This is a genomic window from Yinghuangia seranimata, assembly GCF_029953285.1.
Lineage (GTDB): Bacteria > Actinomycetota > Actinomycetes > Streptomycetales > Streptomycetaceae > Yinghuangia > Yinghuangia seranimata.
Map to the genome: position 1 here is coordinate 55,562 of NZ_JASAOI010000029.1, position 215,838 is coordinate 271,399.

At 72.2% G+C, this 215,838-nt stretch carries 192 protein-coding genes, 2 pseudogenes and 2 riboswitches (1 of these 196 running past the window's edge); of the genes and pseudogenes, 94 read left to right on the forward strand and 100 right to left on the reverse strand.

From position 1 onward, the window contains the following. The 5 genes from QI554_RS19480 to QI554_RS19500 form a co-directional block, all read left to right on the forward strand. Window positions 1-115 carry the 3' portion of a CYTH and CHAD domain-containing protein gene (locus tag QI554_RS19480; RefSeq protein ID WP_281471379.1) on the forward strand. Its footprint begins 1,436 nt before the window's first position, so the window shows 115 of its 1,551 coding nt (coding positions 1,437-1,551); its start codon lies beyond the left edge, outside the window; its stop codon occupies window positions 113-115. A 164-nt stretch (window positions 116-279) separates the two neighbouring features. After that, window positions 280-1,008 carry a hypothetical protein gene (locus QI554_RS19485; protein ID WP_281471380.1) on the forward strand — a complete coding sequence of 243 codons (729 nt, stop codon included), beginning with the start codon at window positions 280-282 and terminating at the stop codon, window positions 1,006-1,008. 10 nt (window positions 1,009-1,018) lie between these two features. Then, window positions 1,019-1,708, forward strand: a complete 690-nt coding sequence (locus tag QI554_RS19490; RefSeq protein WP_281471381.1) for a RibD family protein — start codon at window positions 1,019-1,021, stop codon at window positions 1,706-1,708. A gap of 229 nt (window positions 1,709-1,937) precedes the next feature. Next, on the forward strand, window positions 1,938-3,335 hold the full coding sequence (locus QI554_RS19495; RefSeq protein WP_281471383.1) for a hypothetical protein: 1,398 nt from the start codon (window positions 1,938-1,940) through the stop codon (window positions 3,333-3,335). A 156-nt stretch (window positions 3,336-3,491) separates the two neighbouring features. Beyond that, window positions 3,492-4,673 carry a DUF6777 domain-containing protein gene (locus tag QI554_RS19500; RefSeq protein WP_281471384.1) on the forward strand — a complete coding sequence of 394 codons (1,182 nt, stop codon included), beginning with the start codon at window positions 3,492-3,494 and terminating at the stop codon, window positions 4,671-4,673. A gap of 12 nt (window positions 4,674-4,685) precedes the next feature. Here QI554_RS19500 and QI554_RS19505 read toward each other — a convergent pair whose 3' ends face one another. The 4 genes from QI554_RS19505 to QI554_RS19520 all read right to left on the reverse strand — a co-directional run bounded on the left by QI554_RS19505 (window position 4,686) and on the right by QI554_RS19520 (window position 8,819). Continuing rightward, window positions 4,686-5,132: a hypothetical protein gene (locus QI554_RS19505; protein ID WP_281471385.1), complete on the reverse strand. Its 447-nt coding sequence runs from the start codon at window positions 5,130-5,132 to the stop codon at window positions 4,686-4,688. A gap of 163 nt (window positions 5,133-5,295) precedes the next feature. Continuing rightward, on the reverse strand, window positions 5,296-6,192 hold the full coding sequence (locus QI554_RS19510; protein WP_281471386.1) for a geranyl diphosphate 2-C-methyltransferase: 897 nt from the start codon (window positions 6,190-6,192) through the stop codon (window positions 5,296-5,298). Between the two features lie 14 nt (window positions 6,193-6,206). After that, window positions 6,207-7,370: a family 2 encapsulin nanocompartment cargo protein terpene cyclase gene (locus tag QI554_RS19515; RefSeq protein ID WP_425528013.1), complete on the reverse strand. Its 1,164-nt coding sequence runs from the start codon at window positions 7,368-7,370 to the stop codon at window positions 6,207-6,209. Window positions 7,371-7,409: 39 nt separating this feature from the next. Next, on the reverse strand, window positions 7,410-8,819 hold the full coding sequence (locus tag QI554_RS19520) for a family 2B encapsulin nanocompartment shell protein (protein WP_281471387.1): 1,410 nt from the start codon (window positions 8,817-8,819) through the stop codon (window positions 7,410-7,412). Between the two features lie 264 nt (window positions 8,820-9,083). Here QI554_RS19520 and QI554_RS19525 point away from each other — a divergent pair, with 264 nt between their 5' ends. After that, window positions 9,084-10,376, forward strand: a complete 1,293-nt coding sequence (locus QI554_RS19525) for an NADH dehydrogenase (quinone) subunit D (protein ID WP_281471389.1) — start codon at window positions 9,084-9,086, stop codon at window positions 10,374-10,376. A gap of 3 nt (window positions 10,377-10,379) precedes the next feature. On the opposite strand, the gene QI554_RS19530 is transcribed toward QI554_RS19525, so the two are convergent. Further along, a complete protein-coding gene (locus QI554_RS19530) occupies window positions 10,380-10,709 on the reverse strand; it encodes a hypothetical protein (RefSeq protein ID WP_281471390.1) in 330 nt (109 codons plus the stop codon). 352 nt (window positions 10,710-11,061) lie between these two features. Here QI554_RS19530 and QI554_RS19535 point away from each other — a divergent pair, with 352 nt between their 5' ends. From QI554_RS19535 to QI554_RS19545, 3 genes are all read left to right on the forward strand, one after another. Then, window positions 11,062-11,802, forward strand: coding sequence for an ABC transporter ATP-binding protein (locus QI554_RS19535; protein ID WP_281471590.1), 741 nt, complete (start codon window positions 11,062-11,064; stop codon window positions 11,800-11,802). Then, entirely contained in the window at window positions 11,796-14,246 is a 2,451-nt protein-coding gene (locus QI554_RS19540; protein WP_281471391.1) for an ABC transporter permease, read from the forward strand. Before QI554_RS19535 ends, QI554_RS19540 begins: the two co-directional genes overlap by 7 nt. Window positions 14,247-14,485: 239 nt before the next feature. Then, window positions 14,486-16,147 (forward strand): serine/threonine protein kinase, encoded by a 1,662-nt coding sequence (locus tag QI554_RS19545; RefSeq protein ID WP_281471392.1) that lies wholly within the window; start codon window positions 14,486-14,488, stop codon window positions 16,145-16,147. 28 nt (window positions 16,148-16,175) lie between these two features. Here QI554_RS19545 and QI554_RS19550 read toward each other — a convergent pair whose 3' ends face one another. From QI554_RS19550 to QI554_RS19560, 3 genes are all read right to left on the reverse strand, one after another. After that, complete coding sequence (locus QI554_RS19550; protein WP_281471393.1) at window positions 16,176-18,599, reverse strand: protein kinase domain-containing protein; 2,424 nt, start codon at window positions 18,597-18,599, stop codon at window positions 16,176-16,178. A 37-nt stretch (window positions 18,600-18,636) separates the two neighbouring features. Then, window positions 18,637-20,967 (reverse strand): protein kinase domain-containing protein, encoded by a 2,331-nt coding sequence (locus tag QI554_RS19555; protein WP_281471394.1) that lies wholly within the window; start codon window positions 20,965-20,967, stop codon window positions 18,637-18,639. A gap of 82 nt (window positions 20,968-21,049) precedes the next feature. Next, the gene (locus QI554_RS19560) at window positions 21,050-22,174 is read right to left on the reverse strand and encodes an acetylxylan esterase family protein (protein WP_281471395.1); all 1,125 of its coding nucleotides are present in this window, start codon (window positions 22,172-22,174) and stop codon (window positions 21,050-21,052) included. A 356-nt stretch (window positions 22,175-22,530) separates the two neighbouring features. On the opposite strand from QI554_RS19560, the gene QI554_RS19565 reads away from it, so the two are divergent. Then, complete coding sequence (locus tag QI554_RS19565; RefSeq protein WP_281471396.1) at window positions 22,531-23,088, forward strand: NUDIX domain-containing protein; 558 nt, start codon at window positions 22,531-22,533, stop codon at window positions 23,086-23,088. An 82-nt stretch (window positions 23,089-23,170) separates the two neighbouring features. Here the strand turns inward: QI554_RS19565 and QI554_RS19570 are convergent, their stop codons facing one another. Further along, window positions 23,171-23,425: a hypothetical protein gene (locus QI554_RS19570; protein WP_281471397.1), complete on the reverse strand. Its 255-nt coding sequence runs from the start codon at window positions 23,423-23,425 to the stop codon at window positions 23,171-23,173. A gap of 37 nt (window positions 23,426-23,462) precedes the next feature. Here QI554_RS19570 and QI554_RS19575 point away from each other — a divergent pair, with 37 nt between their 5' ends. Together QI554_RS19575 and QI554_RS19580 are read left to right on the forward strand one after the other, a co-directional pair. After that, the gene (locus tag QI554_RS19575) at window positions 23,463-23,792 is read left to right on the forward strand and encodes a hypothetical protein (protein ID WP_281471398.1); all 330 of its coding nucleotides are present in this window, start codon (window positions 23,463-23,465) and stop codon (window positions 23,790-23,792) included. 48 nt (window positions 23,793-23,840) lie between these two features. After that, complete coding sequence (locus QI554_RS19580) at window positions 23,841-24,611, forward strand: IclR family transcriptional regulator (RefSeq protein WP_281471399.1); 771 nt, start codon at window positions 23,841-23,843, stop codon at window positions 24,609-24,611. A 6-nt stretch (window positions 24,612-24,617) separates the two neighbouring features. On the opposite strand, the gene QI554_RS19585 is transcribed toward QI554_RS19580, so the two are convergent. The 13 genes and pseudogenes from QI554_RS19585 to QI554_RS19645 form a co-directional block, all read right to left on the reverse strand. Next, window positions 24,618-25,283, reverse strand: coding sequence for a TetR/AcrR family transcriptional regulator (locus QI554_RS19585; protein ID WP_281471400.1), 666 nt, complete (start codon window positions 25,281-25,283; stop codon window positions 24,618-24,620). A 23-nt stretch (window positions 25,284-25,306) separates the two neighbouring features. Then, a complete protein-coding gene (locus tag QI554_RS19590) occupies window positions 25,307-26,617 on the reverse strand; it encodes a cytochrome P450 (RefSeq protein WP_281471401.1) in 1,311 nt (436 codons plus the stop codon). Continuing rightward, window positions 26,614-27,822 carry an alanine racemase gene (locus QI554_RS19595; protein WP_281471402.1) on the reverse strand — a complete coding sequence of 403 codons (1,209 nt, stop codon included), beginning with the start codon at window positions 27,820-27,822 and terminating at the stop codon, window positions 26,614-26,616. The genes QI554_RS19590 and QI554_RS19595 overlap by 4 nt, the downstream gene beginning before the upstream one ends. After that, window positions 27,819-29,093 (reverse strand): MFS transporter, encoded by a 1,275-nt coding sequence (locus QI554_RS19600; RefSeq protein ID WP_281471403.1) that lies wholly within the window; start codon window positions 29,091-29,093, stop codon window positions 27,819-27,821. Before QI554_RS19600 ends, QI554_RS19595 begins: the two co-directional genes overlap by 4 nt. Beyond that, window positions 29,090-30,691 (reverse strand): class I tRNA ligase family protein, encoded by a 1,602-nt coding sequence (locus QI554_RS19605; RefSeq protein ID WP_281471404.1) that lies wholly within the window; start codon window positions 30,689-30,691, stop codon window positions 29,090-29,092. The genes QI554_RS19600 and QI554_RS19605 overlap by 4 nt, the downstream gene beginning before the upstream one ends. Window positions 30,692-30,724: 33 nt before the next feature. After that, window positions 30,725-32,014, reverse strand: coding sequence for an ATP-grasp domain-containing protein (locus QI554_RS19610; protein ID WP_281471405.1), 1,290 nt, complete (start codon window positions 32,012-32,014; stop codon window positions 30,725-30,727). A 16-nt stretch (window positions 32,015-32,030) separates the two neighbouring features. After that, window positions 32,031-33,131 (reverse strand): FAD-dependent oxidoreductase, encoded by a 1,101-nt coding sequence (locus QI554_RS19615; RefSeq protein WP_281471406.1) that lies wholly within the window; start codon window positions 33,129-33,131, stop codon window positions 32,031-32,033. Then, a complete protein-coding gene (locus QI554_RS19620; protein ID WP_281471407.1) occupies window positions 33,128-33,514 on the reverse strand; it encodes a cupin domain-containing protein in 387 nt (128 codons plus the stop codon). The genes QI554_RS19615 and QI554_RS19620 overlap by 4 nt, the downstream gene beginning before the upstream one ends. Window positions 33,515-33,573: 59 nt before the next feature. Beyond that, entirely contained in the window at window positions 33,574-34,854 is a 1,281-nt protein-coding gene (locus tag QI554_RS19625) for a lysine N(6)-hydroxylase/L-ornithine N(5)-oxygenase family protein (protein ID WP_281471408.1), read from the reverse strand. A gap of 12 nt (window positions 34,855-34,866) precedes the next feature. Then, entirely contained in the window at window positions 34,867-35,529 is a 663-nt protein-coding gene (locus QI554_RS19630) for a GNAT family N-acetyltransferase (protein WP_281471409.1), read from the reverse strand. Window positions 35,530-35,770: 241 nt separating this feature from the next. After that, window positions 35,771-35,989: pseudogene (locus QI554_RS19635) on the reverse strand (SCO5918 family protein); the annotation flags it as partial. 108 nt (window positions 35,990-36,097) lie between these two features. After that, complete coding sequence (locus QI554_RS19640; RefSeq protein ID WP_281471411.1) at window positions 36,098-37,519, reverse strand: DEAD/DEAH box helicase; 1,422 nt, start codon at window positions 37,517-37,519, stop codon at window positions 36,098-36,100. Between the two features lie 150 nt (window positions 37,520-37,669). After that, complete coding sequence (locus tag QI554_RS19645) at window positions 37,670-37,873, reverse strand: cold-shock protein (protein ID WP_281471413.1); 204 nt, start codon at window positions 37,871-37,873, stop codon at window positions 37,670-37,672. On the opposite strand from QI554_RS19645, the gene QI554_RS19650 reads away from it, so the two are divergent. Both QI554_RS19650 and QI554_RS19655 read left to right on the forward strand, forming a co-directional pair. Continuing rightward, window positions 37,872-38,291, forward strand: coding sequence for a hypothetical protein (locus QI554_RS19650; RefSeq protein WP_281471414.1), 420 nt, complete (start codon window positions 37,872-37,874; stop codon window positions 38,289-38,291). The two genes, QI554_RS19645 and QI554_RS19650, sit on opposite strands and share 2 nt — an antisense overlap. 25 nt (window positions 38,292-38,316) lie before the next feature. Further along, a complete protein-coding gene (locus QI554_RS19655; protein WP_281471415.1) occupies window positions 38,317-39,963 on the forward strand; it encodes a hypothetical protein in 1,647 nt (548 codons plus the stop codon). An 11-nt stretch (window positions 39,964-39,974) separates the two neighbouring features. Here QI554_RS19655 and QI554_RS19660 read toward each other — a convergent pair whose 3' ends face one another. Next, window positions 39,975-40,694 carry a histone deacetylase gene (locus tag QI554_RS19660; RefSeq protein ID WP_425528014.1) on the reverse strand — a complete coding sequence of 240 codons (720 nt, stop codon included), beginning with the start codon at window positions 40,692-40,694 and terminating at the stop codon, window positions 39,975-39,977. A gap of 218 nt (window positions 40,695-40,912) precedes the next feature. Between QI554_RS19660 and QI554_RS19665 the strand changes: the two genes are divergently transcribed. Together QI554_RS19665 and QI554_RS19670 are read left to right on the forward strand one after the other, a co-directional pair. Then, window positions 40,913-42,343 (forward strand): vanadium-dependent haloperoxidase, encoded by a 1,431-nt coding sequence (locus QI554_RS19665; RefSeq protein ID WP_281471416.1) that lies wholly within the window; start codon window positions 40,913-40,915, stop codon window positions 42,341-42,343. A gap of 211 nt (window positions 42,344-42,554) precedes the next feature. Beyond that, entirely contained in the window at window positions 42,555-44,000 is a 1,446-nt protein-coding gene (locus QI554_RS19670) for a nitronate monooxygenase (RefSeq protein WP_281471417.1), read from the forward strand. A gap of 171 nt (window positions 44,001-44,171) precedes the next feature. On the opposite strand, the gene QI554_RS19675 is transcribed toward QI554_RS19670, so the two are convergent. Then, entirely contained in the window at window positions 44,172-44,609 is a 438-nt protein-coding gene (locus QI554_RS19675; protein ID WP_281471418.1) for a DUF4259 domain-containing protein, read from the reverse strand. A 121-nt stretch (window positions 44,610-44,730) separates the two neighbouring features. Between QI554_RS19675 and QI554_RS19680 the strand changes: the two genes are divergently transcribed. Then, the gene (locus QI554_RS19680) at window positions 44,731-45,192 is read left to right on the forward strand and encodes a nitroreductase family deazaflavin-dependent oxidoreductase (RefSeq protein ID WP_281471419.1); all 462 of its coding nucleotides are present in this window, start codon (window positions 44,731-44,733) and stop codon (window positions 45,190-45,192) included. 108 nt (window positions 45,193-45,300) lie between these two features. Here the strand turns inward: QI554_RS19680 and QI554_RS19685 are convergent, their stop codons facing one another. Beyond that, complete coding sequence (locus QI554_RS19685) at window positions 45,301-46,233, reverse strand: GlxA family transcriptional regulator (protein WP_281471420.1); 933 nt, start codon at window positions 46,231-46,233, stop codon at window positions 45,301-45,303. A gap of 71 nt (window positions 46,234-46,304) precedes the next feature. Here QI554_RS19685 and QI554_RS19690 point away from each other — a divergent pair, with 71 nt between their 5' ends. Next, window positions 46,305-46,991, forward strand: coding sequence for an HD domain-containing protein (locus tag QI554_RS19690; protein WP_281471422.1), 687 nt, complete (start codon window positions 46,305-46,307; stop codon window positions 46,989-46,991). 41 nt (window positions 46,992-47,032) lie between these two features. Continuing rightward, a complete protein-coding gene (locus QI554_RS19695) occupies window positions 47,033-47,452 on the forward strand; it encodes a Rid family hydrolase (RefSeq protein ID WP_281471423.1) in 420 nt (139 codons plus the stop codon). A 26-nt stretch (window positions 47,453-47,478) separates the two neighbouring features. Here QI554_RS19695 and QI554_RS19700 read toward each other — a convergent pair whose 3' ends face one another. From QI554_RS19700 to tatA, 3 genes are read right to left on the reverse strand one after another with little or no spacing between them, the layout of a single operon-like run. Continuing rightward, window positions 47,479-49,038: an LCP family protein gene (locus tag QI554_RS19700; protein ID WP_343230795.1), complete on the reverse strand. Its 1,560-nt coding sequence runs from the start codon at window positions 49,036-49,038 to the stop codon at window positions 47,479-47,481. A gap of 37 nt (window positions 49,039-49,075) precedes the next feature. After that, complete coding sequence (locus QI554_RS19705; RefSeq protein ID WP_281471424.1) at window positions 49,076-49,651, reverse strand: TerD family protein; 576 nt, start codon at window positions 49,649-49,651, stop codon at window positions 49,076-49,078. A gap of 54 nt (window positions 49,652-49,705) precedes the next feature. Continuing rightward, entirely contained in the window at window positions 49,706-49,963 is a 258-nt protein-coding gene (gene tatA, locus QI554_RS19710; RefSeq protein WP_281471425.1) for a Sec-independent protein translocase subunit TatA, read from the reverse strand. A 268-nt stretch (window positions 49,964-50,231) separates the two neighbouring features. Here tatA and QI554_RS19715 point away from each other — a divergent pair, with 268 nt between their 5' ends. After that, window positions 50,232-50,585, forward strand: a complete 354-nt coding sequence (locus tag QI554_RS19715; protein ID WP_281471426.1) for an ArsR/SmtB family transcription factor — start codon at window positions 50,232-50,234, stop codon at window positions 50,583-50,585. After that, the gene (gene mgtA / locus QI554_RS19720) at window positions 50,569-53,265 is read left to right on the forward strand and encodes a magnesium-translocating P-type ATPase (protein ID WP_281471428.1); all 2,697 of its coding nucleotides are present in this window, start codon (window positions 50,569-50,571) and stop codon (window positions 53,263-53,265) included. The genes QI554_RS19715 and mgtA overlap by 17 nt, the downstream gene beginning before the upstream one ends. 23 nt (window positions 53,266-53,288) lie before the next feature. On the opposite strand, the gene QI554_RS19725 is transcribed toward mgtA, so the two are convergent. Continuing rightward, window positions 53,289-54,512: a PP2C family protein-serine/threonine phosphatase gene (locus tag QI554_RS19725; RefSeq protein ID WP_281471429.1), complete on the reverse strand. Its 1,224-nt coding sequence runs from the start codon at window positions 54,510-54,512 to the stop codon at window positions 53,289-53,291. 192 nt (window positions 54,513-54,704) lie between these two features. Further along, window positions 54,705-55,523, reverse strand: a complete 819-nt coding sequence (locus tag QI554_RS19730; RefSeq protein ID WP_281471431.1) for an MBL fold metallo-hydrolase — start codon at window positions 55,521-55,523, stop codon at window positions 54,705-54,707. 116 nt (window positions 55,524-55,639) lie between these two features. Here QI554_RS19730 and QI554_RS19735 point away from each other — a divergent pair, with 116 nt between their 5' ends. Together QI554_RS19735 and QI554_RS19740 are read left to right on the forward strand one after the other, a co-directional pair. Further along, window positions 55,640-56,248 carry a helix-turn-helix domain-containing protein gene (locus tag QI554_RS19735; RefSeq protein ID WP_281471433.1) on the forward strand — a complete coding sequence of 203 codons (609 nt, stop codon included), beginning with the start codon at window positions 55,640-55,642 and terminating at the stop codon, window positions 56,246-56,248. Window positions 56,249-56,393: 145 nt separating this feature from the next. After that, on the forward strand, window positions 56,394-57,722 hold the full coding sequence (locus tag QI554_RS19740) for a YhgE/Pip domain-containing protein (RefSeq protein WP_281471435.1): 1,329 nt from the start codon (window positions 56,394-56,396) through the stop codon (window positions 57,720-57,722). Between the two features lie 84 nt (window positions 57,723-57,806). Here QI554_RS19740 and QI554_RS19745 read toward each other — a convergent pair whose 3' ends face one another. Beyond that, a complete protein-coding gene (locus tag QI554_RS19745) occupies window positions 57,807-58,928 on the reverse strand; it encodes an Rv3169 family protein (protein ID WP_281471437.1) in 1,122 nt (373 codons plus the stop codon). A 71-nt stretch (window positions 58,929-58,999) separates the two neighbouring features. After that, window positions 59,000-60,481 carry an APC family permease gene (locus tag QI554_RS19750; RefSeq protein WP_281471439.1) on the reverse strand — a complete coding sequence of 494 codons (1,482 nt, stop codon included), beginning with the start codon at window positions 60,479-60,481 and terminating at the stop codon, window positions 59,000-59,002. 395 nt (window positions 60,482-60,876) lie between these two features. Here QI554_RS19750 and QI554_RS19755 point away from each other — a divergent pair, with 395 nt between their 5' ends. The 3 genes from QI554_RS19755 to QI554_RS19765 all read left to right on the forward strand — a co-directional run bounded on the left by QI554_RS19755 (window position 60,877) and on the right by QI554_RS19765 (window position 63,943). Next, window positions 60,877-61,332 carry an Lrp/AsnC family transcriptional regulator gene (locus QI554_RS19755; RefSeq protein WP_281471441.1) on the forward strand — a complete coding sequence of 152 codons (456 nt, stop codon included), beginning with the start codon at window positions 60,877-60,879 and terminating at the stop codon, window positions 61,330-61,332. Window positions 61,333-61,556: 224 nt separating this feature from the next. After that, window positions 61,557-62,945 (forward strand): pyridoxal phosphate-dependent decarboxylase family protein, encoded by a 1,389-nt coding sequence (locus QI554_RS19760; protein ID WP_281471443.1) that lies wholly within the window; start codon window positions 61,557-61,559, stop codon window positions 62,943-62,945. Between the two features lie 173 nt (window positions 62,946-63,118). Next, window positions 63,119-63,943 carry a hypothetical protein gene (locus QI554_RS19765; protein WP_281471444.1) on the forward strand — a complete coding sequence of 275 codons (825 nt, stop codon included), beginning with the start codon at window positions 63,119-63,121 and terminating at the stop codon, window positions 63,941-63,943. 2 nt (window positions 63,944-63,945) lie between these two features. Here the strand turns inward: QI554_RS19765 and QI554_RS19770 are convergent, their stop codons facing one another. Next, window positions 63,946-64,485 (reverse strand): hypothetical protein, encoded by a 540-nt coding sequence (locus QI554_RS19770; protein ID WP_281471445.1) that lies wholly within the window; start codon window positions 64,483-64,485, stop codon window positions 63,946-63,948. Window positions 64,486-64,768: 283 nt separating this feature from the next. Here QI554_RS19770 and QI554_RS19775 point away from each other — a divergent pair, with 283 nt between their 5' ends. Next, window positions 64,769-65,980 carry an oxygenase MpaB family protein gene (locus tag QI554_RS19775; protein WP_281471446.1) on the forward strand — a complete coding sequence of 404 codons (1,212 nt, stop codon included), beginning with the start codon at window positions 64,769-64,771 and terminating at the stop codon, window positions 65,978-65,980. Window positions 65,981-66,046: 66 nt separating this feature from the next. Here the strand turns inward: QI554_RS19775 and QI554_RS19780 are convergent, their stop codons facing one another. Next, the gene (locus tag QI554_RS19780) at window positions 66,047-67,264 is read right to left on the reverse strand and encodes a TetR/AcrR family transcriptional regulator (RefSeq protein ID WP_281471448.1); all 1,218 of its coding nucleotides are present in this window, start codon (window positions 67,262-67,264) and stop codon (window positions 66,047-66,049) included. Between the two features lie 387 nt (window positions 67,265-67,651). Between QI554_RS19780 and QI554_RS19785 the strand changes: the two genes are divergently transcribed. Next, a complete protein-coding gene (locus tag QI554_RS19785; protein WP_281471449.1) occupies window positions 67,652-67,897 on the forward strand; it encodes a hypothetical protein in 246 nt (81 codons plus the stop codon). A 350-nt stretch (window positions 67,898-68,247) separates the two neighbouring features. Here the strand turns inward: QI554_RS19785 and QI554_RS19790 are convergent, their stop codons facing one another. Next, on the reverse strand, window positions 68,248-68,499 hold the full coding sequence (locus tag QI554_RS19790) for a phosphopantetheine-binding protein (RefSeq protein ID WP_281471450.1): 252 nt from the start codon (window positions 68,497-68,499) through the stop codon (window positions 68,248-68,250). A gap of 242 nt (window positions 68,500-68,741) precedes the next feature. Here QI554_RS19790 and QI554_RS19795 point away from each other — a divergent pair, with 242 nt between their 5' ends. The 3 genes from QI554_RS19795 to QI554_RS19805 all read left to right on the forward strand — a co-directional run bounded on the left by QI554_RS19795 (window position 68,742) and on the right by QI554_RS19805 (window position 72,115). Then, window positions 68,742-69,719: a hypothetical protein gene (locus tag QI554_RS19795; protein ID WP_281471451.1), complete on the forward strand. Its 978-nt coding sequence runs from the start codon at window positions 68,742-68,744 to the stop codon at window positions 69,717-69,719. Window positions 69,720-70,098: 379 nt separating this feature from the next. Beyond that, window positions 70,099-71,646, forward strand: coding sequence for a PP2C family protein-serine/threonine phosphatase (locus QI554_RS19800; protein WP_281471452.1), 1,548 nt, complete (start codon window positions 70,099-70,101; stop codon window positions 71,644-71,646). Between the two features lie 130 nt (window positions 71,647-71,776). Beyond that, window positions 71,777-72,115 (forward strand): hypothetical protein, encoded by a 339-nt coding sequence (locus QI554_RS19805; RefSeq protein WP_281471454.1) that lies wholly within the window; start codon window positions 71,777-71,779, stop codon window positions 72,113-72,115. An 82-nt stretch (window positions 72,116-72,197) separates the two neighbouring features. Here QI554_RS19805 and QI554_RS19810 read toward each other — a convergent pair whose 3' ends face one another. Then, entirely contained in the window at window positions 72,198-72,944 is a 747-nt protein-coding gene (locus QI554_RS19810) for an MBL fold metallo-hydrolase (RefSeq protein ID WP_281471455.1), read from the reverse strand. Window positions 72,945-73,052: 108 nt separating this feature from the next. Next, window positions 73,053-74,027, reverse strand: coding sequence for a GlxA family transcriptional regulator (locus QI554_RS19815; RefSeq protein WP_281471456.1), 975 nt, complete (start codon window positions 74,025-74,027; stop codon window positions 73,053-73,055). Between the two features lie 317 nt (window positions 74,028-74,344). Between QI554_RS19815 and QI554_RS19820 the strand changes: the two genes are divergently transcribed. Then, complete coding sequence (locus tag QI554_RS19820; RefSeq protein WP_281471457.1) at window positions 74,345-75,442, forward strand: GNAT family N-acetyltransferase; 1,098 nt, start codon at window positions 74,345-74,347, stop codon at window positions 75,440-75,442. A 178-nt stretch (window positions 75,443-75,620) separates the two neighbouring features. Continuing rightward, complete coding sequence (locus QI554_RS19825; RefSeq protein WP_281471459.1) at window positions 75,621-76,685, forward strand: hypothetical protein; 1,065 nt, start codon at window positions 75,621-75,623, stop codon at window positions 76,683-76,685. Here the strand turns inward: QI554_RS19825 and QI554_RS19830 are convergent. The 3 genes from QI554_RS19830 to QI554_RS19840 form a co-directional block, all read right to left on the reverse strand. Further along, window positions 76,630-78,180 (reverse strand): oligosaccharide flippase family protein, encoded by a 1,551-nt coding sequence (locus tag QI554_RS19830; RefSeq protein ID WP_281471460.1) that lies wholly within the window; start codon window positions 78,178-78,180, stop codon window positions 76,630-76,632. The genes QI554_RS19825 and QI554_RS19830 overlap by 56 nt on opposite strands. 274 nt (window positions 78,181-78,454) lie before the next feature. Then, the gene (locus QI554_RS19835; protein ID WP_281471461.1) at window positions 78,455-78,871 is read right to left on the reverse strand and encodes a hypothetical protein; all 417 of its coding nucleotides are present in this window, start codon (window positions 78,869-78,871) and stop codon (window positions 78,455-78,457) included. 262 nt (window positions 78,872-79,133) lie between these two features. After that, complete coding sequence (locus tag QI554_RS19840; protein WP_281471462.1) at window positions 79,134-79,985, reverse strand: patatin-like phospholipase family protein; 852 nt, start codon at window positions 79,983-79,985, stop codon at window positions 79,134-79,136. Window positions 79,986-80,070: 85 nt separating this feature from the next. Between QI554_RS19840 and QI554_RS19845 the strand changes: the two genes are divergently transcribed. Next, window positions 80,071-80,631, forward strand: coding sequence for a TetR family transcriptional regulator (locus tag QI554_RS19845; RefSeq protein ID WP_281471464.1), 561 nt, complete (start codon window positions 80,071-80,073; stop codon window positions 80,629-80,631). A 103-nt stretch (window positions 80,632-80,734) separates the two neighbouring features. Here the strand turns inward: QI554_RS19845 and QI554_RS19850 are convergent, their stop codons facing one another. Further along, the gene (locus tag QI554_RS19850) at window positions 80,735-81,178 is read right to left on the reverse strand and encodes a MarR family winged helix-turn-helix transcriptional regulator (protein WP_281471466.1); all 444 of its coding nucleotides are present in this window, start codon (window positions 81,176-81,178) and stop codon (window positions 80,735-80,737) included. 99 nt (window positions 81,179-81,277) lie between these two features. Here QI554_RS19850 and QI554_RS19855 point away from each other — a divergent pair, with 99 nt between their 5' ends. Then, window positions 81,278-81,697 carry a nuclear transport factor 2 family protein gene (locus tag QI554_RS19855; protein WP_281471467.1) on the forward strand — a complete coding sequence of 140 codons (420 nt, stop codon included), beginning with the start codon at window positions 81,278-81,280 and terminating at the stop codon, window positions 81,695-81,697. Window positions 81,698-81,722: 25 nt separating this feature from the next. Here the strand turns inward: QI554_RS19855 and QI554_RS19860 are convergent, their stop codons facing one another. Next, complete coding sequence (locus QI554_RS19860; RefSeq protein ID WP_281471468.1) at window positions 81,723-82,349, reverse strand: flavodoxin family protein; 627 nt, start codon at window positions 82,347-82,349, stop codon at window positions 81,723-81,725. A 132-nt stretch (window positions 82,350-82,481) separates the two neighbouring features. On the opposite strand from QI554_RS19860, the gene QI554_RS19865 reads away from it, so the two are divergent. From QI554_RS19865 to QI554_RS19875, 3 genes are all read left to right on the forward strand, one after another. Further along, complete coding sequence (locus QI554_RS19865; RefSeq protein ID WP_281471469.1) at window positions 82,482-82,835, forward strand: MerR family transcriptional regulator; 354 nt, start codon at window positions 82,482-82,484, stop codon at window positions 82,833-82,835. 363 nt (window positions 82,836-83,198) lie between these two features. Continuing rightward, window positions 83,199-84,008 (forward strand): AfsR/SARP family transcriptional regulator, encoded by an 810-nt coding sequence (locus QI554_RS19870; RefSeq protein ID WP_281471470.1) that lies wholly within the window; start codon window positions 83,199-83,201, stop codon window positions 84,006-84,008. Next, complete coding sequence (locus QI554_RS19875) at window positions 83,993-84,667, forward strand: NADH oxidase (RefSeq protein ID WP_281471471.1); 675 nt, start codon at window positions 83,993-83,995, stop codon at window positions 84,665-84,667. The genes QI554_RS19870 and QI554_RS19875 overlap by 16 nt, the downstream gene beginning before the upstream one ends. Before the next feature lie 47 nt (window positions 84,668-84,714). Here QI554_RS19875 and QI554_RS19880 read toward each other — a convergent pair whose 3' ends face one another. Next, entirely contained in the window at window positions 84,715-85,323 is a 609-nt protein-coding gene (locus tag QI554_RS19880; RefSeq protein WP_281471473.1) for a response regulator transcription factor, read from the reverse strand. Between the two features lie 17 nt (window positions 85,324-85,340). Then, complete coding sequence (locus tag QI554_RS19885) at window positions 85,341-86,447, reverse strand: sensor histidine kinase (protein ID WP_281471474.1); 1,107 nt, start codon at window positions 86,445-86,447, stop codon at window positions 85,341-85,343. A 352-nt stretch (window positions 86,448-86,799) separates the two neighbouring features. Between QI554_RS19885 and QI554_RS19890 the strand changes: the two genes are divergently transcribed. The 3 genes from QI554_RS19890 (at window position 86,800) to QI554_RS19900 (ending at window position 93,162) form a co-directional block, all read left to right on the forward strand. Beyond that, complete coding sequence (locus QI554_RS19890; protein ID WP_281471475.1) at window positions 86,800-87,651, forward strand: ABC transporter ATP-binding protein; 852 nt, start codon at window positions 86,800-86,802, stop codon at window positions 87,649-87,651. After that, on the forward strand, window positions 87,648-90,245 hold the full coding sequence (locus tag QI554_RS19895; protein WP_281471477.1) for an ABC transporter permease: 2,598 nt from the start codon (window positions 87,648-87,650) through the stop codon (window positions 90,243-90,245). Before QI554_RS19890 ends, QI554_RS19895 begins: the two co-directional genes overlap by 4 nt. Window positions 90,246-90,636: 391 nt before the next feature. Next, window positions 90,637-93,162, forward strand: a complete 2,526-nt coding sequence (locus QI554_RS19900; protein WP_281471479.1) for a hypothetical protein — start codon at window positions 90,637-90,639, stop codon at window positions 93,160-93,162. A 39-nt stretch (window positions 93,163-93,201) separates the two neighbouring features. Here QI554_RS19900 and QI554_RS19905 read toward each other — a convergent pair whose 3' ends face one another. Further along, complete coding sequence (locus QI554_RS19905) at window positions 93,202-94,317, reverse strand: MerR family transcriptional regulator (RefSeq protein WP_281471480.1); 1,116 nt, start codon at window positions 94,315-94,317, stop codon at window positions 93,202-93,204. A gap of 180 nt (window positions 94,318-94,497) precedes the next feature. On the opposite strand from QI554_RS19905, the gene QI554_RS19910 reads away from it, so the two are divergent. Continuing rightward, the gene (locus QI554_RS19910; protein ID WP_281471481.1) at window positions 94,498-95,097 is read left to right on the forward strand and encodes a hypothetical protein; all 600 of its coding nucleotides are present in this window, start codon (window positions 94,498-94,500) and stop codon (window positions 95,095-95,097) included. A 59-nt stretch (window positions 95,098-95,156) separates the two neighbouring features. Continuing rightward, window positions 95,157-95,942, forward strand: a complete 786-nt coding sequence (locus QI554_RS19915) for a DUF1775 domain-containing protein (protein WP_281471482.1) — start codon at window positions 95,157-95,159, stop codon at window positions 95,940-95,942. A gap of 65 nt (window positions 95,943-96,007) precedes the next feature. On the opposite strand, the gene QI554_RS19920 is transcribed toward QI554_RS19915, so the two are convergent. After that, window positions 96,008-96,382 carry a (2Fe-2S) ferredoxin domain-containing protein gene (locus tag QI554_RS19920; protein WP_281471483.1) on the reverse strand — a complete coding sequence of 125 codons (375 nt, stop codon included), beginning with the start codon at window positions 96,380-96,382 and terminating at the stop codon, window positions 96,008-96,010. A 184-nt stretch (window positions 96,383-96,566) separates the two neighbouring features. Next, window positions 96,567-96,693, reverse strand: a riboswitch (cobalamin riboswitch). A 133-nt stretch (window positions 96,694-96,826) separates the two neighbouring features. Further along, window positions 96,827-98,563 carry an amidase gene (locus tag QI554_RS19925; protein WP_281471484.1) on the reverse strand — a complete coding sequence of 579 codons (1,737 nt, stop codon included), beginning with the start codon at window positions 98,561-98,563 and terminating at the stop codon, window positions 96,827-96,829. A 195-nt stretch (window positions 98,564-98,758) separates the two neighbouring features. Between QI554_RS19925 and QI554_RS19930 the strand changes: the two genes are divergently transcribed. After that, window positions 98,759-99,766 (forward strand): LacI family DNA-binding transcriptional regulator, encoded by a 1,008-nt coding sequence (locus tag QI554_RS19930; protein WP_281471486.1) that lies wholly within the window; start codon window positions 98,759-98,761, stop codon window positions 99,764-99,766. Window positions 99,767-99,950: 184 nt separating this feature from the next. Continuing rightward, entirely contained in the window at window positions 99,951-100,484 is a 534-nt protein-coding gene (locus QI554_RS19935) for a metallophosphoesterase family protein (RefSeq protein WP_281471487.1), read from the forward strand. Window positions 100,485-100,521: 37 nt separating this feature from the next. On the opposite strand, the gene QI554_RS19940 is transcribed toward QI554_RS19935, so the two are convergent. Continuing rightward, window positions 100,522-101,430: an SDR family oxidoreductase gene (locus QI554_RS19940; RefSeq protein ID WP_281471488.1), complete on the reverse strand. Its 909-nt coding sequence runs from the start codon at window positions 101,428-101,430 to the stop codon at window positions 100,522-100,524. A gap of 85 nt (window positions 101,431-101,515) precedes the next feature. Here QI554_RS19940 and QI554_RS19945 point away from each other — a divergent pair, with 85 nt between their 5' ends. Beyond that, window positions 101,516-102,085 carry a TetR/AcrR family transcriptional regulator gene (locus tag QI554_RS19945; RefSeq protein WP_281471489.1) on the forward strand — a complete coding sequence of 190 codons (570 nt, stop codon included), beginning with the start codon at window positions 101,516-101,518 and terminating at the stop codon, window positions 102,083-102,085. A gap of 91 nt (window positions 102,086-102,176) precedes the next feature. Continuing rightward, a complete protein-coding gene (locus QI554_RS19950; protein ID WP_281471490.1) occupies window positions 102,177-103,286 on the forward strand; it encodes an ABC transporter substrate-binding protein in 1,110 nt (369 codons plus the stop codon). Between the two features lie 8 nt (window positions 103,287-103,294). Here the strand turns inward: QI554_RS19950 and QI554_RS19955 are convergent, their stop codons facing one another. Continuing rightward, window positions 103,295-104,752 (reverse strand): alpha/beta hydrolase, encoded by a 1,458-nt coding sequence (locus QI554_RS19955; RefSeq protein ID WP_281471491.1) that lies wholly within the window; start codon window positions 104,750-104,752, stop codon window positions 103,295-103,297. Between the two features lie 348 nt (window positions 104,753-105,100). Here QI554_RS19955 and QI554_RS19960 point away from each other — a divergent pair, with 348 nt between their 5' ends. Further along, complete coding sequence (locus QI554_RS19960; protein ID WP_281471492.1) at window positions 105,101-107,713, forward strand: DUF4132 domain-containing protein; 2,613 nt, start codon at window positions 105,101-105,103, stop codon at window positions 107,711-107,713. 29 nt (window positions 107,714-107,742) lie between these two features. Here the strand turns inward: QI554_RS19960 and QI554_RS19965 are convergent, their stop codons facing one another. Next, window positions 107,743-109,593, reverse strand: a complete 1,851-nt coding sequence (locus QI554_RS19965; RefSeq protein WP_281471493.1) for a C1 family peptidase — start codon at window positions 109,591-109,593, stop codon at window positions 107,743-107,745. A 187-nt stretch (window positions 109,594-109,780) separates the two neighbouring features. On the opposite strand from QI554_RS19965, the gene QI554_RS19970 reads away from it, so the two are divergent. Beyond that, window positions 109,781-110,143 carry a DUF1304 domain-containing protein gene (locus QI554_RS19970; RefSeq protein ID WP_281471494.1) on the forward strand — a complete coding sequence of 121 codons (363 nt, stop codon included), beginning with the start codon at window positions 109,781-109,783 and terminating at the stop codon, window positions 110,141-110,143. Continuing rightward, window positions 110,140-110,706, forward strand: a complete 567-nt coding sequence (locus tag QI554_RS19975) for a TetR/AcrR family transcriptional regulator (protein ID WP_281471495.1) — start codon at window positions 110,140-110,142, stop codon at window positions 110,704-110,706. Before QI554_RS19970 ends, QI554_RS19975 begins: the two co-directional genes overlap by 4 nt. Window positions 110,707-110,840: 134 nt before the next feature. Here the strand turns inward: QI554_RS19975 and QI554_RS19980 are convergent, their stop codons facing one another. Beyond that, window positions 110,841-111,374 carry a hypothetical protein gene (locus tag QI554_RS19980; RefSeq protein ID WP_281471496.1) on the reverse strand — a complete coding sequence of 178 codons (534 nt, stop codon included), beginning with the start codon at window positions 111,372-111,374 and terminating at the stop codon, window positions 110,841-110,843. A gap of 115 nt (window positions 111,375-111,489) precedes the next feature. After that, window positions 111,490-113,019 (reverse strand): alkaline phosphatase, encoded by a 1,530-nt coding sequence (locus QI554_RS19985; RefSeq protein WP_281471497.1) that lies wholly within the window; start codon window positions 113,017-113,019, stop codon window positions 111,490-111,492. Between the two features lie 312 nt (window positions 113,020-113,331). On the opposite strand from QI554_RS19985, the gene QI554_RS19990 reads away from it, so the two are divergent. Further along, a complete protein-coding gene (locus QI554_RS19990; protein ID WP_281471498.1) occupies window positions 113,332-115,386 on the forward strand; it encodes a phosphocholine-specific phospholipase C in 2,055 nt (684 codons plus the stop codon). A 143-nt stretch (window positions 115,387-115,529) separates the two neighbouring features. Here the strand turns inward: QI554_RS19990 and ligA are convergent, their stop codons facing one another. Next, window positions 115,530-117,620 (reverse strand): NAD-dependent DNA ligase LigA, encoded by a 2,091-nt coding sequence (gene ligA / locus QI554_RS19995; RefSeq protein ID WP_281471499.1) that lies wholly within the window; start codon window positions 117,618-117,620, stop codon window positions 115,530-115,532. A 158-nt stretch (window positions 117,621-117,778) separates the two neighbouring features. On the opposite strand from ligA, the gene QI554_RS20000 reads away from it, so the two are divergent. Then, window positions 117,779-119,272 carry an APC family permease gene (locus tag QI554_RS20000; protein WP_281471500.1) on the forward strand — a complete coding sequence of 498 codons (1,494 nt, stop codon included), beginning with the start codon at window positions 117,779-117,781 and terminating at the stop codon, window positions 119,270-119,272. Continuing rightward, window positions 119,272-120,852, forward strand: a complete 1,581-nt coding sequence (locus QI554_RS20005) for a serine hydrolase domain-containing protein (protein ID WP_281471501.1) — start codon at window positions 119,272-119,274, stop codon at window positions 120,850-120,852. The genes QI554_RS20000 and QI554_RS20005 overlap by 1 nt, the downstream gene beginning before the upstream one ends. Here the strand turns inward: QI554_RS20005 and QI554_RS20010 are convergent. Next, a complete protein-coding gene (locus tag QI554_RS20010; RefSeq protein ID WP_281471502.1) occupies window positions 120,837-122,453 on the reverse strand; it encodes a helix-turn-helix domain-containing protein in 1,617 nt (538 codons plus the stop codon). The genes QI554_RS20005 and QI554_RS20010 overlap by 16 nt on opposite strands. 138 nt (window positions 122,454-122,591) lie before the next feature. On the opposite strand from QI554_RS20010, the gene lysA reads away from it, so the two are divergent. Continuing rightward, window positions 122,592-123,878: a diaminopimelate decarboxylase gene (gene lysA, locus QI554_RS20015; protein WP_281471503.1), complete on the forward strand. Its 1,287-nt coding sequence runs from the start codon at window positions 122,592-122,594 to the stop codon at window positions 123,876-123,878. A 297-nt stretch (window positions 123,879-124,175) separates the two neighbouring features. Here lysA and QI554_RS20020 read toward each other — a convergent pair whose 3' ends face one another. Together QI554_RS20020 and QI554_RS20025 are read right to left on the reverse strand one after the other, a co-directional pair. Then, complete coding sequence (locus tag QI554_RS20020) at window positions 124,176-125,144, reverse strand: TauD/TfdA dioxygenase family protein (protein ID WP_281471504.1); 969 nt, start codon at window positions 125,142-125,144, stop codon at window positions 124,176-124,178. Between the two features lie 69 nt (window positions 125,145-125,213). After that, a complete protein-coding gene (locus QI554_RS20025) occupies window positions 125,214-125,927 on the reverse strand; it encodes a TetR/AcrR family transcriptional regulator (RefSeq protein WP_281471505.1) in 714 nt (237 codons plus the stop codon). Between the two features lie 242 nt (window positions 125,928-126,169). On the opposite strand from QI554_RS20025, the gene QI554_RS20030 reads away from it, so the two are divergent. After that, entirely contained in the window at window positions 126,170-126,610 is a 441-nt protein-coding gene (locus QI554_RS20030) for a hypothetical protein (RefSeq protein WP_281471506.1), read from the forward strand. A gap of 131 nt (window positions 126,611-126,741) precedes the next feature. Here the strand turns inward: QI554_RS20030 and QI554_RS20035 are convergent, their stop codons facing one another. After that, the gene (locus tag QI554_RS20035; RefSeq protein WP_281471507.1) at window positions 126,742-127,329 is read right to left on the reverse strand and encodes a TetR/AcrR family transcriptional regulator; all 588 of its coding nucleotides are present in this window, start codon (window positions 127,327-127,329) and stop codon (window positions 126,742-126,744) included. 40 nt (window positions 127,330-127,369) lie between these two features. Further along, window positions 127,370-128,368, reverse strand: coding sequence for an aldo/keto reductase (locus QI554_RS20040; RefSeq protein ID WP_281471593.1), 999 nt, complete (start codon window positions 128,366-128,368; stop codon window positions 127,370-127,372). Window positions 128,369-128,607: 239 nt separating this feature from the next. Here QI554_RS20040 and QI554_RS20045 point away from each other — a divergent pair, with 239 nt between their 5' ends. From QI554_RS20045 to QI554_RS20055, 3 genes are read left to right on the forward strand one after another with little or no spacing between them, the layout of a single operon-like run. Continuing rightward, the gene (locus QI554_RS20045) at window positions 128,608-129,018 is read left to right on the forward strand and encodes a hypothetical protein (protein WP_281471508.1); all 411 of its coding nucleotides are present in this window, start codon (window positions 128,608-128,610) and stop codon (window positions 129,016-129,018) included. A gap of 4 nt (window positions 129,019-129,022) precedes the next feature. Next, window positions 129,023-129,493 (forward strand): thiol-disulfide oxidoreductase DCC family protein, encoded by a 471-nt coding sequence (locus tag QI554_RS20050; RefSeq protein WP_281471509.1) that lies wholly within the window; start codon window positions 129,023-129,025, stop codon window positions 129,491-129,493. 10 nt (window positions 129,494-129,503) lie between these two features. Next, the gene (locus tag QI554_RS20055; RefSeq protein WP_281471510.1) at window positions 129,504-130,235 is read left to right on the forward strand and encodes a TetR/AcrR family transcriptional regulator; all 732 of its coding nucleotides are present in this window, start codon (window positions 129,504-129,506) and stop codon (window positions 130,233-130,235) included. A gap of 33 nt (window positions 130,236-130,268) precedes the next feature. Here QI554_RS20055 and QI554_RS20060 read toward each other — a convergent pair whose 3' ends face one another. Beyond that, window positions 130,269-130,793 carry a hypothetical protein gene (locus QI554_RS20060; protein ID WP_281471511.1) on the reverse strand — a complete coding sequence of 175 codons (525 nt, stop codon included), beginning with the start codon at window positions 130,791-130,793 and terminating at the stop codon, window positions 130,269-130,271. Between the two features lie 253 nt (window positions 130,794-131,046). Here QI554_RS20060 and QI554_RS20065 point away from each other — a divergent pair, with 253 nt between their 5' ends. Beyond that, window positions 131,047-131,574 (forward strand): hypothetical protein, encoded by a 528-nt coding sequence (locus QI554_RS20065; protein WP_281471512.1) that lies wholly within the window; start codon window positions 131,047-131,049, stop codon window positions 131,572-131,574. 6 nt (window positions 131,575-131,580) lie between these two features. On the opposite strand, the gene QI554_RS20070 is transcribed toward QI554_RS20065, so the two are convergent. The 6 genes from QI554_RS20070 to QI554_RS20095 form a co-directional block, all read right to left on the reverse strand. Next, complete coding sequence (locus tag QI554_RS20070) at window positions 131,581-132,384, reverse strand: ABC transporter permease (protein ID WP_281471513.1); 804 nt, start codon at window positions 132,382-132,384, stop codon at window positions 131,581-131,583. Between the two features lie 22 nt (window positions 132,385-132,406). Beyond that, window positions 132,407-133,357, reverse strand: coding sequence for an ATP-binding cassette domain-containing protein (locus QI554_RS20075; protein ID WP_281471514.1), 951 nt, complete (start codon window positions 133,355-133,357; stop codon window positions 132,407-132,409). A 54-nt stretch (window positions 133,358-133,411) separates the two neighbouring features. Continuing rightward, window positions 133,412-134,521 (reverse strand): PP2C family protein-serine/threonine phosphatase, encoded by a 1,110-nt coding sequence (locus tag QI554_RS20080; protein ID WP_343230796.1) that lies wholly within the window; start codon window positions 134,519-134,521, stop codon window positions 133,412-133,414. 144 nt (window positions 134,522-134,665) lie between these two features. Further along, window positions 134,666-136,351: an amidohydrolase gene (locus tag QI554_RS20085; protein ID WP_281471515.1), complete on the reverse strand. Its 1,686-nt coding sequence runs from the start codon at window positions 136,349-136,351 to the stop codon at window positions 134,666-134,668. Next, the gene (locus QI554_RS20090; RefSeq protein ID WP_281471516.1) at window positions 136,348-137,898 is read right to left on the reverse strand and encodes a sodium:solute symporter family protein; all 1,551 of its coding nucleotides are present in this window, start codon (window positions 137,896-137,898) and stop codon (window positions 136,348-136,350) included. The genes QI554_RS20085 and QI554_RS20090 overlap by 4 nt, the downstream gene beginning before the upstream one ends. Next, a complete protein-coding gene (locus QI554_RS20095; RefSeq protein WP_281471517.1) occupies window positions 137,895-138,101 on the reverse strand; it encodes a DUF3311 domain-containing protein in 207 nt (68 codons plus the stop codon). The genes QI554_RS20090 and QI554_RS20095 overlap by 4 nt, the downstream gene beginning before the upstream one ends. Before the next feature lie 104 nt (window positions 138,102-138,205). Between QI554_RS20095 and QI554_RS20100 the strand changes: the two genes are divergently transcribed. The 3 genes from QI554_RS20100 to QI554_RS20110 all read left to right on the forward strand — a co-directional run bounded on the left by QI554_RS20100 (window position 138,206) and on the right by QI554_RS20110 (window position 141,691). Further along, window positions 138,206-139,285, forward strand: coding sequence for an Lrp/AsnC family transcriptional regulator (locus tag QI554_RS20100; RefSeq protein ID WP_281471518.1), 1,080 nt, complete (start codon window positions 138,206-138,208; stop codon window positions 139,283-139,285). An 80-nt stretch (window positions 139,286-139,365) separates the two neighbouring features. Then, window positions 139,366-139,923: a TetR/AcrR family transcriptional regulator gene (locus QI554_RS20105; protein ID WP_281471519.1), complete on the forward strand. Its 558-nt coding sequence runs from the start codon at window positions 139,366-139,368 to the stop codon at window positions 139,921-139,923. Window positions 139,924-140,011: 88 nt separating this feature from the next. Next, window positions 140,012-141,691 carry an alpha/beta fold hydrolase gene (locus QI554_RS20110; RefSeq protein WP_281471520.1) on the forward strand — a complete coding sequence of 560 codons (1,680 nt, stop codon included), beginning with the start codon at window positions 140,012-140,014 and terminating at the stop codon, window positions 141,689-141,691. 31 nt (window positions 141,692-141,722) lie between these two features. On the opposite strand, the gene QI554_RS20115 is transcribed toward QI554_RS20110, so the two are convergent. Beyond that, window positions 141,723-141,944 (reverse strand): hypothetical protein, encoded by a 222-nt coding sequence (locus QI554_RS20115; RefSeq protein ID WP_281471521.1) that lies wholly within the window; start codon window positions 141,942-141,944, stop codon window positions 141,723-141,725. A gap of 404 nt (window positions 141,945-142,348) precedes the next feature. Between QI554_RS20115 and QI554_RS20120 the strand changes: the two genes are divergently transcribed. Continuing rightward, a complete protein-coding gene (locus tag QI554_RS20120; protein WP_281471522.1) occupies window positions 142,349-144,019 on the forward strand; it encodes a flavin monoamine oxidase family protein in 1,671 nt (556 codons plus the stop codon). 54 nt (window positions 144,020-144,073) lie between these two features. On the opposite strand, the gene QI554_RS20125 is transcribed toward QI554_RS20120, so the two are convergent. Then, window positions 144,074-145,210, reverse strand: a complete 1,137-nt coding sequence (locus QI554_RS20125; RefSeq protein WP_281471523.1) for a hypothetical protein — start codon at window positions 145,208-145,210, stop codon at window positions 144,074-144,076. Window positions 145,211-145,506: 296 nt separating this feature from the next. Here QI554_RS20125 and QI554_RS20130 point away from each other — a divergent pair, with 296 nt between their 5' ends. The 6 genes from QI554_RS20130 (at window position 145,507) to QI554_RS20155 (ending at window position 156,958) form a co-directional block, all read left to right on the forward strand. Beyond that, the gene (locus QI554_RS20130; protein WP_281471524.1) at window positions 145,507-151,527 is read left to right on the forward strand and encodes a type I polyketide synthase; all 6,021 of its coding nucleotides are present in this window, start codon (window positions 145,507-145,509) and stop codon (window positions 151,525-151,527) included. A 4-nt stretch (window positions 151,528-151,531) separates the two neighbouring features. Further along, window positions 151,532-152,002 (forward strand): acyl-CoA thioesterase, encoded by a 471-nt coding sequence (locus tag QI554_RS20135; protein ID WP_281471525.1) that lies wholly within the window; start codon window positions 151,532-151,534, stop codon window positions 152,000-152,002. Window positions 152,003-152,071: 69 nt separating this feature from the next. Then, window positions 152,072-152,905, forward strand: a complete 834-nt coding sequence (locus QI554_RS20140; protein ID WP_281471526.1) for a class I SAM-dependent methyltransferase — start codon at window positions 152,072-152,074, stop codon at window positions 152,903-152,905. Window positions 152,906-153,023: 118 nt separating this feature from the next. Beyond that, complete coding sequence (locus QI554_RS20145) at window positions 153,024-154,352, forward strand: hypothetical protein (protein WP_281471527.1); 1,329 nt, start codon at window positions 153,024-153,026, stop codon at window positions 154,350-154,352. 51 nt (window positions 154,353-154,403) lie between these two features. Then, window positions 154,404-155,654: an AAA family ATPase gene (locus QI554_RS20150; protein WP_281471528.1), complete on the forward strand. Its 1,251-nt coding sequence runs from the start codon at window positions 154,404-154,406 to the stop codon at window positions 155,652-155,654. Then, window positions 155,651-156,958 (forward strand): vWA domain-containing protein, encoded by a 1,308-nt coding sequence (locus tag QI554_RS20155; protein ID WP_281471529.1) that lies wholly within the window; start codon window positions 155,651-155,653, stop codon window positions 156,956-156,958. The genes QI554_RS20150 and QI554_RS20155 overlap by 4 nt, the downstream gene beginning before the upstream one ends. Before the next feature lie 13 nt (window positions 156,959-156,971). Here the strand turns inward: QI554_RS20155 and QI554_RS20160 are convergent, their stop codons facing one another. From QI554_RS20160 to QI554_RS20210, 11 genes are all read right to left on the reverse strand, one after another. After that, window positions 156,972-157,172: a hypothetical protein gene (locus tag QI554_RS20160; RefSeq protein WP_281471530.1), complete on the reverse strand. Its 201-nt coding sequence runs from the start codon at window positions 157,170-157,172 to the stop codon at window positions 156,972-156,974. 74 nt (window positions 157,173-157,246) lie between these two features. Beyond that, a complete protein-coding gene (locus tag QI554_RS20165) occupies window positions 157,247-158,449 on the reverse strand; it encodes an RNA-guided endonuclease InsQ/TnpB family protein (protein ID WP_281471531.1) in 1,203 nt (400 codons plus the stop codon). A 243-nt stretch (window positions 158,450-158,692) separates the two neighbouring features. Then, window positions 158,693-160,321 carry an amylo-alpha-1,6-glucosidase gene (locus QI554_RS20170; RefSeq protein WP_281471532.1) on the reverse strand — a complete coding sequence of 543 codons (1,629 nt, stop codon included), beginning with the start codon at window positions 160,319-160,321 and terminating at the stop codon, window positions 158,693-158,695. A gap of 1 nt (window position 160,322) precedes the next feature. Next, a complete protein-coding gene (locus tag QI554_RS20175) occupies window positions 160,323-161,162 on the reverse strand; it encodes a carbohydrate ABC transporter permease (protein ID WP_281471533.1) in 840 nt (279 codons plus the stop codon). An 11-nt stretch (window positions 161,163-161,173) separates the two neighbouring features. Continuing rightward, on the reverse strand, window positions 161,174-162,145 hold the full coding sequence (locus QI554_RS20180) for a carbohydrate ABC transporter permease (RefSeq protein ID WP_281471534.1): 972 nt from the start codon (window positions 162,143-162,145) through the stop codon (window positions 161,174-161,176). Window positions 162,146-162,156: 11 nt separating this feature from the next. Continuing rightward, window positions 162,157-163,443, reverse strand: a complete 1,287-nt coding sequence (locus tag QI554_RS20185) for an ABC transporter substrate-binding protein (protein WP_281471535.1) — start codon at window positions 163,441-163,443, stop codon at window positions 162,157-162,159. A 119-nt stretch (window positions 163,444-163,562) separates the two neighbouring features. After that, window positions 163,563-164,321, reverse strand: coding sequence for an SDR family NAD(P)-dependent oxidoreductase (locus QI554_RS20190; RefSeq protein WP_281471536.1), 759 nt, complete (start codon window positions 164,319-164,321; stop codon window positions 163,563-163,565). After that, window positions 164,318-165,529 carry an ATP-NAD kinase family protein gene (locus tag QI554_RS20195; protein ID WP_281471537.1) on the reverse strand — a complete coding sequence of 404 codons (1,212 nt, stop codon included), beginning with the start codon at window positions 165,527-165,529 and terminating at the stop codon, window positions 164,318-164,320. Before QI554_RS20195 ends, QI554_RS20190 begins: the two co-directional genes overlap by 4 nt. Next, on the reverse strand, window positions 165,526-167,082 hold the full coding sequence (gene gcvPB / locus QI554_RS20200; protein ID WP_281471538.1) for an aminomethyl-transferring glycine dehydrogenase subunit GcvPB: 1,557 nt from the start codon (window positions 167,080-167,082) through the stop codon (window positions 165,526-165,528). Before gcvPB ends, QI554_RS20195 begins: the two co-directional genes overlap by 4 nt. Then, window positions 167,079-168,440, reverse strand: a complete 1,362-nt coding sequence (gene gcvPA / locus QI554_RS20205; protein WP_281471539.1) for an aminomethyl-transferring glycine dehydrogenase subunit GcvPA — start codon at window positions 168,438-168,440, stop codon at window positions 167,079-167,081. Before gcvPA ends, gcvPB begins: the two co-directional genes overlap by 4 nt. Window positions 168,441-168,450: 10 nt before the next feature. After that, complete coding sequence (locus QI554_RS20210; protein WP_281471540.1) at window positions 168,451-170,427, reverse strand: beta-galactosidase; 1,977 nt, start codon at window positions 170,425-170,427, stop codon at window positions 168,451-168,453. Window positions 170,428-170,634: 207 nt separating this feature from the next. Between QI554_RS20210 and QI554_RS20215 the strand changes: the two genes are divergently transcribed. The 9 genes from QI554_RS20215 (at window position 170,635) to QI554_RS20255 (ending at window position 176,513) form a co-directional block, all read left to right on the forward strand. After that, entirely contained in the window at window positions 170,635-171,294 is a 660-nt protein-coding gene (locus tag QI554_RS20215; protein ID WP_281471541.1) for a GntR family transcriptional regulator, read from the forward strand. 59 nt (window positions 171,295-171,353) lie between these two features. Further along, on the forward strand, window positions 171,354-171,842 hold the full coding sequence (locus QI554_RS20220) for a DnaJ family domain-containing protein (protein ID WP_281471542.1): 489 nt from the start codon (window positions 171,354-171,356) through the stop codon (window positions 171,840-171,842). A 178-nt stretch (window positions 171,843-172,020) separates the two neighbouring features. Further along, window positions 172,021-172,530: a redoxin domain-containing protein gene (locus QI554_RS20225; protein WP_281471543.1), complete on the forward strand. Its 510-nt coding sequence runs from the start codon at window positions 172,021-172,023 to the stop codon at window positions 172,528-172,530. A 76-nt stretch (window positions 172,531-172,606) separates the two neighbouring features. After that, window positions 172,607-172,786, forward strand: a complete 180-nt coding sequence (locus QI554_RS20230; RefSeq protein WP_281471544.1) for a hypothetical protein — start codon at window positions 172,607-172,609, stop codon at window positions 172,784-172,786. A 50-nt stretch (window positions 172,787-172,836) separates the two neighbouring features. Then, complete coding sequence (locus QI554_RS20235) at window positions 172,837-173,016, forward strand: hypothetical protein (protein WP_281471545.1); 180 nt, start codon at window positions 172,837-172,839, stop codon at window positions 173,014-173,016. A gap of 76 nt (window positions 173,017-173,092) precedes the next feature. After that, window positions 173,093-173,626: a MauE/DoxX family redox-associated membrane protein gene (locus QI554_RS20240; protein ID WP_281471546.1), complete on the forward strand. Its 534-nt coding sequence runs from the start codon at window positions 173,093-173,095 to the stop codon at window positions 173,624-173,626. A gap of 15 nt (window positions 173,627-173,641) precedes the next feature. Continuing rightward, window positions 173,642-174,208, forward strand: a complete 567-nt coding sequence (locus QI554_RS20245) for a peroxiredoxin family protein (RefSeq protein ID WP_281471547.1) — start codon at window positions 173,642-173,644, stop codon at window positions 174,206-174,208. Further along, window positions 174,205-176,037, forward strand: coding sequence for an ABC transporter ATP-binding protein (locus QI554_RS20250; RefSeq protein ID WP_281471548.1), 1,833 nt, complete (start codon window positions 174,205-174,207; stop codon window positions 176,035-176,037). The genes QI554_RS20245 and QI554_RS20250 overlap by 4 nt, the downstream gene beginning before the upstream one ends. Then, window positions 176,034-176,513, forward strand: a complete 480-nt coding sequence (locus QI554_RS20255) for a S26 family signal peptidase (RefSeq protein WP_281471549.1) — start codon at window positions 176,034-176,036, stop codon at window positions 176,511-176,513. Before QI554_RS20250 ends, QI554_RS20255 begins: the two co-directional genes overlap by 4 nt. 31 nt (window positions 176,514-176,544) lie before the next feature. On the opposite strand, the gene QI554_RS20260 is transcribed toward QI554_RS20255, so the two are convergent. The 3 genes from QI554_RS20260 to QI554_RS20270 form a co-directional block, all read right to left on the reverse strand. Then, window positions 176,545-177,021, reverse strand: coding sequence for a (2Fe-2S)-binding protein (locus tag QI554_RS20260; protein ID WP_281471550.1), 477 nt, complete (start codon window positions 177,019-177,021; stop codon window positions 176,545-176,547). Window positions 177,022-177,030: 9 nt separating this feature from the next. After that, complete coding sequence (locus tag QI554_RS20265) at window positions 177,031-179,382, reverse strand: molybdopterin cofactor-binding domain-containing protein (protein ID WP_281471551.1); 2,352 nt, start codon at window positions 179,380-179,382, stop codon at window positions 177,031-177,033. 157 nt (window positions 179,383-179,539) lie between these two features. Continuing rightward, window positions 179,540-180,397, reverse strand: coding sequence for a YihY/virulence factor BrkB family protein (locus QI554_RS20270; protein ID WP_281471552.1), 858 nt, complete (start codon window positions 180,395-180,397; stop codon window positions 179,540-179,542). Between the two features lie 177 nt (window positions 180,398-180,574). On the opposite strand from QI554_RS20270, the gene QI554_RS20275 reads away from it, so the two are divergent. Continuing rightward, window positions 180,575-181,339 carry an SDR family oxidoreductase gene (locus tag QI554_RS20275; RefSeq protein ID WP_281471553.1) on the forward strand — a complete coding sequence of 255 codons (765 nt, stop codon included), beginning with the start codon at window positions 180,575-180,577 and terminating at the stop codon, window positions 181,337-181,339. 4 nt (window positions 181,340-181,343) lie between these two features. On the opposite strand, the gene QI554_RS20280 is transcribed toward QI554_RS20275, so the two are convergent. Further along, window positions 181,344-181,997: an SDR family oxidoreductase gene (locus tag QI554_RS20280; RefSeq protein ID WP_281471554.1), complete on the reverse strand. Its 654-nt coding sequence runs from the start codon at window positions 181,995-181,997 to the stop codon at window positions 181,344-181,346. Window positions 181,998-182,098: 101 nt separating this feature from the next. Between QI554_RS20280 and QI554_RS20285 the strand changes: the two genes are divergently transcribed. Beyond that, window positions 182,099-183,109, forward strand: coding sequence for an RNA ligase family protein (locus QI554_RS20285; RefSeq protein ID WP_281471555.1), 1,011 nt, complete (start codon window positions 182,099-182,101; stop codon window positions 183,107-183,109). Here the strand turns inward: QI554_RS20285 and QI554_RS20290 are convergent. Then, on the reverse strand, window positions 183,094-183,522 hold the full coding sequence (locus QI554_RS20290; RefSeq protein WP_281471556.1) for a nuclear transport factor 2 family protein: 429 nt from the start codon (window positions 183,520-183,522) through the stop codon (window positions 183,094-183,096). The genes QI554_RS20285 and QI554_RS20290 overlap by 16 nt on opposite strands. A 109-nt stretch (window positions 183,523-183,631) precedes the next feature. Between QI554_RS20290 and QI554_RS20295 the strand changes: the two genes are divergently transcribed. From QI554_RS20295 to QI554_RS20310, 4 genes are all read left to right on the forward strand, one after another. Next, on the forward strand, window positions 183,632-184,525 hold the full coding sequence (locus QI554_RS20295; RefSeq protein WP_281471557.1) for a LysR family transcriptional regulator: 894 nt from the start codon (window positions 183,632-183,634) through the stop codon (window positions 184,523-184,525). A gap of 36 nt (window positions 184,526-184,561) precedes the next feature. Next, window positions 184,562-185,173 (forward strand): HPP family protein, encoded by a 612-nt coding sequence (locus tag QI554_RS20300; protein ID WP_281471558.1) that lies wholly within the window; start codon window positions 184,562-184,564, stop codon window positions 185,171-185,173. A gap of 279 nt (window positions 185,174-185,452) precedes the next feature. After that, complete coding sequence (locus QI554_RS20305; RefSeq protein ID WP_281471559.1) at window positions 185,453-186,643, forward strand: AraC family transcriptional regulator; 1,191 nt, start codon at window positions 185,453-185,455, stop codon at window positions 186,641-186,643. 35 nt (window positions 186,644-186,678) lie between these two features. Further along, complete coding sequence (locus QI554_RS20310; protein WP_281471560.1) at window positions 186,679-187,821, forward strand: helix-turn-helix domain-containing protein; 1,143 nt, start codon at window positions 186,679-186,681, stop codon at window positions 187,819-187,821. A gap of 500 nt (window positions 187,822-188,321) precedes the next feature. Here QI554_RS20310 and QI554_RS20315 read toward each other — a convergent pair whose 3' ends face one another. Together QI554_RS20315 and QI554_RS20320 are read right to left on the reverse strand one after the other, a co-directional pair. Then, window positions 188,322-189,539: a CaiB/BaiF CoA transferase family protein gene (locus QI554_RS20315; RefSeq protein WP_281471561.1), complete on the reverse strand. Its 1,218-nt coding sequence runs from the start codon at window positions 189,537-189,539 to the stop codon at window positions 188,322-188,324. A gap of 57 nt (window positions 189,540-189,596) precedes the next feature. Further along, a complete protein-coding gene (locus tag QI554_RS20320; RefSeq protein ID WP_281471562.1) occupies window positions 189,597-190,910 on the reverse strand; it encodes a TerD family protein in 1,314 nt (437 codons plus the stop codon). A gap of 122 nt (window positions 190,911-191,032) precedes the next feature. Here QI554_RS20320 and QI554_RS20325 point away from each other — a divergent pair, with 122 nt between their 5' ends. Beyond that, entirely contained in the window at window positions 191,033-191,359 is a 327-nt protein-coding gene (locus QI554_RS20325; protein WP_281471563.1) for a hypothetical protein, read from the forward strand. A 76-nt stretch (window positions 191,360-191,435) separates the two neighbouring features. Here the strand turns inward: QI554_RS20325 and QI554_RS20330 are convergent, their stop codons facing one another. Further along, the gene (locus QI554_RS20330) at window positions 191,436-193,904 is read right to left on the reverse strand and encodes a beta-glucosidase (RefSeq protein ID WP_281471564.1); all 2,469 of its coding nucleotides are present in this window, start codon (window positions 193,902-193,904) and stop codon (window positions 191,436-191,438) included. A 186-nt stretch (window positions 193,905-194,090) separates the two neighbouring features. Between QI554_RS20330 and QI554_RS20335 the strand changes: the two genes are divergently transcribed. After that, window positions 194,091-194,495 carry an NUDIX domain-containing protein gene (locus QI554_RS20335; protein WP_281471565.1) on the forward strand — a complete coding sequence of 135 codons (405 nt, stop codon included), beginning with the start codon at window positions 194,091-194,093 and terminating at the stop codon, window positions 194,493-194,495. 81 nt (window positions 194,496-194,576) lie between these two features. On the opposite strand, the gene QI554_RS20340 is transcribed toward QI554_RS20335, so the two are convergent. After that, a complete protein-coding gene (locus tag QI554_RS20340) occupies window positions 194,577-194,936 on the reverse strand; it encodes an ArsR/SmtB family transcription factor (protein WP_281471566.1) in 360 nt (119 codons plus the stop codon). Window positions 194,937-195,028: 92 nt separating this feature from the next. Between QI554_RS20340 and QI554_RS20345 the strand changes: the two genes are divergently transcribed. The 3 genes from QI554_RS20345 to QI554_RS20355 all read left to right on the forward strand — a co-directional run bounded on the left by QI554_RS20345 (window position 195,029) and on the right by QI554_RS20355 (window position 197,651). After that, entirely contained in the window at window positions 195,029-196,375 is a 1,347-nt protein-coding gene (locus tag QI554_RS20345; RefSeq protein WP_281471567.1) for an MFS transporter, read from the forward strand. Window positions 196,376-196,469: 94 nt separating this feature from the next. Continuing rightward, window positions 196,470-196,850 carry a VOC family protein gene (locus QI554_RS20350; RefSeq protein ID WP_281471568.1) on the forward strand — a complete coding sequence of 127 codons (381 nt, stop codon included), beginning with the start codon at window positions 196,470-196,472 and terminating at the stop codon, window positions 196,848-196,850. Between the two features lie 111 nt (window positions 196,851-196,961). Beyond that, complete coding sequence (locus QI554_RS20355; protein WP_281471569.1) at window positions 196,962-197,651, forward strand: Rossmann-fold NAD(P)-binding domain-containing protein; 690 nt, start codon at window positions 196,962-196,964, stop codon at window positions 197,649-197,651. Window positions 197,652-197,662: 11 nt separating this feature from the next. Here the strand turns inward: QI554_RS20355 and QI554_RS20360 are convergent, their stop codons facing one another. Continuing rightward, entirely contained in the window at window positions 197,663-198,538 is an 876-nt protein-coding gene (locus QI554_RS20360) for a DUF4429 domain-containing protein (RefSeq protein ID WP_281471570.1), read from the reverse strand. Between the two features lie 10 nt (window positions 198,539-198,548). After that, on the reverse strand, window positions 198,549-198,749 hold the full coding sequence (locus QI554_RS20365; protein ID WP_485131015.1) for a pyridoxamine 5'-phosphate oxidase family protein: 201 nt from the start codon (window positions 198,747-198,749) through the stop codon (window positions 198,549-198,551). A 39-nt stretch (window positions 198,750-198,788) separates the two neighbouring features. Between QI554_RS20365 and QI554_RS20370 the strand changes: the two genes are divergently transcribed. Next, window positions 198,789-199,412: a TIGR03086 family metal-binding protein gene (locus tag QI554_RS20370; RefSeq protein ID WP_281471572.1), complete on the forward strand. Its 624-nt coding sequence runs from the start codon at window positions 198,789-198,791 to the stop codon at window positions 199,410-199,412. On the opposite strand, the gene QI554_RS20375 is transcribed toward QI554_RS20370, so the two are convergent. From QI554_RS20375 to QI554_RS20390, 4 genes are all read right to left on the reverse strand, one after another. Beyond that, window positions 199,409-201,799 carry a DUF6531 domain-containing protein gene (locus QI554_RS20375; RefSeq protein WP_281471573.1) on the reverse strand — a complete coding sequence of 797 codons (2,391 nt, stop codon included), beginning with the start codon at window positions 201,797-201,799 and terminating at the stop codon, window positions 199,409-199,411. The genes QI554_RS20370 and QI554_RS20375 overlap by 4 nt on opposite strands. Next, entirely contained in the window at window positions 201,796-202,470 is a 675-nt protein-coding gene (locus QI554_RS20380) for a hypothetical protein (protein WP_281471574.1), read from the reverse strand. Before QI554_RS20380 ends, QI554_RS20375 begins: the two co-directional genes overlap by 4 nt. A gap of 71 nt (window positions 202,471-202,541) precedes the next feature. Beyond that, window positions 202,542-204,197, reverse strand: coding sequence for a WXG100-like domain-containing protein (locus tag QI554_RS20385; RefSeq protein ID WP_281471575.1), 1,656 nt, complete (start codon window positions 204,195-204,197; stop codon window positions 202,542-202,544). Window positions 204,198-204,213: 16 nt separating this feature from the next. Next, entirely contained in the window at window positions 204,214-204,522 is a 309-nt protein-coding gene (locus tag QI554_RS20390; protein ID WP_281471576.1) for a hypothetical protein, read from the reverse strand. A 240-nt stretch (window positions 204,523-204,762) separates the two neighbouring features. On the opposite strand from QI554_RS20390, the gene QI554_RS20395 reads away from it, so the two are divergent. After that, on the forward strand, window positions 204,763-205,392 hold the full coding sequence (locus QI554_RS20395; RefSeq protein WP_281471577.1) for a VOC family protein: 630 nt from the start codon (window positions 204,763-204,765) through the stop codon (window positions 205,390-205,392). A 72-nt stretch (window positions 205,393-205,464) separates the two neighbouring features. Here QI554_RS20395 and QI554_RS20400 read toward each other — a convergent pair whose 3' ends face one another. After that, a complete protein-coding gene (locus QI554_RS20400; RefSeq protein WP_281471578.1) occupies window positions 205,465-206,862 on the reverse strand; it encodes an FAD-binding oxidoreductase in 1,398 nt (465 codons plus the stop codon). A gap of 349 nt (window positions 206,863-207,211) precedes the next feature. Further along, window positions 207,212-208,183: a quinone oxidoreductase family protein gene (locus tag QI554_RS20405; RefSeq protein ID WP_281471579.1), complete on the reverse strand. Its 972-nt coding sequence runs from the start codon at window positions 208,181-208,183 to the stop codon at window positions 207,212-207,214. Window positions 208,184-208,350: 167 nt separating this feature from the next. On the opposite strand from QI554_RS20405, the gene QI554_RS20410 reads away from it, so the two are divergent. Next, window positions 208,351-209,079, forward strand: a complete 729-nt coding sequence (locus QI554_RS20410; RefSeq protein WP_281471580.1) for an SMI1/KNR4 family protein — start codon at window positions 208,351-208,353, stop codon at window positions 209,077-209,079. Window positions 209,080-209,105: 26 nt separating this feature from the next. On the opposite strand, the gene QI554_RS20415 is transcribed toward QI554_RS20410, so the two are convergent. Next, the gene (locus tag QI554_RS20415) at window positions 209,106-210,575 is read right to left on the reverse strand and encodes a luciferase domain-containing protein (RefSeq protein WP_281471581.1); all 1,470 of its coding nucleotides are present in this window, start codon (window positions 210,573-210,575) and stop codon (window positions 209,106-209,108) included. A gap of 38 nt (window positions 210,576-210,613) precedes the next feature. Here QI554_RS20415 and QI554_RS20420 point away from each other — a divergent pair, with 38 nt between their 5' ends. Further along, window positions 210,614-211,033 (forward strand): winged helix-turn-helix transcriptional regulator, encoded by a 420-nt coding sequence (locus tag QI554_RS20420; RefSeq protein WP_281471582.1) that lies wholly within the window; start codon window positions 210,614-210,616, stop codon window positions 211,031-211,033. Here the strand turns inward: QI554_RS20420 and QI554_RS20425 are convergent. Then, window positions 211,030-211,779: a GNAT family N-acetyltransferase gene (locus QI554_RS20425; protein WP_281471583.1), complete on the reverse strand. Its 750-nt coding sequence runs from the start codon at window positions 211,777-211,779 to the stop codon at window positions 211,030-211,032. The genes QI554_RS20420 and QI554_RS20425 overlap by 4 nt on opposite strands. Window positions 211,780-212,055: 276 nt before the next feature. Further along, a riboswitch (SAM riboswitch) is annotated at window positions 212,056-212,167 on the forward strand. A gap of 522 nt (window positions 212,168-212,689) precedes the next feature. Here QI554_RS20425 and QI554_RS20430 point away from each other — a divergent pair. Next, window positions 212,690-213,346 (forward strand): acyl carrier protein, encoded by a 657-nt coding sequence (locus tag QI554_RS20430; RefSeq protein ID WP_281471584.1) that lies wholly within the window; start codon window positions 212,690-212,692, stop codon window positions 213,344-213,346. Window positions 213,347-213,460: 114 nt separating this feature from the next. On the opposite strand, the gene QI554_RS20435 is transcribed toward QI554_RS20430, so the two are convergent. The 3 genes and pseudogenes from QI554_RS20435 to QI554_RS20445 all read right to left on the reverse strand — a co-directional run bounded on the left by QI554_RS20435 (window position 213,461) and on the right by QI554_RS20445 (window position 215,490). Then, on the reverse strand, window positions 213,461-213,655 hold the full coding sequence (locus QI554_RS20435) for a ferredoxin (RefSeq protein WP_281471585.1): 195 nt from the start codon (window positions 213,653-213,655) through the stop codon (window positions 213,461-213,463). Window positions 213,656-213,714: 59 nt separating this feature from the next. After that, window positions 213,715-214,541 (reverse strand): annotated as a pseudogene (locus QI554_RS43585) (AfsR/SARP family transcriptional regulator). A 181-nt stretch (window positions 214,542-214,722) separates the two neighbouring features. Next, on the reverse strand, window positions 214,723-215,490 hold the full coding sequence (locus tag QI554_RS20445; protein WP_281471586.1) for a thioesterase II family protein: 768 nt from the start codon (window positions 215,488-215,490) through the stop codon (window positions 214,723-214,725). Between the last annotated feature and the right edge of the window lie 348 nt (window positions 215,491-215,838).

Genomic DNA, 215,838 nt, shown 5'->3' on the forward strand with positions numbered 1-215,838 from the left:
GTTCGCGTACGGCGTGCTCTATGCCGCGGAGCAGCGCACGGCCGAGGACGTCGAGGCGCAGGTGCCGGAGGCATGGCGCCGGGCGCGGAAGGCGTTGCGGAAGGCGGCGTCGTGAGACGGCGCTGACGAGCGCCGGACGGGGCGCGTCATCGACGATCTCACTGTATTCACCAAGAGGCTGTCGATTCGCGCTCGTTGCGGGAGGCCGTGGCCACGTCGGACAGTAGGACCGGTCGGCGCTACCGTACGGCGTGTGGGGGCGTCTTCGGGAGGGGTGCCGTGGCGACGGTCGACGGGCGGGCGGTCGGGCAGCGGCCGCGAGGGGCCAAGCAGTGGGCGTGGACGATCGCCCTGCTGGTCGCGGGAGTTGTCGGCATACCGGTGTTCGTCGTCCTGGCGGTGACGCTGCCCGGCACGATCCGCGACGTCCGTGAGTACCGCGACGCGCCCGTGTGTGCGACGGCCGAGGCCACCGACTGCCGGCGGATGCTCCCTGCCGCCGTGTCCGACCTCGACGTGCGCGGCACCAGGGGCAAGGACTACTACGCCAGGTTCGAGGGGGCCGGCGCCCCGACCGGGTGGGTGAAGGTCACGAAGTCCGTCTACCAGGCCGTCGATCCCGGCACCGCGGTGCAGTTGGAGCAGTGGCGCGGCGACATCACCGGCGTCCGGATCGGCAGCCACCTCCGCGAACTGGACGCGTCCCCGTCCGGTGACGACGACACCCAGATCGCGGCCGGGCTGTCGCTGCTCCCCCTCGCACCGTTGTGGCTCACCGTCGGCGTCGGCAAGGCGCGCGGGCGCGGGACGTTCGGCCGCAACGCGGTCGGGGACCGGCCGCGCCAGGCCATGCACGCCGCCGCGGTGGCGGCCGCGCTCACGTTCGGCGCGGCCTTCCTCTCGCTGGGGCTGCTCGGTGTCGTGGTGACCTGGGCGGTGTCCGTCGTCCTCGCCGCGGCCGTGCTGTTCTTCGAGTGGCGCGCCGCCGCCTTCGACGCGCGCGGATAGGCCGCGACGCGTGCCGGACCGGCCCTATGTCCTGCTGTCCTTCGCGGCCTCCCTGGACGGCTACATCGACGACGCCTCCGATCGGCGGCTGATGGTGTCCAACGACGCGGACCTCGACCGGGTCGACGAGGTCCGGGCCGGGTGCGACGCGATCCTGGTCGGCGCCGCCACCGTCCGCGGCGACAACCCGAGGCTGCTCGTTCGGTCCGAGCGGCGGCGCGCCGAGCGCGTCGCCGACGGCAGGCCCGACAGCCCGCTCAAGGTCGTGCTGACCGGCGGCGGTGACCTGGACCCCGCCTCGGCGTTCTTCACCGCCGGGACGTGCGGCAAGGTCGTCTACTGCGCCGCGGGCGGCGTCGACCGTGCCGAGCAGCGCCTGGGCGCGGTCGCGGACGTCGTGGACGCCGGCGAACCGCTCGACCTGGAGCGCGTGCTGGCCGACCTGCACGCGCGCGGCGTGCGCCGGCTCATGGTCGAGGGCGGCGGCCGCGTGCACACCTGGTTCCTCACCGCCGGCCTCGTCGACGAGATCCACGCGGTCGTCGCGCCGTTCTTCGTCGGCGACCCGGCCGCGCCCCGGTTCGTCGGGCCCGGCGGCTTCCCGTACGGCCCGGACCGGCGCATGCGGCTGGCCGAGACCCGGCGGATCGGCGACGTGGTGCTGTTGCGCTACCTGCTGGGACCGTCGGCGGGTGCCTGACACGAGGTCGAGCGGCGGCGAGGCGACGCGTCCGCCGCCGAACCAACCGGGTATGTCCCTGGATCGTGCCGTCTCGGTAACAGCGGCCGGAATTCGCGACTCGGGTGCCTAAGGTCGTGGTCACAAGCACGGCGCCGCCGCGGCGCACCCGGCACCAGGGGGGTTACGGGTATCCGCGTACGCGGCGGCGCCGCAATCCATGACGCACACCGCAACTGGGGGGTTCACGGTGCGTATCACCATGCCGCGCCACGCGGCGACCACTGTCGCTGTTCCGCTGACCGTTCTCGCGCTCTTCGGCCTGACGGCCTGTGAGAAGTCCGGCGGCGAGGCCACGGACAGGCCGTCCGCGTCCGCCAACGTGTCCGCGGGCAGCGGCAAGCCGGACAAGGACACGGCCCCGGCCACGGACGAGCAACTCTCCGCGGTCCTCATCGACGGGAAGGACATCCCCGCCGGCTACAGCGGCGGCAAGGTGTCGAACGAACGGACGCCGGGCAAGCCCGGCCAGGTGGTCAGCCCCGCCGTGTGCGCGGCGCTCGGCAGCGGCGGGGTCCCGGACCCCGTCGGGCACGCGGAGCGCTCGTACGCCGTCGCGGGCGGCGACCCGGAGTCGGACGACTCGGTCCGCGTGAGCCTGTCGGCCGCGCCGCACGAGGTGCTGAAGAAACAGCTCGACGACGGTGTCAAGGCGCTCGCGTCCTGCGCCACCTACGACATCACCGAAGGCGGCGAGGTCACGAGCTTCACCGTGACCGACGTCCGAACCGGCGTCCAGGGCAAGGACAGCGTCTCGTACAAGGTCACCGTCACCGCCAAGGGCAAGCCGCTCGGCACGGCAGTCAACACGCTGGTCCTGCACGGCACCACGGGACTCGCCGTCACGTCGTTCGCCGGGGCGGGCAAGGGTGACCCCGCCGACGCCGCCTCGTTCGTGACCGCCCAGCTCGCCAAGCTCGACGCGACGCCTCCCGCCGCGGCGGGATCTCCGGCGAGTCCCACCGCCAAGCCGACCAGCAAGCCGTCGGCCACGCAGACCACCGACAGCAAGAAGACGCCGACCGCGGGCGAGCTGTCCGCGGCCTTGCTCACCGCGCAGGAAGTCCCCGCCGAGTACTCGGCGGAGGACCCGGAACCGTCCGCGCCCGGAACAACCCTCCGGCTGTCGGACCCGCGGTGCACGCCGTTGCTGGACGACGGGTCGAAGCAGCGCACCGCCGCGATCCAGCGGACGTACCCCAAGACGACTCTCGACGCCTCCGTGCAGCCCACCGAGGGCGTGGTCACCGAGCTGTCGAGCGCCCCGCACGCGGTGCTGAAGCGGGACCTCGACGCGTACGTTGCGGCGCTCAAGGTGTGCTCGTCGTTCTCCGAGACGAACAGCGACGGCACCGTCGACCACTACACCGTCAGCGAGGTGTCCGTCGGTCAACTCGGGGCCGACACCGTGGCGTTCCGGATGCGCGACGACCACCCGACCGACGGGCGGCTGTACGCCTACCTCGTGGTCGCGCTGAAGGGCGATGTCGTCATGCAGCTGGCCTCGTTCTCGACGACCGGGCAGGCGGAGGTGCCGACCGCGATGATCAGCGGCCAGCTGGCCAAGGTGGCCGAACTCGCGCGCTGACGCCACGGATCGCCACCTTGAAGGGCGTGGTCGGGCGCGGGAAACTGCTCGTGCGGGGGGAGAGGGTTTGGCCGTCGGCATGGGGGTGCCATGGACGGACGGACAGCGCCTGCGCGCAGGCGGACACGCCGCGGACACGGAGTGGGGACCGCCGCGATGGCCGTCCTGCTGGTGCTCGCTCTGCTCGGGGCCTCGGGTTCGTGCCGCGGGAGCGGCGACCGGGTGCTCAAAGTGGTGGCGGAGCAGATCCGTGACATCGCGTTCGACGCGTTCTTCGACCGGCTCATCGGCCAGGACCGCCCCGGCGTCGTTCCCGGGCCGGCCACCGGAACCCGGCCCGGGGACACGCAAGGGGCGGTCGGCGACGGAAGCCTGCGCGCCGAACCGCTGTGCGACATCGAGCAGTTGATCCGGTTCCTGACCGACCCGGCGAACAGCCGGGTCGCCGGGGTGTGGGCGGACGAGGCGGGTGTCCCGGTCTCACGGATCCCGACGTACGTGCGGGGGCTCACGCCCGTCGTGCTGCGCAACGACACGCTGGTGACCAACCACAACTACAAGGACGGCAAGGCGAAGTCGTACGAGTCGCTGTTGCAGGCCGGGACGGTCGTCCTGGACGACGAGTTCGGCGTCCCCAGGGTCAAGTGCAACTGCGGCAATCCGCTGAAGCCGCCGCAGGCCCAGCCCGGTTCCATCGAGGTCAGCATCTCCGACCCGGGCTGGGCGGCGCGGTACAACCCGGCCCAGGTCACCAGGTTCACGCCCGCGTCCACCCCGATGACGTCGTTCTATCTGGCCGACCTCGACACGGGGGCGGGGCTCCGGCGCCCGACGGGGACCAGGGGCGAGAAGGACCAGCCCGCGCCGGCCCCTCCCCCACCGCCCGCGCCGTCCACGAAGTCCACCAAGTCCACGAAGTCCACGACGTCCGACGCCAAGCCGGCGGTCGAGCAGATCGCCGGCCGGTGGACGTACGGCGGAGGGGAACGCCAGTCCTACCCGCTGCCTGACGGCACGAGCTGGGAGATCGTCCTCGACCGGCAGAACCTCGAGGTCACCGCCCGGGGTTCGTTCACCCTCGACATCACCGCGCACATCACGACGGGCCCCGTCGCCGGCGCACCCATCCGCGGCCAGTGCACCGGCACCGTCAAGGCCGAGCGCAGCGGGTTCGTCTTCCAGGAGCAGAGCGCCCGCGTGACGTTCCAGGGCCAGGAGGTGACTTCCGCGGAGCTCGGCGGCCTCGGCTGCGGCGACCTCACCGCGAACGTGCAGGGCGCCGCCCTGGTCGTCACCGACGCCACCGGCCTCCGCGTCCGGTTCACACGCGCGGCCTGACCGGATCGGAGGTCACCGAAGGTACCAGAGCGCTGCCCCTGCGTTGCGGCCCGACTCGGTGATCCACGCCTGAACGAACGGCCGGCACCCATGGTCATAGGCATTCCAGGCGGTGGACGCCTCCGCCCAGGTCGGGTAGGCGTGCACACCCGGCGACGAGGTGGTGTTGCCCGACACGTCATTGCAGGCGTCGCCCGTCTCCACGAACAGCCGCACGTCGGTGTAGCCGCCTGTGGCCTGGACCTTCCCGTTCCAGTAGCCGCCTCCCTCCGAGGTCAGGCACATCGAGATGGTCCATCCGTAATGGACGGGATAGGTAGGGCTGAGGTGCCCCGTATTACAGAAGGTGTCCGCGTGCGCGCTGGTTCCGGTGGCAAGGGTGATCCCGGAAGCGATGGCCGCCGTGGCGGCCGCGGCCGCGAGGGTGCGCCTGGCGCGTTTGAACGGGAGCTTTTTCATTCGCAGGAGCTCCTTCCAGTTCTTCTGGCTCCGATATGCGTCGCCATCATGCGCGGCAGGCCGAGGGAGGTGCGATCGTTTAAGCCGGTGGGTTAAACGTCCGCGGGGGCCGACACCGTCGGGTGTGACGGTGTCGGCCCCCCGCGTGCCGCGTAGGCGTCGGTCAGACGCGGTCGGCGGCGATCAGCACGTACTGGAACGAGCCGTCCTCGTAGGACTTGATGAAGGCCTCCTCGATGCCGGTGACCAGGGACGTGGTGGCCCGGAGCCTCCAGTACGGGAGGGTCTGCGGAGTCAGGTCGACGACGGCCTGCGGGACCAGGCGGTTGTCGATCATGGCGCGCAGGTACTCCCGGCGGGAGTGGATGTTGCATTCGAAGTGGGCGTTGATCTGGGAGACCCACTTCGACGGCTGGCCGTAACGCGGGTTCCAGCACCCGGTGATGGTGACGTACCGGCCGCCCACGGCCAGGACGCGGGAGTGCTCGGCCATGAGGTCGTGCAGGTCGACGTACATGCTCGACTCGTTGTTCCAGGAGGCCGTGGCCTGCCCGGTCTCGAGGGGCATGTCGAGCATGTTGCAGACGCGGGCCCGGACGTGGTTCCCGATGCCCAGGTCACGGGCACGCCGGTTGGCGAAGTCGGCCTGCGTGGCCGACAGGGTGACGCCCTCCACCTTGCAGCCGAAGCGCCGGTGGGCCATGACCATGGAGCCGCCGCGGCCGCAGCCGGCGTCGACGAGGGTGTCGTCGCGGCCGACGGTGCCGAGGTGGTCCATGAGGACGTCGGTCTGCGCCGACTCCAGGCGGTGGAGTTCGGCGATCAGCCTGTTCTCGTAGCCGCTGTCCCCGGTGTCGCCCAGGGCGGCGTGGTCGACCTCGCCGATGCCGTAGTGGTGGTGGTAGAGACCGTCGACGTCGCCGAGACGGAGGTTCACCGGCCTGGCCTCGTTGTTCCAGTACCGGGCGATGTCGCCCTGGTACGGCGTTGCCGGGCGCGGGATGACCGCAGAGGTGCCGTTGGTGGCGGAGTCGGCCGCGGTGAGGTCAGCGTTGCTCACAGATGAGTCCGTCCTTACCAGAAGTCGGGCAGGCTGTAGCGGTACGTGTTGGTCTGGTGCCAGTGGTGGTTGCCGTCGACCCACACGGCGACGCCGCGCAGGAAGCGCAGCACGCGGGGGTCGGGGCAGGACGCCGCCAGTTCGGCCGCGGCGGCCTCGAACTCGTGCATGAGTTCGTTGTGGACCTCGACCGCCTTGAGGTAGCCCTCCTTCGGGGAGAGCTTCTCCTGTTCGGCGATCACCACCGGAAGGTTCAGGTGCAGGCCGGGGCTGTCGAGCTCCTTGGTGTACGAGTACAGGTCGTTCGCGACGGTGGTGGCGTTGCCGGCCAGCGCGATCGCCCGTTGCACGGCCGGCAAGGAGTGCAGGTCCGCCGGGAGTTCGTACCCGCCGACGGTGTCGGTGATGGTGGGGCACGGGCGGAAGTTGTTGAACTGGCGCATCGCCAGGTACTCCGCCACCTGCGGGACGTACTCCGTCTCGGCCCAGGCGGCTTCGGCGAGGTAGCCCATGTGCAGGCGCGCCATGTTGTGCTGGAACCGGTCGGCCTGGGACGGGGTCGCCGCCCGGGCGAAGTACTCCATCGCGGAGCGGTAGGAGCGCCGCGGGGCGTCCGCCAGGAGCGACTGCGCCCAGGCCGGTTCGTACTCCTTGGTCGTGTGGACCGGGTCGAGCGCGGTGTGCGCCAGCAGGAGCCTTCCGCCCAGGCCGACGGGCGAGCCGCCGTGGTCCTCGCAGTAGCAGTCGTCGACCACGTTCTCGGCGACCATCAACCGCGCGGCGATCATCAGGTGGTCGACGGTGGGGGCGTCCGGGTGGCAGGCGACCATGTAGCGGCCGACGGAGAAGCCGTCGAACTGGTCCTCCCACTCCGGCGGGTAGGCCTGGACCTCGTCCACCGCCCACCGCTTGATCCGGCGGCCGACTTCCTCCACCCGTTCCGGATCGGGCTCCGGGACGGGGTGGTGGTAGAGGCCGGGGATCGGGCTGCCGGGCGCCGGGCGCCCCGAGGTCTGTTCCGTCGTCGCGACCGTCGTGGTTTCGGCCGTCGGGGGTTGCTCGCGGGGGGCGAAGCGGAGGCTCGTCGTGCCCAGACCGCTGGGGCCCTGCCGAAGCCGCTCCATGAGGGCGGACACGGTCGGCGGCAGGCCGCCGGGACCGGGGTCGGGATCGGACATCCGTGGCTCCTTGGAGAGTTGGGTGGGTCCGCGGGCCCGCTAGTCGACCTCGCGCCCGATCTGGACGTTCTCCAACACCCCGAGCGCGTCGGGCACCAGGATCGCCGCGGAGTAGTAGGTCGTGACCAGGTAGGACATGACCGCCTGCGTGTTGATGCCCATGAACCGGACCGACAGGCCGGGCTCGTACTCCTCCGGCAGGCCGGTCTGGTGCAGGCCGATGACCCCCTGCTTGTCCTCGCCGGTACGCATGGCGAGGATCGAGGTGGTGTTCTCCCTGGTGATCGGGATCTTGCTGCAGGGCAGGACCGGGACGCCGCGCCAGGCAGGGACCGACTGCCCGCCGAGGTCCACGTGGTCCGGGTACAGCCCCCGGTCGTTGAGCTCGCGCCCGAACGCCGCGATGGCTCGGGGATGGGCGAAGAAGAACCTGGTCCCGCGTCGGCGGCAGAGCAGGTCGTCCATGGCGTCCGGTGTCGGACGGCCGTCGTGGGACTGGATGCGCTGCTTGAAGGCGGCGTTGTGGAGAAGACCGAACTCCCGGTTGTTGACCAGCTCGTACTCCTGGCGCTCGCGCAACGCCTCGATGGTCAGCCTGAGTTGTTCCTCGGTCTGGTCATGCGGCCCGTTGTAGAGGTCCGCGACCCTGGTGTGGATCCGCAGAACGGCCTGCGCGAGGGAGAGCTCGTACTCGCGCGGGTTGAGCTCGTAGTCCACGAACGTGCCGGGCAGCTCGGGCTCGCCGGAGTGGCCGGCCGACATCGTGATCTCGGCCTCGCCGTGCTTGTTCTGGCTCCGGAGGGACAGGGAGCCGAACTGCCGCAGGTGCTCCCGCAGGTCCGGCGCCGTCGCCAGTACGGCGTCGAAGTCCGCGCGGGAGAGCGTGAGCAGGGTGCCCGCGGTCTCCGCGGTGGCGGTGTAGTCCCACCGCGTGTCGGCGTCCAACAGGGCCGCCTCACCGAACCGGTCGCCGTCCGCGAGCACGGACACGACGGTCTCGTCGCCGTACTTGCCCGCAGCGGTCTGCCTGACACGGCCGTGCGCGATCAGGTGAATCCCCTCGGCCGCGTGCCCGTGCTCGACCAGCACCTCACCGGCCCGGAAGTCGCGCTGCACGCACCGGTCGGCGATCGCGTTCAGCACCGGTTCGTTCTCGAAGCCCCGCAGCAGCGCGAGTTCGCCGAGCTCGCGCGGGATCACCCGAACCCGGGGCCCGTCCTGCACGAACTCGATCCGCCCGTCACCGACGGTGTAACTCAGCCGGCGGTTCACACGGTAGGTACCGCCCTTCGCCTCCACCCAGGGCAGCATCCGCAGCAGCCAGCGGGAGGTGATCTCCTGCATCTGCGGGGCGGACTTGGTGGTGGAGGCCAGATTGCGTGCGGCCGCCGTGGCCAGGCTGGACTGCTGCGGCGCCTGCTGCGCCTCGGTCCCGGTGTCAACGGTCATCGGGTCAGACTCTCCTTCGCAATGGCGGTGACCGCCCTGTCCGCGCGCGCCACCAGATAAACAAAGAGGACTGAATTTCCGGGAAATATTCCAACCGCGTGGTTCTTTCGAGCCACGAGAAACGCTAACCGCCTGCGGACCCGCTCGTCCCGGGTGAATATCCGAAATAGCTCAATGGAGTGGCTGTGGTTTGCGCCCGCCGAATTGGGGCGTCTATGTTCCGCGGCTCCTGGGTAGAGGGACAAGTGAGGCTGGTTTCGAGTCATGACCACGCGTGAGGTCTTCGTCGAGCCGGGGCAGGATCTCGCTGCCGCGGTGGCGGAGCTCGGCGAGGCGCCGGACGAGCGGATCGTGGTCAACCTGGGGCCTCAGCATCCGTCCACACACGGCGTACTGCGGCTGATCCTGGAGCTGGACGGCGAGCGCGTCGTCGAGGCCCGGCTCGGGATCGGGTACCTGCACACCGGGATCGAGAAGAACTGCGAGTTCCGGACGTGGACGCAGGGCGTCACGTTCGTGACGCGGGCGGACTATCTGATGCCGGTGTTCAACGAAGTCGTGTACTGCCTGGGCGTGGAAAAGCTGCTCGGGATCACGGACCGGATCCCCGAGCGCGCCCGGGTTGTCCGCGTGATGCTGATGGAGCTGAACCGGATCTCGTCGCACCTGGTCGCCATCGCCACCGGCGGTATGGAGTTGGGTGCCCTGACCGTGATGACGTTCGGTTTCCGGGACCGCGAACTCATCCTCGACGTCTTCGAGGCGATCACCGGGCTGCGCATGAACCACGGCTTCGTCAGGCCCGGCGGGATCGCGCAGGACCTGCCGCCCGATACCGGGTCCGCGGTGCGCGAACTGCTCCGGGTGCTGCCGGAGCGCATTCACGAGTACGAGCAACTGCTGGACGGCAACGCCATCTTCAAGTCACGCACGATCGGGATCGGCTATCTGGACCTGGCCGGCTGTATGGCGCTCGGGGTCACCGGCCCGATGCTGCGCGCGACCGGGCTGCCGCACGATCTGCGCAAGACGCAGCCGTACAGCGGCTACGAGGACTACGAGTTCGACGTGCCGGTGCGCAACGGGTGCGACGCGTACGACCGTTACCGCGTGCGTGTCGCGGAGATGCGGGAGTCGCTGCGGATCGTGGAGCAGTGCCTGGACCGGCTGGCGCCCGGTCCGGTGATGGTCGACGACAAGAAGATCGCCTGGCCCGCGCAACTGGCCTTGGGGCCCGACGGGTTGGGGAACTCGGCCGAGCACATTCAGACGATCATGGGGACGTCCATGGAGGCGCTGATCCACCACTTCAAGCTGGTCACGGAGGGCTTCGCGGTGCCGGTGGGGCAGACGTACACGGCGGTCGAGTCACCGCGCGGCGAGTTGGGCTGCCACCTGGTGTCGGACGGCGGAACGCGCCCGTACCGGGTCCACCTGCGCGACCCGTCCTTCGCGAACCTGCAGGCGGTGGCGGCCATGGTCGAGGGCGGCCTGGTCGCCGACGTGATCGCGGCGCTGGCCAGTACGGACCCGGTGTTGGGTGGCGTGGACCGCTGAGCCTCAGGGTTGCGTGCAGATGACGAAGGCACTGACCTTGACCGGATCGGTGGGGTGGGTGTTCCTGCCGCTCCAGTACCAGGTCGTGCCGATGGCGAAGGAACGGGACACCGTGAAGTAGACCGAGGTGCTGTAGCCACCACCCCCGGTGGGGACTTCACCGTCGGGGCACTGCGCGACAACGGTCTTCTCCTGGCCCGCGCTCGCGTATTCCTCCTGGCCGTTGACCTGGTGGAACGGAGCGGCGACGGCCGTCGTGCCGCCCACGACGACGGCGAGGCTCGCGACGAAGGCCGCGAAAAGGGCGCGGCGAACCGGAGACCACAGCTTCATGGGACATCCTTCTGGTGCTTCGGGGACCCGACCAGACTGCCCAACCACCGCGGGGAACACGGGCCGCAAACGCGGCACGCCTCCGGACGTCACCCGAATCAGTGACCTTGCTACGGCTTTTGCGCCACCGTCGGCGCCCACCCGGGCGCCGATGAGTATCAGGGGTTCCTCAGGGTCGAATCAGGGATCTTCCCTGAGGTGCGGGCACCCCACGCGGCCCTAGCGTCGGTGCGGCAGGCGACCGATGCCTCGAACGATGTCCTGATGGAAAGGCGCGCACGTGTTCCGGAACAGGGTGCTACCGGGCCGGGCTTCGAGCCCGGCCTTCGTCGACGCGGAGAGGGCGGGCAACCTGGTCCGCCTGGCCGGTGTGCACAAGCTCTACGGTCGCGGTGACAACCGGGTGCGGGCGCTTGACGGGGTGGATGTCGGGTTCGAGGCGGGGAAGTTCACCGCGATCATGGGGCCTTCGGGTTCGGGCAAGTCGACGCTCCTGCAGTGTGCGGCGGGTCTGGACCGGATCGACGCGGGTCAGGTCCTGCTGGACGGGGCGCCTCTGCACGAGCTCTCGGAGCGTGCGCTGACGGAGTTGCGTCGCGAGCACATGGGGTTCGTCTTCCAGTCCTTCAACCTGATACCCGCGCTGACGGCCCGGCAGAACGTGGAGCTGCCTTTGCGGTTGGCCGAGCGGGAGATCGATGCGGCGGCGATCGACCGGGGCCTGGCACAGGTGGGGCTGGCCGAGCGCGGCGGGCACCGGCCGGGCGAGCTGTCGGGTGGCCAGCAGCAGCGGGTCGCGATCGCGCGTGCGCTGGTGGCCAGGCCGAAGGTCGTCTTCGCGGACGAGCCGACCGGCGCGCTGGACTCGAGGACCGCCCGGGAGGTCCTGGCGCTGCTGCGCGGGGTCGTCGAGGAGCACGGGCAGACGGTCGTCATGGTCACCCACGACCCGGTCGCCGCCTCGTACTCGCAGCGGGTGGTCTTCCTCGCCGACGGCAAGGTGACCGGCGAGCTGTTCGAGCCGACGGCCGAGACCGTCGCGCTGCGCATGGCCGCATTGGAGCCCGGCGAGAGCGGGGCGAACCCGTGCTGAAGATCGCCGTAGCCACCCTGCGTCATCGTCTGGCGGGCTTCGTGGGCGCCTTCATCGCCCTCGCGCTCGGCACGACGATGATCGGAATGATGACGCTGACCCTGGCGGCCACCTTCGGCACGCCGCACCCGGGTCCGCAGCGGTTCAAGGAAGCCCACACGGTCGTCGCGCCGCAGGGCTTCGAGTCGGAGCCGATGAAAGCCCCCGCGGTCCTGCCCGCCGACGTCGTGGCCAGGGTCGGCGCGGCGGGCGGGACCACGCCCGACCGCAGCTTCCCCGTGCGGCTGAACACCGGCCCGGGCACGACCGGGCACCCCTGGTCCTCGGCCGCGTTCGCCGGCTACCGCCTGGCGGCCGGACGCGCCCCTCGGGCCGGGGACGAGATCGTCCTCGCCGGCGACCCGTCCCTGATCGGGCGTCGGACCGAGGCCGCCACCCCGGACGGCACCGGCGCGTACAAGGTCGTCGGAGTCACCGACGCGCTGTGGTTCGAGGACCCGGTCTTCTTCAGCGACACCGAGGCCCAGCGCCTGTCGCCCGGCGTCAACGCCCTCGTCACCGACGGGAACGCGGAACAGGTGTCCGCCCTCGTGGCCGGGCAGGCCGCCGTCCTGGCCGGCGACGACCTGACCGGCCTGGACCCGGACACCAGCGGCGGCGCGGAGGCCCTGGCCAACGCCCAGGCCATGGCCGGCACCACCACCGGACTCGCGGTGTGCGTCGCCGTGTTCGTCGTCATCGCCACCTTCGCCTTCGCCACCGAACAACGCCGCCGCGAACTCGCCCTGATGCGCCTGGTCGGCGCGTCCCCCCGACAGGTGCGCCGCATGGTCCTCGGCGAAGCCCTGCTGATCGGCGTGGCCGCCGCGATCACCGGCTGCGTCCTCGCCCCGTTGTGCACCATGCCGCTGCACTCGTGGATGCTCGACCACGACGTCGCCCCGTCCTGGTTCACCATCCCCTTCAACCCCCTGCCCCTGCTGATCGCCTTCGTCATCGGCGTGGCCTCCGCTCTGGCCGGCTCCGCCGCCACCCTCGTGCGCGTCTCCCTCGTCAAGCCGATCGAGGTCCTGCGCGAGGACGCGGTCGAGCGCCGCGTCATGACCCCGGTCCGCCGGCTCCTCGGCACCGCCATGCTGATCGGCGCCGTCGTCACCGGCGTCGTCATCAGCCGAACCGAGCCCTACCTCGCGGCCAACGCCCGCAAGTACCAGATGGTCCCGGTCCTGTACGTCGGCGCGGTCGCCCTCCTCGCACCGATCCTGCTGCGGCCGGTCACCCGGCTGCTGACGGCCCCGCTCCGCGGCTCGGCCAAGGCCGGCCCGCTCCTGGTACGCGAGAACATCCTCACCTCCCGCCGCCGCACCGCCGCGACCGTCGTCCCCATCGTGGTGGCGGTCGGCTTGGCCGCGACCCTGCTGACGATGCAGAAGACCGGCGACGCCGTGCAACTGGCCCGCCGGCAGCAGGAGATCCACGCCGCCGACGTCGTCCTGCCCGCCGGCACCGGCGTCGACGCCCGGACCGTGGACAAGCTCACCGCGGTCCCCGGGATCCGCGTCACGCCCACCACCTCGATGAACATACGCATCGGCACCAGCGAGGACGACCAGATCGACTCGGTGAGCGCCAACGCCGTGCCCGCAAGCGCCCTCGGCACCACGGTCACCCCACCCGTCGTCTCGGGCTCGCTCACCAACCTGCCGGACGACTTCCTCGTCATCGACGAACACGCCGCCCGGTCCGACAACCTGGCCGTCGGCGACCACGTGGTCACCCTCCTGCCGAACGGCACGCGCGTGACCTGCGTCATCGCCGCCGTCATCGCCCGCGGCCTGGACGGCGACGACACCTACCTTTCCGCATCGCTCACCGGAGCGATGACGCCCACCCGCGTCTACCTCGACTCGCGGACCGGAACCGGCCGACCTCTCGACGAACAACAAACAGCCGCGGTCAACCAGGCCCTCGCAGGCACCGGCGCACACCTCGTCACGTACGACACCTACCTCGACACCCAACGCGCCCACGCCGCGGAACAGAGCAGCAACGCGGCCGTCGTCATCCTCGGCATCGCCGTGACCTACGCCCTGATCGCCGTCGCCAACACCCTGGCCATGGCCGTGGCCGGACGACGCCGCGAATTCGCCCTCCTCGGCCTCGTCGGCACCGCACGCGCCCAGATCGTCAAGATCGCCGTGGCCGAGTCGGCCGTCGCGGTCGTCGTCGGCACCCTCCTCGCCGCCGTCGCGACCGCACTCGCCGCACTGACCCAGCACATCGCCCTCGACAAGCTCATCGCCGACGCACCAACGGTGATCCCCTGGACCCGGATCAGCGAGACCGTCGCACTCTGCGCCCTCGTCACGCTGGCCACCGCGGCACACGCCACCGCACGGGCAACCCGCCAACGGGCCGTCGAAGCCGCAGGCATCCGCGAATAGGACGCGGTCGGGGGTGAGCCATGTTCGACGCGGAGGCGCAGCCGGCCATGCTCGCGACGTTGACCAGCACGCGGTTGCCTGCGGCAGGCAGCGGCTCGACGAAGGCGCGTGGCGCGGTCCCCAGCGGGAAAATTCCTTCCGCCGGAGAGCCGATGGCACGGGGTACGGTGTCGTCCGGCACGCCTGACGGACTCGGTGCCTCCCGCTTCTTCGGACATGTCATCAGGGGATCGAAACAAGTGCATACGGTGCTTAACGCGCGCTACCGCCTGGTCGGGAGACTCGGCGGTGGTGCGATGGGCGATGTGTGGCTCGGCGAGGACACCGTTCTCGAACGCCGGGTCGCGGTGAAACTGCTCAAGCCCCACCTGCTCGACAACGCCGCCTTCGCGGTGCGATTCCGCAGGGAAGCACGCATGATGGCCAAACTGAGCCATCCCGGGATCGTGTCGATCCACGACTTCGGAAACGCGGAGTTCGCGGGCGCGCCGATCTCGTACCTGGTGATGGAACTCGTCGACGGCGAGCCGTTGAGCGACGTCCTGCGGCGCAGGCGCACGCTGTCGGCCGACGAGACGCTGCGGATCGCGCGCCAGGTGCTGGAAGCGCTTGCGGTCGCGCACCGCGCGGGCATCATCCACCGCGACATCAAGCCGTCGAATCTGATGGTGCGCCAAGACCGCGTGCTGGTGGCAGACTTCGGCCTTGCTCTGCCGCAGGACGATCCGCGGCTCACCGAGTCGGGTGTGCTCATGGGCACCGCGCTGTACCAGGCGCCGGAGGTCGCGAGCAGCGGGGCGACCACCCCGTCGGTGGACCTGTACGCGGTGGGCGTCGTCATGTACGAATGCCTGACCGGTGAGGTGCCGTTCACCGGCACCACCTCGTTCGACGTGATCCTCAGGCACATCACCGAGCCGGCCCCCGCCCTGCCCAACGACATCCCCGCCCCGGTACGCGCGCTGGTGGCGCGTGCGTTGACCAAGGAGCCCGAGGAGCGGTGGGCGGACGCGGACGCGATGGCCGAGGACGTCCGCGCGGTCCTGGAAGCGCTCGACGCGCCTGACGACGTGGCCGCCCCGGCAGCCGTGCCTGCCGCGGCGGAGGCGGCAGACACGGTGCCGATGTCCGGCCGGAGGCGTGCGGGCGGGCGGCGCCCGCGGAAGACGCGCAGGCGTGTCCTACTGGCGATAGCCGCGGCGGTGGTCGTGATGGCTGCGACCATCGCCGTGATCGTTTCGGACGGCAGCTCCGCGGACTCGTCCCACAAGTCCGCGAACGACGGCACCGCGCAGGGGCATCCGCCTGTGCCCTCGACCGCCCTGACTCCGGCCGCGCCGGGTCCGAGCGCTTCACCGACGCCGACCCCGTCCCCGTCGGCGAAGGGCACGACCACCACGTCCGCGCCGGCGACCCGGTCCGCGGCGGCCTCGCCGACCGCGAGCAGCGGCTCGGCGACGCCGGCTCCGGTCAGCGCGGCCGCGAACCAACTCGCCCCCGGCACCTACCACTTCACGACGACCAACGGCGCCACGCTGGACAACTCGTTCGGGCGCAACAAGGACGGCAACGACGTCATCACGTGGTCGCCGAACTCCAGTGACGCGCAGCTGTGGCAGATGGTGCGCCCGGACGGCACCGACCGGCCCGGCTATCTGCTGGCCAGCGTCCCCACCGGCGGCCAGCGCTGGCTGGACGTGGACGGGCCGTCCCAGACCGTGCAGGTGTGGGGAGGAGCCTGGAGGCCGGATCAGCTGTGGACGTTCGTTCCGGTCGCCGGCGGCTACCAGATCGTCAACGCGGCGACCAGCAGTTGCCTGACCGACAGCGGGCGCGCGTCGCGCACGGTCGTCCGCCAGTGCGCGCCGGGAGACGCTTCCCAGGTGTGGTCGGCACGGTGACGGGCAGTCCCCTCGGCTCGTGAGGTGATCAGGCTCCCGAGGCGTCGATGGCGGTGATGGTCTTGTCCTTGTTGACGAACACCATGCCCCCGCCGGCCGTCCAGTATCTGCCGAGTGGGTCCGTGCCTCCCCCGGTGGCGTAGTGCCACCGGGTCGTTCCGGTCGCGATGTCGATCGCCCACAGGACCTGGGAGCGGTCCAGGACGTAGACGTTGCCGAAGTCGCTCTGGATCAGCACCGTGGGGTTCAGCTTCCCGGATGTCGCCACCTTCCAGCGGACGCTGCCGTCTCGGGCGTCGAGGCAGACGAGGTCGGTCATGGTGGTCACGAAGACCACGCTGCCGTCCGCGCTCGGGAAGCAGCTCATGAACATCGGGAACACCGCGCCGTCGGTGAAGGCCCACGCCTCCTCACCCGATTCCGGGTCCACCGCGTACACCTTGTCGGCGGCGTAGACGAAGCGGCCGCCTGCCCAGCAGATCGGATCGGTGAACACCATCTGCTGGAAGTTGGCGGTCCGGACCTGCTTCAACCAGCCGGGTGCGCCCTTGTTCGCCGCGTCGATCAACTTCAGTACGCCGCCGGTGGCACCGGACTTGCCCCCCATCAGCACCTTGGTACCGGTCGTCGGCACACAGACGAACCCCACATCGTCGCCGTCGATCTCCCAGGCCGTGCTCCGGGACGGGACGTCCACCGCCCAGAGGAACCCGGAACCCGTCGCCCCTCCGGACGGGAGCGCAGAGCCGGTCACCAGCATGGTGTTCCCGACGACTCCGAGCAGGGCGGTGACGTGGCCCGCGGTGCCGGGCAGCGGTACGGTCCACTGCTGCTTTCCCGTGAGCGGGTCGACGGCGATCAGGCTGCCGCCCATGTACTGGCCGCCCTGCATGACGTAGATGGATGTCGCGTCACTGCTCGTGGCGGCGGCGAAGAGTTGGTATCTGCTACTGGTCGCAAGCGTCCACCACGGCTTCCCCGTGATGTCGAACGTCTGACGACCACTCGCTGCGGCGGTAATGAGCAGGCCGTGCTCGAACGACGTAGAGGAGACCGTGTCGAGCGTGGTCGCCTTCCACTTGACGGCGGCCTCGGGCCCGTCCAGACGGCCCTTGGCGCCGCCGGGGGCCGGCAACGACGCGTCGCGGGTCGGCGGCGGTGGCGGTGGCGCGGCTGCGGCCGCCTCGCCGGAGGCGGAGGGCGTCGCACCCCCGGGGACCCCGCTTGCCGGCTGGGTCGCGGAGGCCGTCCGCCCGCTACCGGAACCACCACCGCTGGTCAGGGCGACCGCCGCCGCCCCTCCGCCCGCGATCAGTGCGCCGCCCGCGGCGAGCCCGAGGAGCAACTTCCGGCGGTTGATGCCGCTGGGGGGCGGGTCCTCGAGGGGCGGCGCGACCGACGGGCGCTCAGGAACGTTCGTGGGCGTGGTCGGGAACGCGGGTGCAGGTGCAGTTGGGAGCGTGGTCGGGAACGCGGGCGCGGGCGCAGTCGGGAGCGCGGTCGGAACCACCGACGCAGTGGGTGCCTCCTGCGGCGTCGGCCCAGGCGGCAGGGCGTCTCCGGCGGACTGCGCGCCGGTCATGACCGCGTCCGCCGCCATGATGTCGGCGGTCAGCCCGGGCGGCAGCCAGCTGCCGCCGGCGGTGTGCGTCCCGCTCCCGTCGATGAAGTCGATGAGCGCGCGTGGCGTCGGCCTACGCTCGGGCTGCTTGCCCAGGCAGGCCGCCACGGTGTCGCGGATGGAGGCGGGCACCGCGGCGAGGTCCGGCTGTTCCTGGACGACGCGTCGCAGCACCTCCGGGACGCTCCCGCGTCCGAACACCGGTTGTCCCGAGGCCGCGAACGCGACCGTCGCGCCGAGCGCGAACACGTCGCTCGCGGACGTCGCCGGCCGGTGGATGGCCTGTTCGGGCGACAGATAGCCGGGCGTGCCCACGACGGCGCCGGCCGGTGTGATGGTGGCGGCGTCCAGCGCGCGGGCGATTCCGAAGTCGACGACGTGCGGGCCGTCCAGCGCCAGGATGACGTTCCCCGGCTTGAGGTCGCGGTGGACGACGCCGGCGGAGTGGATGTTCTCCAACGCCTCGGCGATGCCCGCCAGCAGCATGCGCAGCGTGGTCTCGGGCAGCGGGCCGTGCCGGCGGACGGCCTCGTGCAGCGTCAGGCCGGCCACGAAGCGGGTGGCCATCCACGGCGGTTCGCCGTCCACGTCGGCGTCCACGACCGGCGCCGTGAACGCGCTGGACACCCTCCGCGCCGCCGTGACCTCGGCACGGAATCTTCCGCGGAACCCGCCGTCGGACGCCAGGTCGGGCCTGACCACCTTGACCGCCACCGTGCGCCCCGCGGCCGAACGGCCCAGGTAGACCTTGCCCATGCCGCCGGACCCGAGCACGCCCAACAGCCAGTACGAGCCCACCCGGGTGGGGTCAGCGGGGTCGAGTGGTTCCATCGAGGTCTCCAGACGTGGGTGTTCGCTCGTCGGCGGGTCAGGCGTGTGCGGCGTCGATCGCGCGCACCGCGAGATCGTCGACGATCCACACCTTGCCGCCGCCGTAGGCACGCTTGGTCGTCTTCAGGGCGGGGTTGTGGTGCTTCCAGCGCGCATTGCCCGTCGCGGTGTCGATGGCCCACAGGTTGGACTGATCATCCGTCAGATACAAGTTCCCGTCGGCGAGTTCGGGCACAATGCCGAAATCCCACTGGGAGACTCCCGCGAACTTGCCGGTCTTCAGCGCGGAACGCCACTTCGCCTTCCCGGAAGCCGCGTCGACGGCGTGCAGTTCGGATCCGCGGACGACGAACACCGTGCGCCCGTCCGGGCTCGCCACGGGCCAGCCGAAGGACGCGGTGGCGGTCCCGCTCTCGTACACCCAGACCTGGTTTCCGCTCCCGGGGTCCAGGGCGACGAGGCGGGTGCCGGTGCAGACGATCCTGCCGCCGGCGTAGCAGGCGCCGCCCCTGGGCCCCAGACCGACGATGGTCGCCGCACCGGGCAGCTGACGCGTCCAGCCGCGTGCGCCGTTCGCGGCGTCCACCGACTGGATCTCGCCGTCGGGGCCCGAGACCTTCGCGAGGAGCACCCGGGAACCGGTCGGCGGCACCAGCACCAGCGAACCTAGGCCCTCCTCGTGCAACGTCCACGCCTTTTTGCGCTCTGCCGTGTCAACGGCCCAGACGAACGTCCCCGTGCTGTTGAGTGTGCTCGTGTCCGAGACGACACCGTTGACGAAGACCTCACCGCCGAGGGCGCCGCCCGCGTACGAGGCGTACCACTTGGGTTCGGGAACGGCAAGCGACCAGGCGATGTTCCCCGCAGCCAGGTCCACCGCCACGAGGCTGTTGAGCGCTTGGAGGCTGGCCTGCCCGACCATGGCGCACAGGTACAGCGTCGTGCCGACAACCGTGGTGGGGACCGGCAGCACGGAGTCCATCGTCTGGATCGGCAGCGGCCCCCACACCGGCTTGCCGCTCCTGTCGAGCCCCGAGACCGACGTGCCGCGCAGCAGCACCAGCACATTCGCGCCGAACGCGACATTCGCCGCCTGGGTGTCGAGCGTCGTCACCGACACCGGTTCGACGGCCGGCGCGTCGAGAGCCGTCGTGCCGACGCCGTCCGACCCGCCTCCGTTCGCGAGCAGTGCCGCCGCGGTTCCGATGCCGGCGACGGCGACGGTGCCGCCGGCTGCGAACAGCAGGCGTCTGCGGGTGAGTCCGCGGGTCTCGCGCTTCGGCTCGATCGGGCCGGCTGGGGCGATCCGGAAGACCGGCTCGCGGTCGTCCGGCGGCGGCGTGTCCGCCCGGGTGGGGAAGACCGCGACGGGCACCGTCGCGGCGGCGAAGCGCGGGTCGGGCGTGCCCGGGTCCCGGTCGCCGCCGGCCGGGTCCACGGGCGGCGACGGAAGCGCCAGGAGTGCCGTGCGCGCCGCGGAGACGTCGGCGGTCAGCTGGTCCGGCAGCCAGCTGCCCATGCCGACCGGCGCCGATCCCTCCTCGATGAACGCGACGACCTGGTCCGGGGTCGGGCGCCGTTCGGGGTCCTTCGCGAAGCACGCCTCGAACAGGTCGCGCAGCGCGGGCGGGACAGGGCCGTAGTCCGGCTCGTTGGTGATGACGCTGTACATCAGCGCCTGCCACGGCCCCGTCCCGAACGCGGCGGCGCCGGTGGCCGCGAAGTACGCGGTCGAGGCGAGGGAGAAGACGTCGCTCGCGGGCGTGAGCGGCTTCGCCTGGGCCTGTTCGGGCGACATGTAGCCGGGTGAGCCGACCACGGCGCCGGTCGCCGTGGGCGCCGCGGCGGTGGCGGTGTAGGCCGTGCCGTCGACGGCCTTGGTGATGCCGAAGTCGATGACGTGCGGCCCGTCCAGCGCGAGCAGAACGTTGGACGGCTTGAGGTCGCGGTGGATCAGCCCCGCGTCGTGCACGGTCCGCAACGCCTCGGCCATCCCGGCGAGGAGCATGCGGACGGACGCCTCGGGCAGCGGCCCGTGCCGCAGGACCGCGTCGTTGAGCGGTATGCCCGCGACGTACGTCGTCGCCATCCACGGGACGGGCGCCGTGGGTTCGGCGTCCACGACGGCCGCGGTGAAGGCCCCGGAGACCTTGCGGGCCGCCTTGACCTCCTGGCCGAACCGGACCCGGAAGACCGGGTCGTCGGCGAGTTCGGGCCGGATCACCTTGATCGCGACGGTCCGACCGCCGCCCGACCTGCCGAGATAGACCTTCCCCATGCCGCCGGAGCCGAGTCTGCCGAACACGGAGTACGGCCCGACTCGGCGCGGATCGGATGCGTCGAGCGCGTCCACGTCTCCCCCGTCCATCGCGATGTCGCCTGAATAATGGCAGCGTCGAAGATCGCGCGCACGCACAGGGCACGGCGGGTTCCGGAGGCCGGGGTTCCGGTCAGCCTCGCTGATCCCCCAGGGCCAGGAACCAGCGGACGATGTCGGCCGTGGCCGCGACGTTCGATCCGAGGTGTCGCGAGCCGTGGTAGTCGACCGGTCCGACGTCGATCGTCTCCGGAGTGCCGCCGTGTCGGCGCATGGCCGTCGCGCAGTGCGCGGTGTTGGTGTTCGCGGCCTGCTCGTCGTTTTGGGCCTCGTACAACCGCACGGGCACGCGCGGGGTCCAGTTCGTGCACACCTGGTCGAGGGGGCGAAGCGCCGCCGTGAACGCCCTGTTCGGGTGGGTGAGGAGTTCGCGCCCGTACGGTGTCAGCAGCTGGTCGAGCGTCGCCGGGAGGCCCTGCATGATCTCGGCGCCGGTGTGGCTGCTGTCGAACAGCGCCTCCACCGTGTCCGCGTACGGGGCGTTGAAGACCTGGCTCGGCGCGTCGTAGATGTGGTGCAGGCGCTGGAACGACACCAGCAGGTACGCCGCGTAGACCACGCTGCTCTTCGGTTCGAGCCGGCCGTCGAGGAGGGCGGGGAGCTCCGCGCCGGAGAAGTCGTACGCACCGCTGACGGGTGCGAGCGCGGCCAGCCGGAAGCCGTGCCCCTGACCGCTCTGGAGCGCGCGCCCGAGGGCCAGTGCGGCCGAGGCGCCCTGCGAGAAGCCCGTGACCATGACGTCCCGATCCAGGCGGTGCCCGGTCGTGGGCGCGAACTCGCGGGCGGCACGCAGCATGTCGAGCGACGCGGTGGTCTCGGACGGGATGTCCATCCACGGGTGCGGGCCGGGTCCCGCGCCCATGCCGAGGTAGTCGGGTGCCACGGCGGCGAACCCGGCGGACGCGTAGGTGACGGCCGGGGCGGGAAGGAAGCCGCGCTGCTGCATCGACGGCGCGTCGCCCTTGTGGGCGCCTGTGCCGTGCGCGAACGACACCACGCGCAGACGACCGTCGAGCCCTCGCGGGACCGCAAGCAGGCCGCTCGCGGTCGTGGGACGGCCGAACGGGTCGACCGTGCGGTACACGAGCCGGTAGGCGTCGACGCCGTAGCGGGCGGTGCCCGCGTCGAACCCGGAGGCGGTGAGCATGCCTGCCGCGGCGGCCGCGTCCGGAAGGCTGAAGATCGGTGTCGCAGACACGAGAGTTCCGCGCCTGGCGTCGGAATCGCCTTGCATACCAGGTGACTTCGCGGGAGATGCAGCCACCGCTGCCGCCGGAGGCACCGCAACGGCAAGGCACGCACACACAACAGCGGCAAGGCCTGGGACACGACGGGATCGACGCATGGAAACATCCTTGATCTCAGAGGGAGTTCATCTGGGCCTCGCGGCCTCGAGGACAACCCTCGCCCGCCTGCAAACCTCGCGCACTGGGCCTGCGTTCCACTCGAGGTGGGTCCAGCCCCACTCCTGCGGCACCGGTTCCGGTCCTGCGTGGGCGACGCGTGAATCGGCTTCGCCGACACACCCACGCCGGATCGGATATGACGGTTGCCATGACGCTCATTCGCGACAGCTTCTGCTCCTACTGCGGCACCGCCTACGTGGCTCCGCTCCGCTATCCGCGCACGTGCGCCGGCTGCAAGACCACGGTGTGGGCCAACCCGATTCCGGTGTCGGTGGTCCTTGTGCCGGTGCGCTCGGGCGGTCGGACCGGGCTCCTGGTGGTGCGGCGTGCCATCGAGCCGGGGAAGGGCAGGCTGGCTCTGGCCGGCGGGTTTCTCGAGGAGCAGGAGACCTGGGCCGAAGGCGGCGTGCGCGAGGTTCGCGAGGAGGCCGGCACGACCGTTGATCCCGCGACGCTGACGGCGTTCTGGTTCACCTCCACCGAGCCGCGGCCGAATCGGGTGCTGCTCTTCAGCGTGGCCGCCCCCATCGACGCCGACGCGCTCGGGACGTTCACGCCGAACGACGAGACGTCGGAGCGCGGTCTGGTGTTCGGACCCGGTGGCCTTGAGGAGGTGTTCGCCTTTCCGTTGCACGCCGAGGCCGCGCGCCGCTTCTTCGCCGAGCGCGACATCACGGGAGACCAGGCTTATGCCGCGTGTCACTGAGTGACCCGTGGGCGTTGTCGGGGTCCGCCTTGCGGTTCAGGCTGGTCGGAGGAGGAGCCGAGGGGGCAACGATGGGCGCGCGTCAGGCGGGCAGGGTGGTTGTGGTGGTGGTGGCGGCGTTGCTGCTGACGGCATCGCGTTGCGGCGACGGGGATGACGGGTCGTCCGCGAAGGGAAGCGGCAACGGGGGTGCGAGCGGGGGAAGTTCGACGGGAGGCGGGAACTCGCCGTCCAAGCCGGTGAAGTCGCCCGGGAGTTCGCCGGATACGTCGCCCGGGAAGTCACCGGGGCCGGTGAATTCGCCGGACGGGTCACCGGAGGACTCGGGCGCGTTCACGGGCACGGTCGTGACGCGGTCTGTGAATCCGCCGTATATGACCGACGGCGCGTATCGCGCCACGTGCTCCGCGCTGGACATCCAGCTGACCTTTCAGGCGCAGGGCGCGTACGGCGCCACCGCCAAATGGAGGGTGCTGGTGCTGGACTACGAGCCCTCGAACACAAGGCCGGTCAAGGAAGGAAACGCCGCGCGCGGCGTGTCGGTCCGGCCGGCCGCAGGTACCTTGGACGTCGGCTCCAGGACCACGATCAACGTGAGCGGGAAGTACACGAGTGTGGTCAGTCCGAGCGACTTCTGGGTCGTCGTGGAGGCACCGGTGAAGTCCGGCAACTTCACGCCGACGCCCTTTCGGTGCGTCAGTTGAGCGTGCGGAGCGGTCCCAACGGACCGACGGGTCTGCGCAAGGAGGCCGATGGACGACCACACGGTCACCGGCCGGGTCGCGGCGGTCATCGACGCGGTCGCCGAACACAACCAGGCCGTCTCCCTCGCCGCGCTCACCCGTCTGACGGGCATCCCCAAGCCGACCGTACGCCGTATAGCCGCCGACCTGGTGGCGCGCGGGCTGCTCGACCGGTGCGAGGACGGCTACCTGCTCGGTGGCCGGCTGCTCGACTGGGGCGCACGTGCCGCCGCGCAGCACGGCCTGCGGCTGGTGGGCACCCCGCACATCCACGATCTGTTCGCGCGGTCGGGCGCGATCGCGTGGGTGTACGCGCTGACCGAGTCGGCCGTGGTCCCGGTCAGCCACGCGTTCGGCGCCCGGCATGCGGCGGTCGTCCGTTCGGTCGGGATGCCGATGTCGCGGGACAGCCCGTTCCTGCCGCAGGTGGCGTCCGGGCGGATCCTGCTCGCCCACGACCGGGAGCTGCTGGCGCGGTTGCGGGAACGGCCGCTCACGGTGCCGACACGGCACAGCGTTTCGTCGTGGGCGCGGCTCGGGCTGGAGATCGACGTCGTCCGCGACACCGGCGTCGCCGTCGAACACGAGCAGGGCGCGCTCGGATACAGCTGCCTGGCCACGGGACTGCACGGCCCGGACGGCGCGCTCATCGGCATGATCGGCGTCACCGGCCTCAGCGGCACGCTCGCCACGCACCGCCTGGCCGGCCCTCTCGTCACCGCCGCGAACGCCATCAGCAGCGCCGTCGCCACGGAGGGACGACCACCGGCAGTCCCCTGAACGGGGTCAGGCCCCCTGCGCACCCGGTGCTTCGGCGAGGATCTCCCGCAGGTACGCGTTGACGATGCGCTTCGCCTGAGCCAACAGCGCGGGGTCGCCGCCCGGCGCGGTGCGGAAGGCGAGTTGGAGCACCGCGTCGGCCGCGTGGACACCCGCGCGGGCGGCGACGGCCACCTCGGGGGTGTCCGGCAGCACCCCCTGGGCCAGCAGGATCCGGCGGACGCCGTCCGCGACGAGGTCGTTGTTGGTGTCGTCCAGGCGCAGCAGCTCCGGGGTCAGTCGGCGGCCCGCGCGGATGGCGAGGTAGCCGGGGTTGTCGCGGTAGAGCTGGACGTAGTTGTCGAAGATGATGTCGATCAGCTCGGGCCACGGGGCCTGGCCCGCGCGGGCGATGAGGTCGTCCATCGCCGTGGCGAAGGACTCCATGTGGTGGCGGGCGACGGCCGCGAGGACGGCGGGCTTGTCCTCGAAGAACTGGTAGAGCGTGCCGCTGGGGACGCCCGCCTCGGCGGCGAGGCGGCGCATGGTGAGGCCTTCCACGCCGTCCTTGCCGAGGATGTCCGTGGCGGCGGCGAAGATCGCCTCCACGCGGGCACGGCTGCGCGCCTGCTGCGGCTTCTTGCGCAGGCCGTCGACCGGGGTCGTTCCGGCGGGCGCGTTGCTCTGCGTCATTGCTCCTGGCCTCCGCCGCGATTCTAGGGCCGCCGTGTTCCCCGGGTCGGCGGCGGTTCCGTCAGCCGGACCGGCAGTTCGGTGTAGCCGCGCAGCGTGAGCCAGTCGCCGCGGGTGGCCGCCCCGCCGGCGCGCAGGCCCGGGAGGAGTTCGGACCACACCCGCAGCGCGACGGACGTCTCCCTGCGGGCCAGCGGCGCGCCGAGGCAGTAGTGCGCGCCGAAGCCGAAGCTCAGCGGCCGGGCCGCGGTGCGCGACGGCAGGAAGACGTCCGGCTCGGCGAAACGGCGGGGGTCGCGGTTCGCCGCGCCGAGCAGCAGCATCGCGTTCGCGCCGGCCGCCAGCGGTACGCCCGCGAGCTCCGTGTCGCGCACGGCCCAGCGCCCGGTGACCTGGATCGGCGAGTCGTGGCGCAGGACTTCGTCGACGTACGCGTCGGCCTCGGCCGGTGTTCCGACGGCGGCGAGTCCTTCGTCGCAGGACAGCAGCCGGGCGAGGCTGTTGCCGAGCAGTCCCGCCGTGGTCTCGAAGCCGGCGACGAACAACAGGGCCAGGTTGGTCAGCAGTTCGCGTTCGCTGAGCCGGTTCTCGTCGTGGTCGCGGACCGCCAGCAGCGCGCTGACGAGGTCGTCCGCGGGGCGGCGCCGTCGTTCGGCGACCAGCTGCGCGAAGTAGTCGAGCAGCCGCGTGGCGGCCCGGTCGGCGGCGCTCAGCTGTTCCGGGGTCAGCAGGGGGTCCATGACCTTGCCGAGGGCGGCGACCTGCGGCCGGAACCAGTCGCGGTCCTGGCGGGGCACGCCGATGAGGTCGGCGATGACGTGGATCGGCAGGGGGTAGGCGAGGTGGGCCATGGCGTCGGCGGTGCCGCCCTCCCCCGTTTCCTCGACGAGGCGTGCGGCCAGGTCGCGGGCGGTGCGTTCGACGTACGTCTCCATCACGGCCAGTCGCCGGGGCGTGAAGGCGTGCGCGACGAGCCGGCGGACCCGTTCGTGGTCGGGCGAGCGTCCCATGAGCATCGAGTCGGCGAACAGGGTGATCGAGGGAAGGCGGGCGATGTCCGGGCGGTGGAGCGCGTTGTAGGCGGCGTCGTGCACCTCCAGGTCCGGGTGGCGCAGTGCCTGTTCGAGTTCCGCGTAGCCGGTCACGATCACGAGGTCGTCCGCGACGGGCAGGACCGGGGCGTGTGCTCGGAGCGCGTGGTAGTAGGGGTAGGGGTCCGCGCGTCCTTCGGGGGTGAACAACGCGGCGAGCGCGGCCGCGGGGTCGATCGCGGCAGCGGGCACGGCCGTGGCCATCAGGGTCTCCAGGTCGGCGTCGGTCGGCGCGGCACTCATTGCAGGACCAGCCCGTCGCCGCGGTAGGTGGGCCATCGGTCGGTGTCGGTGTCGCCGGTGACGACGATGAACTCGTTGATGCGCTCGCACAGTTCGCCGGCCTTGGCGTGCCGGAAGAGCACCAGGTCGCCGATGGCGAGCGTGCGGGCGTCGGACCCCTGCAGCGGGGTCTGCGCCTCGCCCGCCGATTCGTTGACGACGAAGTGCAGGCCGGGCGGGTAGGCGATGGTCGGCAGCCGGTCGGGGCCGGGTACGCCGGAGGCGACCCAGCCGGCGCCGGCGACGGTGACGATGTCGGGCGCGGGGCGGCGGACGACCGGGCAGGCGTAGAACGCGGCCGGGCGCAGCGGCAGGTCGCGGTAGCGGCTGAACAGTCCGGGGGCGTAGATCCCGGAGCCCGCGGCGATCTCGGTGACCTGCGGGTCGGCGGCCGTGTAGGGGATGCTGCCGGTGCCGCCCCCGTTGACGAACTCGGGCTCGAAGACCTGCTTCACCGCGGCGACCGCCGCCACGCGCCGCTCCAGCAGTTCCGCGCGGGAGGCGCGCTGCATCCAGCGCACTCCGTAGGCGCGCGGCGTGTGGCCGCCGTCGTACACGCCGGCCAGCTGCGCCTCGTAGGCCATGACGCCGACCGGCGCGTACCCGGGACGCCGCTGGACGGTGGCGGCGAAGGAGCGGAACTGGTCGGGGCGGAACAGCGGTGAGCGCCGGGCACCGATGTGGAGCGGCCCGGCCTTCCAGCTGGCGTCGAGTTCGAGGCAGACGCGCAGTTCGGGCCGCCGCTCCGGCGGGATCACGGCGTCGGTGAAGTCGAGTTGTTCGGCGGAGTCGAACATCAGCGTGATGTCGGCGCACGCGGCTTCGTCGCGGGCGAGCCGCCGCAGCGCGTCCTGGTCGGTCGAGGGGTAGCCCACGACCAGGTCGCGGTATCCGCGCGCGTGCAGTTCGAGCGCTTCGGAGAGGGTGAGCGTGAGCAGGCCGCGGTAGCCGTCGGTGGCGAGCAGTTCGTCCAGGACCGCGCGGCAGCGGATCGACTTGGTGGCGACGCGGATCGGCTTGCCCTGGGCGCGGCGGGTCAGTTCGCGGGCGTTGGAGCGGACCGCGTCGAGGTCGAGCAGTCCGTACGGCGGCGCGCCCAGCGTGGCGCGTGCCTCGTGGAGGACGTTCTGCAGCACGCGGGGTCTGGCGAGGGGCGAAGGAGTCACCTGGTCTGCTCCGTGGGTCGGGGGCCCTCGGCCGGGGTGGCCTCGGGCGTGCCGGGTAGGGGGAACGGTGCGGCGGTGCGCTGGAGGACGGCGAGTCCGGCGAGCGCGAGGGCGAGCAGCAGGTACACGGCGATCGGGCCGGTCCACGCCAGCGCGACGCCGACCAGGGCGTAGAGCACCAGCACGGCGATGGTGCCGATGCGGGTGAACGCCGCGAACACGCGTCCGTAGTGCTCCAGGGGAACAAGGGCCTGGCAGCGGACTTGATAGAGCGTCAGCGTCTGGAACCCGGCGCCGATCGCGGCATAGGCCGTCGCGGCCGACGCGAAGCCGCCGCTGAGCGCGAACAGCGCCGTGCACCCGGCCAGCGCCGCGAGGCCGAGGTGCGCCGCGCGCTGCACTGCGGCGCTCGTGCCGCGGCCGAGCAGGACGCCGCCCGCCGCCAGGGAGCCGACGGCGAACGCCGCGTCCACGACGGCGAACCGCACCGAGTCCAGTCCCAGCGTTTTGTCGGCGAAGGCGGGCAGGAGCGAGTTGTACGTGCGCAGGAACGCCGAGAGCACGACGACCACGATGAAGGGGCTGCGCAGCCCCCCGGCGGCGCGCAGTTGGGCCAGCGCCGGGCGCGGGCCGGGACCGTCTGTGTCGTCCTCGGTGGCGGCAGCAGTGCCGGCGGTCCCGGCGGTCTTGGGCGCGGTCTTGGTGTCGGCTGGGGCAGTACGCACGCATGCCAGCGCGGCCGCGGACACGGCGTGGCATCCCGCGAGTGCCGCGAACGCGGTCGCCGGTGCCACGTGCGCCGCCGCCAGCCCGCCGAGCCCGACCCCGGACAGCGTGCCCAGTTGCGTCGACATGCTGATCCTGGTCGTGGCCCCGAGCAGCGCGTCGTCGGCGACCAGCGCCCGCAGCAGCGCGGTGCGCGCGGGGGTGGAGAGCTGGTCGCAGGTCCCCATCACGGCGGCGAGGACGACCAGCGCGCCGACGGACGGCCCTCGTACGGCGCTGAGGACGGCGACGGACGCCAGTGCCGCGCCTCTGACCGCGTCGGCGGCGAGGGCGACACGCCGCCGGTCGTAGCGGTCGATGACGGCACCGAGCACGCGCGTGAACAGCAGACCGGGCAGCATTTCCGCGACGAGCAGCCATACCGGGGCGGACGCGATGCCCGAGATCTGGAGGACGATCCAGGAGCACAGCACGTAGCGCGCACCCGCGACGAGGGTGATGGCCAGGTTCGCGGTGACCAGCGGACCCGGGCCGCGCGGCGTCACCGGGCGCCGGGACGCAGGGCCGCCACGGCGGCGTCGTCGGGCACCGGGATACCGGGGAAGGCGTCCGTGTCGACGTCCTTGCGGGTGCCCAGCACGTCGAGGGAGGGGCCGCCGGGCAGGCCCAGGGCCGTCCACAGGTCGGTCGCCCAGGCGGGCGCGAACGGATACAGCAGCCAGCTCATGACGGCCAGCCAGTGGTACGGCGCGTCCTCGGCCAGCCCGGACTCACCGGCCTCCAGCCACCCCATGACCTCGGCGGCGGCCGCACCCAGGTCGCAGTCCTCCAACGACAGCGCGGTCACGGTGGCGCGGACCGCCGCCCCGGCGCTGTCGGCCACACGTCCGCCGAACTCGCCGGGGCGGTCGACCGCCGTGGCCAGCGCGCGGCGCGTCAGCGGTGCCAGGCGCTCCGCGACGACGGCGCGGGAGAACTCGGCGAACGCGTCGACCCGGAAGTCGGCTTCGTGTCCGGGGCGGGTGATCAGCGCGGCGTAGAGCCGGAACAGGTCGGTCGGCAGCCCCGTGTCCAGGTACTGCTGCGCGGTGACCGCGTGGCCCCGGGTGGTGGAGAACTTCGCCCCGTCCAGCAGCATGAACTCGTTGATCAGGTGGTGCCGGTAGGGCTGCCAGTCGAGTTCGGGGTCGGTCAGGCCGGCCAGCAGCATGCAGGGCAGGACCGCGTCGAGTCCCGAGGCGAGGACGGTCGTGGTGCTCGTGTCGCGCGCGAACGGGTCGGGCAGGCCCCGGGATTCGCAGAAGAGGTCCTTGAGGATCCGGTTGGAGGCGTAGGTGCCGACCGCGTAGCTGGTGTGGACGGTGCCGGGCAGCAGTCCGGGGACGTCCTGCCACGGCACTCCCCAGCCGAGCGGGTGGGACAGCGGCACCCAGGGGCCGTTCGCCTTGAGGTAGGCGTCGACCAGCCGCAGGTGGCGGGCGGGGAAGCGGCGGGCGAGGTAGTCGGTGCCGAAGTCGGGCGACAGGTGGAGGTACACGGTGGGGACGCGCACCGGCTCGGTCGGCTCGTCGGCGGCCAGCCGGGGCCTTGTGTCGCGCAGCAGTTCGGGGCCGAACCAGAGGCCGCACGCTTCGCAGCACGTCCCGGCGGCCTCCGCGCCGCAGTCGGGGCAGGTTCCGACCGCGAACGGCCCGACCACGATCCGGCCGCCCGACGTCGAGCGCAGCATGTCGACGGTGCGGACCTCGGTCCGGCCGCGGGCGCGCAGCAGCCGCACCAACTCGTGGCTGTAGAGCGCGTATTTGTCGGCGAGGTCGGGGGCGCCGCTGTCGGCGAAGGTGTCCTGGTGCATGCCGAAGCCGTCCAGGGCGTCCACGGCGAGGGCGTGGTTCGGCGCGGAGACCGCCCGCGGCTCGACGCCCTCGAGGACGGCGCTGAGCAGCACGTAGGACTCGTGGGCGTCGGTCCCGGTGATCTGCGCGACCGACGCGCCGAGGCTTTCCAGGTGCCGGGCCAGGACGTTGCCGTGCAGGAACGGGCCGCCGAGGTGGCCGAGGTGGAGGGGGCCGTTGGGGGTGTGGTAGCCGGCGGAGATCAGGAAGGACTTCCCCGCGGGGTTGGGCAGGTCGTCGGGCAGTCGCATGGTGGCCTTCTGGTGCGTGGCGTCGGCGGGACGTCAGTGGACGGGGAGCGGGGCTTCGGCAGGGGCGTCGGCGGTGGTGGTGATCCGGACCAGGCCGGCGCGCGCGTCGGCGGCCGCGCGGGCCTGCTCGGAGGTGGCGGCGCGGACCACGACGGCGCCGCACCGGTCCATCGAACTGCGCAGTTCCGGGACCGTGTCGCCCGGCGAGCGCGCCAGGTGGGCGTGGAGCAACGCCTCTCCGGCACGGGCCTGTTCCCACCCGGACACCTCGACGACGGTGCCGGCCGGTGCGGTCAGGAAGGCGACGGCGGCGGCGCCGTCGGCGGCCAGGTCCGGGCGGAAGGCCGGATCGGCGAAGGCGTCGAACAGCGCGCCGAAGTACTGGAACCCCGGGTGGGCGGCCTCCACCAGCATGCTGATGTAGTCGCCTCCGGGACGGCAGTGCAGTTCGCCGAGCACGGGGCCGTTCTCGGTGAGCCAGAACTCGGCGTGGAACAGCCCGAAGGTCAGCCCGACGGCCCGGACCGCCCGCTCCACGGCCGTCCGCGCCGCTGCGGCCGTGTCCTCGGGCAGCGGCGCGGGGACGACGTGGCCGAGTTCGACGAACAGCGGCGGCTCGGTCGTGGTCTTCGCCGTGAGGGCGACGACGACCGGTTCCCCGTGCAGGAACAGCCCCTCGGCGCTGTATTCGGGCCCGACGACCAACTCCTCGACGAGGAAAGGCCGGTCGGCCGCGTCGAGCAGGCCGACGGCGGCCACGAGCGCGGCGCGGTCGTCGGCCCGCCGGACCGCGCGGCTGCCGGTTCCGTCGCGCGGCTTGACCACCCAGGGGCCGGCGGTGCCTTCGGTGAACGCGAGCGCGTCGTCGACGTCGCGGCACAGCCGCCATGCCGGCTGCGGCAGTCCGGCCTCCGCCAGGGCGGCCCGGCAGCGGTCTTTGTTCTGCGTGGTCTCGATCGAGGCCGGGCTGTTGTACGGCAGCCCGAGGGCCTCGGCGATCGCGGCCGTGGTCGGCTGCGCGTCGTCGCGCGCGGTGACGACCATGTCGAAGCCGGGGCCCTCATGGTGCTGCCGGGTGGCCCACTCGACGCAGTGCGCGGTGTCGGTGAAGTCCAGGACGTGCAGGGACGCGAACCGGCTCGTGACCTCGGTGGGGGCGAGGTCGACGAACATCTTCTGGTCGGTCATGTGGATCCGGCAGCCGCGCTGCTCGGCCTGGGCCAGGAAGGTACGCAGCAGGCAGCGGCCGGGGTCGCCCAGACCGATGCCGCCGATGACCAGCAGGTTGCGCGGCGCCGAGGGCGCGGCGGAGGGGTGGGCCACGGAAACTCCGGTTCGGTCAGGCGACGGGGGTGGCGGGTGACAGGTCGGCGGCGTCCGGGCGCGGGCGTTCGGCGACGGCGAGGGCCGCCTCGGCGAGCGCCGGGGCCAGTCGCACCCCGCGCCCCGCGCCGCCGTTGAGCCAGCGCAGCGAGCCGGCGGCGGGGCCGGACACGAAGGCGAGCGGGTCTTCCGGGTAGGTGTCCCAGAAGACCTGGCCGCCGACCGCCTGTTCGGCGAGGGTCGGGGCGCGGACGGCCAGCGCGGCGCGGCCCGCGGCCAGGTCGTCCGCGGTGAAGTCCGGGGCCTCGTGGGCTCCGTGCGCGAGCGGCCCCGAACGCCAGTGCGGGTGGAGGAAGCTGACGCGCAGTCCGTCCTCCCCGGGCACGAGCAGGAGGTTGTCGGCGGGGAACGCGACCAGCGGATCGTCCGGTTCGCCCTTGTACGCGGGAACGTGCAGCGACGCGACCCGCTTGACCCGCGTTCGCGGCGGGACCCAGGGCCCTTCCGCAGCGGTGATGTCCGGCGGCTCCCAGGGGCCGACGGCGAGCACCACACGGGGAGTTCGCCAGCATGCGTTGTCGGCCGCCAGCAACTCCCACTGCCCGTCGGCCTCGCGGCAGGCGGTGATGCGTGTGTCGTGCGCGACCGTGACGCCCGCGTCGGCGGGCAGCTCGGCGAGCGTGGCCGTGTCGACCTGCAGGAAGCCGTCGTCTACCGCGAACACTGCGTCGCCGGGGCGCAGTTGGACGCCGGGAGCGCTCGCGCGGAGCCGTTGCACGTCGGACGCGTCGGCGCGCCGGACGGTGCTGGTGGTCTGCTCCTTCAGCATCGGCTCGGCGTGTTCCGGTACGACGACCAGGGCCGAGCGCGGCCGTACGCAGTCGTGCAGTTCCGTGGACCGGTAGATCTCCACGGCGCGGGCGGCCAGTCCTCGGATCGCGGAGTTCTCCCCGGTCGGGGCGACCACGGCCAGGGAGCGGCCGGTGGCACCCGCTCCCGGTGCGGTCTGGTCGAGCAGCGCGACGCGCCAGTCGGGATGCGTCCGGCGGGCGTGCAGGGCGACGGCGACTCCGAGCACTCCCCCGCCGACGACGACGAGGTCGGCCGTGGCGGTCACCACCATATGGAGTAGGCCTCCAGCGTCTCCTCCGCGTCGGCGGTCACCTGGTGCGGGACCTGCGTCGGGATGTAGACGATCTGGCCGCGTTGCACGCGGAGTTCGCGTTCGCCCAGGGTCATGACGCCGGATCCCGCGGCGATCAGCCACAGTTCCTGGACCTCGTGCTGGTCGGGGAAGGACGTCTCGCCGGCGGCGACGCACCACCACGAGGCCTTGACGGGTGCGACCGACTGCCCGTCGGAGGCTTGCGGCAGCAGGTGTTCGACGGCGGACTTGCCTTCGTAGGCCTCGATCAGCAGTTCGCCGGTGAGGATGCCGCCGGTCGCGGCGTCCGGCGGTGGGGCGGTGTCGCCCAGCGGGGTGGTGATGGGGGCGGTCACGGTGGTGGTACCTGCTTTCTGCGGGACGGTCGCGCGGGGCGCCCGCGACCGGGTGCGGGTCAGTGCAGGGCGATGGTGGTGTCGGGCAGCGAGAGGTCGTAGCGCTTGCCGCCGCTGAGGCTGTTGAGGATCACCGCGCTGCGCCACGCGTTCAGCGAGAGGTTCGGGTCGGCGACACCGTGCGTCGGGCGGGCGGCGTTCTGCACGTAGATGCCGCGGTCCGGCGGCCCGTCCCATGCGAGCCGGTAGTCCGGCTGGACGTCGGGGCGGCCGTCGCGGGCGGCGATGCGGTCGGCCAGGGGCTCCAGCAGTGCGGGCATCGTGTCGGTGTATCCGGTGGCCAGGACCACCGCGTCGACCTGCACGGTCGTCGGCTCGTGGTCGGCGTCCGCGGCCGTATCGGTCAGGCGGGCGTGCAGTACGGGGCCGTCCGACGTGAGCGCGGCCAGGCGGTGGCCGGGCAGGACGCGGTGGAGCACCCGGTCGTCCGCGTCGACGAGGTAGTCGAGTTCGTACAGGCGCGCGTAGATCTGTTGGAGCAGGTCCGCGCTGACGCCGTCGCTGGACAGGACCTGTTCGCTCAGCAGTCGGCGCCGCTGATCGGCACCGAGGGCGTTGAAGTGCTGGGCGTAGCTGGGGTTGTACCACTCGTTCGCGAAGGGCGAGTCGTCGAGCGGCAGCAGACCCGACCGGCCGGTCACCCACGTCAGCCCGCTCGGCCGGTCGGGCCGCCGGATCAGGTCCAGCACCACCTCCGCCGCGCTCTGGCCGCCGCCGACGACGAGCACCCGGGCGCGGCGCAGGCGGTCGCGGTGCCGCAGGTACTCCGACGCGTGGAACACGCGTGGGCCGAGCAGCGCGCGGGCCGGCTCAGGGATGTGCGGTGCCCGTCCGACCCCGAGCACCACATTGCGCGCCGGCACGGCGCCCACCCGGGTGCGGACGAGGAAGTCCCCGTCGTCGTTCACCTCTACGGCCTCGACCTCACGGTCAAGTTCGACCTCCGGCCACTGGCTCGCGGCCCATCGGTAGTACTGCGCGAACTCCTGGCGGCTGACCCCGGACCGGTGCGCGACCAGCGCCCGGTGCAGGCGTCCGGTGTCGCGCAGGAACGCGGTGAAGGAGTAGGGGCTGGTCGGGTCGACCATCCGGACCAGGTCCTTGATCGGATCGACCTGCAGGGCCGCCCCGGCGACCATCAGTCCCGGGTGCCACTCCAGCCGGGCGTGCCGTTCCAGGACCCGGAACTCCAGGTCCTCGTGCGGTTTCGCCAGCGCGGCCAGGCTCAGGTTGGCGGGCCCGGCCCCGACGGCGACGAAATCAAGCGCTCGTTCCCCCATGGCGCGGCTCCGTCAGCCCGCGTGGCCGGAGAAGGCCTCGAGGCGCTTCCGGAGGAGGTCACGGACGTCGGGCCACCGCGCGGCGGGCACGGAGTACATGGCGGAGTCGCGCAGGGTGCCGTCGAGCCGCCGCTCGTAGCAGCGCAGGGTGCCCTCGTACTCGGCGCCGATCCCGGCGATCGCCCGCCGGGAGCGGACGTTGCGGACGTCGGTGCGGAACTGCACACGCCCGCAGCCCAGGACCTCGAAGGCGAGGCGCAGCAGGAGCAGCTTCGCCTCGGGGTTGACCACGCCGCCCCACACGTCGGGGCTGTACGCGGTGGCCCCGATCTCCAGGCGGGCGTCGTGGACGGACACGTCCTGGTACGACGACATCCCGAGCACGGTGCCCTCCGGGACGCCGAACCGGGAACTGTTCGCCAGGACGACCCAGAGCCTGCGCGCGGGGTCGGTGTTCATCAGGCGCAGGCCGCCCTCGGCCTCCGCCTCGCTGCGGGGCCGAGGCGCGCCGAAGTGCGTCCAGACCTCGTCGGCGTCGAGCGCGCGGAACAGCCCGGCGGCGTGCTCCTCGGGGACAGCGGCGACCAGTCGGACGTGCTCTCCGACAAGTTCCGAACCGGGCGGCACAGGCCAGGTCATCGGCCCCCACGGGGCCTGGTCGGGTGCGATGGTCATACGGGATTCCTTCGCTGGTCAGCGGGGCCGTTCCAGCGGCGCGAAAAACATGAACATGCGTCGCGTTCACTTTCTTAGCCGACGCGCGAAGGCACGTCAACGCCTCAGCGGTTGTTGGCCTTTGGCGCCGCGGCGCCCGCACGCGCCGCAGGAATCACCAGATGTCCGTTATGCCGCAGGCCCGGACCGTGAACGGTCCGGGCCTGCGTCGTAGCGGTGTGGCGGGAGGGTCGGTTCAGGACGTGAACCCGAGGCGGCTGAGGGCCTGGGTCAGTTCCCGCGAGGAGAAGTCGCGGCGGCTCTGGCCGGTGATGACCTCGCCGACCTGCATCACCGGAAATGTGGTTTGCCCGATGACCACTGCGGCGCCGGTGACGGGCTCAGGCTCCACGCCCTTCATCAGCCTTTCCACCTCGTTCTTGTCGAAGTCGAAGGCGACGCCGGCGATAACTACACGCATGGTGCTCCAAGGTTGCGTTGGGGTCGGGCGGAAGTCCGCCCGCTCGGGGGTGAGTTCGATGTGCGTGAGGCGAAGCGCCTGACACGCGGTCCTCGTGCGCCGATGCGGCTACGCGGCGCCGCGACGCGGTGCGACGCGAGCGCGGCCTCGCGGCTGCTGCCCTTCCGACGCGGCGGGGCGCCGTGAACGTGTGGTGCCGCCGCGTCGACGGGGTTTCGGCGCACCGCCGCGTTCCGAAGCCTCGGCAGGCGCCGGGGCGATCGTCACCGGTACGCCGGGGGGCGCCTGAGCTCCCGTGAGGCGCCGGAGTTCGGCGCCGCCGGAACGGACCTGAGTGGTTCGGGCGGTGACGCCCGCGGCGGTCATCAGGCGGTTCATGTCGCGGCGCTGGTCGGGCAGCACCAGGGTGACGACCATGCCGGAAGCCCCGGCCCGGGCCGTACGGCCGCCCCGGTGGAGGTAGTCCTTGGCGTCGGCGGGCGGGTCCACGTTCACCACGAGGTCGAGGTCGTCCACGTGGATCCCGCGTGCCGCCACATTGGTGGCCACGAGCACGCTGACGCGGCCGGACTTGAAGTGCGCGAGCGTGCGGGTCCGCTGCGGCTGGGACTTGCCGCCGTGCAACGCGGCGGCGGGCACGCCGCTCTTGAGCAGGTGCCGGGTGAGGCGGTCGACGGCGTGCTTGGTGTCCAGGAACATGATCACCCGGCCGTCGCGCGCCGCGATTTCGGTGGCTGTCGCGTGCTTGTCCGTGCCGTTCACATAGAACATGTGGTGTTCCATGGTGGTGACCGCGCCCGCCGGAGGATCCACCGAGTGAACGACCGGATCGTGCAGGTAGCCGCGGACAAGGCGGTCCACGTTGCGGTCGAGGGTCGCCGAGAACAACATGCGCTGTCCGTCCGGGCGCACCTTGTCGAGCAGTTCGGTGACCTGCGGCAGGAAGCCCATGTCGGTCATCTGGTCGGCCTCGTCGAGCACGGTGATGCCGACCTGGTCCAGCCGGCAGTCGCCGCGCGCTATCAGGTCCTTCAGCCGCCCGGGGGTGGCCACCACGACCTCCGCGCCGTCACGGAGCGCGTTGGCCTGACCGCGGAGGGAGAGGCCGCCGACGACGGTGGCCGTGCGCAGACGCAGCGCCTGGGCGTACGGGGCCAGGGCGTCGGTGACCTGCTGAGCCAGCTCGCGGGTCGGAACGAGAATCATGGCCAGGGGCCGACGGGGTTCGGCCCGGCGCCCGGCCGTTCGGGCGAGCACCGCCAGGCCGAACGCCAAGGTCTTGCCCGATCCGGTACGGCCGCGGCCGAGCACGTCACGCCCGGCCAGCGCGTTGGGCAGCGTCGCGGCCTGGATCGGAAACGGCACGGTCACCCCCTGGGCGCCGAGCGCCGCGAGCAGCGCCGGCGGCATGTCCAGATCGGCGAAAGCCGTCGCGGCGGGCAGCGGCGGGGCCGTCGGGACGGGTGCGGTGAACTCAGCCGTGCCGCGCGTACGCGGCGGCCGGCTGTTCGCCCTGCCTCGTCGGTTCACGGAGTACCTCCCTCGAAGCGGCGCGCATCGAGGGATTGCCGGGCGTATGGACGCCGCCGGGAATCACGGGCACGAGCCGGGAACGGAAAACGCAACGAGCTGGGTCCCGCGCCGGAGGCGCGGGACCCAGCTGCGCGGACGCTTCGGCCGTCAGGCAGGAACGATGTTCTCCGCCTGCGGGCCCTTCTGGCCCTGGGTCACGTCGAAGCTGACCTTCTGGCCTTCCTGCAGCTCACGGAAGCCCTGGGCGGCGATGTTCGAGTAGTGGGCGAAAACGTCGGGGCCGCCGCCGTCCTGCTCGATGAAGCCGAAGCCCTTTTCCGAGTTGAACCACTTCACGGTGCCGGTAGCCATGCCGCTCTCCTTCGGGGTGCTGCTGGGGCTCGCACTGCGCGGCCCGCTCATCGCTGTGATGATCACCCCGTCCCGAAAAATCCGGGAATACGCATATTTCTGCGGAAAAACACCGGCGGGAAATACGTTTTTGGGAACCACTACTGCAACTGATTTGAGCCTAGCACGCGCCGACCAGGCGGCCAGGGCGCCGAAGCGCGCGTCGCACGACCTCGGAATTTCGATCGGTATCACGATATGCCCGCAGGTGCGCCGCTCGGCGGAGGCGTGGTGGAAGCGTGGCGGAAGCCGCCGTTTCGGGGGTGCCCTGCCGCAACGCGACGGCGCTCATCCGTTCGAGCGGCGCCCGACCGGGACGGGCGCATCTTCCTTACGAGAAGCGGAAGTTCCGCTGCCGTGGTGCGGCGGGCGGACCTAGCCTGGGGTTCCGAGGGGGGATTGTCATGACACCAGAACAACTTGCCGCGCTGGAGCGGATCATCCAGCTGCTCTCGCGGCTCGTCGTGGACCTGAATGTGGTGGCCGAGGGGATGGCGTCACCGGGCGCGGTGCCGGAGGCGCGCGGGCGCTATGCGGAGTTGGATGCGGCGCTGACCACGCTGGTCAGCAGCGTCGAGGCGAGCACCGACGACGGTATCGAGTGCGCGGTGCTCAAGGCCGTCCGGCGCATGCTCGCCGAAGGCGTCGGATCACGGCTGACGCCGTCGAGCGGACAGGCGCCTGCCGCCCCCGCGTGGCACGCGATGGAGATGGCGTGCCGTCTGGAGGAGAAGTCGCTGCGGCGGCTCTTCGACGTGGGCGGGAAGCCGGTGCTCCCGGCGGCGGAACAGGTCGGGCCGGCGAAGGGCATGATGCACCGCACGTGCCTGGTCGCCGGGAACACCGTGCAGGTCGAGGACCGCAAGCCGGTGGAACTGTGCGAGTTCAGCATGTCTCTGCTCGCGCTGCGCGAACGCGGGGTCAAGCGCGTGTTCTTCGACAACGCGGCCACGGTGCCCGCGATCGAGCTGAAGTGGCTGTGCAACGTGGCCGCCGAGCTCTTCGACGCGAACTACCGCCAGTTCGGGCGCGTGCTCAACGCCCCGGTCGCGATCCCCGACGCCGGCAAGACGCTGTTCACGCACTTCACGTTCCATGTCTCGTGCACCCTGCGGATCCGGTGGGAGGAGTACCAGATCCGCCCCACGGCCACGTTCGGCGAGACCGTCGAGCAGCTGAAGGCACGCCTGATCCAGACCTTCAAACTGGCCGGCGTCCGCGAGGACGGCCGTGTGTGGAAGGCGGACGAGCTCGTCCAGCTGTTCAACGCGCTGACCAAGATCCCGGTCGCGGACCAGAAGGTCCTGCGGGGATGCACCGTCATCCGCAAGCCGACGCCCACGGCGGAGCAGAAGAAGGCCGCGCTCGCCCAGGCCAAGGCGACCGCGACGACCAAGGTCGGCGCGCCGGTGGAGGAACCGGAGGACGAAGGGGACGAGTCCGCGCACTACAACGTGTACTCGCACTCGATCGCCATGCTCGACGGGTGCTTCCCCAGCGAGGACTTCGGTTTCGTCGGCGTCGGCGCGGCGCTCGCCCCGTACTCTCACTGGGTCATCATCCACGAGGTCGGCCACGCCGTGGAACTGCGGGATTGGAAGCTGGAGTACGACAAACTCGGCCCCGCGGCCCTCGAGGCCGAACTGGACGACGTGCAGGCACGGAAGAAGGCCGCGAACGCCTGGCTTGCCGGCCCCGGCCAGAGTGCCCCGATCCCGGAGTACCGGACCAAGAGCCAGGAATCCATCGAACTCGGCAAGAAGGAAAGCGAGTTGCTCGGCAAGATCGGCGACTGCCACATCGCCCAGGCGAAGATGGGCTCGTCGCGGCGCGCCAACACCTCGTCGTCGGCCTGCCTCAGGCTCTTCACCACGAAGGTGAAGGCGCTGCACGTCGACCCGTTCACGCCGTACGCGTACGACAAGTGGGCCACGAAGCCCGGCGAGTTCTTCGCCGAGGCCTACACGATGTACCTCAACGAGCCGCACATCCTGGCCTACATCTCGGCCGACCTCTTCGCATGGTTCGAGGAGGGCAGGTACCGGGTCTGAGAGTTGGCAGATCAGCGTAAGCGCCTGCTGACCTCACCTCGTCGTCCGGCGCCGAGGACCCGCATGACGCCCTCGGGTGTCCAGGTGCCCTCGGCGCCTGGACACCCCGCGAGATACTCCGCGGCCCGCGCGTGGGACCACCGGTGCGCCTCGACGAGTCCGGACGCGAAGTGCCGGAGGTACGCGGCGACGGGCGCGTTCAAGGCGACCTGCGAGCTGCGCCACGGCGCCGTGAACGTCAGGACCGGGTAGCCGTCCAACCACCCCGGGCAGACCAGCGTTTCGTAGCGCCCCGGCCCCAACGCGGCCGTGCCGTCGCGGATGACGGCCCGCAGGTCGAGGTCCGCGTCCGGGGGCCGGTACATCTCCTGTGCGGCGAGATCCGAGAACTGCCCGGCCGTGACGAGGTACGCGTGTGCGGGCGTCTCGCCTTCGGCGTGCGGGTCGTAGAACCCGAGGCCGCCTGTCCAGGCCGTCGACTCCGACGCGAAGTAGAGCCGGCCTCGGAGCGTGACCGGCCGGGTCCGACTCGGCGGCGCGGCGTCCCGGCAGCCGGGGTAGGTGCGGGCGCCGTGGGGAGGGCGACCGCCGCTGAGGTAGAAGGCCAGCCGACGGGCGTCCATGTTGGAGCCGTACGAGGCGTACCAGACCCGTTTCGGGGCCGGTTCCCGGCCGCCGGTGGCGCACACACGTTCGATGCACGTCGGTCCGAGGTCATCACCGTGGGGCACGAGTCCTCCCGGGGGACGTTTCGCCTCCTTCCAGAATCGCACTCAAGTGCGCCCACCCGACCACTACCGGCCACATCATCGCCGTGTCGCTTTTCTCCAATACCGCGCCGCGCACCCGCCGGATGGTTGTGCGTGTCGGTGAGCGCGGCGGCCAAGCGGTGAGCACCGTGGGCGCGTGCGGGCCGATCCTTCCCGAACTCCGCACGGAGAGGCCGTCCATGTCCGTCACACGGGGGAACTCCGCCGAACAGGCGCGAACCTGCTTCCGGCTCCGCAAGCGCGCCGTGGCCCTGGCCGCGACGATGGTGACCGCGCTCGGTTCGCTGGCGCTGGCTCCACAGGCCGCGTCGGCCGCACCGCCGAACTACACCGGCGACCCCACGCAGTACTGGAACTCGGTCCTGTTGGAGATGTTCCGCCGCAGCACCGGCGCGACGGGCTCGCCCGGCATGCTGGCACGCTCGGCGGCGATGATGAACGCGGCGGTCTTCGACGCGGAGAGCGCGTACCAGAACACCTTCGGCGTCCTGAAGTACAAGCCCTACATCGACGCGCCCAAGTACTGGAACCTGGGCCAGGGCGCGGACGAGGAGGAGCGCGTCATCGGCCGCACGGCGTACAACATCCTGCACGACCTGTACCCCGGCCAGACCGCCTACCTGGACCAGAAGTTCCTCGACCGGTTCGGGACGCCGTCCACGCAGTACGACGTCATCGACACCCAGATCGTCGGCAAGATCGTCACCGACATGCGGCAGAACCGGGCCGGCGACGGCTACGACAACCCCGCCGTCTACACCCTCGACAACCAGCCCGGCGCGTGGCGCCCCACCGGCAACGGCTGCGCCACGGCGGCCGACGCGGTCACGCCGAACTGGGGCCTGGTCAAACCGTTCGCGATGACGTCGGGATCGCAGTTCCGCCCCAACACGCCGGCGACGTACGGCACTTACAGCGCGCTGCTGGCCAGCCCGGCGTACGCCGCCCAGGTCGACAAGGTGCGGCGCCTCGGCGGGGCGTCCTCCACCGAACGCACCAGCGCGCAGACGGCGTTGGCCTGGTTCTGGGCCAACGACCTGGGGCCGGACGCCGCTTCGGGCGCCAACGGCACGTACAAGCCGCCCGGCCAACTCCTCAAGGCAACGATGAACATCGCGGCGGCACGCGGCCTGAGCAAGTACGAGAACACGCGGCTCTTCGCCCTCGTCTCCCTCGCGATGGCCGACGCCGCGATCGGCGAGTGGGACGTGAAGTACCAGACACCGATCGACCTGTGGCGCCCGCAGTCCGCCATCGTCGACGGCGGCGTCGACACCGCCTGGCAGCCCCTGTCGGCCGACCGCGCGGGCACCCACTTCAGCCCGTGCTTCCCGGCCTGGGCCTCCGGCCACGCGGCCTTCGGCGGCGCGTGGGCGGGGATCATGAAGCTGTATTTCAAGACCGACAGCCTCACCTACACCGTCGACACGGAAGACCCCCACTCCCCCGTCCACACGATGACGTACACGAGCTTCAGCCAGGCCGCCCGCGACGACGCCGACAGCCGCATCTGGCTCGGCGTGCACTACCAGTGGGACGCCGACGACGGCCTCAAACTCGGCGACGACATCGCCAAGTACGTCTTCGCGAACAAACTCACCGCCAGCTGAGCCCTGTTGCGCCGCGCGCCGCCGCGCCGCCCCGCTGTCACCGGCGGACGGCGCGGTCGGCGCGGTGGCGCTGGGCGGCGGCGCGACGGCGAACGTCCCGCCGACGCCGGTCGTGCCCCTCGCGTACAGCCCTCCGCACGTGGTTACGGTTCCGTAAGTTACGGTACCGTAGGTTTCTGTTTCGGGGGCTCGACGACGCGCATGAGGAGCTATGGACACTGGTCTGCGTGCCGCGGAACTCCCGTGGCTGATCCAGGGCGGCATGGGAGTCGGGGTGTCCGGCTGGCGACTCGCGAGGGCCGTCGCGCGCGGCGGCCAACTCGGCGTCGTCTCGGGGACGGCGTTGGACACGCTGCTCATCCGAGGCCTGCAAAGCGGCGATCCGGGCGGGCATCTGCGGCGGGCGCTGGACGCCTTCCCCGTGCGCGAGACCGCGGAGACGATCCGCCGCCGCTACTTCGTCGAGGGCGGCATCGGCGCCACCGAGCGCTTCGCCCCGACGCCGCGACTCACCGCGGACGAAGGGTGCCCGGCACAGCTGCTGACCGTGGTCGGCAACTTCTGCGAGGTCTGGCTGGCCAAGCAGGGCCACGCCGGACCGGTCGGCGTGAACTACCTCGAGAAGATCCAACTGGCAACCATGCCAGCGATGTTCGGGGCGATGCTCGCCGGAGTGGACTACGTCCTCGTCGGCGCCGGCGTCCCGGCACAGATCCCACGGGCCGCCACGCTGCTCAGCGAACTCCGGCCGGTGGCAACGTCCGTCGACGTCGAGGGCGACGAACGTCCGGCGTTCCTGCGCTTCGACCCGGCGTCGGTGCTGCGCGGCGCGCCCGTCCCCGCCCCGCGCCGCCCCCGGGTCCTGGCCATCGTCTCCCTGCCGGTGCTCGCCGCCTACTTGTGCCGCGACCCGGAAACCAGGCCGGACGGATTCGTCGTCGAAGGCCCCCGCGCCGGCGGCCACAGCGCCCCACCTCGGGGTGCCCTGCGCCTGGACGAGCACGGCAACCCGGTCTACGGCCCGCGCGACATCGCGGACTTCGCCAAGATGACGGCCCTGGGCCTGCCCTTCTGGATCGCGGGCGGACGGTGCGGGCCCACACAGCTCGCCCAGGCCCGGGCGGTCGGCGCCGCGGGAGTTCAGGTCGGCAGCGCGTTCGCGTTGTGCCGCGAATCGGGCCTCGATCCCCGCCTGCGCGGCGAGCTGATCCACCGCGGGCTGAACCGCTCGCTGACCGTCCGCAACGACCCAGCGGCTTCCCCGACCTCGTTCCCGTTCAAGGTCGCGGACCTGCCGGGAACCTTGGCTGATCCGACAGTCCGCAACGCCCGCCACCGCGTCTGCGACCTCGGCTATCTCCGCACCGCCTACCGCAAGGAACGCGGCGACATCGGCTACCGCTGCCCCGCCGAACCGACCGCGGCCTACATCCGCAAAGGCGGCACGGCAGAACAGGCCGAGGGCCGCCAATGCCTGTGCAACGGCCTCCTCGCCGCAATCGGCCTGGGCCAACGCCGCGGCGGCGACAGGGTGGAACCCCCGATCCTCACCCTGGGCCAGAACCTCGACTTCCTCCACGAACTCGCCTCGCACGGAGGCACATACCCGGCGGACACCGTGGTGCGGTGGCTGTCCACCGGGCTCGTGGACGCCTGAACGCCCAGGGCATCACCCGGACATCGATAGATGCGGCCTCGGCCCACCCGACGCGGCGGCTACCCTCCAGGAACGCGCCACCAAGTGCTCCGAGTTCGACGGCTCGACGGCAGCTACCTGTGGCCCGGCGTGCTCGGCCACAGCGCAGACTCTTTGGACCCGGACCGGGCGTCACATCGGTAGGTCGAAGAGCGGGACGTCCATCGACGGCGGCGGTGGGACCAGCACGTTGCTGACATCCCGGAGTCCGGCGAGCCATGTTCGCGCGTCGGCTTCGGTGACCCAGTTCGCGACAAGGCCGGTTTCGTCGTTGGCGATGCGTTCGAGGGCTTCGACGGCCAGCGCGCGAAGCTCGACAGCGAACGTAGGCATGGGTTCGTGGGGGCCGTGGATCGGATCAACGGGCTGTCCGCCCGGGCATTGCGCGGCGATGAGCGCGGCCGCGGCGACGGCCTGTTCTGCTTCGATAAGCCAGCCGTCGGCCGCGATGGTACGCATGAGGACGCCCCGGACGATCGACTCGCGTTCCTCCAGCCGGGCTTCGTCCAGCGTGATGGAAAAGTCCGCGGCCGTGTCGTTGCCGAACGGCCCGGTGTCCCAAGTACCCACGTCTTCTCCTCGGATCGCCCTCGGCAGTGATCTTTGCAGGACCCGCGGACACATGGTCACTGTGCGAGTGAGCTGTGTGAAACTGCGCAGCACAATCCGTACGCGACGAGAGGTGGACAGGATGCCGCTTGAGGGCGAGTACGAGCCGAGTCCGGCGCAGTGGGTGCGCGAGCAGGTTGAGCTGTACGAGAGTTCGGGCGGCACGCAGGGGACGACGCTTTGGGACACAGGCCTGCCTGTCGTCATCCTCACGACGCGCGGCGTGAAGAGCGGCAAGATCCGCAAAGTCCCGCTGATGCGCGTGGAGCACGAGGGGCGGTACGCGGCCGTGGCTTCGAAGGGCGGCTTCCCGCGGCACCCGGTCTGGTACTTCAATGTCACGGCCGACCCGCACGTGGAGCTCCAGGACGGGGCCGTACGCCAGGGCATGACGGCCCGTGAGGTCAACGGGGACGAGAAGGCCGAGTGGTGGGAACGCGCGGTCATCGCCTATCCGCCGTACGCCGAATACCAGGAGAAGACCGACCGCGTGATCCCCGTCTTCGTGCTGGAGCCCCTGGCTGTGACGCACCCCGGTCGCTGAACGGCGAGTACGGCCGCAGGCCTCCGATGGCATGCACGATCCCTAGCCCTGGCTTTGTGGTGCGAACGTCGCCTAACGCGTCGAGCCCGTCTCCACGGACGGCCGGGGTCACTTTCCGAAGGTGCGCCGGTAGGCGGTGGGGGTGGTGTCCAGTGCGCGCCGGAAGTGCAGTCGGAGGTTGGCGGCTGTGCCTAGTCCGCAGTCACGTGCCACGCGGTCCATGGGGTAGTCGGTGGTCTCCAGTAGCTCTCGTGCCCGGCTGAGCCGGGCGTCGAGGAGCCACTGCAACGGGGTCGTGCCGGTCTCCTCGGTGAACCGGCGCATCAGGGTGCGCTGTGAGAGTCCTGCGTGCCGGGCGAGTTGGCGTAGGGTGACCTGCTCGCCGAGGCGGTGCAGAGCCCATTCGCGGGTGTCGGACAGCGACGCGTCGCCGGCTACCGGGACGGGGGCGGGCACGTACTGGGCCTGTCCGCCTTCGCGGTGCGGGGCGGCGACCAGGGTTCGGGCGATGCGGTTGGCCGCGACCGCGCCGAGGTCGCGGCGCACGATGTGCAGACACAGGTCGATGCCGCAGCACACTCCGGCCGAGGTGAGGACGTCTCCCTGGTCGACGTAGAGCACGTCGCGATCCACCGACACGGCGGGGAACTCGCGTTCGAGCTCGTCGACGTACTGCCAGTGGGTGGTGGCGCGCAGGCCGTCCAGGACACCTGCGGCTGCCAGCGCGAACGCTCCGGTGCAGATCGACACCATCCGTTTGCCCTGTTCGTGCGCCTCGGCCAGTGCGGCGAGCACGGCTTCCGGATGCCCACGGGGCGGCTCCGACCCCGGCACGATCACGGTGTCGGCGGCCCGCACCTGCTCCATGCCTCCGTCGGCGACCACCCCGAAGCCCCCGGTGGTGTGCACCTGCGCGTCGAAGGTGCACACGGTCGTCTCGTACGGGGTCTCCGGTCGAGCGGAGAAGATCTGCGCCGGAATCGCCAGATCAAGCGGCAGGACCCCGTCCAGCGCCAGGATCGCGATCCGATGAGCCGTCATGGCAATATCCTTTCGATGTCAGGCGATATTGCCTATCACGAGGTCAGTGCGGTCGTCAGCAGACTCGGGACATGACCGCATCTCCCCATGAGGCCGCCCCCAAGGGGTCGGCCGACCTGATCGCGCTGCCCGCTACACCGCTGGCGGAGGCCGTGGTGGCGCTGATCCGCCCGGTGCAGACGCCGTCGGTGTTCAACCACAGCGTCCGCAGTTACCTGTTCGCCAGGCTGGTGGCCGGCCGCCTCGGCCTGTCCGCGGGCAGCGACTACAACGACGACCTGCTGTTCTCCGCATGCGCGATGCACGACCTCGGTATCGCGACGGACGGCCCGCACCGTCAGCGATTCGAGGTCGAAGGCGCCGATCGGGCCGCCGAGTTCCTCGTCGAACGCGGGGTGCCCGCATCGGAGGCCGACCAGGTGTGGCAGGCGATCGCTTTGCACACCTCGCCGGGCATCGCGGAACGTCGCGGCACGTTGTGCGCGCTCGTCCGCGAAGGCATAGCCCTCGACTTCGGCGGCCCGACGGGAACCGGCCACGTCGAGGCGGTCACCGACGAGCAGGCCGGTGCCGTGCACGACGCGTACCCGCGGCTGGACATGATCCGTTCGCTCACCGACTCGATCGTCGCGCAAGCCGCGAAGAACCCGACGAACGCGCCCCGCTACTCGCTCCCCGGCGAACTCCTCCGTGAACGCGAGGTGTTCGGCCGGACCCGGATGGAGCACTCCGGCAGCTCGTCCCGCTGGGGCGACTGAAGACCCGCAACTCAGCGACAAGGAACAGGAAACCACCGCAAATGAGCATTCACACCGTCGCGATCCCCGAGGATTCCGAAGTCTTCGGAGTAACCGTCAGCGCCTTCGCGAACTTCGGCTACTCCGCCGCGGTCGGGTCGCACGGACATCTGTTCGTCGCCGGCACGATCGGCCGCCGAACCGACGGCACCATCCCCGACGACATCGAGGAACAGACCGAGATCGCCATCGGGCGCATCGCGGAAATCCTCCGGCTGGAAGGCCTCGATCTGTCCGCGCTCGTCGATGTGACCAGCTACCACGTCGACATCCACCGGCACCTGCCCGGCTTCTCCAAGGCCAAGGCTCGCCTGATCAGGCCTCCTTACCCGACCTGGTCACTGATCGGTGTCAGCGCACTGGCCAGCCCGGGGCTGCTCGTCGAGATCCGCGCGATCGCCGCCTACCCCGACGCGTCCTGACCGGCCGTCGCCACGACCTGGCGGCGTCAGCCGTACGACAGGTTCGAGCAGACGTCGTCGTCCGCGGCGCGGGCCTGGGCCGCGACCGCCGGGGGAACGGCGGTGGGTGGGGGTTGCGGCGGTGCCGTCGTGGTCGCGTGGGCGCTGGGGCTTTCGGCGTATCTGTTGCCCACGGTGATCCGGATGCCGACCACACGGGCAGACGCGCGCAGTTCCGCACCCGGGAGGGCCGCCGCGACTGTGTGGGCTGGGCCGACGTTGGTAGGTGCGTATTCGACGAGGGTGGCTTCCTGATCGCGGGACGCCGCGGTGCCGACAGCGGTGACGGTGAACCCGGACGAGCGCAACTGTGCCGCGGCGCGGCCCGCGAGCCCCGGTGTCGTCGTGCCGTTGAGGACGGTGACGCGGATGCCGGAGCCGTCGACGGTGGGAGTCGGCACCGGCGCGGACGAAGCGGACGGGACGGCGCTCGGCGTGCCCGGCCCGGGCCGGGCCGTGCCCCCCGCGTCCTGGTTGTCGAGGGTGCGGTCGTCGTGCAGCGCCGCCCACAGCGCGTCGGCCTCCGGGTGCACGACCGCGACCCGGTCGCCCCGGTAGCGCCACGGCACGGTCACGAAGCGGACGTCGTGCAGGTCGATGTTCTTCAGGCCGAGCCCGAAGGAGAGCAGTTTCTGGACGGACCCCAGCCCCGGGTCGACGGTCAGGGTCCTGGTCGCGGCCTGCGCGAGCGGGAGCAGCGTGGTCGGGTTGAGCCCGCGCGCCTTGACGGCCTTGAGCAGGCTCGCGACGAACGCCTGCTGGCGCTTGATGCGGCCGATGTCGGAGCCGTCCCCGATGCCGTGCCGGAGCCGCACGTAGTCGAGGGCGCGCTGCCCGGCGACGGTCTGCCTGCCCTGCGGGAACAGCGCTTTGCCGCGGGCGCCGAGGTTGGGGTTGAGGTCGCCTTGGTACACCGGCTTGGGCAGGCACACTTCGACGCCGCCGACCGCGGCGGTCATCGCGGCGAAGCCGGCGAAGTCGACGACCATCGTGTGGTCGACGCGCAGCCCGGTCAGCTTCTCGACGGTGTTCTGCGTGCACGCCGGGTTGCCCGCCGCCGTCCCGCCGACCTCGAAGGCGGAGTTGAAGACGACGCCGTCCTGCGGCGCGGTCCACGTCCCGTTCGGCTTGCGGCAGGACGGCACGTCGACCAGGGCGTCGCGCGGGATCGACACGGCCACCGCGTGCCGGTGGTCGGCGTAGACGTGCAGGAGCAGCGTGGTGTCGGAGCGGCCGATGTCGCCGTGCCCGCCGCCGAGTTCGGCGTTGGCGCCGGAGCGGGTGTCGGAGCCGATCAGCAGGAGGTTCTCACCCGCGGAGGTGTCCGGCGGCCGGTCCTGCGCGACGCCGTCGGCGTCGAAGGTATGCAGGTCGGCGTTCAGCGTCATGTAGAGCCAACCGCCCGCGGCGACGAGGACCGCGAGGACGACGGACACGACCAGCCCGATGACACGCCTGCGCCGCCGACGGCGGTCCCGGTCGCGGGCGTGCCGCAGCGCCGCCCGGTCTGTTGCGCCGGACCGGGCGGCGGCGTCCTTGTTGGACACGGATCTCCCGCGAGAAGAGTGCGCGCCTGCGGGCGGGTCAGACGTTGACGCCGAAGTCCCGGGCGATGCCGGACAGTCCGGACGCGTAACCCTGCCCGACGGCGCGGAACTTCCATTCGGCGCCGTTGCGGTACAGCTCGCCGAACAGCATCGCGGTTTCGGTGGACGCGTCCTCGGTCAGGTCGTAGCGGGCCAGTTCGGCGTTGTTCGCCTGGTTGACGATCCGGATGAACGCGTTGTGGACCTGGCCGAAGCTCTGGCCCCGCGAGTCGGCGTCGTAGATCGACACCGGGAAGACGATCTTCGCGACGTCGGCGGGCACGGTGGCGAGGCTGACCTGGATCTGCTCGTCGTCGCCGTCGCCACCGCCGGTCAGGTTGTCGCCGGAGTGCATGACCGAGCCGTCGGGGCTGCGCAGGTTGTTGAAGAACACGAAGTGCTGGTCGGACAGGACGCGGCCGGATTCGCCGATCAGCAGGGCGGAGGCGTCGAGGTCGAAGTCGGCGCCGGTGGTGGTGCGCACGTCCCAGCCCAGGCCGACGGTCACCGCGGTGAGCCCTGGCGCCGCCTTGCTCAGCGAGACGTTGCCGCCCTTGCTCAGCGATACACCCATCACACACTCCATCCCGAGAAACCGGTGCCCGCTCGCGTGCGGGCCCGGCCGTGGTCAGTTGATCCGTTGATCCGTCGTCGAGCACACGGTCTCCGGCGCCGGGACGACCGAGGTCGGCTCGATCGGGCGCGCGGCCGGGGCGTGCCGCGCGTCCGCCTCGTCGGTCTTCATGGCCCGCGCCTCGCTCTTGAGGATGCGCAGCGACCGGCCCAGGGCACGCGCCGAGTCGGGCAGCCGCTTGGGGCCGAAGAGCATGATCGCCACTATCGCGACGATCAACAGGTGCCACGGTTCGAGCCCGTTGCGCAACATGCGTTCCGCCCTTCGTTCGGCCGTGCGGGCGGAAGCCCGCTGCGGAAGACACGATGGCCGATAGTTGCAATATTGCGCAACTCTGCGAGTTCAATGAGGCCAGGTGCCTCCGCGGACGCGCGAAACCGACGCGCGAAACCGACGCGCGGAATTCCTGCCGGGGCAGACGAACCGCGCGGTGGCACGCCGACCGGGACGACCGGCGCGGCCGCCTAGACTGGCGCGGTTACGACGGCGAACGATCGGCCTCGGCCCTGGGAGGACGGCAGTGGGTGCGGACCGGACCGACGAACCGTCGGCTGAGCTGCTGGAAGCGGCCTCCGAAGCGTTCGCGCTGCTCGCCTCGCCGTCGCGCCTGCGCATCGTGTGGCTGCTGACCGAGGGCGAGAGCGACGTGACGGGCTTGGCGGAGCGGGTCGGCGGCGCGCTGCCCGCGGTCAGCCAGCAGCTGGGCAAGCTCAAGCTCGCGGGGCTGGTTCGGGCCCGCCGCGAAGGGCGGCGCATCGTCTACCGCGTCGACGACCCCGACGTCACCGCCATGGTCCGCTGGTTCGTCGGACAGCTCGCCCTGCGGGAAGGGACGCAGCCCGCCCCGGGACACACCCGTGCTCTGGGCGGCTGACCGACTCGGCGGCGCCGGAACGCACGCCCCGGCGCCTCGGGCGCCCTCGGACGTCGAAGGGCTGACCCGGTTCGAGCTCCTGCGACGGCTGGACAGCGGCCCGCGCGGCCTCACCGACGACGAGGCCGAGCTGCGGCTCGCGCGCTTCGGCGAGAACGAACTCCCCGGCACGCGCACGCCCGGCGCCCTGGCCCGGACGGCACGTGGCCTGCGCGACCCGTTCACCGGCACCCTGCTCGTCCTCGGGCTGGTGTCCATGCTGGTCGCTTCCTGGGCGACGGCCTGTGTGATCGCGTCGCTCGTCGTCGTGAGCTGCGTGCTGCGGTCGGCGGGCGAGTACCGCGCCGAGCGCGCGTCGGCCGCGCTGCGCGGACTGGTGGCCAGCACCGTCACGGTGCGCCGCCGCGTCCGCGAGGACGCCCCCGTCAAGGGGCGTGAGGTGCCGTCTCGCCACCTGGTGCCCGGGGACGTCGTCTCGCTGGGGCCCGGCGACCTCGTGCCCGCCGACATGGTGCTGCTCCAGGCCACCGGGTTCACCGTCCACCAGGGCGCGCTGACGGGTGAGTCCGCGCCGGTGGCCAAGCACGCCGTTCCCGACGAGACGGACGCGTGGGCCCGGGCGGTCGGCCCGCCGCGCTTGCCGGACCAGGCGCCGTTCGGCCAACCGCACTTGTGCTTTCAGGGCAGCAGCGTGGTCACGGGCAGCGCCACCGCGCTGGTGGTCGCGACCGGATCGGACACGTGGCCGGCCCGTGGGCGGACCGGTCGGCAGCCGACGCGCGCGGTTCCCACCGCGTTCGACCGGGCCGTGGACGGCATCGCCTGGATTCTGATCCGCTTCATGCTGCTCACCCCGCCGCTCGTCCTCATGGCGAACGCGGTCCTGCGCGGGCGCGGGGTGGAGACGCTTCCGTTCGCCGTCGCGGTGGCCGTCGGGCTCACGCCCGAGATGCTGCCGGTCATCGTGACCACCGCCTTGTCCCGCGGGGCGACCCGCCTCGCCGAGGGCGACGAGGTCATCGTGCGCAGGGCGCCGGCGCTGCACAACGCCGGCGCCATGGACGTGCTGTGCGTCGACAAGACGGGCACCCTGACCGAGGACCGGCCCACGCTGCACGAGGCGCTGGACGCGCACGGGCGACCGGACGCCGGTGTCCTGGAACTCGCGGCGCTCAACAGCTGGTGGACCGTGCACCTGGCGGAACTCCCCGTCCCCGACCCGCTGGACGAAGCCCTGCTCGAACACGACACCGGGGCCGAGGACCTCGAAGGCGTCTCGGTGCTGCCCTTCGACCCGATCCGACGCCTCGCCACCGCGGTCGTGCGCGACCCGCGGCACTGGGCCCGGCACACCGTGGTCACCAAAGGGGCCGTCGACGCGGTGTTGGGGCGGTGCACCAGCGTGCGCACGGCCGCCGACCGCGGCGCGACCGCGCACGTGCCGCACGCGCGGACCGAGCCCGACGCCGCGTCACCAGGTGTTCGACCGCTGGACGACGACGAACGCACTCGACTCGCCGCGCTGGCCGGCTCCTACGCCGCCGAGGGCCTGCGCGTCCTGGCGGTCGCCACCGCACAGCTGCGCCCAACGTCGGGCACCTACACGCACGCCCACGAACACGACCTCGCCTTCGTCGGCTTCGTGACCTTCCGCGACGCGGTCGCCGACACCGCGCACGCCGCACTCGGCGCGCTCACCGGCCAGGGCGTCGCGGTCAAGGTCCTCACCGGCGACCATCCCGGCACCGCCGCCCGGGTCTGCCGCGAGCTCGGGCTCGAACCGGGACGCATCGCCCTCGGCCCCGAGGTCGACACCCTCGACGACGCGGCGCTCGCCGACCTCGCCGCCGCCACCACGGTCTTCGCGTACTGCACTCCCCAGCACAAGGCCCGGATCGTCGACGCCCTGCGCCGGGAGGGGCACACCGTCGGCTTCCTCGGCGACGGCGTCAACGACCTGCCCGCCCTGCGGTCGGCCGACGTCGCGCTGTGCCCCCGCGGAGCCGTGGACGTCGCCCGCGAGGCGTCCGACGTCGTCCTCGCCGACAAGGACCTCACCGCCATCAGCCGCACCGTGGCCGAAGGCCGGCGCAGCAGCGCCAACATCGCCTGCTACCTGCGGATCACCATCTCGTCGAACCTCGGCAACGTCATCGCGATGCTGGCGGCCGGGGTCATACTGCCCTTCCTGCCGATGCTCCCGGTCCAGGTCCTCGTGCAGAACCTCGCCTTCGACATCGCGCAGCTCTCCCTCGCCTTCGACCGGCCCCGCGACGCCGACCTCAAGCGGCCGTTGACCCTGCGGTCGGGCCGCTTCCTGCGGTTCGTCACCGTGTTCGGCGCGCTCAACGCCGCGGCCGACCTCGCGACGTTCGGCGTGCTGCACTGGAGCACGGACAGCGAAACCGCCTTCCACGCGGGATGGTTCACCGAGAACCTGCTGACCCAGGCGGTCGTGATCGTCCTCCTCAGGTCCGGCACGCGTGCCGCGCACGGATCGGTCCCGCGCGCCGTGCAGGCGGCCCTCTGCGGCCTCGCCGCGGTCGGGCTCGCCGTGCCCGTCTCGCCGCTCGCCCCGGCGCTCGGGATGTCGCCGCTGCCGCCGGTCTACTACGGGCTGCTGGGGCTGGTGCTCGCGGCATACGCCGCGGTGCTGGCCGCCGTGCGTCCGACGCGCTAGCCGCCGACGGCAGCGGCCTTCGTCTACAGGCGCAGGACGACCAGGGCGGTGTCGTCAGTGGCACCGACGGCGGGGAGCAGGTCGAGCAGGAGGGCGTCGGCGAGCCCGTCCGGGCCCAGGGCGCGGTGCGCGGTCAGGGAAGTGACCAGACGTTGAAGGCCGGTGGTGATGTCCTCGTGGCGGCGTTCGATCAGGCCGTCGGTGTACAGGACGAGGGTGTCCCCCTCGGTGAAGGCCAGTTCGGCCTCCAGGCGGGGCTGGTGCTCGGGACGGGCGCCCAGCGGCGGGTCGGTGGCCTCGTCCAGGAAGACCACGGTGCCGTCGGTGCGCAGCAGGGCGGGAGGGGGATGCCCCGCGCTGCTGTAGGTGAGCGTTTGGGTGTTCCAGTCGATGTGGACCGATACCGCGGTGGTCGATTCGGCGCCCTCGACCGCGCGCGCGTACAGGCCCAGCACCTCGAGCCCCTGGGCGGGACCCGTCGCCACGCGGGAGGCGGCGCTCAGCGCGCTGCGCAGTTGGCCCATCACCCCGGCCGCGGCGAGCCCGTGGCCCACCACGTCGCCGACGGCGACCGCCATGCGCTCGCCGAGCTCGACCAGGTCGTACCAGTCCCCGCACACGTTCAGGGCGCCGACCGCGGGCCGGTACCGTACGGCGCTCTGGTGATGGTCGGTCAGACGCGGGGCGGGCAGCATCGCGTCCTGCAGGGTGAGGGCGACCTCGCGCTCGCGGGCGTGGGCCTGGCGCAGCCGCTCGTTGACCTCCTGCAGTTCGCGGGAGCGGGTGTACAGCTCCGCCTCCAGCACCCGGGCCCGGTCGCCTTGGGCCCGGCCGCGGGCGCGGATCAGCTCGGTGACCTCTTCCACCCGGTGCACCAGCAGGACCACGCGGCCGTCGGCGTCGAGGACCGGGGCGTTGATCGGGCTCCAGTACCGCTCGTCCCACTCCCCCGGGTGCTCCAGCGACTCGACGTCGTAGCGCTGCAGCGCCATCGTGTCACGCTCGCCCGAGGCGAGGACCCGGCGGAGCGACGCGTCCAGGTTCCGGGCACCGCTCGCGGCGGGATCGTTCGGGTTGTCCGGGAACACCTCGAAGACGTTGCGACCGATCAATGTCTCAAGCGGGCGCTGGGAGTTGGTCACGAAGTCGTCGTTCGCGTCCGCGTACACCAACTCCGGCGTCAGAAGCGCCACCATCCCCGGCAGCGCCTGGAACACAGCGCGATAGTCGATGTCCGGCCCGCTCACGCCCACGCACCACCTCCGCAGGCCCCGCGGGCCTCTTCGTGTCCACGGTAGGAGCCTGTGCGGGAGTTCCTGCGGTTTGCGCCGCCGGACGGCGTCGTTGTCACACGACTGGCCTACGTCCCGAGCGCGCTGACGCGGCCGGCCGGACAGGGCGAACCTGCCCGGCCGGCCGCCGTCGGGGGCGCGGCGCCGTCAGCCGATCGGTGGCGCGAGGTACTCCAGCGCGTAGCCGTCGCCGGACGGGGTCACGCGGGCGATGCCGGGTGAGTCGAGGTGCGCGCCGGCGACGAAGTGGTCGGGCTGGGCGAGTTGTTCGAGGAGCCTCGCCCGCGCGGCGCGGGCCTGGGACTGGTCGCCGTCGAGCTCCCAGGACACCGTCGGCTGTTCGAACTGGAGCGTGGGGACGTGGACGGTGTCGCCCCACGCGAGCAGGCGGCCCGCGCTGCTCGTGACCTCGTAGACGGTGTGACCGGGTGTGTGGCCCGGCGTCGGGATCGCGGTGGCCCAGTCGTTGATCGCGACCTGCCCCGACACGGGGACGACCCGGTCGCGGATCGGCTCGAGGCGTCCCGTGAACACCGACGTGTCGCCCGCTCCCATCCACACGCGCTCGAGTTTGGCGAAGGCCTCCGAACCGTCCGGCGCGATCAGGCCGCTCACGTGGTCCTCGTGCCTGTGGGTGACGGCCACGTCGGTGATCTCCGCGCGGTCGACTCCCGCTTCGTCGAGCGCGTCGTAGATCAGTCCCATGGTGGGGTCGTGCCAGGCGTCGGACGCGCCGGTGTCGATGAGGAGCGACCGTGTGCCGTCGGTGGCGAAGAAGGCGTTGACCGACAGCCGCAGGTTGCCGCCGACGATCGGGACGGCGGCCGGCACCTCGTCGAGCGGGCACCCGCACTCGTCGCGGAGCCGGGTGGGCGGCATGTCGATGTACCCGTCGCGCAACGCGACCACCTGCAAGTCACCGAACGCGAACGTGGCGTGGAGCCGGCCACTCGAGACCAGAAGCATGGAACCCCTCCGTCGTGTCGGGCGCGCCTCGTGCGCGTCTCCAATAGAAGATGAGATCTTCTTTAGAAGAAACCCTACACTGTCGGCAGCGAGGCATCGATCGATCGAGGAGCACGGTGGTCGGGCAAGACGGCAACGAGGCCGAACCGCAGCAAGGCGACGACCTGGCCGGGGCGTTCGGCCGCAACGTGCGGCGACGCCGCGAGGAGGCGGGCCTGACGCTGGAGCAGTTGTCCGTCCAGTCGTCGGTCAGCCGGGCGATGCTGTCCAAGGTCGAACGCGGCGAGAAGAGCCCGACGATCGGCGTCGCGTCCCGGATCGCCCACGCGCTCGACGCGTCGCTCTCGGACCTGATCGGTGCGCCGGCCGCCGCCGCGTCGGGCGTGGCCGTGGTCATGCGCAAGAAGGAACGCCCCGTCTTCCGCGACCCGGAGACCGGCTTCGAGCGGCACATGGTCTCCGCGGCCCCGGGCGCGGGAGGGGCCGAGATGGTCGTCCACCACCTCCCCGCGCAGGTCTCCCTCGGGCTGCTGCCCGCCTATCCGTCGGGCACGGAGAAGCAGGTCGTGGTGCTGGACGGCACCCTCACCGTCGCGATCGGCGGGATCAGCGAGACCTTGAACGCGGGCGACTCCTTGTTCTTCCAGGCCGACGCGGACCACGGCTTCGCCAACCGGACGAACGCGCCGTGCGAATACATCATGGTCATCACGCGCAGGGCCTGACCGGCGTACCGGCCGGATCGGCTCAGCCGGCGGCTGTTGCTCCGCGTGGGTGGGGCCCGGCGAGGCGTACGCGCAACGTCGGCCCGTCACCGAAGCCCGTCGCCACCATGGGCCGTGTCACGCACCCGACGGCGAAGGCCCCGCGATGAGCAACAGCAGTTCCGAGCCGCCCGCGACGTCGACCTGGGTCCGGGCACGCGACGTGCTGCGGCAGCCGCGCATGTGGGTGCTGTCCGCCATCTCGGGGACCGTCGTCGTCGCCTTGATGTCGATCATCTACTTCGGGTACACCGTCGATCCGCCCGGCCACCTACGAGGCCTGCCGGTCTCCGTCGTCAACCAGGACGCCGGCGGTGAGGTCGCCGGCCGGCCGGTCAACTACGGACTCCAGATCACCGACACGCTCGCCGGCACCCCGACCATCACCCGGCGGCTCGACGTCGACGTGACGTCGCTGCAGCACGCGAAGGAGCAGATGGACAAGGGCCACAGCTACGTCACCGTCCTCGTGCCGCCGGACTTCACCCGGTCCGTGCTCGCCCTCGGTGGCGGCGCGCCGCCCGCCACCCCCGGTGTGCCCGTCGTCCAACTCCTGACGAACCAGCGCGCCGGGTCGACAGGCGTCGGCCTGGCGACCGGCGTCCTGCAGCCCGCGCTGGCCCAAATCACCGACGCCATCGGCCAACAGGTCGCGGCGAGCCCGGGCCTCGCCCAGGCGAGCCCCGAGATCAAGGCGGTCGTCGCCGAGGCCGTCCAGGTGACGACCGTCCCGTACCGACCGCTGCCGTCGCACACCGGGCTCGGGTTGAGCGCCTTCTTCATCTCCCTCATCGCCACGATGTGCGGCTTCATGGGCGGCACGATCGTGCACACGAACGTCGACGTCGCCCTCGGCTACGCCACCAGCGCCATCGGGCCCCGCACGACACAGCGCAGGCCGCGCCTGATCACCCACTGGCAGATGCTGAAGACCAAGTGGCTCCTGGCGGCCGCCATCACCCCGCTGCTCTGCGCCGTGATGCTCATCGCCGCCGTGGGAATGCTCGGCATGGACGCGCCGCACCTCGGACTCCTGTGGGTGTTCCTCTCCCTCAGCGCCGTCGCGGTCGCCATCGGCACCCTGGTCCTGCTCGTCACGCTGGGCCAGGTGGGGCAGTTGGTGGCCATCCTGGTGTTCGTCTATCTCGCGCTGGCCTCGTCGGGCGGATCCGTCCCGCTCCAGGCCCTGTCCGGGTTCTTCCGCTTCGTCAGCGCCTTCGAGCCCCTGCGCCAGATCCTCGACGGCGTCCGCTCCATCCTCTACTTCGACGCCCAGGCCGACGCCGGCCTCACCCGAGGCTTCGTCATGGCCACCATCGGACTGGCCTTCTGGCTCGTCCTCGGCGCCGCAGTCACCAACCGCTGGGACCGCAAGGGCACACACCGCCTCTCACCGAAGGTCGTGGACCTGCTCAGCAAGCACGACACCGACTGACCGACGGCGGCCCGTGGCTGCGGCGCGGGGGTGGCTGCCCGGGCGCGAACGCCCGGGCCCGCGACCGGCTCAGAGCCGTTCGGTTCAGGGAGCGACCGACTCCCAGCCGGTGAACTCGCTGGGGTCGTGGCGGCCGAAGGTGCCGTGTTCGAAGATGCCGAAGCCTTCGGCTTCGAGGCCGTCGGGGCCTTCGAGGCGGGCGGTGGCGACGTGGTCCACGACGGAGTACGCGGTGCGGCGGGCGACCGCTTCGTCGGCCTGGTCGTAGGTGGCGCCTTCGAGGTACTTGTCGCCCTTCCACAGACCGTGGTTCCAGTCGGGGTCGCCGCCGTAGCCCGCGCCGACGTTGAGGGCGATGTACCCGTGGTTGTCCAGGTGCAGGCGCAGGGGGCGGCGCTTGCGGTCGGTCAGGTGGAGGGTGCCGCCGAGGGGGCGTCGGGTGCCCGAGGCGTACCGGACCTCGAACTCGGGCCAGCCGAGCTGCTCCGGCTTGCGGCCGTCGGCGAAGACCCGGACGGCCTCGTTGAGGAACCGCGTGCCGTCGGCGTCCTCCTGGGCGATGACCATGACGGCCTGGTCGCCGAGGTCGAGGGGGATCCAGTTCCACCAGAACCCGTCGGAGGCGGCGGGACGCCCGGCGGGCACGGCCTCGCCGGACGGCCGGATCCCCCACGACCGGTCGCGGGAGCCGCCCCAGCCCTCGTGGGTGAGGGTGAGCTCCTCGCCGTGCAGGGTGATCGTGCCGGTCCAACGGCCGATCTGCACGAAGCGGGACGCGTCGAGGATGGTCTTGTGCGCGGTCCGCTGGATGTGGCGCGGCTCGGCGATGGGCGCGAACGGCGACTCGAACGTGATGTCCATCGCGATGCCGTGTTCAGGGGCGTCGCACACCACGCGGAGCCTGCGCAGCGGGTCGAGCACCTCGATGCGGTACGGCCCGACCTCCTGCACGAGCCGGTCCGGCCCGAGCGCGCCGGACGTCCGGACCGCGTGCTGCTTGCCGTCCTTGCGCACGACGACGTACGCGTCGACGACCCCCAGGTTGGGGTACACGCCGAACCCGGTCGCGACCTGGACCGATCCGTCGCGCGTGTAGGCGTGGTAGATGCACCGGTCGTAGAAGTTGCGGTCGCTCGTCCCGACTTCGCTCATGAAGAGCGGAACCTGGTGGATCGGGTACTCGTCGAGCGGACTGGGCACCGGCACGTGCGGCCTCCTACGCAGATCAGACCTTGCTGCCGGGGAGTCTCGCCCCAACAGTTGACCAAATCAAGTGCTTAGCGGGAGGCGCCCACCGGGTCCGGGGTCGGCTCGGGGGTGGGGGCCGTGGGTGCGAGGCGGGAGTGGTTGCGGCTGTAGGCGACGTAGACGACCAGGGCCAGGGCCAGCCAGGCCGCGAACATCACGTAGGTCTCCAGGGGGAGGCCGTAGATCAGGTAGGCGCAGAAGGCCACCGACAGGAGGGGGACGACCGGGTAGCCCGGGACCTTGAAGGTTCGGGGCAGGCTCGGGGCGGTGCGGCGGAGGATGAGGACGCCGATCGAGACGACGGAGAAGGCGACGAGGGTGCCCATGCTGGTGAGGTCGGCCAGTTTGTCGAGGGGTACCAGGGCGGCCAGGATCGCCACGAAGACGCTGACGACGACCGTGTTGCGGACCGGGGTGCGGGTGCGCGGGCTCAGGCGGGCGAAGGTGCTCGGGAGCATGCCGTCGCGGCCCATCGCGTACAGGATGCGGGTCTGGCCGAAGAGCACGACCAGGGTGATGCTGAAGATCGATATGACGGCGCCGGCGGCGAGGACGGTCGCGGGCCAGTCGGCACCGGTGATGTTGTGGAGGATCGCGGCGAGGCCCGCTTCCTGGCCCTCGAACTCGGTCCACGGCTGCGCGCCGACGCCGACGAGGGCGACCAGCACGTACACGACGGTCACGACGGCCAGCGAGCACACGATCGCGATCGGCAGGGTGCGGCGGGGGTTGCGGACCTCTTCGCCCGCGGTGGACACGGCGTCGATGCCGATGAACGAGAAGAAGATCGTCGAGGCGGCGGTGCCGATGCCCGCGATGCCGAACGGCGCGAAGTCGCGCAGGTTGTCGGACGAGAACCCGCTCACGCCGACCACCAGGAACAGCGCGAGGACGGCGAGTTTGACGACGACCATGATGGCGTTCAGGCGCGCCGATTCGCGGGTGCCGCGCACGAGCAGCAGGCAGCACATCACGACGAGGACGACGCCGGGCAGGTTCAGCACGCCGCCGTCGGCCGGGGACGCGGAGACGGCCTGCGGCAGGTGGACGCCGAACACGCGCTCGGTGAACTCGTTCAGGTATTCGCCCCAGCTGACCGCGATCGCGGCGCCGGACACCGCGTACTCGAGCAGCAGGCACCAGCCGACCGCGTAGGCGGTGAACTCGCCGAGGGTCGCGTACGCGTACGAGTACGACGAGCCGGACACCGGCAGCGCGCCCGCCAGTTCGGCGTAGCAGAGGGCGGTGAAGGCCGCCGTGATCGCCGCGATGACGAACGAGACGATGACCGCCGGCCCGGCCTCGGGCACCGCCGAGTTGAGGGCGAAGAAGATGCCGGTGCCGATGGTCGCGCCGACGCCGACCATGGTGAGCTGGAAGGCCCCCATGGTGCGCCGCAGGCCGCCGGCCGCGTCGCCGCCGGCCGCGTCGTTGTGGGCTTGTTCCGCCGCGAAGGCTTCGATCGGCTTTCTGCGCAGGAGTTGTTCCCGGAGCGTGACGCGCGAGCTCAATGTCGGCCCTTCGGGCAGGTGGGGCAGCCGACGGCCGACCACGGTGCCCGGGGTGCGCCGTCCGGCGCTCCGAACGATGGGATGGGTGTGGGCCACCTGCCGCAGCGGCGAGGCCCGGGTGGAGACATTAGGCACCCAACGCGTCGCGTGAACCGCCTATGCGTGTCGTCATACGCTGGAATTGTTGCGTATGTGATCAGATCACAGCGATTCATTGTGTTTCTCACTCGTTGTCGATCGCTCAGAGCTCAGCGTTGTCGCTCTCGTGACCGCGTGTTGAGCTCCGCGAGCGCACGGTGGGATACCGTCGCCGTGCCACGCAGCACACACGCACAACACCCGCACCACACCCGCACCGCCCCTCACGCTCCCGAACCCCGCGAGGACTCCGCCCCATGGCCATCGACGCGCTGGACAGCGGCATCATCGCCGCGCTGATCGACGACGCGCGCGCGACGTACGCCGAGATCGGCGCGAAGGTCGGCCTGTCCGCGCCGGCCGTCAAGCGCCGCGTCGACCGGCTGTTGGAGACCGGGGTGATCACGGGGTTCTCGGCGGCCGTGGAGCCGTCCGCGCTGGGGTGGACCACCGAGGCGTTCGTCGAGCTGTACTGCCGGGGCCGCACGTCGCCGGACGACATCGCCCGCGCGCTGGCGAAGCACCCCGAGGTCGTCTCGGCGAGCACGGTGACCGGCGACGCGGACGCGGTGATCCACCTGCTCGCCTCCGACGTGCAACAGTTCGAGAAGGTCCTGGAACGGATCGGCGCCGAGCCGTTCGTGGTGCGTACGAAGAGCTCCGTGGTGCTGTCCCGCCTGGTCAGGCGCACGGGCTCGGGCGCCGGGGACTGAGCCGGACCGGGCCGGGCCGGGCCCCGCGACCGTCGGCGACCCCGTGCCACCCCGCGGCGCGAGCAATGGATCACCCGGCAAGCCTCGAAGCGCGCAACAGATCGCGCATGACGTGCAAGATCGACGGGTTGGCCGGGGCCCCGGTCCTCTTTAGGGTTCTGGGAGCCGGTGAGAACGCCCGGCGATCCCGTACGTCCCTCCGCGAGAACGTCGAGAACCCGCGCATGCCCGAAACGCACCCGTCCGCCCTGCCCATGCACACGTACGACCCGGAGCTCGCCGATCTGGTCTTCGCGTACATGCGCGACCGGCTGCAGCTGGACCCGGTGCCGCTCGACCACCCGGGAGTGAAGGACAAGCTGGACCGCACGCTCGACGGGCTGCTCGGCGCGGAGGGCAACAACCCGGCCGACGTCATGGCGCTGTACGCGGACCACCTCGCGCCCGCGGTCATCTCGTGCGACAGCCCGCGCTTCCTCTCCTTCATCCCGGCCGCGCCGACCAAGGCCGCACTGCTGTTCGACATGGTGGTGTCCTGCGCGTCGCTCCAGGGCATCTCGTGGCTGGAGGCGGCCGGCGCGGTCGCCGCCGAGAACCAGGTGCTGCGGCTGCTCGCCGACTTCGCGGGGCTGCCGGAGACCGCGGGCGGCTGCTTCGTCAGCGGCGGCTCGGCGGGCAACCTGTCCGCGCTGGTCGTGGCGCGCGACACCGGCAGCCGCCGCAGGCTCGCCGAGGGGTACGCCCCGACCGGCCCGTGGCGCATCGCGGTCAGCGACCAGGCGCACTCCTCGATCGGCAACACGCTGCGGATCATGGGCGTGGACGCGCTCGTCGTCCCGACCGCCGACCACCGCTTCACCGGCGATGCGCTGCGCGCCGCGCTGGCCGCCGACCCCGACCCGCGCTCGGTCGTCGGCGTCGTGGCCACCGCCGGGACGACCAACGCGGGCATAGTCGACGACCTCGCCGGCGTCGGCGAGGTCGCCCGCGAGTACGACCTGTGGTTCCACGTGGACGGCGCCTACGGCGGCGCGGGCCTGTTCGCGCCGAGCGTGCGCGCGAAGTACGACGGCATCGAGCTGGCGGACTCGTTCGTGGTGGACCCGCACAAGTGGCTGTTCGCGCCGTTCGACTGCGCGGCGCTGATCTACCGTCAGCCGCAGCTCGCCCGCGGGGTGCACACGCAGGACGCGTCGTACCTCGACGTCCTGCACACGGACGCCCCGGAGGAGTGGAACCCGACCGACTACGCGTACCACCTCACCCGCCGCGCCCGCGGCCTGCCGCTGTGGTTCTCCCTCGCGGTGCACGGCACGGACGCCTACCGCGACGCCATCGAGGCCGCCCTCACCCTGGCGCGCGAGACGGCGCAGCTGATCCGCGAGACCCCTCACCTCGAACTGATCCGCGACCCCGAGCTGTCCGCGGTCATTTTCCGCCGCAAGGGCTGGACGGCGCAGGACTACAACACGTGGTCCCAGCGGCTGCTGGCGGGCCAGATCGGATTCGTCACCCCCACCGGCTGGGAGGGCGAGACCGTCGCCCGGTTCGCCTTCCTGCACCCGGGCACGACGATGGACATGGTCCGCGAGATGCTCGCCACGATGGCCTGACGCCCCGTCAGCGACGCTGTCCCCGAAGGCCCCTGCGCACCGGCGCGGGGGCCTTTCGCGTACCTGGCGCCCGTCCGCAGCGGCGAAGCCTCTCCCGGAGGCCAAGGCGCCGGGCGAGACTTGAGGTAACGCACGGTTTCCGTATGGGGCCCGGGTCCGTACGATGCGGGATCATGACGGGGGTCAGCGACGGAAACAAGAACCGGGGCACCATCGTGCTGGTGGTGTCGGCAGTGGTGTTCGCGGTGGCGGTGCTGCCGAACGTGCTTGAGGACAAGGACGATCGGCGGACCCCGGCCGCCCTCGCGGGCGCGTCCGGCAATCAGCCGACGGGGCGGGCGCCGACTGGCCCCGTGCCAAAGGGCGGGCTGCCGACCGGGCTGTTCCCGACGGACTTCCCCACCGACGTCGCGACGGCGCCGCAGCGCACTTCGGCCGGGGGCGGCACGGTCGCGCCCGCTCCTCGGCCCACGGCCGCCGCGACGACCCGGAACGCCCGCGAGGAAGCGTTCGCGTCGGTCGCGAGCAACGGCACCTGCCTGAACACGTGGCAGACCGGTGTCCAGACCGGTCACGTCTGGAGCAAGGACCCGCCGCCGGCGGTGGCGTGCGGCTCGGACTCGGCGTTCGTCAGGGTCATCGGCGTCAACGTCACCAACTGTCCGGAGACCGACCCCGGCGTCGCCGCATGGCGCGCGGAGGGCTACGAACTGTGCCTGGAAAGGCAGTTCCGACAAGGGCAGTGCTTCCTCGTGAAGCGCGACGGCGGTACGCAGGACTCACCTGCGTACTCCGCCAACCTCTTCACCTGGGTCGACTGCGACGCCGCCCGGATCCCCTCGGAGTACGACTCCATCCTGGCCATCACCGGCGTGTACCGGGCACCCGCCACAGTGCAGCCAGGTGTCTGCTCCCGGGTCGCGGGAGACCGCACGCGGTACTGGTACTGGGTCAGCCGCGACACCACCCTGGTCTGCGCGACGTACCCGAACCGCTGAACTCACTTGCGGGTGCTGCCGAACACCACCGTGAGCCCGACGAACAGCGCCAGCCAGAAGAGTCCCCCCGACGCCACGTAGTACGCGCCGGTCACCGCCGCGAGCCCGCAGTACCCTGCGCAGACGCGCGACAGGACGATCTGGAACTGCGCCGGGCCATCCTTGTTGAGGCGCACGACGAGCGCGAAGGCCACCGCGGCCCACAGGGCGGCGCGCGGCTGCCCGAACGAAACCGAGTCGTACAGGTCTGACGCCTTCCGGTACCAGTCCTTCTCGGAGAGCTCCGCCGTCGTCTTGAGCATCGAGCGAAGCAGGGCGTCCTCGTACGAGCTGAGGTTCTTTGGGTGGCTGACCCTCGAACGCCAGTACTCCGAGACCATGAGCACTGCCAGCCCCAAGCCCTGAAGGAACGCGGCGAACCTGTCGCCGGCGCCCAAGCGCGGGGTGTCGGCCGTGCCGCCCGGGCTCGCTCCCGCCGCCCCGCCTGCGTGCGGTTGTTGCCGTGGCGTGTTGCCGTCCTGTGTTCCCCCGTTGGCTGCCATGTGCCGCAGCGTAGCGAGGAGTTCGGTACGACCGAGGGTGCGCCCCGCCCCCGCCGCAATTCCGGCGCCGGTGTCCGACCCGGGCGTCCTGGCGGACTGTTCTGCCGTGCGCTTGCGGACACCGCACCGAAACACACCCTTGTCGCCACCGGCATGCGTCGATATGTTAATTGAGAATCTCTCCAGCGAGCGTCCTTGAGATGTGCTCGCCACGCCTGATTCAGCGCGCGAACCACCCCTAGATCGAGGCACTTCCCGGCCTACCTGGAGGGTTGGTAAGTAAATGGAAAATCTCAGTAGAAGGCGTGCCCTGAAGCTCGGCGCCGCGCTCGGGCTCGCCGCCGTGGCACTCGACGCCCCCAAGGCCTGGTCGTGGTCGTCCTCGGGGTCGCTCGCCGGGACCGACACGGTCACCGACCCGTTCGCGGTGTGGGACCCCGTTCCGGACGAGGTGGCCGCCCGGATCCTGGCGGACGGCGCGACGGCGTCGGTCAACAGCGCGTGGAAGACGTGGGTCAACAACGGCGACCCGCTGCCGGCCGGCATGCCGGACTACCTCAAGTCCTACCTGCAGCAGGTCAACCAGCTGCCCTCGTGGGCCGATCCGGCGCTGCTCGCCGCGTCCGAGAAGCTGTACAAGCGGCTGAGCATGTACCTGTTCCTGTCGCTCAGCCTGGGCAGCGGGATCCTGAGCACCGTGATCCCGCGTGAGGCCCGCGCGGTCTACTGGTCCGCGGGCGGCGCCGACATGAAGGCCCGCGCGGCCAAGACCTTCACCTTCGGCTACGACCTGGCCGCCGCCAACACCTGGACCCCCGCAGGCCACTTCGTGGTGACCGCGAACAAGACGCGCCTGGTGCACTCCACCGTGCGGAACCTGCTGCCGACCTCGACGCACTTCCAGTCGGGCTCCGACCAGCCCAAGCCCATCAGCAACGGCGACATCCTGCGCACGTTCCACTCCACCGCGACGTTCACCCACCTGAACATGGCCAAGTGGCACATCTCCCTGTCCAACGCGGAGCAGGCGGCGGACCTGCACGCGTGGCAGGTCGCGCTGCATCTGCTCGGCGTGCAGAGGCAGTTCATCCCCGCGAGCTGGTCCGACGCGGTGGCTCAGGCGGAGCAGATGCTGTGGCCCGACCTCGGGCCCACGACCGAAGGCACCAGCCTGGCCAAGACGCTGCTCGGGTACATCGAACAGCCCACGCTGGGCCTGGACACCGGGTTCGTCAGCGAGATGGTCCGCTACCTGATCGGCGACACGTACTGCAACTGGCTCGGCCTGCCGCACGATTACTTCTCGCGGGGCGTCATCGAGGTCGGATGGCCGCTCTACGTCGCGTTCCGCGAAGGGACTTCGTGGTTCATGCCCGCGAACTACTACCTGTTCGACCAGTTCGTCCGCGGCGTCGCGATGCTCTTCCTCAACAACGGCACCTCGGCGACGCAGACCCCGGTCACGCTGCCGTCGGCGAACCGGCCCGGCGCCTGAACCGCCGGGCCCCGGGCGGCGCCCCGCGGCACGGCCGCCGATCCGCCCGCGGGGCGTCGCCCGCGCCTACACACCCAACGCGCCCACGACCAGTGCGGTGACCGCCGCCCGGTTCTCCGGGGAGTCCCGCCACCGCAGCAGGCGGCCGACCTCGACCACCACGCCGAACCCCGCGTGGATCAGGAGCCGGGCCTGGCGGGGGTCGAGCTCGGGACGGGCCGACCGCAGCTGCTGTTCCCAGACCGCGATGTGCTCGCGCTGCGCCAGGATCACGGGTTGCCGTACGTCGTCCGGCAGTCCGCGGACCTCGCCCTCGGCGACGCTGGTCAGGGCGGTGTGCTCGAAGCTGTAGGCCACGTACGTCGCCGCCAGCGTCGCCACGGCCGCGTGCGCTTCGGACACGCCGTGCAGGTTCTGGTTGACGGCCTGGGAGAGCAGGTCCGCCGCCTGCAGGCACGCCGCCACGAGGATGTCCACCTTGCCCGGGTAGGAGCGGTAGAGCGCGGAGGTGGCCAGGCCCACCGCCTCCCCGATCTGCCCGTTGGTGACGTTGGCGAACCCGTCCCGGGCGAACAGCGGGACCGCGGCCGCCAGGATCTCCGCGCGTCGGGTGCGCGGCACCGGCTGAACCGGCAGTTCGACGAGCCGCGCGCTTCCGACGGTGGCCTCGGGGTCGGTGCGGGCCGCGCACAGGGCGGACTCCAGGAGCATGTCCTCGAGCCGGCGCTGGGCGATCGACGTGTGGTGCATCGTGACCGACCCGATCACCCCCAGCGCGGCCACGGCCCGCATCTGCCGGTTCCGTTCGCCGTGTTCGACGTGTTCGACGTGTTCGCCGTGTTCGCGCTGTTCGTCGTGCGGCAGGTCCTCGCGCCGCACCGCCTCGGCCACCCGGCCGACGACCAGCCCGAACTTCGCCCACAGGAGCCGGCGGTCGTCGCGGGCCAGGTACCTCGACTCCCAGCGGTACACGCCGCCGGAGGCCCGGTGCGCCACGGTGCGCCGGGTCAGGGCGGCGAGGACGTCGGGCAGGCCGGCGTCGGCCGGGACCGCGTCGAGCGCGGCGACGAGACCGTCCGCCAGGCCGTTCGCACACTCGGCGAACAGCGTGTACTTGTTGGGGAAGTGCCGGTACAGCGCCGCGGCGGTGATGCCGACGCCTGCGGCGATCTCCTCCATGGACGCCGCGTGGTACCCGCGTTCGCTGAACACCCGGCCGGCCGCTTCGACGATGAGCTGCTTGCGGTTGCGCGGACGCGTGGCCGCAGTCGGCTCGGCGGTCACCGACAGACCCGGGCGGACGCGAGCGCGGACACGGCCATGGGGTAAGTGAATCACAACGGACCTGCCGATCCCGGACCCGCAGGTGCCACGACGGGCTGCTGCCTGAGGCCGCTCGCCGCCGCAGTAGGGCGCGGGGCTGAACCGTCCCGACCGCGCGCCTCGGGACCGATCAGGCGCCCGCGCCCGCTCTTCCGCCTGCAGTCATCAGCTCCCCGAAGTGCCCGTCTCCTCGGCCCGCTTCAGGTCCTCGACGTAGTCGGCGACCCCGGGTGTGACGTCGGTGGTTATGGGGTAGCCGCGGCACGCCGGGCGGCCGTCTTCGGCTGTTCGCTTCCGCGAGGAGGGCACAAGCACGGCACCCGCCCGTTCCCGAGGACGAGAGGCGCCATGAACGACCCGTCTCCGAGCGACCCGGAGCGCGAGAGACAGAGCGACGAGGGCTTCGAGGACCCGCTGTGGCCGTACTCCGACCACCCCGCCGAGGACCTCCGGAACACGGCCGGCGGCGGCTTGCGCCCTCATCACCGCGTGCTGCCCTTCCCCTCCGCCGTCGCACGGGTGCTGGCGGCTGTGACCGCGGTGGTCCTCCTTGCGGCAGTGCTCATGAGCGCGCTCTGGTGGGTCCTGCGCTGACGGCACTTCGCCGCCCGCTACCGCACCGCCTACGACACGACCTCCGGCAGCACCCTCAACGAACAGGCCTGAGGCACCGAGGCCGCACCGGGGCGGATCGGCGCCTATGGGTGTGCGTCTCGGCCCGGCGCCCCGCTCTCCCGAATGCGAAGCCGGTCCGCCGGGGCGGCCGGAGCCCAGCGGTGTCCGGCGTCGGCTCCTGGGCCGGGGGCCGGGGGCCGGTGCTGAGGCCCCGCCGCGGTGTCTCGGCGTCTCGGTCCTGCCTGAAGGCGGGCGGCCGGTTCGCCGGGCTCGTCGCGATGGGCCGGTCGCCGCGCTGTGCCGCCGCGGCGACCGGCCATGGTGTTCGGTCAGATCGTCTGCGGCGCGAGGCGGCGTACCGCGTCGATCAGGTCGCCGACGGACTCGACGGCCTCGACGTCTTCGTGGGACAGGGCGACATCGGCATCGAGCTCGTCGCCCAGGCGCAGTGCCAGGCCCGCGATGCCGAACTCGTCCACGCCGAAGTCGTCGGCGAACCGCGACGCGGGTGTCACCTCCGACTCGGGGATGCCCAGTTCGTCGGCGACGACGGCGATGATGCGGCTCTCGAACGCGTCCACGTTGCTTCTCCTTGTGCTGCGGTGTCGCCGGGCGGCCGCCCGGACCCGGGGCGAGTACCACCTGTGCGGGTCGCGCCACGCACGGCGTGATGGGACTGTGACGCGCTGTGTCGGTCAGGGCGGTCGTGGTCGTTCAGTTGTTCGCATGCCGGCGACTGCTCGGCGCGGAGTGACCGTCGGGGTTTCCGGGCAGAGGCATCCTGCGTATCCGCAGGCGGGGGCGTTCCGAAGGAGGGTTGCCGATGCCGCGCCGCGCCGCGCCGGACGCCGACGGCCGTTTCGACACGGTCGCCGGCGAGCTGTACGCCCTGCCGCCATCCGAGTTCACCGCGGCCCGCGACGCCCACGCCGCCCAGGCCCGCAAAGACGGCGACCGCCCCCTCGCCGAGCGGATCCGAGCGCTGCGCCGCCCGACGCTCGCCGCGTGGGCGAGCAACCTGCTCGTCCGCGCGCAGCCCGACGAGGTCGACGGTGTCCTCGAACTCGGCGAGGCGCTGCGCGCGGCGCACCGGGACCTGGACGGGGCGCGCCTGCGAGCGCTGTCCGCCCAGCAGCGCACCCTCACCACGGCACTGGCCCGCCAAGCACGCACCCTCGCCGCCGACGCCGGCCAGGCACTGAGCGACCAGGCCCTGGGCGAGGTCCGCGACACGGTGCAGGCCGCCCTCGCCGACCCCGACTCCGGCACTGCATGGGCGTCCGGACGGCTCACCCACCCTTTGGTCCCGCCCGCGTTCCCCGCCCTCGCGCCCGGGCCTCCCCCGGAGCCGGGAGCCGGAAAGCCGAAGCCGACGAAGGCGAAACCGGCGAAGGCGAAACCGGCAGCGCCGCAGACGGTCAGCGACCTCGACCGGGCACGGGCCCGCCGCGAGGCCCGTGCACAACTCGCCGAGGCGCGCCGGAAAGCCGACGCGGCGGCCGCGCGTCTCGCGGAACTCGAGCAGGCCGCCTCAGCGGCCCACGCCCAGGCCCTGGAAGCTCAGGAACGCCGGCAGCACGCCCGCGACCGACAGGCCGAGCTGCGTCGCCGGATCGCCGACGCCAAACAGGCCGAACGCGACGCCGCCGCCGAGGAACGCGACGCCCGGCACCGCGCGGAACAGGCCGAACGCCACGTGACCGAAGCGCGGCGTCACGCCGACGAGGCCACCGGGCACGTCGAGCGCCTCGCTGCAAAAGCAGACGACCCGGCAAACACGAGCCCCTCGGACCACCCCTAGACGCCCCACCGCACTGTCCCGCGACCCGTCGCGCAATCCGTATGGGTTGCCCCGACGTGGGCAGCCGCCCGGTGACCCACGACGGACTCCGAGAAAGGTCCGCCGCGCTGAAGGTCCTCGATAATGCGGATCAAGGGCGACCTGCGCCGGTTCAAGGTGTACATGGGGACCCGCGGCGCGCCCGGCGGCAGCCGCGAGGGTGCCTGACGCCGGGCCGACCGGTTTCTCCCCTGGTACCCGACGCAACCGGGCCACGCCCCCACCTGGGCACCGCTGCGGCCATCCGGCGGGCCGTGTCGTCCGCGTCCGGGGCACGTGGTCCCTCCGGCGGGCTGCGGGCGCGTGACATGCTTTTCGTATGGCGGATCACGGAGTTCCTGTGGCGCCGGACGGTCTGATGGGCGGGCGCGACCCGGTCGTGGCGATGGTCCGGGAGCTCCTGGCCGGCGTTCCCGGATCCGCGGTGTTCCTCGAACCGGAGTTCGGGCCGGGCGGCGAGGTGGCGGACTTCCGGTTCGCGGCCGCGTCCCCGGACGCTGTCGACATCGGCGGGCGCCGCGGCCCGGAGCTGGTCGGGGCGAACGTCCTGCAGACGTATCCGGGCGTGGACGCCACCGACCTGTGGCAGGGCTACCTGAGCGCGTTGGCGACCGGTGTCGCCTACGAAGGGGAACTGGAGTACGAAGAGGCGTCCCCCGGCATCCCGCACCGGTCCCGCTACAGCGTGCGCGCGGTGCCGTGCGTGCACGGACTGCTCGTCTCCTGGAACCGCCTGGACTCCGGCGAACGCGAGCAACGCCGACTGGTGCTCATGCAGCGCCTGGGCCGGCTGGGCTGGGTGGACCGGGACCTGGTCCGCGGGGAGATCGTCTGGTCCGACGAGGTGTACTCGATCTTCGGCAGGGACCCGTCCCTGGGCCCGATGCCCCTGGAGGACCTGGCCGCCAAAGCCGAGGACGAGGACGGTTCGGCGGCCGCGGACGCGGTCCGCCGTCTCCTGGAGGACGGCGAACCGCTGGACCGCACCTTCCGCATCCGCCTGGCCGACCAGCAGGTGCGCCATGTGCGGGTGGTCGCCGAAACCGAGTCGGACGTGCACGGCAGGCCGGTCCATGTCCACGGCTTCTTCCAGGACGTCTCCGCCGCCAAGCACGCCGAGCAACAACTGCTGGAGCAGCAGCAGGCCGCACTCGCCCAGCAGAGCCTGCTGGCCGCAGAACGCGACCTGGCCGCACGTCTCCAGGACACCCTGCTGCCGCTCCCCCAGCAGAAGCTGGACCTCGCCGGCCTCACCGTCGACGTCGCCTACCAGCCCGTGCACGAAGGCCTCAACCTCGGTGGCGACTGGTACAGCGCCATCGAACTGCCCGACGGCAACGCCCTGCTCGTCGTCGGCGACGTCGCAGGCCACGGACTGGACGCCGTCGCCACCATGGCCCTGCTGCGCTTCACCGCCAAGGGCATGGCCATCACGGGCACCCCGCTGCCCACCGTCCTGTCCAACCTGAACACCCTCCTGCTGCACACCTCGGAGCGGGACAGCCACACGGCCAGCATGATCATGGCCGTCTACGAGCCCTCCGCCAGCCGACTCACCTGGGTCCGCGCCGGCCACCCGCCGCCGCTGCTCGTCCGCGACGGCGACGCGCGCTTCCTGCCGACCCCGGCCGGCATCCTGCTCGGCGCGACCGCAGAGTCCCGCTACGAGGCGTCCACCCTCGACCTGCGGCCCGGCGACCACCTGCTGCTCTACACGGACGGCCTGGTCGAACGGCCGGGCGAGCCCCTGGACGCGGGCCTCGTCCGACTGGCCCGAACCGTCCTGGCCCACGCCGACGCCCCCCGGTTCCTGGACGGCCTCATACGGGATCTCGTCACCCCGGAGGCCCGCCGCGACGACATCTGCGTCCTGCACATCAGCCGCTGACCAAGCCCGGCCGCTTCCCCGTTCGCGAAGCTACGGGTGTGGCATGCGTCGCCGACATCCGGGCAGCCCCTCACTGTCGGGCGGTACGGGGGCGCTGGGCCCTTGTCGGCCTGCGGGGTCGGAGGGCGGCATGAGGCGGTCGGCCAGGTCCGTGTGGAAGGCGATTCGCTGCCTCCGTAGATCCGGCGCGCCCACGGACCCCGAAGACCTCGCGGCGGACGACGGCGAAGAGGCCGTGGCGCGGCGCAAGGGCGTCTTCCTGCACTGCGCGGCGGATTCGGCGATCCGTCAGGCCGGCGGCTGGCCCGTACCCACGGCCGACCCGTTCGACGTGATGACCGAGGCACTCGCGTTCGGCCTCGACGACATCACTTACGCCGACGCGCTGGAAGCGCTGCAGACACGCCTCGCGCAGCACGGGTACCCGCCTTTCCGTCCGCCCCTCGGCTGGACGGTGCCGGGTCTGTGAGCGGGCACCACAGGCACCACGCCGGAGCCGGCGCGCGTCGCGCCACGCGCCGACACGCCGCGACCCTTTCAGCGGTCGCCCGTCACTCGCTGCGGACGGTGAGGCGTCCCGCGTCGTCGAGTCGTGCGAGGCGGTCGTGTTCCCGGTCGGCCCACTCCCGCACCCGGTCGGGGTCGAGCGCGGTGCCGTGGCCGACGTGAAGGGCGGTCGGGTTGAGGGCGAGCATCGTGCGGAGGCTGGCGAGGTTCTGCCGGGGGTCGTCGTGGAAGGGCGGGTTGGCGGGCCGGCCGGGGATGAGGCCCATGAACGAGTTCGCGATCAGGTCGCCCGCGACGAGGTCGCCGTCGTCGGTGAGGACGGAGACCGATCCGGCGGTGTGGCCGGGGGTGGGCATGATGCGCGCCGCGAGGCCGAAGTCCTCGAGGCCGGTCTCGCCGCGGATGAGCACGTCGGGTTCGAAGGGTTCAGCCTGGGCGTGGAGCTTCGGATTGCGGTCCATGAGGCGGCCCATCGGGCCGGTGGGCAGGTACGGTTCGCGGACCCGGCCGGAGCGGTACGGCCCCAGGTCGGCGACGTGGCCCGCCACGGGCGCGCCGGTGAGCCGGTGCAGTTCGGCGGCGGAGCCGAAGTGGTCGATGTGGCCGTGCGTGATGACGATCAGCGAGACATCGGCCGGGTCGACGCCGTGCGCGGTGATCTGGTCGTGAATCCTCTTGCCGCTGCCCGGAGTTCCGGCGTCGACGACGACGGGGCGGCGGCCGAGCAGCAGGTAGGCGTTGATGTTGTGCCGGCCCATGACCGGGATCGGGACGACCTTCGTACGGGACATGGTTCTCCTCCGAGATGTGCTGGTCGACACCGCGCGTGCGGGCATGGCGGAGCTCGGCCGGTACGCGAGCGCGCCCGGTGGCCGGCGGGCGGTGTGGGTGACGAGGGGTCAGAAGCGGCGGCGGTACTCGGCCGGGGTGGTGCCCAGCCGTCGGCGGAAGACGCGGTGCAGCGTCTCCACGGAACCCAGGCCGCTGGCCGCGGCGACGTCCGGCAGGGGCCGGTCGCTCTCCTCCAACAGCCGCCGGGCGGCCTCCAGCCGGGCGGCTTCGACGTAGGCGGCCGGTGTCGCGGAGGTGCGCTGGTGGAACAGCCGGGTGAAGTGACGCCTGCTCAAGTGCGCGCGGGCGGCGAGGACTTCGAGGGAGAGGTCCTCGGCGAGGTGTTCGGCGATCCACATCCGCAGTTCGTCGATCCGGTCGTCCGAGGAGCTCTGGACGGACAGCGGCACACTGAACTGGCTCTGTCCGCCGGAGCGTTTGACGTACATGACCATCATCCGGGCGGTCGCGAGCGCGAGTTCCTGGCCGTGGTCCTCGGCGACCATGGCCAGCGCCATGTCCATCCCCGAGGTGACGCCGGCGCAGGTCCACACCTGCCCGTCCCGCACGAAGATGGGATCGGGATCGACGCGGACGCCGGGATGCTCGGCGGCCAGCCGGTCCGCGGTGAGCCAGTGGGTCGTGGCGGGCCGCCCCTCCAACAGCCCGGCGGCGGCCAGCAGGTGCGCTCCCGCGCAGATCGACCCGATCCGCCGGGCGTGGGGGGCCGCACGGCGCAGCCAGTCGACGACCTCGTGGTCGATCACCGGCTCCACGCCGCCTTCGACGAGCTCGATCGCCCCGGACACCAACAGGGTGTCGATCGGGCCGACCACGTCGTCGAAGGTCAGGTCGGCCATCAACCGGACGCCGCTGGAGGTGGTCACCGGGCCGCCGTCGGCCGTCGCGATCTGCACGAGGTATCCGGGTCGTTCGGCTCCGGCGACCCTGGAGGCGACGGAGAAGACCTCGGCGGGGCCGGTGGCGTCCAGCAGCTCGATGCCGGGGAAGGCGACGATCACGACGCGGTGCGGTTGGGGCATGCCCTGATCATTCCGCGCGATCGGTGATGGCTGCAATGACCAGGATCTGTCACATCAGGCCATGGGCGGAAGGACTTCCGGCGGTCGTCAGCGGTCGATCCGCCGGTGACAGCGGCACGGAGTTCTCCCAGGGGCGTCAGGGTGCCGGCCGGTTCCCCGCCGGGCCCTTCCCCCGTGCGGGTGGTGACTGCTTCCAGGGCGTGGCACGGGCGCCCCGCGCGGAGGCGCCGTGGCACGTTGGCCGCATGATGATGATGCTTGGCGGGGCCGGAGCAGGCCGGGAGGACGCTCGGACCACGGCGGTTCACGGGGATCGGATGGTGGCCGATCCCGGGGCGGTGGCCTCCGCCACGCCCTGGCGGTTCCGCGCGCCTGAGCAGCTGGCGCCGTACGAGGACGGCTGGCGCGAGCTGGCGGCCGCCACTCCTGGCGGGTCGTATTTCACGACTCCCGACTGGGTGCTCGCGGTCTGGGAGACGTCGGCGGTCGCGGACGCGGAAGCGGCGGTGTGGATCGACGGGGACGGACGCGTCGAGGCGGTGCTGGCGCTGGCCCGGATGCGTGCCCGCCTGCATCCGCGCGTCCCGATCCCGGTGACGCACTGGGGGCTGCTCGGGTACGGCGACGACGCCGCCGACCACGGCGTGGTGTTGACGGTCCCGCATCGGCGCGCGGATGTCGGCGCGTGGGCGCGGGGTCGCTGCCGCCGGGGCACCGTCTGGATGCCCGCCGTCGACCCGGACGCCGACCCGGTGCCGTTCCCGCGCGGCGTGCGTCCCGTCGCGCGTACCGTGTGCCCGCGTCTGGCCGTGGCGCCTGACCGCGCCGTGGGCTCTGCGGGCTTCCGGCGGCTCATGGCCCGACGGGGGCGCCAACTCACGGGCGAGGGCGTCAACTTCCGGTGGGTGGGTCCGGGCGAGGTGACGCGGGCCGACCTGGAGACCGTCCTGCGGCTGCACCGGGTGCGGCGGGACCACCTGGGCACCGCGACCGGTTTCACGCCGCGGCGGCTGGAGCTTCACGCGCGCCTGCTGGACCGGGCGGATTCGACGCGTGGACCTGCGGTGATGTTCGCCGAGGCCGACGGGGTCGCGGTCGGGGCGGTCTACGGCTTCCGCTGGCAGGACACGTTCGCCTATTACAACGGCGGCTGGGACCCGGCCTACGCGCGTCTGAGCCTGGGCACGGTGCTGCTCGACCGCACGATCGCGACCACGGTCGCGGCAGGGGTACGGACGTTCGACTTCCTGCGCGGCTCGGAGGCGTACAAGTTCGCGTCGTTCGGTGCCGAGCAGCGCTGGGACACGCAGTGGCTGCGCCCGAAGGGGCCGGTCGCCCGTACGGCGGGGGTGGCCCTGCGTCTCGGCAAGGCGCTCGGCGCGCGGTCGTCGGGAGGGCCGGCGGGGCGCCGTTGAGCCGTCGGTGTCGGCGAAGCCGTCCCGTTTCCCTCGAACGGCGGTGTGACGACAACCCGTTCGGTGCAAACGGCTGGGCCGTTCGATGGGGTCCGGTGTGCCGCCACCCGAGCGGGGTGGGTCGTGATGATTGAGTCAAATAGGACTTATAGCCCTGTGTCGAGGGAGTCGTGTTCCGATGCCTGCCAGACCGCCTCGCACGACCGCGGCCATCGTGTTCACCCGGATGCCGACCTCGCAGAACCCCATGACCAAGGGGAGGTTCCGGGAAGACCCGATGTTCACGTACTACCGCTGCATGGTGGTGGCGTTCGCGTCGGTGCGCCGTTGGAACGAGGACGTCGACCTCGCGCTGGTGTGCTCGGAGCCGCCGCCCGCGCCGTTCGACGTCGAGTTGGCGAAGCTCGGGGTCGAGGTCGTGCCGGCGCCCTTCACGCACCGTCCTCCCGCGGGCTTCGGGCGGTGGGGCGGATCGCTGTTCCTCCTCGACGCGATGGAGGCGTTGCGCGACCGGGGCGGGCTGCAGATGTTCCTCGACCCCGACATCCTGTGCGTGCGGCCGTTCGACGAGATGCTGCGGTTCCAAGGGGACACGGTGGGGGTGCAGGGCGAGCGCCTGTCGGACCTGCAGAAGCCCTCCTCCGACAAGTTCAAGGGGTACCGCGACACGTGCGCCGCGATGTACCCGGAGCTGGGCGAGACCCGGCTCGAACACGACCTGTACGGCGGGCACTTCTACGCGATCCCGGAGCACTTGATGCCGGTCGTGCTGGAACGCGCCGAACGGGCCTGGAAACTCTCGCTCGCGCGGTTCGAGCAGGGCCTGCCGGCCTTCACGACCGAAGAGCCGCTGATGAACTACGCGGTGCTCGCGGTGCCGACCACGCACATGGGGCCGCACGTGCGCAGCATCCCCACCGCGCCGTGGCGCCGGTTCCTGACCGACCCCACCGTCATCGACGGGCTCACGCTATGGCACTGCAGCCACGAGAAGGACATGGGATTCCGGCGCCTGTACCAGGCCGCGGTGGACCCGGACTCATGGTTCTGGACCGCCCCGGGGCGGGAGTTCCGTGCCAGAACGGGGGCCACGCTGTCCGCGACCCAGCAGACCCGCATGCGCGCACTCCTCAACGCGGGCGGGGACTTCGTCGAGCGGTACACGAGCGAGCGCATGCAGAACCGGCTCAAGCCGCTGTACGTCGAGATGGTGCGCGTCCACGCCAGCCTGCGCCGCCGGTAGCACCCGTCGGCCGGAGCGGATCGCCGAGCAGGCCGCGCGTGACGGCGACGGCGTACAGCGGCAGCTGCCGCCGCAACGGCCAACACAGCGCGAGTACGGGAAGCATGGCCAGCAGCCCGCACACGATCCGCGACACCGCCCCGTCGCCGAATCCGGCGCCCGCCCACCCGGCGGCGAACAGGGCTGCTCCGACGGCGGTGTGGACCGCGTACGGCTTGGCGAGGTCGCGCGGGGAGCACAGGCCGAGGCGGCGCCACCGCGCGACCTGGACCGCGTGCCCGACCCCGTGCGCGAGGGAGGCGACCACGGCGAGGAGGGCCAGGCGGTCGGGCCCGAGCACCCACAACGCGGTCGTGGCCGCGGTCGCGCCCAGGACCAGCAGCTGGACGCGGAGCAGCACCCGCAGGTGCTTGTGGGTCTCGTCGACGGCGTAGCCGATCTGACACAGCAGGACCAGCGGGGCTCCCAGCGCGAAGACCGGTACCAGCGCGGCCGCGGGTCCCCAGCCCGGACCCAGCAGGAGCTCGGTCACCGCGGGTCCGACCGCGGCGAGCACGCCGAACGACACGCACGCCGCCGCCGACGCCACCGTGAGCACGTCGGGAACGGCCCCGGCCAACGAGCGTCCCTCGGCGTTGATGCGCGCCATCGACGGCATCGTCGCGCGCCGCAGGCTCTGGGCCAGCAGGGCCAGCGGCAGGCCGACGGTCAGGACGGCGCGCGAGAACTGCCCTGCGGCGTGCGCTCCGCCGTGACGCGTCACCGCCCACAGGACGACGTCCGCGCCGACGACCTGGACCATCCCGAAGCACGCGAACGCGCCCGACACGGCGAGCATCGCCCGCGGCCGCACTGCGGTTCCTTCCGGCAGCGGGCAGCGGCGCAACCGCACCGACGCCGCCGCCAACGTGACCGCCGGCGTGATCACTTGAGCGGCGACCAGCCCGTACGGGCTCCAGCCCAGCGCGAGCAGCACACCGCCTGACGCCATGCCGAGCAACTGCGCGTACGACTCGGTCACCGCGCAGAAGCGGGCGTGGTTCAGCCGCTGCAACGCCGCGCTCGCGACCAGAGACGCCGGCTGGGTGAGGAAGAACAGGCCGAACAGCCGCACGATCGGATCGATCTCCGGCATGCCCCACAACTGCGCCAGGGGCGCGGCAAGGAGCAGCGATCCGAGGCAGCACAGGGCGCCGCCGGCGAACGCGACACGGTAGGCGGTACGGACGGTGGCCCGCGTCAGGGACTCGATGCGCAGCAGGTACGTCGCCAGGCCCGCACCCGCCACGTAGCCGGGGATCGTGAGCGCGGCGCTGGCTGCGGCGAACGCGCCGTACGCGTCGGGGTAGACCACCCGGGCGGTGAACGCGGTGTAGCACAGCTGCAGGAGGGCGCCGGCCACCGCCGAACCGTAGTTCCACGCGAGTGAGCGGACGGCGGTGCGTGCTTCGCTGGGCGCTCGTTCGCCCGGGTCCGGGCGGGTCGACGTGGTCACGCGCTACCTCGGCGGGCGTGTGTCGCCGCCGTCAGGCTCGCGGCCGTCAGGTTCGCGCGGCCGGGATCGCGTAACTCGGCGCTACGCGCCAGGTGCCGGGGATCGCCGCTCGCACCGGGCCGGTTGTGTGTCATCACGCGCACCTCGGACCCTCGTGGGCGGTCTGCCTTCGTCCTTCGGGCTCCAGGTTTTCGGAAACCCTGGCGCGCATCGGGCCGCCCGGCAGGTGACACGCGCGAATCACCCTGTCGGCCGCGGTCGGCCCGGGCCTCGGCTAGGTCGGAACCACCTGGGTGGTGAAGTAGTCGTCGGCCGGGTTGTTGGTGTTGTTGACCGCCACGAACGCGGTTGTGCCGATGTCCGGTTCCTTGATGTTGACGCTGCCGTTGCCGAAGCTGTCGGTGGTGATGGTGCCGTCGACCTGACCGCAGGTTGCGGCGCTCTGGATCAGGCGCACGTTGTATGTGGTGTTCGCTCGGGCGTTCTGCAGGACGACGTTCGCGATCAACGTTCCGCTGCTTGGCGTGTTGTAGACCACGAAACCCGTGCCGGGACCGGTTCCGGTGCCTCCGGCACTCGAGCCGTCGCAGTTGATGTTCGCCGTGGTGAGCGGGACCTTCAGTGATGCCGCTTGAGCGAATCCGGCGTTCAGCCCGAGGCCGAGCGCCGCGACCGCGCCGACCGCGACCACTCTTGCACCCCATCCGGTGCGACTGGCGTTCGACATGACTCTGCCCTCTCCCTCACCCCCCGTTTCCTTGATCACCCGCCTTTCGCACGAGCCTAGCCCCGCCGAGGAGCGGGAAACTCCACGGTTGGATCGGTTTTCGGTGCGCTCCAACGGGTCGGCTTCGGCAGTTCACATGCATCGCGCGAACTCGTTCGGGCGTTCAGGGGGCCGCGCAGACCGCGCACCGAAGAATCCATCCAGATAGATGGAAGCTCCTGCCCCACTACTCGGCCCGCATCGGCCCTGCCGTCCACGGGGAGCGGAGTTGCGCGTCGACGTCGCCCGCCTGGCGAAATCCCGCCCGGTAGGCCGGCTCCCAGGCCGCGAGGTCACCCATGTCCGAGCCGAAGGCACGCACCGAGGCCGGGTCGGGGCCGATGGTCAGCACGGCGTACGCCCCCAGCGCCGCCAACTGCCGGTTGAGCGGCTCCCGCGGAAACAGGTGCGCCATGGGCTCGACGACAACCACCACGCGGGCTCCGCCCGCGAGATCGGCGTTGGGGCCCGCGCGCAGGGCACCGTCCATGTACCGCTGACCGTCGACGGCAACGGGCGGCGCGGCTCCGGGGAAGGCGCTGCTCGCGGCCACCGCGCGCACCAACGGCACGCCGCTGTCGCGGTCCCACACCACGGGCTCACCGGTGCCGGCGTCCACGGCGGTGATGAGCAGCCGCCGCTCGGGCCACGCGTCCGCACCGATCAGGGCGGCGCGTCCGGCGACCAGTGCCTCCTCTGCCGCGAGGTCGACGCCCTCGAGCGCGAGTCGGCCGACGCGACGCCTGGCCTCGTCGGGTGCGAGGCTCTGGTCGCCGAGAACGGCGAACACCTCGGCCATCCGCCCGGGGTCCGCGTCGACCCGGTGCGCGGGATCGCGGGCCGGGGCCGCGAGCCGCCCCGGGTCCCGGCCGGTGGCGAGTAGCGCTCCGACGATCGCGCCGGCCGACGTCCCGACGAACAGGTCGGCATCACCCAGGTCCACGCCGTCGCGACGCAGTCCGGAGGCCAGGCCCGCCATCCAGGCGGTGCCGACGTGTCCCCCGGGACCCAGGACGAGTGCTCGTTCGACGGTGCGCACGATGATCTCCCTTCATTATTGAAACAGTCGTACCATAAACTCACCAACGTTGATTCGACCACGAGTTGCCGAGAGGAGATCCACCGTGGGACGGCCCGCCGATCCGGCCCGTCGCGAGCGCACACTGGCGCAGGCGACCGACTACGTACTGGCGCACGGCCTGGCCGGCCTGAGCCTGCGCCCCCTGGCCGCGGCCCTCGACACCAGCCCGCGGATGCTGCTCTACGACTTCGGCAGCAAACAGGAGTTGGTGGCCGCCGTCCTCGCCGAGGCCCGCCGCCGAGGCGCGGTGCGCATGGCCGAGCACCTTCCGCCGAGGACGGGTTCGGTGCGCGAGCGGCTGCGTGGCATCTGGACATGGATCAGCGCCGACGAACGCGCGCCGTTCGTCCGGCTGTTCTTCGAGGTACACGCCGACGGACTGGTGCACCCCGAGAACTACCCCGACCAGGGCGCGGCGATCACGGACTGGTTCGACACCCTCGGCACCACGTTCCGCGACGTGTCCAGCGGTCCCGACGACACCGTCACACCGACATTGGTCATGGCCGTCGTCCGAGGCCTGCTGTTCGACCTCACGACCACAGGCGACCGCGACCGCACCGACCGCGCACTGGACCGCTTCGCCGAACTCCTGGACCGGTGAACGGTCCTGGCAGGGCATCGCCCGAGACGGAACCACCCCGGGGGTAAGGCGCCGAACCGGCGACGCACCCGCAGACTGTGGGACCGGGTGCCGGACCGGGCTTCTAGCCGAACGGCCCCTCGGCCACGAACCGCCGCAGCTGTGCGGCAAATGCGGCGGCTTCGTCCGGTGGCCAGGATCGCAGGCTGTCCGTGATGTGGTCGGCCAGGCGTTCGCGCAACGCCGCGACGACGCGTTCGCCCTCGTCGGTGAGCGTGAGCAGGGTCGCACGCCGGTCGGTCGGGTCCGGGTCGCGCCGCACGAGCCCGGCGGCCTCGAGCGTGGACGCGCGGCGGGTGACGCCCGAGCGGTCGAGCCCCACCTCGTGCGCCAGGTCGGCGGCGCTGCGCGGACCGGTCCTGGCCAGGCCGCTCAGGACGGGGTAGGTCAGCTCGTCGACGCCCTCGCCCGCGCCGTCGGTCAGGCGCCGGTGGAGGCCCACGCGGGTGCTCCGCTTGAGCAGCAGGCCGAGCGCCTCGGCGATGTCGCGTCCCACGTCGTTCTCCATGCAGTGAGCATAGCGTGCGCCGCGCACGCATATCCGCTACAGTGCGGTTATGCGTGCGGCGCGCACGCATTTTCGACGACACGTCACCAGGAGCCCGTCATGCCTCGCACCGACACCAGGACCGGCACCACCTCCACCGACATCGTGGCCGCCCTCACCGATCTGCTCTTCACCCCCGACCTCGACCTCCACGAGGCCGCGGACCGGCACTTCGCCCCCGACTACCGCCAGCGCACCGACGGCCGCTGGGACGACCGCGACGAGTTCCTCGCACACATCGCCCACCTGCGCGCCGTCGTCGCCGACGGCGCCGTGGAGGTCCACGACGAACTCGTCGACGGTTCCCGCTACGCCGACCGGCACACCGTCCGGGTCACGAAGAAGGACGGCTCGCACGTGTGCACCGAGGTCTACCTCTTCGGCGAGTTCGCGCCCGACGGCCGCTTCCGCCGGATCGAGGAGGTCACCCTCATGCTCGAAGGCGCCGAAGCCGACCGGAACTTGGGCAGCGCCCGCTGAACCCCCGCGTCCGGGCCCAGTCCCGTCAGCGGACGGCCTGCTCCAACGGGAAGCTCGCGAACGGGGTTTCGCCGGCGAAGAACGACTCGGCGCGGAGCAGCGCCCGGTCGTCGTTCCGTATCTGCCCCGGGCGCGACCCGTTGCCGAGCAGGACGCCGCCGAAGCGCATCCGCAGGTACGCGGCCGTGTACTCCAGCGTCGTCACCATCCCGTCGGCGCGCCGTTCGTCGTAGTCCGACATCGCGGTCACGCCCCACAGCGTCCGCCCGGCCATCCGCTGCTTGAAGTCCGCGCCGGGCTCGGCCAACCAGCCCGACCAGTAGTCCAGGTAGCGCTTGGTCTGGGCGGACACCGTGTACCAGTACAGCGGCGAGACGAGCACGATGTCCGTGGCCTCGACGGTGGCTTTGAAGAGCTCCGCCTCGACCGGCCCGCCCGGCAGCCGTTCGGTCTCGTGCCGTCCGTCCTGGAAATCGGGCAGGTCGAGGGTGTTCAGGTCCACCCAGGCCTGCGGCACCCCGTCCGGCAGACGCTCGGCGGCGGCTCGCGCGAGGATCTCGCTGTTGCCGTCCGCGCGCGAGCTGCCGAGGACGAACAGGAACGATCGGTCGGCCCACACGAGGCCTTCGGGTCCGTGGATGTCAGAGGTCATGTCCCGCTCCGGTGGCAAGTGTCGTGGCAGAAAGGCCCGCGGCGTCCGCCACGAACGGCGGAATGCCCGGCCACGCCGCGACGCTATGCCTTCACACCTATGTGAAGGTCAAGCGCGGAGGGGGTCGGCGGCATGCTGATCGGCGAGTTGTCCAAGCGCACCGGCGTCAGCACCCGGCTGCTTCGCTACTACGAGGAGCAGGGCCTCCTCACCGCCGACCGCGACGCGAACGGCTACCGCTCCTACGGCGACGCCTCCGTCCTCACCGTCCGCAAGATCCGCGTCCTGCTCGGCGCGGGCCTGTCCACCGAGGTCATCCGCTTCGTGCTCCCGTGCACGCGCGGCGAGCGGGACGACCAGCCGGAGTTCTCGTGGTGCGTCGAACTGCGCGAACTCCTGGACCGGGAACTCGCGGCCATGGACGACCGCATCGACGACCTCCAACGCAGCCGCAGCGCCCTCGCGGGGCTCATCGTGCCGTCCTGAGGCCGGCCCACTCCGCCGGGACCCGGGTTCCGCCAGTCGGATGAAACGTGGCGGTTCATGCGGACACTTTGCGTTCTTTGTCGGTATGGTCATGACAGTCGATCGGTAGTCCTGACGCGGGCGTCCGGTCGTCGCGCGCCGGAGGTGTAACTGCTGCACGCCTCCCGCCCAGGGAGTAAGACCACGTTCAAGTCGTGGCCGGCGCTCGAGACAGGCCCCCATCGCGGATCGCGTGGGGGCCTTCCTCGCATGTGAATTTCTCATGGGTGCGGCGTTGCGGGTTCATGGGGGGATTCATGGGCTGCTCTCTGTGTCGACGGTCGCGTCCTTGGCAGGCTCTCCGGCATGAGGGAGGAGCCAGGCGTGGAGCAGCTTGAGATCGGGGTGTTGGGCCCGCTGGTCGTCGGTGTGGCCGGGGTCGGGGTCGTGCCGGGCGCGTTGCAGCAGCGTCGGCTGCTCGCGTTGCTGGCGGTGAACGTCGGGCGCGAGGTAGGGATGGCGGCGATCGAGGAGGAGTTGTGGTCCGGGCGTCCGCCCGCACAGCCGGCCGCCGCGGTACAGACGTACGTGAAGGAGTTGCGCCGGCGGATCGCCGCGGCGGGTCGCGCGCACGGGATCGACGCCAAGCGGGTGCTGAGCCGCGGCCACTTCGGCTATCGGCTCGGCGATGCCGGAGCCCGCACGGATGTACGGCAGTTCGAGACCGCACTGCGGGACGCCCACCGCTCCGTCGACGCGGGGGACGATGCCGGCGCCTCGCGCGAACTGGCCGCCGCCTTGTCTCTGTGGCGCGGACCGGCGTTGGAGGATGTGCGTTCCGCGGGCGCGGTGCTGGCGGAGGCACTGCGGTTGGACGAGCTGCGGATGGCCGCCGTCGAAGCGCGCATCGCGGCCGATCTGCGGCTGGGCCGACACGCGTCGGTGATCGGCGAGCTCGTGGCGTTGACCCTGCTCAACCCGTTGCAGGAGGGCCTGCACCGGCAGCTGATGCTCGCGTTCTACCGCAGCGGCCGCCCTTCTCAGGCGTTGGACGTGTACCGGCGGCTTCGCGGCACCCTCGTGGGCGAGTTGGGGATCGAGCCGTCGCCGGGGCTGCGCGCGCTGCACCGGGCGGTGTTGGACGCGGATCCGATGTTGGACGCACCGGGGCCGGTTCTGTGGGCCGCGTCCTGACCCGGCGGATGATCCGCGCCTCGGATCCGGACCCTGCGGTGTTCCGGCTGTGGTCGCTGGCGGAGTCCGTCCGGATCGGCCGGGCCCGGGACGGCGCGCTGCTGCTGGCCGGCCCGTGGGGCGTGGACCGGGTGGAGCGGCCCTCCGCGCCGGTGCGCGAGCTGCTGCGTCGGATGGCTCTCGGCCCGGTGCGTCTGGAGAACGTCGGGCTCGACGCGGCCGAGACGTCCGCGGTCTTGCCGGTGCTCGACCGGTTGTCTCATCTCGTCGTGCATACGCTGGGCGTGGACGATCTCGGCGGCCCGCTGTTGTCGGCGCTGCCCAGGGCCCCGCACGCGCCGTTCGTGCCCTCCGGGTTGCCGCCCGCGCAGGTGGTGCGGCTGCGCGGCCGGTCGGCGCTGACCGTCCGCGGTCGGGGGTTCGTCCTCGACCACGACGGTGCGGGTTGCCGGGTCGAGTTGCATCGCGCGGAGGCGGTGGTGATCGCGTCCGCGCTGGGGTGGCCGGTCGGTTCGGGCGAGGTCTCGGACCTGGTACGGATGCCGGCGGCGGTCGTCGCGCCAGTGCTGGAGTACCTCGCTGCGGCCGGTGCCTTGGTCTCCGACAACGGAACACCGCTCGGGACAACGGGATTCGAGGAGTCCGTCGCGAACCCCTGACGCGGGTTCCCGTACCGCGCCCGGGCGGCGCGGCCGGCGTTCGGACCTCACACGATCCACTCCTGCTCGCGCGCGATGCGGACGGCGTCGACGCGGTTGCGGGCGTTCAGCTTGGTCACCACAGCGGTGAGGTAGTTGCGTACGGTGCCGACGGTGAGGTTCAGCTCTTTGGCGATCTCGGCCGCTTCGTAGCCGTGCGACGCGAACCGAAGGACCTCGCTCTCACGCTCGGTGAGCGGGGACGTGACGCCTTCCCAGGCGGCCATGGCGAGTTCGGCGTCGACGACGCGCCCGCCCGCGTGCACGCGCCGGATGGCGTCGGCCAGGCGCTGTGGAGACTCGTCCTTGAGCAGGAACCCGGACACGTGCGCGGTCATCGCGCGGCGGAGTGTTCCGGGACGGCCCAGCGCGGTGAGGACGAGGGTGCGGCAGCCGGGGACGCGCTCGTGCAGCAGCGCGGCGGCACTCAGCCCGTCCAGGCCGGGCAGGTCGATGTCGAGGACGGCCACGTCGGGCCGCGCGTCGATGGCGGCGGGGAGGATCTCGTCGCCGCGGGCGAGTTCGGCGACCACCTCGAAGTCGTCCTCCAGGTCCAGGAGGGCGACCAGCGCGCCGCGGACCATGTGCATGTCCTCGGCCAGCAGAATCCTGATCACGGACGGTTCCTTCCCGGTCATCCGCCGGCCCGGCCGGCGGGGGCCTCGGCGCTCAGCACGAACGTTTCACTTGTGTCCTCGCGGGTCAGGCTGCCTCCGACGGCGCGGAGCCGCAGTTCGAGGTTGCCGAGCCCGCTTCCGCCGTGCGGCGAGGCGTCGCGATACCCGGGGCGGACCCCGTCGTTGGTCACGGTCAGGCGTACACGGACGCCTTCGCGTACCGCATCGATGCGGCAGTACGTGGCACTGCTGTGCCGCAGGATGTTGGTGACGGCCTCGCGCAGCACGGTCGCGAGGACCGTGTCGACGTCGGGGTCCAGGGGCCCGGGCCGCACATCACCCCGCACCTGCATGCCGGCGGCCGCCAGGCCGGCCCGGGCGGCGCGGATCTCGTCGGCCAGCGACAGCGTGCGATACCCGCTGGCGACCACGCGCACGTCGGCGAGCGCCTGCCGGGAGATCACGAGGATCTCGCCGACTTCGGCGGCCGCGCGGTCGGGTGCCTTGGCTATCAGCCGGTGGACGAGTTCGCCCTTGAGCGTGATCGCGGAGAGGCTGTAGCCCAGCAGGTCGTGCAGGTCGCGGGCGAAGCGCAGGCGTTCGGTGGTCACCGCCATGCGGCCGAGTTCCTCCCGGGTTTCGTGCAGCATGAGGATGACCTGCCTCAGTCTGGCGAGGCCGAACGTGACCAAGCCGGTGAGCAGCGTCGTCTGCCCCATGTAGATCACGTGGACCAGCTCGGTGCCGTCGAGGTACGGCGGAATGACGAAGCCCATTCCGACGAGGCCGTACAGCGGCCACGCCCAGCGCGCGGGCAGGAGCAGCAGGATCGATCCGGCGAGGAAGCCGGCCATGGCTCCCCAGTAGAGCCCGAAGGCGGCCAGCGGGAGGTAGGTGAGCAGTACCTGTGCGCCGAGGGTGAGCGTCTTGCGTCGGGCGGACGTGCGGGCCGCGTGCGGCGCCGAATGGAGCAGCTGTATCCCGTAGATCGCGCCCATGCAGGCCAGGACGACGGTCACCTCCGTCGCGGAGGGTCCGCCCTTGAGCATGTTCAGCGTGGTGATCAGGAAGTAGCACAGCAGTGCCGCGTGCACGACCGCGGCGGCCAGGCGGGGGCCGGGCACCGTTCCGGCGGCCGTGGCCCGTACGGCACTGTCCGTCGTGCCGGGTACACCGCCGTCGTCTGTGGCGGTTACCCCGCCGTCGGCCGCGACGTGTACGACGCCTTCGGCGGCTGCCGACGACCTCCCCTGATGGTCCGTCAAGCCTGCGTGCACAGTCTCCCTTTCCCCCTGCATTGCCTGGTCGGGAGCCTAGGCCCTCGCCGTCGGCGACGGCCTCGGCAGGACGTCACCGGCACCTCAGCAGCACCTCAGCGGCACCTCAGCGAAGCCTCGTCGGGACCCCGCCGGGACCTCGGCGGGACCTCGCCCGTGCGTCGTCGGGACCTCACCGGCCTCGGGAAGCATCACTGCCATGACTGGCACAACTGACATGCACGGCCCCGGAGTCCCCGTCGTCCGGCTCGATGCCCTGCGCAAGGTCTACGGGACCGCGAAGCGGCAGGTCGTGGCGCTTGACGGGGTGAGCATCACCCTGCCGACGGGAACGTTCACGGCCATCATGGGCCCGTCCGGTTCCGGCAAGAGCACGCTGCTGCAATGCGCGGCCGGCCTGGACCGGCCCACGTCGGGCTCGGTGCACCTGGACGGTGTGGACCTGGGCGGACTCGGCGAACGCCGGCTGACCCGGCTGCGGCGCGACCGGATCGGTTTCGTGTTCCAGGCGTTCAACCTCCTTCCGTCGCTCACGGTCCTTGACAACGTGACACTGCCCCTGCGCCTGGCCGGACGCACCGCGAAGAAGGCCGACGTCATGGCGGTCCTGGACCGGGTCGGCCTGGCGGAGCGGCACCACCACCGGCCGCACGAACTCTCCGGCGGCCAGCAGCAGCGGGTCGCCATCGCGCGCGCTCTGGTGACGCGCCCGGCCGTGGTGTTCGGCGACGAGCCGACCGGGGCGCTGGACACGCGCACCGCGCACGACGTTCTGACGCTGCTGCGCGACAGCGTGCGGCAGGCCGGGCAGACGGTGGTGATGGTCACGCACGACCCGGTGGCCGCGGCGTTCGCCGACCGTGTGGTGTTCCTGTCCGACGGACGGCAGGCCGGGGAACTGGCGGAACCGACCGCGGCGGCGGTCGCCGAACGCATGACCCGCCTCGGCGGGAGCGGAGGCGCCGGACGGGTCGACGTGATGGCGGGCGCCCACCTGTCAGCCGCCCCTGGCGCCCACTCCGACGGCCACGCGCGCGGAGGCCGGCGATGATCCGTCTGGCTTGGGCCAATCTACGCTTCCACGCGACCGGCTTCATCGCCTCGTTCATCGCGCTGTTTCTCGGTGCGGTGATCGTCATCGGCTGCGGCGGGCTGCTCGAGACCGGCATCCGCGCCGACGCGCCACCGCGGCGGCTCGCCGAGGCGCCGATCCTGGTGGCCGGCGACCAGAGCTACCGCAACACCCGGCAAGAGCTGGTCTTTCCCGAACGTGTGCGGCTCGACGCCGGACTGACCACGGCACTCGCCGCGGCACCGCGGGTCGCGGACACGGCGGCCGACGTGTCGTTCCCGGCCGTGGTCGTCCGGGACGGCGGGACGGCCGGCGCCCGCGGCGACGCGCCGCGAACCACGGTCACCGGGCACGGCTGGTCGTCCGCCCGCCTCACTCCGTACCGCGTCGTGCAGGGCGAGCGACCGGCGGCGGCCGACCAGATCGTCCTCGACGCCGACACCGCGGCACGCGCCGGGATACGCCCCGGCGATCACGTAACGCTGCTCGTCCACGGGACCGCCGCGCGCTACCGGATCTCCGGGCTGGCGAGTCCGGCCCGCCAGACAGCGGCGGTTCGGGACGCCGTGTTCTTCTCCGATGCCGAAGCCGACCGGGTCTCCGGGCTCCAGGGCCGCGTCGACGCGATCGCCGTGTTCCCCGCGGCGGGCGCCGACGTCAGGCAGGTCGTGCGCGACCTCGAGACGATGCTGCGCACCCTGGCTCCGGGCACGCCCGTGTCCGTGCTCACCGGCGACGACCGCGGACGTGCCGAGGACCCCTCGGTGCTGGCGGACAGCGCCGACCTGATCCCGCTGGCCGCGGCCTTCGGCGGTCTGGCCGCGATGGTCACGGTGTTCGTCGTCGCCGGAACTCTCGGGCTCTCGATCCGGCAGCGCCAACGCGAGATGGCGCTGCTGCGGGCCATGGGCGCGACGCCGGGCCGGGTCCGCCGGATGGTCGTCGGCGAGGCGATGATGCTGGCGCTGCCGGCGACCGCACTCGCCTGGTGGCCCGGGCCGCACTTCGGCCGGCTGGTCCTCGACCGGTTCACCGACGCGGGTGTCGTACCGGACAGCATCGCGTTCCGCTCGGGAACGGTGCCGGCGGCCGTCGGGATAGGCGTCGCGCTGCTGACCGCACTGGTCTCGGCACTTGTGGCGGGCAGCACCGCCGCACGCGCGCGGCCCGTCGAGGCGCTGGCCGAAACGGGCTTCCAGCGGCGGCGGTTCAGCCGGGTGCGCCTGGTCACCGGAGTGCTGTGCGCGGTGGGCGGCGTCTTGCTGGCGCGCGGCACGGCCGGTTCCGACGGCCCTGACGCGGCCGGCGTGGCGACACCGGCGGTCATGGTCTGGGCGGCGGCGTTCGGGTTGCTCGGGCCGCCGATGGCCCGCGGCCTCGCCGCGCTGCTGCGGAGCCCGCTGCGCCGGACCGGAGTGGCCGGCGAACTCGCGGCCGCGAACGCACAGGCCCGTCCGAGCCGGCTCGCGGCGGCGGCGCTGCCCGTCATGCTGGCCACGGGTCTCGCGCTCAGCCTCGTCTACATCCACGAGACGGAATCCGAGGGCAGCGCCGAAGTGTTCGCCGCCGGACAACGGGCGGACCTGGTCGTGTCCTCCGCCGCGGGTGGCCTGCCGGCCGGAGCGGTCGACGACGTCCGCGCCGTCCCCGGCGTGGCGGCCGCGACGGCGCAGCTCCACACCACCGGCTATCTGGCGCCCACCGGCGACGCCACGGCCCTCACGCCCGACGGCGCCGGCGAGGGCACACCGCAGCCCGTCGAAGTGCCGTTGTACGGCGTCACCCCGGTCGGCCTGGGCAGCACGACGTCCTTCCGCGCCGCGACCGGCGACCTCGGCGGCCTCAGCGGCCGCACCGTCGCGCTGTCCACCCGGCATGCCGAACACCGCGCCATCGGCGACGTCGTGCCGATGCGGCTCGGGGACGGGACGCGGGTCGACCTCACCCTCGTCGCCACGTTCGAGGCCCGTCCCGGGTACGAATCCGCCCTGGTTCCGGCGGCGTTGCTGCTCGACCACACCGACGCGGGGCTGCTCGACGCCGTGATGGTCCGGATCGCCCCTGACGCCGACCGCACCGCCGTCGCGACGTCGCTGGGTGCCGCCCTCGCGGACCGGTACCCGGGCGTCGCGGTGTCCGGTCGCGAGGCGCTCGCCGCGACGCGGGCGGCCCAGGACCGGACACAGACGACCATGGCGAACCTGGTGCTCGCCGTCGTCGTCGGCTACGCCGCGATCTCCCTTGCCAACACCCAGATCCTCAGCGTCGCGGAACGCCGCCGCGAACTGGCGCTGCTGCGCCTGGTCGGCGCCTCGCGGAGGCAGGTACTCCGCAGCGCGGCGGCGGAGGCGTCCTTGGTGGCGGTCACCGGGATCCTGCTCGGCGGGGCGGTGGCGGCACTGACGTTGGTTCCGGTCGGATTGAGCGTCCTCGACTCCCCCGTGCCGGGTGGTTCCGTCTGGCCGTTGGCGACCACCCTGGTCGTCGCGGCACTGCTCACCACAGTGACCACGCTGCTTGCGACGGCGGCAGTGCTACGTCGCCCGCCGATGGCCACCGCGGCACACGGCTGACCCGGCGGACCGGTCACGGCCCGTGTCCCCGCAGGGCGTTGCGAGGGGCACGGGCCGTGGGTCGGGTCCACCCGAGGCCCGCGGAGTCGGACGACCGACGGACTGGACCGGGGTTCCGGAGGCCGTCGGTGCGGCGCGGCGGGTGGCGGCCTGGAACGTCACCTGCGCGGCGGTCGCGGAGGCGAATTCACGATGTGGCGTGCGGGAGTAACCCGGAGTCAGCCGACCGGGCTTGCCGCGTACGCCGTGGCCGAGGCGGTGTCCCCTGACCGTTGATGGGTCTGCCCTCGCCGAGGGAGGTTCCACGCCCAGGGCATCGCCGATAACGGCGCCTCGTCGGTCGTGCGCACTAAGGTGCTCCCGCAAAGCTTGATCAGCACAGGGAGTTCGGATGGGCGTGCCCGCGCAGTGGCTGGGGATCGTCGTCGCGTGCCGGATGGCGCCGCGGGAGGTGGCGGCGATGTTCGGGTCTCGCCTGCCTGCGGAGGCGGCCTCGGCGCTGGAGACGCATGAGCCGTCCCCGCCGGTCATGTTGATCGAGGCTGCGCTCGCGTCGCACGATCGGGACCTGCTCGCGGCGCTCGCCCGGAATCGGGGGCTGAGCACCGAGCTCGTCGAACGATTGGCGCAGCTCGGCGACCCCGTTGTCGGGGCCGAGCTGTACGACACGATGCAGCATCCCGCGTGGGTGCGGGAGGCGGTGTGGGCGGCCGTCGACCCGCAGGACCCCGCGTGGCGGGACGGCCTGGCCGCCGAGCTGCTGGGTGATCGTCGGCACTGGCGGCTGACCGCCGCGCTGCGGGCGCCCTTCGCCGACCTGGTCGGGCATGCGGCCGGGCAGCTCCACCGCCGCATGCCGCCGTGGGCCGTGGTCGACGCCGCGCTGCGGATCCTCGACCTGGGCGATGCCAAGGGTGTCGCCGAACTCGCCGACGTGATCGATGCGGCCGAGGAACCGGCGGCCCACCCCGGCCTGGCCGACGTCCTCCGCGAGGCGTCCGGCCACGCCGATCCCCACGCGGCCCTGACCCGGGCCCGCGACGCACTGAGCGGCCGGACCCGTCCGAACCCCGAGCTCGACGCGTGGCTGCTGGACCTGCGGTTCGGCGGCCGGACCGAGCCGCCGTCTGGCGGCGTGGACTGGGACGTGGTGACAGAGGAGGAAGCCCGGTTCCCGTTCGAGACGCATGCGTCCGTCGAGCTGACACGGCAGCCGGGGTGCCCGCGGCCGATGCTGTTCAAGGCGATGCGGGCCGCGCTCGGGTTGGTGTTCGCCGCACGCCTCGGCCGACTCCCGCTGGACGCGGCGCTCGCTCCGCACGCCCCACACGGCCCCCACCTGACCGACTTGGTGACACGCGGGCTCACAAAGGGCTGGTTCGACCCGAACGACGTCCTCGACCGGGTCGGTGAAGCCGGCGCCGTGCTCGACGCCGTCGACTGGCTCGGCGGCATACCGGGCGAGAGCCACACGGCCTACCGCGTCGCGCTGCCCGACGACTTGGCCGCGGCGGTGTCGCGGCTGATCGCCCCGCTCGGCGACAACCCTGCCTGCTGGGCCGCGCTGTACACGCTGCTCGCGCGATTCCCCGGCAGCTGCACCGAGTTGGTCGCGGCCGCCGTCGAACGGGCCACCACCGACCGGGCGCGGGGGAAGGCCACGACGTGGCCGCGGGAGACGGCCGCGCGCTTCCCCGCCGAGCAACCCGACGGCGCGCGACGGCAGTTGTACGTCCTTCTGGCCGCCGCGCCGGAAGACGTGCAGCGCGCGGTCATCCCGACCCTCGACGCGCGCGCGGTGCAGCAACTGACGGTCTACTACCCGCTGTCCGCCGAGGTGCGCGCACATATCTACCGCACGCTCGGCATGCAGGCCGCGGTCGCCAACGCCGCGCGGTGGGACATGCCCGCCGCGGTCGTCGACCAACTGCTCGATCTGGACGACCCCGAGGTCAACGCGTACCTCTACGACTACGGCGCGATATCCCAGGACGAACGGATCCGCATCTGCGCGGGGCGCCCCCGCGACGGCGGCGACCGCGTGGTGCCGATCAGTTCCGCGCTGGTCGAACTCCTGACCAGGACCAGCCCCGCGAAACGCCGGCACTGGCTGCTGGCCGCACTCGACTCGGGCGACCCCGTCCTGGTCCGGGTCCTGCTCGGCCGTGTGAAGCTCCAGACCGAGGCCGGGCGGCTGCGCCTCGCGGTCGGTCTGTGGGAGCGTCAAGGCCCGGACGCCGTGGCCGCGTTGCTGGACGAGACCGATTTTCCCGGACGCCGCCCAGGTGCCGCCAAGCACCCGTTCCCCGCCGCAACGCACAGGACGATCCGAGCCGCGCTGGCGGCCACGACCCCTGAACTCGGGCTCACCGCACTGCGCGACACCCTGGACGCGGCCCGTGCACCCGAGGTGGTAACGGCGTATGTGCGCGGCCGCGGCGGGGACTTCCGCGACCGCGTCGAGCACGCGGTCGCGGAGACCGGCGTCCCGCTGCCGTGGCACCACTTCGTCGCACTGCACGAACGAGAGCCGCTGCCAGACGAGTTGCTGGGGACCCTGGCGGACCAGCCCGGCTGTCCGCGCGAGCTCCTGCTGACGCTGCTGCGCACCGTCCCGTTGTCACCCGGAAGCGGATGGCTCACGCAGGTCCTGGCCGACGGCCGGCTGGATGTCCGCGACCTCCTCGAACTCGCCACGCCTGCCCAGGCGGTCGTCTCGTACCTGGGACAGTTCGCCATGAGCGCGCCGATGCCGGCGGGGATGGCCCCACCGCTCCGGCAGGCCCGGGCACTGATGATCAAGGCCGGATTCGACGTGAACGCCCCGGACGCATGGGTGGTCGCCGTCCGCCTGCTGCCCGATTTCTCCGGCACGGTCGCGGAGTTGGTGACGACAGCGGCGTCCGTCGTCAGCTGAACGACGGACGCGCTGTCCGCGTCGCAAGGGTGCGGCGATTCAGGCGACGAGCAGGCGCAGGCCGAGTTCGGCGGCGTCGAGGGCGATGAGTTCGCGGTTGCGTTCGGCCCAGCGGCCTGAGGACAGGTCGTCGCGGAGCATGTCCACGGCCCGCTGCTCGGCCTCGGGACCGACCCGCGTCCACACCGAGACCGCGCGGCGTACGGGCTCCTCGAGGTATGCCTCGGGCCGTCGCCAGTACGCCTCGAAGAACCCGCCGGCGCAGTCCCACGGGATCAGGACCGGCTCGATGCGGGCCCCGATCGCGCCGGCGAGTTGGTCCACCGACGGCCGGTCGGCGACCAGTCCTGCGACCTCGGGGAGGTAGTCGCGGGTGAGCCAGAACCGGTGGAGCCAGCCGCTGGCGCTGTCGTCGTGCGTGAACACCACCACGCGGCGGGCCACGCGCCGCATTTCGCGCAGCCCGGCGATCGGGTCGTGCCAGTGGTGGACGGTGCTGAACGCCATCGCGGCGTCGAACGACTGGTCCTCGAACGGGAGTGCCTCCGCCTCTGCGGCCACGCACCGCGCCGCGCCCGGAGGGCGCTGTGCGCGCATGACCGCCGAGGGTTCCACGGCTGTGACGTCGCGGTCCGAAGGCTCGTAGGAGCCGGTGCCGGCCCCGACGTTCAGCACCGTGCGCGCGTCCCCGAGCGCCTCCCAGACCCGCGCGGCGATCCGCGGCTCGGTACGCCGCGTCGCCAGGTAGTCGGAACCGATGACCTCGTACAACTGCGGTCCGAACATACGTAGCTGCTCCTCCGGTGTCGTCCTGATCCCCATCGCCCGTGACTCCAGTTCCCTGTCGATGGCTGTGACCATGGCGGCGGCGCGGTCGCGCTGATCCAGCAACAGGCCGCGCAGTCGGCGCAGGTGCGCGACCGCGTCCGTGGCCGGTTCGTCGACCAGTTCCGCGATCTCCCGCAGCCCGAAGCCCAGCCGCCGGTAACCGAGTACGTCTCGCAGCCGCTCCACGTCGCCCGCCGAGTAGGCCCGGTATCCGGCCGCCGTCCGCGCGGACGGCCGCACGAGGCCGACGGCGTCGTAGTGGTGCAGCGTGCGGACGCTCACCCCGGCCAGTTCGGCCACGCGTCCCACGGTCAGGTGCTCTTCCACGCCCCCGACAATGCGGCATGACGCCGCGTGAGGGTCAAGCGGTCCACTCCCGCGCCGCTGTGGCCTACCGCGATCAGGGCTCGAGGGCACGGCTACCGTCGGCCGTGGGGAACGTCGCCTCGGCCGAAGTGGCACCTTCCGCCCCAAGGCCCGGGAACCGCCTGCGAGGATGACGGCCACATGCCGACCGTTTCCGTGCCTCTCCGACTGCTGCGCGCCGCGCTCTTCGCCGCGGTGTGCGTCGTGCTGTCGGTCGCCGGGCACGCTGCCGCCGGTCCGGACCCGGTGCCGGGCTGGGCGGTCCTGGTCGCGTTGCTCGCGGGAGTGACTGTCGGCCTCGCCGGGGGCGCACGCGAGTGCTCGCTGAGGCGTGTCTGCGCCGGGATGCTGCTCGGCCAGGCGGCGCTGCACCAGTGGTTCTCCTGGGCCGCGACCACGCCCCCGACGCACCCGGCCCACCACCACGCCGCCGGGTACGCGATGGACGACGGGCACCACGCCGGGCACCACGACGCACGCATGCTCCTGGCACACGGCGTCGTCGCTGTGGCGGCCGCGGTGTGGCTGCGGGCCGGCGAGGCGGCCGTGTTCGGGCTGCTGGCGCGTGCGGACGCACGGACCCGCGCGGGGCTGCGGGCACTCGTACGCCTGTTGGGGGCGGCCTCCCCCGCGCCTCGGCCTCGGCCCACGGTCCGCCGTGCGGCGCATCGGCGGCCGCCCCGGCTCCTGACCCGGTTCGACGTGGCTCGGCGCGGGCCGCCCGTGGCCGTCGTCGTCTGACGACAGCCGCGCACACGCCCACCGCCAACCACAGCCAACCCGCTGATCAGGAGCCTTTGATGCTTCGTTCCTTCCGCATGCCCGCAGCCCGACGCGTCGTCGTGGCCGGGATAGCGGCCGGTGCCTTCGCGCTGGCCGCCGCGACTCCCGCGTTCGCCCACAACGAGGTGTCCGCGTCCGACACCCACGCCCTGGCCACCGACGTCACGCTCACGTTCGGCGCCGAGGCGGAGTCCAAGACCGCCGGCATCACCCAGCTCCAGGTCGTGCTGCCACAGGGCATCACGCCGTCCGACGTGACCTTCGTCGAGGGCCCGGACGGCTGGAAGTTCACGCCCGGCGCCGACGGCTACACGCTCGCCGGCCCGGCACTCGCCACCGGTGCCGACGCCGAGTACAAGGTCAAGGTCCGGCAGCTGCCCGACACGACGACGTTGGTCTTCAAGACGCTGCAGACGTACTCCGACGGCCGCATCGACCGCTGGATCGACCCGCCCGCGACCGGCGACGACCACTCGGACTCGGCCGGCAAGCCCGCGCCCGCGCTCAAGCTCCAGAAGGCCGCGCCGGGCGCCGTGCCGATTCCGCCGAGCCCCGCCGCCGCCCCGAGCAGCGCGGCCCCCGCAGCGAGCGCACCCGCCACGAGCGCGGCCCCGTCCGCGCCCGTCGCTGCTGCCACTCCTGCCGCGACACCTTCGGCAGCCGCTGCCCCGACGGCCTCGGACAAGAAGGACGACGACTCGTCCGCGCTGCCGATCGTCCTCGGTGTCATCGGAGGCGTCGTCGTCCTCGGCGGAGCCGGTGCCTGGTGGTGGCGCCGCCGCGGAGCGACCCCGCAGGGCTGACACCCGACAGCGGACGAGGACGGCCCGGCGCGCGGTTCCGCAGGCTTCGCGCCCGAGGGCGCCGGCTACGGGCGCCGGGCCGGTCGTTCCGCGACCGCGTCGGGACGAGGCCGGGCACGGCGCGGCGGCGTGAACTCGTACAGCGACAGCACAGGCGGCGCTTCCGCGATCCCCGGCCCTCCGGCCCGTGTCCAGGCGGCGATGTCGTCGGCCGCGTCGTCGTCGTTGACGGCGGCGAGCCAGACGGGCCTGGCACCCTGCGCCCGCCCGCGACGCGACGGCTGCACGACGACGACGTTGCCGTAGGCGCACGGGCCGAGGCAGTCGCTGACCCGCAGCCGAGCGGTGTCCGCGCCGAGGGCGGCGGCCAGTCCGCGGAGCTGGCCGTCGTGGTCGACGCCGGGCACCTTGGCGGTGCCGCAGCAGCATCCGCGGCACACCGTGACCGTGCAGCGGTCGCCGGCGGCCGCCGAACCTGCGGGCCCAGGTTCTTCGTTCCCGTCAGAGGCGCGCGAAGCCGTCGAACGAGCGCGAGGTACGCGCGGGAGCTGTGGCCTGGGCACGGTGGGACACCGACCTCTCTCGGGGAAATCCGCCCCGGTCGCGACGAGGTGGCGACGACGTGAGTCTCCTGGCTCTCGGATCAACGCGTTCTCCCGGCCTTCCAACCCCGTGAAGGGCCGTGGCCTTGGTGGGAGTCCGCTCCCCGATCACAGTGGCGGGACCGCACCGGATTCACACCGGTTTCCTCGGCTCGCCGTCGCACAACTGGGCCCAGCATGGCACGGCTCCCGTACGACGCGTCGCGCCGGTCGGAGGCCTCGCCTCAAAGTGCGGCGCGGGCGAGCACGCAGGAGCAGCCGTACTCGCCCAGGCGCCGCGCGTTACGCGATGGGCAGCCGCGGGGTGCGCGACGGCTCGGTGCGGCGGGCGCCGGTCGCCTCGAACGCCGCGGCCAGCGTCAGCAGCGCGCTGTCGTCGTACGCGCGGCCCGCGAACGTCAGCCCCACGGGCATGCCGATGTCCGCCATGGTGCCCATCGGCACGGTCACCGTCGGGATGCCCAGGTGCCGCGGCACCAGGTTGCCGTTCGCGACCCAGACGCCGTTGCGCCAGCCCAGGTCCGCGGACGACTCGTCGACGTCCATGTCCGCCGGGCCGACGTCGGCGGAGGTGGGGAACACGACCGCGTCCAGGTCCAGTTCGTCCATCCACGCCTCGAGGTCGACCTTGCGGGTCTCCTCCAGTCCGCGCAGGCCCTCCTCCATGTGCGGCATGTCCGTGAACGACGCGTAGGGGCGCTCGCGCACCAGCTTCGGGTAGTCGGCGATCGTGTCGTCGAAACCGGCGTAGCGGTCCGGGAGTTCGCCGGGGTGCTTGGGCCAGATGCGGTCGCCGTCGACGTCGGCGAGGGTGTCGAGCGCCGGGTCGCCGTTGGCGCGGAGGAAGTCGTCCCACGCCCACGCCGACAGGTCCTCGATCTCGACCTTGAGGAAGTCGCGTCCGACCAGGCCGCGGGTGAGCAGCGACGGAGTGCCGGGCCGGTCGGACTCGTAGTTCGACACGACCGGGAAGTCGACCTCGACCACCACGGCGCCCGCGGCCTCCAGGTCGCGGCGCGCAGCCTCCCACAGGGCGATCACCGACGGGCGCGTGTCGACGCGCTGCCCGGTCTGGCCGCCGATGCCGCCGTCGGGGTTGGTGCCCGCGTCGGGGTCGGCGTTGATGTACATCTTCGGCACGCCGAACCGGCGGCCGGCGAGCGCGGCGCGCGCGGCGGCCGCGTCCGCGGGGGCCAGCGCGGGGTACGACACGGGCCGCACCTGCGACGCCGTGGGCAGCGTCACCCACGGCTGCGCGCGCCACAGGTCGCCGCGCGTGTCGGGGTCGTCGGCGACGATCACGTCGAGCAGCTCGAACAGGTCGGCCATGGTGCGGGTGTGCGGGACGACGACGTCCATCGTCGGGACCAGCGGCCAGTTGCCGCGCACCGAGATCACGCCGCGGCTGGGCGTGTACGCGCACAGCGCGTTGTTGGAGGCCGGTGCGCGGCCGGAGGACCAGGTCTCCTCGCCGAGGCCGAACGCGCCGAAGGACGCGGCGGTCGCCGTACCGGAGCCGTTGGACGAGCCGGAGCCGTAGGCGCTGGTCAGCCACGCGGCGTTGTAGGGGCTCTCGGCGCGGCCGTAGACGCCGCGCTGCATGCCGCCGTTTGCCATCGGCGGCATGTTGGTCAGGCCGACGAGCACGGCGCCGGCCGCGCGCAGCCGCTCGACGGCGAAGGCGTCGCGCTGGGCGACGAGGTGCTCGAACGCCGGGGAGCCGGCCGCCGCGGTGAGGCCCTTCGCGAGGTAGCTGTCCTTCGCGGTGTACGGGATCCCGTCGAGGGGGCCGAGCGCCGCGCCGCGCGCGCGGCGGGCGTCGGAGGCCTCGGCGTCGGCGCGCGCGTCCGGGTTCATGACGACCATCGCGTTGAGCGCGGTGGCGGTGCCGGGGCGGTCGTAGGCCTCGATGCGCGCGAGGTAGGCGTCGAGCAGCGCGACCGCGGTGGTCTCGCCCTTCTCCAGCGCCGCGCGCAGGTCGGCGATGCTCGTCTCCACGACGTCGAATCCACGCGTCATGCGGGGGTGCCTCCGGGGTGTTCGGTCGGACCGGGTGTCCGGCCGGGTCGGTCGGTGATCGGTCAGGGCTCGGCCGGAGATCGGTCGGCTCGGGCCGCGCGCCCGACACGATGCCGGATCGATCCGGCACGCCGAATGTAAACCGTGCCGGATCGATCCGGCAAGCATGCCGGAAGCCCTCTAGAATCCGTGGCTGTGACCGCCCGCATCGTGACCCTGCTCGACGTGGCCCGCGCCGCCGGAGTCTCCCGGAGCACCGCCTCGGACGCCCTCCAGGGCTCCGGGCGCGTCGCCGAGGCCACCCGGAACCGGGTCCGCGCGACCGCGGACGCGCTCGGATACCGCCCCAACAGCGCCGCCCGCCGCCTGCGCCGCGCCAGCACGGGGGCGATGGGCCTCTACCTCCCGCGCACCGCGACCCGGCTCGACTACTACATGAACCTCGCGTTCGGAGCCGTCGGCCGCGCCCAAGAAGACGGCTTCGACGTGGTCCTGCTCGCCGGGTCCCCCGGCGCCCACGGGCCGCTCGCCTCCCGCGTCGACGGTCTCCTGGTCATCGACCCCGACCCCGCCGACGACGCCGTCCCCCAGATACTCGGATCCGGCGTCCCCGTCGTCACCGGCGAGCGGTACCCCGGTCCGTCCGTCGCGCCGACCGGCGCCGTGGTCTGCGACAACGCGGCGTCCCTCACGGCACTGCTCGACCACCTGGCCGAACGCGGCGCCCGCCACCCGGCGCTGCTGGCCCCCGCCGGTGAATCCGTCTGGGCACACGCCCTCAGGACGGCCGCCGTCGACTGGGGCCGGGCCCACCGCACCCCTGTGGCCGTACGCCCCGTGCCGTTCGCGGCCACCCCCGCCGAAGCCGCCCAGGCGATACGCGAGCTGATCGGCGCCGAACCTGCCGTCGACGCCGTGATCTGCGGGCCGGACGGCTCCGCACCCGGCGCCCTGCACGCCGCCGCCGACCTCGGCCGCACGCCCGGCCGGGACCTCCTGGTCGCCGCCTGCGTCGACGGAGCCACCACCCGCGACAGCAGCCCGCCGATCACCGCGGTCGACCTCATGCCCGCCGACTACGGACGCGCCTGCGCCGACCTGCTCGCCGACATCCTCGCCGAACGCACCCCGGCCGACACTGTTCGCCCTCACGCGTGGGTGCTGCGGACGCGCGCGTCCACCCAGTCGGCGGCAGGCAGCTGACGAGGCTGAACCGTGTAGACGGCTGCCGACCTGAGCGCCCTCAAGGCCCTGCGCACCGAGATCGCAGCGGGCGCGCGTGTCGACGCCGAGCCGCCTCGCGCGAGTCGATGAACCAACGCGCGCGGGCTGACGGCGCCCCGTCCCGCACGCCGCGCGGTCGGCCGGGGGCCGCGAGAATGGGGCGATGGGACGACACGACGAGCCCGCCCGGGCACGCGCGACGCGGCTGCTTCTGACCACGGACACGCACGTACCGAGCCGTGCGCGTGCGCTTCCCGGGGCGCTGCTGGAAGCGATCGAGGCCGCCGACGTGGTGGTGCACGCCGGGGACTGGGTGGACGAGGCCACGCTCGACCTGCTGCTGTCGCGGGCCCGCCGTCTCGTCGCCGTCTACGGGAACAACGACGGTCCGGAACTGCGCGCCCGGTTGCCCGAGGTCGCTCGCGCGGACGTCGACGGCCTGCGGTTGGCCGTCGTCCACGAGACCGGCCCGTCCGCCGGGCGCGAACGGCGCTGCGCCGCGCGGTTCCCGGACACCGATCTCCTCGTGTTCGGGCACAGCCACATCCCCTGGGACAGCACCGCCCCCGGCGGCCTGCGGCTGCTCAACCCCGGCTCGCCGACCGACCGCCGACGCCAGCCCCGGCACACGTACATGACCGCGGAAGTCGCCGACGGCACTCTCACCGCGGTCCGTCTGATCGCGCTCGACGCCTAGCGCGTCTCTCTCGGATCGTGCATGGCTCGTCCAGGGGTCACTGGCTGAAGTAGTGCCCCTTGTCGAGGTCTTCGAGGAGCCCGGGGTGCATCGGCCGCCAGTCCAGGAGTTCGCGGGTCAGGGTGCTCGACGCCGGGCCGTCGAGGCCGACGAGGCCGCCGAGCCAGCCGAAGTGGGCGGCCGCAGCGTCGGGGGCCACTGAGGCCACCGGCATGTCGAGGTGACGGCCGATCACCTCGGCCACGTCGCGCATCGGGACGCCCTCCTCGGCGACCCCGTGCAGTACCGACCCCGCCGGGGCGTGCTCGACGGCCAGGCGGAACAGCCGCGCGGCGTCGAGGCGGTGTGACGCCGGCCAGCGGTTGGCGCCGTCGCCGACGTAGCCGGAGACGCCGGTGGACCGGGCGACGGCGACCAGGGCCGTCATGAAGCCGTTGTCCCCCTCGCCGTGGCAGGTCGGAGGCAGACGCAGCACGCACGACCGTACGTCCCGCGCGGCGAGTGCGATCGCGGCGCGGGCGGTGGCCTGCCGGGTCGAGACCGGCGACCCGTCGTCAGCCGGCATGTCGCGCTCGGTGCCGACACGTCCGGGCGTGAGGCCGAGAGCGCCGGAGGCGATGACGAGCGGGCGGCCGGTGCCGGCGAGCGCGGCGCCGAGCGCGTCGACCGCGCGGCGGTCGGCCTCGGCGGCGCCTTCGAAGTCGCCGGTGAACGCGATGTCGTGGTTGAACGCGAGGTGGACCACTCCGTCGGAGGCGGCCGCGGCGCTCGCCAGGACGTCGAGGTCGTCGACGGTGCCGCGGACCACGTCGGTGCCGGCGGCGGTGAGCGCGGCGGCGGACGCGTCGGAGCGGGCGAGGCCGACGACCTGATGGCCGACGGCGAGGAGCTCGGGCACGAGCGCGGAGCCGATCCAGCCGGAAGCGCCGGTCACGAAGATGCGCATGGGAGGTCCCCCAGACCATTGATGTCAGTGACTGTCATCAACGTAGCAGTCGATGTCAGCCACTGTCATCACGTAGGATCCGGGCATGGGTAGATGGGCGCCGGGGGCGCGTGGGCGCCTGGCCGAGGCGGCGTTGGAGCTCTACGGCGAGCACGGCTACGAGCAGACCACCGTGGCGGAGATCGCCCGCCGCGCCGGCGTGACCGAGCGGACCTTCTTCCGGCACTACGCCGACAAGCGCGAGGTCCTGTTCGACGGGGCAGGCGCGCTGCGGGACGCCCTGGTGACGGCGGTCGCCGAGGCCCGGCCGGAGACCGCGCCGATCGAGGCCGTCGCGGCCGGGCTGGACGCGGTCGGCGAGGTGTTCGTCGGACGGCACGCCCAGTCGCGGCGGCGGCAGGCCGTCATCGCCGCCAACCCCGAACTCCAGGAGCGCGAGCTGATCAAACTCGCCTCGATGGCGGCCGCGCTCGCCGAAACCCTGCACGCCCGCGGCGTCGCAGAGCCCACCGCCGGCCTGGCCGCCGAAGCGGGAATCGCCGTCTTCAAGATCGGCTTCGAGCTCTGGGTCACGGCGCCCGAGGAACGCGAACTGGCCCAAGTGATGCGGGAGTCAATGGACGCGCTCAGGTCGGTCACCGCAACGGCCCGGTAGTCGGCGCCTGACGACCGGGCCCTTCGCGGCCGGGGGCGACGGGGTCTTCGCACTCACAGGCGCGGGGTGCGGCGTGACTAGGCTGCCGGACATGAACATGTCGCAGGCCGTGGGAGCCCGACCGCCCGACGGATCCCCGGTGCGGATCGGCGCGCTTGTTCCGCTGACGCGGCCGGGCTGGGTCGAGGCGGGGCGGCATCTGCTGGCCGGGCTGGAGTTCGCGGTTCGCGAGGTCAACGACGCGGGCGGGATCGGCGGAAGGCCCCTCGAACTGCTGGTCCGGGACACCGCCGCCGACCCGGCGAAAGCCGAGGCGGTCGTGGACGAACTCGCGGGGCTCGGCGTGGCCGCGCTGGCCGGCGAGTACCACAGCGTCGTGGCCCGAGCCGTCGCTGCCCGAGCCGACGCCCTCGCCGTGCCGTTCCTGTGCTCGTCGGCGGTCCTCGACGCGCTCACCGAGGAACCCACGGACCGGATCGCACGCCTGGCCCCGGCGCAGTCCCACGGCTGGCGCGTCTACGCGGACTTCCTCCTTCGCGCCGGCCACCGGCGGATCGCCGTGGTGAGCCAGCCGAGTGTCTACTGGGCGTCCGGGACCCGCATCCTCCGCGACCACCTGGCCGCACACGGCGGCAGTCTGCTCGAACTCGACGCGAGCGTGCTCGGCCCCGCGGACGTCTGCGACGAACTCGCCGAGCAGCGCGCGACGGTCGTGCTGCTCCTGACCGGCGTCCCGGAGCCGGCCGTCCCGATCGTCACGTCCGTGCGAAGCGATCCACGCCTGGCCGACGTGACGATCGGCGCCCCGGCCGGGCAGCCCGAGTTCAGCGAATGGGCGACCCTGCTGGGCAAGGACGGCACAGGGGTCCCGTTCCTGCGCTACCTGTCCGAGCAGTACGGCGCGCTCGGCGCCCGCGTCGAGCGGGAGTTGCACGTGCAGCTCGGCGAAGCCCCGTCCTTCGTCGCGTTCGAGGGCTACGACACGGTCACCGTGCTTGCCGACGTGCTGCGTTCGCACGGCACGGACCGAGCTCGCATCGCCGCGGCCTGGCCGCATGTCGACCTCGAGGGCACCCGCGGGCGGATCCGGTTCTCCCGAACACCGGGCATCGGCGTGTGGCAGTGGGCATGGCCACCCGTCCAGGTCGTCGACCGGGATCCGACCGATCCCGACCGCTTCCGGGTCCTGCACACCGGCTGAATGCCGCGTCAGACGCAGCCCTTCTGAACCAGTTCGGCCGATACCGTCCCGTGTATCAGATACGTGGCGACCGCCCTGTCGATGCACGAACTGCCGCTTCCGAACGCGGTGTGGCCGCCTCTGAGCAGGGATATCCGTACCGCGTTGCCGAGTTGCTCCGCCAAGCGCTTGGCCGCGGCGAGCGGGGTGGCCGGGTCCCCGACGTTCCCGATGACCAGGACCGGGCTACCGGGCGGTGCTTTGACCGGATGGAGCGGCTCGTTCGCCCTGCTCGCCCACAAGGCGCAGTCCTGACGGGCCAGTTCGGCCGCGGTGGTACCGCGGGAGTACAGGGGTGCTTCTTCACCGAGCTCCTCCAAGGCCTGCTGCACGCGCTCCGCGGACGGGGTGTCACCCGGTGAATCAGCGCAGCTGATGGCCTCGAAGGCATCCGCGGAGTTGTCGTAACGGCCGTCTTCGGCACGTCCGTTGAACTGGTCGGCGAAGGAGAGTAGGTCGGTGCCGTCGTGGTCGCGTATGGCGGCGGTGAAGGCGTCGCGCAGCGGCTGCCAGGTGGTGGCGTCGCCGTAGAGCATGCCGATGGTGCCGCTCCACCCCAGGTTGGCCGTGAGCTGTCGGCCGGGGGTGTGGGTGGGCAGCGGGGCGTCCCGCAGTCCGTCGAGGAAGTCGGCAGCGGCCGCCGGCGCCTTGTCCGGGTCGGTGCCGAGCGGGCAGTCGGCGTAGTGGGTGCAGTCCTTGGCGAACTGGGACAGCGCTATGTCGAAGCCGACGGCCTGCTCGACGGACGCACTGAGGCGGTCCTGCGCCGGGTCGACCGCACCGTCCAGCACGATGCGTCCGGCGCGGTCGGGGAACTGCTCCAAGTAGCGGGTTCCCAGGTAGGTGCCGTAGGAGAGGCCGAGGTAGTCGAGCTTCGCCTGCCCCAGAGCGCCGCGCAGGACGTCCATGTCGCGGGCGGTGTCGCGGGTGCCGATGAAAGGCAGCAGGTCGCCGGACTTCTGCCGGCACCCGGCGGCGAACTCGCGGTCGAGCCGGTCCTTGTAGGCGGCGCGGTCGCTGTCGGCGGCCGGTCCGTCGGCGGTATTGCGCGCGTCGCGCGCCGCGTCGTCCAGGCAGCGCACCGGACTGCTGGCGCCCACCCCGCGTGGATCGAACGCGACGACGTCGAACCGAGCGTGCAGCGTGCCGGCGAAGCTGTCCGCGGCGCCGAAGAGCCACTGGACACCGGACGCTCCCGGGCCGCCGGGGTTGGTGACCAGCGCACCGATGCGTTCGTCCTTCTCCGAGGCCGGCAGCATGGCCATGGCGAGGTCGATTGTGCGGCCGGTCGGGTTCGCGTAGTCCAGTGGTACGCGCAGCGTCGTGCACCGGAAGTCATCGTTCTCGGTGCCCGCGTCGTCGGCGCAAGGATGCCAGTCGAGTCGTTGTTCGTAGAACGCGCGCAGCTCCGGGGTCCCGCCGACCACCGCGGGGTCTCGTCGCTCAGCACCTCCGCCCTTTGAACCTGACGTGCACCCGGTGAGAGCCAGCACGGGTATCGCAAGAACCGCCGCAATGCGGCGCATCAGATAGCCGTTCACCCAAAGAACCATTCGACAGGCGGGGCGCGACGTAGCACCGCGACGGACACGGAACGCCACGTGCGACGTGGACGAGACCAGTGGCTTCCCGAGAGGAGAACCAGCCAGGAGTTTGGCAGATCCAGGATCGAGTTCGATCTTGCGGGGAGTCGAGGTCGATCGGGCCGGACCGGTAGGCCGCAAGCCCGTGCGCCCGGGCGAGGGTGTCGGCGGGGGCCGTTAGGTTCCGGTGTCGTGATCGAGACGGTGAGCATTCCGGTCGAGTGGCGCAAGCACGTTCATCCCCGACGTGGCGGCGTCGCCGGTCCGGAGGTCGTCCCGGACGGGAGGGCCGCGCTGCGGGCGCGCGAGTGGGAGCGCGCGGCGCGGCCGATCGCCGCGGAGATGGCGGACCATGAGCACACCGACGCGGAACTCGGGAAAGCCGTGCGCGCCCGGCTGGCGGGCGAGGCGGACCCGGTGGGCGCCGCGGTCCTCGCCGCTGTCGCGGTCAAGTATCTAGGCGGTGTCGACGGCGCAGCTTTCGTGGACGCCTGGGTCCTGGACCACGGTGTGGCGTTCGCCGCGTGCGCGCTCACCGAGGTGTCCTCCGTCGCGCTCGGTCCGGAGCCGAAGCCGGTGACGCCCGACTCCGACGGAGTTGTCCGCCTCGTCGCCTACCTGTCCGGGAACGGACCGAAGGGATGGCGCGGCGAGATCCGGCGCGTGACCTCGCAGGAGCACTTCGGCGTCGGCCGGTGGATCGCCGAGGACGCCGTGGTGAAGCGGCTTCGCGCGCTGCTGGCGGCGGCTTCCGACGACGAGTACGGCGATGCCGTCGCGCGTCTGGCGGCGCACCGCGGTGACCCTGCACGGCGCTGCACGGCGTCCTATCTCGTCCCGACCGAGGTCGGCTGGATGGACGAGTCCCTCGACGACCCGTCCCAGGCGGTCCTCGGGCACGAGCACGTACTGTGCTCACTGTCCACCGCCGCCCACGTCCGCCGGATCGGCTGGATCCGGGTGTCACCGGCCGTACTTGCGACACTGCTCGACGGGCTGGGGGCGGACGCCCTCCCGCTGCTCGAGCACGCCCTCGACCACGGCCACCACGACATCGACGAAGCACGCCCGCTCGTGCTGAAGGCGTTGCTGGAGATCGCGGACGAGGGACTCTTCCCGGTCCTGCTCGGCCACCTCGGGACCAAGGGGGTGCCGGAGGCCCTGCAGGAGGCGGCCAGGCGGTACCCGGTGGAGGCGGTCCGGTCGTTGGGGCCCTTCGTCCGCGAGGAGACGGTCCGGGGCCTGCAAGCGGCAGGTCTGGTGCGGGGGTTGCTGCACGCGGAGCCCGAACTGGCGAAGGAGCTGCCGCCGGGGGCCGTCGAGGAGCTGTCGCCGCTCCCGGGCGTCCGCGAGTGGGACGACCTGCCGGCCGCACTCGTCGGCAAGCCGGCCCGCGGCGCGAAGACGGACTGGGCCGACCCGGCCGCGCTCCCGCGGATCCTGGCCCCCGGCCGTGACCGGGCGCTTCCCGTCGATGCGACGAAGTACCTGCTGGGGCTGCTCGCGAGGAAGGCGCCAGAGGCCGCGTACGTCCGCGGCCTGTGCGACCGGCATTCGCTCGCGGAGTTCTCCTGGGCGGTGTTCCAGCGCTGGTACGCGCTCGGGGCGCCGTCCAAGCACAACTGGGCGCTGGCGCAGCTCGGGCTGATCGGCGACGACACGACGGTGCGGCGGCTCGCTCCGCTGATCAGGCAGTGGCCGGGCGACGGGGGCAGCAGCCGGGCCGTCGCGGCGCTGGACGTGCTGGCCGGGATCGGCTCCGACGTCGCCCTCACCCACCTGTTCGAGCTGACCCGCCGCGGCAAGTACAAGGGGCTGAAGGCCAAGGCGGAGCAGAAGATCGGCGAGATCGCCGCCGCGCGCAGGATCACGCCGGACGACCTCGCCGACCGCGCCGTCCCCGACTTCGGCCTGGGCCCCGAGGGCACCCTCGTCCTGGACTACGGCCCACGGCAGTTCACCATGACCTTCGACGAGCAGCTCGCCCCGCTGGTCGTGGAGGCGAACGGCAAGGTCCGCAAGAGCGCCCCCAAACCCGGCCCGAAGGACGACCCGACGCTCGCCCCGGCCGCGCACGCGCTGTTCTCCGGCCTGCGGAAGGACCTGCGGACGATCACCGACCAGGAGGTCAAGCGCCTGGAGAAAGCCATGACCGCCCGGCGGAGCTGGACTCCGGGCGACTTCCGCGCGCTGTTCGTCGACCATCCGCTGCTCGGGCACATCGTCCGCCGGTTGGTGTGGACCACCGGCGACGGCACCGCGTTCCGCGTCGCCGAGGACCGCACCTACGCCGACCTCAACGACGACACGTTCACACCCGCGCCGGACGCCCGCATCGGCATCGCCCACCCGCTGCTGCTGGGCGACGACCTCGGCGCCTGGGTCGACCTGTTCGCCGACTACGAGATCCTGCAGCCGTTCGCGCAGCTCGGACGCCCCGTCTACCGGCTGACGGACGACGAGCGAAGTGCGCGCAGCCTCGCCCGGGTGGAGGGTCTCGTCCTTCCGTACGGCAAGGCGAAGGGCCACTCGCAGGGACGGTGGGAATCCGTGGACGCGCGCGGCGAGTTCGCCGGCGGCTGGCTCGCCCGGCGCGACCCCGCGGGCCTGCACGTCGTGGCGAGCCTGAGCCCGGGCCTCGGCCACTACATGTACGGCGAAGGCGAGGACCAGAAGATCACCGCCCTGTGGGCCGGCCGCTCCCCCGCCCGCACACCGCAAAACCCGGTACCGCTCGGCGACGTCGACGAGGTGACGATGAGCGAAGCCATCCACGACCTCGTCCGCAGCGCCTCCACACCCTGACCCGCCCCCGACATCAGGCCCGTGGGCTTCTAGCCTGCCTCGATCAGGGTTCTGAACTCGCCGACCAGCACGCCTCGTTCGGGGTTTTCGCCGGGGAGGGGGAGGGTTTGGGCCTTGGGGGCGTGGGGGCTTTCGGGGGACGGGATGTAGACCGCCTTCAGGGTCAGGCTCGCGTCGGGTGGGATCGGGACGCCGCTTTTCCAGAACGACACGGTGATCGCGGAGTCGAAGCCGGCCGGGATGTCAGAGATCACGCCCGCGACCATGGACGCGGACTTGATGGTGGTCTTGTTGAGGTTCAGCAGGGGGCGGGGGCCTGCGGTGCCGCAGGTGAACTGCATGGCGCAGCCTGGTGGGATGTTGTGCGCCGACAACGTGACGGCCATCCGGCAGGCCTCGGGGACGGAGAGCCGCACGTCGTACTGGGAGGTCGGCGTGTCGTGGGTGATGACGCTGACGGCCCGCCACCCGAAGCCCGGTTCGCGGTGGAGGAAGTCGACCCAGTCGTCCATGTTGGAGAACCGTCCCGGCACCGGATTGGGGTGCCCGACGGTCGTGGTCCTGGCGATCAGGGAGAACGGGTCGTGGGCCGGCGGGTGTTCGGGTGTCCAGGTGAACGGGTCCGCGCCGACGGCGACCTGCCCCAGGGTGTCGGCCTTGAGGTCGACCTGCCGTGCTCCGGTCTGGGTGGCGAGTGCGTTGCGCGACCACAACTCCGGCCAGGGGATGAGGGATGCGGGCGCGTAATAGAGGTACGTCTGGCCGCTGTTCGGCGCGTTCTTGAAGTTCTTGGCGCGGACGTAGATGTAGTTCTGCTGGTCGGCGAGGAGCGCTTTGCCGAGGTCCAGCCGCCAGGAGCCGCTGAGCGTGAGCTGGGGGTCGGACAGCGGGAAGGCGCCGACCGGGATGATGTCGGGCGAGGATCCGCGCGTCTCGCGCCGTTCCGGGAACTCGCCGACGTCGTCGAGCGATCCGCGCATGTAGAAGTCGTCGTACAGCGGGTAGATCCGGCTGAAGTCCAGGGGGACGATGGTCTCGTAGTCGATCGCGCACTGGCCGTAGGCGATCCAGAAGTACCCGTGCTCGCCCCAGCCCGTGCCCCAGCTGTTCTTGCACACCCAGGCGCGTCGGCTGTCGTCGTACCCGACGATGCAGACGGGCTGGTACCCCTCAAGCGCGCCGGACACGTGGCGGTAGATGCCGCTCTTGTAGTGCAAGAAGTCGGTGTAGACGTTCATGTAGCTGATCAACGGACCCCGCGCCGACAGCCAGGCCTTCATCTTCACCGGGTCGAGCAACCAGATGAAGAGGGTGGGTTGGGTGAGCTGGGCCTGCCAGGTGGGGCAGATCCGGCACGGGTGGTCGCCGGGGGTGTACGGGAAGCACGGTTCGGGCGCGACGCCCTCTTTCCGTGCGTATTCCATCATGCCGTACAGGGAGGCCACGGGGCCGGAGCACTGCGACCCGCAGCAGTAGAAGAGCTGCGCGGCCGAGAGGTCGTGCAGGGCGGCCCCGCCGCGGTCGTTGACGGCGATGTCGGTCAACACGCGGACGGAGCCCTCGAGTGCCCCCGCGAGGGCGAAGGCGGAGGCCGACGGGCATCCTTGCTGGTCCTTGACCGACGAGATGAACGACCGGCCGTGGACGTTGCGCAAGTCCAACGCCGGCGGGGGCTCCGGGGCCGTCGCGTCCTCGGGTGACCGCAGGCCGCGCTCGTCCGCGCCTGGCCCGTTCACCTCCCGCGAGGGCAGGAGGAGTCTGCCGCGTTGTTCGTCGGTCAGGATCGAGACGGTGGTGCTCCCCGCCCTCCAGTCCGCCGCGTCGTCAGCGGTCAGCTGCGCTTGCAGCTGCTCCAGAAACCGGTTGCTGTCGTTGGGCATTGGTGGGCCCTCCGGGTGTGCGTCGGCACCGCTCGGTCGTGATCACCATGATGCGTCGGCCGCCGCGCGACCCCGGTGATGCGCGCGCCGGGGGCGGAGGCATTCACCCGTTCGCTGGACTTCCCAGACATCTGTCTATATATACTGGACAGTAGTCTAGGAAGTCGCCGCACCCTTGGAGTCCTCAGTGGAGATCACCGCAGGCGTGTTGGTCGGCCTGGTGGCCGCTCTGCACGCGTACTTCCTCGTGCTGGAGATGTTCCTGTGGGAGCGTCGCCCCGGGCGCGAACTGTCGGGGTTCGACGCGGAGATGGCCAAGGCCACAGCGCCGCTGGCCGCCAACCAGGGCCTGTACAACGGGTTCCTGGCCGCCGGGCTGGTGTGGGGGCTGATCGCCGACGACCCGACCGGATTCAGCGCCCGTGTGTTCTTCCTGGTCTGCGTGGTGGTCGCCGGCGTCTACGGCGCGGCCACGGCCAACCGCCGCATCCTGTTCGCCCAGGCGCTGCCCGGCGCACTCGCCCTCGCGGCCGTCCTGGCGGCGCGGTGACCACGCCCGCTTCCGACCCGCGGGCCGCCCGCACCCGCGAACGGCTGCGCCGCGCGCTGCTCGACGAATGCGCGGAGGCTCCGCTCACCGAGGTCAGCGTCACCGCCGTCGTCCGGCGCGCGGGCGTCGGGCGGGCGACGTTCTACCTGCACTACAGCGATGTCGACGCGCTGGCCGTGGACGCCTGCGCCGACGTGGTCCGCGCCGCCGTCGACGCGCTGCACGCGTGGCGCGGCGTCCCCGACCCCGCCGTACCACCGCCCGCGTTCACCGAGTTCGTCGCCGGGCTCGCACCCCACGCCGAGCTGTACCGCGCGCTGCTGCTCCCGGGCGGCGGCGGCCCGCTCGGGGCCGTCCTGCACCGCGACCTGCGGGCTCGCAGCAGCGCCGAACGCCGTCTGGCAGGCGCCCCCGAACCCGACCTGATCGCCTCAGCGGTCGCCGCGACGTTCGCGGGCGTGCTCGCCGACTGGCTCCACGGCGACATCGACGCCTCGCCGGGCCTGATCACCCATCACATCTGGCGCCTGCTGGTGTCGTTGCACCGGACACCACTCGGCTAACGCCGCCGAGATCCGGCACCGCCGCCCGGCCGCGACGAGGTAGCGGGCGCGTAGCGTGCGGCCGCCCCAGGCCTCGAACAGGTCTGGGGCGGCGGCGTATCCGGGGGCGGTTCCTCGCTCTGGAGGCGGTGCCGCTACTCGTTCACCAGCACCGGAACCGAAATGACCGCGCTGGCGGGCTTGTTCGAGAGCTGCGACGCGGTCACCGTGAAGTCGATGCCGTCACCGGCCGCGCGCGGGGAGTGGGCGTTGTCCTGCTTCGTCGCCGGGCCGACCTCTTCCTCTTCCTGGTACTGGAACGTGCCCGTCCCGACCAGGCGGCCGTCGGCGTCGTAGAACGCGGCGTGCACTTCGAGGGCGAGCGTGTCGCTCACGTCCGAGCCGATGCGCAAGTGGCCGGTGATGCCCGGCTGGTCGGTCAACCGCAGGCCGGTGATCTGCAGGCGGTCGGTGAACGGGCCCGGCTCGATGCGGACTTCGCCCGGCTGCGCCGGCGGGGTGAGCTGCTGCGCCGGTCCGACCGCGGTGCGGGCGGCGGGCATGGCGACGGCGGGCGGCGCGGCCGCGGCGGGCTTGTCGTCGTCCGAGGACGAGCATCCGGCGAGCGCGCAGGCCGTCACGAACGCGGCGAGGACGAGCGGGAGACGGGCGAAGCGGCGCGGGCGCATGGCGCTCCTCGGGGCGGGACCGGTCGGGTGGAAGTGAAGGGGCCGGGCGGGGGCGACAGAGGCCCCCGCCCGGTCGAGCGCACCGACGTGCGGTGCGCGGTGGTGCTCAGCCGCGTCAGTCGCGGTTCTTGCCGAGCAGCGCCTGGTGCATCTTGGTGTACAGCGAGGTGTTGTCCTGGCTGGCCGCGTAGCGGTCGCTCGTCGGGCCGAACGCGAAGATCGGCACGTCGGCGCCGGTGTGGTTGCCGGACAGGTAGGTCAGCCACAGGCTCGCCTCGGGGCTGCCGTCGGTGACGCCCTGCGGGTCGTTCGGCGTGCGGAAGGTCGCCGGGCCGAAGTTCTTCGCGTCCTTGCTGCCCGCGCCGTTCACGATGCCGCTGGAGCGCGCCGGGTCCTTGACGTTCGGCGCGGCCTGGCGCGACGGGGAGCTGTTGTTCGCGGCGTTGCCCGGGTCCACGTTGGTGGGCGGCGCGGCGGCCTCGGCGTTGGTGAAGCTGCCCTTTTCGATGATGTTGAAGCCGGCGCACTCGTGGTCGGCCGTGACGATGACCAGCGTGTGCTGGTCGCGCTGCGCGAAGTCGAGGGCCGCGGCGACGGCGTCGTCGAACGCCTTGACCTCGGCGAGCGTCTGCGCGGCGTCGTTGGCGTGCGAGCGCTTGTCGATCTGGGCGCCCTCGACCTGGAGGAGGAAGCCCTTGTGGTCCTTGCCCTTGCCGCCCTTCTGGTTGAGCAGCTCGATCGACTTGCGGGTCATGTCCGCAAGCGTGGGCTCGGCCTTCTCGGGGGCGTTGGCGGGCAGCCCGGCCTTGGCCTGCTCGACGGTCAGGTTGCCGCGGTTGAACAGGCCGATGACGCGGCCGCTCTTGACGGCGTCCAGGTCGGCCTTGGTGGCGACCTTCTGGCTCGCGGCGGTCTGGGTCGGCAGGGCGGGGTCGCCGAAGCTGCCGAGCACCTGGTAGCCGCTGGCCTGCATCGCCTTCTGGTCGTCCGGCTCGAAGCGGGACAGGCCGCCGCCGAAGATGACGTCGGCGGTGTTGTTGCGGGCGATCTGCTCGGCGATCGGGGTGACGAGCGTGCGGTCGGCGGGCTGCGCCTCGTAGCTGCCGTCCGCCTTCTTCGGCAGGCACGACGCGTCGCTGTACACCGGGCCCTGGCAGCCGCGCAGCAGCGCGTGGCTGAACTGGGCGGCCGGCGTGGCGTCGGTGATCTCGGCGGTGGAGACGTTGCCGGTCGCGAAGCCGGCCTGGTGGGCCTGCTCCATGAGGGTGGCGACGCGCTTCTCGTTGGTGTCGATGCCGAGGGCCGCGTTGTAGGTCTTCACGCCGGACGACCACGCCGTGGCGGAGCTGGCCGAGTCGGTGACCAGGGCCGGGGTGTTGGTGCCCTTCTCGACCGCGTAGGTCGAGACCGCGCCGGTGTACGGCATCTTCTCCATGGCGAGCTTGCCGTCGGCGCCGTAGTAGCGCTCGCGAGCGGCGGTGACGTGGGTGCGCCCCATGCCGTCGCCGAGCAGGTAGATGACGTTGCGCACGTCCGGCTGACGCTTGCCGTGGTCGGCCAGCGCGGTGTTCGCCGCGACGCCCACCCCCGCCACGATCCCGCCCGACAGGGCCAGCACCGTCGCGGTCTTCCAAGTGAATCTCACCGCGGTTCTCCTCGAACCCTCGGCGTGCCAGGGACCTGAACGCCCACGCACGCGCCCTCACCGGGCGCCGAGAAGCTATTGGCCCGCGATGAACGGATGTGCGCGCCCGAGTGTCGTCCCGGGGAATTCCGCGTTCCCGGAGGAACCGGTTCATCCCGCGCAGCCCGAGACCCGCGCACAACGAAACGGTACGGGTCCGGATCGTTCGTGTCCCGTACGGGCGGCCTTCACAGAGACGCAACCGCGGCTTCGGCGCCTGTCGCTTCGCTTGGGCCGCACACCTTGCCGTCCCCCTCGCCGAGGAACCCTCACATGGATCTCAATCGTCGCCGCTTCATTCAGCTCGTCGGCGGTACCGCCGCCTTCACCGCGCTGTCGGGCAGTATCGCCCGCGCGGCGTCCATCCCCGCCGCAGGCACCACCGGGACCCTCCAGGACATCGAGCACATCGTCGTGCTGATGCAGGAGAACCGCTCGTTCGACCACTACTTCGGCGCCATGAAGGGTGTCCGGGGCTTCGGCGACCCGCGTCCCGTGACGCTGCCGAGCGGCAAGTCCGTGTGGAACCAGACGGACGGCAACAAGAAGGTCGTGCTGCCGTTCCGGCCGCAGAGCGACGACCTCGGCATGGAGTTCCTCCAGGGCCTCAACCACGACTGGGCGGGCGGCCACAAGGCGTTCAACAACGGCAAGTACGACCAGTGGGTGCCGGCGAAGGGCGCCACGACCATGGCGTACCTGACCCGCGACGACATCCCGTTCCACTACGCCCTCGCCGACGCGTTCACCATCTGCGACGCCTACCACTGCTCGTTCATCGGCGCCACCGACCCGAACCGCTACTACATGTGGACGGGTCACACCGGCAACGACGGCACCGGCGGCGGCCCCGTCCTGAACAACGCCGAGGCCGGCTACGGCTGGACGACCTACCCCGAGCGCCTGGAGCAGGCGGGCGTCTCCTGGAAGATCTACCAGGACATCGGCGACGGCCTCGACGCCGCCGGGTCGTGGGGCTGGATCAACGACGCGTACCGCGGCAACTACGGCGACAACTCGGTCCTGTACTTCAACAGCTACCGCAACGCCCAGCCCGGCAGCCCGCTGTACGACAAGGCGCGCACCGGCACCAACGCCAAGGCGGGCCAGGGCTTCTTCGACATCCTCAGGGCCGATGTCCAGGCCGGGCGGCTGCCGCAGGTCTCGTGGATCGCCGCGCCCGAGGCGTTCTCCGAACACCCGAACTGGCCCGCGAACTACGGCGCCTGGTACATCGCACAGGTGCTGGACGCGCTGACGTCCAACCCCGATGTGTGGGCCCGGACCGCGCTGTTCATCACGTACGACGAGAACGACGGTTTCTTCGACCACGTCGTGCCGCCGTACGCCCCGGGCTCCGCCGCGCAGGGGCTGTCGACGGCCGCGACCTCGCTCGACTACTTCCCCGGGAAGACGGGCTACGTCGCCGGGCCTTACGGCCTCGGCCCGCGTGTCCCGATGCTCGTCGTCTCGCCGTGGAGCACCGGCGGCTTCACCTGCTCCGAGACGTTCGACCACACCTCGGTGATTCGGTTCATGGAGGCCCGCTTCGGGGTCCACGAGCCCAACATCTCGCCGTGGCGGCGGGCGGTCTGCGGCGACCTGACCGCGGCGTTCGACTTCACGCGCACGGGCACCCCGGCCGCGCTGCCGCCCACCGCCGCGTACTACCCGTCGGACAAGGCCCGGCACCCCGACTTCGTGCCGACCGTCCCGGCCGTCGGCACGATGCCGAAGCAGGAGCCGGGCGCGAAGCCGACCCGCCCGCTCAAGTACGCGCCGTACGTGGACGGTTCGGCGAACGCGGGCGCCGCCACGTTCGCCCTCGCCTTCAGCGGCGGCCCGCAGGCCGGAGCGCAGTTCCTCGTCACGGCGGCGAACCGCACCGACGGCCCGTGGACCTACACCGCCGAGGCGGGCCGCTCCATCGCCGACACCTGGAACACCAAGTACTCGAAGGGCCTGACGGACCTGACCGTGTACGGCCCGAACGGATTCCTGCGCGCCTTCCGCAACCCGGGCAAGCAGGCCGGCCCCGAGGCCACCGCCCGGCACAACGCGGCCACCGGGAACCTGGACCTGACGTTCACGAACTCCGGCTCCGGCGACACCCACCTCACCGTCACCAGCGCCTACGGGGGCCAGCCGACGACCGTCACCGTGCGGCCCGGCGAGACCGTGCAGCGCACGATCGACCTTCAGAGCAGCAACCGTTGGTACGACGTGTCGGTGGTCTCGGACACGTCGACCTCGTTCCTTCGCCGCTTCGCTGGGCACGTCGAGACAGGTGCCGCGGGTGTGACCGACCCGGCGATCATCACCGGCTGACACCGCCCTGAACGCCCGGTAGGCAGCCGGGCACGCGTGCGCCGCCGTGACATCGCGTCACGGCGGCGCGTCGCTTTCCCGGCGGCGGTACTTCCGTCAGACTGACCGCCGACCTGGCCTCCAGGAAGCAACTCCCGGCCCGGTCAGGGCAGATAGGCCGCGACCGTCTCGCCGAACTCCTCCGGGGTGACGACCCGGACGCCCAGCGACTCGGCCTTGGCCTTCTTCGACCCGGCGTTCGCGCCGGCGACGAGCAGGGTCGTGGACTTCGACACACTGGATCCCGCACGGCCGCCCGCGCGTTCGATCAGCTCGTTGACCGCGGTACGCGAAAGCGCGGCGAGCGGACCGGTCATGCTGCCGGTGGCGACGACGGTCATTCCCGCCAGCGGGAGTTCCTCGCCAGGTTCGCCGTCCACGGCGTCGGCGGACTGTCCGACGGCGGCGACCCGGGGTTCGTCCTTGTCGACGCCTGCGGCCTTGAGCTTGGCGATCACCGGCGCCAGTTCGGCGAGTTCGGCCAGCAGCATGGCGGCCTTCTCCGGGCCGATGCCGTCGACCTCCTGGAGCGCGGCGGCGTCCGCGTCCACGATCGCGGCCATGGTGCCGAAGTGCCGTGCGATACGCCGGGACATGCTGCGGCCGGTGCCGCGGACGCCGAGCGCGCAGAACACCCGGCTGAGCGGACGCTCCTTCGCCGCAAGGATGTTGGCCAGGATCTTGTCGCTGTTCTTCTCGCTGCCGGTCGCCGCGACCAGCTGCTCGCGGGTGAGCGTGAACAGGTCGGCGATGTCCGCGACCGCCCCGTCGGCGACCAGCCGCACCACGATCTTCGGGCCGAGGCCCTCGATGTCGAGCTGGTCGCGCCCCACCGCGTACTCCACCGAACGCGACAGGTCGCACGCCCGGCCCTGCACGCACCGCCACCGCTCCTGGCTGCTGTCGATCTCCCCGCCGCAGCCGGGGCACTTCTCAGGCAGCGCGATCGGGGTCTCGGCACCGGTCCGCGCCGCGACGACGGGGCCGACGACGTACGGGATCACGTCGCCCGCGCGCCGTACCGTGACGGTGTCGCCGATCCGCAGGTCCAGCTTGCCGATCATGCCGGGGCTGTGCAGCGTCGCGAACGCCACGGTCACGCCAGCGATTTCGACCGGCTCCAGCTGCGCCCGCGGCGCCAGGAACCCGGTCCGGCCGGTCGCCCAGGTGACGTCCACGATCCGGGTGGTCTTCTCCACGGCCGGGAACTTGTACGCCACGGCCCACCGCGGCGCGCGCGAACCGGTCCCGGCGGTCCGCTGGTCGTCGGGGTGGTCCGCCTTGATGACGACGCCGTCGATCCCCAGCGGCAGCGCGTCGCGCCGCGCGGCGACCGTCTCGATGTAGGCGAGCGCCTCGCCGAGGGTCGCCACAGTGCGCGCGCCGACCGGCGTGTCCGCCACGGTCCGCACGCCCAGCGCGCCGAGCGTGTCCATCAGCGCGGAGTGCGTGCGCTCCGCGAACCCGCGCTCGTCGGCAGTGTCGTCGCCGTCGGCGGCCGGCAGCAGCGTGTACGCGTAGCAGGACAACGGAATCGTGTACGCACGACCCGTCGCCCGCAGCGAACCGGCAGCGGCATTCCGAGGGTTGGAGAACACCGGCTCGCCGTACTCGGCCCGGATCCGGTTCGCCTCCTCGAACTGGTCGTTCGTCAGGACGATTTCGCCGCGGACCTCGACACTCACCGGCGCGGCGAGCACCTCGGGCAGGCCGTCGACCGTGCCGATGGCGTGCGAGACGTCCTCGCCGGTCGTCCCGTTGCCGCGCGTGACCAGCCGGACGAGCTTGCCGCCGGTGTAGTACGCCGCGACCGCCAGCCCGTCGATCTTCGGCCCGACGTGGAACCCACGCGGCTCCCCACCCAGCCGCCTGGCCAGCCCCGTGCCCCAGCGCTCCAGGTCCTCCTGGCCGAACACGTTGTCCAGGCTCAGCATCGGCACCGAGTGGACGACATCCCCGCCCTCGACCGCCCCCGCGGCGACCAGCGCGGTCGGCGACTGCTCCACCGCGTCCTCGGGACGCGCCGCCTCGTACGCGGCGATCCCGCGCATCAGCCGGTCGAAGGTGTCGTCGTCCAGCGCCGACGTCCCGTCGCCGTAGTAGGCGGCAGCGGCGGCGCGGACCTCCTCGACGGCGTCGAGGTACGCGGCGCGATCGGCCAGGACAACAGAGGGTGCGTTTTCCATGCCCCGCATCCTGCCGGTACCCGCTGACAACCGGTCCGGGTGGATCGGCCCGGTGTTGGTGGCGGCGTCAACCGACGGGCCTCGGCTTTGACGTGCGCGACGAGGACGGCTCCGGTGCCGCCCCGTACGTTGTGCCGACCAAGCGCGAATGGGGAGTGGAGCCCAGGATGAGCGAACTGATCCCGTCGGAAATCACGCGGCCGGCGCCCGGGGTAAGCAGACGCACGCTCGGCGTGCTGCCCCTGGTCGGAATCTTCTTCTTCACGGTGTCCGGAGGCCCCTTCGGGCTCGAGAACTCGCTCTCCAGCGCCGGTCCGGGCATGACCCTGCTGATGATCGTCCTGGTGCCGGTGGTCTTCGGCGTGCCGAACGCGCTGGTGGCGGCGGAGCTGAGTGCCGCGATACCCGTCGACGGCGGCTACTACTACTGGACGAAGATCGCGCTCGGCAGAGGCGCGGCATTCGTGTTCGGGGCCTGGAACTCGATCGGGGCGGTGCTCAACCTCGCCCTCTACCCGATCCTGCTGGTCGACTACCTGGCCACGTGGATTCCGGACATCGCCCGCGGCGAGGGCCCGGTGCTCGTGGACCTGTTCCACGGCGGTTTCGTCGTGGACCTGCACTGGGTCGTCACCGTCGCCTTCATCCTCCCGATGGCATACCTCAACTACCGCGGCTCCAAGGCGGTCAGCGAATACTCGCTCGGGATGATGCTGGTGATCCTCGCACCGTTCGCGGTGCTGACGGGCCTCGGCATCTGGCACGCGGTCGCGAACGGGATCAATGTGCTCTCGCCCTTCGTGGTGCCGGATCAGAGCGTCAGTTCGTCGGTGGCCGGCGCGCTCAGCGTGATCGTGTGGCTCTACCTCGGCTTCGACGGCCCGAGCACCGTGCTGGGCGAGGTCGCCGACGCGCACCGCACCTACACCCGGGCCCTGCTCATCTCGGTTCCGCTGATCATCACCGCGTACCTGCTGCCCACCATCGCCGCCGTCGGCAGCGGGCTGCACCAGGACTCGTCCGCCGACTGGATCCAGGGCGACTTCGTCGTGGTCGGCGACATGCTGGGCGGAGTCTGGCTGAAGGTGCTGATCTCCGTGGGGTCGGGGCTCTCCCTCGTGGGGCTGTTCATGGCGATCCTGCTGACGAGCACCCGGGTCCCGCGAGCACTCGCCGCGGACGCGTACCTGCCGCGCTGGATGGCGCGGGACAGCAAGCGGTTCGACACGCCGGTGGGCGCGCTGATGGCGAGCACCACCATCGTCATCGTGCTGTCCGCCGTCGACTTCAGCTCGATCCTGCGGGCCACGGTGTTGCTCACGCTGGCCTCGATCCTGCTGGAGTTCGCGGCCTTCCTGGTCCTGCGCTGGAGGTATCCGCAGATGCTCCGGCCGGTTCGGGTCCCCGGCGGCTGGCCGGGCGCGGTCCTGGTCGTCGCGCTGCCCACCGCGATGATCGGGTACCTGGCATGGAGTACGGCGGTCAACGAGCGCGCGACGTTCGTCACGAGTGTCGCGGTGGCGCTGCTGGCCGTGCTGCTCTACCCACTGTGCCGACGGTTCGTCAAAGGCGGTCGGCCGGACGCCGAGATCGACTCCTCCCAACTCGAGCTGGGTCCGGACCGTTTCGCGGGATTCGCTGCGCGGAAGGCGGGCGTCTGATGGATGTGCAACGGGTGCTCTCGGAGCTTGCGGAGCAGCTGCGGACCTGGTGGCCGGTGCCGGGAGTCTCGATCAGCGTCGTCGACGGGGCCGGCGAGTCCGCGTTCGTCGCCGCGGGATTCGCGAACGCGGAGTCCGGGGCGCCGGTCTCGCGCGGCACACGCTTCGAGATCGGTTCCGTCAGCAAGACCTTCACCGCCTTCCTGCTCGGCATCCTGGCGGACGAGGGGAAGGTGGACCTCGACGCGGCGGTCGCCGACCACCTGCCCTGGTTCGCCCCGAACGGCGGCTCCCGCGCGATCACCGTCCGGCACCTCCTGCAGCACACCTCCGGCCTGGTGGCCGGGGCCGACGCGCTGCCCGACGCCGCCGCACGCGGCTACGCGCTGCGCGACGCGAGGACCTGGGCCGAACCGGGTGAGCTGTTCCACTACTCCAACGAGGGCTACAACCTGCTGGGGCTGATCGTCGAGCAGATGACGGGGCAGTCGCTGGCGGACGCCATGGCCGAACGGCTGCTGCGGCCCCTGGGCATGCGCGAGTCGGCGGCGCGGATCGTTCACGAGGACATCGCCGAACTCGCCACCGGGTACCGGTTCCTGCGCGACGACCGCCCGCCACTGCCGTCGGCCCCACTCGCGCCGGCCGGCTTCTTCGAGTACTCGTCGGCCGACGGGAACGTGCTGGCGACCGCTTCCGACCTGGGCCTGTTCGCCCGCATGCTGCTGGGCCGGGGCACCCTGGACGGCACCAGGATCATCGGACCGGAGCGTTTCCGACAGCTCATCACGGTGCCTGACGACACGGCCGGTTCCGGCTACGCGTGCGGCGTGGACGTGGAAGCGGTCGACGGCCGCACCTGGCTGACGCACGCCGGCGGGATGGTCGGATACCGCTCGTACCTCGCCGTCGACATCGACGGCGGGCACGGTGTCGCCGTGCTGACCAACGCGCCCGGCGAGTGCCAGATCATCGACCGCTTCGCCCGTCATGTGCTCGCCGTGGTCCAGGGCGCCCCGCCGGACCCGGCGCTGTTCGACCCGGAGCGGATCCCCGACGCCCGGCGCTACGTCGGGATCCACGGAACGGCGCCGCGCCGAATCCGCGTCGAGTCCGCGGGGGACGGCCGTCTCTCGCTCACCTCGGAGGGGGTGACCGGCAGGCTGTACGACACGGGGGACGGGCGGCTGGTGTGCGATCACCCGGGGTGGTCCGCCTACCACCACTCCTGGGACGGACGCTGGCTCTACGGACCCGAGTCACTGGGCCCCGGCCCCTCCGCGCCGACCGCCCCACCGCACGCACTCGCGGGTCACTACCGGAGCTACACCCCCTGGTACCCCGGATTCGGCATCGTGCAGCGGGCGGGACGCCTGCACATGACCGCCGCGACCGGCGTGGAAGCGCCCTGCGACGAACCGGAACTCGTTCCGCTCGACGACGGGACGTTCCGCATCGGAGCCGACCCCCGGCTGCCGGAGCGCCTGACGCCCGGACCCGCCCTGGACGGCGCGGTGCTCTGGGTCGACGTGGACGGGTGCCGTTACACGCGCTCGTTCCGGGATCAGCCGGAGCTCTGAGAAGCGCTCGTCCGCAGCTCGCGCACCCGGAGTTGGAGGTGCGCGAGCAGCATGGCGTCGGCATCGGCGAAGTCCAGCCCGGAGACCTCGCGGATACGGCGCAGCCGGTAGCGCATGGTGTTGGGGTGTATGTGCAGGGCCTTCGCGGCGGTGTCGGTGGCTCCCGCGGCGGCGAGATAGGCGGCCAGCGTCGCCGCCAGCGGACCGTCCTGGCCCTCTTCCCGGCGCAGCCGGTGCAGCGCGCCGCCGGAGTCCGGCAGGCCGAGCGACTCGGTCGCGTCGGCGAGGTGCAGCAGCAGTACCGCCAGCGCCATGTCCTCGACGGTGCGCACGACCGGTCCGCGGACGGCCGGATGCCGCAGCGCCCGCAACGCGGCGTCGGCCTGCGCCCGCACGTCGGCGATCCGGCCCATCGATTCGGCCGGGCCGCCGACGGCGACCACGTAGTCACCGGCCAGTGGGGTCCGCGCGAGGAAGTCGCGGGCGAGGGCGACGGCCGACTCCAGGGCCGTGGCGTGTTCCGCCGGCCAGGCGGCCAGGACGTACACGACTCCGGTGCCCGCCACCACGGCTGAACGCGGGTGCACGGCCGCCAGGAAGTACTCCAGCGTGTCCGCGAACCGGCGCAGCCCGGCGGCGTCCAGCGCGTCGGAGCCCGTGCCCCCGGCCAGCCGCGGGGCCGCGGCCAGGACGCAGACCGGGCCGGAGCCCAGTTGCAGCCGGCTCGCCTCCACCGGGTCGGCCGCCCCGCCGAGTACGGCGGCGGCCAGCTCGCCGCGCTGGCGGCGGGCGTAGCTGGTCTCCGTGCGCAGACCCACCAGTTGCAGTGCGACCACGGGCGCGAATTCGCGCAGCCGGGCCGTGGCCGCCTCGTCGAGCGGCCCGGTGACGGCGGCCCATATGTAGCCGAGGACGTCCGAACCGGCCCGGACCGCGATGGCCACCCTTGCCAGCTGATCCGGCCCGGTCGGCTCCATGTACACCGGCTCGGTGCTGGCATGGAGCCGCTCGAACTCCTGGCGCTCGCGCTGTTCGGCGAGCGTGCGCTGGTGCACGGCCCGCCCCAAGATGGTCTCGATCCGCTCGGAGTCGGTCCGGTCCTGCCCCTGCGACCAGGCGACCAGCGCGGAGAAGCGGTCCTCGATGGTGACGGGGGCGCCGACCGCCTCGTAGACGGCGTTCGCCAGGGCGAACAGCTCCGCGCCGCTGTCGGCCGAGCGCACGCGCGTCCTCGCGTCCGCGAGCAGCTGCTCGCGCACGGTCGTGGCCACGTGCATCCAGGACGCGTCCTGGTTGACCTCGATGATCGCCGGCGCGTCGTCGGCCGACGGCGGCACCGGGGCCTTCACCGCGAGCACCTCCGCGCCGGCCTGCCGCATGGCCGCGGTCAGCTCGCGCAGCTCGGCCTCGGTGCTCACGCCGACCCCCAGGACCACGCACCCGGGTCCGAGCCGTGTCGGCGCACCCGGGGCATGGATGGCGACGTCGGTGAGCGGCCCGCCGTCGCCGGTCCCCTCCTGGACGAGGCGCAGCAGCGCCGGGCCGATGTTCTCCACGAGCTGACGGACAGGCAGGTTCCCCCGGGCGCCGGCCTTCCGCATGGTGCACTCCCGACTCGACGGACTGTTGTGGGCGTCAAGTCTCGGAGACCCGTATTGACGATGTCAACGATGATCCGGAGCGGGCGGAGCGCGAGCATGGCACCAGAGCAAGACGGATCACAGGCACAAGGAGCACGGATGGCAGCGACGCAGACGCAGGCAGGCCGGGATCTGCTGGGGCTGTTCCCGCCCGGGACCACGCGGGACGCGAGCGGCGGACTGGTGATCGGCGGCGTGCCGGCGGCCGAACTCGCCGAGTCCTACGGCACCCCCGCGCTGATCCTCGACGAAGCGTCGGTCCGCGCCCGCGCCCGACGGTACGCCGACGGCCTGGCCGCCCGTTGGCCGAACTCCCGCGTCGTCTTCGCCTCCAAGGCGTTCCCCTGCACCGCCGTCATCCGGCTGCTCGCGCAGGAGGGCATCGGCATCGACGTGGCCGGCGGCGGCGAGCTGACCCTCGCCCTCGCCGCGGGCGCGGACCCGGCCGGCCTGGTCGTCCACGGCAACGCCAAGACCGAGGAGGAACTGCGCCTCGCCGTCGACGCGGGCGCCGGGACGGTCGTCATCGACAACTTCGACGACATCGACCGGCTGGAGAAGATCCTCGCCGGCACCGCAACGGAACAGGGAGTACTGGTCCGGCTCACCCCCGGCATCCGCCCCGACACCCACGAGGCCGTGTCCACCGGCCAGAACGGCTCCAAGTTCGGCCTGCCCCTGCCACAGGCCCGGGCGGCGATCGCGCGCCTGCGCGGCAGCGACCGGCTGCGGCTGGACGGCGTCCACGTGCACGTCGGGTCGCAGATCCTGGACCTCGCACCCTTCGCGCAGGCCGTCGAAGCCGTCGCCGAACTCGGCGAGTTCGCCGTCTACGACCTGGGCGGCGGCCTCGGCTCCCGCTACACCTACGCCGACCGGCCGCCCACGGTGGAGGCGTACCTCGACGCCCTCACCGACGTCGCCCGACGCCTGCTGCCCGCCGACGCCCGCATCCTCATCGAGCCGGGCCGCTCCATGGTCGCCGAGTCCGGCGTCTCGTTGTACCGGGTCGTCTCCGTCAAGCGCGGCGAAGGCCACACCTTCGTCGCCGTCGACGGCGGCATGGGCGACAACCTCGAAGTCTCCCTCTACCAGCAGCGCTTCGAGGCCGCCGTCGCCGACCGCCCGACGGGCGGGGGCGAGCTGTGCCGCCTGGTGGGCCGGCACTGCGAGTCCGGCGACACCCTCAGCGCCGACGTCCCGCTCGCGGACCCGCGCGTCGGGGACCTGATCGCCGTACCTGTCACCGGCGCGTACACCTACGCCCTGAGCAACAACTACAACGGCGCCCGCCGTCCGCCGGTGGTCTTCGTCCGCGACGGCGCCCACCGCGCCGTGGTACGCCGCGAAACCTACGCCGACCTGACGCGCCGGGACCTGCCCTAGGCGCCTTCTTCCGGACCACCGCGGCGCCCCAGATGTGAACGGCGGAGATGACCTGAATACCGGAGACGCCGAGGCCCGCACGGTAGATCGTGGCGTTTTTCGTGTCGTAGCGGGCGGCCGGGCCGCGCCATTGGTTCAACCGGTTGATGCAGCGTTCGACGGTGTTGCCCTGCGCGTAGGCCTCAAGGCCGCAGGCGGCGCGGCCGACCTCCGCCTCGGCCGCACCGCCTGCGGCCGAGCGTCACCCTGCCAGGGCGGCGTGTTCCGGAGAGGAGGCGTCCGGCGAGCTCGCGCGGTCTAGAAGGGGCGGTCGCCGAGGATGGTGACGCGTTCCATGATCCTGGTGTGGGGGTAGTAGTCGGCACTGGCGTAGTGCTGCGTGGCGCGGTTGTCCCAGAAGGCGACGGTGCCCGGGCGCCAGCGCAGCCTGCACTGGTACTCGGGGTGGCGGGCCTGGTCGTAGAGGAAGGCCAGCAGTTCGCGGCTCTCGTCTTCGGGCAGGCCGTCGATGTGGTGGGTGAAGATGCGGTTGACGTAAAGCAGTTTGCGGCCGGTCTCCGGGTGGGTGCGCACCACCGGGTGCGTGACGGCGGGGAACGCCTTCTGGGCGGCGGCGAGTTCGTCGGGGCCGAGGGTGGCACCGAAGCTCTGGGTGAAGTCGTGGACGGCGTTCAGCCCGTTCAGACGCTGCTTCATATCGTCGGTCAGCCCGTCGTAGGCGGCGGCCATGTCCGCCCACAGGGTGTCGCCGCCGACGGCGGGTACCTGAACGGCGCGCAGGATCGAGCCCATGGGCGGGGTGGTTTCGAAGGAGGCGTCGGAGTGCCAGACGTTCTCGACCGCCGGGGAGTCCGCGCCGCGTGCGAGCCGCACGACTTCGGGGATGCCGTCGACCTTGGGCAGGAAGGGGTGGACCTCCGGGGTGCCCCAGTTGCGGGCGAGGTCGCGGTGTTCCGGTGCGGTGAGGGACTGATCGCGGAAGAACAGCACCTTCCACTCCAGCAGGGCGCGGTGCAGTTCGGCGAGCAACGCGTCGCCGAGCGGCTGTGCCAGGTCGACGCCGGTGATCTCGGCACCGATGGCCGGGGTGCACGGTGCGACGTCGATCAGCTGGTACGGCGCAGGTGGTTCGTAGTCGCCGGTGGGGCTGAGCTCGCGCACGGGCACGGCGGACACGCCGTTGTCGAACACCGGTCGCGAGGACGGGACTTGGTGCGTGCTGGGCGCACTCCTGGTTCCCGGCGTGGCTAGGGGCATGCTGGTCATCAAAGCCTCCGGACTCTTCGGCACGGGCGCCGTCCCGGTTTCGTCGACCGGTTCGGCGGGAGGCGGCGGCTATGCGGACGGAGCCGCCTCGGGGGCGAGCGCGAGCGTGGACGGGTGTGCGGGTGCCATGAGCAGCCCCGCACCGGCGTCCACCAGGTCCGCGAGAAACAGCGCGCTCGGATCGGGCGTGTGGGTGGGATCGAGCTCCAGGCGCTGCTCACGACCGGCCAGCTCGTGGGTCGCGAACCCGGTGAACTGCTCCCAGCGACGATGGGCGATGCGTGCGGGCACCACGCCACCGGCAACCTCTACCGCGCGCTCGGTCAGCGCCTTCAGACCGGTGGTCCACGGCGTGCGCCCGAGGTCGTCGGGTCCGAGGGTGGTGACCTCGGGGTGCACGGTGTACGCGGCCTGCACGCAGAAGCGCAGGTACCAGCTGCCCCCGTCCTCCCCGGCGCGCAGCCGGTCCATGAGTTCCACCAGGGGGCGGGCGAACGCCTCGGCCACGGCGCGCGGGTCGGCGCTCCTGCCCTCGCCGTCGTACACCGCGATCAGTTCGATGCGGCGCGCGTTCACCTCACGCATGCGGTGCTCGAACAACGCCTCCACGAGGGATTGCACCGAACCGAAGTGGTACTTCACCGCGTTGGTGTTGCGCTGCCCCGCCGCGGCGGCGATCTCGCGCGCCGAGACCCCGTTGATGCCACGAGCGGCGAACAGCCGCTCGGCTGCGGTCATCAGCCGAAGCCGTGCGCGGTCGCCGACCGATGCCTCGATCTCCATGCCGCGAAAAATAACGCACACGCGTTAATCAATCAAGGGCCGGATAACGCACCTGCGTTAACGCCGGATGCGGCATGGCGCAATCGCGTCACCTCCCGCCGGGACGGACGTCCCGGGCCGCGGCCGGGATGTCTGGCTCAGGACGTCGGGACGTCCGGCACGGGACAGTCGGAGGCGATCGCGCGCGGCGGCATCCCTCCTGCCGTCCGCCGAACGCACCCCCGACGACCAGGAGTTGCCCCATGCCTCGAAGGATCCGCCGCGCGCTGCTCGGCGCAGCCCTGTCCGCCGCCGCCACCGCGAGCCTGCTCGCCGGGTCGGCCGGCACCGCGCACGCCGCGCCGACGGTGTACGCCGTCCATCTCAGCTGGCTCACCATCGAGGCGACGCAGGACAACAACTCCTACGACGAGGCCTACATCAAGGTGAACGGCGCCACGGTGTGGGGCCCGCACGACGTTCCGGAGAACAGCCCGCAGAACATCGGCGTGTCACTGCCGACGTTCTACTACGACTCGGACCACACGCTGACCGTCGAAGCGTGGGACCGCGACCCGGGCCGCGACGACCGCATCGGCTACTTCCGCCTCGGCGCGAACCCGGCACTGGGCGGCCAGGCCATCCAACTGCGGGGCAACGACGGGGTGTACGACATCTTCTTCTATGTGGAGCGCGCCAACTGACGTCGCAGGACGCGGTTCGCTCATGAGACGTGGGGCGTGCGGCGCGGCCGGACGCCCCCAGGCCAGCTCGCGGCGGGGCCCGCCGCACGGTTGACCGCCGCGCCCTTGAAGCTGCTCGCGGACGTGGCGGGTCAGACCCGTGGTGCGAGGCCTGCGAGGACGAGGTCGCAGACGTTTTCGAAGGTGGTTTGGGTCGCCGGGTCGGTCCAGTAGCGGGCGTAGACGGGGTCGTGGAAGCGGGCGGTGGCGGAGAAGACGGCGTCGGCTGCGACAACCGGGTCGGTGGTCGCGAACGCGCCTTCGTCGATGCCGTCCTGGATGATGCCGGTCAGTTGGGCGATGAGGTCGGCGAGGTGTTCTTCGACGGCGCTGCTGGTCTGTTCGACGAGCTGGGAGTAGGCGGCGAAGAGCTCGGGGTCGTCGAGGGCTTTGGAGCGCTTGGCCGCGTACAGGGTCTCCAGCCATTCGCGCAGCCGTTGCTCGGCGGGTGACTCGGACGCCACGACCGTCGTCAGCGTGGCGTGGGTGCGGTCGAGCCAGCGGCGGGTGACGGCTTCGCGGAGTGCGGCCTTGCTCGGGAAGTGGCGGTAGACGGTGCCGTGACTGACGCCGAGTGCGCGGGCGACGTCCACGACCGTGGCCTTGGCCGGGCCGTACCGCCGCAGGACGCCCTCGGCGGCCTCGAGGATCTGCTCGGAGGTCAGGGGTGCGTCGGCCACGGTGTTCGTCTCCTACCGCCCGGCGGTCATCCGCCCGACGTCACTTCTCGCTGTCCAGGTGCGCCATCTGCGCCGCAGCGTACCGCTCTCCGGCGGCGGCCCCCGCCGGCACGGCGCGCTCTATCGCGGCGAGGTCGTCGGAGGACAGCGTCACGTCGAGGGCGCCGAGGGCCTCCTGGAGGCGGTCGCGGCGGCGGGCGCCGACCAGCGGCACGATGTCGTCCCCGCGGCCGAGGACCCAGGCGATGGCGATCTGCGCGACGCTGACGCCCTTGGCCTCGGCGACCGCCCGCAGCGCCTCGACGAGCGCCAGGTTGTGGTCGAGGTTGTCGCCCTGGAAGCGCGGGCTCATGCCACGGAAGTCACCGGCGGCCAGCGCGGTGGAGCGCTGCCAGTGGCCGCTGATCAGCCCGCGCGAAAGCACGCCGTACGCCGTGACGCCGATGCCGAGCTCGCGCGTGGTCGGCAGGATCTCGGCCTCGACGCCGCGGGAGATCAGCGAGTACTCGATCTGCAGATCGCTGATCGGGTGCACGGCGTGCGCGCGGCGGATGGTGTCGGCGCCGACCTCGGACAGGCCGAGGTGGCGCACCCGCCCCGCCTTCACCTCCTCGGCGATGGCGCCGACGGTCTCCTCGATCGGCACGCTCGGGTCGAGCCGCGCCAGGCGATAGGTGTCGATGTGGTCGACGCCGAGCCGCACGAGGCTGTAGGCGAGGAAGTTCTTGACCGACTCCGGCCGGCCGTCGTTGGCGAGGAACGCGCCGTCCGCGTCGCGCACCGCGCCGAACTTGACGCTGAGGTGCACGCCGTCGCGGCCGCGCTCGCGTAGCGCTTCGCCGATCAGCAGCTCGTTGTGGCCGCTGCCGTAGAAGTCGCCGGTGTCGAGCAGGTCGACGCCCGCGTCGAGCGCCGCGTGGATGGTGGCGATGCTCTCGCCGCGGTCCGCCGGGCCGTACAGCGCCGACATGCCCATGCAGCCGAGACCGAGCGCGGAGACGCGGGAGCCGGTGGCGGCGCTGAGGGTGCGGGTGTCCATGGGAGCCATGAGAACGATCCTTCCGAAGATCCCTGCCGACGGTTTCGCGGGTGCCTGGCGACAGGTCCCGGGCACGAGATCAGCATGCCCGATGGACTGACAGATTTCAATATCTGTCAGTCCATCTCCCTCACATTCACCCGCCCGACCCAACCGACGCACCCCACTTGAACGCGTTCAAAAGGAGGGTCTAGAGTCAGGGTTACGCGAACTGAACGCGTTCAAAAGAGGGGGTCGCCATGGATCTCACCGTGGTCACATACGTCGTCTACCTGCTGATCAGCCTCTCCGTGACGCTGTGGGTCGGCCGCGTGCTCGCCCACAACGGCAGGCTCTTCCTCGTCGATGTCCTGCACGGCGACACCAAGCTCGCCCACGCCGTCAACCAGCTGCTGCTCGTCGGCTTCTACCTCGTCAACTTCGGCTTCATCGCCCTGCACCTCAAGCTCGGCGACCGCGTCGACACCGCCCGCGAGTCCTTCGAGGCGCTGTCCGTCAAGGTCGGCACCGTCCTGCTGGTCCTCGGCGCGCTGCACCTGGCCAACGTGTTCGTGCTCAACCGGCTGCGCCGCCGCACCCTGCAGGAACGCATGACCACCACTCCCCCGGTCCCGCCTCAGGCCTGGACCAGCCCGGCCGTGGGCGTGTGACGTCATGGCCACCGCGATCGGCGTAGGAGGCCTCGACCGGGGTGAGGCCTCCTACGTGTCCGCCACCGCCCCCGTACGCGTCCCGTCCCTGCGGCGCATCACCGTCCTGTACGACGCGGCCTGCCCGCTGTGCGTCGCCGTCAGCGGCTGGCTCGCCCGCCAGCCCAAGCTGATCCCCATCGACCTGATCTCCGCCGGCTCGGCCCGCGCCCGCAACCGCTACCCCGAGCTCGACCACGCCCGCACCCTGCGCGAGGTCACCGTCATCGGCGACGCCGGCCAGGTCTACACCGGGGCGTACGCCTGGATCATGTGCCTGTGGGCCCTCTACGCCTACCGCCCGATGTCCTACCGCCTCGCGACCCCCGCCGGCCTGCCGGTGGCCAAGGCCGCCGTGGTCGCCGCAGCCAAGATCTCCTCCGCGACCCGCCGCGAGGCGGGAGACTGCGGCGACGACTGCGGCCCTCACGATTAAGGTTCCACGCGTGGAGAACGACGCACCGACCGCCTCGAAGGCCAGCAAGAGCGAGCAGACCCGGTCCCTGATCCTGGAGACCGCGATGCGCCTGTTCCAGGAACGCGGCTACGACAAGACGACGATGCGCGCCATCGCCGCCGAGGCGGGAGTGTCGGTCGGCAACGCGTACTACTACTTCGCGTCGAAGGAGCACCTGATCCAGGGCTTCTACGACCGCGTCACGCAGGAGCACATCGCCGCGACCCGTGCGGCCATGCACGGCCGCACGGACTTTCCCGAACGGCTCCAGGCGGCGCTGACCGCGTGGCTGGACGTGGCGGAGCCGTACCACGGCTTCGCCGTCCAGTTCTTCCGCAACGCCGCCGACCCCGACAGCCCGCTCAGCCCGTTCTCCGCCGAGTCCTACCCGGCCCGCCAGACCGTCGTCGACCTGTACCGCGAGGTCCTGGCCGGGTCGACGATGAAGCTCGACACCGAAATGGCGGAGATACTCCCCGAGTTGCTGTGGCTCCATCAGATGGGCATCGTCCTGTTCTGGGTCTACGACCGCACCCCCAACAGCACCAAAACCCGCGACTTCGTCCGCCGCACCACACCCATGGTCGCCCGCGTGATGAACCTGTCCCGCTACAAACTCATCCGCCCACTGGTCCGCGACGCCGACAAGCTCGTCCGCGACTTCATCGTCCCCGAAGCCGTCGAACCGGCCGGGCACAAGGCTTCCCAGTCTCAGCGCTGACGACGTCGGCGTGGCGGACGGCGACGGCTCGGGTCAGGTGCCGAGGGGCACGGCGGTCGCTGTGCCGTCTGCGGCGACGGCGACGCGGCCTTGGAAGCCGTCCGAGCCGCAGTCCTTGCCGTTGGGGTAGGAGGCGGTCGGGGTGACGGCGAGTTCGCGGACCAGCGGTGCGCCGCCCGATGCGGGGGTGAGGGTCAGCGTCACCTGCACGGGGGTGCCGGGCAGCCCCGGGACCGGCGCGGCGCCGTTCTTTCCGCCGGTGAACACGACCTGGGCGGAACACATTTCGCCGGTGCAGCCCTTAGGGTCCGTCCTGCTGGACGGGGAGAGGATCACGTCTGCGTCCTTGCAGGCGCCGTCCCAGCAGGTCCGCATGTGGGCGCCCGCGATCTGGTCGGCGTACGGCGGCGCGATGTCCAGGGTGATCCCGACCAGGGTGCCGACCGCGGTGCACTGCCGCGAGGCGCCTGACGAACTCTCGTCGCCGCAGGCCACCGCCAGGACAAGGACCCCGGCGAGCAGCCCCGAGCGGCGGAGCGGCGTGAGTTTCGTGCGCATGCGCATCCTCTCGTCGACGTCAGCGACGGTCAGACGCCGACCCACACGGATCGGTTCCACAGGCGACCTTGAACGACGGGAGCGGCCGGGCTTTCTCCCGTGACGGCGTTGTTCGTCGACCGATACGCCCGCGCCTGACCCCGGAGGGGCCGCCGAAAGGGTGTCAGGAACGCGTCAGGAAGGGGTCCGTCCGCATCACGGCGGGGCAGCTGCGCGGTAGACAGGAAGCGGGGTTCGGCATCGGAGGTGCGCCATGCTTCGCACGTTGTCGCGGGACCGGGTCGCGTGGGCGAGTACACCGTTGCTGCTGTTGGTGGTGGGGCTGACGATGTCGCAACTGGCGGCTCGGGCGCGCATGTTGAAGGTTGTCGCGAACACCAGTGCCGGCTATCTCGAGCGTGTTCAGGACGCTTCGCGCGTTGCGCGGACGGCGTCGTCGCCGGATGCGGTCGCCATGTACGTCAGGGACGAGCTCACCGCGGTGCTCGGGCTGCGCGGGTGCCGGTTCGAGTACGGGACGTTGCTCGGGCGCCCGGCGCGGCTGGAGCGCGACGGCAGCGTGGTGGTCGGGCGCGAGGCGTGGGACGTCGACGCGCTGGGCTGGCCGGAGGACGAGGTGGAGCTGCGGGTCTTCCACAAGCACCGGTTCGTCGGTCGCTTCATGATGCTGCCGACACGAGGGGCCGTCGCGACGCTTCAGGCGCGTCTGGTGGCGGTGGCGTTGGCCGACCAGGTCGGGGCCTCCTATGACAGCCCGCAGACGAGCGGCGTCAAGCACTGACGGTGCTCAGACGGCCCTGCGGTACAGCCACACGCCGAGCGGCGCGAACACGGCCACGATTCCCGCGTCCCACGCGAGGGCCTGCCATACGAGGGACGCGGCGGGGCCGCCGAGGACCAGGGTGCGGACTGCTTCGACGGTCGCCGAGACGGGCTGGTTGTTGGCGAAGGCCTGGAGCCAGCCCGGCATCGTGGCCACCGGGACGAAGGCGGATGACGCGAAGACCAAGGGCACCAGCATCGGGAAGGCCGCCGCCTGGGCGGTTTCCGGGTCGCCGACGGCCATGCCGATCGTGGCGAAGATCCACGACATCGCGAAGCCGAACAGGAGGACGAGCACTACACCTGCGAGGAAGCGCCAGGCGTCGGTGTGTACCCGGAATCCGAGGGCGAATCCGACGCCCGTCATGAGGGAGACGACGAACACGTTGCGCGTGAGGTCGGCGAGGGTGCGTCCCGACAGGACGGCCGACCGGGCCATCGGGAGGGATCGGAAGCGTTCCATCAGGCCGGTCTGCATGTCGGTCGCCAGGCCGATGGCCGTGTTCATCGCGCCGAAGACCGCGGCCTGCACGAAGATGCCCGGCATCATGAAGTCCACGTAGGAGATGCCGTTCAGCGCGCGGCCGGTCACGCCGCCGAAGACGTACCGGAACATGAGGATGAACACGAGCGGCTGCACGGTCGAGAAGATCAGCAGCCGGGGTACGCGGCGCAGCGCGATCAGGTTGCGGTGGGCGACGGCGAGGCCGTCGTGGATCGGGGCGTAGACGCGTTCGACGACGGTGGGTGCGGTCACGACGGCGGTCATGTGGGCACCTCGCTTCGCTCGCTCATGGCGTGTCCTCCGTCCGGTGTCCGGTGAGTGCCAGGAACACGTCGTCGAGGCTCGACTCGCGCACGGCGATCGTCCGCGGCACCATGCCGTCGCCTTCCAGTGCGTGCATGACGTCCATCAGCAGCATCGAGCCGTCCGGCGCGGCGAGCCTGAGCAGCGGTCCTTCGCGGCCGGGAGCGCGCTGGAGCCGGGTCGTGATCAGCGTGGCGGCTTCGGCGGCGCGTGCCTCGTCGCCCATGTCGAGCTCGATGACGGTCTGGCCGAGGCGTTCCTTGAGCACTCCGGGCGCGTCGTCGGCGATGATGCGGCCTTCGTCGATGACCGCGACGCGGTTGGCGAGCCGGTCGGCCTCCTCGAGGTACTGCGTCGTGAGCAGCACTGTGGTGCCTTCGCGCAGCAGCTGGCGGATGAGCTCCCACAGCGCACCTCGGCTCTGCGGGTCCAGCCCCGTGGTGGGCTCGTCGAGGAACAGGACCGGCGGTTCGGAGACGAGGGCGGCGGCGACGTCGAGGCGGCGGCGCATGCCGCCCGAGTACGTGCGTACGGGCCGGTCCGCCGCCGCGACGAGGTCGAACTGTTCGAGCAGTTCGGCCGCGCGCGGGTCGAGGCGTCGCGCGGGCAGCCGGGTGAGCCTGCCGATGAGCCGCAGGTTCTCGCGCGCGGTCAGGTTGGGGTCGACGGCGGCGTTCTGTCCGGCGAGGCCGATGAGCCTGCGGACGGTCGCGGGCTCCTCCGCGACGTCGTGCCCGAGCACCTCGGCACGCCCCGAGCTCGGCCGGATGATCGTGGTGAGGATGCGGATGGCGGTGGTCTTGCCCGCCCCGTTGGGCCCGAGCAGCCCGAAGACGGTGCCCTGGGGGACCTCGAAGTCGATGCCGCCGAGGGCCGTGACGTCGCCGAACCGCTTGGTCAGGCCCGATACCGCGATGGCTGGGGCGTCGTGCATGGTGTGCCTCTGGGAGCGTTCCGTCCTTCCAGTGTGACGGCCCCTCGGGGCCGGTCAGGCCTGTGCGCGGCGGATGGCGATGAGGGCCGCGTCGTCCCCGAGGTGCCCGCCGGCGTGCGCGAGGAGGTCGCGGCGGATGTGGTCGACGAGGGCGGCGGGCTCGCATTTGGCCCACTGCGTGACCCGTTCGGCCAGGGGGTAGAAGGCGCCGTGGCCGTCGCGGGCTTCGGTGACCCCGTCGGTGTACAGGAGCAGGGTGTCGTCGGTGTCGAAGCGGTAGGTCAGGTCCGGGTACTCGTCGGCGGACAGCCCGTGCACGCCCAGCGGGGGCGCCGACCGGGTGGCGTCGATGAACGACGTCTTGCCGTGGCTCAGTACCAAGGGGGGCGGATGCCCGCAGTTGGTCAGACGGGTGACGGGCTCGCCGTCGGGGATGTCGATGAGCAGCGCCGTGATGAAGTGCTCGACGGTCTCCTCGCCCGTCTCGGCGAAGTCGAGCAGGTAGCGGCCGACGCTGCGGTCGAGCACGTGGGCGAGCTCGGGCAGGGTGGGGTGCCGTGTGGCGACGAGCCGGAAGGCGCTGAGCAGCAGGGCGGACTCGCCGACGGCGGCCAGGCCCTTGCCGCGCACGTCCCCGATGATCAGGCGGGTTCCGTCGCCGGCGCGGGTGGCGGTGTAGAGGTCGCCGCCTATCTGGGCCTCGTGTTCGGCGGCCAGGTACATCGTGGCGATCCGCAGCGGGCCGATCCGCTCGGGCAGCGGCCGCAGCAGGGCCCGCTGGGCCTCTTCGGCCACGGACTGCACACGGGCCAGCTGCCGGGAGCGGCGTTCCCGGATCACGGTGAAGATCACGATCAGCGTGGAGAGCACGGTCAGCGCGGCGATCTGCGCCACGTGGTTGCTGGTCGTCAGGCCGCCGTGGAGCACGGCGATCAGCACCTGGGCGGCGATGGCCAGGGCGCCGACGGCGGCGGTCAGTCGTGGCCCGGCGAACGAGGGCGTCAGGGCCGGGGCTATCACCAGCAGCGGGCCGAGGTGGACGCTGCTCGGCGCCGAAAGGTCGACGATCGTGATCAGCACGATGAGCGCGATGGGCAGCGCCACCAGCATCGCGCTTCGACGGCTGGCCTGCGGCCCCTCGGCCGGCCGGCTTCGGATAGCCACGTATCCACTGTGCGCCGCGATCAGGACGTCCGCACAGGTAAGCAGCCGCGGGCGTACGCGCGCAGTAACGGAGAGCGACAACCCGGCCGCCGACGGGGGCGGGCGGCCCGTGAGACCGCCCGCCCCCGTCGGAGCGCCTGACGGCTACGCCGCCCACACCCGCCGGGCGCCGACCCAGGTCGACAGGACCGGGATGTCGGCGATGCGCTCCGGGGGCGTGGCCAGCAGGTCCTCGCCGAGGACGGTGAAGTCGGCCAGCATGCCCGGGACGAGGCGGCCCTTGAGGTGGCCCTCCCCGGTCGCGTGGGCGGAGCCGACGGTGTACACCTCCAGGGCCTGGCGCGGCGTCACGCGCAGGTCGGGGCCGAGGACCTCGCCGCTGTCCGTGGCGCGGGTGACCATGGTGCGGATCGCGAGCAGCGGCGGGAGCGGCCCCGCCGGGTGGTCCGACGAGCCGCCCACGGCGATGCCCGCGTCGAGGAACCTGCGGTGCGCGCATGCCGCGGCCGCGCGTTCGTCGCCGTAGTAGCCGCGCAGCTTGTCGCCGTGCTCGTGCAGGAACGAGCCGAACGGCACGGGGGTCACCCCGGCGGCGGCGATCCGTGCGATCAGGTCGTCGTCGACGAGGCTGCAGTGCTCGATGCGGTGGTTGGTCGCCGCGTAACGCGGCTCCGCGGCGCGGGCGGCCTCGATGGCGTCGAGGACCTTGCCGACCGCGAGGTCGCCGTTCGCGTGCACCGCGACGCGGCTGCCGGCGTCGTGGACCGCGCGGACCGCCGCGGCGAACTCCTCGTCCCCCATGAGCTGGATGCCGTTGTCGGCGCCCGTCTGACTGGGGTACGGCGCGCGGCACAGGCAGGTTCCGCCGGCGAGCGCGCCGTCGATCATCATCTTGACGCCGACCAGGCGCAGGTGTTCGCTGCCGAAGCCGGTGCCCAGCCCGGTGCGCTGGAGGTCGGCGAAGTAGCGGTGCCACACCAGCATGCCGACGCGGGCGGTGAGGACGCCGCGCCGCGCCGCCTCCTGGTAGAGCCTGATCTCGCGCGGCGAGACCAGCGCGTCGCACCACGAGGTGATGCCGGCGGCGTGGAACTCGCGGCACACCTCGGCGAACGACGGGACCAGGTCGTCGAGGGTGAACTCGCCCAGTAGTTCGGGGGCGCCGCTGGGTCGGAACCACTCGTCGAACCACGCCCCTTCGTACATCCACCCGTCGAGCGAGCCGTCGGGGTTCCGTCCGAGGGTGCCGCCCGGCGGGTCGGCGTCGGTGTCGCGGTGGCCGGCGAGTTCGAGCGCGCGACTGTTCGCGACGGCCATGTGGCACGAGAAGTGCACGGCGAGGACGGGGTGTTCGCGCGAGACGGCGTCGAGCGCCGCGCGGTCGAGCCGGCCGTGCGGGTCGGCCGCCGGGTTGTAGCCCTCGGCGACGACCCAGCGGCCGGGCGGGGTGGCGCGCGCCTTGTCGGCCAGCAGCGCGCGGGAGCCGCCGCCCGTGGACATCGCCTCCGCGGTGAGGGAGACCCGCAGCCGGGTGTCGGCGAGGCCGGCGGGATGGCAGTGCGCGTCGTTCAGGCCGGGGACGACGACGGCGTCGCCGAGGTCGACCGGTTCGGCGGCGGGGAACCGCGACCGCAGGTCCGCCCAGTCCCCCGTGGCCACGATGCGCTCGCCGAGCGTCGCGAACGCCTCGGGCTCCTGCGGCCGCGCGGCGTCCGTTCCGTCGGCGAGCGAGATGATGCGCCGCGCCCGGAACACGCGCAGTGCGCGGGCGTCCGCCTCGGGACCGGAGGCACCGCCGTGCCGCGCGGTGTCGCCGTGGACCTCGTTCATGCCGTTCCTTCCTGGATCGACGTCTGGACCGACGTCTGAGACGTCTGGATCGATGACGGGACCGATGCGCCGGCCGCGACCGGTTCGCGGCACTCGGCGTCGTCGGCGGCCCCGGCGCCGTGGGCTCTGCCGGTGGCCCGTAGGGCGGCCTCCACGAGCAGGCCGACCGCGATGTTGACCGCGAGCCCGATGAGTCCCGCGTTGACGTGGCCGGTGTCGACCGCGTGCCCGGAGTCGCCGAACGTCAGCCAGATCACGACCGCTTCGCCCGCGACGATGCCCGCCCCCGCGGACCACGCCTGCACCAGCGGGCGGCGCCCGGTCAGGGCGTACAGCAGGGCGGGTGCCATCTGCGCGAGCCCGCTGTAGGTGAGCAGCAGCAGGTTGGCCAGCGCGTCGGGCCGCTTGATGCCGAGCACGAGCGCGGTGGCGACGGCGCCGACGACGGTGCCGTGGTTGACCATCAGCGCGGCGCGGTCCGAGCGGGGCCGCACGACGTTCCGCGCGACCAGCGACGACATGCCGAGCACGATCCCGGCGGACGGCACCATGGCGCACGCCGCGGCGGTGGTGACGACGACGCCGACGAGCCAGTCGGGCAGCGCCTCGTTGGTCAGGTGCAGCAGGACGCCGTTCGGCCCGCCGGACGCGGCGCCGGCGACCAGGATGCCGGTGAAGCCGATCAGCATCGGGATCGCCTGGCTGGCGCTGTAGAAGGGGATCCAGATGCTGTTGTGGCGCAGCGCGCGCTCGTCCTTGGCGGACAGCACCGAGGGCCAGGCCTGCGGCATGGTCATGAACATGACGCTCAGCAGGCTGGTCACCATGCTGGTGAAGAACCAGGTGCGGTCGAACGTCCCGTCGTCGTGGACGCTGAGCTTGGCGGGATGGGCGTCGAGCACCTGGCGGGTGACGTCGCCGACGCCGCCGGCGAAGTGGGCGGGTATCGCGACGACGAGCACGACCAGGACGATCACCATGAGGGCGTCCTTCAGGTACGCGGCGCGGGCGATGCCGCCGATGCCCGACCACAGGACGAAGCCGGTGATCAGCACGGAGGCGGCGACCATGCTCGCGGTGCCGGAGGAGCCGTCCCCGGTGGCCAGCTCGACCACGAGGCCGAGGCCGGTGATCTGGAGCTGGAGGTACGGCAGGAGGAACGCGACGCCGAGGACGGCGGTCAGGGTGCCCAGGGCGCGGCTGCCGTAGCGGTCCGCGAAGAAGTCGCCCTGTGTGAGGTAGCCGCGGTCCTTGCCGAGGCGCCAGACCATCGGCGCGATGACGTAGAGCCCGACGTACGCGAGCGGCAGGTACGGGAGGGCGTAGACGACGCCGACACCGGACACGTACGCCAGGCCGGCCAGGCCGAGGAAGGTGAAGGTCGTGTAGACCTCGCCCGCGTTGAGGAACCACGTGGTGACCGCGCCGAAGCGGCGCCCGCCGACGGTCCACTCCTCGAGGCTTGCGGCGGGCTTGCGTCGGCCGAGCACGCCGAGCGCGGCGATGAGGAGCATGCCGACGACGGAGACGGCGAGGGTGGTGTTCACCGGTCGCCCCCGTTCGCCGCCGCGCGGTTGCGCTGGTACTCGACGTTCGCGAGGGCCGGGGTGAGCAGCACGACCCATCCCGCAGTCCACGTGAGCACCGAGGGCATGCCGAGCCAGATCTTCGGCTCGTTGACGAACGGCAGCCAGACCGTCGACAACAGCGCGACGACCGGCACCGCCAGCAGAAGGATTGCGACACGCATGGACCACTCCCTGGGGTCGTCGTATCTCGGGAACCCCTGGAGCATGAAACTTCTCGGGGGACTTGCCGCCGAATCTGTCGAGAAGATTCACTCGAGGTGTGCGTATGAAGAATTCCGCCACCGCCAACGGAACGGGTCCGAGCCCCGAGGACGGCCGGGCACCCGGCCTCGGGCCCGCGCCCGCGCTCGATGAGACGGACCTCGCGCTGGTCAACGCGCTGCAGGCGGCGCCCCGCGCGTCGTGGACGCTGGTCGGCCAGGCACTGGGCATCAGCGCCGTGACCGCCGCGCGGCGCTGGGAGCGGCTGCGGTCGCGGGGGCTGGCCTGGGTGACGGCGTACGGCGGCCCCGTCGTGCAGGACACGACCTGCACGGCGTACGTCGAGGTCGACTGCCTGCCGTCGCACCTGCGCGCGGTGACCGCGCGGCTGGTGCGCGACCCGCACATCGCCGGGGTCGAGCACGTCTCCGGGGGCACCGACCTCCTCCTCACCGTGATGGCCGCGGACCTGACCGCGCTGTCGCGGCTCGTGGTGGACGTCGTCGGCGCGCAGGAGGGTGTGACCTCGGTGCGCAGCATGATCGCGACGCATCTGTTCACCGAGGGCAGCCGCTGGGACCTGCGCTCGCTCGACCCGCGGCAGCGCGGCATGCTGCGGCCCGCGGGCGGCGAGGCGTCGGCCGCGGGGACGGCCGTCCTGGCTCCCGAGGACCGGCCGCTGTTGATCGCGCTCGGCCGGGACGGCCGGCTCGGCTACGGCGACCTCGCCGAGGCCACCGGCATGAGCGAGTCCACCGTGCGCCGCCGGGTGACCCGCATGCTGGCGAACGGCACCGCGATCCCGCGCTGCGAGATCGCCCAAAGCGTGTCGGGGTTCCCGACGTTCGTGCATTACCTCGCGACCGTCCCGAGCGCCGAACTGGGCCGGGTGGCCTCCTCGATCTCCGCGGTCGCCGAGGTGAGGATGTGCGCGGCGATCGCCGCCCGGCACGCCCTGCTGATCATCGCGTGGGTCCGGTCGATCCCCGACACGCTGCGCCTGGAGGCGCAGATGGCCGAGCGGTTCCCCGAACTCGTCATCGAGGACCGCCGCCTGACGCTCGCCAACCCCAAGCGCATGGGCCACCTCCTGGATGCGGAGGGCCGCAGCGTCGACTTCGTCCCCATGGACGTCTGGAGCTGAGGCCTCGACGCTCGGCCGGGCCTCGGGATCCGGCGGGTGGATCTTGCGTGAATATGCCGGTCGGTCTAGTTTCTTGGGGCATGGGACAGAAAGGCGCGCAGACCCGGGACCGCCTGCTCGACACGACGCACGCGCTGGTTCAGGCCAAGGGCTACACCGGGACCGGGCTGAACGAGGTGGTGGCGGTCAGCGGCGCGCCGCGCGGCTCGCTGTACTTCCACTTCCCCGGCGGGAAGGACCAGTTGATCGCCGAGTCGGTGCGGTACGCCGGGCAGGCGATCGGCAGCGACCTCGCCGAGCTGTCCGAATCGACCGGCCCCGCCGCCGAGTTCGTCGGCGCGGTCCTGCGGCGCCTGGGCGAGCAGCTGGAGGCGTCGGAGTGGCTCAAGGGCTGCCCGATCGCCACCGTGGCCTTGGAGGCTGCCGCTACCAACGACCTTCTGCAGGAGGCGTGTTCGGAGGTCTATGCCTCCTGGGAGGCGGCCCTCCGCGCCCGGCTGGGCGACCGCCCCGACGCCGCCGACCTCGCGGTCACCGTCCTCGCCCTGATCGAGGGCGCGCTGCTGCTGGCCCGGGCGCATCGCAGCCGGGAGCCGCTGGACCGCATCGGCCGCCAGATCGCGGTCCTGCTGAGCTGACGCACCACCCCGGCCCGCCGCACACGCCGCACGCGACGGGCCGTCTGTCTGCCCAAAAAATATGTAGACCGATCTACTGGGAGTCATCTTGGACGCGATCGTCTTCGGCGCCACCGGCTTCATCGGACGCTCCCTCGTCGCGGAACTGCTCCGCAGGGGGCGACACGTTGCCGCGGCCGTCCGGCAGGACACACTGACTCCCTGGCTGACGTCCCAGGGCGTCAACACCGGGAGCCTCGACGTGGTCACCGCCGACGTCACGCGGCCGCTCGCCGAACTACCCCACGCACCCGTCGTCTACAACGCCGCCGCGCGCTACGCCTTCGGCCTCGAGGTCGACGAAGCCCGGGCGACGAACGTCACCGGCGCGCTCAACGTCCTCGAATGGGCCGCCGCGCTTCCCGAGTTGCGGCGGCTCGTACACATCAGCGGGTACCGCGTCAGCGCCGAGGAGGGCCGGCCCGACTACGCGACGCTGGGAGCGTACGAGGCGTCGAAGCTCGAAGGCGACCTCGCCGTACGCGCGCGGGCCCGCGAACTGGGGGTTCCGCTGAACATCGCCAACCCCAGCAGCGTGATCGGCCCGGGGCAGTACATCGGCCCGGCCGGCCTCGTCGAACAGCTGTGGACCGGCAAGCTCCCCATGCTGCCGGGCGGCCCGGACACCTTCCTCCCCGTCGTCACCGCCGACTACTTCGCACGGTTCCTCGCCGAACTCCCCGCCGCGCCCGCGGGCAGGCACTACTGGGTGCTCGACGACGCGACTCCCCTTCTGCCCGGGTTGGTCCGCACCATCGCCGACCACATCGGGGTGCGGGCGCCGCGGCGGACCATCCCGGTCGGATTGCTGCGCCGCCTTCCGCGCGCACTCACGCAAGCCGACCCCGAGACCCTGACCTTCCTGTCGACCGACCGCTATCCGACGGGCCCCGCAAGGGACTTCGCGGCGGCGGCCGGTATCAAGATGCCGCCGGTCGCCGACGCGCTGCACACCTGGGCCGACCATCTGGTCGCGACCCGCTTCGGAACGCGCGAGCCGTGGCTGACGCCCTACGGCTTCGACGCCGCGGCGGGCAGCCGAACGTGGGTCGTTGGTGAACGCACCGATCCGGCCTACGTGTTGCTACACGGACTGCCGCTCAACGCCGACGCGTGGGCACCCGTCTCCGCGCGGCTGACCGGGCCGGCCCTGGCTCCCGACCTGCCGGGGCTCGGACGCTCGTCCGCCACCGACCGGCCCATGCACGCATGGCTGGACGAACTGCTGAGGCCGACGCGGACCCGCCCCTCCCTGGTCGCCCATTCGGTGGCCTGCGGTCCCGCGCTGCGCTTCGCCGCCGAGCATCCGGAGCGGGTGGGCGAACTCGTGCTCATCGCACCGTCGTTCCTCCAGGAACCCGCCCCTCGGCTCAACCGCTCGGCCGCGGCCGCCGTGAAGCTGCGCCGCATGACCGGGGCCGAGCTGGCCGCGCTGCTCGGCGTCCCCGAAGGGGCGGAGGCGGACAGCGCCGCCGCCGATCTGCGCCGTCCCGGCGCGGCACGCCGCGTGATCGGGGCCCTTCGCGCGTCCGAAGCCGAACGCCCGGAGCTGAAGCGGCTCCTGGACCGCGTGACCGTCCCCGTCCGGATCGTCGTCGGCTCGACCGACCCGCTCAGCGCACAGGTCGACCACGAGGTGACCGAGATCCGAGGGGCCGGGCACTACCCGCAGCTCACCCATCCCGCCGAGGTCGCCCGCGCGCTCGCGACGGGCGCGCTCCGGGGATGAGGGCCGCCAGGGCGGTGAACGCGCGGCGGGGTCACTGCCGGTGGCCGCAGCGGGTGCACTTCCACTTCTTGCCGGGGACTTCGTCGCTGCGGACCAGGGTGTGCGAGCCCTGGCCGCTGCCAGGACACCGGCCGTCGCTCCACACGAGGAGCGGCGCGGGCCGGGCACGTCTGCCGGCGGTCCCGGCGGGCACGGGGCCGCCGCCGACCGGCGAGCGGAGCGGGTAGAGATTGCGGACAAGCGGACTGGACATAGGCAGCACCCCGCCACGAAGACGACGGACAACGGGTTTCGGGTTGCCAAGAGAACCGATTTTCCTCGCGGCCTCGCGCTGGGCGGACTAGTCGTGCGGCGGCAAGCAGGAATCCGACCCCGCTCCGTACGCGGTGCGCTACTGCGCGTGGATGCCCGCCGGTGCCGCTTCAGGCCCGCGCGGCTCGCAGGCGGGGTGGATGGAATTCGCCCTCGACCTCTCCGGATATGCGGAACCATTCCTTCTCGTGTTGCGGGCACATCACCGTTGACAACAGTGATGCGCAGGCGCTTCACTCCCGGCAGCGCAGACAGCGCGCCACCGCCGCCGCCCTCGCCGGTGTCCCCCGGAAGGGGCGTCGGATGCAAGGCCGTTCAGCCGCCACGCCCCCCGGAAGAGGGAATATGCGCCTTGATCCCGCAGCACCGCTGCGTGTCACCACCAAGCTCGGCACCCCCAACGCGTTCCGCGCGCTGGTGTCCGCCCACCTCGCGGCGAAGCGCCGCGGCATGCCGGTCGCCGACCTGCTGGGCGAGATGGAGGGCTCGGCGCTGCGCCGCGCCGAGCTCGCGGCCGAGTCCGCGCCGGCCCCCAAGCGCCAACTGAACCGCCGTCAGCTCCTGGGGGCGGCAGGCGCGTTCGCCGCGGCCTCGGCGCTGCCGGGTGGGCTGCTCGCGCCGACGCGGGCGAACGCGGCCACCGCGCCGCGCGTGGTGATCGTCGGCGGCGGCCTGGCCGGCCTGCGCTGCGCGCACAAGCTCTGGACCGACCACGCGAACGTCGCCGCGACCGTGTACGACGCCGACACCTCGCACGCGGGCGGGCGCTGCTGGTCGCTGCGCGGGTTCTTCAACAACGGCGCGGTCAGCGAGCACGGCGGCGCGTTCGTCAGCTCCGCGGACTCGGCCATGCTGGGTCTGGCCCGCCGCTTCGGCGTCCACACCGAACTCGCCAACGGCGGCGAGCTGAAGACCGGCGACTACACCCAGCTGGTCAACGGCCAGCAGTACCCCGGGTTCGACGCCGACGTCAACGCCCTCATGCCCCGGCTCCAGGCCTCCGTCACCGCCATGGGAGGCAGCGAACCGCGCTACAACAGCTACAACGCCGAGGCGCAGCGCCTGGACAACATGTCCATGCTCGACTACTTCACCGAGATCGGCGTCGACGAGCGCTCGCCCCTCGGAGAGATCTTCGGGACCATCCAGCGCCAGGGCGGCGGCGAGCCGCGCGACTCGTCCGCGGTGGGCTTCATCAGCTTCTGGGCGGGCGGCGGCTTCAGCGTCAAGGCGTTCGACGAGCTGTACCACCTCGAGGGCGGCAACGACCAGGTGATCACCGGCATGCTCTCCGAGCTGCCGCAGGGCACCCTCAAGCAGGGGTACGAGCTGGTCGCACTGCGCCGGAACACCGACAGCAGCTACACCTGCACCTTCAAGAACGGCAGCAGCCTGGTCCAGGTCGCGGCGGACCACGTCATCCTCGCGCTGCCGTTCCGTCAGCTGCGCGAAGTCGACTTCTCCGCCGCCGGGTTCAGCGCGCGCAAGTCCCAGGCCATCTGCCAGCAGGGCATGGGCCACAACGCCAAGCTCGTGGTGCAGCTGAACCAGAAGACCTGGCCCTCGCTCAACCGCAACGGCATCGTCAACACCGACCGCTACGGCTTCGGCACCGCGTGGGACGGCTCGGTCAACCTCGGTACGGGCGGCCCGGCGCTGCTGGTGAACTTCCCCGGCGGCGACGTCGCGCGCTACACGTACACCGGCGCGGCGCACGGCCCGGCGCCGACCGCGGACGTCAACTTCTTCCTGAACGGCATCGAGACGGTCTTCCCCGGCACGCGTGCGGCGTTCAACGGCAAGGCGTACGAGGACCACTGGTCGGTCGACCCGTGGCACTACGGCGCGTACCACTACTACAAGGTGGGCCAGTACACGGCGTTCGCCGGCTACGAGGGCGTACAGGAAGGCCGCGTGCACTTCGCGGGCGAGCACACCGACGTGGACAACGCGACCCTGAACGCGGCTGTCGCGTCCGGCGAGCGCTGCGCGGACGAGGTTCTCGCGCAGATCTGACGTATTCTCCCGCGGTGGGGAGGGACGCTCGGCTGGGTCGCCCCAGCCGAGCGTTCAGCCGTTGTAGTCCTTGGCGGAGAGTGTTCCGTCCGGCCACCAGAACTTGCCGTCGTTGGACTGCTGTTTGTCGTATCCGCCTGGGGCGACGTGCCATTTGTTGTTGCGCCAGGTGACGTTCGTGCCGCCCCAGCCGTACAGCGGGCCCCACATGGGTTTGAGGTCGGTGCCGAAGGTGTTGCCGGTGAAGGTGATCCGTTGGTTGCCCTTCCCGTTGCCGCCCATGTTGACTGTGTAGCCGAAGCCCGAGAAGTAGTTGTTCGTGACCGACACGTCCGTGTAGTAGACGTCGGCGACCTGGAACGCGAGCCCGTTCGTGTTGCCGACCGACGAGATGGTGTTGTGGTCGATCACCATGAACGTCGGGCCGCCGTCGCTGCACAGGATGGCGTCGGTGTGGTCGACGCCGCCGTCGCTGCGGGCGTCGTGGAACCAGGTGTTGCGGACGACGAACGGCTTGGCCTTGCTGGAGAAGCCGATCTGGATGCCGTTGCCGAATCCCCAGATGTCGGAGTGGTCGACGGTCAGTTGGACGTCGCGGCGCACGTCGATCGCGTACTGGTAGCCGTTGTTGTAGGAGACCGGCGGGGCGGACGCCTTGGACGGCGCGAAGGTGCTGTAGTCGAAGACGACGTTCTCGCTGTAGACGGCCACGGTGGTGTCGACGATGTTGTTCGACTCGAACAGGCAGCCGTAGAACGTGATGTTGTGCAGCGTGACGTCGGAGGTGCCGACGAACAGCTCGTTGGTGAAGCGCATGAACTTGTAGGTGTGGTTGCTTTCCAGCGTGCCCTTGAACGTCGTCAGTGATCCCGGGTAGCCGGGCGCGTTCTTGTAGCCGGTGTTCGAGGCGTTCGGCCACGCGCCGCCGGCCGAGGCGGGCTTGGCCGTTGGGGACGCGCCGGGGGTCCGCGTCGTCGGGGTGGCCGGGTTTCCCGGTGCGGACGGTGGTGCGGTGTCGGTGGGCGAGGGCGACGGCGACGCGGGTAAGGTCCCCGGGTCGGCCGGGGCGGGCGGCGTCGGCTGCGGTGCGCTCGCCGCCGCGGTGCTCGCGCCGGGCTGCGCGGTCGCGGCGGAATCGGAGCCTCCGCCGCATCCGGCTGTCAAGAGCAGCGCGAGCGCTCCAACTAGCAAGCGGGGACCCCTCGTTCGTGCACGGCTGTTCGGCGGACGATGCATGGCGCACACCTTGGCCGATCACGAGGCTGCCGGGCGGAGGTTTCGACCGGGGCTCGCGCAATCCGGCCTTGCCATGCCCGGACATGGCCGGGCAACCGGGCACAGAGCACCCCGCACGCGCCGGCGCGCCCGGCGAGGAGTGTGAACGACAGTTTGCGTGATGTTGATACTGAGGGGTAGCTCAATGATCTTACTTCTCAGTAGCATCGGCCTCCCTGTGCGTGGGGCACAGTAATGCCCAAGGGAGACTTGTGACTTCCAGGATTGCGATCGTCGGCATGGCCTGCCGGTTTCCGGACGCGGACAACGGACTGGATTTATGGGAGAACGTCCTCGCGTCCCGTCGCTCGTTCCGGCGGATACCGCCCGAGCGAATACGGCTCGAGGACTACTACTCGCCGGACGTCAACGCGCCCGACGCCTTCTACACGACGCAGGCCGCACTCATCAAGGACTGGGAGTTCGACCGCCTGCGGTACAAGGTCGCCGGATCCACGTACCGGCGCAGCGACCTGGCGCACTGGCTCACCCTGGAGGTGAGCGGTGAGGCGCTCGCGGACGCCGGGTTCCCCGGCGGGGCCGGGGCGCCGCGCGAGAACACCGGTGTGCTGCTGGGCAACTCGCTGACCGGCGAGGGATATCGCACCGGACTTCTGCGGGTGCGCTGGCCGTTCGTCCGCCGTGCCGTCGCTTCCGTCCTCGCCGAGGAAGCGGACATGGACACGCAGCGGCTCGCCGAACTCCTCGACCGCATGGAAGAGGTCTACAAGGAGCCGTTCCCCGAATGGGACGGCGACTCGCTCGCCGGCGGCCTGTCCAACACGATCGCGGGCCGCGTCTGCAACCACTTCGACCTCGGGGGCGGCGGGTACACCGTCGACGGCGCGTGCGCCTCGTCGCTGCTCGCCGTCGCGACGGCGTGCAACGCGCTCGCGAACGGCGACCTCGACCTCGCGGTCGCGGGCGGCGTCGACATCAGCATCGACACCAACGAACTCATCGGTTTCGCACGCGTCGGCGCGCTGTCCCGCACCCGCATGCGCGTGTACGACCAGCGCTCCGACGGCTTCTGGCCGGGTGAGGGCGCGGGCATGTTCGTCCTCATGCGGGAGGAGGACGCGCTCGCGCAGGGCCGCCGCATCCGCGCCGTGGTGCGCGGCTGGGGCATCTCGTCCGACGGTGCGGGCGGCATCACCCGTCCCGAGACCGACGGCCAGCGCCTCGCGCTCGAACGCGCTTACGCGCGTGCCGGATACGGCCCGGACGAGGTCGCGTTCTTCGAGGGGCACGGTACGGGCACGGCCGTAGGGGATGCGGCCGAGCTCATGGCGATCTCCGAGGCGCGGCGCAACGCCGACCCGGGCGTCGCGCCGGCCGCGATCGGCTCGGTCAAGGCGAACATCGGCCACACGAAGTCGGCCGCGGGCGCCGCGGGCCTCATCAAGGCCATCATGGCGGTGAACCACCGCGTGCTGCCGCCGACCACCGGATGCGAACGCCCGCACCCGGTCCTCACCGAGGACCGTCCGGCGCTGCGCGTGCTGCGCCGCGCCGAGGAGTGGCCCGAGGACATGCCCGCGCGTGCGGGCGTCAGCGGCGCCGGCTTCGGCGGCATCAACTCGCACGTCACCATCGAGTCCGCCGACCCCGCGCCGCGGCGCCGTCGGCTCGACGCGCGGACCCGGGCGCTGTCCGCGTCCACGCAGGACGCCGAGCTGTTCCTGCTGGACGCCGACACCCTGACCGCGCTCGCGGACCGGGCCAAGTCCGAGGCGGACCACGTCCGCTGGCTCTCGTTCGCCGAACTCGCGGCGTACGCGGGCGACCTGAACCGGCGTCTGACGCACCGTGCGGTGCGCGCCGCGGTCGTCGCCGACTCCCCCGAGTCGGCGTGCGAACGCTTCGAGAAGCTCGCCGGGCTGATCGGCGAGGGCACCGAGTCGCTGATCGACGCCGCGGGCGGCCTGTTCCTCGGTGCGGTCGGCGAAGCCCCGCGCATCGCCTACCTGTTCCCGGGCCAGGGCTCGGGCAGCCGCACCGACGGCGGGGCCCTGCGCCGCCGCTTCGAGACCGTCGACGAGCTGTACAAGGGAGTGCCCGCGCTCGGCGTCGACCTCTCCGGCGACCACGTCGACACCGCGGTCGCGCAGCCGCGCATCGTCACCGGTTCGGTGGCCGGCCTGCGGGTGCTCGCCGACGCGGGGGTCTCCGCGATCGCCGCGGCAGGTCACAGCCTCGGCGAGCTCGTCGCCCTGCACTGGGCGGGCGCGTTCGACGAGGACACCGTGCTGAAGCTCGCCGCCGCGCGCGGCGCGGCGATGCGCGAACTCGCCACGGAGAGCGGGGCGATGGCCTCGCTCGCCACCGGCGCGGCCGACGCCGAGTCGCTGATCGGCGCCGAGCCGGTCGTCCTGGCGGGCCTCAACTCCCCGCGCCAGACGGTCGTCTCCGGGCCGTCGGAGGCGGTGGACCGGGTCGTCGCCAAGGCCGCCGAGCGCGGTGTCCAGGCGGTCCGGCTGCAGGTGTCGCATGCCTTCCACTCGCCGCTGGTCGCGCCCGCCGCGGACGCTTTCGCGGCGCGGCTGGTCGACGCCGAGGTCCGGCCCCCGCGCCGGACGGTCGTCTCCACGGTGACCGGTTCGGCCCTTGAGCCGGAGGCCGACGTGCGCGGCCTGCTGCGCGACCAGATCGAGGCCCCGGTGCGGTTCACCGACGCCCTGGAGACGATCGCGAAGCACGCCGACCTGCTTGTCGAGGTCGGCCCGGGCGAGGTGCTCACCGGCCTCGCCCGTGAGACGGTCGCCGTCCCGGTGCTGCCGATGCGTACCGACGAGGAGTCGGTCGGCGGGCTGCTGCGGGTGCTCGGCGCGGCGTTCGCGCTCGGTGCGCCGCTGCGGCCTGACGAACTCGCCGCCGGTCGCGTCGTGGTCGGCTACGACCCCGACCGGATCGGCGAGTTCATCCCGAACATCGTCGAGACCGGCGCGGTCGAACTCCCCGAGGAACTGGCCGCGTTGTACGGTGCGGGCGCCCCCGCGCGGCCGCGCCCGAAGAAGCGGAAGAGCGCGGTCGCGGACGCCGACGCCGACGCCGACGACGAACCGACGTCGTCCGACGAGGCGCAGGACGGCGACACGCCGCCCGAGGACGCGCTGCTCCTGCTGCGCCGACTGGTCGCCGAGCGCGCCGAGTTCCCGCTCGACGCGGTCCAGCCCAGCGGCCGGTTCCTCGACGACCTGCACCTGTCGTCGATCGTCGTCTCCGAGATCATCGTGGAGGCGACGCGCCGGCTCGGCCTGACCGTTCCGGTCGCCCCGACCGGCTACGCCACCGCCACGATCGCGGAGGTCGCCGACGCGCTGCGGCAGCTCGCGGAGACCGGTGAGGTCGCCGCCGAGGACGCCGAGGCCGTGGCCGCCCGTGTCGCTCCGCCCGGAGTCGCCCCGTGGGTCCGGGCGTTCGCCTCGACGTGGGAGGCGACGCCGGTCGGTGCGCGCACCGCGCACCGCTCGGTCGGCGCGTGGACGGTCGTCGGCGCCACGCCGGAGCACGACCCCGACGGCATCGCGGCGCGCCTGAAGACCGCGCTCGAAGAGGCCGAGTCCGGCACCGGCGTCGTCGTGTGGGTGCCCCCGCAGCGGGACACCGCGTGCGTGGACGTCCTGCGCGAGGGCGCGGCCGCCATCCTCGGCAACAAGGCCGTCACCCGGGCGCTGTTCGTCCAGACCGGCCCCGGTGCCGCGGGCTTCGCCAAGACGCTTGCCCAGGAGGCCCCGTGGGTCTCCGTCGCGGTCGTCACCGTGCCGGCGGCCGGCGGCTTGGCGCCCGAGGCCGTTGCGGCGGCGCTCGCCGACGAGGTCCTGGCGGGCGCGGCGTTCGCGGAGACCTCGGTCGACGCCGAAGGGGTGCGCCGCACACCCGTGATGCGTCCGATCGACGTCGACGGGGAGATCACCGAAGCGGGCCTCCCGCTCGGTGCCGAGGACGTCGTGCTGGTCACCGGCGGCGGCAAGGGCATCGCCGCCGAATGCGCGCTCGATCTGGCGCGCGCGTCCGGCGCGGCCCTGATCCTCATGGGCCGCTCCGACCCGGCCGCCGACCCCGAACTGGCCGCCAACCTCGAGCGGGTGGCCGGCCAGGGCGTCCGCGCGGTGTACGCCCGCGCCGACGTCACCGACGCCGAACGGGTCGCCGCCGCACTGGCCGAGGCCCGCGAACAGCTCGGCGGAGGACCGGTCACCGCGCTGCTCCACGGCGCGGGCGGCAACGTCCCCAAGCTCCTGGAGGAGCTCACGGACGAGGACTACCGGCGCACCATCGGCCCCAAGGTCGACGGCATGCGCACCGTCCTGGCCGCCGTCGAACCCGAACGCCTGCGGCTGCTGGTCACGTTCGGCTCGATGACCGGGCGCGCCGGGCTCCGCGGCAACGCCGACTACGCGATCGCGAACGAGTGGCAGAGCGACGAGGTCGAGCGCCTCGCCGCCGAACTGCCCAACTGCCGCTGCCGCGCCGTCGAGTGGTCGGTGTGGTCGGGCGTCGGCATGGGCGAGCGCCTCGGCACCGTCGACAACCTCAGCCGCACCGGCATGACCGCGATCACGCCGGACGCCGGCGTGGCCATGCTGCGCGCGCTGGCCACCGACCCGGCCGCGCCGGTCGTCACGCTCGTCACCGGCCGCTTCGGCGAGATGCCGACGCTGCCGCTGGAGCGGCCCGAACTGCCGCTGCTGCGCTTCCTGGAGACGCCGCGGGTGTACTACCCCGGTGTCGAACTGGTCGCGGACGCCGAGATGAGCATGGCGTTCGACCCGATCCTGGTCGACCACGCGTTCCACGGAAACGCCGTGATCCCCGGCACGCTGGGCATGGAGATCATGGCGCAGGCCGCCGTCGGCGTCATGGGCCTGGACGAGGTGCCGGTGCTGGAGGACGTCGAGTTCCTGCGCACCGTCGACGTCCCCGCCGAGGGCGCCGTCACGGTGCGCGTCGCGGCCCTGGTCACCGCGCCCGGCCGGGTGGAGACGGTGGTCCGCACGTCGGCCACCGGGTTCCACACCGACCACTACCGCGCGGTGTGCCGGTTCGGCACCGAAGCCCACCCCGGCCACGGGTACGCGGCCGAGGGCGACGCCGAACTGCCGCCGATCGTGCTGGACCCGGCCACCGACGTGTACGGCCCGGTGCTGTTCCACGGGCCCCGGTTCCAGTACCTGGAGAACGTCACCCGGATCGGCAAGTCCATCACCACGCACAGCAAGGTGGCTTCCGCCGAACCGCCGTTCGCGCACTTCCTGCCCGACAGGCTGGTGCTCGGCGACTTCGCCGCACGCGACGCCTACCTGCAGTCGGCGCAGCTGGCCGCGCCGGGCCTGCTGGTCGTGCCGGTGGGGCTCAAGCGGCTGGCGGTGGCCTCGCCGGCGGCGGGCACGGTGCCCGCCGACGTGATGCTGCGCCGCGCGAACCCGGGCGAGCGCACCAACACGGCGGGCTGGAACATCGACGTGCTGGGCCCCGACGGGCAGCTCCTGGAGGTGTGGGAGGGCGTCCGCGGCGACGCCATCGGCACGCTGCCGCTGCCCGACGTGTGGGCGCCGGCGCTGCTGGGCCCGTACCTGGAGATCAGCGGCCTGCTGCTGGACCGCCGGGTCGACGTGCACGTCGAACCCGACCGGTCCGGCACGAGCCGCCGGGCGATGTCGGACCTGGCGCTGCGCCGCCTGCTGGGCGCGCAGACCACGGTCAGGCGGCGCCCGGACGGGCGGCCCGAGGTGTCCGGCGGGCCGACCGTCTCGGTCGCCCACGGCGCCGGGGTCACGCTCGCCGCGGCGGTGCACGGGGGTGTGCTCGGCTGCGACGTCGAGACCGTCCTGACCCGCACCGACCGCAAGTGGCAGGGCCTGCTCGGCGAGCAGAACCTCGCGCTCGCGGACGCGCTCGCCGCACAGCGCGGCGAGGACGCCGCCGTCGCCAGGACCCGTCTCTGGGCCGCGCAGGAGTGCGCGGTCAAGGCCGGGATGGCCGCGCCCACCGCGTTCACGCTCGCCGAGACCGCGGTGCCGGACGCGGAGAACGACGGCTGGGCGGTGCTCGGCGCGGGAGCGCAGCGGGTCGCCACCTTGGCGGTCCGGGTCCAGGGCACGGCCGAGCCGGTGGTGTTCGCGTTCCTGGGCGACCGGGACGCGGACACCGAGGGCGAGGCCGTGGGCTGGCACAAGGGGCCGCGCGACAGCGACGGCACCGGCGCCGGCACCGGCCAGGGCGGGCGGTGACGCCGTGGACGCCTACGAGTTCCGGCACATCGTCACGTTCGAGGACACCGACCTGCTCGGCAACGTCAACTTCGTCAACTACCTGAGCTGGCAGGGGCGGGCGCGCGAGCTGTTCCTGCGCGACTTCGCCTCCGGCGTGGTCGCCGGCTTCGGCGGGGGCGTGCGGCTGCTCACCGTCAACTGCGGCTGCACGTTCCTCAAGGAACTGACGGTGTTCGACGAGGTCGTGGTCCGGATGCGGCTGACCGAGCTCGGCCAGACGCAGATGGTCATGGGCTTCGAGTACTGGCGGCAACTGCCCTCCGGCGGCGAGGAACTCGTCGCCACCGGGGAGCAGCGCTGCGCGTGCGTACAGCCGGACGCCACCGGGCGCATGGTCCCGGCCCGGGTGCCGCAGGAGATGCGGCAGATCCTGGACCTGACCAAGCCCGCGGCCGGGTCGCCCGCGTGGCTGCGGCAGGGAGTCCACGAGTAGGGCTCGTCCGTTCGAACCGGCGGGGCGCGGTCTTCCGCGCCCCGCCGTCACCCCGACCAGGAGCACAACATGGAAGCCGTTTCCCACACCGCCCTCTGGGCCGCAGCCGTCCGCGCGGCCGAAACCATCCGCCCCGACGCGCTGTTCGCCGACCCGGCGGCGGGATTCCTCGCGGGCCCGCTCGGCCCGGAGCTGATGGCCCGTTACGACCGGCCCGGCACCGCCGACTTCATCGCCATCCGCACCCGCTACGTCGACGACGCCCTGGTACGCGCGGCCCCACGCCAGGTCGTCCTGCTCGCCGCCGGCCTCGACATGCGCGCGTCCCGCCTGGCCTGGCCGGACGGCACGGCACTGTACGAGGTCGACCACGCCGAGCTGTTCGCGTGGAAGGAGGCCCGCCTCGCCGAGTACGCCGCAGCCTCCGACGGCACCGCCGCCGAACCCTCCGTCGACGTCCACCGGGTGGGCGCCGACCTCGCCGGCGACGCGGCCGACTGGACGGACGCCCTCCGCGCCGCGGGCTGGGACGCGGAGCAGCCGACCACCTGGGTCACCGAAGGCCTGCTCTTCTACCTGACCGAGGAGACCGCCGGCGGCCTCCTGACCACGCTCGCCGACCTGTCCGCGCCCGGCAGCGTGCTGATCGGCGACGTCGTGTCGCAGCAGACCCTGCTGAGCCCCATGGCCGCCGAAGCCCTCGCCAAGCTCGCCGAGGACGGCGCCCCCTGGACCTTCGGCACCGACGACCCCGAGACCTTCCTCGCCGCGTCAGGCTGGAAGCACGAAGAGCTCCTCATGCCGGGCGAGCCGGGCGCCCACTTCGACCGCTGGCCCTTCCCGCCCCTCCCCCGCGAAATCCCCCTGATTCCAAGGAACTTCCTCTTCACCGCCGCACACTGACCCGGGGTCCGGCGCCAAAACCAGGTGGCACGCCGGGGAGTGGGCCGTTATCGTCTGCGGCGATGACGACTCACTCCCTTGGCAGATTGGGGGTCCGTTCCGCAAAGTGTGAGTGCTGATGGGCATTCTCACCGCGGACGGGGATCCCCGCCTTTCGCTCTGGCTGCGCGTGCGCGAGTTCGCCGTGCCGCCCACTGTGATCGAGACCGCGACAGCGCGCAGGCAGGCCGGCGACTGGGCCGGGGCGTGCGCCGCTGCGAGTGTCGACGTCGATGTCGACCTGCGTGCCGCCAAACGGGCCCACGGGCGTGAGTTCCACGCGCGGGTGCGGTCCGATCTCCGGTATCTCGCTCCCGACCTGCTGCGCTGGCACATGCCGCGCGTCGCGCCCGACGGGCTGCTGCGGCCCGGCCTGACCGTCGCCCTCGCGGACTACGGCACGGCCGAGGACGGACAGCCGCTCCAGCTGGTGGCGAGGACGCCGCCCTCGTGGGCGGGTGCCGGGCAGCGGATCAGCCTCGCGTTGTGGGACGGCAGCCGTGCCGGCAAGCGCCTGCGGCTGCACCCCCACCCGCATCCCGGCCGCCGGTTCCGGCTCGACCTGCACCGGCACCTGTGGGACGCGCGCAGGGCGGGCGAGCTGCGGACGCGGTCCGGCGCGGACCGTACCGACGCCACCCAGGGCAGCCGTGCATCCGCCATGCCGGCCACGCTGCATTGTGCGGTCGAGCGGTGGGCCGAAGAGGCCGGTCTCGTGCTCGCCGACGCGGGCAGGACGGCCGGCCCGGTCGTGGTGCGCGCGTCGTCCCGGCGGCTGGTGGTGGAGACGGGCGGCGCGCCGCGGGTCACCGAGGCACGCCCGGGCGACGACCTTTCTACGCTCCCGGTCCTCCCCGACGCCGCGACCTGGACGCTGCCGGACCTGGAACTGCTCCGCGGCGGCCTCATCACCCCCGACCGCCTGCACCCGCTCGTCGCGGCGGCGCTGGTGCCGGGCTTCAGACCGCCCGAGGCCGCGGCGGACCCGGCGCGCGGCCCGCAGGTCGTCGAGTGCCGGGGCGCGCTGCACCGTGTCGGCTTCGTCGACGGTCGGCTCGCCCCGTTGGACCACGACCCCGTCGAGATCCGCCGCGAAGAGCTGCTCATGGCGCTGACCGGCACACCGCTCCCGTGCCTGCAAGTCATCGACCAGGCGCACCGGCGGCCGGACAGCCTCAGCGCGATCCGCGAACGCCTCAACCACGGCGACTACACCGGAGCGCTCACGGTCGTCGAGGCCCTGCTCGGGCCCGGCGCCGTGCTGCGCGAAGGCTCACTGCGCGACGCGCTCGACGCCGCCGTCGAGGACCGGATCGCCTACGGGCTCTACCGGGCGGGCCTCGTCGACACCCGACACGCCATCCCCTCCCACTGGGAACGCCGCTTCCAGAAGCGCATCCGGCCATAACAGCGCACTGAACCAGCCCTGCCTCGTCTCACACCCCAAAGGTGATCACCCATGCCTGGATACGCCATGCCCCTGTTCGACGCCCCCGCCCAGCCGACGCAGCTCGACGTCTCCGCCACGCTGCTCGCGATGCTGCGCGACACCGACACCGAACCGCGCCCCGACACCCAACTCGAAGCCCTGACCCTGGCCGTCGCCGCCGACCTCCCGGTGCTCCTGTGGGGTGAACCGGGCATCGGCAAGACCGCCGCGCTGACGCAGCTCGCCGAGACCCTGGACCTGCCGCTCACCACGGTGATCGCCAGCGTGCACGAACCGTCCGACTTCTCCGGCCTGCCGATCGTCGGCGACGACCCGGCGCAGCAGGGCGTGCCGATGGCCCCGCCGGACTGGGCGGTTCGCCTCGTGCGGGCCGGACGCGGACTGCTGTTCCTCGACGAACTGTCCACCGCCCCACCGGCCGTGCAGGCCGCGCTGCTCCGCCTCGTCCTCGAACGCCGCATCGGCGCGCTCCAACTGCCGCCCGAGGTCCGCATCGTGGCCGCCGCCAACCCGCGCTCGTCGGCGGCGGACGGATGGGAGCTGAGCCCGCCGCTCGCGAACCGGTTCGTGCACCTGCAGTGGACGCACGACCACGAGGTGGTGGTGCGCGGCCTCGGCGGCACGTGGCCGGTCGCGACACTCCCCCGCCTCGCCCCCGAACGGCTCGCCGACGCCGTGGACTTCGCCCGCCGAGCGGTGTGCGGCATGCTGACCGGCCGACCCCGCCTGGTGCACCAGATGCCCACCAGCGAGACCCGCCGGGGCGGCGCGTGGTCGTCGCCGCGCAGCTGGGAGATGGCGTTGCGGCTGGTCGCGTTCGCGACCGCCGCCGACTCGTCCCGTGACGTGCTCTCGCTCCTGGTCCGCGGCACGGTCGGCGACGGGCCGGGCCTCGAACTGCTCGCCTACATCGACCGCATGGACCTGCCCGACCCCGAGACCTTGCTCGCCGACCCGGAGGGCGCGGAGCTGCCCGAGCGCGGCGACCTGCGCCAATGCGTCCTGGACGGCGTCGTCGAGGCGTTCCGGAACCGCCCGGACCGGGCCCGCTGGGACGCGGCCTGGCGGCTGCTGGCCCGGGCCGCCGAGACCGGGCCGCCGGACCTGGTCGCGGTGCCCGCGAGCACCCTCGCCTCCCTGCGCGAGCAGGACTGGGACGTGCCGCCCGCGATCGACAAGCTGGCCGGCGTCGTGTCGATGTCGCAGCGTGCGGACCGCGCGGCGGCGCGGGTCGGTGCCGGCGCGCCGGTGGGCCGATGAGCGCCCCGGGGACGCGTGCGTCCGCGGCGGAGCCGGCGCCGCTGGACGCCGAGAAGCTGTTCGCCGCCCGGCTCCAGGCCGTCCGCGCCCGGCCGTACCTGGCGTCGGCGTTGTTCGCGCTCCACCCGGTGGCGTCGCGCTTCGTCCCGACGATGGCCGTCGACCCGTACTGGCGGTGCTACGTCTCGCCCGCGTTCGTGGCGCAGACCCCGGTCGAGGAGCTGGCCGGCGTGTGGGTGCACGAGGTGTCGCACCTGCTGCGCGAGCACCACGGACGCGGCGACCGGGCCGCGCACGCGCTCGGCCTGACCGGCTCCGGCGGACGGCTGCGCGTGAACATCGCGGCGGACTTCGAGATCAACGACGACATCTACGGGGACGGCCTGGCGAAGCCGTCGGGCGTCGTCGAACCGGAGATGCTGGACCTGGCCCCTGGCCTGCTCATGGAGGACTACCTGCACCAGTTCCGCTTGGGTCAGCACACCGAGCGCCTGGTGTGGCTGGACTGCGGCAGCGGCGCCGACGGTCTGACGCGGCGCTGGGACCTGGGTCCGAACGGCTCGCGCGGCCTGAGCGAACAGGAGCGCGACACCGTCAGGTTCCGCGTCGCCGAGGGCATCAGGGCCCGGCCCGGCGACGCCCCGGAGGGCTGGCGGAGGTGGGCGGACAAGGCGTTCCATCCGCCGCAGCCGTGGCTGCAACTGCTGGGCGCGGCGGTGCGTTCGGTCATCTCGGCGGCCGGGGCGGCCGACGACTACACGTACGGCCGCCCGGGCAGGCGCTCCACGGCGCTGCCGGGCACGGTGCTGCCGAGCCTGCGCCGTCGGCCGCCGCACGTCGCGGTGGTCATCGACACATCGGGGTCGGTCAGCGACAGCGAGCTGGGCAGCGCACTGCTCGAAGTCGCCGCGATCTCCCGGGCGGTGGGCGGGCGGCGCGACCTGGTGAGCGTGGTGTCGTGCGACGCGGCGGCGCGGGTCGCGGGTCCCGTGTGCGAGGCGGAGAACATTCCGCTGATCGGCGGCGGGGGCACCGACCTGCGTGAAGGCTTCACCACGGCGCTGAAGCGGCACCCGGACGTGATCGTCGCGCTGACGGACGGGCAGACGCCGTGGCCGAGCCGCAAGCCGCCGTGCCGCACGGTGGTGGGCCTGTTCCCGCGCGCGGGCCACGTCGACGAGGACGACCCGGACTACGTGCCGGACCTGCCGCCCGCCTGGGCGCGGGTCGTCAACATCGGGCAGCACGGACCGCCGCCGGGCGCGCGCACCAGGCGGCCCCCACGCGGACGTGTCTCGCCCTAGGCGCCGGCCGCGGTCACGGCATCTCCAGGATCGTGATGCCGTACTTGTCGCGGCCCGCGACGATCCGCATGGCCTCGACGGCCTGGTCGCGGACCACTCCGGCCAGGTTGTTGCCGGGGGAAGGGCGTCGGAACGCGGATCTGTTGACCTCCTCCCCGGCCTGAAGGCCGGGGATTCTCCGTCTGCTGGTGCCCGCTCCATGTGGGGCGGGCACCGGCTTCGGTCGGGTTCCTGCTTCGTTGCGCTCTGCCCCGAGTGTTCGAGGTCTTACAGACGCTCCACAGGCGTTTACCCCGCTGGTGCGGGGGCCCCCGGTCCGGGGGTGGTTGGTGCGGTCTCGCAGGCGGCCTCGGCGACGATCATCGTGTGCCGGATGCCTTCGTTCACGATGTTGCGTGCCGCGTTGACGTCCCGGTCGTGGTGGCTGCCGCAGTTGCCGCAGGTCCACGTGCGGACGTGAAGGGGCTTGGGGCCGTCGCGCCGGCCGCACTCCGAGCACAGTTGGGAGGACGGGAAGGTCCGCGGGACCTGCCCGAAGACGCGGCCGTACCGGGCGGCCTTGTACCGGAGCATGTCGACGAACCGGGCCCATCCGGCGTCGTGGACCGACTTGGCCAGGCGGGTGCGCGCCAGTCCTTTCACGGCCAGGGTCTCCACGTACACGGCTTGGTTCTCGCGCGTGAGCTTCGTCGAGAGCTGGTGGTGGAAGTCCCGGCGCGCGTCCGCCACCCGGGCGTGCGCCCGCGCGACCTTGACACGGGCCTTGTCCCGGTTCCTGGATCCCCTCTCCTTGCGCGACAGTTCCCGCTGCCGCTTCCGCAGCTTCTTCTCCGCCCGGCGCAGGAACCGGGGCGAGGAGACCCGGGACCCGTCCGCGAGGACCGCGAAATGGGTCAGGCCCAGGTCGACACCTTGGAACCCGTCCGCGTCCGGCCACGCCGCCGCGTCCCCCTCGGGGTCGGTCTCCACGACGAACGACGCGAAGTAGCGGCCGGACGCGTCCTTGACCACGGTCACCGTGGACGGGACCGAAGGCAGTTCCCGCGACCAGCGGACCCGGATCTCCCCGATCTTCGGCAGGCTCAGCCGCCGGTCGTCGGTGATCTTCCAGCGGGCGTTCGCGGTGAACCGGATCGCCTGCCGGTTGTCCCGGCGGGTCTTGAACCTGGGACGGCCGATGCTGGGGCCCTTGCGGTTGCCGTTCACGGATGCGAAGAAGTTCCGGTACGCGGTGTCCAGGTCCCGCAGGGACTGCTGAAGGACCACAGCCGACACCCCGGCCAACCACGCCCGCTCCGGGGTGCGTTTCGCCTCGGTGATCACCTGTCTGGACAGGTCGCCGGACTTCGGGAACGGCACGCCCCGGGCGTGTGCCTCCTCCCGGATGCGCAACGCGTCGTTGAACACAACCCGCGCGCAGCCGAACGCCCGTGCCAGCGCGATGCGCTGGCACGGGCTCGGCTCGATCCGGAAGGAGTAGCGAAGCTGCACAGTGATCACGCTACATATTTGGTTTATAGCCGACATGCGAAAAACATCAGGACGGGCAGACACTGCGCCTTCGCGCTTCATGCCCACGTCCCGGCCTGTAGCGGCCCGCGGCGATCAGCGTGTCGACGAAGTCGACCGACGCGGCCCTGACCTCGACCAGCACCTGCCCGGGGCCGGCCACCGGATCGGGCACCTCGCGGACGGCAAGGCCCTCCAAGCCCGGCCGGGCCGCCCGCCAGGGCCTCAGCGCCCCGCGGCCTGGTGCGCGAGGTCGACGAACAGCGCGCTCGACCAGCCGAACCCGCTGGTCGCCCGCCCGGCGCGGGCGCCGGTCAGCGGGTTCCAGTACTCGTACAGCCCGCCCGCGCCCGCGACCATGCGCACGGTGCGCTCCGCGAGTTCGTCGGCGGTGTCCGGGTAGCCGGAGCGGCGCAGGCCCTCGATCACCAGGTAGTTGACGTTGAGCCAGACCGGGCCGCGCCACATCGCCTCGGGGTCGAACGCGGGATCGTCGAACGCCACGGTCGGCACCGGGCGTTCACCCCAAAAGGCGGGCGAGCGCAGGTCGGCGTGCAGCCGGTCGGCGATCTCGCGCGGCAGGCGCCCGGTGAGCAGCGGCAGCAACTCCAAGGGCGTGCGCACGGACACGGTCCGGCCGACCGAGACGGTCGCGAACCGCTCTCCGTCCCAACGGCGTTCGACGAGCAGCGCGGTGTGCTCGGCCGCGCACCGGCGCCAGCGCTCCGCGTCGTCGTCCCGGCCGAGCGCCTCCGCGATGTCGCCGAGGACGTCGAACTGGAGGGCCAGGTAGGCGTTGAGGTCCGGCGGCTCGGCGCGCGGCCCGTAGTCCCACACCGGGGAGTCGTCCAGGCCGCTGGAGTACGGGTGGAGGTACTCGGCCAGGCCGTCGCCGTCCGGGTCGGAGGCCGCGAACCACCACTCCTGCGAGCGGACGATCGGCTCGTACACCTCGGCGAGGAACTCCCGGTCGGGCGCCGCCTCGTGGATCTTCCACACCGCCCAGGCGGTCAGCGGCGGCTTGGTCACCGGGACGACCTCCGCCAACTCCTGGCCGGCACCGCCGGACACCGCCTGGCCGACGTGTTCGGCGAGCCTGGCGTGGTCGCCGCGCGGCAGGTCGGTGGTCTCGGCGAGGACGCCCTCGTCGTGCACGACGTCGGGGATGAGCCCGTCGGCGCGCTGGTGGGCGAGCAGGATGCGGATCTGGTCGCGGGCCAGTTCGGGGTCGGCGTGCCGCAGCGCGACGGCGTGGAAGTAGGAGTCCCAGTTCCATATGCCGACGTAGCCGAACTTGGACGGGACCAGGCCCTCGCGGCCGCCCGCGAAGCGGATCGGCAGCAGGTTGACGGCGAGCGTCCACCACGCCAGCGCGGCGCGGTCGCGCAGGTCGGCGCGGACGGCGGGCATGCGGCCGAACCACCGCGTCCATCGGTCCCGCGCGTCGGCGATCAGCGTGGGCGCGTCGGCCTGCACGCCGCCGCCCACCAGGGTGAGGACGCCGTCGACGGCGGCCGAACGCTCGGCCCCCTCCGCCGTACGCCAGCGCGCCACCGCGCCGTCACCGACCAGTACCAGCGTGTCCGCGTCGGCGAAGACGAGCCGGACCCCGCCGTCGAACGCGACCCCGTCGGGGCGGGCGTCGCGCACCGCGAGCTCCTCCCCCGCGGCGGAGGCGAGCCGCAGCCCGGTCAGCTCCGTGGTGTCCGCGAGCGGCGTCTCGTACTCGGCGCGGGCGACCGACAGCGCGCCGTCGTCATCGGCGAGCACGAGCAGCCGCGAGCCGCGCTCGGTGAACGGCCGCTCCCGCAGGTCGAGCCGGACCCGGTCGAGGAGTTCGGTCGGGTCGTTCATGTCAGCGGCCTCCCAGGCCCGAGGCCGCCATGCTGTTGATGATCCGCCGCTGCCCGATCAGGAAGGCGATGAGCATGGGGATCACCGAGACCGCCGAAGCGGCCAGCACCAGGCCGTAGTTGAGCCCGCCGTGCTGGCCCTTGAACTGGGAGAGCAGCAGCGGAACGGTGTAGTTGTCCTCGGAGTTGAGGAAGATCAGCGGGTACAGGAAGCTGTTCCAGCTGCCGAGGAAGACGATGATGCCGAGCGCGGCCAGGCCGGGGCGTACGTTGGGCAGCACGATGCGGGTGAAGATCGTCCACCGGTTGGCGCCGTCGAGCCGTGCGGCCTCCTCGAGTTCGACGGGAACCGAGCGGATGAACTGCCGCATCATGAACACCGCGAACGGGTTGGCGATCGCCGGCACGATCAGCGCCCAGTGGGTGTCGATCCACCCGAACTTCGACAGCATCACGTACAGCGGCACGAGCGTGACCTGCGACGGCACCATCTGCGTCAGCAGGAACACCATGAACAGCGTTTTGGAGAACGGGAATTCGATGCGGGCGAAGGCGTAGGCGGCCATCGACGCGCTGAGCAGCGTGGCGACCACCACCACGGTGGCGATGTAGAAGCTGTTCCAGTAGGCCCGCCCGAACGGCATCATGCCGAGCGCGTCGGGGAAGTTCTCGGGGCGCCACGGGTCGGGAAGCCACCCGAGCGGGTCCTGGATCATCTGCTGCTGGCCCTTGAAGGCGGTCAGCATCATCCACAGGAACGGGAACAGCATGACGACGCCGCCCGCGATGAGCAGGGTGTGCAGGGCGATCGCGCCGAGACGGCGGCGGAGCAGGGCGACCATGACGACCCTCCTCAGGACTCGTAGTGGACGAAGCGCTTCTGCGCGCGGAACTGGATCACGGTGACGATCACGGTCATGACCGTCAGGAGCAGCGCGGCGGCGCTGCTCGCGCCGAACCGGAAGTCGCGGAAGCCCAGGTCGTAGACCTGGTACACGATGGTCCGCGCGCCCTCGTTGCGCTTGGGGTCGACCAGCACATAGATCTGGTCGAACGCCTGGAACGAGCTGATCACCGCGATCACGAACGAGAAGAAGATCGTCGGCGACAGCAGCGGCAGCGTGATGTGCCGGAAGACCCGTACGGGGCCGGCGCCGTCGATGCGCGCCACCTCGCCGAGGTGCGACGGGATGGCCTGCAGCCCGGCGAGGAAGATGACGACGTTGAGGCCGAGCGAGGACCAGATCGTCACCGCGGCGATGGCCACCATGACCCAGTTCTCGTTGTCCAGCCAGTCCGGCAGCGTGATGCCGAACCAGTCGTGCACGGTGTTGTTGAGCAGGCCGAGGTCGCCGCTGGCGAGGATGATCTGCCAGATCACCGAGACGGCGACCGAACTGGTGACCACGGGAAGGAAGTACACGACGCGGTAGAACGTCTTGCCGCGGACGTTGTTCAGCGCCATCGCGACGAGCAGGGCCAGCGCGAGGCCGACCGGCACCGTGATGGCGCCGAGCAGCAGGGTGTTGAGCACCGCGTCGTGGAACTCGGGGTCGGAGAGCTGCTCGCGGTAGTTCGCGAGCCCGGCCCACGACTTGTCGCCGAGGCCGTCCCAGTTCATGAAGGACAGCACGACGGCGAAGCCGAACGGCACGAGCATGAAGACCGCGAGCGCGAGGAACTGGGGCGCGAGGAACAGGGCGGCCCACCCCTGCTCGCGCCGCCGCCGGGCCTTGCTGGCCCGGACGGCGGCGTTCGAGAGGGTGCGGGTCCGCCGTGACTCGGCCGTCTCGCGCGGAGGCGCGGGCAGAGTGGACGACGTCACGACGGCGCCTTTCAGATGAGCTTGGTGGAAACGAGCGCCTTGAGGTCGGACATCTCCTGCTCGAAGCCGACCTTGCCGGTCCACAGCTTCATCAGGGAGTCGTTGATCTCCGCCGTGAGTCCGGGGACGCCGGCTTCCTGCGCGTAGTTGGCGTAGCCCTTGTCACGGGTGTCGACGAACGTCTGGGCGTGCGCCGGGTAGCCCTCCAGGACCACGCTCTCCGCGCCCTTCACCGAAGGGACGGCGTTGCCGCCGCCCTTGAGGCGGAGCGTCTGGCCCTCCTTGGAGACGAACTCGGACAGGAAGGTCCACGCCTCCTTGGCGTGCTTGCTGTCCTTGTTCAGCGACAGGAAGGACGCGGCCACGGCGGCCGGGATCGGCGCGCCGGTCTGCGACGGGAACGGCACGATGTCGTAGTTGGCCTCCTGGCCGCCCTTCTTGGCGGTGTCGATGATGTAGCGGCCGCCGGCCAGGAATCCGGCCTTGTGCTTGATGAACTGCGGCTCGACGCCGTCACCTTCCGGGAGGTTGTCGGCGACGAGGAAGGTCTTGTCCGCGTAGCCGTCGGCGAGCGTCTTGAGGGCCTCGCGCGACTTGAGGTCGGTGGTGGCGACGAAGTCGGTGCCGTCGTACACCTTGCCGCCGAAGCCGTTGATCATGCTGTACGTCGAGCCGTACCAGTTGTAGAAGATCGAGCCGGCCTTGCCCGCGCCCTTGAGCTTGCGGTTCATCTCCAGGAACGTGGCCATGGTCCACTTGCCCTGCTCGTTGAGCGTCGCCGGGTCCTCGGTGACGCCGGCTTCCTTCAGGGCCTGCTTGTCGTACCAGAGGACCTCGGGGTTGGCGTCGTTGGGCAGGCCGTAGACCTGGCCGTCCTTCGTCTTGGCGCCGCCGTACAGGCCGTCGAAGAAGTCCTCGGTCTTGGCCTTGCTGTCGGGCGCGGCCATCAGCTCGTTGAGCGGCGAGAGGCGCCCGGAGGAGACGAACTTGGCGATGTTGTCGTCGCCGACGTAGAAGACGTCGGGCGCGGTGTTGGACGACAGCTGGGTGAGCAGCTTGGCGTGGTACTCGCTGTAGGACGGCACCGCCTGGAGCGTGACCTTGATGTCGGGGTGGCGCTGCATGAAGTCCTTGTTGAACTCCTTGAAGCGGTCCAGCTCTTCGGGGGACCCCCACGTCGACCAGGTCAGGCTGACCTTGCCGGACCCGCCCGAGTCGCTGCTTCCGCAGCCGGTGGCGGTCAGGGCGGTGGCGACGGCCAGCAGTGCGGCCACTCTCAGGGTGCGCGGAACGAACACGTGGTGCCTCCGGGGGATGTCCGTGATATGGATCGGGGTGGTGCGGAGGTGCGGCGGAGCCGAGGTGGTGCGTCCGCGGTTTCGGGGTCCGCGGTTGGTGCGCGACGGGTGCCCGTCGGTCAGGCGAGACCGCCGCCGTCGACGACGAGGGCGCTGCCGGTGACGTAGCTGGACGCGTCCGAGGCCAGGAACAGCACGGCCTGGGCGATCTCGTCGGGGCTGCCGGCCCGGCCCATCGGGCGGTCGGCGGCGTCCGCGGCGAAGGCCGTCCAGTCCTCGGAGAGCTGGCGGGCCTCCTCGCGGAGCATCGGGGTGTCGGTGTCGCCGGGGTTGACGGAGTTGACCCGGATGCCGGCCTTCGCGTGGTCGATCGCCAGCGCGCGGGTCATGTTGACGACGGCGGCCTTGGACGCGCAGTACGACAGGGCGTTGCCGCCGCCCTTGAGGCCCCAGCCGGAGCCGGTGTTGACGATCGATCCGCCGCCGGTCATCGCCGGGACGGCGTGCTTGCACATGAGGAAGACCGAGCGGACGTTGACCGCCATGACGCGGTCCCACTCCTCGACGGTGGTGCCGAGCGCGTCGGCGCGCCGGATGATGCCGGCGTTGTTGAACAGCACGTGCAGGCCGCCGAACGCGTCCACGGCCGCCGCGACCAGGGCCGCGCAGTCGGCCTCGGCGGAGACGTCCGCCGTGACCGCGTGGGCCTGCCCGCCCGCCTCGGTGATCTCCGCGGCGGTGCGCGCGGCGCCGTCCGCGTCGATGTCGGCCACCACGACTGCGGCGCCTTCGCGGGCGAACGTCAGCGCGGTGGCGCGGCCGATGCCGGAGGCTCCTCCGGTGACGATCGCGACCTTGCCGTCCAGGACACCGGTCATTGGTAGAACTCCTTGCTTGCGGGGACGATGCGGTAGGGCACGCGCTCCGCGTAACCCGTGACGATGTGGGTGAATCCGCTGACCAGGTCGTCGACGTCGGGGTCGCCGGTGTCGGCCAGGAGCGGACGGCCGCCGAGGGCGGCGAGCTTGACGCGGGTGGCCAGCACGGTGAGGCCGCCGCGGCCGCCGCGTGGCCGTCTGACGGGCAGGCCGTCGGCCGACGGGCGGGTCGGGGCTCCACCCGGACCCGCGCCGGCCGGCGCCGCCTCGACGGGCTGCCGGCCGGTCAGGATCCGGCGCAGCACGTGCGGGCTGATCTGCTGGTTGCCGCGCCCGAGCACGAAGCCCTGGCCGCCGATGACGGACACGACCGCCTCGGCCTCGCCGCCGTCGACGAGAGCGAGCAGCTCGCGCTCGCTCACGTCCGCGCCGACGAGCAGCCCGTCGGCGACGACGTCGACGCCGAGCAGCGTGGTCGGCAGCCCGAGTTCGCGGCCGATCGCCAGCGTGGTGGCGCCGGGGCCGAGCACGTAGCGGACGCCCGGACGCATCCCGGCGACGACGTCGCGAGCGATCGCGGCGACGCTGTCCGGCGCGGCCGCGGACGACCCGGTCTTGCGGCCGGACAGGCGCACCCGGGCGGCCGGGACGGCGAGCGTCCCGTACAGCCGCGGGCTGACCCTTCCGGCCCGGTAGGCCTCCTCGTCCAGGTCGACGACCTCGGCCTCGGCGGTCTCCCCCGCGAACTCCGCGGCGGCGAGGCCCGCCGCCGCGGGGCTGACCGCGAAGCAGCCGGAGTAGACCTTCACCCCGGCGGGGATGCCGAGCACCGGCCGGCCGGGCGCCGCGTCCAGCACGTCGCGCGCGGTGCCGTCGCCGCCCGCGAAGAGCAGGACGTCGACGTGCGGCGCCAGCGCCCGCACCGCCGCGCGGGTGTCGTCGGCGGTGCTGGGCTCGGTCGGCGTGAACGGCACGAGCTCGCACTCGGCGCCCGCGCTGTCCGCGCCCATCGGCCCGGGCACGGTGACGACGACGGCGTCGGGGCGGGCGGCGCGCAGCGCGCGCAGTGCCGCCGCCGCGCGCTCGCCGGCCCGTGCGCCGGCGCCGCGCGCCCGTGCCTCGCGCTGCACCTCGGCGCCGTCGCTGCCCTTGAGCCCGGCGGGTCCGCCGAGGCCGGCGACCGGGTTGACGACGAGGCCCACTCTCATGACAGGTGCTTGCGCACGTACGCGCGCCAGGTCGGGGCCCACTGCTTGGGGTCGTCGAGCGGGGTCGGGTCGATCTTGTGGATGGTCTGGTTGTAGGGCGCGTTCTTCACGAACTGCGGGTCGCGGCGGGCCTCGTCGGCGACGTGCGCGAGCACCGCCGCGTACTCGTCGAGGTCGGCCTTGGAGTAGGACTCGGTGGGCTCCAGGGTGAACGGCTCGGGCACCAGGTACGGGTGGTGGCTCGTCCAGTAGTGCACCCCGAAGTCCGCCGCCCGCACCCCGATCTCCTCGGAGTGCACGCCGGTCTCCTCGGACAGCTCCCGCCACGAGTATCGGACCTGCTCCAGGCGGCGCTTGTCCCACTGCACGGACGCGCCGGGGATCTGCAGCACCTTGTGCATCAGGTAGTTGTTGTTGAGCACCGCGGTCTCGGCGACCTGCCGCAGGCCCTCGGCGCCCAGCGTCATGATCCACGCGTAGGCGCGCACCACGTTGGGCGTGACGCCGAGGTACGGGCGGATCTTGCCGACGGACAGCGGGCGGTCGGCGTCCAGGAAGTACCGGTCGCCGTCGCGCTCGACGGTGGGGCCGGGCAGGAACGGCGCGAGCCGCTCGGAGACGCCGGACGCGCCGCCCGCCGGGCCGCCGCACATGTGCGGCGTGGAGAACGTCTTGTGCAGGTTGAAGTGGCACAGGTCGAACCCGGCGTCGGCAGCCCGGGTGATGCCGAGGATGCCGTTCGCGTTGGCCTGGTCGTAGCACGCCAACCCGCCGGCCTCGTGGACCAGTTCGACGAACTCCGCGATGCGCGGGTTGTAGATGCCGGTGTCCTCGGGGTTGGTGATGAGCAGCGCGGCGGTGCGCGGGCCGACGGCGGCGCGCAGCGCCTCGATGTCGGGGTGGCCGTTCGCGTCCGGCATCAGCGTGATGACCTCGAACCCGGCGGTCTTGGCGCAGGCCGCGTTCGAGGGGTGCGAGAACATCGTGGTGATGACCTGGTCGCGCTGCTCGGCCTCGCCGTTGTGGGCGTGGTAGGCGCGGATCATCGCGATGTTGGCGTAGATCGCGGCGGACCCGGAGTTGGGCTGGAGCGACACGCGCGCCATGCCGGAGATCTCCTTGAGCATCTGCTCCAGGCGCCAGTACACCTCCAGGACGCCCTGGACGGTGTCCTCGGGCTGCGCCGGGTGCAGTTCGGCGATCCTCGGGTCGCGCACGAAGGTGTCGTTGACCTTCGGGCTGTACTTCATCGTGCAGGTGCCCTGGCCGACGGCGATGTTGACGTCGACGCCGAGGTTCTCCTGCGAGAGGCGCACGTAGTGCCGCAGGACGTGCAGCTGCGCCATCTCCGGCAGCGCGGGCGGGGTCTTGCGCCGTACCGCGTCGGGGAGTTCGACGGCGGGAACGTCGGCGGCGGGCACCCCGATGCCGCGCTGCCCGGGGCTGGAGAGCTCGAAGATGATCGGCTCGTCCCAGCGCGCCTGGTGGAAGCGGCGCAGCGCCGGCTTGGGGGCGACCGGGAGTTCGGCGAACGGTTCTGCGGTGGCGCTCATCGGCCGTGCCCTTCGTGGTCCTGGACGGGCAGCGCGGCGGCGACCGCCGCGACGAGCCGGTCGATGTCGGCCTTGGCGTGCCGCTCGGTCACGCACACCAGCAGCGTGGTGTCGTCGAGCCGGATGCCGCCGTAGATGCCGTCGGTGCGCAGGTCGTCGAGCAGCGCCTGGGCGTCCTCGACCTCGATGGCGAACTCCCGGAAATGGATGGCGGTTTCGTGCAGGACGCGGACGCCGGGGACGGCGCCGAGCACGTCCATCGCGTAGCGGGTGCGGGCGAGGACCGTCTCGCCGAGCTCGCGCATACCCTGGGGTCCCATGAGCGCGAGGTACACGCCTGCGGTGATGCCCCACAGGGCGGCCGCGGTGCCGACCCATTCCTTGCCCTCTTCGCGCAGCGCGAAGGAGGTGCGGTCGTAGTAGACGTCGCCGAAGCCGTACTCGCCGGGCACGGCGGTCGGCGCGATACCGAACAGCCGGGACGGGAACTCGGCGACCAGGCGCTCCTCGTCGCGGGTGGCGATGTAGCCGGCGTGGCCGCCGCCGTAGCTCTGGTGCATGCCGAGCGACTGGATGTCGCCGCAGACGATGTCCGCGCCGAGCGTCGCGGGCGGGGCGAGGACGCCGAGGGCGATCGGGTCGGCGCCGACGACCAGCAACGCGCCTTCGGCGTGCGCCTGTTCGGCGATCGCGGCGAGGCGGGTCTCGACGACGCCGTACGCGTTGGGGCTCTCCACGTACACCGCGGCGACCGTGTCGTCGATCTCGAACGCGCCGGTCTCGCCGTCCTCGCCGACCGGGACGAGCGTGATCGGCACGTCGTGGTCGAGGAAGTCGCGCAGCTTGCTGAGCTTGTCGGCGCCGATCGCCGCGCTGACCAGGAGGCGGTTGCGGCCGGTGTAGCGGGCGGCCATGCGCAGCGCGGTACCCGTGGCCTGGAAGCCGTCGTAGGTGGGGACGTTGACGACGTCCATCTCGAGGAGCTCGGCCATCATGCTGACGTACTCGAACAGCGCCTGGAAGCGGCCGTGGTCCTCGTAGGGTTCGCCGGCGTAGGCGGTGAGGAACTCGCCGCGGTTGTTGACCTCGTCGCAGACCGCGGGGACGTGGTGCGGGTAGCAGCCGCCGCCGAGGAAGCTGAGCGTCTCCAGGGTGTCGGTGTTGCGGTCGAGCAGTCCGCGCATGTGGCGGGCGAGTTCGTGTTCGGACGCGAGCGGCGCGGGCAGGTCGAGCGGCCGGTTCAGGCGCAGGGAGGCGGGGATCGCCCCGTACAGGTCGTCGACCGATGTGGCGCCGATCTCGGCGAGCATGGCCGCCCGGACGCCGGGTTCGGCGTTCGGTATATAGGGGTGGGTCACTGTTCTCCTTCTAGCGTGCGGTCCGCAGGACCACGGCGTCGCGGGGGCCGAGGGTGGTGCGGCCTTCCAGGGCGCGTCCGGTCAGCAGGTCGGTGCCGGGGCGGCGCAGCGTCACGTCGGCCGCGGCGGTCCCGTGGTTGAGCAGGAACAGGTAGGCGTGGTCGGCGCTTTCGCGGCGGCAGGCCTCGACGCCGGCGGGGACGTCGGCGACCGGCTCGACGCCGGCGGCGGCGAGGAAGGGGTCGAGGATCGGGCGGACGTCGTCGGGCAGGCAGCTCACGTAGGTGGCGCGGCCGCGGCGGGTGACGGCGGGGCGTCCGGCCAGGTCGCCGTCGTCGTAGCGGGCGAGCACCTCGGCGTCGTCGACGCGGAGCCACTCGGCCCAGTCGTGGACGTTGCCGGTGGCCCCGTCGGCGAACCGGACGCGCTGGGCGGTGCCGGGGGCGAGCGGCCAGAACTCGTCGACGGAGACGCCGAGCAGGTCGCGCAGCGGTCCGGGGGCGCCGCCGGGGTGCACGCGGTCGGCTTCGTCGACCACGCCGCTGAACGGTCCGACGATCAGCCGGCCGGCGAAGTTGCCGAGGTTCTTGGCCTGTTCGTCGGTGCACAGGTAGAGGTTGGGGACGATGACCGCCTTGTAGGAGGACAGGTCGCGCCCGGGCGGGGCCAGGTCGACGGCGATGCCGCGCTCGTGCAGCGGCGCGTACCAGGCCTGGAGCATCGCCCTGAGGTCGAGCCGGTTCGACGGCATCGACTCGGGGGCGGCGAGGCCCCACCAGGAGTTCCAGTCGAAGACGAGGGCGACGTCGGCGGTGGTGCGGGTGCCGGCGATCTCGGCGAGGTTCGCCAGGTCGCGGCCGAGGCCGACGGTGTCCTGCCAGCCGCGGGTGGCGGTGCCGCCGTGCGGCAGGAGTGCGGAGTGGAACTTCTCGGGGCCGTAGCGGGCCTGGCGCCACTGGAAGAACATGACGCCGTCGGCACCGTGCGCGAGGGTCTGCAGGCTGTGCAGCCGCATCATGCCGGCGGGCTTGGGGACGTTGACCTCGCGCCAGCTGACCGCGCTCGGGGCCTGTTCGAGCAGCAGCCACGGGCGCTGCTTGAGCGAGCGCATGAGGTCGTAGCTGAGGGCGACGGCGACGTGCGAGGCGGGGTCGGCGGGGTCGGGGTAGGCGTCGTCGCTGACGATGTCCTCGGCGGCGGCCCACGTCCAGTAGTCGAGCCCGGGCAGGATGCTCATGAAGTTGGTGGTGACCGGGACGTCCGGGGTGACCTCGCGCAGCACGGCCTTCTCCGCCTCGAAGCACTCCAGGAGCGCGTCGGAGCAGAACCGGCGCCAGTCGAGCAGCTGGGCGGGGTTGACCGGGCCCGGGGCCTTGCGGGGCGGGGCGACCTGGTCGAAGCCGGTGTAGTGCTGGCCCCAGCAGGAGGTCCCCCACGCGTCGTTGAGTCCGGCGACGTCCCCGTACCGGTCGGCGAGCCAGGCGCGGAAGTGCCGGGCCGACTCGTCGCAGAAGCACTCGAGGGTGTGGTCGGCGTACTCGTTGCTGATGTGCCACATGGCGAGCGCGGGGTGGTCGGCGTAGCGCTCGGCCATGGCACGCGCGAGGCGGGTCGTGGCGGCGCGGAAGACCGGGGAGCTGGGGCAGTAGCCCTGGCGGGAGCCGAACTCGAGACGGGTGCCGGCGGCGTCCACGGGCTGCACCTCGGGGTGCGTGCGGACCAGCCACGGGGGCGGGGTCGCGGTGGCGGTAGCGAGGTCGGCGGCTATGCCGTGCGCGTGGAGCAGGTCCAGGACGCGGTCGAGCCAGCCGAAGTCGTACTCGCCCTCGCGGGGCTCGAGGCGCGACCACGAGAAGACGGCGACGGTCGCCATGGTCACGCCGGCCTCGGACATGAGCCGGACGTCCTCGGCCCAGACGTCCTCGGGCCACTGCTCGGGGTTGTAGTCGCCCCCGAACAGCAGTCCGGGCACGCGGGTGAGCTGCACAGATGACCTCCGCTTAGGGCTTCCTGTATTTTGTATTCAGAATTCATAATGGGGTGTCGGGGATCACGTCAAGCACGAGTTCGGCGCCCGACTTGCCGACAACCGGTCGATCGGGCATACCAGTGGGCGCACGACTGGGCACTCGGGAACCGACGCGAACCGACGCACGAACCGAGCACCATCCGACGAGACGGGGAGACACCACAGATGGCGATCCAGCGCCGGCCGCTGCGCGAGCAGATCCGCGAAGAACTGCTGCTCCGCCTGGACCGCGGCGACTTCGCGGCGGGCAAGGACCTCAACGAGGTGGCTCTGGCCACCGAGCTCGGGGTCAGCCGGACGCCGCTGCGCGAGGCGCTGATCACGCTCGCCGGCGAGGGCATCCTGGAGAGCAACCAGGGCCGCGGCTTCCGGTTCGCGCCGGTCAGCGGCAAGGAGTTCGGCGACCTGTGCGAGATCGTCGCCGGGCTCGAGGCGCTCGCCGTCGAGCTGACCGCGCCGGACGACCTGCTCGCCCTGGCCCCCGATCTGCTGCGCCTCGCGCAGGGCTTCCCGGACCGCATCGCGGCCCAGCAGGAGATCGAGATCCACGACGACGAGTGGCACGACCTGCTGCTCAGCAAGTGCCCCAACGAGCGGCTGCTCGACCTGCTGACCAGCGTCAAGGCCGGCATGCGCCGCTACACGCACCTCATCGCCGGCGAGGACGCCCTGCTCGAGCGCGAGGCCGAGGAGCACTGCCGGATCGCCGAGCACCTCGCGGCCGGGGACATCCCGGCCGCGACCGCCGCGCTCCGGGACAACTGGGTCGACGGCATGGAGCGCATGACCAGCCGGATCCCGGGCGCCGGGGCCGACGGCGGGTGAGGCGCACGGCGTAGGTTGGACGTGCGGGGTGCCGCGCGGGCGAACACGAGGGAGGCGAAGTGACGGAGCGCAAGCCACCGGACGCGCCGTTCGAGACGTGGGTCGACCACCTCATCCGGCAGGCGCGGGCCCGCGGTGAATTCGACAACCTCTCGGGCGCGGGCCGGCCCGCCGAGGCGCTCGACGCGCCGTACGACGAGCTGTGGTGGATCCGCCGCAAGGCGCACCGCGAGGGCATCTCCCTGCTGCCCCCCACGCTCCAGCTGCGCAAGGACGCCGAGGACGCGCTGCTGGACGCCCTGCACGCGCGCTCCGAACGCGAGGCGCGCGGCATCGTCGAGGCGATCAACGAGCGCATCGAGAAGGCCCTGCGGATGCCCCCGCCCGGCCCGCTGCTGCGACTCCAGCCCTTCGACACCGACGCGATCGCCGCCGAGTGGCGCGCCGCCCACCCGGACCGGGTCCGCCCGCCCGCGGCCCCGCAGACCGCCACGCCCCGTCCGCGCCGGGGCTGGTGGCGGCGGCGCGGACGGGCTTCCGACGCCTAGAACCCGGCCCCGGGGTCTGTTTCCTACCGCGCGTTGATCATCAACTCGCGTTTAAACAAACGATCTTCGTCAAATTTCGTCTCGCATTCTGGATAGTCGGAGATCGTCGGCGACCCCACACTTTCCCCCAGTGCAACCGCCCAGGGGGTCGAACTTGCCTTACGTCATTGCTGGTTTGGTGCTCGTCGGAACCATCGCGCTGCTCAACCTCGGCTTGCTCGTGGTCATCCTGCGCCGTTGGCAGGAACTCGAAGTCGTCCGCCGACGCGACGACTTCGTCGCACAAGGACCGCAACCCGGGGACAGGTTGCCCGAATTCGCCGCCACCGCGATCAGCGGCCGGACCGTGACCCAGGACGACTTCCGCTCCGGGGGACTGCTCCTCGGCGTCTTCTCGCACGACTGCCCGTCCTGCGTCGACAAGGTTCCGGTCTTCGCCGAGCAGGCCGAGCGGATCCGGGAGTCCGGTGGGCGGGTCATGGCGCTGCTGATGGGCGCCGAAGCCGGCGAGAGCGGCCTGACCGCCGCGCTGATCGGGCCGGCGGACGAGATCGTGCCCGAGCCCGAGGCGTCGCCGCTGTTCAAGGCGCTGCGCGTGCCCGGCTATCCCACGATCCTCACGTACCAGGGCGGCGTCCTCGCCGCCACCTCCGCCGTCGCCCGCCAACCGGTGCCCGCGGCGTCCTGAACCCCGGTGCGGCCGTGGAACAACGCGGCCACGCCGTGGACCACGCACAGTTCATCCACATAAGAAGAGGAGAACCATGCGCACTCTCAAGGCCGGTGCCGGCCGCCTGATCGAGCGGATCCTGCCCAAGGCCGAGGCCGAGGCGAGCTGCCCGCCGGACTGCTGGACCGAGTGGAACTACAACTACCAGCGCTGCCGTCGCTGCTGCGACACGCACAACTGCGGTGTCAGCTGCGGCAGCTGGGACTACTGCTGACCGTCAGCACGGGTTACGCACAGTTCATCCACGCATAAAGGAGGAGAACCATGCGCACACTCAAGGCCGGTGCCGGCCGCCTGATCGAGCGGATTCTGCCGAAGGCCGACGCCGAGGCGGGTTGCCCGTACGACTGCTGGACCGAGTGGACCACCAGCGGCCAGCGGTGCCGCACCTGTTGCGTCACGCCGCGGTGCGGCGTGAGCTGCGGGAGCTTCGACTACTGCTGACACGCGCGGGGCGGGTCGCTTGCGGCCCGCCCCGTACGTTCCCGCCGGTCCCGCGTCGAGTCTTCCGGAGTCACACTTGTCCGACCTGCTGCTCGTCTGCCGCCTGACGCTGATCTGCGTGCTGGCTGTGGCCGGTGTCGCGAAACTGCGCGATCGCGACCAATTCGCCGCCTCGCTGGGCGACTTCCCCTTCCTGCCCGCCGCCGCCCGGCCCACGCTCGCCGTCGTGGTGCCCGTGGCCGAGCTCGCCGCCGCCGTGCTCCTCGCCCTGCCCTGGACGCTCGGGGTCGGACTGGCCGTCGCCGCGCTCCTGTGCGCGGCGTTCACCGCGGTGGCCGTCACCACGATGCGCAGTCCCAGCCCCGCCGGCTGCGCGTGCTTCGGCAGCAGGACCACCGTGCCGATGGGCCCCTGGCACGTCGCCCGCAACGTCACGCTCACGGTGCTCGCCGTCCTCGGCGGCGTCGTCGCCGTCACGGACGGCACCTCGGCGCCCCTCGACGCCGCCGCGATCGCGCTCGCCGTCGGCACCGCGGGCTACCTCACCGTGCTCGCCGTGTTCACCGACGACCTCGCCCACTTCTTCTCCACCCGTACCGGCCGAAGCTGAAAGGACGATGACAGCGTGAACTACGCCATCGCCGGCCTCGCCCTTGTCGCCGCGGCCACCCTCGTCAACGCGCTCCTCACCCGTGTGGTCGTCCAGGCCTGGCGGGCCACGATCACCGCCCCCGCCGCGGCCCACCCGCACCCCCACGAGGACCCGGGCACCCCGCGGCTCGCCGTCGAACAGGGCGGCCACCTCCCGGCGTTCACCCTGCACGCCCCCGACGGCGATGTCACAGAGTCGGCCCTGGCCGGGCAGCCCGCGCTCATCGCCTTCCTCCGCCCCAACTGCGGCCCCAGCAGGGAGAGCCTCGCCGACATCCAGCGCTGGGCCGAGGCCAACACCCCCGCGGGCGCACGCCTCGTCGCCGTCATCAACGGGCAGGAAGCCGACGCCGGCCCGCTGCTCGACGCGGTCGTCCCGCTCACCGGACTCACCGCCACCGAACCGCCGAACGGTCCCGTCGCCACCGCCTTCGGTGTGCGTTACCACCCGAGCTTCGTCCTCCTCGACGCCGACGGGACGATCACCGAGACCGGCATCGGCCTCGGGTCCCTGCCCGCGCTCGACGTCGTCACTGTATGAGCCGGCGCTTCGTCTCCCGCGCGGCCGAAGTCCTGCGGGGCCTGTCCGCGGTGTTCGCCCTGGCGTTCAGGGCCTGCCCCGGGGCTCTCTCCGTGCGCCTCGCCACGGTCGTCGTCACGGGCACCGCGCCGGTGGCCGCGTCCTGGTTGCTCAAGTACGTCGTCGACAGCCTCACCGCGGACGACTTCCACACGTCGGACCTCAACTGGGCCGCGGCGGGCATCGGGCTGCTCACCGTCCTGCTCGCCGCGAGCGCGTCCGTCTCCACGTACGCCGACGGCCGCATCCGCCGCGCGACGGCCACGCAGGCGCAGAGCGACCTGCTCGCGGCCGTCAACCGGCTCAGCGGGCTCTCCAAGCTCGAGCAGCCCTCGTTCCACAACCGCATCCAGCTCGCCATCCAGAGCGCGCAGGGGTCCGAGCGGCTCGTCGGCGCGGTGCTCCAGGGCCTCCAGGCGGTCCTCACCATGGCGGGCTTCCTCGGCAGCCTCCTGTTCATCAGCCCAGCGCTGGCCGCCATCGTCGTCGCGGCGGCGATCCCGGCCGTGTTCGCGCACCTGGCCAACAGCCGCCGCCGTGCGGACATGTTCTGGCGCACCAGCAGCCTCGCCCGCCGCCAGATCTTCTACCGCCAGCTGCTCACCGACAGCCAGGCGGCGAAGGAGATCCGGCTCTACGGCCTCGGCGACTACTTCACGCAGCGGCTGCGCACCGACCTCGACAGCATCAACCGGCAGGAGGAGCGCCTGGACCGCCGCCTGGCGGTGTACGAGACGGGCCTCGCCGTCCTCGGCGCGGCCGTCTCCACCGGCGCGCTCATCTGGGGAGTGCACCAGGCCGCGGGGCACGCGCTCACCGCCGGTGACGTGTCCCTGCTCGTCGCCGCGCTCGCCGGCATGCAGTCGTCGCTCGTCAGCCTGGTCGGGTGCGTCGCCCAAGGGCACCAGACGGCCCTGATGTTCGGCCACTACCTGCACGTCACCCGGGTCCGGGACGACCTCCCCGCCCCGGCGACGCCGATCGCCCCGCCGCCGCTGTCCCGCGGGCTCGAGCTGCGCGACGTCTGGTTCCGCTACACCGACGACGGGCCGTGGATCCTGCGCGGCGTCAGCCTGACCATCCCGCACGGCAGCACCCTGGCCGTCGTCGGCCTCAACGGGGCCGGCAAGAGCACCCTCGTCAAACTGCTGTGCCGCCTGTACGACCCGCAGCGCGGCAGCATCCACTGGGACGGCGTCGACCTCACGGACATCCCCCCGGACCAACTGCGCGAGCGGGTCAGCGTCGTCTTCCAGGACCCGATGGAGTACGACCTCACCGCCGCGGAGAACATCGGCCTGGGCGACCTCGGCGCGCTCCACGACGGCGCGCGCATCCAGGCCGCCGCCGAGGACGCGGACATCCACGGCAAACTCTCGGGTCTCCCCCAGGGCTACGACACGATGCTCAGCCGGATGTTCTTCCCCGACGACGCCGAAGACCCGGTCTCCGGCGTCCAGTTGTCGGGCGGGCAGTGGCAGCGCGTCGCGCTCGCCCGGGCCCTGATGCGCTCAGAACGGGACCTGATGATCCTCGACGAGCCGAGCACAGGCCTCGACGCGGCCGCCGAACGCCATCTCCACGACCGGCTCACCGCGCTGCGCCAGGGCTCGACGAGTGTCCTCGTCTCCCACCGCCTCAACACCGTCCGCGCCGCCGACGCCATCGTCGTCATCGCCGACGGCGTCGTGTCCGAGGCGGGCACCCACGACGAGCTCATGGCCGCCGACGGCGTCTACGCCGAGCTCTTCACCACCCAGGCCGAAGGCTACGAGGAGGTCGTCAGGTGACCACCGCCCTGCTCATCGCCCTTGCCGGGGTCCTCGTCCTCGCCGCCGCCGTGTGGCTGGCCCGCGGACGGCTCATGGCCGTGACCGTCCGCGGCTACAGCATGGCGCCCACGCTCATGCCCGGCGACCGCGTCCTCATGCTCCGCGGCAGGCACCGGATCGCCACCGGCCGCCTGGCCGTCGTCGTCGCCCCGCACCCCCGCTTCGGCTGGAACCCGCCCGCCGACGCCGTCCCCGACAACTGGTACGTCAAACGCATCGCCGCCGTCCCCGGCGAACCCGTCCCGGACTGGGCCCACCTGTGCCCCGGCCCCGACGTCCCCCCGGGCATGCTCGTCCTCCTGGGCGAACGCCCGGCCTCCCGGGACTCCAAGCAATGCGGCTACTGCCCCGAGGACAAGCTCATCGGCACCGTCCTCCTCCGCCTCCGCGCCGCCGCCACCCCGACCGCCGCGTCCGCCGCCGCGGGCGAGTGAGGCGGAGGCCGCGGCCGACCGACGACGAGGGTCAGAACCTGTCTGCGGCCGCGCGGACGGCTTCGCGGATGCGGTGGTAGGTGCCGCAGCGGCAGATGTTGCGTATCTCGTCGAAGTCGGCGTCGCCTATCTCGTGGCCGGCGGCGCGGGCCTGGCGGACCTTGGCCACGGCGGCCATGATCTGGCCGGGCTGGCAGTAGCCGCACTGGGCGACGTCGAACTCCAGCCAGGCCTCCTGCATCGGGTGGAGGTCCTGGCCGACGGTGGCGGGGAGGCCCTCGATGGTGGTGACCTCGTCGGTCGGCGCGACGTCGGCGACGCGGACCGAACACGGGTTGAAGGCCTTGCCGTTGATGTGGCTGGTGCAGGCCTGGCAGACGCCGATGCCGCAGCCGTACTTGGGGCCGGTCACGCCGAGGACGTCGCGCAGCACCCACAGCAGCCGCACGTCGTCCTCGATGTCGACGGTGACCTGCTCGCCGTTGAGCCGGAAGGTGTGGAGGGGCATCGGGGGCTCCTAGTAGGCGCGGCCGAGGCCGTCGGTGGGCGAGGCGGGGACCGGCGGGACGGTCGGCTTCGGCTCGAAGGCGAGCGGCGCGTTGTGGTTGATCGGGAACGTGGTCGGCATCGTCCCCGTGGCGCGCCGGTAGGCGCAGGCGACGGCGGCCATCGCGCCCGCGACGGCGAGTTCCCCGGCTCCGCCCGGCTCGCCGGTGGTCGGCGGCATGACCACGATCTGCAGCTCGGGCGGGGAGTTCCACTGCCGGGTGTAGAAGTAGTTGTCCCAGCTGGCCTCCAGGAAGTGGCCGTCCTTCAGGTGCAGGCTGGAGGTCAGGGTCAGCGCGATACCGTCCATGATCCCGCCCATCATCTGCGCCTCGAGGCCGCGCGGGTTGACCGCGCGGCCGACGTCGACCGCGCACACGACCTTGGTGACGCGCGGCCCGGTGACCGCGTTCGGGATCCGCCGCCCGGTGGTCTCGGGGCGGCAGTCGATCTCGACCAGCACGGCGACGACCGAGTGGTACTCGGGGTGCAGCGCGATGCCCTGCGCCGTGCCGACGGGCATGGCGCGGCCCCAGTGGCCGAGGTCGGCGACCTTGTCGAGGACGGCCCGGGCCCGGTCGTCCTTGAGGAACTCGCGGCGGAACCGGTACGGGTCCTTGCCCATGTCGGCGGCTATCTGGTCGACCACCAGCTCCTGCGCGCACCGCACGTTGGGCGAGTAGATGTTGCGCATGCTGCCGGTGTTGAAGCCCTTGTCGACCTCGCTGAGCAGCTGGGTGACGACGCCGAAGTCGTAGGGCGTCTGCTGGGTGAGCGTGAAGATGGTCTCGGAGAACGTCAGGTCGCCGACCGGGAGTTGCGCGGCGGTGGCGGTGATCACCTCGCCGAGGCCGTGGCCGAAGTCGGTGGCGACCGACGTGTGGCGTTGCTCGTAGCTGAGCACCTGGCCGAGGGTGTGCGTGGCCCGCACCCGCGAGATGGACATCGGGTGGGTGCGGCCCTGCCGCGCGTCGTCGGCGCGGTGCCACATGAGCTTGACCGGTTTGCCGAACGCGCGGGAGATCTCGGCGGCTTCGAGGGCCGCGTCGAAGAACAGCTTGCGGCCGAACGAGCCGCCGCCGTCGACCACGTGGAGGGTGACGGCGGAGACCGGCAGGCCGAGCCTGGCCGCGACGGTCTCCTGCGCGGTGATCGGCGACTTGAACGAGCCCCAGATCTCGGCGCGGTCGGGCCGCACGTCGGCGACGGCGCAGTTCGTCTCCAGCGCGCTGTTCCCGGCGAACTGGAAGGTGAAGCGGATGTCGACGGCCTTGGTGAGCAGCGGCAGCGGCGGGACGACGAGCGGGAGCTCGGCGCGGCGCAGTTCGTCGTACACGCTCGCGTCGGAGGCGCCTTCCGCGGTGCCGGGGCCCCAGGTGACGTGCAGGGCGCGGACCGCGTCGATGCACTGGCCGAACGTGCGGCCGCGCACGGCGACACCGGTGGAGACCGCCGCGACGTCGGTGATCCCCGGCATCGCGCGGACCTCGGCGAGGTTTTCGACGGAGCGGACGGTGCCGTTGATGGTGGGCGGCCGGCACACCATGGTCGGGAGGGCGCCGGGGACCTGGAGGTCCATGGCGTACTGCTTGCGGCCGGTGACCGCGGCGCGCGCGTCGATGCGGGTGCGTGGGGTGCCGACGACGGTGAACGCGCTCTCCGGCTTCAGCTCGACGGTGACCTGAAGGGTGGTCAGGGCGGCGGCCTTGACGGCGAGTTCGCCGTAGGTCGCGGTGCGGCCGACGGCGGAGGTGACGACGCCGAGCCGGGTGGTGAGCGCGGAGACGGCCTCGCCGAACTCGAGCGCGGCCGCATCGAGGAGGCGGCGCCGCGCGACGGCTGCGGCGACACGGATGGGCGTGTAGGTGGCGATCGTGGTGTTCGACCCGCCGGTCATCTGGTTGAACAGCAGCTCGGGGCGGGCGTCGGCCAGCGTGACCCGGACCATGTCGAGCGGGAGGTCGAGCTCCTCGGCGATCAGCATGGCGCTGGAGGTGGTGACGCCCTGCCCGACCTCGGCGCGCGGCAGCGCGAACGACGCGGTGCCGTCGGGTTCGACGCGGACGGTGATGAGGTTCGCGGTGGGCAGGGCCGCGACGGTGAGCATGTCGTTGAGGTCGAGGATCTCGGCGGGACCGGGCAGCCCGGGCACGGCGGCCTCGGCCTCGGCCGGTGCCACGAGGTCGACGCCGATCCGGGCCGCCGCCGTCAGCGTCGACGCGGCGAGCACGTACCCGAGGAACCGGCGCCGCCCGAACCCCGGCCCGGCGCCGGGCGGCTCGTCGGCGACGCCCTCGCCCTGCGCACGCAGCGGCGCACCCATGGCACTCCCCCCTTTTCCGCCCGATCCGCCGCAGCCCGGACGACCGCGACATGGGCAGCCTGCCACGGATTTCGCCTGGTCCGGGGCGTCTCGGGCGAACGCCATCCGCATGAGCGAAGACCTGTGGCCCGGCACATCTGTTCGACGAGCGGACCCGCTACTTGCGGTCCACCGGGTGCTTCGCCGTCGCCGTCCACGCCGCGCAGAAAAGCAGCAGGCGGGTCGCGAAGTAGATCCACAGCAGCAGCGCCACCGGGACGCCGAACGCGCCGTACATGCTCTTGCCCGCGACGTCGGCGATGTACTTGGAGACGAGGATCTTGAGCAGTTCGAAGCCGACGGCGCCGATCAGCGCGCCGCGCAGTGCCGTCCGGCGCGGCATCTCCAGCCGGGGCATGCCCACCAGCAGGTAGAGGAACAGCACGACGCCGGCGAGCACCGCGACCCCGAACGCCGCGGCCTGCAACAGCCAGCGTCCCAGCGGGTGTTCAGCCAGTCCGATGGAGTGCGATATCCGCCCGATCACACTGGTCGCGAACGCCGACGCGCCGACGGACACCGCCATCGCCAGTCCGAGCCCGATCAGCGTGCCCGCGTCCTTGGCCTTCATCAGGACGGTCTTCTCGATGCCGTCGGGCGGGGCCTGGTCGCCGAACCACATCTCGCGGATCGCCGGGCGCAGCGCGCCCACCCAGCCCAGTCCGAGGAACAGCAGCAGCACGCCGCCGATGAAACCGACCTCGCCGGCGTTGTCGACGAGCCCCTGCACGTTGACCCGGTCGGCGATGCCCGGGATCTGGTTGGAGATGTTCTTCTGCAGCTCCTCCACGCGGCCCGGGCTGAGCGTCGCCGCGACGATCGCCGCGGCGAGGGCGATCAGCGGGAACAGCGCCAGAAAGCCGTAGAACGCCACGGCTGCCGACGCGAAGTTCCCGTTCCGCTCGGTGTACCGGTCGTAGGCCTCCATCGTGCGGCCGATGACCGGCAGAGTGCTCAGTTTGTCCTTGATCGCCACACGTACAACGTAGTGGCGCCCCTCCGGGCCTCGGCAGCCCCGGGTTGGGATGAGCTCTCAGGGTGGTTGTGGCAGACCCAGGAAAACCGCTGCTCTGGGTGGACCCTCGCGCGCCGCGCAGAGTGGTTCCCGCAAGCACCGCACGGAACCGCCCAAGGATCAACCGAGGAGCACCCCATGACGTACAACCTCGCCGGCCGCACCGCCGTCGTCACCGGAGCCGCGAGCGGCATGGGCGCCGCCACCGCCCGCCGGCTGGCCGGAGACGGCGCCGCGGTCGCACTGCTCGCGCGGCGCGAGGACCGGCTCAAGGAGCTGGCCGACGAGATCACCGCCGCCGGGGGCCGCGCGATCGCGGTCGCGGCGGACGTGACCGACCAGGAGTCGGTCGACGCGGCCGCCGCCCGCGTGCGCGCCGAGTTCGGCCGGGTCGACCTGGTCGTCAACAACGCGGGCGTGATGCTGCCCAACCCCGTCGACGACGGCCGTATCGACGAGTGGTCGAAGATGATCGACACCAACGTCACCGGGGCGCTGCGCGTCATCCGCGCCTTCACCGCCGACCTCGTCGCGGCCGCCGCCGACGGAGGTCCGGCGGACCTGGTGAACATCTCCTCGATCGGCGCGCACGTGCTGTTCCCGAACTACGCCGTCTACGGCGCCACCAAGGCCGCGCTCACCCAGCTGTCCGCGAGCCTGCGCACCGAACTGGGGCCGCGCGACGTACGCGTGACCAACATCGAGCCGGGCCTGACCGACACCGAGCTGGGCTCGCACATCGACAACGCGGCGCTGGGCAACGACGGACAGCTAGGCCAGCTGTTCGACCTGATCGGCACCCTGTCGGCCGACGACGTCGCGGACCTGATCGCGTACACGGCCTCGCGGCCGCGGCACGTCAACCTGCGCCAGCTGGTCGTCCTGCCGACCCGCCAGGCGTAGACCTCTAGTCGCGGCGCAGCGAGGCGAACTCGTCGGACCACGAAGCCACCTGGGCGCCCGGGGCGTCGAAGACCTCGAACGTCTTTCCGGACGCGGCGGGTTCGAACAGTGCGGCGACGGTCGCGTCGGCGACCAGGGCACGGCTCGTGCGGCCGTCGCCGGTGTCGCCCTGTTCGAGCCGTGCCCCGCCCGCCGGGGCGTCGGTCAGCCAGCCGGGGCGGACGATCGCGTACGGCGCCCCGCTCGCGCGGAGAGCCTCCTCGCCCGCCGCCCGGGCCACGATGATGCCTGCCAGCGACGGGTGTTCGTGCGCACGCGTGATGTAGATCTGCGAGACCAGCACGACCTTGGTGCCGGCCTTGGCCGCGGCCGCGGCGAGGTCGGCGACGCCGTGGTTCATCACGGCCTGCGCGCCGCGGTCGTCCGCCGGGGGCTCGACGGAGACCACGACGCCCGTGACGCCGTCGAGCAGCGCGGGGTCGATCCCGCGGCCGAGGTCGACGGTCGCGGTCGTCGCGCCGCGCGGCGGGTTGCCGGGGCGCCGCCCGGCCACCGTCACCCGCGCGCCGCGGGCGAGGAGCCGCTCGACGACGAGCCGGCCGGTGCGGCCCGAACCGCCGATGACCAGGAAGGTGCCCGCGGACTCATGATCGTTCATGCCGTCATTGTGCGGTACCGCGGCGGTCGCCGCGTCGGCTGAGGTGTCCCGCGGGTGAATTCCGTTTGATCGCACAGCTGCTCCCATCCGATGATCCGGTCATGTCCGATGCGCCGGCGCTCCGGCCCTACCCGAAGATCCCGTCCAGGGCCCGTCTGGGCATGGCCGGCGTCCGCGAGTGGGTCGCCGCAGAGAAGGTGCACGGCGCGCACTTCGCCGTCGTGTGCGACGGCGCCGGGGTGCGTCCGGCGAAGCGCCGCGACGTGCTCGGCGACGGGTCGCTCGACGCGTTCTTCGGCGTCAGCCGGATCTGGCCCGAACTCGCCGTGGCGGCAGCACGGTTCGTGGAGGCGGTGCGCGCCGGGTCCTCCGGCGCGGTGCCGGTCACGTTGTACGGCGAGCTCGCGGGCGGCCGCTACCCGCACCCGGTGGTGCCGGCGGAGCCCGGTGTCGAGCCGGTGCAGACCGGCGTCTGGTACGCGCCCGGCCTGCACTGGCTGCTGTTCGACGCCGCGGTGGACGTCGGCGACGGCGTGTTGTGGCTCGCGGACCGGGCCGTGCGCGAGGCCGCGGCGACCGCCGGACTGGCCTGCGTACCGCCGCTGGGGCACGGCCGGTTGAACGCGCTGCAGGAGTTGCCGCGCACGTTCCCGACCCGGGTCCCGGCAGTGCTGGGGCTGCCCGAGCTCGAGGACAACCTCGCCGAGGGGTACGTGCTCAAGCCCGCCGGTGCCTGGTCCGAGGCCGAGTCCGGCCCGCGCCCGGCGGCCAAGGCGAAGCAGGACGCCTTCGCCGAGGACGCGCGGTACAACGGGGCACGGCCGTTCCTGCCGCCGCCGCAGGGCGCGGCAGGCGTTCCCGCGTGGCTGGTCGTCGAGGCGACCGCGCTGCTCACGCCCACCCGCGCCGCCGCGGCGGTCAGCAAGCTGGGTCCGCGGGCGGGCGTCGGCGCGGTCGCCGAGGAGATCGTCCGGGACACGGTCGAGGAACTCGTCGAGTCCGTGGGCGGGTTGGACGCGTCGGCGATCGACGCATTGGCGGGCGCCCTGCGCCCGGGGGCCAGGGCGCTCGCCGCGTTCGACGCGTCCGACCGGGGTCAGCCCAGCCGCTGAGGGATGGGCGCCAGGGTGTAGTTGCTCCACACGTAGTTGTCCATCTGGTGCTGGTCGCCGGACAGGTTGTGGACCCGGTCGACCTTGCCGTCGGCGTTGAAGTGCCACACCAGCGCCCACATGGTGTCGACCTTGCCGACGCCCTCGGTGGACCAGCCGCGGTGGATGTCGACGACGTACTCGTCGTTGGCCTCGAGGAACAACGGGTCCGCCTGGAAACCGGACTTGCCCAGCTCCGTGAAGAACGCGACGACCTCCTCGACGCCGCGCTTGGTGCCGGACAGCGGGTGGTGGCCGGGGATGGTCCACTCGATGTCGTCGGTGAGCACCGCCCGCATGCCGTCGAGGTCGTAGGTGGCGTAGGCGGCGAAGAACTTCCCGATGGCCTCGATCTTCGGGTCGGTGCTCGACATGGCGCTCATTCCCTTGCGGTGTGCGGTCGGTTCGTGGTGTTCCCTGCGTGATCAACTTTGCTGGCGCCCCGGCCGGGACGTCCAATATCCGCTTCCATAACCTGGCGGCATGGATGTCGACACCCGCCTGCTGCGCTACTTCGTCGCGGTCGCCGAGGAGGGCACATTGACCCGTGCCGCGGAGCGGCTGTTCGTGTCGCAGCCGGCGCTGACCAAGCAGATCAGGCAGCTCGAAAAGCAGCTGGGCGTCGACTTGTTCGTCCGTTCCAAGGCCGGGATGACGCTCACCGCCGCGGGCGCCGCGCTCGCGGAGGCCGCGCCCGGCGCGCTCGCCGGAGTGGAGGCGGCGCTGCGCCGGGCCCGGAAGGCCGCGAGCCGGGCGGCGCGGGTGCTGCGCGTCGGGTTCGTGGCGAGTGCGGCGAACGAGCACACGCAGGCCATCATCGCGGCGTTCGCCCGCGGCCGCCCGGGCTGGCGCGTCGACATGCGGCAGACGGACTGGTCGGACCCGACCGCGGGGCTCGCGGACGGCGCGGTGGACGCGGCCCTGCTGCGGCTCCCGTTCCCCGACCAGGAGGCGTTCCAGGTCACGGTGCTGTTCACCGAGCCGCGCTGGGTGGCGCTGCCGTCCGGCCATCCGCTGGCGGAGCGGGCCGAGATCCCGTTCGCGGAGCTGTGGGACGAGCCGTTCGTCGCACCGCCGCCTGAGGCCGGCCGCTGGCGCGACTGGTGGCTTGCGACGGACGAACGCGAAGGCCGTCCCGTCCACATCGGCGCGGTCGCGCACAACCCCGACGAGTGGCTCACCGCGATCGCGAACGGGTACGGCGTGAGCCTGACGCCGGAGGCGACGGCCCGCTTCTACCAGCGGCCGGGGGTCGCATACCGGCCGGTCGTCGGGGTGAGCCCCAGCCGGGTGGGGGTGGCGTGGTCGCGTTCGGCGGACGAGGACCCGGTGCTGTGCGACTTCGTGCGGGCGTGTGGGGGGCCGTTCGGGGCGTAGGACGTCTTCGGCGCCCGATCGTTTCCGGATTGGCGCGTGAGGACCGGTCTGTGGCGCGTCAGGCCCCGGGCGAAGTGGATCTTCGGGCCTACGTTCGATCACGTCGACGTCGTCGACTCGTCGATCCCGATCCCGATCCCGCCGAAGGAAGTGCCGATGTCCGGTTCCACCGCGCCTCCCTCCAAACGTCCGGCCGTCACCGTCGTCCTTGCGTCCACGGGCGCGACGGTGGCGGCTTTGCTGCTGCTCGCGGCCGTGTCGTCCGCGACGCATCTGCACTTGTTCGCACTGCCGTTCGCAGCGAGTGCGGCCATCGTGGCTTTCGCGCCGCACGTCCCGTTCGCGCAGCCGCGCGCCATCGTGGGCGGCCATGTATCGGCGTCGCTGGTCGCGTTGCTCGTCACCTGGATCGCCGGGCCGTCGGTGTGGACGGCCGCCGTGGCGGCCGGTCTCGCGACCGCCCCGATGCTGCTCCTGCGCGCCCCGCACCCGCCCGCGACGGCCACGGCCGCGCTCATCGGCCTGTCCCACCCGCACGTGAGCTATCTGCTGAACCCCGTGCTCCCCGCTGCGCTGCTGGTGATCGCCGGAGGGTTCGTCCTGGGGCGGATCCTGCCGGACCACCGTTACCCGTCCTCGTGGTGGTGAGGCACCGTTTCCTCCCCGCCCGGATCCGTGCAGGGAACCCGGGAACACTTGAGGACTGACCAGCCGGCCGCCGGCCCGGCCTTCGCGGGCCGGGCCGGCGAGCCGCCTCGCGATCGTGATCCCCAGTGAAACGCGCGTGATGCGATGCGTCGTTGATCATGGCCGCCGGTCTTCCGAGAATGGAGTACGCGTCCAGTTCATACCGGTGTGGGAGATCCGCCGGCGGCAGAGGAACGCCCGACGGCACACGATTTCGCACACGGGGAAGGCACGAAGCGCATGCATCCGCACCCTGCGCACGTCCAGCGCGGGCACGCCCACAGCGGGTCCGCCGCGGCGCCGGAGCCGTCGGGGTCCCTCGACGGCACGGTCTCCGTACACATGGCGCGGTTCATGGTGAACACGGCTCTGACCTTGGGCATCCCCCGGGGCGAACTCGTCGGTCTGCCAGGCCTGTCGGCACTCGGGTCGGCGGACGACCGGCACCGCGTCCCGACCGCCACGGTCGACCGGATGTGGGACCTCGTCTCGGCGCTGCCCGGCCGCTGCGCGGGATCCCTGCTCGCGGGGCGTGCGCACATGGGTGAACTGCACGTGTGGGACTATCTGTTCGCCTGCGGGTCGACGTTCGTCGACGGCTGCCGGAACGCCGCCCGGCACCTCCCCGTCCTGGCGGATCCGGACGTCGGCATGGACGTCGCCCACGACGGACGGCTGCTGCGCGTCTCCTTCGTGATCCCCACCGAACGCGACTCCGCGGCTGCTTTGGAACGGTTCGCCCTCGGCATCACCCTGCGGCGCGCGCGGGAGGTCACCGGACGTCCCGTGGAGCCGGTCCGCGTCGCGTTCACCGGCAGGGCGCCCGGCGGTTCCCACCGCCATCTCGCCGAGGCGTTCGGCACAAACCTGATCGAGTTCGGCGCGCCGACCGCCACCATCACGCTGCTGGACGTCGCCGAACGCGCCGGTGCGCGGCAGCGCCTTCCGGGGCACGGCCCCCAGTCCGCCTCGCGCCGCGCTCCGGCGCCGGGCGCCGCCGCCGAGCAGCGCCAGGACGCGCTGTCCACGATCCTGTGCAGCTACGCCGACTGGCTCACCACGGCGGCCCGCCCCGCGCCCACCTGGACCGAACGGTTCCAGGCCGCGGTCGCCGACGCCCTCGCCCGCGGTGACGCCACCCTGCGCGACGTCGCCGACCGCCTCGCCGTCAGCCCCCGCACACTCCAACGCCAGCTGCACGACCGGCACACCACGTGGCGCGACGAACTCGACGGCGCCCGCCGCCGCCGCGCCCTGGCCCTGCTCCACGACACGGACCTGCCCCTGGAGACCGTCGCGCGCCGCCTCGCCTACCGCGACGCCCGCGCCCTCCGCCGGGCCTTCACCCGCTGGACGGGCACCACCCCGGCGGTCTACCGCAACACCTTCGGCCCCTCCCCGGCAACCGCCCCGCAGCCCGACGAGGACTGACCGCGGCACCGAGGTGGCCGAGCAAGGAGGACACCATGACGTACCTGCACACCGACGGGCCCGCACAGGTCGGCCGCCGCGGACAACCCGTGCTGGACTCCCAACTCGCCGCCGCCGAGGCGGCTTTGAGCGACGGCGTCGTCGACCTGGTCCTGACCGGGCACCTGAGCGCCGCGTCCCGCGTCGCGCGTCTGATGGGGCGTCCGCTCCCCCGCCACGCAAGGGTGTTCGTGCTGGACACCCGACCGCACGACCGGGACCGCGCGGTCGCGGCGGCGGTCACCGCGGCAACACGCCTGTCCACGGGCGGCTTCGCGTGGGTCGGTCGCAGCCCGGACAACGTGCGCCAGGCGCTGGCGCTCACCTCGGCCGAGGCCGACGGCTTCGCCTCCGCCGTGTGGACGGCGATGGACGGGCGCTGCCGGATCGCCGGCAGCGCGCCGCTGCCGTTGCGCGACGCCGTGCGCGGCTATGCGTACGCACTCGGCGAACTCCAAGTACCTGCCGACCAACCCGGCGCGTTGCGGTCCCAGCCGGAGACCGCCGGACCGACAGCCCTGGGCACCGGCCCGATGCTGCTCGCCGGGCCGCTCGGACGCGCTTGGGCGAACGGGTTCCTGGCCCCGCTGCGCGCGTACTACCCGACCCGCGCTCAGGACCCCGGCGCGGCCGAACTCACCGCCACCGTACGCGCCTGGCTGGCCTGCGGCCGGGACGCCGCGGGCACGCTGTACCTGCACCGAAGCTCCCTGAGCGCGCGAGTCCGGAAGGTGGGCCGAGTGCTCGGCGTGGACCTGGACCGCACCGGCGCGCAGACCATGCTGTGCCTCGCGCTGTACCTCGACAGTCTCCCGCGCCCTCCCGTCGGCACAGCACCGACCGACGTCCCCGGGCCGGTCTCCTTGTCCGACCTCCTCGCCCAACCGCTGGCCCGCAGTTGGGCCGAGGCCGTCTTGAACGGCGTCCTGGACTCCCCCGGTTCGACGAACGCGGTCACGCTGCGCGCCTGGCTCGACCACGACTGCCGGACGCGGCCGACCGCCGAGGCGCTCGGCCTGTCCGTCCCCGGTCTGCGCAAGCGCCTGGCGCGACTGTCGAAGCGACTCGGCGCGGACGTGTTCGGTTCCCCTGCCGACCAGCGCGAACTGTGGCTGGCAGTCAAAGTGTTCGATGGCTGATCAGGAACCCGCTTGGATGTCGCGAGTCATGCGAGAGGAGCGAGATGCCATACCGCCAACGACGCCCCACAGCAGGCACGGGAACGTGGATCATCCTCGCCACAGGCATCCTGCTGGTTCTAGCCATCGGCCTATGGGGCCTGGCCCACCCCCGCCACCTCCCAGCCGGCTGCCACCTGGTCGGCCGCATCCAACAGTGCGCCACGCCGTCCCCCTCCCCCACCGAGACGCCCTGGCCCACCTAGCGGCGGACCGAAAAGTCGGTTTTGCGGGAAGGGTTCTGCGCCTAGGCTGCGCGCCCGGGCATGGTAGGTGCCCTACGCCACTCGGGGGAGGCGGCATGAAGGTTGGGGACAAGGTGCGGGCCATCGCCGATATCCGTGGGTTGTTGCGGGCGTCGGTGCCCAAGGGGTCGGACGGCGTGGTCACTCGAATCGGGTATCGAGGGATCGAGGTGACGTTCACCGTTCCCGGGGTGATGGGTGGGACGCGGACGGTTGTCATTGTGGCTCGTCTGACGGAGATCGCGAAGTTGTAGGCCGGGAAGGGGTGTTGAGGGCTTCGAGGATCGCTGCCGTGTGCTCGCCCAGGAGGGGTGGGGCGCGGCGGATCGGGGGGCGTTGGCCGTCCAGGCGTAGGGGGGACGCGACCAGGCGTACCGGGCCGGCGGGGTGGGTGACGGTTGGGGTCAGGGCGGCTGCGGATACCTGTTCTTCGGCGAAGACCTGGTCGACGGTGTTGACCGGGGCGCAGGCGATGCCGGCCTGGAGGAGGCGTTCTTCCCAGGTGCGGGTCGGGTCGGCGCGCAGGGCGTCGGCGAGGAGGAGGACGAGGGCGTCCCGGTGGGCGACGCGGGCCGGGTTGTCGGCGAAGCGGGGGTCGGCGGCGAGTTCGGGGCGGCCGATGGCGGTGCACAGGGCGGTGAACTGGCGGTCGCTGGTGGCGCCGAGGACGAGTTCGCCGTCGGCGGTCGGGATCGGGCCGTACGGGGCGACGTTGGGGTGGAGGTTGCCGAGCAGGCCCGGCACGGTGCCGCCGATGAGGTGGTTCGCCGCCTGGTTGATGAGGGCGGAGACGCCGCATTCGAAGAGGGGCACTTCGACGCGGGCGGCCGCTCCGTCGGAGGGGTGGCGTCGGCCGAGCAGTGCGGCCAGGGCGCCGATGGCCGCGTACAGGCCGGTGACCACGTCGACGACGGGCAGCCCGACCTTGGTCGGGCCGGTCTCGGGGTGGCCGGTCACCGACATGATGCCGGTGCGGGCCTGGGCCATGGCGTCGTAGCCCGGTTGGTCGCCGAGCGGGCCGGCTTCGGAGGCGCCGCGGATCGAGACCCAGACGGCGTGCGGTGAGGTGTCGCGCACCTCGTCCAGCCCGAGCGAGGCGAGTTGGCGCGGGAGGAAGTTCTCCACGACGACGTCGGCGTCCGCCGCCAACCGGCGTACGGCCTCCTGGCCTTCGGCGTCGCGCAGGTCCAGGACGAGGGCGCGCCGGTTGCGGTTGAGCGCCATGAAGTAGGCCGCGTCGTCGCCGTGGAAGGGCGGTCCCCACCGCCGTGTCTCGTCTCCCTGCGGTGACTCGACCTTGACGACGTCCGCGCCGAGGTCGCCCAGCACGGTCGCGGCCAGCGGCCCGGCGAGGATGCGGGACAGGTCGAGCACGCGCACCCCGGCGAGCGGCAGGCGCGGGTCGTGGGCTTCGGCGTCGTGCGGCCACGTCATGCGGGTGCCTTTCGTACGGGGTTGTCCGGCGCGTCCATGGCTATCACGCGGCCCGGCTCAGTCGAAGTCGCCGAGGTCCTTGAACTCGACCGGGCCGCGGTCCATGGCGAAGCTGCCGTCGGGGAAGAGCACCGGCCGGCTCTCGCTGTCCTTGCGGCTGTAGGCCTCGATGTGGCGGACGGCGAGGCCCTGCGGGTCGGTGAAGTCGACCAGCGCGACAACCACCCAATAGCTGTAGTCGTTGTCGTCGTGCAGCGGCGCGATGACGGTGTTCGCGCCGCCGTCGGTCACCACCGCGCGGGCGCCGTAGCTGCGGAAGCTGCCGATGCCGTTGCCGAGCGCGCTGTAGGCGCAGACGAGGACGAAGCCCTGCGCGGCGGGGCGGGTGACGCGGATCGTCTCGACGCCGGGAGTGCGGGCGTCGGCGTCCAGACGGATGTAGGGGGCGGCCCGCTCGGCGCCGGGGTTGTTCCAGTAGACCGCGCCGGTCCTCGGGTGGTGCCGCACGTCGTTGAGCACGCGGCGCGCGGACCGCGGCAGCGCGTCGCCGTCGGGGCGGCGATGGCCGATCAGCGTGCGGTCCTTGCCGTCGACCTGGTCGGCGGGGACGAAGAGCGCGTACAGGTCGAGGTCGGAGTCGGCCTGGGCGCCTGCTCCTCCGTCCCATTCCAGGGTGACGGTGACGAACGCGTCGCGGGCGTACTTGTCGAACGGGACGGCGGCGGTGGCGCCCTTGGCGAGGGAGATGGCGTTCCCGCGCGGGGCGGCCGCCTGCGCCGGCACCGCGAATGCCGGGGCGGCGGGCGGAATCGTTTCGGCGGCGGCGAGGGGCTGCGCGGGTTCGACGTCCGACTGCTCGGGCTCGACGTCCACTCCGAAGTCGACGGCCACGCCCGCGAGTCCGGACGCGTAGCCCTGCCCGACGGCGCGGACCTTCCAGCCGTCGCCGCGCCGGTACAGCTCGGCCAGCACCGCCGCAGTCTCACCGCGGTCCAGCACGGGGACCTCGAGGCCGTACCGCGTCGGGCCTGCGGTCGCTGTGGCGCGTATGCCCTGCGCCGCGGCGAACGTGGTCCCCATCGGCGCAGCGACGTCCACCGAGGCCACCACGACGACCCGCTGCACAGCCGCCGGGAGCGCAGAGGGCTCGACGTCGACGCGGGCGGACCGGTCCCCCGCGGAGAACGCGACCGCGCCGCCCTCGGCCCGCGGGTTGTTGAAGAACACCATGTCCGCGTCCCCGCGCACCTTGCCGTCCGCGCCGACGAGCAGCGCCGCCACGTCCAACTGCACGCCGTCGCCCCAGGCCAGGTCGAGGACGACCGGTCCCGGCGGCAGTTCGGCGTTCGCTCCGGGTTGCAGGTCCACCACGCGCTCCTCCTCGGTCGGGCCGCGGCACCGGACGGCACCACGACGTCGCAGGCTGTCATACCGGAAACCGGCTCGCGCCGGGAGCGGGAGGTCGGGCACAGTGCGTCGCGAGGAGGTGCGTGGTGAGCGTCGGAGACAAGCAACTGTGCCGGCTGGTACGACGGTTGCTCGACGAGCGCCCGCGCGGGCGGGAGGAGGCGGCCGAGGTCGTCTGCGACTGGCTGCGCGCGTTCAACGAGCGGGAAGTGGGGCTCGTGGTCGCGCTGCTCGCTTCGATCGCGGCCGTCGAGGACGATCCGGACGCGCGGGAGGCCCAGTTGCACGCCATGACCGAGCTGTCCATCCGGCCCGGCTTCGACCGCGCGCAGGTCGCGCCGGTGTACGGCATCGACCGGGCCGTTCTCGGCCCCGGCGAACTCGAGTACATCGACGGGTTCGAGGAGGAGTGAACGGCCCGGACGGATGAACGCCCGCCGGGCCCGGCCGCGTTGGCGACAGGCCGGGCCCGGGGGAACTCCGGTGCCGCTAGAGGGTGATCTCCGCCGCGAGGCGCAGGTCGGCGGCGTTGCGGCCGACGCCGACGCGGTACGCGCCCGGGGTCGTCGTCCACTCGGCGGTGGCCTCGTCCCAACGGGCCAGGGTCGCGGCGTCGACCGTGATCCGGACGGAAGCCTTGGCGCCGGACGCCGCTTCCACCGGGGCGTACCCGATCAGGCGGATCGGCTCGGGCGCGCCGAACAGCTCGCCGGAGACCGGCTCCAGGTACACCTGCACGACCTCGCGGCCGTCACGCGCACCGGTGTTGGCGACGGTCGCCTCCACGGTCAGGCCGGTGGCGGCGTCGCCCTCCACCGTCAGGCCCTCGTACGCCCACTCGGTGTAGCCCAGGCCGTAGCCGAACGGGTACGCCGGGAGCGCGCCCCGCCGCGCCCACAGCCGGTAGCCGATGGTGTGCGACTCGCTGTAGGTGTGCCGCCCGTCGACCGGCGTGGTGGACAGCACGGGCACGGAGGCCTCGTCGGCCGGGTAGGTGGTCGGCAGGCGTCCGCCCGGTTCGGCGGCGCCCGTCAGGATGTCGCCGATCACGGCGCCGCCCTCCTGGCCCGGCAGCCACGCCCACAGCACCGCCGCGACGTCGTCGCGCCACGGCATCAGGACGGGCGACCCGGCGTTGACCACCACGATCGTGTTGGGGTTGGCCGCGGCGACCCGCGCGACGAGTTCGTCGGAGCGGCCCGGGAGCGCGAGGGTCTCGCGGTCGAAGCCCTCCCCCTCCGTGTCGTGCGTGGTGCCGACGACCACGACGGCCAGGTCGGCGGCGGCCGCGTCCGCGACGGCGGCGGCGAGTTCGTCGTCCTCGGGCAGGCGCGGGTCGGCCCAGCCGAGCGCCACGGCGGCGAAGCCGACCTCGGGGTCGACGGTGTACCGCACGGTGACGTCGACCGGCACGCCCGCCTTCGCCGCGACATCGATGCGGCTGACCGGCGGCTTGAGCATCGCCTCGATGACGTCACTGCTGTCGTTGTCGTGCCGCAGCGTCGGGCGCGCGGCGCCGTCGACGGTGACCTCGAACTCGCCGATGCCGCGCACGTCCAGCAGGTGCGTGCCGTCGACGGTGGGCGTCACTCGGGTGTGCATGGTGATGACGGCGGTGCCCTCGGGCATGTCGCCCGGCCAGTACATGACGCTGGAGCCGAGCCGGTGTTCGTCGCCGAGCGAGGTGCCGTCGGCGGCGGCGAACGCAACGCCCGTGCCCGGCTTGCCGGTTGCTGGATCAACGGACGCGGCGAGCGGCACGTCGGGCAGCGCGCGGTGGGTGAAAACGCCTTCCCGCACGGTCAGCTCGACGTCGGACCCGAACGCCTCGCGCAGCCCCTCCGGCACGCCGACGACGCGCTCCGGGTTGACGTGCGCGCTGCCGCCGCCCTGCGACGACAGCCGTACCGCGTTCGGCCCGATGACGGCGACGCGCCGCACGGCGGACGGGTCGACGGGCAGCGCGGCGTCGCGGTTCTCCAGCAGCACCATCGCCTTGGCGGTGATGGCGCGGATCTGCTCGGCGGCGTCGGCGGGCGTGGTGACGCCGGTCGGGCGCGGGTCGTGGCCCTCGAGGGCGCCGACCCAGGCGGCGAGCCGCAGGATGCGCAGGATCTTGTCGTCGAGGACCGCCTCGTCGACGCGCCCCTCGCGGACCGCCTCGACCAGCGGCTCGCCCCAGTGCGGGACGGGCGGCGGCATGGCGACGTCGGTGCCGCCGAGCGCGGCGGGCTCGGTGGTGCGGACGGCGTCGTAGTCCGACACGACCACGCCGTCGAAGCCCCACTCGCCCTTGAGGATCTCGTTCTGCAGGCGGGAGTTCTCGGTCATCGAGGTGCCGTTGACACCGTTGTACGCCGACATGACGAGCCACACCCGCGCCTCTCGGACGGCGGCCTCGAACGGCGCCAGGTACACCTCGCGCAGCGCGCGCTCGTCGACGGTGACGTCGTACGTGAAGCGCTCGTTCTCGGAGTCGTTGGCCACGAAGTGCTTCATGGTGGCCGCGACGCCGGCGGACTGCACGCCGCGGACGAACCCGACGGCGGTCTTGGCGGAGAGCAGCGGGTCCTCGGAGTAGCACTCGAAGTGCCGTCCGCCGAGCGGGGTGCGGTGCATGTTGACGGTCGGCGCGAGCAGGATGTCGATGTCCTTGTCGCGGGCCTGGGCGCCCATCAGCGAGCCGATGCGGTACGCCACCTCCGGGTCCCAGACGGCGGCCTGGGCGCTGGGCGACGGGAACAGCAGCGACGTCGCGCGCTCGTCGCCCCACACGACGCCGCGGACGCCGACGGGGCCGTCGCACAGCCGCAGCTTGCGCAGACCGATCTGCGGCATCGCGGGCAGCGACCAGAAGTCCTCGCCGACGACCAGCCGCACCTTGTCCTCGAGGGTCAGGCGGCCGACGAGCTCGCGCAGCTGGGGGTCGCCGAGGCCGGGGGTGTTGCCGCTCGTCATGCCGTGGTGCCTTTCGTGCCGCCTGCTGGGGGTGTGCTCACGCTAGCCGCGAAAACCAACCGAGAGATAGGTTTGTTATGCGTGCGTTACCTTACGCGCAGAATAGCGTCCGCAACCGTCCGGTACGCCGCGGGCGTCCCCACCGGCACCCGGCCCGAATCCGGCCCGACGAAAGGCGGCGGCACCGTGATCGACAGCGACACCGGCTGGTACTTCGTCCCCGCGAGCCTCAAGGCGGTCGTCCTGCGCGGCGACGAGGTCATGCTCTGCCTCAACCCCCGCGACGAGTGGGAGCTGCCCGGCGGCTGGCCCGACCGCGGCGACCGGGACGCGGCGGCCACGCTGGTCCGCGAAGTCCACGAGGAGTCGGGCCTGTCGGTCACTCCGGGCCCCGTCGTGTACGCCGACATCCTGCGCGTCGGCCCCGAGGGGCAGGTGGTCGTGGTCATGTACCGCGCGGAGTGCGACGCGTCCGCCGAGCCGACGCCCGGCGACGAGCACCGCGTCGTGAAGTTCTTCCCGGTCGACGACCTGCCCGAGCCGCTGCCGGAGCTCTACCGGCGCGGGATCGCGGCGGCGCGCAGGGGGTAGCCGAGGCAGGGCGGAGAGGCCGGGCCGCCCCAGGTCGAAGTCGGCGGCGGCCGCGAAGAGCCCGCGCCGTCGACCGCGTCCTCAGTCGTGCGGCGCGGCGCCCGTCACGCGGTGGTCCGCGTGGCTCAGCGCCTCCAGCACAAGACGGCGCAGGTGTCCGTCCGCGAGGCGGTAGTGGACGTGTCGGCCCTCGCGGCGGGTGTCGACCAGGCCGGCGAGGCGGAGCTTGGCGAGGTGCTGGCTGACCGCGGGGCGGGCCGCGCCGGTCTGCTCGGCGAGGGTGCCGACGTCCGCCTCGTCCTGCGCGAGCAACCAGAGGACGTGCAGCCGTGTGGGGTCCGAGAGCAGCGCGAACACCGATGCGGCGGCGGCCAGGCGCGCGGCGTCCGGCGTGCGCAGGTGCGTTCCTGTCGCAGGTGGGAGCTCTGTGCGGTCAGGCATGGGGCCAGCCTAGCCCACACGCTCACATGTGCGCAGATGCGCACATGTATGTATCGTGGGAGGTGTCAGTCCCCCGGCCGCGAGGAGCCGCCATGCTCGCCGTCCTCCGCAACCGCACCTACCGCCTGCTCTTCACCGCCCAGGTCATCGCCCTGGTCGGCACCGGGCTGGCGACCGTCGCGCTGGGGCTGCTGGCGTACGACATCGCGGGCGCCGACGCCGGGTCCGTGCTCGGCACCGCGCTGGCGATCAAGATGGCCGCGTACGTCGCCATCGCCCCCGCCGTCGGCGCGCTCGCCGACCGCGTCCCGAGGCGCGCGCTCATGGTCGGCGCGGACCTGATCCGGGCCGCGGTCGCGCTGTCGCTGCCGTTCGTCGACCAGGTCTGGCAGGTGTACGTGCTGGTCTTCCTTCTGCAGTCGGCCTCGGCGGCGTTCACCCCGACCTTCCAGGCGGTCATCCCCGACGTGCTGCCGGAGGAGCGCGACTACACCCGCGCGCTGTCCCTGTCGCGGCTCGCCTACGACATGGAGAGCCTGTTCAGCCCGGCACTCGCCGCCGCGCTGCTCGCGCTGATCAGCTACAACTGGCTCTTCCTCGGAACGGTGGCCGGCTTCGCCGCATCAGCCCTGCTGGTCGTCTCCGCCGTTCTGCCGAAGCCCGCCGCGGCGCCGCGCGGCGAGGGCGTATACGCGAAGGCCACGGCCGGCGCCCGGATCTTCTTCTCCACACCCCGGCTGCGCGCCCTGCTCCTCCTCAACCTCGCCGTCGCGGCCGCCGGCGCGATGGTCACCGTCAACACCGTCGTCTACGTGCGCAGCGAACTCGGCCTGGCCGCAGGCAGCGTCGCCCTGGCACTCGGCGCCTACGGCGCGGGCTCGATGGCCGTGGCCCTGCTGCTGCCGCGCACGCTGGACCGGGTCTCCGACCGCACGGTGATGCTCCGCGGCGCGCTGCTGCTGCCCCTCGTGTTCGCCGCCCTCGCCGCGATCACCCTTACCCCATCTGCGAGTTGGCGCTGGCCCGCGCTTCTCGCGACATGGGCGGCCTTCGGCGCGGCGGCCTCGATGGTGCTCACCCCGACCGGCCGGGTGATCCGCCGCTCGGCCCCCCGACCAATGCTCACCCAGGCCTTCGCGGCGCAGTTCTCCCTCTCGCACATGGCCTGGCTCGTCACCTACCCCCTCGCCGGCTGGCTGGGCGCGACGGCCGGACTCCCCTACACCGTCGCAGTCTTGGGAACGACCGCCCTGGCCGCCTCGGTCACCGCCACCCACCTGTGGCCCCAGGACCCGCCACCCATCCCCCACATCCACACCGACCTCGCCGCGGACCACCCCCACCTGGGCGACGCGGTCCCGGTCACCCACGGCTGGCGCCACACCCACGTCACCACCCTCGACGACCTCCACCCGGAGCCCCAGCGCACGGCGGCCTGACATCCGCAAGGACGCCCGCCGTCGGGTGCTGCCCGTACATGAGCCGCCGGCGGTCGCTCTGGTTGTCGCGTCGGGGCGGACGTAGCATGCGCGGGTGATTCTGGGGTTCTCGCACATTCAGTTGGTGGTGCGTGATGTAGAGGCGAGTGCCGCCTTCTACCGGGCTGTGTTGGGGCTGGATGATCTGGCGTCGGGGGTGCTCGAGTCGGGGCCTTATGCCGCTCTGCGGCATCCCACGGCGGGGTTTGTGATCGGAATGCAGACGGCCGGGCCCGGGGACGCCGCAGCTACGCCCGGCATCGACCATCTCTCGTTCGCCGTGTCGGACCTGGCGGCGCTCGAGCGGTTGCGGGGCGGGTTCGTCGAGGCGGGGTTGGCGCCGGGTGAGGTTTTCGAGGAGTCGGTCAGCCACAATCTGCGGCTGACGGACCCGGACGGGCTCGTCGTCGAACTCACCGCCCCGAAGGGCCGCTAGAGAGTTCGCCGCGCTCGCGGCGCGGAGTGTCCGGCCGCGCGTCCCGGACGTGGGGGCCGGGCGGCGCTAGCGTCCGGTGGAGGTCCTGGAACCGCACTGTGGAGTGAGCCCGTGAACGTTCTCCTGTTCGGCACGTCCGGCATGGTCGGGCAGGGCGTCCTACGCGAATGCCTGCTCGACGACCGCGTCGCGAGCGTCGTCGCCGTCGGCCGGGCGCCTCTCGGGCTGTCCGACACCAAGCTGCGCGAGATCGTGCACACCGACTTCACGGACTTCTCAGCGGTCGCCGATGAGTTCGCGGACGTCGACGCGTGCTTCTTCTGCCTCGGGGTCACCTCCGCCGGCAAGGGCGAGGAGGAGTACCGGCACATCACGTACGACTTCACGCTCGCCGCCGCCCGGGCCCTGCCCGACGACCCGGGGCTCACGTTCGTGTACGTCTCCGGGGAGGGGACCGACAGCAGCGAGCGAGGACGCCAAATGTGGGCCCGGGTGAAGGGCCGGACCGAGAACGCGCTGCTCGCGATGCCGTTCCACGCGTACATGTTCCGGCCCGGCTTCATCCTCGCGAAGCACGGCGAGCAGTCCCGGACCCCCGCGTACCGGCGCCTGTACCCGGTGTTCTCGGTGCTCTACCCGCTCATCCGGCGCCTGGCGCCGAACAAGGTCACGACCACGGAGAACATCGGCCGCGCCATGCTCGTGGTCGCGGGGCGGGGCGGCGGCGGGGAGCACATCCTGCGCAGCCCGGACATCAACCGTGTGGCGGCGACCTGGACTCCTGGACAGAGCGGATCCTGACGGTCGGCGCGTCACAGTCTCCGCAGTAGGGCCGCCTTCGCTGCGGCGAACTCGGTGTCGTCGAGGATGCCGTCGCGGCGCAGGTCGCCGAGTTCGCGGAGGCGGCGGAGGATGACGTCCGGGTCTCCGGCTTCGGCCGGTGGGGTCGGTGCGGGGAGTTCCGCGACGGGGGCGGGTGCCGGTGCGGTGGGGTGCGGGAGGCGGCCCAGGACCGCGGCGCCGACGAGGGCGGAGGTGCCGCTTTCCTTTTTGGTGCCCCACAGCAGCAGGCAGTTCGGGTCGAGGTGCGGCGGCGCCTCGGCCTCGTCGGAGCGGCGCCGGAAGCGTAGGTGCCCGTAGTCCATGCCGACCGCCGGGTGCCATTCGACGTCCGCGATGTCGGCGAGCGGTATGCGCTGGGTGCCGTGCGCGCGCTTGCGTTCGTCGGCGAGCCAGCCCCATTCCAGGCGGACGGTGTCGCCGTCGAAGGCGACGCTGCCGTCCTTGCCGTTGCCGGCCTGGGGCACCGCGAGCGGCGGGAGCAGGTAGCGGTCGCACGGGCCGTCGGGGACGCTCTCGACGACGCGGGCGTCGCGCACCGCGTCCGCGAAGTACTCGGCCACACCGGTGCGGTCGGACTCGACGACGAGCGCGTACGGATCGGCCGCGTCGTCCAGCCGACCGCCGCACAGCTGCAGGAACGGGTCGGCGCCGGGCCGCAGTCGCAGGCGCAGCCGGCCCTGCTTGCGGCCCGGCTCGTACGCGATGCCGGCGACCGCGGCGAGCGGCACCTCGACCTCGCCGAGCAGCTGCCGAAGGCGGTGCACGCCTCGGTCGCGGCCGGGGACGATGCGTATCGTCCCGCCGTCGAAGGTCCAGGTGCCGTCCCGCGCGATTACCTCTGTCACCCGCCCGATCCTAATGATCGACAAAGCGCCGGCGCGTCGCGCCGACGACCAGGTCGACGTCGGTGTCGGCGCCGGTGAGCACGCATCCGGGGTGCCGGGCGAGGTCGGCGGCCTTGCGGGCCTGCCGGGCGGTGTTGAAGCAGGGGGATCCGCCCAGCCAGAGCCCGAGCACGGGCACCACGTGCGGCCGCGCGGCGGGGGCGTCGGGCACCCTGTTGCATGTTGATATGCACATGCTTATCGTAAGCGCATGAGTACTTCTGGATCAGACTTCACCACCCTCAAGGACCGGCACGCCGAGGCCGTCCGCCTCAGCGTCTCCGTCGTCGAACTCGCCGCCTCCGCCGACCTCGTCCGCCCGACCCCGTGCGCGGGCTGGACGTTCGCCGACCTCCTCGCGCACATGACCGCCCAGCACCGCGGGTTCGCCGCGGCGGCGCGCGGCGACGGCGGGGATCTGACGCATTGGCACGTCACGCCGCTCGGCCGGGACTTCGCGGCCGAGTACGCCGAGGCGTCCGTCGACGTGATCGCCGCCTTCGCCGAAGTCAGGGACGAGGAACAGGAGTTCGCGCTCCCGGAGTTCACGCGCGCGCAGAAGTTCCCGGCCCCGCTCGCGATCGGGTTCCACTTCCTCGACTACGTGGTCCACGCCTGGGACGTCGCCCGCACCCTCGGCCGGCCGCTCAGCGTCTCCGACGCGCTGGCCGACGCCGCGCTGCCCATCGCACTCGCGGTCCCGGACGACAACGCCCGCCTCGCCCCGGGCGCGGCGTTCGCCCCCGGGCTGTCCCCCGCCCCGGCCGGAACCGCGATGGACCGCCTGCTCCGCGCCCTCGGCCGCGACCCGGGGTGGACGGCGGGGCAGGCCTAAGGTAGGTCCGCGGCGCCCGGCCCCGGGGGCACGTAGCGGTCCAGAGAGGTGTGCGGGTGGGCCACCAAACGCCGCTCGCCATAAGGCTGTTCGGGCAGGTCGAGGCAGTCGTCGAACTCCCCCGGCCCGGTCACCGTCCCGTCAGGAGCAACGACCGCCACCGGGCCTCCCGACGGGTCGCGGACCACGACGCGGAAGCGCTCTCCGTCCGTTCCCGGCTCGGACTCGACGACCGCCACCGGCGTCTCGTCCGTGACCGACCACCGCCCGCCGTCATGTGCGTACGTCCGGCGCCACACCTCGCGCGGCCCCAGCGACGGATTGAGCGCCGCCGTGACCGCGTCCACAGGTGTGCCGTGCCGCACGGTCTGCGTCACGATCCGTCCGGCCGGGTCCCGTTCGTGGACGACGGTGACCTCGCCGAGTCGGCGTTCGGTTTCGCGGCCGTCGGCGCCGTAGGCGTACTCCACGGTGTGTGGCCCGCACCGCAGTTCCTCCGGGCGGCCGAACGCGTCGTACGTCCAGGTCAGCGCGGCACCGGACGGCGTCACCCGCGACACCACGCGGCCGAGCGCGTCGTGGTGCCGCACGTCGCGCGAGCCGTCGCGCACGACCGCGGCCACCCGGTCGAGCGCGTCGTACTCGTACGCCGTCTCCGTGCCGTCCTCGGCCCGCGCCGCGGCGAGTCTGCCCGCCGCGTCGTAGCGGAGCGACCGGGTGCCGCCGTCGGACGCGGCGACCGAGGTCAGCCGAAGGTCGGCGTCGTACCCGAACACCCGCCGCACGCCGTCGGGCGCGGTGTGCGCGGCCGGCCGCCCGAACGGGCCCGCCTCGAAAGCCGTTTCGCCCCCTGCCGCATCGCGGTGGCCGGTCAGCCGTCCCTCCGCGTCGTACGTCCACTCCTCACCCGCGTCCGCGAGCAGCAGCCCGTCCACGCTCCAACGAGCCGTGCGTGCCTCACCGTTCGCGTAGGTGATGCGCACGGTCCGCCCGAACGCGTCGCGCTCCACGCGGGTCGACGCGCCGTGCCCGTCGCGGTACGCGGTGACCAGCCCCGCCCGGTCGTACTCGGCGGTGCGGGTTCTCCCGTCCGGGGCCTGCCACGACACGAGCCGGCCGTGCGCGTCGTACCCGAACCGGGTCTGCCCGTCGGCCGGATCGGTCATCACGACGGGCATCCCGCGCTCGTCGCGCTCGTACTCCCACAATCCGCCGTCCGGTGCCACGACGCGAAGAGGCTCTCCGGAGCCGTCAAGGTCCATGACGGCCTTGGACCCGTCGGCCCGGATGAGCTCCACCGCGGTGTCCCCGGCCTCGTAGCCGAACCGCGTGGTGCGGCCCAGCGGGTCGGTGGTCCCCGTCAACCGGCCCCGGTCGTCCCACGAGCGGCGGGTCCCGGCGCCGAGCGGGGACGTCACGGCGACGACGCTGCGGTGCTCGTCCACAGCGAACGCCCAGGCGCGGCCCTGCGCGTCGGAGACCGTCGTGACGCACGCCGCGTCGTCGTACGCGTAGCGGCGTTCCTCCGCCGCGTACTCCCCCGTCGCGTGCACGCAGCGGCGTTCGTCGTCGTAGTCGTAGGTCCGGACCGCCCCGACCCGGTCGGTCCACGAGAGGAGCAGGCCGCGGTCGTCGTACCGGAACCGGCGGGCGCTCCCGTCCGGCGCGGTCTCGGCCACGAGCCGCCCGCCGTCGTCGTAGGCGAAGCGGGAGAGTCCCAGGGCCTTGACGTCGTCGGGCATCAGCGTGTCGGGGTCGGCCCCGAGCAGGGTCAGCCCGACGACCCGGCCGCCGTCCGTGGCGACGGCGACCCGGTAGCCGCCGCTGTGCCAGATCTCGGCCGGGGCGCCGCCCGCGTCGTACACGACGTCGATCTGGTTGCCGTGCCGGTCGGCGACCGCGAGGAGCGGCAGCACCAGCCCGTCGGCGCCCGCTGTCGGCCGCACCCCGGCGGGCGCGCCGAAGTAGCGGATGACGCCGCGCCGCGGGTCGGCGACGGCGCACGCGCCGCCCGGTGCGCCGTCCCAGGCGAGCGCCCAGTGCGGCCCGTGTTCGGGGAACACGCGTGCGCCGGGCTCGGGCGCGGGATAGCGGACCACGCGCCCGTCCGCGGTGCACAGCGTCACCTGCCGGGCGGCCAGTTCGAGGTGTTCGTCGAGCCAGGACGCCCAGCCGGGGCCGAACCAGCGCCCGTGCCGGTACGCCGATCCGTAGCGGCGCGTCAGCCGGAGCGGCAGGGCCCCGGCCAGGTCGAGGTCGCGCCAGGAGAGCGCGAGTTCGCCGGTGGCCGGGTCGACGTCCCCGCCGGGTGCGCGGCGGGGCCCGCGGACGAGCCCGTCGACCACCGCGTCCGCCGCGGTCGCCGGTCCGCGCAGGTGCTCGATCACGGGGCGAGCAGGTCCTTGACGGCCTCGACCGCCTCGGCCGGGATCGGGAGCGGAGCCTTGGTGCCGTAGTTCAGCACCTGGCGCTCGGTGTCGTAGCCGAAGACGGTGAGCTGCACGGCGTCGGCGTCCGGGTAGTACGCGGCCAGGTCCAGCGCGTCGACGAGTTCGGGGAACGACAGGTCCTCGGCGGCCGTGGTAAGCGGGCGCTCGAGTTCGATGTACGTGTCGAACACCTCGCCGTGGACGGGCTCCCCCGCGGCGAGGAGGCGCGCCTGGTCCAAGCGCAGCGGGTGCCACGGCCCGTCCTCCTCGACGACCAGGAAGCGGGTCCCGTTCGGCGAGCCGAAGATGCGGCAGGCGGTGCCGGAGAAGACCGGCTCGGGGTCGTAGCCGGGCACGTTGCGTTCGACGGCCACCGGCGCGTCGAAGCCGGCGAGCCGCACCTCGACGCTGTGCGGCCCGGCGGTAAGCAGAGTGACCAGTTCGTCGCGGAACGCCTCGGCGAAGGGCGCGGTGCGCAGGCAGGCGAAGTGCAAGGACCCGTCCAGGATGCGCGCGGGCGTGCTCCAGGTGTCGAGGAAGCGCCAGTAGGGCGGGATCACCTCGGTCGCACCGGGCACCCAGAGGGTGTGGTGCCCGCAGATGACGCAGGGCTCGCCGTTCTCGTCCATCGGTCCCGGTTCTTCCGTTCGCTCGTGCTGTCGTTCTGGTGCTCGCGTCATCGTCACGGACGCCCTCGCCGCTACTGCGGGCGGGGCACCCGCGGTACCGCGATCCCCGGCACGGGCACGATGTGCCCGTTGGCGTCGATGGGGCCCAGCGGATGGTAGTCACTGCCGGGCGGCAGATCGACGAATCCGTTCTTGTCGAAGTACGTGTACTGGCCGTTGCGGTTGATGACCGCCTCGACGTGGTCCGACGCCTCCTTGGCCTTGGACCGCAGGTCCTGCCGCATGCTGTGCGGCCCACCGTAGGGCGACTGGGCGCCCGGCACGGTGTCCTCGGGGTGGGTGTGCAGGATGAACTTGTATCCGTCGGCCTTCAGCTCGGGCGGCAGGTTCGTGTACGTGTCGTGGCCGGTCAGGATGCGCATGTCGCCGGCCTGGTTCTGGACGATCGCGAACTCGTGCGGGGCGTAGCTCTGCAGTTCGGCGAGGTGGCTGACGTTGACCTCGCCGCGCGCCACCGGGGTGTGCAGGCCGGGTTGCATCGCGTCGCGGCCGTCCAGCAGGTTGCGGTACAGCGCCTTGGACTTCGGCGACAGGTCGCCCCACGAGGTGCCGGCGGGGAACTCCTTGTTGTTGGCCTTGATGTTGATGGCGCGGTCCCCGGCTTCGGGGGCGCCGCCTTTGCCGCCGATCGTCCCGCCGGCCGCGCCGAAGGCGAGGTCCGCGAGGGAGATGGGCTTGCCGGTGACCGCGTCGGTCAGAGCCGCGCCGCCCGCGCCCGAGATCATCCGGCCCGGGAGGGAGTTGAGCACTTCGGGCGCGTTGCGCGCGGCCGCGGCCAGCGCCGGGGAGAGGCCCTCCAGCTTCAGGGCCAGGCCGGGCAGCTGTCCGGCGCCGGAGGCGAACGCGCCGCCCACCGCGCCGCCGGCCGCGCCCATCTCGGCGGCGTCGATGACGTGGGCCAAACTGAGCCCGTCCTGGGCGCCGCCCGCGATCCGGATCGGTTGGGTGACCGCGACGTCGACGACGATCGCCACGAGCGCGCCCTGCACGGCGAACACGCCGGCGGTGACCGCGGCGGTGATCAGACCCGCCGCGAGGCTGCCCGCGGCGGCGCCGCACGCCTCGATCACGGTCGCCGTGGCGGCCGCGGCGGCACCGCTGGCCGCACCCGCCGTCGCCACGGACAGGCCGACGCCCGCCAGGATCGTCGCGGCGACCGCGAGGATCTCGGTGCGCATCTTGTCCTTGGCGTCGTCGACGAGCTTGGCGTAGTCGTTGAGGTACTTCGCCATGTCGCGGCAGCCCTGGCCGGTCTCGCCCAGCCAGCCGCCCTTGCCGCCGTCGTACTGGCTCCAGAACGTCGCGAAGTTGTCGATCGCCGGGCCGCGGTTGTTCGAGGTCACCGTCGCGGCCTGCTTGCCGGTCGCGGCCCGCACCCCGTCCAGCGCCTCGGCCATCGCCGTGTACGCGTGGGCCAGCTCGCGCAGCTTGTCCTCGTCCGCCTCCGGCCACGGCAGGCCGAGGAGCTCGACGACCTTCTCGACCGCCTCGTCGGCGAAGTGCAGCACGTAGTCGGCCATCTTCTCGACGGCCTCGGCGAACTCCTTCGTCACCTTGTAGGCGGCGTTGCCCACCGATATCGCGACGTCCGCGACGTCTTCGGCGACGTCCTCGACGGTGTCGACCGCGTCCCCGACGGCATGGCCGATGGCCCCGAACACACCCATGCGCGCGCGCCCCCGCTCAGCCGAGCTTGGACGCGTTGGTCTGGTCCTGGTCGACCGTGTTGTCCGCGACGTAGCGCAGCGCGGGGTCGACGCTCGGCACGCCCTGCGCGAGGACCGACAGCGCCTTGGCCATCGAGTCGTGCGCTGGCACGTAGTCGGCCGCGAACTTCTTCCCGGACTCGTCGCCGCCCCAGCACTCGCCGGCCTTGGCGACCGCCTCCTGCCATGCGGTGACCGCGTGCTGGAGTGCGGCGCCCTCGGTCGCGAACACCCCCGCGGCGACGCGGAGATCGTTCGGATGAAGGGAAAAGCCGTCGGTGCCCAAGGCACACCCCCGTGCGCGTTGCTGATGATCTCGACGACCGTAACAACGCATTCCGCCTGCAACGCCGCGGTCTCCACCGGCCCCGGGGATCTTGACCTCCCCGGAAGAACTGTTTGCCTCGCGCTGAGCCGCGCCCGTACGGGGTGAAAGTGACGGTTTGTCGTGCCTTTCGGCCCGGCCGCGTCCATCGGTCAGGAATCGAGAAGCCGTCACCGGGCCACCGGAAATAGCGTCGTTGTCATGACCTCCTCACTCGCAGTCCTCACCCTCGAAGTCACCGACCTGACGGCCGCCGAACGCTTCTATGCGGAGTCCGGCCTCGGCGCCCATGTGCGCCTGCGGGCCGCCTCGGACGAGCCCTCGGAGGGCTTCCGCAGCGTCGTGCTGTCGCTCGTGGTGGCCCAGCCGGCCGACGTCCGCGCCCTCGTCGACGCCGCGGTCGCCGCCGGGGCCACCGCGCTCAAGCCCGCCGCGAAGTCCTTCTGGGGCTACAGCGGCGTCGTCCGGACGCCGGACGGGACGATCTGGAAGTTCGCGTCCTCGGAGAAGAAGGACACCGGCCCCGCGACGGGCCAGGTGGACAAGTTCGTGCTCCTGCTCGGCGCGACCGACGTGGCCGCCACCCGGAAGTTCTATGTCGAGCAGGGCCTCACCGTGGCGAAGAGCTTCGGCCGCAAGTACGTCGAGTTCGCCGCGGCCGAGGGCACCGTCTCGCTCGCCCTGTACGGCCGCCGGGCGCTCGCCAAGGACGTCGGCGTCCCCGTCGACGGCACCGGGTCGCACCGGATCGTCCTGGGTGGCGACGCCGGCTCGTTCGACGACCCGGACGGGTTCGCCTGGGAGCCGGCGGACATCGCCGCCGCACGCTGACGGGCATGACGGGCATGACGGGCATGACGGGCATGACGGCGGCGTACCGGTCCTGGCACGCCGCCGCCCGCGTCACCCGGCCGAAGGCGGGATGTTCTGGTTGGCGCGGAAGAAGTTGTCGGGGTCGTACGTGTGCTTGACGGCGGCCAGCTTGTCGTAATGGCCCCGGTACGTGGCTCCTACGCGCTCCGGGCCTTCCTGTTCGCCCAGGAAGTTGATGTACGAGCCGCCCATGGAATGCCCGTGGAGGTCGGTCCAGTAGTCGACGCACCACTGCCGGACCACGTCCGCGTTGGCGGGGTCGGGGTCGATTCCGGCGATCACGCCGGACCAGACCGCGTCGCGGTAGGCCCAGGCGGTGTCGTCGACACCGACCCGGTGGGCCGCCGCGTCGACCGGGTACAGGTGCATCGTCGACAGATCGGTGGGCAGGGCCTCCCCGTACCGCTGGTGCACCTCGACGGCGGCGTCGGGGATGCCGTCGAAGAAGTCCCCGCGCCAGTACCACTGGAGCCCCTTGGGGATCAGCTCGTCGAACAGCGACTGCAGGGCCGGGTACGGCATCGGAGTGGTGAAGTGGAAGGCGGGCGGGCCCGGTTCGTTCACCGCGGACAGCACGTCCTCGAGCGGCGCGGCGTCCATGTCGCCCGTGTAGCACCACACCACGCCGCACATCTTCCGCCCGTGGATCGGCTCGGGGAACGGCGGCCCTGGAGGCACGACCAGGAGGGCGAAGAAGCCGTTGAGGTCGTCCGCCGCGGCCGGCAGGAACTCCCGGTACCACCGCAGCACTTCCGAGGTGCGTTCGACGGGCCACAGGGTCACCGCGACGCCGACCGTGTCCACCGGGTGGAGGCGGAACGTGAACGAGGTGACCACGCCGAAGTTCCCGCCGCCGCCGCGCAGTGCCCAGAACAGGTCCGGGTGGTCCTTCTCGGTCGCGGTGACGAACGTCCCGTCGGCGAGGACGACGTCCGCCGCCAGCAGGTTGTCGATCGTGAGGCCGTACTTGCGGGTCAGGTGGCCGTGCCCGCCGCCCAGGGTGAGACCGCCCACGCCCGTGGTCGACATGATCCCCGCGGGCATGGCGAGGCCGAATCCGTGGGTGGCGTGGTCCACGTCCCCCAGCTGGCTGCCGCCGCCGACCTGCACGGTGCTCGTCGCCGGGTCCACCCGTGCCCAGCGCATGGGCGACAGGTCGAGCGTCAGTCCGTCGTCGACCAGGCACAGACCGGGACCGCTGTGGCCGCCGCCGCGCACCGCGAGCTCCACGCCCGTTTCCTGGGCGAAGGCGAGCGTGGCCCGCACGTCCGCGGCGTCCACGCACTGCGCGATGGCCGCGGGGCGCCGGTCGATCATGGCGTTGTAGATGCCGCGCGACTCGTCGTATCCGGGATCCTGCGGACCCAGAACAGTGCCCCGCAGCCTCTCGCGCAGGTCGGTGAGGCCGTTTCCGTTGATGCCGCCCATGGCAGAACACCCCTTTGACGTGATCGGGGACGTCGTGGCCGCCACCTTTCAGTCTCCTCCGGCAGTCATTCAGCGCAATTCGGGCTGCCGGCGGGCGGCGCGGCGCGACCGAAAGGCCCCGATGGCCGGGCGGCCGGGGCACCAGGACGCCCGCCGGCGATCACATCTCGTTGCCGGCGCTCACCGCTGCGTGGTCGGACCGGTTCGCCAGGCGACCGCCCACGCTGGGTGGCCGTACGCTCGCGGCATGCGCTGCTCGTCCCGTTGGCCATCGCGCTCGCCCTCGCCGCGGCCGCGTGGACGTGGTCGGTCGCGGCGGCGCGGCGGGGGTAGGTGGCGGCGCGCCTCGTCAGAGGAGGAAGACCGAGGACCCCGTGGTCCGCGCCGACTCCAGCTCGCTGTGCGCGCGGGCGGCCTCGCCGAGGCCGTACCGCTGGTTCACGACGACCTTGATGCGGCCGGTCTCCACGTGGCCGAAGAACTCCCCGACCAGTTCCTCGCGGTCGGCCGGGTCCGCGAGGTAGTCCTCCAGGCCCGGGCGGGTCAGGAACACCGATCCGGCACGGGCGAGTTGCGAGACGTCCACGGACGGCGCGCCGGACGCCGTGCCGAACACGACGAGCAGCCCGCGCCGCTTCAACGACGCCAGCGAACTCTCGAACGTGTCCTTCCCGATGCTGTCGTAGACGACCGGGACGCCGACGCCGTCGGTCAGTTCGCGCACGCGCGCGGCGACGTCCTCGCGCCGGTACAGGATCACGTCGCGGCACCCGTGGGCCAGCGCCAGTTCGGCCTTCTCCTCCGTCGACACCGTGCCGATGACGTCGATGCCGAGCAGCTTCGCCCACTGGCTGAAGATCAGCCCGACACCGCCCGCCGCCGCGTGCAGCAGCACCGTGTCGCCCGCCTTCAGCGGGTGGATGCGGCGCAGCAGGTACGCCGCGGTGAGGCCCCGCAGCGTGCCGGCCGCCGCCGTGTCGAAGTCGACGCCGTCCGGCAGGCGGATCAACGCCGCGGCGGGCACGACGCGTTCGGTGCTGTACGCCCCCAACGCCCCGCCGACGTAGACGACCCGGTCGCCGACCGAGACCTCGGTGACGCCCTCGCCTGTCGCCTCGACGACGCCCGCGCCCTCCACACCGAGGCCGCTGGGCAGGGGCGCGGGGTACAGCCCGCTCCGGAAGTACACGTCGACGAAGTTCAGCCCGACGGCCGCGTGCCGCACCAGGGCCTCGCCGGGCCCGGGCTCCGCGACCGCGACCTCCTCCAAGCGCAGGACCTCGGGTCCGCCCGTCTCGTGGAACCGCACCGCACGTGCCATGCGCTACTCCCGTTTCCGAACGCGCGGGGCACCGTCGGCCCCGTCGGCCGCCGGTCGCGCGCCCCGTCTACGGCAAGTCAACACGCCTGCTGTTAAACCGGTATGAACGGCTTCGGCCCCCGGGTCTCGGCGAACACCGCGACGGCCGCTGCCGGTAGGTTCGGGCCATGAGCCGGCCCCTCGACCTCCACCGCGAACTCGCCGCCGTGATCGACGAGCCGTCCCGCATCGGCGGATTCCTGGAGCGCTTCGCTGCCTCGTGGGCCACCAAGCTGCTGCCGGGCGACGGCTACGGGGAGGCCGAACTGGTGGCCGCCGAGAGCCGGATAGGGATCCCGCTGCCGGGGGCGCTGCGCGAGGCGTACCGGTTGCTCGGCCGGCGCAAGGACCTGACGGCCAACCAGGACCCGCTGGTGCCCCTCGACGAGCTGGACCTGAACGACGACGGCGCCCTGGTTTTCAGGACGGAGAACCAGGCGGCCGTGCGCTGGGGCATCCGCGCCGCCGACCTCCGCGACGCGGACCCGGCCGCGTCCATACGCCCCAACCTCGCAGACAGGAGCGCGGAGTCCTGGGAGCCGTGGCTCGCACCGCTGTCCCTGGCCGTCGTCGAGCTGGTCATGTCGGAGACGGTCCACTTCGAAGACGACAACTGGGACTTCCTCTGCGACGTGGACGACGAAGGCCTGACGCAGCTCGAGGCCCGCTGGACGCGCCTGCCGATTCCGGACTACCCCACCGGCGACCGAGCCCCCGGCATCCGCTGGTTCGCCTCCCCCGACCTCCTGATCTGCGACGAGGCGCGCACCGGCCTCGCCGTGCGGGGCCGCACCGAGGCGGCGTTGGACGAGATCCGGGACCTGATCCCGGGCGGCTGGCTCAACGACCCGCGCTGAGCCAGCCGGCGCACGCGCACCTGCGGTCAGCTCACGGAGACACCCACCTTGCCGAGGGTCCCGGCCGCGAACCCGGCCATGGCGGCGGCGACGTCCTCGAGGTGGTGGACCGACTGGACGGGCACGCGCAGCGCCCCGGAGGCCACGGCGGCCGCGAGCCGGTCCAGGGTCGCCGCGCTCGGGTCGGCCATCACGGGGACCACGGTCACGTCGCGGCCGTCCGCGGCCTCGGGGCCGACGCCGAGCGTGGAGGCGAGGCGTCCGCCGGGTGCCACGAGGTCGACCAGGGCCTGCGGGTCCCCGGCCAGGTGGATCGCCGCGGACACGCCCGCCGGGGCGATGGCGCGGACCTGGGCGGCGAGGTCGCCGGACGCGTCCACGACATGTGCCGCCCCGAGCGCGCGCACGAAGTCTGCCTGGGCGCCGGGTGCGGCGGTCGCGACGACGGTCGCCCCGGCCGTCGCGGCGAGCTGTACGGCGTACGCCCCCACTCCCCCGGTCGCGCCCACGACGAGGACCGTGTCCCCCGCCGCCGGTGCCACGGCCTCGACGACGCCCACCGCGGCCGCACCTGCCAGTCCCAGCGCGCCGGCGTCGGCGAAGTCCACGCCGTCGGGGATAGCCGCGACACCGTAGCCGTCGCTGACCACCACGAAGTCGGCGAACGCCCCGTCGTGGACCGCGGGCTTCATGACGACGCCGAACACCCGAGCGCCGAGCGGTCGTTCCACACCGTCGCCGACAGCGACGACGGTTCCCGCGAAGTCCTTGCCCAGGGTGACGGGGAACGTGTGCTCCATCATGTCCCGGAACACCCCGTGCACGACCGCCTGGTCGAAGCCGTTCAGCGACGACGCGGCGACCCGCACGAGCAGCTCGCCGGGCCCGGGCACCGGCACGTCCACCGCGGTCGCGGTCGGCGTCTCGCCGAACGCGTCGACGGTCACCGCGCGCATGCGGACCGGCATGTCGCCGACGGCCTGCTCGTACGAGGCCCGCAACACCGCCGTGGCAACGGCCAGTTCCTCGGCGTCGCGCGGCGCGTACAGCATGACGATCGTGTCCGGGAACTCCGCGCGACGGGTGATCGGATGCGGCTCGGTCCAGCCCAGCTCGTCGAGGACCCGCACGTACTCGCGGGGGACGGTCAGGTGCAGGAAGCCGGAGCGGTGGATGTGCCCGAACTCGTCGACCTCCGGGTGCAGGAACGCGTCGAACGGCCGCTCGGCGCGGCCCAGTCGCAGCGCGAACGAGCCGGGCTCGGACACCAGGCTCGGGCCGGTGGCCACCCCGGGCAGCGTCTCGGCGTACGCGACGAGCGCGGCGCGGATCTCCGGCGGCGAGAACTGCTCCAGTTGGTCGTGCGGGATCTCCTTGCCCGTGGTCGTCGGGCGGGTTCCCTTGCGCGGCGGCAGCGTGCTCAGGTCGATGGCCACAATGCTCTCCTCGTCGTGTCCGGGCAGGTCGACGCAGCGCACATTTTGTGCGTCGGTCACTTCTTGTGCCCGACACGATCCTGCGCGACGCTCGGGGGATGACGAAAGACGGCACATTGACCCGCCCAGCGCACACCGGTGTTCCCGCCCTGCCCGGCGAGGCGCCGCCGACCTGCGAACTGCGCGAGGTGCTCGACCGGGTGGGCGACAAGTGGAGCGTCCTGCTCATGGCGGTCCTCGGCGACGGCCCGCGCCGCTACTCCGAACTGCGCCGCGCCGTCGACGGGATCTCCCAGCGGATGCTGACCCTGACCCTGCGCAGCCTGGAGCGCGACGGCCTGGTCGTCCGCACCGTCACGCCGAGCACGCCGCCGCGCGTCGACTACGAGCTGACCGAGGTCGGGCACACACTGTCCCGCGAAGTCGGCGCCCTGATCCGGTGGTCGGAGGCCCACCGCGAGTACATCAGCGCCGCCCGGCGTTCCTACGACGCCGAAGAGGCCGTGCGCGAGGGCTAGTTCCCGGGGGTTCGGACGACGGTGAAGGTGGTGCGGCGGTTGAGGCGGAAGCCGAGGGCCGCGTAGAGCCGGATGGCGTTGGTGTTGTCGGCCGCCGCGTGCAGGAAGGGCTGTTCGCCGCGGGAGCGGATCCGGGCGACCGCCGCGAGTACGAGCCGGGTGGCCAGGCCGCGGCCGCGCTGGTCGGTGTCCGTGCACACAGCGCTGATCTCGGTCCAGCCGGGCGGGTGGAGGCGTTCGCCGGCCATCGCGACGAGGCGTCCGTCGACGCGCACGCCGACGTACGTGCCCAGTTCGATCGTGCGGGGCAGGAACGGGCCCGGCTTGGTGCGCTCGACGAGGGCCAGCACGTCGGGTACGTCGGCGGCGCCGAGGACGGCCCAGTGCTCGCCGGGAGCGGCCGGGAACTCACCCGTCCCGCCCTGTGCGACGAGGAGTCCGGACCCGTCGGGGACCTCGTCGCCGGTCATCTGGACGCCTTCGCCGGTGAAGAGCACCTCCCACTCGGCGGGCGGTTCGACGCCGAAGGCCGCGATCGGGACGGGTTCGCCGGGGCCGACGAGGGCGACCAGGTCGGCCCAGTCGGCCGGGCCGGCGTCGTCCGGGAGCGCGAAGAACGGGGAGACGTCCGCGGGGTACCGCAGCACGCGGCCCTTGCGTTCGGCGAACGCCGCGTGCGGGCCGGTGAGCGACGCCCAGGCCGGGTTGCCGAGGACGGACAGGTCGGGGCGGACGGGGATGGTCACGTGGCTACCTCGTGTCGGCGTCGGGGCGGCGGACCGGTCGGGCCGCCGTCGGGTGACGACGCGTCAACACGCGGCACTGGTCGCGCGGCGCAAATCGATGTGCCTGCGGGCGACCAGGTGGCGGTGCAAGTGCATGCCCGGGATGTTACGAGGCGTCAGCTTCGATGGACAAGCCCACCGGGCCTGGGCCAGCTTCCCGGTCATGGCCGTTGCAGGCCAAGGCAGTTCGATGCCCGACCGGGCTCGGACCGCGGCAACACAGCTGCAACAACTGAGTGTCACGAGTACCGGCGCGAAGCCCCGGCTGGCCGGTCGGCAACCCTCCTCCGCGGCGGGGTGCCCCGGGTGAGGACACGGCCGCGCGGTGGGCGCGCGGCAGTCGCGGCCCGCTCCGGCGGGTCTCGGGGGAAGGGGAAGCGGGATGCGGTGCGCCGAGCCGCCGGTCTGTCTCCTGATCAGGTGCCTGCCGATCGACCTTCGCCGGTCGGCCAGTTCGCTGTGTCGCCGCACACTTCCGTAGTCGGATAGCGGCCGGGCGGCCGCCGCGCGCCGACGTGTCCGCTCGTGCGGGCCGCCGCGCGGCCGAGTCACGCCGTTGAGGCTCACCCGCTGAGCCGCGCCGCTTCCGACCACTCCCCCACACCCTCACGCAGCGCGCCGTCGTGCCCTCACGGCGTCGGCCGTAGCCCCGTTCCGCCCCGCCGTCCCGGCCCCGCCCGGCACGGCCCCTTCCCCACGCCCGCCGACGGGCGCGGGCTCGGGGCCGCGCCCGCGGACGGACCCGGGTCGTGCGTGGTCCGCGCGTACCCCGCTAGGAGAACTCCGCCATGTCCGGCATACGCACGTCCCGCAGGCGCAGAGCACTCACGCTCGCCGCCGCCGTCCTCGCCACCGCTCTCTCAGCCACCGCGTGCGGCGGCGCATCGGGGGGCGGCGCGGCCGACGCCGCCGCCGACTCGGGCCCGCCGCCCACGCGCGGCTGGCCGAAGGCCGCCCCGCGGCCGTGCTCACCGTCGGTCCGTGGGCCTCGGCCGACGACGCGCCGCACGGTTTCCAGGACGCGCTGCGCTCTCTCGGGCTGCGCGCCCTCCCGCCGCGTTCCGTCGCGGACGCGGTCGCCGACGCGCTGGCCGACGGCGCCGCGCCGGGGCGCGGGGCCCCGCTGGTCGCCGACGTGGACGCCGAACGGCTTGTCGGCCAGGGCACCGCGGAGCTGCTGCGGCTGTGGGCCGGCGTCCCCGAGGTCCGCAAGGTCCTGGACACCGCGCCGGGCCCCGACGCGTCGCTGCTCGACCGGCTCGCGGAGGCGTCGGACGAGGAGCAGGTGGAGATCGTGCAGCGGCTGCTGTGCGGGCACGCCGCGGCCGTGCTGGGCTACACGTCGGCGCAGGCGCTCGATCCGGACACGAGCTTCCTCGACCTCGGCCTGTCGTCGTTCACCGCGCTGGAGTTGAGCACGCGGTTGACGACGGCCGGAATCGAACTGCCGCTCGCGGCGGTGTACGACCACCCGACGCCGAGCAGTCTGGCGCGATTCCTCCGTGCCCAGCTGGTGGGTGGCCGGTAGTCCTGACCCGGCGCCGCGGGGCGCACACGCGGAAACGCGCGGGATACCGGTCGGCATCCCGCGCGTTCCGCTGTACGCCGGCTCCGGCTCAGCCGGATTCCGGAGCGTCCGAAATCAGTCGTCCTCAATGCGCAACGCTTGCGCGGGGCATATCAGGACGGCTTCCTCAAGGGCGTCGTCGTCTTCCTCGGCGATGCCTTCGAGGACCACGACCAACCCGTTCTCGCCATCCTGCGCAAAAGCTTTCGGCGCGGAAAGCACACACTGTCCGGCGCCCACACACAGTTCCCGTTCCACATCGATTCTCATGACAACAACCGTCCTTCTTGTCGGGCCGGGCCGGGCCGCGGCGGGCCGGCCGGGGATGCTCAAGAGGCCTGCCGGGCATAGAGGTCGCGTGGCGCGCCGCCCTCGGCGAGGGTGCGTCGCAGTGCGGCCGGCAGGTCCAAACGGTGGTCGGCGCGCAGGATGTCGCGGTGCAGTTCGCGCAGCGCCCGGCAGGGCTCCACACCGAGTTCGCCGCGTAGCCGTTCACGGGCCGTCTCGTACACACGTAGCGCGTCCGCCTGCCGCTCGGCGCGGTAGAGCGCGAGCATGAGCTGTCGGTAGAACGGCTCGCGCAGCGGGTGTTCGATGGTGAGCGAGTGCAGCCGGCCGATCATCGCGCGGTGCCGGCCGAGCACCAGGTTGGCCTCGACCAGGAGTTCCGTGCACTCCAGGCGGCCTCCTCGAGCCAGGTGAGAAAACCCTCCACGATCGGCCCGTTGCTCACATTGCCCAGCACCTGGCCGCGGAACAGCCGGAGTGCGGCCTCCAGGGCCGAGGCCGCCTCCTCGTACCGCGACGAGCGCAGGAAGGACCGCCCCTGCGCGACAAGGCGTTCGAAGTCGCGCAGGTCGAACCGGTCGCTCCCGAGGTGGAGGGCGTACCCCGAGGGCGTGGTCGCGATCGGGCTGTCCGTCCGGTCCGGGCGGCCCAGGAACTTGCGGAGCTGGGACACGTACACGTGCAGTCCGGCCTTGGCGCGCTGGGGTGTGTCGAATCCCCATACCTCGGCCATGATCTGATCCATCGTCACGACTTCGTCCGCGCGGATCAGCAGCACGGCGAGTACGGTTTCAATCTTCCGTGCGCTCAGGGTGGCGGCGCCTCGTTCGTCGACTACCCGTAGAGGCCCCAGGATTTCGTATCGCATCAGGAATATCCTTCCATCCGTCCCCCCTATCGCCAGGCTATGCGCCAACGGATCTCCGAATAACCCCTACCGACCCCCTATCGACCCCTACGGGGGCGGCCGTCAACCCTTATCGGAACGCACCTGAAACAAATCACATCGATTGGCAAGACCATGGCAATACCGAGTTAATTTCCGGACACTAGGCCAGTATTCGACGGAGCACGGCGGCCACTTCGGCGAGCCGCCCGTCGAGGTAGAAGTGGCCGCCGGGGAACGTGTGCATCTCGAACGGCGCGGTGGTGTGCGTCCGCCAGGCCTCGGCCTCGTCGGAGGTGACGCGCGGGTCGGCGTCGCCGACCAGGGCCACGACGGGCCGGGTGAGCACGGCGCCCGGTTCAGCGCGGTACGTCTCGATGGCGCGGTAGTCGGCGCGGATCGCCGGCATGACCATTCGGACGAGTTCCTCGTCCTGGAACACGGCCGCGCCGGTGCCGCTGAGCGCCCGCAGTTCGTCGAGCACGCCGCGGTCGTCGCGCAGGTGCACGGTCTCGTCGCGGTGCCGGGACGGCGCGCGGCGTCCTGACGCGAACAGCATGGAGGGCACCGGCGATCCGGTGCCGCGGGCGAGCCGCAGCGCGACCTCGAACGCGACGATCGCGCCCATGCTGTGGCCGAAGAAGGCGACGGGCATGCCGCGTTCGGCGGCGTCCGCGTAGGCGTCGGCGACGATCTCGGCCAGCGCGTCGGCGAGTTCGCCGACGGTGGGGGCGGGCGGTTCGGCGCGGCGGTCCTGCCGCCCGGGGTACTGCACGGCGGCGACGTCCACGTCCGGGGCCAGCAGCCGGGACAGCGGGAAGTAGGCGACGGCCGACCCGCCGGCGCGTGGAAAGCACAGCAGCTTCGGGGCGTTGTCGGCCGCGGGGTGGAACCTCCGCAGCCACAGGTCAGGTCCGCCGCTCGCCCCCATGTGCGGGATTCCCTTCGCTCAAGCCGGAATCCCGCCTTCCGCGGTGCCCCCGGTCGTCGTCCGTCACGCGTCGATCGTCCGGCCGCCGCCCAAAGCCCCGCTAACGCCCGGCTTGCGGAACCCGGCCGCGGACGCGAACGGGCGGCCCGGACAAGGGAGTCCGGGCCGCCCGTGGGCTGTAGGGCGCTCAGCCCTTGGTCAGGTCGATCGGGGGGAGGTCAGGCAGTGCGGCCTTCTCCTCGCCGACGAAGGTGAACTTCTCGTTCTCCCCGTCGCCCTCGGTGCCGACCACCACGATCGAGCCCGGGCGCAGCTCCGCGTACAGGATCTTCTCGGACAGCGTGTCCT

Coding starts and splice junctions, on each gene's coding strand:
- QI554_RS19855 (WP_281471467.1), top strand. CDS start 81,278: ATGCCTCGCACCGACACCAGGACCGGCACCACCTCCACCGACATCGTG.
- tatA (WP_281471425.1), bottom strand. CDS start 49,963: ATGTTGCGCAACGGGCTCGAACCGTGGCACCTGTTGATCGTCGCGATA.
- QI554_RS19730 (WP_281471431.1), bottom strand. CDS start 55,523: ATGCTTCTGGTCTCGAGTGGCCGGCTCCACGCCACGTTCGCGTTCGGT.
- QI554_RS20115 (WP_281471521.1), bottom strand. CDS start 141,944: ATGTCCAGTCCGCTTGTCCGCAATCTCTACCCGCTCCGCTCGCCGGTC.
- QI554_RS19990 (WP_281471498.1), top strand. CDS start 113,332: ATGGATCTCAATCGTCGCCGCTTCATTCAGCTCGTCGGCGGTACCGCC.
- QI554_RS20215 (WP_281471541.1), top strand. CDS start 170,635: ATGGCGATCCAGCGCCGGCCGCTGCGCGAGCAGATCCGCGAAGAACTG.
- ligA (WP_281471499.1), bottom strand. CDS start 117,620: ATGCGGGGCATGGAAAACGCACCCTCTGTTGTCCTGGCCGATCGCGCC.
- QI554_RS20230 (WP_281471544.1), top strand. CDS start 172,607: ATGCGCACTCTCAAGGCCGGTGCCGGCCGCCTGATCGAGCGGATCCTG.
- QI554_RS20250 (WP_281471548.1), top strand. CDS start 174,205: ATGAGCCGGCGCTTCGTCTCCCGCGCGGCCGAAGTCCTGCGGGGCCTG.
- QI554_RS20385 (WP_281471575.1), bottom strand. CDS start 204,197: ATGGGTGTGTTCGGGGCCATCGGCCATGCCGTCGGGGACGCGGTCGAC.
- QI554_RS19525 (WP_281471389.1), top strand. CDS start 9,084: ATGACCACGCGTGAGGTCTTCGTCGAGCCGGGGCAGGATCTCGCTGCC.
- QI554_RS19630 (WP_281471409.1), bottom strand. CDS start 35,529: ATGACCATCGCACCCGACCAGGCCCCGTGGGGGCCGATGACCTGGCCT.
- QI554_RS19650 (WP_281471414.1), top strand. CDS start 37,872: ATGCCGCTCTCCTTCGGGGTGCTGCTGGGGCTCGCACTGCGCGGCCCG.
- QI554_RS19770 (WP_281471445.1), bottom strand. CDS start 64,485: ATGGCAGCCAACGGGGGAACACAGGACGGCAACACGCCACGGCAACAA.
- QI554_RS19765 (WP_281471444.1), top strand. CDS start 63,119: ATGACGGGGGTCAGCGACGGAAACAAGAACCGGGGCACCATCGTGCTG.
- QI554_RS20045 (WP_281471508.1), top strand. CDS start 128,608: ATGGATCTCACCGTGGTCACATACGTCGTCTACCTGCTGATCAGCCTC.
- QI554_RS19500 (WP_281471384.1), top strand. CDS start 3,492: ATGGCCGTCCTGCTGGTGCTCGCTCTGCTCGGGGCCTCGGGTTCGTGC.
- QI554_RS19925 (WP_281471484.1), bottom strand. CDS start 98,563: ATGACGCGTGGATTCGACGTCGTGGAGACGAGCATCGCCGACCTGCGC.
- QI554_RS20235 (WP_281471545.1), top strand. CDS start 172,837: ATGCGCACACTCAAGGCCGGTGCCGGCCGCCTGATCGAGCGGATTCTG.
- QI554_RS19965 (WP_281471493.1), bottom strand. CDS start 109,593: ATGCCCAACGACAGCAACCGGTTTCTGGAGCAGCTGCAAGCGCAGCTG.
- QI554_RS19795 (WP_281471451.1), top strand. CDS start 68,742: ATGCCGCGCCGCGCCGCGCCGGACGCCGACGGCCGTTTCGACACGGTC.
- QI554_RS20155 (WP_281471529.1), top strand. CDS start 155,651: ATGAGCGCCCCGGGGACGCGTGCGTCCGCGGCGGAGCCGGCGCCGCTG.
- QI554_RS20000 (WP_281471500.1), top strand. CDS start 117,779: ATGAGCGAACTGATCCCGTCGGAAATCACGCGGCCGGCGCCCGGGGTA.
- QI554_RS19825 (WP_281471459.1), top strand. CDS start 75,621: ATGCCTGCCAGACCGCCTCGCACGACCGCGGCCATCGTGTTCACCCGG.
- QI554_RS19950 (WP_281471490.1), top strand. CDS start 102,177: ATGAACATGTCGCAGGCCGTGGGAGCCCGACCGCCCGACGGATCCCCG.
- QI554_RS19575 (WP_281471398.1), top strand. CDS start 23,463: ATGACCGACGGCGCGTATCGCGCCACGTGCTCCGCGCTGGACATCCAG.
- QI554_RS19655 (WP_281471415.1), top strand. CDS start 38,317: ATGACACCAGAACAACTTGCCGCGCTGGAGCGGATCATCCAGCTGCTC.
- QI554_RS19695 (WP_281471423.1), top strand. CDS start 47,033: ATGAGCATTCACACCGTCGCGATCCCCGAGGATTCCGAAGTCTTCGGA.
- QI554_RS20025 (WP_281471505.1), bottom strand. CDS start 125,927: ATGGAGATCGAGGCATCGGTCGGCGACCGCGCACGGCTTCGGCTGATG.
- QI554_RS19550 (WP_281471393.1), bottom strand. CDS start 18,599: ATGGAACCACTCGACCCCGCTGACCCCACCCGGGTGGGCTCGTACTGG.
- QI554_RS20085 (WP_281471515.1), bottom strand. CDS start 136,351: ATGAACGAGGTCCACGGCGACACCGCGCGGCACGGCGGTGCCTCCGGT.
- QI554_RS20010 (WP_281471502.1), bottom strand. CDS start 122,453: ATGCGGAAGGCCGGCGCCCGGGGGAACCTGCCTGTCCGTCAGCTCGTG.
- QI554_RS19850 (WP_281471466.1), bottom strand. CDS start 81,178: ATGGAGAACGACGTGGGACGCGACATCGCCGAGGCGCTCGGCCTGCTG.
- QI554_RS19815 (WP_281471456.1), bottom strand. CDS start 74,027: ATGCCCCAACCGCACCGCGTCGTGATCGTCGCCTTCCCCGGCATCGAG.
- QI554_RS19645 (WP_281471413.1), bottom strand. CDS start 37,873: ATGGCTACCGGCACCGTGAAGTGGTTCAACTCGGAAAAGGGCTTCGGC.
- QI554_RS20070 (WP_281471513.1), bottom strand. CDS start 132,384: ATGACCGCCGTCGTGACCGCACCCACCGTCGTCGAACGCGTCTACGCC.
- QI554_RS20435 (WP_281471585.1), bottom strand. CDS start 213,655: ATGAGAATCGATGTGGAACGGGAACTGTGTGTGGGCGCCGGACAGTGT.
- QI554_RS19530 (WP_281471390.1), bottom strand. CDS start 10,709: ATGAAGCTGTGGTCTCCGGTTCGCCGCGCCCTTTTCGCGGCCTTCGTC.
- QI554_RS20190 (WP_281471536.1), bottom strand. CDS start 164,321: ATGACCGGTGTCCTGGACGGCAAGGTCGCGATCGTCACCGGAGGAGCC.
- QI554_RS20305 (WP_281471559.1), top strand. CDS start 185,453: ATGCATCCGCACCCTGCGCACGTCCAGCGCGGGCACGCCCACAGCGGG.
- QI554_RS20050 (WP_281471509.1), top strand. CDS start 129,023: ATGGCCACCGCGATCGGCGTAGGAGGCCTCGACCGGGGTGAGGCCTCC.
- QI554_RS20100 (WP_281471518.1), top strand. CDS start 138,206: ATGAAGAATTCCGCCACCGCCAACGGAACGGGTCCGAGCCCCGAGGAC.
- QI554_RS19740 (WP_281471435.1), top strand. CDS start 56,394: ATGAGCAACAGCAGTTCCGAGCCGCCCGCGACGTCGACCTGGGTCCGG.
- QI554_RS19915 (WP_281471482.1), top strand. CDS start 95,157: ATGCTTCGTTCCTTCCGCATGCCCGCAGCCCGACGCGTCGTCGTGGCC.
- QI554_RS19945 (WP_281471489.1), top strand. CDS start 101,516: ATGGGTAGATGGGCGCCGGGGGCGCGTGGGCGCCTGGCCGAGGCGGCG.
- QI554_RS19810 (WP_281471455.1), bottom strand. CDS start 72,944: ATGTCCCGTACGAAGGTCGTCCCGATCCCGGTCATGGGCCGGCACAAC.
- QI554_RS19515 (WP_425528013.1), bottom strand. CDS start 7,370: ATGTCCGATCCCGACCCCGGTCCCGGCGGCCTGCCGCCGACCGTGTCC.
- QI554_RS19565 (WP_281471396.1), top strand. CDS start 22,531: ATGACGCTCATTCGCGACAGCTTCTGCTCCTACTGCGGCACCGCCTAC.
- QI554_RS20400 (WP_281471578.1), bottom strand. CDS start 206,862: ATGGGCGGCATCAACGGAAACGGCCTCACCGACCTGCGCGAGAGGCTG.
- QI554_RS20095 (WP_281471517.1), bottom strand. CDS start 138,101: ATGCGTGTCGCAATCCTTCTGCTGGCGGTGCCGGTCGTCGCGCTGTTG.
- QI554_RS20065 (WP_281471512.1), top strand. CDS start 131,047: ATGCTTCGCACGTTGTCGCGGGACCGGGTCGCGTGGGCGAGTACACCG.
- QI554_RS19685 (WP_281471420.1), bottom strand. CDS start 46,233: ATGACGGCTCATCGGATCGCGATCCTGGCGCTGGACGGGGTCCTGCCG.
- QI554_RS19900 (WP_281471479.1), top strand. CDS start 90,637: ATGGGCGTGCCCGCGCAGTGGCTGGGGATCGTCGTCGCGTGCCGGATG.
- QI554_RS20075 (WP_281471514.1), bottom strand. CDS start 133,357: ATGCACGACGCCCCAGCCATCGCGGTATCGGGCCTGACCAAGCGGTTC.
- QI554_RS20260 (WP_281471550.1), bottom strand. CDS start 177,021: ATGCCCCTCCACACCTTCCGGCTCAACGGCGAGCAGGTCACCGTCGAC.
- QI554_RS19760 (WP_281471443.1), top strand. CDS start 61,557: ATGCCCGAAACGCACCCGTCCGCCCTGCCCATGCACACGTACGACCCG.
- QI554_RS19935 (WP_281471487.1), top strand. CDS start 99,951: ATGGGACGACACGACGAGCCCGCCCGGGCACGCGCGACGCGGCTGCTT.
- QI554_RS19605 (WP_281471404.1), bottom strand. CDS start 30,691: ATGCGACTGCCCGACGACCTGCCCAACCCCGCGGGGAAGTCCTTCCTG.
- QI554_RS20445 (WP_281471586.1), bottom strand. CDS start 215,490: ATGGGGGCGAGCGGCGGACCTGACCTGTGGCTGCGGAGGTTCCACCCC.
- QI554_RS20275 (WP_281471553.1), top strand. CDS start 180,575: ATGACGTACAACCTCGCCGGCCGCACCGCCGTCGTCACCGGAGCCGCG.
- QI554_RS20140 (WP_281471526.1), top strand. CDS start 152,072: ATGGAAGCCGTTTCCCACACCGCCCTCTGGGCCGCAGCCGTCCGCGCG.
- QI554_RS19755 (WP_281471441.1), top strand. CDS start 60,877: ATGGCCATCGACGCGCTGGACAGCGGCATCATCGCCGCGCTGATCGAC.
- QI554_RS20330 (WP_281471564.1), bottom strand. CDS start 193,904: ATGACGAGCGGCAACACCCCCGGCCTCGGCGACCCCCAGCTGCGCGAG.
- QI554_RS19940 (WP_281471488.1), bottom strand. CDS start 101,430: ATGCGCATCTTCGTGACCGGCGCTTCCGGCTGGATCGGCTCCGCGCTC.
- QI554_RS20005 (WP_281471501.1), top strand. CDS start 119,272: ATGGATGTGCAACGGGTGCTCTCGGAGCTTGCGGAGCAGCTGCGGACC.
- QI554_RS19555 (WP_281471394.1), bottom strand. CDS start 20,967: ATGGACGGGGGAGACGTGGACGCGCTCGACGCATCCGATCCGCGCCGA.
- QI554_RS20410 (WP_281471580.1), top strand. CDS start 208,351: ATGAGCCGGCCCCTCGACCTCCACCGCGAACTCGCCGCCGTGATCGAC.
- QI554_RS19895 (WP_281471477.1), top strand. CDS start 87,648: ATGATCCGTCTGGCTTGGGCCAATCTACGCTTCCACGCGACCGGCTTC.
- QI554_RS20120 (WP_281471522.1), top strand. CDS start 142,349: ATGCGCCTTGATCCCGCAGCACCGCTGCGTGTCACCACCAAGCTCGGC.
- QI554_RS20380 (WP_281471574.1), bottom strand. CDS start 202,470: ATGGACGAGAACGGCGAGCCCTGCGTCATCTGCGGGCACCACACCCTC.
- QI554_RS20420 (WP_281471582.1), top strand. CDS start 210,614: ATGACGAAAGACGGCACATTGACCCGCCCAGCGCACACCGGTGTTCCC.
- QI554_RS20340 (WP_281471566.1), bottom strand. CDS start 194,936: ATGCCTGACCGCACAGAGCTCCCACCTGCGACAGGAACGCACCTGCGC.
- QI554_RS19775 (WP_281471446.1), top strand. CDS start 64,769: ATGGAAAATCTCAGTAGAAGGCGTGCCCTGAAGCTCGGCGCCGCGCTC.
- QI554_RS19585 (WP_281471400.1), bottom strand. CDS start 25,283: ATGACGCAGAGCAACGCGCCCGCCGGAACGACCCCGGTCGACGGCCTG.
- QI554_RS20145 (WP_281471527.1), top strand. CDS start 153,024: ATGGGCATTCTCACCGCGGACGGGGATCCCCGCCTTTCGCTCTGGCTG.
- QI554_RS20290 (WP_281471556.1), bottom strand. CDS start 183,522: ATGTCGAGCACCGACCCGAAGATCGAGGCCATCGGGAAGTTCTTCGCC.
- QI554_RS20370 (WP_281471572.1), top strand. CDS start 198,789: ATGAGTACTTCTGGATCAGACTTCACCACCCTCAAGGACCGGCACGCC.
- QI554_RS20405 (WP_281471579.1), bottom strand. CDS start 208,183: ATGGCACGTGCGGTGCGGTTCCACGAGACGGGCGGACCCGAGGTCCTG.
- QI554_RS19580 (WP_281471399.1), top strand. CDS start 23,841: ATGGACGACCACACGGTCACCGGCCGGGTCGCGGCGGTCATCGACGCG.
- QI554_RS19785 (WP_281471449.1), top strand. CDS start 67,652: ATGAACGACCCGTCTCCGAGCGACCCGGAGCGCGAGAGACAGAGCGAC.
- QI554_RS19820 (WP_281471457.1), top strand. CDS start 74,345: ATGGTGGCCGATCCCGGGGCGGTGGCCTCCGCCACGCCCTGGCGGTTC.
- QI554_RS19860 (WP_281471468.1), bottom strand. CDS start 82,349: ATGACCTCTGACATCCACGGACCCGAAGGCCTCGTGTGGGCCGACCGA.
- QI554_RS20105 (WP_281471519.1), top strand. CDS start 139,366: ATGGGACAGAAAGGCGCGCAGACCCGGGACCGCCTGCTCGACACGACG.
- QI554_RS19520 (WP_281471387.1), bottom strand. CDS start 8,819: ATGACCGTTGACACCGGGACCGAGGCGCAGCAGGCGCCGCAGCAGTCC.
- QI554_RS20020 (WP_281471504.1), bottom strand. CDS start 125,144: ATGACCAGCATGCCCCTAGCCACGCCGGGAACCAGGAGTGCGCCCAGC.
- QI554_RS20280 (WP_281471554.1), bottom strand. CDS start 181,997: ATGAACGATCATGAGTCCGCGGGCACCTTCCTGGTCATCGGCGGTTCG.
- QI554_RS20195 (WP_281471537.1), bottom strand. CDS start 165,529: ATGAGAGTGGGCCTCGTCGTCAACCCGGTCGCCGGCCTCGGCGGACCC.
- QI554_RS19865 (WP_281471469.1), top strand. CDS start 82,482: ATGCTGATCGGCGAGTTGTCCAAGCGCACCGGCGTCAGCACCCGGCTG.
- QI554_RS19625 (WP_281471408.1), bottom strand. CDS start 34,854: ATGGGGGAACGAGCGCTTGATTTCGTCGCCGTCGGGGCCGGGCCCGCC.
- QI554_RS20150 (WP_281471528.1), top strand. CDS start 154,404: ATGCCTGGATACGCCATGCCCCTGTTCGACGCCCCCGCCCAGCCGACG.
- QI554_RS20265 (WP_281471551.1), bottom strand. CDS start 179,382: ATGGGTGCGCCGCTGCGTGCGCAGGGCGAGGGCGTCGCCGACGAGCCG.
- QI554_RS20295 (WP_281471557.1), top strand. CDS start 183,632: ATGGATGTCGACACCCGCCTGCTGCGCTACTTCGTCGCGGTCGCCGAG.
- QI554_RS19705 (WP_281471424.1), bottom strand. CDS start 49,651: ATGGGTGTATCGCTGAGCAAGGGCGGCAACGTCTCGCTGAGCAAGGCG.
- QI554_RS20395 (WP_281471577.1), top strand. CDS start 204,763: ATGACCTCCTCACTCGCAGTCCTCACCCTCGAAGTCACCGACCTGACG.
- QI554_RS19890 (WP_281471475.1), top strand. CDS start 86,800: ATGACTGGCACAACTGACATGCACGGCCCCGGAGTCCCCGTCGTCCGG.
- QI554_RS19590 (WP_281471401.1), bottom strand. CDS start 26,617: ATGAGTGCCGCGCCGACCGACGCCGACCTGGAGACCCTGATGGCCACG.
- QI554_RS20030 (WP_281471506.1), top strand. CDS start 126,170: ATGCCTCGAAGGATCCGCCGCGCGCTGCTCGGCGCAGCCCTGTCCGCC.
- QI554_RS20170 (WP_281471532.1), bottom strand. CDS start 160,321: ATGAACGACCCGACCGAACTCCTCGACCGGGTCCGGCTCGACCTGCGG.
- QI554_RS19805 (WP_281471454.1), top strand. CDS start 71,777: ATGAGGCGGTCGGCCAGGTCCGTGTGGAAGGCGATTCGCTGCCTCCGT.
- QI554_RS20285 (WP_281471555.1), top strand. CDS start 182,099: ATGTCCGATGCGCCGGCGCTCCGGCCCTACCCGAAGATCCCGTCCAGG.
- QI554_RS19665 (WP_281471416.1), top strand. CDS start 40,913: ATGTCCGTCACACGGGGGAACTCCGCCGAACAGGCGCGAACCTGCTTC.
- QI554_RS19505 (WP_281471385.1), bottom strand. CDS start 5,132: ATGAAAAAGCTCCCGTTCAAACGCGCCAGGCGCACCCTCGCGGCCGCG.
- QI554_RS20345 (WP_281471567.1), top strand. CDS start 195,029: ATGCTCGCCGTCCTCCGCAACCGCACCTACCGCCTGCTCTTCACCGCC.
- QI554_RS20060 (WP_281471511.1), bottom strand. CDS start 130,793: ATGCGCACGAAACTCACGCCGCTCCGCCGCTCGGGGCTGCTCGCCGGG.
- QI554_RS19690 (WP_281471422.1), top strand. CDS start 46,305: ATGACCGCATCTCCCCATGAGGCCGCCCCCAAGGGGTCGGCCGACCTG.
- QI554_RS20040 (WP_281471593.1), bottom strand. CDS start 128,368: ATGGACACCCGCACCCTCAGCGCCGCCACCGGCTCCCGCGTCTCCGCG.
- lysA (WP_281471503.1), top strand. CDS start 122,592: ATGGCAGCGACGCAGACGCAGGCAGGCCGGGATCTGCTGGGGCTGTTC.
- QI554_RS19670 (WP_281471417.1), top strand. CDS start 42,555: ATGGACACTGGTCTGCGTGCCGCGGAACTCCCGTGGCTGATCCAGGGC.
- gcvPB (WP_281471538.1), bottom strand. CDS start 167,082: ATGAGCGCCACCGCAGAACCGTTCGCCGAACTCCCGGTCGCCCCCAAG.
- QI554_RS20315 (WP_281471561.1), bottom strand. CDS start 189,539: ATGACGTGGCCGCACGACGCCGAAGCCCACGACCCGCGCCTGCCGCTC.
- QI554_RS19910 (WP_281471481.1), top strand. CDS start 94,498: ATGCCGACCGTTTCCGTGCCTCTCCGACTGCTGCGCGCCGCGCTCTTC.
- QI554_RS20175 (WP_281471533.1), bottom strand. CDS start 161,162: ATGGTCGCCCTGCTCCGCCGCCGTCTCGGCGCGATCGCCCTGCACACC.
- QI554_RS19980 (WP_281471496.1), bottom strand. CDS start 111,374: ATGCGCCCGCGCCGCTTCGCCCGTCTCCCGCTCGTCCTCGCCGCGTTC.
- QI554_RS19680 (WP_281471419.1), top strand. CDS start 44,731: ATGCCGCTTGAGGGCGAGTACGAGCCGAGTCCGGCGCAGTGGGTGCGC.
- QI554_RS20310 (WP_281471560.1), top strand. CDS start 186,679: ATGACGTACCTGCACACCGACGGGCCCGCACAGGTCGGCCGCCGCGGA.